Genomic DNA, 230,686 nt, shown 5'->3' on the forward strand with positions numbered 1-230,686 from the left:
CTAAACCGCATTCCACTTCTTCATCATGCAGATAATCAACTCAAAGGAGGAAATGGAGAGTGATTTCAGCATCCGTGGATGCCATGAAACTCGTGACTGAATGAGAGCACAGAGTTCACAGAGCTGGAAACGAACAATATCATAGGGAGTCCTGGTTATGACACAGTGGTTGCTTGTCATCTTAGTTGCATTCATCGTCGGTTTTGTAACGACCTATCTTAAAATCACTATTGATAGGATTTTTCTAGTTTTGCTGCTCGTACTTTGGATGGGATTCGGTATTCAACAAGCGGTTGTAATTAACGCCCTTGTCATGTTGTTGGCGTCCTTACTATTCTTTCGCGGGGCAAAATCACAACTCTCCCAGTTGCCAAACACAGTGAAGTGGACTGTCCTGGTTCTTTCTTTTGGCGGCGGCGTATTCGGACGCTGGGTTGGACTGCAGTCCTCAAGTCGTGCCTTAATCGTAATTTTAGGCATCTACGCAATTCTTATCGGACTGCGTCTGCTGTTGATAAAACCTAAAATGGTGCCAGAGGGCAAGATACACTCGGGAGTCGGTATCGTTACATTCGTATTCAGTATCCTCACTGGTCTCATAAGTGCTGGCGGAAAGCCGCTTCAAATTCCTGTTCTCGTAAAAGGGTTTAAGTTGTCTATGCCTCAAGCCTACCTGGTGGCATCACTGGGAACGATTGCCTCGACTATTGGCTTTCTCGTAGGAGAGCTCTGGTTTACAAAAGCAATCCCGCTATCGAACCTTGCCTGGTCCTGGATATATTTCGTCGCAATAAGTCTCATTATGTTCATCTTTGAACCTATGTGGAGTCAGAAAATGCAAAGATGGGTCACATTGGCAGTGGGTATTTTGTTACCCATCGTTGGTATTAAACTCCTTGTATGATTTATCCTCTATAACCTGTGGAACAACCATTAGAGATTATTATTACAAGACCTTAAGCATTCACCGCTATATTGTATATGCGGCGAATGCTTAAGTTTGTGATACATACATAGACACCTTATATAGCTAGGATTTAAGCAGATATGACCGTTCCTGACTTGCGGACCAGTTCTGTACTCTCTTCATTTAACCCAACTAAGCTGACCGACTTGTCAACGCTGCAGTATTTGTCGACAACGCTCTGGATACCCGAGACCGAGGCGTGGTCCCAGACGTGGCTATGGCTGAAGTCGATAACGACTTCACAGGGGTCATTCTCGATGTCAAATAAATCTATAAAATGTGTCACTGTTGCAAAGAACATCGGGCCTTTAATCGTGTATGTCTTCACACCGTCCAAATTTGTCGTCTTCGTCGCATGAATACGAGCCATTTTCCATCCAATAAAGACCGCGTTCAATATGACTCCAGCAAATACGCCAACTGCCAAGTCATTTGTGGCAACAACACTGACTACGGTGACGACCATGACAAGTGCTTCAAACGTCGGTACTTTCCATAGAGTTCGAAGTGATTTCCACTCGAACGTGTAATAGGAAACCATAAACATGACGCCCACCAATGCGGCGACCGGGATTTGGCTCACAATTGGACGAAACACTACAATCAGCATGATGAGAACCGCTCCGGATATGAACGTGGATAGACGCTTGCGTCCCCCATATCCTACATTCAATGTAGATTGCCCAATCATTGCACACCCAGGCATGGCGCCAAAGAAGCCTGTAAAGATGTTTGCAATCCCCTGGCCTCGAATTTCCTTGTTTTTATCACTCTTTGAATTCGTGGAGTCGTCCATAACCGTCGCAGTCATCAATGTTTCTAGGCTGCCTACCAGAGCAATGGGCAAAGAATAGGGAAAGATAACCGCGAGAGTATGGTAATCGAACGGGACAGTAGGGATGTGGAAGTAAGGCAGGTGAGCCTGAAGATGCCCAATGTCACCTACGGTTTGAAGCGGCAATCTGAATAGCATACTAGCTGCTGTCATGATTAAAATTGCAATTAACGACGATGGGATGGCTTTTGTAACAAAAGGTAACCCCCACACTAGGGCCACCGTCACACCACAGACGACGTATGCTATCATTCCTTGCCCCATGACATGCGGTAGTTGTGCCATAAAAATGAGAATAGCCAGCGCATTCACGAAACCAATTATGACACTTCGTGATACAAAGGTAATAAAACGACTAATCTTTAAAGCGCTGATGAAGAGTTGTATCAACCCTGCCAGGATGCCTGCGGCGAACAAATACTGGTCGCCATGATTTTTTACCAAGAGTACCATCAGCAATGCGGTTGATCCGGTCGCACCTGAAATCATTCCAATCCGACCGCCAAAAATGGAAACCACAATGGCAATAATAAATGATCCGTACAATCCAATCATTGGATTTACGCCAGCAATCATGGAAAAGGCAATCGCTTCAGGGATTAACGCAAATGCAACTGCTGTCCCAGCCAAGACATCCTCCTTGACGTTGCCAAACCACTCTACTCTTTGATTTTGAAAATCCACAAAAAACCTCCAGATGCGTATTTGTTACCAGACTCTCAAGTCTTCCGAATCCGTTCAATTAGCAGTATTGCGTAGTGTAAAACGGATCTCGTTTGAATGCAACACTGAGACATTACCTGTAAGCGCGAACACGCCTGCGGCTCCTGCACAGAAATTATTTTCGATCTCTATTCACAAGTACTATTGAGTTTCAAATTGGATGCAAACATGTATCAGCCTGTTGAATAAATAGAAACCTAGGTTAAATCAAGGTGATCACAGACCTTAGATTGCAAGAAAAACTAAGCAAAGAAAGAAAACGCTTCAAGACTGGTTTCTATTAATAATAGGTTTCCTATATTGACACTATGACGTCAGTTGGTATACACTCCAAACCAACATAAATAATTAACTAATCTTTAATAAGAATGCATGGGTGCGTTCTTGATATCTAACGGAGTATACTCGCTTATCTAATCTGAAAATTCTGCCACATCGTGTGTGTGTCTTCATGGGCCATAATTGGTACCGCCCTATACCAATTTATATATATCTGTCTATCAACGTGTCTATCAATGCATCTATTAAAATGGCGAAAGAAGGCGCGAAAGCATGAAGAGACTAGCAATGTCAACTGCTGCTCTCAGCAGCTCTTTTGTAGCTTTGGTTATGTTAGCGTCCCCGGCATCAGCGAATCCAACGCATGCGTCTACTCGTTCCGCCAAACCTTGGCTTAACCAACACCAATCCATTAGTAGACGGGTTCAGGAACTCATGTCGCAAATGACTCTCGCTGATAAGATTCATATGTTACATGGCGTCGGAATGAGTGCTTCACCCTATGTTGGGTACATCCCGGCAATTCCAAAGCTTGGTATCCCCGCACTGAAATTGGAGGACGGACCAGCTGGTGTCGCTGATGGAATGACACATGTAACACAACTTCCCGCCCCCATTTCAGTTAGTTCCAGTTTCGACCCCTCGATTGCTAACCAATATGGAAAAGTCATTGGCGCCGAAGAAAAGGGAAAAGGCGCGAACATTAATTTGGGACCCACGGTCAACATTGTAAGAAACCCTCAGTGGGGCCGGGCCTTTGAATCCTTTGGAGCAGACCCTTACCTTACCAGCCAAATGGCCGTCTCTGACATCAAAGGGATTCAAAGTCAAGGTGTCATGGCGCAAGTGAAACACTTCGATGCATACAACCAAGAGACCAATCGGAATACGACTAAAGACAACACAATCGTCAGTCAAAAGGCTTTGCACGAAATCTACATGCCAGCCTTTCGTGCAGCAGTGAAAAAAGCCCATGTTGCCTCCATTATGTCCGCATACAGCATGGTAAACGGAAGTTTTTCTTCAGCAAACAAGTACCTTCTCACTGACGTCCTCCGCAAACAATGGAACTTTAATGGATTCGTAACCTCAGACTGGTTTGCCGCTCATTCTACTGTGAAGTCCGCCAAAGCCGGACTTGACATGGAGATGCCAAATCCAACCTACTTTGGACAGAGTCTTGAGACTGCTGTGAAAAATGGGCAGGTTAGCATATCTCTCATTAATAATAAGGTTAGAAGCATTCTCCGTGAAATGTTTCGCTTTGGATTATTTAATCGTCCGAGTACAGGCAGCCCGTCGGCCAACGTCTCTACTCCGCAACATAAGCAGGTCGCACTGAAAGCCGCGGAAAGTGGAACAGTGTTACTAAAAAACCAAAACAACGTACTGCCTTTGAATTCGCGCCGATTGAAGTCTATTGCCGTCATCGGGTACGATGCTTCAACCGATTTAATGACAGGAGGGGGCGGCAGCGCACACGTGCTGGCTGACAAAGGAACGGTTGTTACACCGTTAACGGGTATCAGAAACGCGGCAAAAACAAGTAACACGCGAGTGACATACGCACAGGGTCTCCCGTCGCCGGGTTCGCTCCCAGCTATACCCTCAAAATACCTTAGTAAGCCCTACAAAGCGGGTTCAAGTTATGAAGCGACTCTAACAGCACCAACGACCGGGGACTATGTCTTGGCTGTGTCTGATAAAAACACTCGGTATACGCCGACAACGCTGTCTGTTGATGGCAAGATCCTCACAAGGATTGCTTCAACCCCAGGTGACACGGTTGCGAGTAAATCTATTCACTTGCAAGCCGGGCACACCTATCAAATCAAAATCCAAGGTCCTAGTACTGGATTCAGTTGGTCTGACGGCGCTATGACGGCAAGCAGCATAGCCAAAGCCGTTGAACAAGCAAGGCAGAGCAACGTTGCTGTGGTGTTTGCCAGTAGTCCAACTAGTGAAGCCATGGATCATCCAAACCTCAGTCTTGGTGGTGGAGAGAACAAACTGGTTTCTGCCGTAGCGAAAGCGAACCCGCATACCGTCGTGGTACTCAACACAGGAAATCCAGTTACCATGCCGTGGCAGAGTGAAGTCCAGGGTATCATTGAAGCTTGGTACCCAGGACAGACTGACGGCAAGGCAATTGCCTCCGTGCTCTTCGGCAAAGTGGATCCGTCCGGACACCTTCCCATGACGTTCCCGACCAGTCTCAGTGGAACACCGACTGCCTCGACAAGTCTGTTTCCCGGGGTTAACGGAAAGGTGCACTATGCTAATGGTGTAAATGTAGGTTATCGGTGGTATGATAAAAACAATGTCAAGGTGCTGTACCCCTTCGGATACGGTCTCTCTTATACGAGCTTCAAGTACAGCGACTTGAGAATTGCCCCAGGCCATCCTGAAGACCCTCTACTAGACGGGGGCAGGCACGGGAATGTTCGAGTAACCTTGAACGTGACGAATACCGGATTGGAAACGGGATCGGCTGTTCCACAGCTCTATATTGGAGACCCCCAGAGTGCCAATGAGCCCCCGAAACAGCTCAAGGGCTTCCAAAAAGTAACGTTAAAGCAGGGGCAAACCAAGAGAGTCACCTTTATGCTTCGTCCACAAGCGTTTTCAATCTGGGACAGCCAAGCCAACAAGTGGACCATCCAGAGCGGAACCTATCAAATTATGATTGGAAAGTCTTCAGCCAACATAAAACTCCATGGTCGTGTGCAGATCTTTGGTCCACGAGGTATTGAACGATAACTTCATTGAAGAGAAGATTCATGTGTACGTTCTACATTTCTTACAAGATCACAAGAAGGAGGCTTCTCCATTTGAGAAGTCTCCCTCTGTCTTTGCGGTTGTAGAATTGCGGACCTGCACGGCTAGGCTAATGTTGTCGCTTCAGTCTTCATGATGCTTTCTTCGCCTTTGCCACCAGAGCAGTAATCCACCCGTCAGTATACTCAGCAAGCCTCCTGCACCCCATGGCCTCGCCGCAAATCCTGTCACAGGTTTCGTCGCGCCAGGAACCGTCTTTGTCTGCGGTTGAGATTGAGATTGTGTCTGTGGTTGCGCCTGCAACACAACAAAGTCTGGATCCGTTGTGAACGTGATCACTGCCTTCCCCTGTGTCACCACTGCACTCATAGGAACAAGTTTCCCATTCGCAATCTTGTATACCTTGGATTGCGGCGTAATCTCTGCATTTAGCAATGTAAATGTCAGTGGTTTAGATGGGGCATCCTTCGCATCAAAGTTCACTCCATAAGCCGTAATCACCTTTTGACCCTTTGGAACCAGAGCACTGGGTACCGTTCCGCTAGTGACGTCCATTTGTAACGGCTTCGCAAACGTCCCGGTCGCCACAACCAACGTAACATGAGTGTTGCTAGTTCCAGCGCTCAATGTCACGCCGCTGCCTCCTACCACCTGCTTGGTGTCCACCGTTGGGAGAAAACCGGCTGGTGCCGCAGGTATGACGTACAAGCTCATGTTCTCCGCAACTGTGTCCCCGCTCTTGTCAGTCACTTGCACAGTAAAGCTGTAACTCCCGTTACTTGACGGCGTTCCGACCAGATTCCCATTGGATTGCAAAATCAGCCCTGTGGGTAAGGAGCCTTTGGTTACAGAGAATGTATAAGGGCTCTCCCCTCCCGCAGCCTGGATGCTCTGCTCGTAGTCCGTCCCCTGCAAGACACTCGGTAGGGAAGAACCTGTAGTTAGAGAAAGAACAGACAGCGTCTGAACCGTATCTGCAGCAGAAGCCGCACTCTCAGCACCCGCACTGACTGTGGTCACGGTCACTTTGTAGCTGGCACCCGCCGTTTCACCCGTCACAGCATAGCTTGTTCCGGTCACCGGGCTGTTGTTCACTTTTGTCCCATTCACATACACGTTGTATCCGGTCGCTCCGCTCACGGCATTCCATGATTCTGTCCATCCGGATTGCGCTACGCTGCTATGACTCAGCCCCGTTGGGGCCAAAGCTGCATTCACCGTGACTTTCGCCACACTGCTGGTTGCGGTTGCCGTCTTGTCTCCATCCACACTGCTGTTCGTGTTGGTTGCCACTGCGTAGTAGTACGTTGTTCCGACACTCTTCGTAGATGGCGTGTAACTCCCACCAGTCGCTCCCGTGATGGCGGTGCCTCCGCTGTTAGTGTCGGTAGTGTTGCTATACCACTGGTACGTGACTGTTCCTCCATCACTGACGTTGGCAGCTACCTTCAACGGTGTTGCCATAGGACCTACCGTCACACTCTGCGTCGCTTGGGGCTGTGTCGTGAAGGTAGGCGTGGCTGCGTTCACCAACGCGTTCACTGTGACTTTCGCCACACTGCTTGTGGCTGTCGCCGTCTTGGCTCCATTCACGCTGCTGTTCGTGTTGGTTGCCACTGCGTAGTAATACATCGTACCAGCACCGGTGGTCGGTGGTGTGTAGGTGGCACTGGTTGCTCCGCTAATTGCCGTACCATCGCTGGTGCTGTTCGTGGTGTTTTTGTACCACTGATACGTCACCGTGCCGCCGTCTGTCACACTTGCTGCGACCGTCAGTGCCGTTGCTGGCGTGCCTGCCGTCACACTCTGCGTGGCTTGGGGCTCTGTCGTGAAGGTAGGTGTCGCTGCATTCACAAGCGCGTTCACCGTGACCTTCGCCACGCTGCTGGTGGCTGTCGCCGTCTTCACACCGTTAACGCTGACATTCGTGTTGGTCGCCACTGCGTAGTAGTACGTTGTTCCGGCACTGGCAGTCGCTGGCGTGTAGCTCGCACTGGTTGCTCCCGTGATAACTGCGCCGCCAGTGGTGCTGTTCGTCGTGTTGCTATACCACTGATACGTTACCGTTCCGCTATCCGTAACTGTCGCTGCGACCGTCAGTGCCGTTGCTGGCGTGCCTACCGTCACACTCTGTGTGGCTTGCGGTTCCGTCGTGAAGGTCGGTGTCACTGCGTTCACCAGGGCATTCACCGTGACTTGCGCCACACTACTCGTGGCCACCGCCGTCTTCACTCCAGTCACACCGGTGTTGGTGTTGGTTGCCACAGCATAGTAGTACGTTGTTCCGGCACTGGCCGTCGGTGGCGTGTAGCTCGCACTGGTTGCGCCGATAATTGCCGTGCCGCCAGTGTTGCTGTTCTTGGTGTTCTTGTACCACTGATCCGTCACCGTGCCGCCATCCGTCACACTGGCTGCTACCTTCAAGGCCGTTGCTGACGAACCTGCCGTCACACTCTGTATGGCTTGCGGTTCCGTCGTGAAGGTCGGTGTCACTGCGTTCACCAACGCATTGACTATAACTTTCGCTACACTGCTGGTGGCGGTTGCCATCTTGGTACCGTTGACGCTGTTGTTGGTATTTGTCGCAACTGCGTAGTAATACATAGTCCCCGGACTGGCAGTCGCTGGCGTGTAGCTCGCACTTGTCGCACCCGTAATGGCTGTGCCACCCGTGTTGCTGTTCACGGTGTTTTTGTACCACTGGTACGTGACTGTGCCGCCATCCGTTACACTGGCCGCTACCTTCAGGGCTGTGGCTGGCGACCCCGCCGTCACACTCTGCGCCGCTTGCGGTTCCGTCGTGAAGGTCGGTGTCACTGCGTTCACCAGGGCATTCACCGTGACCTTCGCCACGCTGCTGGTTGCGGTAGCTGTCTTGGCTCCGTTGACGCCATTGTTTGTGTTGGTTGCAACGGCGTAATAATATGTTGTCCCTACACTTGTCGTTGGTGGTGTGTAGCTCGCACTGGTTGCTCCCGTAATGGCTGTGCCACCCGTGTTGCTGTTCTTGGTGTTCTTGTACCACTGGTACGTGACTGTGCCGCCATCCGTTACACTGGCCGCTACCTTCAGGGCTGTGGCTGGCGACCCCGCCGTCACACTCTGCGTCGCTTGTGGCTCTGTCGTGAAGGTAGGTGTCGCTGCGTTCACCAGCGCGTTCACCGTGACCTTCGCCACGCTGCTGGTTGCGGTAGCTGTCTTGGCTCCGTTGACGCCATTGTTTGTGTTGGTTGCAACGGCGTAATAATATGTTGTCCCTACACTTGTCGTTGGTGGTGTGTAGCTCGCACTCGTCGCACCCGTAATGGCTGTGCCACCTGTGTTGCTGTTCACGGTGTTTTTGTACCACTGATACGTGACTGCCCCGCCATCCGTCACACTGGCCGCTACCGTCAACGCCGTTGAGGCAGAACCTGCCGGCACAGTCTGTGTGGCCTGGGGCTCCGTCGTGAAGGTCGGTGTCACTGCGTTCACCAGGGCATTCACCGTGACCTTCGCCACGCTGCTGGTTGCGGTAGCTGTCTTGGCTCCGTTGACGCCATTGTTTGTGTTGGTTGCAACGGCGTAATAATATGTTGTCCCTACACTTGTCGTTGGTGGTGTGTAGCTCGCACTGGTTGCTCCCGTAATGGCTGTGCCACCCGTGTTGCTGTTCTTGGTGTTCTTGTACCACTGATACGTGACTGTGCCGCCATCACTGACGCTGGCTGCTACCTTCAACGGTGTTGCAGTAGAACCTGCTGTCACACTCTCTGTCGCTTGTGGCTCTGTCGTGAAGGTAGGTGTCGCTGCGTTCACCAGCGCGTTCACGGTGACTTTCGCCACGCTACTGGTTGCGGTGGCGGTCTTGGCTCCGTTGACGCCATTGTTTGTGTTGGTTGCCACAGCGTAGTAATACATCGTACCAGCACTGGCAGTCGCTGGCGTGTAGCTCGCATTGGTTGCTCCCGTGATGGCTGTGCCTCCAGTGGTACTGTTTGTCGTGTTCTTGTACCACTGGTACGTCACGGCTCCGCCATCACTGACACTGGCTGCTACCTTCAAGGCCGCGGCCGGCGAGCCAGCCGTCACACTCTGCGTCGCTTGGGGCTCTGTCGTAAAGCTTGGTTTCACTGCGTTCACCAGCGCGTTCACGGTTACGGTAGCCACAGTACTGGTGGCCACCGCCGTCTTTGCTCCATCCACGCTGTTGTTGGTATTTTTCGCCACCGCGTAGTAGTACGTTGTTCCGACACTAGCCGTCGCTGGCGTGTAGCTCGCACTCGTCGCTCCCGTGATAGCTGTGCCGCCAGTGGTACTGTTTGTCGTGTTCTTGTACCACTGGTACGTGACTGTGCCGCCATCACTGACGCTGGCTGCTACCTTCAAGGCCGCGGCCGGCGAGCCAGCCGTCACACTCTGTGCCGCTTGAGGCTCTGTCGTGAAGGTCGGTGTCGCAGCATTCACCAGCGCATTGACTGTGACTGCAGCCACACTACTCGTGGCTGTTGCTGTCTTGGCTCCATTCACGCTGCTGTTCGTGTTCGTTGCCACTGCGTAATAGTACGTCGTTCCCGCACTCGTCGTCGCTGGCGTGTAGCTCGCACTGGTCGCTCCCGTGATAGCTGTGCCGCCAGTGGTGCTGTTGCTACCATTGCTATACCACTGATACGTGACTGTGCCGCCATCACTGACGCTGGCTGCTACCTTCAAGCCTGCGGCCGGCGATCCCGCCGTCACACTCTGCGTCGCTTGTGGCTCTGTGCTAAAGGTCGGCGTGGCTGCGTTCACCAACGCGTTCACTATGACAGTAGCCACACTACTAATGGCCGTCGCCGTCTTGGCCCCATTCACACTATTATTCGTGTTGGTCGCCACCGCGTAGTAATACGTTGTCCCCGCACTGGCAGTCGCTGGTGTGTAGCTCGCACTGGTTGCTCCGCTAATAGCTGTGCCGCCAGTGGTACTGTTAGTAGTGTTGCTATACCACTGGTACGTCACGTTTCCACCGTCCGTCACACTGGCCGCTACCTTCAACACCGTTGCAGCAGAACCTGCCGTCACACTCTGCGTCGCTTGTGGCTCTGTGCTAAAGGTCGGTGTTGCTGCGTTCACTAGAGGTGCCCATTTGGCGTACAGCGTCACATTCCCGGTAATCGCAGTACTAAACGAAAACTGAGTCTGCAGCGTCGAATCCGTATACCATCCTCCAAACACCGCTCCTGCTTTCGTCGGATTTGTCGGTGCAATGGCATAACTGTCATAGGCTACTGTTTCTGACGTCACGCTGCTCCCACCGTTGCTATTAAAGGCGACCGTGTACTGTTGAGGCGTCCATTTGGCATACAGCGTTACGCTTCCGGTAATCGGTGTACTAAAGGAAAATTGATTTTTGAAAGTTGAATCCGTATACCATCCTGCGAACACAAACCCTGTTTTCGTCGGATTGGTCGGCTGTGTCGGGGTTTTCTCGTACGCCACCAATTGGTACGAGACTTGGGTGCCTCCGTTACTGTTGAAGTTTACCGTGTACTCCTGAGGCGTCCACTTGGCATACAGCGTCACGGCGCCAGTAATTGGTGTACCAAAGGAGAACTGGTTTTGCAGGGTTGAATCCGTGTACCACCCCTGAAACACCGCTCCGGTTTTCGTTGGAGCTGTCGGATCTGTCGCATAACCATCGTACGCCACCGATTCTGACGTCACACTGCTACCCCCGTTGCTATTAAAGGTAACCGTGTATTCTGCGGGCGTCCACTTTGCGTACAGCGTCACGTTCCCGGTAATCGCAGTACTGAACGAGAACGGGGTTTGCAAAGTTGAATCCGTGTACCATCCTCCGAACACCGATCCCGTTTTCGTCGGATTGGTCGGCGCAGTTGCGTCTGTACCGTAAGGCACCAATTGATACGAAACTTGGCTACCGCCATTACTATTGAAGTTTACCGTGTACTCCTGAGGCGTCCATTTGGCATACAGCGTCACGTTCCCGGTAATCGCAGTACTAAACGAAAACTGGTTTTGGAACGTCGAATCCGTATACCATCCTCCGAACACCCATCCGGTTTTCGTCGGGTTTGTCGGTGCTGTGGCATTCCCGTTGTACGCTACAGATTCTGACGTCACGCTGCTACCCCCATTGCTATTGAAGCTTACTGTGTAGTGTTGAGGGGTCCACTTTGCATACAGTGTTTCGTTGCCGGTAATCGCAGTCGTGAACGAGAACGGGGTTTGCAGGGTCGAGTCCGTGTACCAACCTCCGAACACCGATCCCGCTTTCGTCGGATTGGTCGGCGCAGTTGCGGTTCCGTCGTAGGGCACCAATTGGTACTGAACTTGACTGCCGCCGTTACTGTTGAAGTTTACCGTATACTCTTGCGGTGTCCATTTCGCATATAACGTGATGCTCCCGGTGACTGGCGTGCCAAAGGAGAACGGGTTTTGTAAAGTCGAATCCGTGTACCACCCCTGAAATACCGCCCCGGTCTTCGTCGGGTTTTTTGGCGCCGTGGCATAACTATCATAAGCTACCGATTCTGACGTCACACTGCTACCCCCGTTGCTATTAAAGGTAACCGTGTACTGTTGGGGCGTCCACTTTGCATACAGCGTCACGCTGCTAGTAATCGGAGTCGTGAACGAGAAGGCGTTCTGCAAAGTCGAATCCGTATACCACCCTGCGAACACTGACTCCGCCTTCGTCGGGTTCGTCGGCGCTGTCGCATCGCTACCGTAGGGCACCAATTGGTACTGGACTTGGCTGCCGCCGTTGCTATTGAAGTTCACCGTGTACTCTTGCGGCGTCCACTTCGCATACAGCGTGATGTTCCCCGTTATCAGCGTCCCAAACGAAAACTGATTTTGCAGGGTTGAGTCTGTGTACCACCCTGCGAACACTGACCCTGTTTTCGTTGGATTCGTCGGATTCGTCGCAGTCCCATCGTACGCCACCGATTCTGACGTCACGCTGCTACCCCCGTTGCTGTCGAAAGTGACAGTGTACTGTTGAGGCGTCCACTTTGCATACAGCGTCAGACTGCTTGTAATCGGAGTCGTGAACGAGAAGGCGTTCTGCAAAGTCGAATCCGTATACCACCCCGCGAACACTGAGCCCGTTCTCGTCGGATTCGTCGGCACTGTCGCGTCTTGCCCGTACGGCACCAATTGGTACTGGACTTGGCTGCCGCCATTGCTAATAAAATTCACCGTGTGCTCTTGCGGCGTCCACTTCGCATACAGCGTGATGTTCCCCGTTATCAGCGTCCCAAACGAAAACTGATTTTGCAGGGTTGAGTCTGTGTACCACCCTGTGAACACGTACCCTGTTTTCGTCGGGTTGGTCGGCTGCGTCGCAGTGCCATCGTACGCCACCGATTCCGACGACACACTGCTACCCCCATTGCTGTTGAAGGTAACCGTGTACTCTGCGGGCGTCCACTTTGCATACAGAGTCAGACTGCCGGTAATCTGAGTCATGAACGAGAAGGCGTTTTGCAAGGTCGAATCCGTATACCACCCGGCGAACACTGACCCTGTTCTCGTGGGATTCGTCGGCGCTGTCGCGTCTTGCCCGTATGGCACCAATTGGTACTGAACCTGGCTGCCGCCATTGCTGTTGAAGTTCACCGTGTACTCCTGAGGTGTCCACTTCGCATACAGCGTGATGTTCCCCGTAACCGGCGTCCCAAAGGAGAATGGATTTTGCAAACTCGCGTCCGTATACCACCCTGCGAACACATACCCAGTCTTCGTCGGGTTTGTCGGCTGCGTCGCATAGCTATCGTACGCAACAGATTCTGACGACACGCTGCTGCCCCCGTTGCTGTCAAAGGTCACCGTGTTTTTAGCCAGCACATATTCTTCAATGGATCCCGAGGGAGAACTAGTGCTAGACGACAAGTTGGTGACAAATAGGTCCCCGGCACTATCTATGGCAATACCCACTGGGTTGCTTAGCCCTGCTCCGTTCGTGACGTTGACCCAGGTCGTGCTCCCATTCGGACGTTCATACAGTGTGTTATTGCTATGATTGACCACGAACACGTTTCCGGCACCATCTACCCGAATTCCGACCGGGTCACTGAACCCCGCACCGTTTGTGATATTGACCCAGGTCGTGCTTCCACTCGGGAGTTCGTACACTGCACTATCTGCGGGACGGGTCAAAAACACGTCACCCTTACTGTCCACGGCAACACGGCCATTCACATTTTGTCCGAATGAAGAGCTAAGGGGCGTAATCGTCGCGCTGCCAATATGGTTCTCGATAACAACACCATTGTAACTGGCCCATGTGTAAAAGTTGCCTGAACCATCTAAGGCACTCCCTTCTGGAGCAATGTACGATGTTAAATCTAACATGAGCTTCCAAGTGGTACTTCCACTCTTCAGTTCCTCAATCGTGTTGCTATTATGGTTCGTGACAAACAGGTCTCCCGCACTATCCACAGCGATGCCCATTGGACCATTGAAGGATCCCCCGTACGTGATGTCATTCCAACTCGTGCTCCCGCTCTTCAGTTCCTGAATCGTGCTATTCGTGCCGGGGATCGAGTTCGTGACAAACACGTCTCCTGCACTATCCACGGCAATGGCATAGGGATGAGTAAATGACCCACCATCGGTGATGTTCACCCACCGTCCAGGCGGTAGTGTGCCTGTGGGGGGCAAGGTATGGACACTGTTGACCGCAGACTGGGCGCTTTCACCAGCCGCGTTCACCGCGGTCACCGTCATCTGATACACGGTGGATGGTTGCTCGCCCGTCACAGTGTAACTCGTCGTGGTCACTGGGCTGGTGTTCACCTTCGTGCCGCCCACGTACACGTTGTAGCTTGTCGCCCCAACCACGGCACTCCACGATTCGGTCCAGCCTGTAGCGGTCACACTGCTGTGGCTGAGGCCCGTCGGGGCACTAGGGGGCACCACATATTCGGAAACCGTATTTGATCCTGAGTTGGTGACAAACAGGTCTCCCGCACTATCCACGACTATGCCGGTAGGCGAACTCAGCGAGCCTCCATTGGTGATATCCGTCCAGGTCGTGCTCCCATGCGCTCGCTCCTCAAGAGTATTGGTGTTGACATTAGTCACAAACAGGTCTCCTGCACTATCCACGGCTATGCCGGCAGGCTGGCTAGAAGAAACCCCATTCGTGATATCCGTCCAGGTCGTGCTTCCATTTGCTCGCTCTAGAATGGTCTTGTTGGCCATGTTGGTCACGAACAGGTCTCCTGCACTATCCACGGCTATGCCGGTCGGAGAAGAAAACGACCCGCCATTCGTGATATTCGTCCACGTCGTGCTCCCACTCGTCCGCTCCAGAATGGTATTGCTTTGTGCATTGGTTATGAACAGGTCTCCCGCGCTATCCACGGCTATGCCGTCAGGCCAGGAAAACCCCGCTTCACCCAGGATATCCGTCCAGGTCGTGCTCCCACTCGCTCGCTCCAAAATGATGTTGTTGCCCGCGTTGGTCACAAACAGGTCTCCTGCGCTGTCCACGGCTATGCCGTCAGGCGAAGAAAACGCCCCACCATTGCTAATATTCATCCAGGTCGTGCTCCCACTCGCTCGCTCCGAAATGGTGCCACTACCCGAGTTGGCCACAAACAGGTCTCCCGCACTGTCCATGGCTATCCCTTCAGGCGAAGAAAACGCCCCCCCGTTGGTGACATTCACCCAAGTCCCTGTAGTGGCCGCAAGCGCCCGGGTATTTTGCATTGGCACCAGTGTCAACCATGAGAGAGGGGTCATGACAATGAAGGCAATCAGTGACTTTCTTAAACGGTTGCGCTCACCTCTGGCTTCCAGCGGCATCTTCTTTTTTCTTGACCCATGTTTTTTCCCCACGAATACCTTTTCCCCTTTTCCCTACATGCGGCGATAGCCGGTCGAATGCGCACGCACAATACAATCCAAGCAGCGCCCTTCTATGCTGACTGCGCTAACTTTCTATGTCTGACTGCGCCAACTTCCTATGTCTGACTGCGCTAACTTTCTATGTCTGAGTGCACTAATTCTCTATGTCTGCCTGTCCTAAAACGCATGCACTCATCCAGACTTCGCCCCATTTGATATACCTGCTAGACTGAACATTTCCGCCGTCAACCTACATTGTTTACGAAGTCTACCGATTGACCCCGCAGAATCGATGTCATTATACAAAACCGCCTCTAAACAAATTCTCAACAAAAAATCGCCATGTCAGGCCCGCAATGTTGTGATACAAGCGTTTACCCTGCCAAGACGACAATTGTCTTAGTGAAATTTTCTATTTGAAGACCAATAATGCTGTCATTATTTGCGGCCCCAGTTGATATCAGAGTTGCGAGTAAAAACAACCGTAAACTCCTAGGTGTCAATCGTTTTTTATGCCTGACTTTGGTTCGGTTCCCAAAGAGTTGTGTCTATGTGTCCGCCATACTATATACGTCACACAGGTAATACCAACGATTAAAGGGATGGATAATGCCGTTCCTACAAAAGGATACGCAACCAGGCAAAGTCCGAAAGCAATTCCAGCAGCTGCCTTGCCCACCCTCGATTTCAGTAGTTTAACACCAGCCGCCGTACCGAGAATATAGGTGGCGATTCCAAGCGAGTTCGGCACATAAACCAACTCACTCATACTCAGATTGAAGACATACGTGACGACGAGTCCAGCACCAGCCAACACCCCAACCAATAAGACCGCCCTTTGTGGTGTCGACCTCTGCTCATTAACGTGATTTAACCACGCCGGCGCTAACATTTCATGCGACAATGAGTAAGCAAGTCGGCTAATGCTTGCCACAAACGCATTTGTAGTACCCAGACAAATCACAAGGGCAATGACCGCCGTGACCGCGGCACTCTTCCCGCCCATAGTGGTTTGCCTAACCTGTGCCAAGGATGCCGTGTTCATCGCTTGAGCCATCGTTTGCTGACCCACCTCATAGGAATGTGTCCCAACTACGGCTAAGGCGATTCCGAAGTAAAGTGTGCCTACAATCATGACTGCACCCCATGTAGCTCGCGTTACATCCCGCTTTGGATAGTGAAACTCTGGCGCAAGACTGGCAATGGCCTCCCAACCGAAGAATGACCAGAAGATAAGCATGGCGGCACTGCCAACGGGCCGAAGATGAAAATTGGAAAACTGAGGAGACAAATCACTGGCGTGCATAGATGGAATCGCAAAGACAATCGTTGTCAATAAAACCACAACAATTAATCCGCTTGTCGCTAATTGCAACTTGCCACTTGTCTTTAACCCAAGGTAGTTACTGATAATCGAACCAAGCAATAAGACTGCCGCAATCAGAAAGGCATTACCTGTCGGAAGTCGAAAAACGAAAGTCACGTAGATACCACCTGTAAGCGGTACGATAAACTGTCCAGCGGACGCGGCAATGAAATAAAACCAACCTACGATTGCACCTGAGTATCGGCCGAAAGCCTCTCCAACAAAAGTTGACACTCCCCCTGCACTGGGATACTCCCGAGCCAAAAACGCAAAGGTATAGGCAAGCGGAATACTGAGCAGTATCATTCCTCCCCAAGCAAACAACGCATTCGACCCGGCTAATCCTGCCGTCATCCCCGGCAAGATAAGAATTCCTGAGCCGATGACCGCACCAACATACAGTGCCACGCCTTGCCAGACAGAAATTGACGTTTTCAACGTGTACTGTCACCTCCAATCTTTTTGTATCACGCAGTCAAACCTGCCGACTTCTGTAATCTTGCTTTCATATTTGTAGATGTTCAGACCCATTAGGTCAAAGAATATGAATGAGTTGTACAACGATTCCCATTAACCCCAATGAGACCAAATGTGCGCAAAACGCCATTGATGCGCACCTATAGGCCACTTGGTTGCCAAACGGTATACACTCCAAGCATCTGGCGAACATTAAACTACAACACTACAACGCTGGACTTTGTTGCACACGTGTGACTTGAAAGCAGTTTTAGAGCTAGCTAGTCTTCTCATCAACCCGACACTAACATTTCTACTGAGGTGACAAATTGAAAAAATCCAAGGGGCTTCATGCAGTGGCCAAACAAGCGGTGGTATCAATGACAGTCATGGGAACGCTAATATACTGTTTCCTCATATTGGGACACACTGCAGCAGCGCAAAGTGCACTCCCAGGGAAATCGCACCCAAACCAAACTCCGGCATTGACAGAGAATGCAGAGACTAGTAGTCCATCGCTGAAACCAGTCCACACCAAGACCGTCAATTGTCCACTTAACGTACTCGTTGTCGGCGCCTCCACGGCACACGGTTGGCATGATACAAAGGGGAACGGGTATCTAGCAAGGGCATTTGATACTTTGACATCGACAGAAGGCGTGGCATATCGAGTAGTAGACAAAGCCATTCCTGGAGCAAGAATTGCAGAGGTATCACCGAGGTATACAGGGTGGTTGAGGCAGTATCACCCGAATGTTGTGGTCATTTCATGGGGGCTCATTAATGATCTCAAAGCAAGAACGCCTTACACTTCCTTTCTATATGACTTACAGAACGAAATCGATAAAGCGTTGCAAGCTAATGCAAAAGTGTTTGTCATAACACCGCCCATCTCAAGATACTCTTACACAGATTTTGCTGCTCAACAGGAGGAACTGACCCGTGCAGAGATTCACTTGGTGCAAAGACTGCAAAATCCAGACGTCGTGTCTATTGATTTGTTTGAACAGATGAAAAACACAATTGCTTCAAGCAACGTCCCCTATCAACAATACTGTGCATCAGACAGTGCACATCCCAATACACGCGGGCACATTCTTGCCGGAAGATTATTAACGGCCGATCTCGCTAACATATACGACACAAAACCTACGGATGACCACCGATGAACCGCGTGGAATACGCACACTGCGTGTGTTGCCCACTTTGAAAACGTTCAATGAGGCGTTTTCGTTTCATTTTGTAAAGGTCACGGTCTGCTCTATTGATGAGTTCATGTAGTGTTTCGCCGTTTCTATGGTAGGCAAGGCCATAGCTCACTCGCATTTCAATTTGATTCGTGCCAAAGTTCCATGCTTGATTGAGTTTCGTTAACAAGTCATTTACAATACGATGGAGTTCCCTTTCATCTTGCTCAAGTTCGAATAAGATCAGAAACTCGTCGCCGCCCATTCGAGCAACGGTATCGGTCTCCCTCACAGTCTGTTCAATGACACGCCCTATCTTCTTCAAGACTTGATCTCCTACTTCATGCCCCAGCGTATCATTAATCTGTTTAAAGTCATCGCAATCTAGACTCATCACAACCAATTGATGTTCGTTGAATGTATCGCCAGTGTTAGCTTCTTGCCAATTACTCAATTTCTTTTCTGCAGACGCAATGAAATATCGTCGATTTGGAAGGCCTGTCAAGACATCGTGATAGGCCCATTCTTCTAACAGTTGCTGTCTATCGTATTGCATCGTTACGTCTCTTAGTGATACCTGTGTGCAATGTTTTCCCTGGAAGAGAACTGGATTTGGAGAGACTGTAACCCATAGGACTTCGTCTTCCACAATAATTTTAATATCGACTGCATCTACTTCCTCACCCATATAGCAACGTTTCGTGCGTTCCTGCATTAAGTCTACAAAATCTTCATGAATGAAATCAAAAATATGAGAATCCAGTAAATCAGACGGTTGCTTGGCTTTTAATAGTTCAGCACAAGCCTGATTCATATAAATGATAGCACCATGATGATGGATAAACACCGGTTCTGCAGTGCGTTCAATCACACTGTGTATAGCCTTTTGTCCTGTTATATCATGCATCACCGCAATCAGGCCATGAGGTCGTTCCTCGTCATAACGGACAGGTTTACAGTTGATAGATAATTGAATTGCACACCCGTCCTTAGTCATGTGTGTATCCTCAGTGCTTTCCACAGTTTCTAAGTTGACCAGTGCCTTGCGTAAGGTGCTCTTGTCGTCGGAGATAAATGGTAAAACATCCATTCCGTTCAGTTCTTGAAGAGTCCATCCGTACAATTGATGAAAAGCTTCATTGACATGTAGGGCCTGTCCCTCGTGATTGAGCAGAATTACCGCATCCGGTGTCACAGCAGTTGCTTGATTGAATAAGGACTTATAGTCGAAAGTTAGGTCTCTCATCATATCCCCCCTACAAACCAGGTTCCACCTTTCAGGATATAAAGATGCTGTTACTATTCTATCAAATGTCCCATCTGTCTGGCTTTAGCCGACAAATATGCGTTCCTTGACCCGTTTGACTTTGGATGGTCCCTTTCTGCGTAACATCCCTACCAAAACAGTCAAAATCCCGACTCGTCCGATGAACATCGTTACAATTAATACCCACTTCACGGGAGCATGAACGATACTTGTTATTCCCGTAGACAATCCTACGGTGCCAAAAGCGGATACTTCTTCAAAAATGATTCGGATAATATTAATATGCGGCTCAAGAGCGGCATCAATGAGGGTGGCCGTGGTAATGACGCCGCTTGCCAGAAAGAAAATCAGCAACGCTTTTTGATTTACTTCCCAAGGGACAGACCGTCGTCCAACATGGATTTCTGCATCTCCCCTGGCATTGGTCCAGGCGGACTTCATAAGAATAAAGAATGTTGTTGTTTTAATTCCACCGCCTGTTGAGCCCGGAGATGCGCCAATAAACATAAAGATGGCAATAATGAACCAAGTGACTTCTTTCATCTTACTAATAGAAATAGAATCAAACCCGGCAGTCCTTGTCGTCACAGATGTGAACCAAGAATTAAGCAATTTCCCACCCCATGACAAATGGCTCATAGAGTGACTTCCTTCAAAGAACAGCATGAGAAACGTCCCCACAACGAGAAGAAAGCCGGTCATCGCGAGGACGATTTTTGTATGTAGTGAGAACTTGCGAGTATGCGGAAAATTATAGAGTTCCGTCAAAACGATGAAGCCGAGCCCGCCAAGAATGATAAGGATGCTTGTTAACAAAATCACAAATGGATCTCCTGAGAAACCTTCAAGGGAATTCCCCCATAAGTCAAAACCTGCATTATTAAAAGCTGAGATAGCATGAAAACAGCTAAAGCCGATGGCTCGCAGCCAGGAGTAGTGATAAATGAAATGGAACCATAACGCGAAAAGCACCGCGGCTGCCCCTTCAATGACAAAACTAAAATGCAAGATGCTCTTAATGAGGCGAACAGACCCTCTGACACCAAAGTTTCGGTCTTCTGCAATGAGTATGCGATCGCGTAACGAGATCTTTCGCCCCAAAGCCAAATAGATAGACGTTGTGATGAGCGTCATACCTGCCCCGCCTATTTGCATCAAGACTGCAATAATGATTTTCCCGAAGACCGTCCATGTGGTGGCTGTCGTTACAGTACTGAGTCCTGTTACACACAATGCACTCATGGAGGTAAAGAACGAGTCCGTAAAGCTGACACCTGTATGTCGAGACCACGGAAGTAAAAGCAGCAAGGAACCGACCAGCGCAATGGTTAGATACCCGATTGCGATTCTCTGCGGCGGACTAAAACGAAATGTGTTCAAAGCCGTAAACCTCCACAATGAAATCCGTTACTACAACACATTTTCCTCAGAAAAAGACAAAACGACCCTTCAGGGGTCGCTCTCAGACCTCTCCCGCTGCAATGCTTACGAAGTTAGCTGACGGGTTCGGGTGGCAAGAGAGAACTTCACCCTACTAGTTCACAGACCAGATTCACCCCAAAAATATGGACCCTCCGTTCCCAAACGCTGCGTTCAGGATTCAGCATATAGATTTTCAAATGCATGGCTACGATTCTACTCCACTCACATAAACTTTCAAGACTTAAATATAACTTCGGTTCTACGGCCGCTGAGGCTTCATATAAGAGGACACCTGAAAGTTTTACAGGCTGACCTTCGAGAACCTTGACTGTGCGGAGAAGGGACAACAGTGCGTAAAACACTGCGAGACAGAGGGAGTTCAAGTGATCTTTCGACTTAAAACGTGAATTAACTTGCTGATAAGCAGAACATTGACAATCCATGAATACAACATGAGCAGTATGATGAAAGCGTGGGCTTCTCCCAAGACCTTTGGATATCCATATCCTGTAATCAGAATCAGTGCATTGCCGAGTGCGTCCGCGTTCGAATATGAATGATGGTGAAATGAGCTGGGATACAAATAGGAAATATACATTAACGTAACAGCTTCCGAAAAGATGAGTGAGACCAAGGATGTAAATCCATAAATAAAGATGCCAAGTATTGTTTTTATGCGACGTTTATAGGTAAAATCAAAAAGCATTAGCCCTGACACAAAAAGGAAGAAAACAGATACTATAGAGTTGAATATCAGATAGTGCGGCTTTGTAAAGAACAGCGTTCCTGCTTCACTACACAGAACCACCACGATGATGAGTACGTGAACGGTATTTCTCCAGTTCAATCAACGACCTCCACGTATGTACAGTATACCGACGTCCCTGTCCTCTGCACGTTCAAGTAAATATCCCGTTTTGCGTTTATGGAAACGACTCAAAGATGATGTCACTTTATCTTTTCCTCTTCAATGTTTTTACATACGGTCCAAAGGCATCCACAGACGTGAATCGAGGCTACCACATGGTGCCGGCAGTTGACTTCGTTGCACCAGCACTGTGTTGTGCCCCATGGCAAAGCCATGGGGACCTTTGTCTGACTCAAGCAGCGATTAGGTACGAGGAAAATAACTGAGTGAAAATTCATACTGTTCATTTGACATTTCGGGTATTAATGTTAACATAAAACTATGTTCACAAGCCATCGTGGTATGTATAACATACTGAGCCGTTCTTTTCGCGCTTCATTATGTGGGGCAGAATTGAACGGCTTTATATTTATACAAAATGAACAAATATTGTTCTCAATTAACACAACAGGAGGAATTCTTTTGAATCAAGGTACAGTAAAGTGGTTTAACTCAGAAAAAGGCTTTGGATTCATTGCAGTTGAAGGCGGAGAAGATGTATTTGTACACTTCAGCGCAATACAAGGCGACGGCTACAAGTCCCTTGAAGAAGGTCAACGTGTAACGTTTGATATTGTTCAGGGACAAAAAGGCGCACAGGCAGCGAATGTAGCATAAGTAAGCAAGTCATCATGAACAGACGGGACCGTCCCTTTAGACATTATTTTGATATCTTTAGGGAGGTCCCTTTCATGTGCCTCGTCTCTTTTGAAGCCTTGAGTGCATCGACTTACAGCAGACACAGAGGAGGTATCTTAGTGAGTTACTTTAACAATAGGAGAAAGCCATCTTCTGAATACGTGTACGCTGACACCGTGATCTGGCAGTGTTCGAGGTGTAATTGTTGGTCCAGAAAAGAGTTTATTTACGTTGATGACCCAAGTTGCCCTATGTGTAAAAGTAAGATGAATCAAGAAGCAAAATTGATTCGTGTAGACTAACATACATTGGCTGATAAGATTTCACTGTTATGCTAAATCAATTTGGGTCTTTTGCTTGCATATCCTACTTCCCCTTCTGAATATCCCTAGGTCAAAATATTAGGAAGCACGGTTATTTTACAAAAAAAGAGAGGAAGATGATTATAAATAAACACCAAGAGCGTGACAATTGGAATAAAGATATTGCTCGTTTTCAAAAAGCGGACACAAGGAAGAGTTTGTGGCAACTTGTCAATACCATCGTACCTTTTTTGGGACTGTGGTGGCTAGCTTATCTGAGTCTGTCTGTTTCAATCTGGATTACGATGGGCCTCGTCGTTTTGACCTCTGGATTCTTTATGCGGATCTTTATCATATTTCATGACTGTTGCCACCATTCTTTCTTTAAGAGTCGAAAGGCGAATGAGATTGTCGGGATCATAACGGGTGTCCTGACCTTTTTTCCGTATCACCAGTGGAAGTATGAACATTCGGTTCATCACGCAACCAGTGGTAATTTGACACGAAGAGGTACGGGCGATATGTGGACGATGACAGTGAATGAGTATACGGAAGCACCCCCGTTTCTGCGAATAGTTTATCGACTTTATCGAAATCCCTTTGTGATGTTCGGATTGGGACCACTTCACCTGTTTCTGAATCAATACAGGTTTAACAGGAAAGGAGCCGGAAGGAAGGAACGTATTAACACTCATGTAACTACTTTTACGCTCGCTGGAATCTTAGGTGTTCTTTGCTTGATATTGGGTTGGAAAGGTGTGCTTCTCGTCGAAGGACCAATTCTTTACCTATCAGGCATGATAGGTATCTGGTTGTTTTATGTCCAACACCAATTTGAACACACATATTTTGAGAAGGCAGAGAATTGGAGCTATGTTAGTGCAGCCCTACAAGGTAGTTCCTTCTATAAATTGCCGAAAGTATTGCAATGGATGACAGGAAATATCGGGTTTCATCACGTTCACCATTTAGGACCCAGAGTACCGAATTACAGTCTGCAGCATGCTCACGAAAACCTCCAATTTCTACAAAATGTCCCGGGTGTTAGCTTGCTTTCTAGTTTACGTTCCCTCCGTTACCGTCTTTGGGACGAGAATAACAATAGGTTTGTGGGATTCAAGGAGATTGAAAGAGCTAATCCTAATACGAAAGCAAATCTCGCTTTCAAAACTGCCTTGTTAATTCGTACGCTGCTAAAAAAGTCCAAAATTCAGCACTGACAAATAGATTAACCATCCTTGTGAAGGGTTAGTTCTTTAGTACGTTTTCTAGGTATTAGAGTCGACCTCCACAGAAGAAGGATGTTACTGCTGGAGCATAAAGTCCAAAGTGTGACGGTGTAAGCTGTCCCAAAAGTGATTATGTTCAACAGGGTGCGATACAAAAGCGGACACCATTAGTATGTCCGCTCGGCAGCAGAAATGTAATCTCAGTACTTGTTCACTGGTTATTTACCCACTCGATTTGCATAATCCGTCGGATAACGGTCTCCCGAAATCTCAATTTTGGAAAGTGCCTCATTTAAATCGCTAAGTTCTTCGGAAGACAGTACAATGTCCGTCGACCCGATATTTTGTTCCAGGCGTTCCATTTTACGCGTTCCGGGAATTGGAACAATCCATGGCTTTTGCGCAAGCACCCACGCGAGTGCGATTTGAGCAGGTGTGGCGTTTTTCGCCACAGCAATTTTCTTTACCAAGTCGACTAACACCTGATTTGCCTCGATATTCTCCGGCTTAAAGCGCGGCACAATGCTACGGAAGTCGGAATTGGCGAATGTTGCATTCTTATCAATTGTACCGGTAAGGAAACCTTTGCCGAGTGGACTGAACGGAACAAATCCAATTCCTAGCTCCTCAAGAGTCGGTAACAGTTCTTCCTCCGGATTTCTCCACATCATTGAGTATTCGCTTTGAATCGCCGTCACTGGAAGAACAGCGTGTGCACGACGAATCGTTTGCACCCCTGCCTCGGAAAGCCCCCAGTGCTTAATCTTGCCTTCTTGTACGAGATTCTGTACTGTTCCCGCAACTTCTTCAATAGGTACAGTTGGGTCGACACGATGTTGATAATATAGGTCAATAGCTTCGACATTCAGGCGCTTAAGGGACCCTTCGACGGATTGACGAATGCGATCTGGCTTGCTGTCCAGTACCTGCTTGCCCTCTACCATTTGGATGCCAAATTTGGTCGCGATGACTACCTGATCCTTGAAAGGTGTGAGGGCTTCTCCAACGAGTTCCTCATTCACATATGGTCCGTAAACTTCGGCAGTGTCGAAGAAGGTAACACCGCGATCAACCGCTGCATGAATCAACGATATCATTTGCTTCTTATCTGATGCTGGACCATACCCATGACTCATTCCCATGCAACCAAGACCCATAGCAGAAACTTCAAGTCCGCTCTTTCCTAACGTACGCGTTTGCATATTTTTCACCTTTTCCTTTAGATATCAAGTTTACGGCTACCGATCCATTTCACAATTTCCGGGTCAGTATGTGAAAAGAACAAACTTTGCTTCGTGTCTAGTATGGCGATTGCTTCCATGTCCGCTTGACTTAATTCAAAATCAAAGATGTTAAAGTTCTCGACGATCCGTTCTTTATGAACGGATTTCGGAATCACAACGACATTGCGTTGCGTCAACCAACGTAGAATGACTTGAGCAACGGATTTGTTGTGCTTTTCAGCAATAGATGTCAAAACCTCGTTCTGAAACATGTTGTTTCTACCCTCAGCAAAAGGAGCCCAGGACTCAATCTGCACTTTGTACTCTTTCATCAATTCTGCACTTTGGATTTGCTGGCAGAATGGATGTGTTTCAACCTGATTGACAGCTGGGACGACTTCGTTATGCAGGATTAAATCGAGCAGACGGTCCACGGCAAAGTTACTTACACCAATGGCTCGGATCTTTCCCTCTCGATATAACTCCTCCATAGCACGCCATGATCCATGTACATCACCAAACGGTTGATGGATGAGATACAAATCCAGACAATTCAATTGCAATCTTTTCAGGGATTTTTCAACAGCTTGCTTCGTGCGCTCGTAACCCGTATCTTCAACCCAAAGTTTGGTGGTGATAAATAGTTCCTCTCTAGGGACACCGCACCGTTTAACGGCTCTGCCAACCGCCTCTTCATTCAGATACGAGGCAGCTGTATCGATGAGACGATAGCCTGTAGAAATGGCATCGTAGACACTTTGTTCACACTGCTCGGCATCTTTAATCTGATAAACCCCAAAGCCCAGGATCGGCATCCGGGCACCATTGTTCAAAATCACGTTTTGCACACCCATTCCTCCCATCCTTCGTATCACCGTTTATCATTATTGACCAAGTAGACCCACCACCGTTATCCCATTCTTCTCAAATCATTGCCTAATCCTCTCACTGTCGTTAAACACCAGACGAGTCTGGACTATAATTGTAACTATCAAGGATTAAGAAGAGAAATGAGGCGAATTCATGTCTGAACAAATAGAAAAACAGCAGGATGTTCTTGCCAAACTCATTGAGCGTCATACAAAGGAGGACGGCGTTCATGACACGACAATACCTTCTTTATTCTTTATCCGTCACTCAAATTTAATTGGACCAACTTACGGGGTTTACGAGCCTTCTTTTTGTATCGTGGTTCAAGGAACAAAGGAGGTTTGGCTGGGGCAAGAGCGCTTTCGGTACAGCCCTACAGATTACCTCGTCGCATCTGTGAACCTGCCAGTCACTGCTCAGGTCACAGAAGCCTCTGCCGACTTACCGTATTTGGGTTTTAAACTCAAATTTACACCAGAACAAATCTTAGAAGTTCTGAGTGAATCCAAAGTTCACATTGAGCCGCACAAAACTTCGAAACGTGGTATGTATGTTAGCCAGATGGAGCCATCGTTACTAGATGCCGTACTGAGATTAGTACGTCTAATAGACACTCCTGAGGATGTCTCGTTTCTCAGTCCTATATTCACGAAAGAAATTCTCTATCGGATTCTACAAGGACAGCACGGAATTACACTCGAACAAATTGCGATTGAAGGAAGCTCCGCTTATCGAATAAAAAACGCGATCGAACACATCGTGAATCATTTTGACCGGTCTGTCCGAATTGAGGAACTTGCACACATGGTGAACATGAGTGTTGCCTCGCTCCATAGACACTTCAAAGAGGTAACTACAATGAGCCCAATTCAATTTCAAAAACAACTGAGACTCCAGGAAGCCCGGCGCTTGTTGTTATCTAAGTCGACAGATGCCACTGATGTCGCGTTTAGGGTTGGCTATGAAAGCCCTTCGCAATTCAGCCGTGAATATTCTCGTATGTTTGGCTTACCACCTAGAGAGGATGTAATGACTTTGAGGGAGCATAATGACAAAACAAGAGAAGCCTGCCCCAATGGTTACAGGTTCACTGGCGGATGAAACTTCCGTGGCCGAAGGTGGGTGGTCACTATTAGATTACACGACAGGCTGTCGCCTCGGCAGCCTTGAAATCTTTCTGAGGTTTTATTGATTATCCTATTATTCTAGTGGAAAACTGACCTCCTTCTGTCGTTAAGCTGCCCTTTCGTACCGTTAGCATATCACAACTAAAATGAATAAATATTCCTTTTGCTGTTGAGTACTATCTAGCACTGCTTCAAGTTAGTCCTCCACACAGGAGCGACACAAAAAGGGAGCCCCGCAAGGCCCCCAACACATTCCATGCAACTGTATCCCTGCTTGCCGCATTTCTGCGAATGAAGCTTTAACTACCATAAAAAGGCCAGCGCGAATATCCATGCAAACGCCAGCCACACTATACCTCATGTTGACCGACGATAAAGAGCAGCTGAGAACCTAAAGCAACATATGAGCCTAACTAGCAGATCCGGCCCAAGTTTATTCTGACTTTCTAATCCAACTTGCGTTCCTACCTCGTATCCCTATAATGCATCTTCTGCTTACCTGAAGTCCACTCCTGCGTCATCGCCCCCCCTAGTTTGTTCTGTAAATTTTCCCAATAAAATTTAGGGAGTGCAGATAGATTTTCTGTGAAATGCCCTCATTTTATAATGACAAATGACAAGAGATGAGTCCCTAAGCGAAATCTCATCTCTTGTCTCATGATGTATTTATTATTTTTGCGGCATATGATTATTCAAGGGCCTCTTTACGCCCCGCCACCTCAATTAGGACGTCTTGACGGGAAAATCCGCTCAAGAGGCATTCCCCGCTCCAGCAGCACCTATCTAGGTCGAATAGAGGTGGCAGGCAACCATGCGGCCGTTGCCGTAATCCCGTAACTGCGGCCGTTCACTTCGGCACACGTCTATTACCTTGGGGCAGCGAGTGTGGAACGAGCACCCCTGTGGTGGATTGGCGGGGCTGGGTACATCTCCCGCTAGAATGATGCGTTCGCGACGACCTTTCCGTTTCGGCTCCGGTGCAGCGGAGAGCAGTGCTTGAGTATAGGGGTGAAGGGGGTGGGAGTATATGTCTCCCTTACTTGCCAGTTCTACAATGTGGCCGAGGTACATGACGCCAACCCGCTCGCTGATATGCTTTACGACCGCTAGATTATGTGAAATGAAGATGTATGACAGGTTAAACTCTCGTCTCAAGTCCACCATAAGGTTTAGGATCTGAGATTGAATAGACACGTCCAGTGCTGAGACAGCCTCATCGGCAACAATCAGTTGCGGATTTAACGCCAATGCACGCGCAATTCCAACGCGTTGCCTCTGCCCACCAGAAAACTCGTGAGGGTAACGGAGACGGTCATCACCGCGCAGCCCCACTGTCTCCAGTAAGTGCACAACCCTCTCCACGGCCTGCTTCCGGTTAGTGACCCGATTCGCAATCAAGGGTTCCATAATAATTTCCTCTACCGCCATCTTAGGATCCAGTGAGGCGTACGGATCCTGAAAAACCATCTGAAACTGGGACCGGACAGAACGAAGTGCATTTCCGGACATCTTGGTGATATCCTTCCCATCAAAGACAATGCGACCAGCGGTGGGCTCGAGCACTCGCATAACCACCCTGCCCATTGTGGACTTGCCACAACCCGATTCCCCTACCAGTCCTAGGGTCTCTCCTCGCCGGATAGAAAATGAAACGTCGTCCACAGCCTTAACATATCCTACGGTACGACGCAATACGCCAGCGGTAACAGGAAAATACTTTTTCAGGTTCTGGACTTCAAGCAATGTTTCCATCACGTCACACTTCCTCTCTTGTGCTCGATCTACGCTCACCTTCAATGCGACTCTCTATCTCTACCACGTCACATCTCACTAGGTGACCGGGACGAAGTTCACGTAACGCTGGCATCTCTTCTCGACACGAGGGCACCGCCAATGGGCATCGTTCTGCAAATCGACACCCTTGTGGAAACGAAGCCGCACTTGGCACCATCCCTGTGATGGCATGAAGGGTCTCTTGTTCCTCAGCCAACGATGGCATAGAATCCATCAAAGCTTGGGTGTAGGGATGAAGGGGTGTTTCAAACAGATCATCTGCATTTACGGATTCCACAACTTGACCAGCGTACATGACGACAACGTGATCGGCCATATCAGCAACGACTCCTAAGTCATGTGTGATAAGAATGATAGCCGTGTGGAAGTCGTCTCGCATCTTCTTCATCAAATCGAGCACCTGCGCCTGAATCGTCACATCAAGCGCCGTAGTTGGCTCATCCGCAATCAGAAGTCGTGGCTCACAAACCATTGCCATGGCAATCATGACGCGCTGCCGCAGGCCTCCGGATAACTGGTGTGGGTATTCCTTAACAATTTCGGAAGCTCTCGGTACACCTACAAACCGAAGCATATCGATGGACTTCGCCAAGGCTTGCCGCTTGGTCATCCCACGGTGTCGAATCAGAACCTCTGTAATTTGTCGACCAATGGTTAACACCGGATTTAATGCGGTCATAGGTTCCTGAAAGATCATGGACATCTCGTTACCACGAACATCCGTCATCTCGTTTTCTGATAGTTTGAGCAGATTGCGCCCAGTAAGGGTAATCTCGCCGGACACAATTTTACCGCGAGGTTGAGGAACCAGCCGCATGATGGACAATGATGCCATGCTCTTACCGCAGCCGGACTCCCCCACGATGCAGACGATCTGACCGGAATCAACATCGAGATCGATTCCGTCGACGGCTCTGACCTCAGTCTGTTTGGTAACGAAGTAAGTCTTCAGACCTCTAATTTCAAGCAACGATCCCAAAATGAGCCATCTCCCTTTCGCCCCCTGCAGGGCACCTCTTATGATGTTGCCCTGACACTTGGGGTCGTCCTTAGGTTCCCAGTTCCTATCCTGCAACGGTCAGGTACTTGAAAACAGTTCATATCAGCATCGCCAATCTAATTCCGATAAGTACTCCAGCCGAGGCACGTCTCAACCAAGAGTGATACCCCAAAACCCGTCGCGCCAACGCCCGACTGTTTGCCGTCGGTGTAAGCCATTCCGGCAATGTCTACATGAACCCAAGGCTCTCCGTGGGCGAAGTGCCCAACGAATAGGCCCGCTGTGATGGTTCCGGCAGGTCGGCCGGCACTATTCTTCATGTCCGCAATGCCGCTGTGATTCAACTCCATATATTCCGGGTCATTTGGAAGAATCCAAACGGGCTCCATGGAGACATTTGCTGCATGATCTACGACGGAAGCCCACGACTCGTTGTTATGCACAACCCCGGCCCGAATACCTCCCAAAGATACGACATTCGCTCCCGTCAAGGTTGCCATGTCCACCAGGTGCGTAGCGCCTTCCCGCAGTGCGACTGTGAGTGCATCTCCGAGCGCCAGACGCCCTTCTGCGTCTGTAGAGATAACTTCGACTGTTGTCCCGTCCAGCATGGTCAAGACATCTCCCGGGCGAAAGGCGTCCGCACCGGTCATGTTCTCCGCCAATGGAATTACGGCCATTACGTTGGCTTGCAGATCCAGTTCCGCCACAACCCGTAGCGCAGCTGCCACAGCGGCAGCGCCGCCCATATCCACCTTCATGCGCTTCATTGCCTCGGCAGGTTTCAGTGAAAGTCCGCCACTGTCAAACGTGATGCCCTTCCCGACCAGGCCAAGATAGGGCTTGTCACCACTCCCGTTGTATTTTCCAATCAACATGGCGGACGGATGAGCGCTGCCTTGACCAACGGCTAGGATGCCTCCCGCTTTAATCCGCTGCAGTTCGGATTCATCCATAATCGACCAGGTAATTTTCTCGGACGAGCCCTCCATAAACTGCTGGGCCAGTTCCGCTGGGGGCTTCAAATTGGAAGGCTGGTTCACCCAATCTCGTGCCAGGGACTGCCCTTTGGCAATCTCCACACATTTATGAAAGTGTGTTTCCGTCGTGCCTTCCAGATTAAAGTACAGTTTTGTGGAAGTATCCACTCGAGCCTCCACCTGAGCAACGCTGATTTTGAACTCGTATAAACCTGTACCCAAGCCCCAAACTGCCGACGCCATTCTCTCCGGAGGAAAATGCGATGACCACACCAGGATACGATCCGCTTCCAGTTCTCGAACGATATGTCCTGCCTTAGCCCAAGTCCGCTGTGTTTCTCTCTGTGATCCGAAATCGTTCACCAACACGACCTTGTCTGAAGTACCGGGTATATACCACAGCATTGCAGAGCCTTGCTTGAGCGAAGGCTCCAGAAAGCGACTGTCCTTCATCACACTCTCCATAAAACTCTGGAGCCTGTCCACCGGAACAATATATGCATTGGGTTGTTCGTTATTGGAATCCCAAATCTTCCAACTGATTGGGCTCATCCTTCATCCTCCTTGTATCACTAATATTTCACACGCGGGTCAACAACTCCATACACAATATCGGCCAGCAGGTTGCCTAAAATAGTCAGGAAACCGACCATAATCACGATCCCCAGAAGCACAGGATAATCGCGGGCTTGGGCCGCATTCCAAAAGAGCAGCCCCATCCCAGGATAATTGAAAATCATTTCAATGATTAGGGCGCCACCGAACAGCGCTGGCAAGGACATTCCTGCCAAGGTAATCAGAGGCAAAAGGGAGTTTTTTAACGCATGTCGCATCAAGATGGTTCGCTTACGCAGCCCCTTTGCGTGCGCGGTTCGAATGTAGTCCTGAACCAGTGTTTCCATCATCCGTGACCGTACATAGCGGCTCCAATTCGGGATGGTGGCAACAATCAGAACGACAGCAGGTAGAATCATATGTCGCAAATAATCGCCGAAGGTAGGATGGATGGCGAACGGATCGGACAAACCACCTGCCGGCAAAAGGTGTAAGCCAATGGCAAACACGGAAATGACAATCATGCCGAGCCAAAAAGTTGGCATGGAATACAGTAAGTAGGTCACAACAGTCAGTGCATGATCCGTTGGGCTGTCTCTGCGTACGGCCTGAAACACGCCAATGAGTATGGCCAGAATGTGCGACAGTATGATAGCCGTCAACACGAGTACCAGTGTTCTGGGAAGATTCAGTGCAATGAGACTCGATACGGTCTCATGATACGAATAAGCGTAGCCGAGGTTGCCGTGCAATAGTTTAACAAACCACAACCAATACTGGACGTAAAGCGGCTTATTAAGACCGAGAGATTGGTTGATTTGTGCAATCAACTGCGGGGTGGCACGGTCTCCAAGCATCACTGCTGCTGGACCGCCAGGCACAATGTGCAACAACAGAAAGCTTAAAACAGTGATTCCAAGGATGGTAGGAACCGCCTGAAGTACACGGTAGACAATAAAGCGAATCACACGAATTCCTCCCTATTTCTTGCTATCGAGACGTTCATCAAGTGCCACGCGTAACGCGTCACCAATAAAGTTGATGGAGAGAACCGTCAACAAAATGGCCAATCCCGGCGGGTATACCAGCCACCAGGTGTTATCTGGGAGGTATGACATTGAATTCGCCAACATGGCTCCCCAGTTTGGTGCCGGTGGAGGTAGTCCAAGACCAAGAAAGCTTAATCCTGCGACCAGCAACACGGCGTCTGCCACCATGAATGTAGCAGCAACCAGGATGGTGCCAAAGGTATTTGGAACAAAGTGTCTCAAAATAATCCTCAATCTGGATGCGCCCGCGATACGCGCCGCCTCAACAAACGGCTCATTTTTCAGGGACAGTACTTCCCCTCGGACTAATCGACTGATACCGTGCCATGATGTCAGCGATATCAACACGACGAGTAAAACAGCACTCGGCCTCACGACGGAATCCAAAAAAATCAAAAGGAATAGGTTCGGTATTGCTCGCAGTAAATCGATAATGCGCATCAATACGATATCCAACCAGCCTCCGTAGAACCCAGATACCATGCCATAAATGACCCCAACGACCATTGCTGCTGCCGCCGCGGTAAAACCAACCTCCAGCGATGTTTGACCGCCTAGCATCAGACGCGCCAGCTCATTGCGTCCCAAGTTGTTTGTACCCAGCGGAAAAGACGGAGTTGGCGAATGTAAAATGACCTGCAGATGGGTATCGTATGGACTCGCCGGGTATACGAGTGGTCCGACAAAGCAGAGGAGAATTAAGAACACCAAGCCAAAGCTCCCAACTTTGGCCAATCTGTTCCGCCAGAAGATCCGCAACACCCTTGTCCATCGGGACATATGAACTCGCGTCATCGACGAGTGTAATTCTGTTGAAATGTCGTTGCGCACTTGTATAGACATCTTCATCCTGTCAAGCCCCTTCAATTGGCAAATGATCTGCAAACCAACTCAGAATGTGATGAAATCTGTCCAGTCGGTGAGAAGGTGTTCCATTCCGTGGCAGTCCGTGATTTTCACCAGGAAAGCGAACAAACTTGACTTCCTTTCTCTGTAATTTCAAAGCAACAAACAATTGCTCTCCCTGCTCGATGGATACTCGCAGGTCGTTCTCGCTGTGGATAATCAAAAGCGGAGTGGTCATGCTCTGCGTATATGAAATAGGAGAGCGTTCCATATAGAATTCGGGATCTTCCTGTGCCGAAAAACCGTAAACGAGACGATGGTTCGATCCGGCCAGGTCACTGGATCCGCTCATGGAGTACAAGTTATTGGGCGCCGCTTCGGAACAAGCTGCGCAAAATCGGTCGGTATGCCCTACGGCCCAACTAGTCATATAGCCACCATAGCTGCCTCCCGTCACAATTAACCGTGTCGAATCCACGAATTCAAACTGCTCAATGGCTGCGTCTGTGCAACCCATGAGGTCCTCATAGTCCGTAATCCCCCGATTCCGGCCCAGAGCGCGTGCCCATTCCTCGGAGTAACCCGAACTCCCGCGCGGATTTGCAAAAAAGACAGCGTAGCCCGACGCACAAAGCAGTTGTAACTCATGGTTGAACCCATACCCAAACTGGGCGTAAGGCCCCCCGTGAATTTTCAACACTCCCGGGTAGCGTTCTTGTTCATGAAATGGCTGAGGGAGCATCATCCAGCATGGCACTGAGGTGCCGTCTTTGCTCTCACCCACAAAAGCCTCCATGTCACTGAACTGCACTTCGTCACACCAATCATCGTGAAAATGCGTGACTTGTTCGAAAGATGGCGAGTCAGCACCAATGTACAACTCAGGGGGTCGTGTAGGAGACGATTGGACACCCGCAATAAGGCCGCTTCGAGATATGTCAAATGACGTAATCTGCGAAGGTGTGTTTCTGTCGCCGCCGATTGTGCCATCATTTATGCTGCTATAGAGCAAGGCAACACGCCCTTCGTCCTCAAACAGGGCCCATATTTTTTCTCCCTCTGCAGACCAAACGAGCCGACTGCCGCTAACAGTAGTTCTGTCAAACGCCGGAGATAGCAGCTCTGGATCTCCTTCAGAAGTTGCCACCCTGTGGATGTGTCGGTGGTTCGGCATACTATCGATCCGCTCTGTCCCCACGTAAGCAATCCAACTTCCGTCGGGGGACCAGGTGGGCGATTTGACTGCTCCCTGTGTTCGCGTAAGTTGCCGAACAATCCCTTTCTGAGGGCTGACAACAAAGAGGTCAGAAGCAAGGTCAAACTGTCGATTTTCATGACGTCTGGAGACAAAAGCAATCCACTCCCCGTCCGGTGACCAGGCGGGATCGGTGTCGTCGGCATCCCCAGCGGTCAGCGGGGTGATTTCTGCTGTACGAACATCGAGCAAAAGCAGGTGATGTTGCTGATTGTAGGTAAAACCCTTGCCGTTGAACTTATACTGAATAGTGTCAATCACGCGCGCACTCTCCGTCGACGGTTGTTGTCCGGCAACGGGCTGTGAGACCTTCGCACACAGGACGACGGACTTCCCGTCTGGAGACCACTGATACGACGCCACGTCATAAGCTGCGTCGCTCAGTACGCGAGCCTCTCCACCACATCTGGGAAGCACAAAAAATTGTTGTACATTTTCATCTCGTTTAGACAGGAATCCCAAGTAACGCCCATCGGGAGACCACTGTGGTGAATGGCTCGGATACTCAGACGATGTCCAAGGAGCCAACTCTTCACTTTCAACGTCGTACACGTAAATCTGTGTTTGATAGCCGTCAATCTGTTCCACCGCCCGGCGGACTGAGAACGCGACATGCTTACCTGAATCGTCAATGGTCACTTCACTGATGTGATACAGACGAAAAATGTCTGTGTCCACGACCCCTCGTTTGTTGTTCACGACTTTCACCTGCCTCTACTTTCCGCTGACGGTCCAATACTGCGGAGAAATCTGGTTCGTGAAGGTATTCCCGTACTTTACGGCGCCATGTACATTCTTCGACACTTCCGTGAGCGCGTCGGGAACGGGCATCCAGAGATTCGGGAGTTGTTGCGCCGCATACATCTGATACGCATCCAACGCCTTTTGAGATTCAGCCGTCGTGGCATGCGGCTGGTGCGTCTGGTTCACCAGTTGATTCATCTTCGGGTCTGAGTACCCGTAGAAATTGTAGCCTCCCGTGCTCGAAAACATCCCGCCGCCTGTAGGATAAGTGCCACCATAGCTCCATCCGAGCCCAGTCTGAATATCCCATTTTGCCGGACTGTGATGATAGTGGAGCATGGTTGCAAACGGAAGCGGTTGAAGTTTTATCTGAATGCCTTCTTTACCCCAATCCTGTTGCAGCAACTGAGCCATGGCCTGAGTCGACGTGTTTCCAGCGGGGTATTGCACGTTAAAGCTAAGCTTTACACCCTTACTGTTTTGCATGACGCCGCCAACCTCGTGCCACCCATTCTGCTGCAGAAGCTTCTTACCAGCCGCAGGATTAAACTGATATACCGGCGTTTTAAGCTTGGGATCCAAGAATGTGGCTGGATTGAGCGGAATGGGACCCGTTCCGGGGGTGCCAAGACCATCATAGATATCCTTGATGATGGACTTTTGGTCAATGCCCATCTGCAGTGCTTTGCGAACCGCAAGTTGCTTCATCGCCGAACCTACCGTCGGACTCTTAAAGTTCAGCATCGTCCGGTCAATGACAAACCGCTTCGTCTCTACGAATTTGTCTTGTGTCAGTTGTTTTCTACTGCTATACATGGAGAGCGGCAGGTAGCCTACTTGCACGGTACCTGTCTTCAGTGCATTCACTTCAGCAGAGTTCGACGTCTCATAGGCCAAAACAAAGCGACTGATGCTTGCCTTGTGACCGTCATACTTCGGATTGGGAACAAACGTCCAAGCAACGTTCCGCTTCGCTGACTTCAAAATGAATGGGCCGTCTATCACCTTGAAGAAGGATGCATTGTTCCCATTCGAAGCCAAGTAACTCAATTCTTTGTTCAAATTCGTAGGATATTTATCCCACGCGGCTTTAGGAAGCGGAGTAAAGTCAGACAGTCCGTTGTATTCAAACCACAGCTGGTTTACAGGTTTCTTCAGTGTGACTTGAAACTCATGGGTTCCTAGCACCTTGAAACCCTGAATCATGGCAGGTATACCGCCTGACCCCGCCCCGGCATAAGGCCATGGCCTAGGTGCCGTCGGCGCAGATGCCGCTTTAATCAAGTTCCACGTAAACGCAACATCTGACGCAGTCACCGGCGTTCCATTCGACCACTTCCACTTTGGATTCATTTTGACTGTATAGACAGTCCCCTTTGAATTCCAACTGACATTACTTGCAATACTGCGCGAATAGTCGATCTTTCCGCTGGCGTTAAGATGGAACAAACCTTTGTACATGAGGGACGCAGCCCAGGCATCGTATAGGCTGTTGTACGCGACGGGGCGGAGTGGAAGATACCAGTTGATGGACACGAGCGGACCAAGAGCCTGCACGACCGTTCCTCCATGACTGCTTGTGCTCGAAGAAGATGAAGAAGTACTTGCATTTGCGTTCGACGTGTTAGCGGCGCTCGCCGTGTGTGTTTTGGAGCCACACCCGCTCAGCGACCCAACCAGAACAATTCCCATAAAAATGCCCACACGCCTTTTGTACACCGAATAACGTTTCACAGGCTAACAATCCTCCCTTTTGACGACACTGCAACAGCGTGGCCGAAGCCTCCTCTACTGCCACTTAACCCTTTATATAAGTCGTATTATTCAGATTATTAGCCTCACATTATCAAGCCACATAGTGAGCCGCAACGAATTTTGGTAAGGTGACGAACAAAGACGAAAACGGCACACTATACCCAGCACACGATTTGTCAGGGTTTCACGTCAGTAGAGTACCTCGCGGGACCAGTCCCCAGACACCGGAAAATCAGATGGCGCTGGCAGACTGAGCCTTCTTGCAGCGTATTGAACGTATTCCCCCTTGACGAAAGTATGAATGTCGGAAGACATACAATTCAAACCCGTTTCACACAGTCCATTCAGGGTGGCTATATCTCGCTCATAGATCGACGCATCCCATCTCACTCTTTGTAGAACACTCAGTGCGATTGCAAGTGGAAGTCTCGTAGCCTTAGCGATGACTTGTGCTGCGCGTTGTGGCATCTCCCGAATGATTCTGTGGGCTTTCAGATGAGCTCGGAGGTATGCGACCACATGGGCTTCATGACGTCGGCACCAGTTCTCATCGGCCACAACGCTTGTGAGGTAATCATCACCGAGTCCATCGTCAAACAAAACACGACCATGTTGATTGAACGTCATGAGACTCAGATACGGTTCCCACATCATGCTCGCTTGAACTTGTCCACGAATGAGGTTTCGCATACTCGCGTGCATCTCTTGGTGAAGGACGTTCACTTCAGGCAACTTCATCGATAGAAGCAACTTGTTGAGTCTGTAGCCCGCGCTTGTATTGGGCACCGTAGCAACGGAGGCTTTGATAATCTCGTTCGGTTTCATCAGCTTTGACTGGATTTCAGTCACCAGTGAGATTCCCTTGCCCCCTTTGCTCTTCCCATCAAAAGCAATCAAAATCGGGCGGAATTTGGGAAGTATTTTCCTTAAATCCGCAGCAAGAACAGTCGGATAGTCTCCCAGAGACGCGATTTGAATCTTTCCTGCAATCATCCCCTCCACAAGTTGCAATCCGTTTGACGCATTGTGCCAACGGACCACATGGTTTGAAGCTGGGCGTATCGACTGCAATTCGTCCTCCAGCAGATGCAACTCTTTGATTACCAACGCACTCCACATATGCGCCGTACCGCGTTGGTATCCAATTGTAATAATCTCTTGCTCGGATGGATCCCCTGCTGTTTGCTCTGTCACTACGGTGTGTTGGCGGACCCACGTCTCTAAAATATTCCGGTCAAAAAACACTTCTTTGCCAATCTTCACATACGGGAGGTTGCGGTACTTACGCCATCTATCCAAAGTGGAACGACTGACCTCGAGTAGATCCATTGCTTCCTGTACGGTCATCATATTTAACCGCTTATGTTCCATATTCGGCACCTCCGTAGTCCGCAGCACCATGTGTCGTTTGTCCATCCTCTCACCATATACCAATAATGTATGATATTAGATTTTGTCGTCTTTGTTCGTTGTTTAATTGTTTTCTTAGTAGATTGCAGATATTGTATTAGATGTTCAATTATTCGGATGATTCCGTTGATTATGCATACTAAATATTAGAAAGGTATGACTATCCTGAGAATAGGACTTCGAATTTGCCGACGACATACGTCTACACCCGATAAGGATCCGTCACGCTACCGGACAAAGGTACTCTTAACCGGGGGCTTCGGCGGACTGTTCGGCGCTTTGTTAGGGATTGGCGGGTCCTTTCTCGTTATCCCCATCCTGTCAGGTCCGTTGCGGATTGCTCCCAAGCAAGCACACTCGTCTGCCCTACCTGTAGCATTCGTTGGTGGGCTGTCGTCACTGTTCTTCTATCTGTCCGCCGTCCACATGCATTGGTTCACCACTGGGACGGTCATCATCAGCAGTTTGTGCGGGGTGCTGTTTGGCGCACGTATGATGCGCTTTCTAAACGTCAGAAAACTGGAAACCACGTTTGGATTCATTCTCTGCGGGGTCGCGTTGCTGTACGCTTTTCATCTGAAACCCATCTCGCACACGTCGCTCTCCCAACACTACGTGTTAAGGACAGCAGGCCCACTGCTGCTTGGTCTTCTGGTGGGGCTGGTAAGCGGTGCATTCGGTGCCGGAGGTGGAGCCCTTCTCGTTCCCGGAGCGGTACTGCTGTTTCATTACAATCAACAAGCAGCTCAAAGTCTATCCATCATGACCATCATCCCAACCACATTGCTAGGAAGTTGGGTTCATTTCCGAGAGAAAAACCTGTCTCTCGACATTGTTTTCCCCTTGTCTATAGCGGCTTGCCTAGGCGGCGCAATCGGAGGCATTCTAGCCCTGCATGTCCACACCGTCATCCTTCGCAGCCTACTCATTGTTGCGCTGATTTACATCGGCATATCGAACATAAGAAAATACTGGACATTCGAAAATTAGTCGACAACCCTGTTGTAACACCTTCCTGTCATGCAGCGACTGGAGATGTCGCTTTTCTATGTATCTTACAGAGAAATTGTCGCTTTTCAATATGCAATGTCAGTATTTTTAACAGAATCGTAATCTGCTTTCTACAGCCTATGTCATCCGCTTTTGTTATTCGTAAGCTAACTGAACAACTTTAGAAGCCAATATATCGGTGGAACTAAACACTTTAACGGTTGTCCCAAACGATGACGTCCGTTCAGTACTTGAAAATACAACTGGTAGCTCCGTACATCCCAACAATATACTATCTATACCACGTGCCCACGAGCGAGATGCAATCTCCCTAAGACTGCGACCAAGTCGCGAAAAATCAGTAAGTAGGATATCACCGTTACGCGCGTTTAATGGTGGAGAACCTTTCACCGCCATAATAACTTCCATGATGTCATTTTCAGACTGCGCGTCAGGGTATATCGGTGTAATACCAGCTCGTGCAAAACTATCCTCATAAACACCGAAGGTTCGAGTGGGAGTCGTAGCCATAATCCCAATCTGTCTATACCCAGCAACCGCTATTGCCTCCGTCACTGCGTCTATCAATGAAATCACAGGCACACCTGTTGCTTCCTGAAGTTGGGCAAGGTAAATGCTCGTTGTGCTAGAAGGGAGAACAATCACTTGCGCCCCTGCTTCCACTAATCTCCTACAAACCTCTGTTAGCTTAGGAACTGGGGATTCTCCAGTACCGGACAAGTGCGCAACCCGATTCGGAATCGATGGATCGGAAATAAGAATTACAGGTATGTGCTCTTGGTCATTCGTAGCCGGAGACATCTCGACAACACGTTGATAGAAATGCGCACCAGCAAGTGGGCCTAGCCCCCCAAAAATTCCGACAGTCTGCATTTCTCCCCCTCCAATTTCTCAATCCAACAAAATAATTAGTTTTGTACTAGATGACTGACAACTTAGGTCAATAGCTCCGGGTTTTCTATGAATTTGGTTTAAAGCATTCTTCGTCCCTCAGGCTTCAAGCCTTATTATTAGTCTATTCTGAACAAATGAATGAGTAAAGCAAATTGTTATAGTCTAGTCAATGCGGGCTCAACTCCGCCTCCGTGAGAAAGCTCCATCCACTCCTAGCCATATTGCAAAGTCAGCCTTAATCGTCTCTCGCACCCGTCTGTGTTTCCATCCACGTTTCTGAGAGTGTTCTACATTCGTGCAACTGCAATATTGTGTTCGAGCAAATCATGGCAGCTTCCGTCTTGAGCGCGTATTTATCGTTTAGCTCGGAGGCAGGCTCAGTTTTTGACCACTCTGGTTATAGTAGCTTCCGTTCTGTTCGGCGTAATAGTTGTTCGCAATAACACCCCAGAATGGGCTTCCTCCAGTCGCATACTGAGATACATCAAGGACCACATGGTCGCCTACCTTCGGTGAAAGCGACGGATCACACTGGATGTTCACCACTGAGCCAACCTTAAACGGATAGTTTGGACTGGTTACTGCACTATTGGCACCTTGGATATTTTTGCTGACTTTAAGTTCGAACGAATGACCCTTTACAAAACTGACGACCCCTTGCACTTCGTACATCCTCCCGACATCTTTCCACTGACTACTCCCTGGTGTCTGGTTATTGGTGCGATTCGACGTCGCTTGTGAATTAGCGGCTGGGTTGCTTGTTGTCCCCACCAAGTTCGAGGCACCAGTTGTTTGGGTTGTTGGTGTTTGACTGAAAACGTGTTTATCAATACCGACTCCGATACCAACCGCTACTACTGCGATAGTAGCTACAGCAGCTACACTTGTCGCGAAGGCATTGAAATGTTTTTTGTGCCTAGTCCGAGGCGGTCTCATCGTTTTCATCTTCTGCGAAATGCTTTGCCAGAGTTCATCTTGATCGCTTTGCGTCATGCTGATGTCTGTCAATTCCTTGAACCGATGTGTTACTTCCTTATCATGCGTCATGACTGCGTCACCTCCTGACTTGAGTTGCCTAAAATCTCTCGTATCTTTGCGATGGCTCGCCGATCCATCGTCTTGACGTTCCCTTTTGATGCCCCTCTTTGCATGAACATCGCCTCGAAACGTCCCCCAAGAGCGAAACGCTCGAAGAAAGACTTCTTGCACCACATCCATGGCAAGCGCGTCATCGCGAAGCGTCAGCCGTGCATATCTATAAATGTCATTCGCGTACGTTTGATAAAGCGAATGAATCTCATTTTCGATTTTTTGTGAACTCACCATCTCGACTCCTTTCATATGATTAGACGTAAGCAAGCCCAAAAGGAAACGCTTTGACTTATAGAATTCAAAATTAAAACCGCCTCCCTATTGGAATGGCGGTCTCATATCCCTCGTTGGTTTTGTGATGCAAGGCGCTAACCCTGTGCGCAGTCCTACCCGAGAGTTTAGGAAACATAGCAATGATGAAATCGAATTTTCATACACCCAAGGGTCCTGCTTGCTTTACTCCCAAATCAGTTCTCTTTCTTGTCACTCATTAAGATGAGATTTCTGATCCCAACAACAAGGCATATCATCAAGCCTGTCACAACGATTGTCTCCAGCGTAGGTTGGGAATTTATAATTTCATAATTCTGTGGGGTTTTTATTCTGCTAACAAGAACTTGGCTGCTCATTAGGACAACCGCGAAGACAGCGAAGACTTGCCAGACTTTTGCCAATAGACACGCCAATAAGACCATAGAGATAATGAAGAGCAAACTGGAATACCTTTCTATCAGATTCCCATGGAGATCTGCTACTGCATTAAGCTGCCCGTTAACATTCCTGTAGGTGTTAGTAGATTCGGTTTGTAGAAATAAAGACGCCTCGATACGATGAGTGTGTACTGGGTCGTAGCCCTTAAAAACTCATGTAGGAGGCGTCACTATGAAGTCTAGACTGGTTAATGCTCAAAATCAACGAATTGAACGAATTTCCACTACAACTCTGGTCGTCGGGATTGACATCGCCAAGGAGAAACACGCTGCACAGGCTATCAATTTTAGAGGAATCGTCCTGAACAACAAACCTGTTGTGTTCGCAAATGATCTCTCCGGTTTTGAGCATCTGGGACAGACAATCCGCAAGCTGCAGAAAGCCCACAGCATGGACAACGTCATCATAGGTATGGAAAGCACGGGACATTACTGGTTCAACCTTTCGAACTGGCTTGTGAAGCAAGGCATTGACGTTGTGCTGGTCAATCCCATGACCACAAAACGCAACAAAGAAAACAGGGATAATTCTCCCTCCAAGAACGATCCAAAGGACGCACTCGTCATCGCTGACGTAGTCAGTCGTGGGTACTACACTCCCTTTTCTCCGAAAGAAGAAGCATTTCGCCGGATTCGAGTCGTCGTCACAAATAGAGAGCACTGGGTCGTTGAACGTGGACGCATTGAGAATCGCATTCACCGTTGGCTGGATATCCGTTTCCCTGAATATATACAAGCCTTTGAGGACCTTTTCAGCACTCGTTCTCTAGCGACATTACGTCGGTTCCCTGCTCCTTCAGACATGTTGAAACTCACACCGGAGCGGATGGTGAAAATCTGGGGAGAGTTCATGTCCAGACCCGGTGGCGCACGTGGAACACGTAAAGCCATGGAGCTTCTCCATCTAGCCAGACAGAGTGTTGGAGACACGGTTGCCTTGGAAGAAGACAAATGGGAACTGACGCACCTGGTGGACGAGTATGAAAGGGTCCAGAAAATTGTCGACGAGGCGGACGAGATGATTGAGAAGATACTGCCTGAGATTCCTGGCGCCGATCTCATTCGGTCTGCCGGCGCAACGATTCCTGCAACGGCTGCCATTTTAGCCTTTGGCGGTGATCTAAGTCAGTTGTCACACGGAAACCAATTGCTACGAAAAGCAGGATTGAACTTAGCGGAGCGAACTTCGGGCAAGTACAAGGGTCAAATCAAACTCACAAAGCGGGGAAATTCTCTGCTACGCAAGCACTTGTACTTCACTGTCTTTCACCTGCTGTCATATAACCAAGCGTTTCAAGCCCTGCATGCTCACAACATCGAAGTAAAACGGATGACAAAGATGCAATCCATGATGAAGCTCATCGGGAAGCTGGCTCGAATGCTTGTAGCCATGGTAAGGACAGGAGAAAAATTCAGTCAAGATAAAGCACAATTCTCAATAGCAGCTTAAGTCGTCTACCGCAACCAAACACGTAGGTTGGCTCATTCGCAGGATTTCACAAAGAAAGCACGGAGTACCGAGATTATTGCACTTTAGGGCATAGACCCGTTCCGTTAACGTTGATCGGACTCCACACCTTGGACAGATAGGACGAAGGAATGAAAGGGCATAGACCCATTGAGATATGGGAGTGTGAATCCCGAGGATCTTGTGGAGAGAGTCGTGCAGTAAAGCTATTTATGGAAGATGCTGTGAAATAAGACCGCACCTTTTGTTCCTGCATACTCTCAAGCGGATCTCCCTAGGCGGAATATCTACTTATCCTTACTCCATCCGAAACCAGGTAAATGAAATCCTGCGAATGAGCGAGCATTCGTGAGAAAGACCTTACTCTACGAGGGAGTGCAATTAGCATATCACAACTAAAATGAATAAATATCCCTTTTGATCTTCGAGTCACACTGTTTCCAGTTGACCCTCAATCCACGTATGACACAAAAAGGGAGCCCCGCAAGGCCCCGATTCCATGCAACTGTATCTCTACCTGCCGCATTCCTGCAGATTACGGCCCAACTACCACAAAAAGGCCAGCGCGAATATCCATGCAAACGCCAGCCACCACCACCACCAACCGCCGTACCATCCACCGTAACCTGGATAGCCCCAGCGGCCGTATCCTGCTCTGTAACCGGGGTAGCCATAGCCGCCGCGTCCGTAGCCGCCATAGGTCAAGGCCAAGTCCAACTTTTCCTCATCGCTGCCGTTGCTTTGCTGGTGTGTTGCCAAACCCGCAGGCGCATAACCGCGCGGTACGCGCATCAAAACTCCGCGGTTGTTTACATCCGTCACAATCCCGCGGTGGAGTCCCCACTGAGTCCGAAATTGAACCCATTGGCCCATATTAGACATGCATTCGCCTCTGCTGCACATGAGTCACACCTCCTGGATAGAGAAAGAGTCCCTCTCCACATCAATGTATGTGTCAGTACAGTTCTGCCGAAGCGGTATCTGTCCTCATCGCAGGCGTTATTAGGACACCACATTGGGGCAACTCTCGACGGTCATTGACATAATGGTCACGCCGTATTGTAAACTGAGAAAGAAAAGGAGAAAGGACGATAAAGTGTGACGCCTCTGAAGGATTCAGTGAGGAAAGGTATTCAAATAGAATGGATTTCAGTTATCTGGATGATTGTTGAAGCAGCGGTGGGAGTTCTGGCAGGTCTTCTTGCTCATTCGCTGGCTCTGACAGCCTTTGGACTAGACAGTGTCATCGAAGTTATATCCGGAATTGTTCTTTTGTGGCGGCTGTATGTAGAGTTAAACGGCGGCTCTAAGGAACGTGTGGAAAGGGCCGAACGCCGCGCATCAGCCATCGTCGGCGGACTTCTCCTGCTGTTGGCTGTATATATTCTCATTGCTTCACTCTTCAAGCTTTTTCATCATCAAAGTGCGGATACAAGTTGGCTTGGATTGGGACTGGCCGTTGTTTCAGCCATTTGGATGCCGATATTATCTAAATCCAAAGTCCGAATAGGCGCTCAAATTGGAAGTGCGGCTTTGCGAGCTGACGGTGGGTGCAGTATGGTTTGCGCATATATGGCGTGGGTACTGCTGGGGGGCGTAGCCCTCACTGCACTGTTTGGATGGTGGTGGATTGATTCTATTGCGGCACTGGGCTTAATCTACTTTGTGGTGAGTGAAGGCTGGGAAGCCATTCAAGAAGCTAGGGGTATCGAAGATGACGATGACGATTGACTGGTACGGCTTGGCTCTCTAGCACGACTTATCGTCGTGGCATGGGTTGTCTTCTGAACGCACGCCCCCTTCTCGACATGGAAGGAATCCCCTTAGGACAGCCTTTCGTCAATGTAGCGAAAATATCTCCGGACAATGTTGATTTCAGGAGCAACCAGGCTCAAAGTACGACTGCCAACCACGTCTTCGATCTCGTTAAACAACAGTCCCCCGCCACCATCCGGCAAAAAGTCAATGCCAACCATCCCAAACTCAAAATGGGACATGATGCGTCTTACGACGTCTTTCTCAGACGCGCTCAGGATGTATCGCTGGGCCCTGCCGCCCAGGGAGAAATTTGCGCGAAAGTCTGAGGATGTTGACGAGCGCAGTACAGCGGCCACTATTTCCTTTCCGACAACAAACACTCGAACGTCTTTGCCGGGATTGGGACCGAGTTGCTGCAAAACCACATCCGTGTCGGGGTATTTGCTAATGAAATTCTCAAGGTCGTTTGAAGTTTCAATCAGCGCAACGTCTTTTCCACCTCGCCCAGAGACAGTTTTTATGACAAATGCCGAATCCGACTCGCAAACTCTCTTTCTAATTCCATCTATCGAGACCTCATCCCGAATCGTCCCCTTGAGGTCCTCTGTATTACAAAATGCTGTGTTCAACATTGGGACATCAAACTGCTGCAGATACTGATAAGTTGCGGCCTTATTGTTGCATATGCGCGACACGGCGGAAGAATTGAAGACAGGGATGTGGAGGTGCTCCAGGTGGGTGGTGAGGACGGGATCGACAGTGCGCATAATCACAAAATCCGGTAGCTGGGAAGAACGGGCGTGAGACCTACCATGTCCCTGCACATCCGTTTGCGCGTCATTGACCCAGCCCACATGTGGTTGTCCGTTCATCACACCCGCAACCACTTCATCGCGGTACACCAGCATCAGTACCCAGTTCATGCGACGGGCTTCGGTCATCATCCACTCAATATAGTTTCTGTTTCGCTCTGCCTCTTTTCGGCGATAAACGAGCCAGCCCGCCTTTTTCACACTCGAACACCCGCCATGGTCCGTTTAATGTGAAGCAGCATATAGTCTGCAGCATTTACGCCCGTATAGGTCCGCAAGTTAATGATGTGTGCATTGGAATTCACTTCGCACAGGATGGGTTCGCCTTCGGGTCCGAAAAGGAGATCGACGCCGGCAAAATCTGCGCCTAGCTCTTTTGCACACCGGACGGCAAGTTCTTTCTGCTCTGTTGTGGGTGAATGCGGGAATGCATGTGCCCCTTTTCCCATGTTGGCGCGAAAATCTGTGTCTGACACCCGGCGCATGGCTCCTACCACTTCGTCTCCCACAACCTGCAGACGCAGGTCTGTACCTTTGCTGCTTCGAACAAATTCTTGAAAGACGAAGGGAATGCTGCCAAGTTCCTTCACTTTTCCCAACATCTCTTCTTCGTTTTGAATGAGATAAACCTGCGATCCGAATGAACCATAGGACTCCTTCATCACCATGGGAAACCCCAGTTCTTCTGCTACATAGCTGTAGTACGCTTGTTCTTTTACTCCGGTCCAATCAAAAATCCGGGGGCTAAGTACCGTTTTGGGCATTGCAATCCCGCAATCACTCAACCACTGATATGTCAGTCCCTTGTTGTCACAGGTTTCAATGACTTGAGCCGGATTGAACAGGCGGACACCTAATTTCTCTAAGTGCCTGGCCAAGTATAAATCCTTGTCCCAAAACAGGACAAAATCAGGCAATCGCTCGTCTTCCATACCCAGGAGTTGAGTTGTCCCGCCAGATACCATGGAAAACAGGCTGTTGTTGGGAACAATTTTTGTATGAATGCCATGCTTCTTGGCACTCTCATGAAAAATCTCCGCATGAGTCAGGAATTTGTCTCCTAAGTTCCCGTTGTAAATAATCCATCCAGACAGTGATGTCACGTTGATCCCCCGCTTAAAATGGCCTGTTCAGTCATACTCGGCTGGTACCAATCTGGTTCGTGCCCTTCTTTGGGCAGGCGATATGATAACCTACCCCATTTTACAGGGAAGGGCTGTGAAAGAAAATGACCTGCCGCGCAACAAGGCACGTTACAGCGGTCGCAGAAGCAATGTCGTTGTCAGCGTCGGCATTTATGTGTATGATGTGGAAGTAGTAGCATACTTTTGAACATTTGAATTCAGGGAGGTGAGGTCTTGCAGGACACGATGAAATTGTTTGCGTGGTATATAGCTGAACGCCGCGCAATGGTTGGCACAAATGTCTTTGACGGGATTGGTATGCCTAAATTTAGTCAAACACATCATGTGCCAGAGCGTGCGCAAGACCTGCCTTCTTCAAATACGAGAGCGCTGGTGTAACGCAAGGTAGCATTCGCTGCCTTGTAACACCACGCTGACGAAGCTGCAGGCTGCGAGTCTGCAGCTTTTTTTGCGTCGCCTCCTGGTGCAACAAAGGAGCCGAAAACAGATGTTGTATTGTTCAGCACACCATGTCGGAATTGCAGTGCACGATGATTGGCTGTTTCAGGATGTATCCGTAGAAATTCACGAGGGACATCGAATTGCACTGGTTGGACCCAATGGCGGCGGAAAGACAACCTTGCTCAGACTTTTGGCTAAGCAAAGTGAGCCGGATACAGGTACTGTCGCATGGAAAAAAGAGCTGCGACTCGGACTGTTGCATCAAATTCCGAGTTACAGCGGGACAGTGAAAGAAGTCCTGCACCGCGCATTTGCCGACATCTACTCCATTGAACAGAAAATGCGCGCTTTGGAAGCCAAGATGGCGAGTCCTGCCAGTGACAGAGAACTAGAGCGCATCCTAAAAACCTATGCAGCTCTGCAAGAGGAGTTTGACAATCTTGACGGATATTCCATTGACTCTAGAGTTCGCTCAATTACAACAGGAATTGGAATACCGGAAGCACTTCTTCAATCTGAATTCTCGCTACTCAGCGGCGGCGAACAGACAAAAGTTGAGTTCGCCCGCCTTTTGCTGAGCCGTCCCGAGTTGCTCTTACTTGACGAACCGACCAATCACCTGGACTTGCCTGCAGTGGAGTGGCTGGAATCTTTCCTGGAAACCTATGCTGGTGCGGTATTGGTTGTGTCCCATGACAGATATTTTCTCAATCGAGTCGTGAACCGTGTCATGGAACTGGATAACGGCGCTGCGGCGCTGTACCAGGGAAACTATTCGCAAGCCATGGAAGAACGGGAAAAACAGCTGTTGCTGGAGTTTCAAGCTTTCGAAGAACAGCAAAAGAAAATCAAGCAGATGCAAGCAGCCATTAAGCGACTGCGAATATGGGCAAACCAGGCCAGCCCGCCCAGCGCTGCTCTGCATCGGCGAGCCACTAACATGCAGCGTGCATTGGATCGCATGGAGAAAATCGACAAGCCGCAACTTGAACGAAAGCAAATGGATTTGTCCTTCGATGTTCAGGAACGAAGCGGAAAAGACGTTGCGACAGCTATGGGCTTACAAAAGCGCTATGGAGACACCGTACTTTTGAATGAAGTCTCGTTTCACGTTCGCTTTGGCGAACGAGTGGCCATTGTGGGAACAAATGGGAGCGGAAAATCTACACTTGTGAAGATGCTGCTGGGAGAAATCTCGGCTGACGCAGGCGATGTGAGACTGGGTGATTCCGTACGGGCAGGCTACCTCAGTCAGGCGGGACTCGCGATGACAGGAGACGAGGATAAAACCGTTCTTGATGCATTCCGTGACGAAGCCAAGGTTCATCAAGGAAAGGCACGGCATATCCTGGCCCAATTCCTGTTCTACGGCGAAGCCGTGTTTAAACCAATCAAGCGCCTCAGCGGAGGAGAACGCATGCGCCTGCGTTTGGCGCAGCTCATGCATCAAGATATTAACCTGTTGATTCTGGATGAACCAACAAATCATCTGGATATTGAATCCCGCGAAGCTTTGGAAGTTGCACTGGACGAATTCACGGGTACCATTATTGCAGTATCCCACGACAGGCATTTCATCAACCAGCTGTTTCAGCGTGTCTTGTGGCTGGAAGACGGAAAATTGCAGTCATACCACGGCAACTACGACGATGCTCGCAGAAAAAGGTTTGAGCTGTTAGCCGCGAAGATGGAATGACAATGGGCCTAGTCGCTCTGGACCGTCTCAGTGCTTGTTGCAAGCAATCGACTACTGTTCCTGTCTCGGTAGCTGACAGTTGTTACCCTGCACGGTTGACCTAGGCAACCAGTGCAGGGTGTCAACCGTCATGCCCACCAATGGATTGCAAATCGATGGCTTATTTCAATACGGTCCCCTTTAGCCATAAGCCGCGGTGCCTGTGTTTCATGTTCTCGGCTCCGTATTTGTCCTTCAGTTCGTATCCCTTACCAATCAGTTCCTCAATTAAGGTTTGTCTAGCCCGCCACGGAAGTGCAGTTGTTTCAGCAATTAGACCTGCGTTGATAATGAATTTGACGGTGTTTTCAACATTGCTAAAATCCACATCCCACATTTCTATCTCAACTTCCACGTCTGTGAAGTGTTGTTTTGCATGCTCCACAATAAACTCGGGTTCCGGCAGCGGGTCTTGCGCATCCATAGCTAGTCCCATTTTGAAAACAGGCTCAAACCATTCTATGAAAAAATCTTCCTTTTGAGAGAAGTTTAGAGCTGCTACCGTTACAAATCTCCCGCCTTCTCTCGTTACTCTAGCAATCTCCTTGAGAGCCCTGGGAATCTCCGTGAAATGTAAAAACCACATTCCAGTCACACAATCGAAGCTGTTGTCGGGGAAAGGAATCTTTTCAGCTGCAGCTTGCCGAAAAACCACGTTTGCGGCATCATACCTGGACAGTTTCTGTTTGGCTCTTTGCAGCATGCCAATGGACGGGTCCGTAGCCACCACACTGCCTTGTTTCCCTACCGCTTGGTACAGTCCGTCATCCAATGTCAGCGCACCAGCACCGCAGCCAAGTTCCAGCACGCGCATCCCGCTGTGAATGCCTGTCCACTGGATAAGCCGGCGCCGGTCTTCATGGACTCCCGGGTTGAAAGTATCCATAATTTTTTCGTAGTCGTCCATATTCGTAAAACCATTTGCTCTCAACAGTTGCTCATGCTGCCGTAAGTATCCGCACTGCTCTAAGTCACGCCAGCACTCTTCATACAGTTGTTTGCCGGCTTCAGTCAAGCGGACAAAGCTTTGCCCATCCCTGGCAACACGCTCAAAAAACTCATACTGCAGGGCGAATTGCAGCTCATATTCCAACGAGTACTCAACCCAAGGGCGGTGCCACTCACCGGAAAGGAATTTGTCTTCGGGAACTTCTCCATAGTAGAGTAACAACTTATTGTTCAAATAGGTTATCACGCGTGCGTAGACAGACAACAAGGCGGAACCGCCGTTGCGCTCAAGATAGTCTCGCAACAATGACGTGGCCACAGACGCCATTTCCTCCGTAATCACCAGTGTACCAAGTCTCATGTGGCTGAGGTAGGCTGCCGTCGACAATAGGATTTCGTAATACGCCCGCTCACGAAAATCTGAATTCACGTCAAATTCCACCCAAAACACTTGTGCTTCCGTGTCCTGGGCCGCCAACTCCGCTGCTGTTTTCTTGAGTTTGGCCTGTAACCGCTGATGAATCCGCTCTTCACCGTCATTCATCGCCAACCAAGGGGCAATGACAATGTCTGACGCTTCCATCTTCTCAAACTCGGCAGTAATTCTATCCAACCTGGTTTCGTCCGTGTCGACCGACATTATTATCCCCACCCGCTAGAATATAGTATAGAATCGGCGTTTACATGTCTTCTTTATTATGTGCATTTTTCCAATTAATTTCAAAGATTTTGCACCAATAAATGAAATTGTCACAACTTACGTCGTGACTCGCACTGTTTCCATCAAGATTCACCGACTGTGACCTAGCGTGGAAATTTACAGCGATTGCTTAAATGTCTCCAGGTCTGTTGTGGGGGCTTGGCATGCGAATTGCCTGCAAACGTAGGCCGTGGTTTGTTGGTTTTGCTGTTGATAAGAAGCTGCAAAGGGAATCAGCTTACGGAATTGATTAGATCCGTTATTGACAGCCCAGACTGTATTAGGCAGAAACCTGCTATAGATTTCCGCAAGCATATCTTGCGTCTGCAGATCATCGTTTTTGCCCACAAGTACAATCTCCTTTCCTGGGAACAATGCAAAGGACAAAGCCATTAAGTAGTGGGTATATCCTGCCGGATAGCGATTGACTTCTCCTGAAAAGGCCTGAAGACACTGGTTTGCCGCTTCTTCCAATTCTGCGTCACCTGTCAGACGAGCCAGCCGGAACTGATTCCAAGCCGCCACACTGTTTCCTGACGGCAGTGCACCGTCGTAAATGTCCTTGGGCCTTGCAAACAACGCTTCACTGTCTGTTCCATATAAGAAGAAGCCGCCGTTTTTGTCGTCCCAGAACAGCTCTTTCATCTGCCGATTCAACCCCACTGCGGTCTCCAGGTAATCCGCGTCACATGTGGCTTCGTAGAGTTCGGTCAAGCCCCAGATGAAAAAGGCATAATCGTCCAGATAGCCTAGATGCGCCGCTTCACCATCCCGATAGCGAGCGAACAGACGTCCATCCTCGCGGCGAAGATGTGTCAAGACAAAACCAGCTGCTTTTACAGCGTGATCCTTATATCCCTCGTCTCCCAACACCTGTGCGGCCTTGGCAAGCGCGGCAATCATGAGACCGTTCCACGCCGTTAAAACCTTGTCGTCCTTATGAGGATGTACGCGCTGTTCCCGCGCTTGAAACAGCTTGTTTCTCGCGTTAGTATGCTGAGCCTCAAACTCTGTTTCATCGAGTCCGCGTTCTTCACAGAACGCCTGAACATCTTGTTTCATCAAATGCAGAATGTTCTTCCCGTCAAAGTTTCCGAACTCTGAGACCTGGTAGTAGTTGCAAATGAGAGATCCCGTTTCATCTCCGAGAACCGCCTTCACCTGCTTTGGCGTCCAAGTGTAAAACCGGCCTTCCTCACCTTCGGAGTCCGCATCCTCCGCAGAGTAGAACCCGCCTTCAACGGATGTCATGTCCCGCAGAACATATGTGAAGACCTCTTTCGCAATACGTTTATACCTGTCGCGTTTTGTCACCTGATAAGCTTCCAGGTAGGCAATCGCCAGCAACGCATTGTCATAAAGCATTTTTTCGAAATGCGGGACAAGCCACCGCCGGTCGGTGGAGTAGCGGGCGAAGCCGCCGCCAACGTGATCGTAGATGCCTCCCCGGTACATCGCATCCAACGTCTTCTCCACCATTTCAAGCGCATGGACTTCACCGGTTTGCTGGTAGTAACGAAGCAGAAACGACAGATTGTGCGGAGTCGGGAACTTGGGCGCATCGCCAAAGCCGCCGTATTCCGCATCAAACTCATCCGCAAGGGTCCGATAGGCGCTGTGTACCGTCTCTTCATTCAAGTCTGACGCCGCGGCCCCTGACTGATAATGAGCGCTGACAGCCTCTGCGATTTTGTCACCGGATTGTTCCACTTTGTCTCGGTTTTGTTTCCACTCTTCCAGTAGTTTCGCCAGAATATCGAGCAAACCGCCGCGGCCGTATTTTCGTTCCTTGGGAAAATATGTTCCGGCAAAAAACGGTTTCTTGTCCGGCGTCATAACAATGGTCAACGGCCAGCCTCCCTGACCCGTCAGAGCCTGGCACACTGTCATGTAGATACTGTCGATGTCGGGGCGCTCTTCCCTGTCGACCTTGATGGCCACAAAGTTTTCATTCATGTATGCTGCTACTTCATCGTCCTCAAACGACTCCCGCTCCATCACGTGACACCAATGGCAAGTAGAATAGCCAATAGACAAAAAGATAGGTTTATCCTCTTGCTCGGCCTTCTGGAACGCTTCGTCTCCCCACGGGAACCAGTCAACGGGGTTGTGTGCGTGTTGAAGAAGGTATGGAGATTTTTCATGAAAAAGACGGTTTGTGTATGTATGTTCTCCGTTGCTCTGCGTCACGGTTCATTCATCCTTTCCGGGAAATCTAACGTTATTGTACACCTGCGTGCATGGCGTTAGTCTCCTGCGGCCATTGTAACGCTATGACAGAGCTGGTGCCTCACCGGACAGGGGGCGTGATTCTCTTCCTGCTTGCCTCAGTTGGCCTCGAAAAATCTCCAATAGTGATTGCGCCGCTTTGCTCATCGTCAAATCGGTTCTGTAAAGAAGCCCGATTGGCAAATGGACGGTGGTGTCAACAAGGGTCCGTGCTACTGTACCAGGAGGGAGTTGTGCCGCGCTGATTTCAGGAACGAAGGAAACACCGAGGTTGGCCTGCACCATACCTTTGAGTGCTTCGAAACTCCCAACTTCAACACCGCTGCCGGGATAGCTGACTTGTTCCATCAGCGACCTTTCAATCATTGCCCGATACTGACAAGTCCTTTCTTTCATCAAAATGCGTTCCGTTGAGAGGTCGTCCATGGTTAAATCGGGGCGATTCGCGAGAGGATTCTGGGTAGACACGAGCAGTACGAACTGCTCGTCAAAGAGGGGCTCATAGAACAGATTTGTCTGTGTGACGGGAGGCGAGCACAGACCGAAGTCCGCGCGGCCCTCAGCAATCGTTTCTGTAATGAATTCAGTACCTCCAACATCCAGCGAGAGCTGCACCTGCGGCCGTTCGCGACAGAAGTCAGCAAGAATCATCGGCAGTCGAAGGCTGGCAGAGGGTTCATTCGCCGCAATCCGGACTCGACCCGCATATCCACTGCCGGCACTTGTAAGCAACCGTTTAATGTCTTCAATTGCATTCAGCAAACTGCCCGTCTTCAGGCTGAGCAGTCGACCTTCTTCGGTGAGTTTGACGCGTTTCCCATGGCGATCGAACAATTTTACTCCCAAATCCGACTCCAAATTTTGAATTTGAACCGTCACAGTGGACTGAGCATACTGGAGTACATCAGCGGCCTTCTGAAATCCATCCAGTTCCACAATGGTGTGAAATGTCTTGAGAGCTTTGAAGTCCATCTCCAGCCTCCTTATCTATAAAAACGAATCAAACATTTATTTAATTCTATTTTACAAATAAGATACCATCCCTCATTCTATTGTCAACCTAAAGTGAAGGGGTTACGAATCCATGAACAAGTCTGCTGTCAGTTGGACGACATTGTGGGCCTCACTTCTGTTCGCGATTATCTTAGGCTTTTCTCGTCTGTCATATGGACTGTTCATGCCAATCATCCAGCGCGTGTTGGGAGGCACCTACGGTGAACTCGGGATTGTCGGCACACTCAATTTCGTTGGCTATTTTCTGGGAACCATGGCTTTGCCATTGATGCTGACACGCTTCCAAATGAACAGGCGAAGAATAAATCTTTTTGCAAGCTGTCTTTTGGGTCTAACCATGATGGGGTCAGGATTGAGTTACAGCCTCATTCAACTTGCCGCCTGGCGCCTTGTAATTGGCCTGATGTCGGCATTTTCAACCGTGTTGGTATTGTCTTTGGCGCTCGACCGAATTCTGCCGAGTCAACGAGGTTCAGCCTCTGGATTGATATGGATGGGCGGTTCAGCGGGAATTGTGGTTTCGGGCCTCGTTGCGCCAGCAGTGATTAACCCAGCTCATGTCTTTGCTTGGCGAATTTCCTGGATGGCCATGGGTTTGTTTGGCGTTCTCAGTGCTGTAGGCTTTGAAGCGGTATTAAGACGGACGCCTGAACCAAAAGTAGAAGTACAGGAAGTTGCCTCCAACCGTTCAAGGCCACGGACAAACTATCGCATGATTTTTGCTGCTGATAAGCTGCTGCTTTTGGCACTTTCGTATTTTCTCTACGGCTGGAGCTATATTGTGTACTTTACTTATCTCATACCGTTTCTGGTAAAACAGGGTGTCCCAGCTCTGGAGGCCGGTATGATATGGGCCGCTATTGGCTTGGCGAGTATGTTTAACGGGGTGCTGGCCGGCAAAGTGATTGACAGATGGCCAAACGGTTTCACCTTGGCAATTGGTTTGGCCGTCGGAACACTGGGTACTGCAGCTGTGTTCTTCGATGATTTTACACTCACCTTCGTTGGTGCCGTCCTTATCGGCTTAGCCACGTTCCTATCCCCTCCTGTCATGACCAGTGCAATGCTGAACAGAGAATTATCTGCGGAATCATACCCCAACATCCTGAGCATCTTCTCAGCGTTATTCGCTGCCGGCCAAATGATAGGTCCGCTTGTGGGCGGATGGACAGTGGACAAAATGGGGTTACAAATGGGTGTGGCATCGAGTGCAGTCTTCATGCTCTTGTCCGCCGTGCTTGCAGCACTCTACGGGTTGCAGCAGCATCGACGCGCACAAAATCAAATGCGCAGTCTGGTAGAGGTACCCCCTATACGTGATTTCCAATCCTGACATGCGTTCACAATATCGGCTAAGAACACAAACAAACCCGCACCCTTGCAGCGGGTTTGTTTGCAGTTTGGCATATGGAAACTCCTGCTTCGCGGCCTTATGACTTGGAAAAGGTTTGCTTCAGGTGTTGTTCTGCCAGTTCAAAGTGATTTTTTACGAAATGACACGTTCGCTGCAAATACTGAAACATCTGCTTCTGTAAGCCTGTAACCTGTTTCAACCGTTGGACACTGTCCACCTCGCCCACGTCATTGATTTGTTTGTGTATGGCAAATATCACTTGCTGAGTAAAGGGGACAATCTGTTCGTCTACTGCGTACTTCTTAAATGCGGCAGTATTGGTCTGAAACAGTTTCTCGACAAAAGGCGGCAAACTGCTCTCTGGATACTTTTCTTGCAGTTTGCAAGCCCGCTCAATCAGATTGCAATTGTGGATGTCGCTGTCAGCTTGCTCAACCAAATTTGAGAATTTGGCTTTGATATCCACAACCTGCTTCACAAGCGTAGTTGTTCGCTCTTCAATCTGGGAATCGGCGGCAACCGCCTGCTTATCCTGTGTCACATTTTCCAGGTACTGATACAAATTCATCGGCAGCGGGTCCGTACAATAGTTGTCAAGGGCCTCACGAAGGGTCATCAGTCGGGTTCCTTGAATGTAAGCACCACCTTCTGTAGCATCGATAAAGTCTACACTGCTGTACTCTTGAATCTTCTGCTCGAACCAGGTTTTAAACTCGTACCAGATTTTTGTCGTAAGGACAGGCTGACCGTCCACTCCCTTTACGGTGAAAGAGGGCTGTGACTGCAGCAATTTTACCTGATTTTCCAAATCCGCCTGCGTGTATGCAGACAGCTTGCTGTGTGTCTGCTTGTTCGGTCCGAACGCCAAATCCTGGCCAATTAAAACAATCGGATTCGCTCCGACCCAGAGGGCAAACTCGAAGGCTAAATGAGCTGACGAACCCCCTCCGTGAAGACCCGAAGGCTCGTGTCCAGGTTTCGGTGCCTCACCCGAGGGATTTTCCGAAATAGCATTTTGAATCCACTTGCCAGTAGATTCACTGTTCCGAAATACAGGGACCCACGGGCCTTTAAAACTGGCTGGAATCCTGGGATCCATTAAGGTCAGTCCAACCATGACCAGCTGCGGCGGAATCTCTTGGTGTTCAAAGTGAATGTGATAGACATTGGGGGTCCGTTCTGTGACGCAGATGGCATCTGGTACAATACCTCTGCGAAGACAAGGTTGCAGTGCAGATTCAGCAGTAAAGATGAGGGATTTTCCCACTGCTTCATGAAGAAGTTCGATGTTCTTGTCCAATGACGGTCCATTTGAGACAATGAATGCCGGCTTGCCTGCAAAACTGTTTTTCAACGAATCCAGCTTCGGGCTGTGCAGTATGGCATTCACATTATCCAAGGTATTGTACATACCAACCAGCGTGTCGTGAACCGAATTTCCGACACTGCTCAAATGCAGCTCCAGTGTATTCCATAACCATTCATGAAGCGCTAAATAAGTTGCTTTTTCATTTCTGTGTGCCAACCACGTAAAGAATGCAGCAGGTTTTGTTGCACGAAGCAGAAATTCTGATGTAATCACGCTGTTCAGCATCGCTTTCATTTGATTGCTCGTGCCAATGACGAAATGAACCGACGGGTCCTTTAACAGGGGTGTCATATCAATACGGGTGAGCATTGCGTAAAACAAGTGTGTGTTTTCCTCAAAAATAATGGTTTCTGTGTAGGGTTTCTTTCTTCGGTAGTACTCAATTAAGGGATAGCCGAAGCCGCATCCATAAATGAAGCTGACCATAACATCCTTGTAATCCAGTGTCTGCGCCCATTGTTTGCCTTCTTCCCATGGATCGACAAGGCTGTTCGTATGAATAACAGCATCATCTCGTCTCATTACAGCGACTGGCCAACCGCGCTCTCCAAGGACTGTCTCAACGGTTTGAGACAACGGATTCCCTTCACGAATTTGCGGCAGGACGTCTTTCAAGTGTGGAGGTAAATTTGAAAGGTTGTTTTCCAGTACTGGATTCTTCATTGCTTCAACCCTCCTGTTGATTCATCACTGTCTTCTGCCTCTGCAATGAGGAGCGGCAGAATTTTGTACTCGAGAGTGTCTGTGGCATGGATGATGTCGCGGCTGTGAAGTGACTGAAGGACTTGTTTCAGCAGGCGGGTAACTTCTGTTGCAGCAGGAGGAGTAAGCCAGGCTGTCTCTGAGACGAATTCGGTGTCATCCGCAGGACCAGGGCGTTGCACGTCATCTAAAGTCTCCAGCCACAGCAAACAGGCCCGTTGAAAGTGTTCTTTGCCTTGTGCATCATCACCGTTGCGCCATGCTGTACAGCCTGCTGCAATGGAGTCGGTAATCTCTGCAGCCTCATGAGTCATACGCATCGTACTCTCCCTCTTTCCAACGTTTCATCACGATGTCCGAACCTTCTTTAAAGAACCAATCTGCATTCAACATGGTTGTTCTGCTTAGCCAGTTATTGGCTTTGTGAAAGTACACTACAGGACCCTGCAGGCGTTTCACATCGCCCAAACCAAAAAGCACGTCCGGATTGCTGCTAAGCCATTGGTACCACTCCTCCAGCGTTACCAGCAATTCTTCCCGCGGTGCTTGTTCCTGTTTTGATTCTGAGTCCATTTGTGACTCCATTTCTGAGTCCATTTTCCTTGCCCCCTGCCCTTTTATCCTGGTCAACATTCGCCCATTTTCCCGCCGCCTTTTGTGCTGTCGACACGACAAATGTCCTGCTGAACGTGTAAGTCGGCTCCTATTACTCTATACAGCCAGTTCTTCGTCTGAATGGGCATACTGGATAAAAATCACTGAAATGTAGGTGAAAACCCGAACAGGGCAACACATTGCCAAATAAGATATGGCAGTCAACTTGGGAGGAAGAGCGGTGATGAGTCAATCTAAACCAAGAAACCAATTTTCGGGAAGAACAGTCCGGAAATCCAGTGCGAAGAATGCCTTGAAGAAGCGGCAGCAAGTGTCGTCTTCTACACCAAAAGTCCAGATTCTCGACAAAAACAACAAGGTCGTGAAACAGGTACAGACCGATGAATACGGCCGCCTTTTGACGGTTCCCGTATACAAAAAACGGAAGCAAATGCCGCGAACGAAAATCTATGGACAATATCAAAAAAACACACTGCCGGTTCGAGTCGATGAAAGCGGGCGTTTAGAGACGCGATCGAAGGTCGATGTCCATACAGATACTCTGACTTTTTACGAACAGAGGCAAACGGTGTACACCTTTAACACCTACACGCCATTGCCTTTCGAAGATATCAGCCACGCAGTTCAGTATGTCTACCTCGTCCACAACCAGGGAGACAACGATGCAGAAATCTTTGTGGAGTTGGCCACTGATAATGAGAATGTGGTAAAGGACCTAGACGGTACATACGCTCTGTCTGCCGGCCAGTCAAAAATTTTGACACCGCTTCAGTTTTCCCGCTTCATCCGCATACAGTACCGCTCTAAAACCCGGGATATGTCCACGAAACTGCACATTGTATTCCAAGCACAACAGGTCTCTGCCCAAACGGATAACGACGGTAATTCGTAGCGGGCATTCTTGCTCTCAAACGCCTGTCCTGGGCACTTACTGCACGCTAAACAATTTCCACAAAATACCGCTTCAGCCTACAGCAACGGCCGTGGAAAAATCGAACAAGTTTCGTATGATAGCATGACTCCCCTGTTGAGTCATATTTAGGAATCTTCGTGGAGAGGAGATGAAAAAAGTGTCCACAAAAGTGTTCTCAGAAGTTGCGTCGACGATGAGAAGCCAGGTCTTTCAATCCACAGCATCAGACATGCAAACACAGATCTTCCAAACGGCTGCTTCTAATTTGCAAGCAAACGTCTTCCAGACCTCTGCCTCCAACCTGCAGGCGCGCATATTCCAATCGCTGAACTCCCTGCTGGCGGCAAACGTCTTCCAGACCTCTGCTTCTAACCTGCAGGCGCGCATATTCCAGTCACAGAACTCGCTGCTAGCGGCAAACGTCTTCCAGACCTCCGCTTCCAACCTGCAGGCGCGTATATTCCAGTCGCTGAACTCCCTGCTGGCGGCAAACGTCTTCCAGACGAGTTCCTCCAACCTGCAAGCGCGGGTATTTCAGTCAACGTATTCGGAACTCCGTGCACAGGTGTTCCAGACGACAGCTTCGCTCCTGCGCATGACGCTGGTTCAATCCACCGCATCTACCGCCGCCTACGTACAACTTGGCGGTCGCTCTACGGTTAGCGTATCCTCCACACACGTTGTCTCGTCTACTGCTACGTATTTTGCTGGATTCACTCAGGACGTCTTGCAGCTATCCCAATTCACCTTCACAGTGCGAAATGCTGGCGCCGGAGGAAGTATTGACACAAAACTGCAGCTTAGTGCAGATGGAACCAACTGGTATGACGATCCAACCGGAAAGGTGGAAACCCTCACGACCGGTCGAATCTTCACATTCACGCCAGGGTTTTTCACCAAATACGTGCGGATATCTTCAAAGAAGGCAAATGCAGCGGGCAGTACGTTGGAGACATATGCGCAAGGGCACGTCTAGAACGGCATACCTGTTTCGGTCTACAGCCAGCCCTGGGTTTTTCTATCCAGGGCTGCTCTGTCACAGCGAACGGCAAGATTGACCCATCTCAAAATGAGAAAGGACAGGAGCGGAGATGCAGACTTGTACAGACATATTCATCAGTCCATCGACATCTATCCGCGAATCGGTTGAAATTATTGATAAGGGCCGCCATCAAATTGCCCTCGTTGTCGACGGCGACTTTAAGTTGCTGGGTACGGTGACGGACGGCGACGTTCGCAGAGCTATCTTGCGAGCAAAAGACTTTAGTGTCCATGCAGAGGAGATTATGAACCGCAATCCAATCACCGCCTCAATAGACACACCCGCAAAGGTAACGCGTCAAAACATGCTCGAGAAAGGAATCCGCGCAGTTCCGGTTGTGGATGACGACGGCCGTGTCTTGGGACTGGAAGTATGGAATGCCTTTCAGCCGTCCCATAGTAAGCACGAAAATTGGGTCGTGCTCATGGCCGGAGGACTTGGACACCGTCTCACTCCTCTTACAGACAGTTGCCCCAAGCCGCTCTTAAAAGTAGGTCCAAAGCCCATCCTGGAAACGATTTTAGAATCATTCATAGCCCAGCACTTTGATAAATTCTTTCTTTCTGTCAATTACAAAGGCAACATGATTGAAGACTATTTTGGAGACGGAAGCAAATGGGGCGTCACTATTAAATACTTGAAAGAAGAGAAACGAATGGGAACTGCAGGCGCTTTGTCCCTGTTGCCTGTGATTCCTGACTCACCTCTCATCGTCATGAACGGGGATTTGCTCACGAGCGTGAACTTTGAGCAATTGCTGCAATTCCACCTGGAAAACAAAAGCGCCGCAACAATGTGCGTCCGCGAACATACTTATACATTGCCTTACGGAGTGGTTCAGCTACAGAACCATCAGTTTATGGGGATTGAAGAGAAACCTGTCCAACAGCTATTTGTAAATGCAGGCATTTATGTGATTGACCCAAAGGTCCTCACTCTGATTCAACCAGACATTTACACAGACATGACGACATGTTTCCAACAAATGGTACAACAGCATTATCACATCAGTGCGTTCCCAATCCGCGAGTATTGGCTGGACATTGGTAAGATGGACGACTACGTCCGCGCAAACCGTGAATACACCGAGGTGTTCCCATGAAGGCGCTCATCATTGGGTACGGATCAATTGGGCGAAGACACGCTCGTATCCTTCATCAACTCAACTACGAAGTCATCGTTGTAAGCTCTCGAGGCGGCATCAAAGGCACTTCCTATCCGATATCTGTGTCGACTGAGCAGATATTAGAGCGAACAATACCTGACTACGTAGTCATAGCAAATGAGACAGATAGACATTATCAAACACTACGGCAGATCCGACGACTGGGATTTACGGGACCTGTGCTAGTAGAGAAACCTCTCTTTGGAGATGCAGACAATGCACAAGCCTTTGACCTTAGCAATACATTCGCTGGCTATAACCTCCGTTTTCACCCAGTGTTGCTTCGCCTGAAAAAGCTTGTGCAGGAGAAGTCTGTTATTTCTGCGCATCTGTATGTGGGCCAATACCTGCCTGCGTGGCGTAGTGGAGATTATCGCAGAAGCTATTCTGCCAGTCAGAACAGAGGGGGCGGTGTTCTTCGCGATTTGAGTCATGAACTGGACTTTGTTCAGTGGCTGTTTGGCCCATGGCAGCAAGTCGCTGCTCTTGGAGGGCACTTTAGTACACTTCAGATTGATAGCGATGATGTCTTTGCACTGCTGCTGTCGACGCAGCGCTGTCCCGTTGTAAGTGTCCAATTAAACTACGTCGACCGACTGCAGCAGAGGCAAGTAATCGTTAACACTGATACAGAAACGTATGCGGCTGACTTAATTCAGAACACGCTTACGTCTACTCACGGAACTACGCAATTTCAATTGGATTTGGATATCACCTATAAGCTGGAACACATGGCTGCAATCCTTCAGGACGACACGGTGCTATGCAGTGCCGAGGATGCTTTGCAGACAGATGAACTGATTGCCTCAGCGGCAAAAGCAGCCCAAGAAGGACGGTGGGTCCACAGATGAAACGACTCTGTACGATTTGTGCAAGAGGCGCATCAAAAGGCGTTAAAAACAAGAACCTTCGCATACTCCTCGGCAGACCTCTCATTGCGCACACCGTAGAGCAGGCAAAATCCTCACAGTTGTTCGACACCATCGCTGTGAGCAGTGACAGCCGAGAGATTTTATCTACCGCTGCAGAGTACGGAGCAGATGAGCTTGTCGTCCGTCCTCCTGACTTGGCTGGAGATGATGCGCCCAAACTCCCTGCCATTCATCACTGTGTACAAACCGTTGAGGCTCGGCTCGATGTGACCTTTGACACGCTGGTTGACCTGGATGCAACATCCCCTTTGCGAGATTTGGCAGACATCACTACCACCGTTCGTCTTCTGGAACAATCCGATGCCGCCAACATCCTCACGGGTACACCTTCACGTAAGTCACCGTATTTTAATATGGTCGAGGTCCTTGATACAGGGGTGACGAGACTTGTCAAGCAATCAGGGAAAGAGATTGTCAGACGTCAGGATGTACCTCTAACTTTTGATTTGAATGCGTCCATTTATGTGTGGAAACGCAGTCAGTTTCTTACCGACTTCACGCTGTTTACAGACAAAACGCGTCTATACGTAATGCCGCCGGAACGGTCGGTTGATATTGACTCCGAGTTGGACTTTGAATGGGTAGAATTCTTGATGAAGCGGAGGCGCAGTCAAGCGTGAGCACACAGACTTATCGAGCGTTATTCGATTTAAGCGGGAAAACAGCCATTGTCACGGGTGCCCTAGGGCTTTTGGGCCGTCGATTCTGCAGAGGGTTGGCAGAGTCAGGAGCTCAGGTTGCCGTTGTCGATCTCGATGCAGACAAGGCACAACAATTCGCCTCCCGCCTCGCACAAGACTACGGCACTCGAGCTGCGGGAATCGGCTGTGATGTTTCGAATCCTGCCGCCGTAGACCATATGATAGGTCAGACGTGTGAGGTTTTGGGTGATATTCACATCCTGCTGAACAATGCTGCAAGCAAGTCGGAACACCTTGACGCCTTTTTCGCCCCGTTTGAGGAGTACTCGCTGGATGAATGGCGACGGGTAATGTCCGTCAACCTGGATGGTGCCTTTCTGACCGCCCAAGCTGTTGGAAGGCAGATGATTGCACAAGGTACGGGCGGGTCCATCATCCAGACATCCTCCATTTACGGGTTACTGGGGCCTGATGACAGAATCTATCAAGACTCGCACTACCTTGGCACAACCATTAACACGCCCGCCGTCTATTCCGCATCCAAGGCCGCCATTGTGGGACTGACCAATCACTTGGCCGCAAGGTGGGCAAAGCACGGCATTCGTGTCAACACACTCACACCAGGCGGCGTTGAAAGCGGACAAAATGACACCTTTGTAAAAAACTACTCCAACCGGGTCCCAATGGGGCGCATGGCAAAGGCCGATGAACTGGTAGGTGCCGCCCTGTTCCTGGCGTCTGATGCCTCCAGTTACGTCACAGGGCAGAACCTGTTTGTAGACGGCGGTTTGAGTGCCTGGTAGCGCGACTGTTCACGGTGAATGGGCCCCTATATGATGACTTTACTTTGCCGGGACACCTTTCACGGTTTGAAAATCGGCAACAGGTTTCGTGACAACAGCCCCCGCTCCGACGGTGCTGTAGCGCCCAATCTGCATTTTGTCTCGGCAGGACTTGCCCTGTAATACGACCGATCCCGTTCCCACATACGCCCCCTCCATCAATTGCACATTTCCCGAAATGTTTGCCCCTGGTCCAACGGTTACGAAGTCCTCGATGACACAGTCGTGGGCTACTGTCGCATTCAAGTTGTACAGGCCAAAATTGCCGAAGTGAACATGGGTCGTCATTCGTACACCAGCCAAGACAATGTTACCAATGCATTGTCTCAATTCTGCCTTTTGCTGTCTCCCAAAACTCGTATCCGGATGGACCATGTTGACATAACGAAGCAACGGATGCCGCTCGTAAATTTGGCGTCGTATGTTGGGATTCCCGACTGCTATGACAAAATCCCATCCGTCAGTGTCCAGTTGATGGAGTTCTTCTTCCGAAATCACCGGGAAAGTGCGGTGTGCAAGGGTATCGGGTACAACGCCCGCCTTTTCCACCAGAACCACGTTGGCGTAGCCCGCTTCCAAGCACATGTCGGCAACTTCCTGTGCAAGTCCTGACGATCCGAAGATACCTATATCCATTGGATTGGCTCATCCTTTTCAAAGTCCTGAGATGCTGTCTTCCCAAGAACGTCGTAGTAGTATGCGGCAGAGATTCCCTCTGCGGGGCGCTTCGTCGTGACATTATCTGCGCCAAGTACTTCTCCCTTGCGGATAAAGCGCGCAGCCACAACACTTTTGCGGACAAGCTGAGCATTGTTTTGTTCATCGACACTGGGTTGTTTCATAGATGAGCCAAGCGCCGACTCTGTCTGGCGTACAGCCCTGACCATTTGCTCGAACTCGGCAGGTTCCAGTGAAGCTCGGTGATCGGGGCCGGGCAAGCTCCGATTGAGGGTCAGATGCTTCTCTATGACGGCAGCCCCTCGCGCTGCCGCAGCAATCGCAATCGTAATTCCTGAAGTATGATCGGAGAGCCCTGCAGGCAAAGAGAACGTGGAAGCCAGTGTATCCATAGCTCGTAAATTCACGTGCTCAAAGGGAGCAGGATACTCAGATGTCGCGTGAAGCAGGGTGACGAATTTTGCGATAGCTGCTTGACCCGATTCGGACAGATAATGACGTCGAAACTCCATTGCATTCGGTTGCAGAGGAGCCGTCGTTTGTGCAGACTCGGTCAAACCAAAGGCAAGAATGGACAGAGCTGTCTCCACTTCACCAATGGTTGCCATTCCCGTTGAGAGAATGATAGGTTTCCTGCTTCTGGCGATTTTGAGGAGGAGAGGAGCCGATGTAATATCCCCGGAAGCTACCTTGAGTCTGTCTACTTTCAAATCATTTAGAACGTCTACACTGGGTTCGTCAAAGGGTGTCGAAATAAACTCTAGTTGACGCTCTTCACAGTAGTCTTTCAAAACGCCAAATGTCTTCGCAGACAACTGCAACTTGTGCAGCATATCGTATTGAGACTCGTCAGACGGCGTCGCCAGCTCTTGGTACGCTGCCTTCTTTGTATCCCTTCTAACCAGATGTTGCGCATTGAATGTCTGAAACTTCACCGCATCAGCACCGGCATTCGCTGCTGCGTCAATGAGCTGTTTGGCCACATCCGCCAATCCGTTGTGATTCACCCCGATTTCAGCTACAACCAATGTTCGACCTTTTGGCACCTAACAGCCCCCCTCGTAAAATGTCTTTCGCACGTCTATTCCCTCTGCCAACCGTTCCTTGAGAATACGCACGATTTGAACACTGCTGCCTCCATTTCCATACGGGTTCGACACTCCGCTGCAATCCAGCTTCCACGCCTTCTGAATGGCTAAGAAAATTTCCTTAGCATACGGTTCACAGTGAATGACGGACTCCCCCCGCAACCTGCCTTTTTGCCTGTCTCCAATATCTACTGTCGGCTTATGCAAACTGGGGACTTCCGTTAAACCGCTGGACGAATTTCCGACCACTGCATCCACAAATCGTACAAGGTTAAAATAGTACAGTTGTCCCAGCGATGTGACGGCTACAGCATTGTCGTGAGCTGCGGTGAACTTGTCCATCAGTTGCATCAGAACTCTTCCGTTGGGGTCGGCGTTGGGTTTTGTAAAAATGATTCCGGTGTCTTTCTCCAGTTGCTCTAATGCGTGTAGAACCTCTTCTAGTTCCTCCTTTGAAGAACGGTTCCCCAAAGTCACAGGGTGATAAGTAACCAGCAGGTTTCGACTTCTCAGTGTGAATTGGAGACGTTCTTCCACTGCTGACTGCGAGAGCCTGGGTAAACCAAGAATTCTGTCAATTCCAGGATGGCCTGCGTTGTACACTGTATTCGGGTCCTCACCTAGGTGTACGACCCGTTTACGCGATGGTTCGTTGGTGACAAAGTGAAGTGCAGACATCTTTGTCATGCTGTGACGGAGTCCCTCGTCAAAGGCACCCACAGTCACATCACCTCCGGCAATATGTACAACAGGAACACGCATGATAAAAGCAGTTTGGACGGCAGCGAAAATTTCGTATCTGTCTCCCAGAACAACAACTGCGTCAGGCTGCAGACGCTGGTAGACATCTGCAAAACCGATGCAGCCCAGGCCGACAGATTTCGCTGTCCCAGCATGGGTATCACTGGACAGTAGGGTTTCTACTTTCTCGTCAATGACAAATCCATCTGCTTCAATGTCTCGATAAGTGGAGCCAAACTCCGGTGAAAGATGCATCCCCGTCACGACAACCTGCAGTCGTAATGAGGAGTCTGCTGCGATGAAACTCATCACCTGTTGCAGCAAACCGTACTCCGAACGGCTCCCCGTCACAACACACACGTTACTTGTCTTCATCAGCAACCCCCAACGCTGGACTGCTGGGAATGTTCATCACCTGCTTTGCCAAACGCTGCGAAACAGATAGATCCATCCGCGGACAGTCCTGATACGGCGCTTGCCTGTGCAGAGGCTTCCACAAGGGCCTGGTCATGATGCCTTCACTATGGGTCAGCGCCAACAAGTCCTCAAGATACGGTGCAACGGTCTCATCTAGTATCAAAGCATTTAGCCAGTAATTGCTCGTTGCAAACTCCGGTTCGGTTAAGAAGCGCACGTGTTCTGAAAGACGAAACGCCCCTTCATACGCCTTCGCCAAGTGTCGTTTTTTTTGAACAAAGTCTGGCAGCCGCTTCATCTGTGCGAGACCAAAAGCTGCATTTAGATTCGGCATGCGATAGTTGTAGCCAATATCGTCATGAACGAAGTCCCACGGATGAGGCTCTTTGGCCACCGTTGTCAGGTGCGCTGCCTTTGCCGCCAGTTCGTCGTCATCTGTCAGAATCGCGCCGCCGCCGCCGGTTGTGATGATTTTATTGCCGTTGAAGCTGAGGGCTCCCAGTCGGCCGAAGGTGCCTGTGTGGCGATTTTTGTAACGCGATCCCAGTGATTCAGCCGCATCTTCCACCAACTCCAGACCATATTTCTGACAGACACCCATCAGCAAGTCCAGTTCGACAGGATGACCCAGTGCATGCATGGCCACCACCGCCTTCACTATTCGCTTGGTTGACCGATTCCAACATTGACCCTTGCGCATTTGGCAGACAGCAGCAAGGTATGTGTCCAGGCGGGCAGGGTCGATGCCAAGTGTCTCAGGAGAACAATCCACCAAATGAGGGACGGCGTTGCAGTAGGACACTGCATTGGCGGTTGCTATGAACGTCAGAGCGGGAACCAGAACCTCATCCCCCGCTTGGACCCCTGCCAGTTTGAGGCACAAGTGCAATGCTGAGGTTCCGTTTACCGTCGGTATAGCGTGTCTCGCACCTGTAAACGATTCGAGTTCCCGGGCAAACTGGTTGACGAAATTACCCGCTGAAGAGACAAAACCGCTATCCAGACACGCCTTGACATAGTCCCTCTCCAAATCTGAGATAGCAGGTTCATGCAGCGCTGTCGGATTCAGTTCCGCCGGAAGCACAGACTTCAACCTCAGCACAACATCTTTGAGAAACGTTTGCTTGTTCATATGGTATATACCTGCGGTGTAAAGCGTTTCAAATTCTCTGCGGTGCAAAACCAGGCAATGGTCTGTGTCAACCCTTGCCGCAAACCCTCTTCCCCGGAAAGCTGCGGCTTCCATCCCAGCAAACGCTGTGCTTTCTGGTTGTCTGCCAACAGCCGCTCTACTTCACTGTCTTTGGGCCGAATTCGCTGTGCATCCGTTTGTATCTCGACAGCGGCGCCCATAATATCGGCAATGAGCTGCGCTGTCTCACCAATAGAGACGTCAAAGCCGCTGCCAATATTGACAACTTCTCCGACAGACTGTTCAGAGGCTGCCATTGCAGTGAACCCGAGCACCGTATCCCGCACATAATTAAAATCTCTTCGAGGATGAAGTGAACCAAGGCGCAGGGTCTTCGCACCTTGGGCAATCTGCGTAATGACCGTCGGAATCACTGCACGCAAGGACTGTCTGGGACCATATGTATTGAAGGGGCGAATCACTGCAACGGGAGTTTGAAATGAGTAGTAGAAAGACAGCGCCAGTTCATCCGCACTCATCTTTGTAGCAGAATACGGCGACTGCGGTTGCAACGGATGGTCTTCCGTAATCGGGACGAATCGGGCGGTCCCATAGACTTCGCTTGTAGAGGTATGAATCATTTTCTCCAATTCGAGTTCGCGTACGGCCTGAAGGACATTCAGTGTTCCGCGAATGTTTGTGTCGACGTATGACTCCGGAGCAACGTAGGAGTATGGAATGCCAATCAGTGCTGCCAAGTGAAAAACCACGTCCCGTTGACTCAGTGCGCTCTTGACAGCACTCGCGTCGCGGATATCTCCAAGAACAACGTCTACTTCATTTCGTACGCTCTCATCCAGGCTGTCCAGCCAGCCCGCAGAACCAAACGAGTTGTACCACGCAAAAGCTTTGACGTCGCACCCTGTCTGAACCAGTTCTTCAACCAAATGTGAGCCAATAAACCCGTCAGCGCCAGTGACAAGAACACGCTTTCCCTTCAGATGCATAGACCAAGCCCCCAACAGCAGCAACTGTGCTCACTTGCACTGATTCATACTATTCAGTGCCCAACACATACATTACAGTTGCACGAGTCTCTTGCTGTGTTCAGCTTCTATGCTTGTTGACTCCTGCGAAAGTAGGCTTGGCTTTTGTATCCTCGCTGTTCCCAAAAACCTTTGATGGGCTTGTCACTAAATTCGATGCGTGATACCCATTTAATCGACTTGTACCCGTACATATTCGGTACGACAAGCCGCAAAGGGTAGCCTGCTTCTCTTTTTAACGGCTGACCGTTGAGACTCCATGCCAGTAGTACCCCTTGGTGAAGTGCTTCAGTCAAATGCAGAGACTCAGTATAAACCCCGTCAAAGGAATAAAAGTGAACATACTTGGCGGCAGACTGGGGCTTCACCCTGGCGACCAACTGAGAAATCCGGACTCCCTCCCAAGTAATGTTGTTGACGCTCCATCCTGTGACGCAGTGAAAGTTCTCCGTCTCTGTGTGGTTCTTGAGAGACTGCAGGTCACTCCAACGAAGTGTGAGCGGATGTTCCACAAGCCCGCCCACTTTCAACTGATAGTCCTGAAGTTGCATGGAAGGATAGGTTCCGGTAACGGTAAAGTACTCCGGAAACTGAGTGCCAGAGCCTCCAGTGGTGGTTTCACCGCCGCTGCGCAGAGAAGTAAACAAGGCTGGCAGGGTTGCGAACGGATCAATCAGGGTTAATGCTGCTCCGCCAACCAGACCAGTGCCGAGCCACCTGAGAAACAACCGGCGCTCAGGATAGACTTTACCTGCATAGCCGAGTTTGTTCGGGCGAAAACCAAAAGTCTTATAGGCGACGTGAATCAGCACCCAGATTCCTAGTCCATAGGAAAAGTAGCCGTGCCATTGAAATGCCGGACTCCTCCAAGCAGTCGGAAATACAGTCACTCCCCACAACAAAATTCCTGTGAAAACAATGGCAATACCCGCAGCAATCGGAATCAGCCAATCCAGCCGCCAGATGGTTTTCCCAGATGGGAGCAGACGAAACAGAGGCAACAGCAAGGTGATACCGAACACAAGTCCAAGCAGTATATGCACCTGATAAATCATCGACAGATACGGAATTAAAACCGTGTGAAAAGCCGGCAAATAGAGCGCAAGACCGGTTATCATCAGCAGTATGAATGAACCAATTGTGTAGTAGTGAAGGCCCACAAGGAAACCAGGCCATTTTCCATGCTTTAACCAGCGTATCTTCATGAAATGACCTCCCTCCCGCCTTGTGTTTGAAATTTTCTCATATTTTTATTATAACAGCAGCTCAAGTTCCTTGACACACGGAAGGGCGGTGTGAACAAATTGTTAGTTATACGTTGGGGCAGGAGGTTGGCTCTCTCACAAAACTGAGAACCAACCTACAAACCGGTTGTCGTATTTCTAGTCATGAGGCTTTCGCGGCGGCAATGGGCCCAGGTACTGATAGAAGTTCGTCTGGATGCGTCCGTTATACAATTTTCGCTTTTTGTCCGCCTTGTCTCCGTACACTCGCTCAAAGTCAGGATAGGACGTAATAACAAACTTCGACCATGTGTCCAACCGCGCGAAGGATTTACCCATGGTCTGATACAATTTTCGAACTTCCCTTTCCTCCCACAGCCGTTCTCCATACGGAGGATTCGTAATGATACAACCATACGGGTCATCAGGTTGGAATTTTGCTACATCCTGATGCACAATCTGGACTTGCGGACCCACTCCCGCCTGTCGCGCATGGTATTCTGCCAGACTGAGCACCTCTTTGTCGATGTCGCCTGCGAGAATTTCCAACGAAGCACTGCGTTGACGGGTATCCTCCACTTCCTGCCGCGCTTCATTCCAAGAACCTTTGTCCATCCAGATGAAATGCTCTGATGCAAAAGTCCGGCGGTGTCCAGGGGCCAGATTCGAACCAATCATTGCCGCTTCAATGGCGATAGTGCCTGATCCGCAAAGGGGATCGGCAAAGGGGCGATGAGGTCCCCATCGACTCAACAAAACCAGGGCAGCAGCCAAGGTTTCGCGGATAGGCGCACTGGCAGTCAGTTTCCTGTACCCGCGTTTGTGCAGTCCTTCGCCGCTGGTATCGAGCGTGATAACAGCCTCATCCTTGAGCAAAGACACTTCAATCGTATAGCGCGGTCCTGTTTCAGGGAACTTTTCCATTCTGTATCGCTCTTTGAGACTTTCCACAACAGCCTTTTTTACAATGCTTTGACAAGCCGGCACACTGGATAGCTGCGACTTCAATGAACGGCCGTTCACGGGGAAGTTGGCATCCTTTGACAAGAGTTCTGGCCACGGAAGCGCCTTAGTCTGCTCGAACAGCTCTTCAAAGGTACGTGCGGTAAACTGTCCCACTTTAATAAACACTCGGTTGACCGTCCGCAGCCACAAGTTAGCCCTGGCAATCGTCAATTCATCCCCTACGAATTCAACATACCCGTTATAAGCCTGAATTTCACTGACACCCAGACTCTGAAGTTCGCGTTTTGCAACTGCTTCCAAACCAAAGGCGGTACTCGCAATAAGTCGAAACTGGGTCAAATTCGTATCCTCCTGGAATCACGTGTCGTGCATGTTTTAAAGAAGTGCATGTTTTGCAGACTTTCTAGGCCTTATCATACACAAAACCAGCACAGCATTCATAACCGTTTCACCATTACAACCCTGCGTGAGCCTGGAGACCACAAAGAGGTGCACAATTCTGACTGCGGTCATCACTTATCCGTTTCAATCTGAACTGTATCATCATTTTATGTAGTAGCGAGGACAACTTCCACTTCTTAAGTCTCAACTTCTGGTGGTGTGCTATAATGGGCAATCCGAGTTATTTCTTTGTTCAAAGTACAAGTCACTATCTGGAGATTAGTACGAATCCGGCTCCCGTTCTGACACTCAGTGTCTATGCAACGTCTCATGAAGATAGAGTGAAACTGGACTCATCCATACAATTTGTGTCAGACATTAACAATAAGAATTTATCTGTATCCATTGAATTGATTCGCAACGGCACATTTCTAACAAGTCACGTAGTACAGATGGACAATCCTCACACGTCGCAAAAGGAGAACTTTCTTGTCATTACGGACAACATGACATGGTCAGATACGCCCGACACGGGACTGAACCTCTACCAAATTGTTGCAACTGTACTAGATGAAGAGCCTCTCCTGCACCCTCTATTTGCGGGAACAAGAAGTATCAACGCAACTGTCTTTCCCTGACTCCGACACCTTCCTGGTTTCGCGATAAAGCAATAAGGGCTGCCCCCTCCTGCGTCAATCGGAGGTGCAGCCCTCTGTTCGAGTCGAGGCTCGTCATGAGACAGTTCAGTGCCCAAAAGGGATGAGCACTCACTTTGCCTCTGTCGTGCAACCGTGCTTACTTTGATTGGAGAACATCGTGATCGACGTGGCGTTCACCCTTCAGTTCACTCAGCAGATTAATTGCAACTTTAGCACCGTCACCAGCAGTAATGATGGTATGCATGCTGACGCCGGCAATCGTACCTGCGCCCCAGATGCCATCGATGTTTGTCTTGCCCTGTGTGTCAACATCAAGAATTGTCTTGATGCGAGGCTCTGTCCCCGGCTTGGTCTTCAAGCCGATTTTTTCTGCCAGAGTTGTATACATACCCGTCGCAATGATAACTTGCTTCGCCTCATAGTTTCCGTTGTTGGTTTCAATCTGGAATCCGTCGGCGGTCTTTGTAATGTTCTCGACTTCTGCCTCAACAAACTTGGCACCCAACTTTTCTGCCTGTTGTTTGCCAGTTTCAATCAAATCCGGACCGGAAACATCCTTTGCTCCGTAATGATTCTCTAACCAAGCACGTCGTGTCACACTCTGATTATTATGGAGAACAAGCGTATCTTGACCAGCTTTTGCTGTGAAGATAGCAGCACTTCCGCCTGCTGGTCCTGCTCCTACAATTGCAACGTCAACCATATTCTTACTCCTTTCAGACTTCTGGAACTTGAACCCTTCGTACTTTGAAAGTGTTCCTAGTAATGATATCACGTATTCTTCCCGTCCCAAAATACTGCCGCAACCTAGTACGTGATGCAGCGCACAATGCCAATAGTGATTCGAGAGTAAGCTGTACTCATCGCAGGTACGCAATCAAGTTTAAGGAGGCTAAATAGGAGTGAAAATTCCCAACTTCAAAACTGAGGAAGGTGCTCTACTCTACAAAGATACCGTGGGCAACGATATTGCACCAAGGGTCGCAGACATCTTAATTGAAGCCGCAAGAACTGTCATCGACATCAAAGACACGTCACAGCAGATAGACATCCTTGACTTAGGCTGCGGGCCCGGAACCGTCTCCCTGGCGCTTGCAGACAACTATCCTCATGCACAAATTGTCGGGGTTGACTCTTCTGCAAGCATGCTAGCAGAGTGTCGTTCTGCCGCTGCATCTCGGAGCATCGAAAATGCACAGTTTGTTCAAAGCGAAGCATCAGAACTGAACGCATTGAAGACTCCCTTCCACCTCGTTGTCAGCAATCTGGCCTTCCCATTCTTCCCCAGGCCAATTGAGACAATGCAAGCAGTCTGTCGCGTGATGCAAGCAAATGGAAGTGCTATTTTCACTGTACCCGGAAGGCATACCTGGGAGGAATTTTTTGACGTAGCTAAATCTGTTGTAGGTCCTGCAACAAAAGTTGCTCGACCTTTTTTGACGAAGTTTACTCAAGCAGAAAAATTGCCGGAATCTATGACAGCAGCGGGCTTCGGCACGATACAGACAAAAGCGGTGAAAATTCCTTTTTCATTTGACAACGGGCAACATCTGCTTAATTTCTTTGCAAAGCTTTTTCACTTGTTAGATTTTGCTCCCCAGATTGCACAAGAAAAACTCACGCGGGAAATTGACAAGCGGTTTCCGGATGGATTCACAATGCATTACGAAGCCATTATTGTTCAGGGTACCAAACCGAGAACCTAGTCTGTGCGTCACTGCCCAGCATCAGGGTGCAGTGCAACATGGTTCCGAAAATACATTTGAAAATGACGGGGAAAACTTTTACTCTTACAGCAGGAGGGATGACGTTGACCGCCGATAAGAACCAGAGTTCACTTGAGAAACTCAAACAGAAACTCACGCCGATTCAATTTGAAGTAACCCAAAACAATGGAACAGAACCGCCATTTCAAAATGAATACTGGGACAACCATGAAGACGGCCTCTACGTTGACGTCGTCTCCGGAGAACCCTTATTTTCATCCTTGGACAAATTTGATTCAGGTTGCGGCTGGCCAAGTTTCACCAAGCCGCTGGAAACAAAGAAGGTTGACGAAAAACGGGATACAAGCCATGGAATGATTCGCACTGAAGTGCGCAGCCCCGATTCGGACTCCCATCTCGGCCATGTATTTCCCGACGGTCCAAAAGACAAAGGCGGACTGCGGTACTGCATCAATTCAGCTTCACTCCGCTTCGTCCCCAAAGACCAACTTGAACGTGAAGGGTACGGAGACTACGTCCATCTGTTTGAAACAAAATGAACCAAAGTGCTTCGCGTCATAAAAACAGGCTGTTGCAGTCCCTTTGTATGACTGCAACAGCCTGTTCCAACAAAATGTATCAACAAATCCGCACTGGTTCAGTACTGCGAAGTACTTAGTCCTTAATACTCAAAACAATTTTACCGCGGGAATGCAGGGTCTGACTCAGTTCATGCGCGCTTTTTACGTCATCAAGCGGGAATACCTTTCCAACGACTGGTTTCATTTTACCTTCTTCAAACATTGCACCCAGGCGAGCCAGCTTAGTACCATCTGGCTGAAGAAAGAAGTAGTGTCCGCGAACATTGTTTTGCTTGAGTTGCTGTTCGTCCGGTTGGCCCGCAATGGAGACCACAATTCCTTCTTCTCTTAATACGCCTATACTCTGTTCAAGCACGTCGTTCCCAAGTGTGTCGAGGACCATATCGTAGTCTTTCACAACTTCCCAGAAATTCTGTTCGTCATAGGCAATCACCTTATCTGCCCCTAAAGACCTAACAAACTCTCTGTTTCTCGAACTGGCCGTCGTGGCTACATACGCGCCGAGAGCCTTTGCCAGTTGAATAGCGTAAACGCCAACGCCTCCCGCACCAGCGTGCACCAAGACCTGTTGGCCCGCTTCTACGTGAGCAATCTCGACAATGGCTTCCCAGGCCGTCAATCCTGCAAGGGGAATCGAGGCTGCCTCCTGAAAGGAAAGATTAGATGGCATAGATGCAACGAGATGTTCGTCAACCGCAACGTACTCTGCATAGGTCCCATTGCGTTCAGTAGCAGGTCTGGAAAACACTCTGTCACCGACTTTAAAATTCCTCACACCGCTTCCAACGTGAGCAACCACCCCGGCAACATCCCAACCCAGAATCAGCGGGAAATCGTATTTCAGAAACTGACGCAAGTAGCCTTCACGAATTTTCCAGTCAACTGGATTCACAGAAGCTGCGTGGGCCTCTATCAAGACATCTTTGTCTCCCGTTTCCGGGGGTTCAAGCAGCCCTGTTTGTAAAACATCAGCCGATCCGTATTCTTCGATGTACACCGCCTTCACAGGCTCACCTCCCATCCATATCGTCACCATTGAATCACACTTTCAGGCATTCTCAAAATCTCAGGCCCCTAAAAGCAGGATATCGCTAAGGAGCATGGACAGGTGTGCATTCCCTTATGCTTTAAGTTTGGAGCATAATGATACCCAAAGCTACCAAAAGGCTGTATATTCCTGTCATCCATGTGATGGGTTCGAGGCGTCTAAAGAATAGTTTGGAGAGGACTGTTACCAGAATCGGCTGGACACCGACAATCATTGCGGCTTCTGATACAGGCATGGCCCTTACTGCCGCAAAAAAGAGCAGTACCCCGGTTGCAGACATGATGCCGGCAGTAACAAGGTAGGGGTTCCAGTTATGAATGTAGTGCCGAAAATACTTACGCAAGCGACCTAAATACCATAAGATGCAAACATACACGAGGAGCGCGAGCATCAGATCCAGCGCCGCCGCAATAACCGGAACAATCGAGGCTGACATCCCCACCTTTCGCAGGAAATGTCCTCCGCCTTGAAGCACAGCGCCGAGAAGCCCCAGGACAATGCCCTGGTTTAACAGAAACCGTTCCTTTAGAAACGTGCGTTCTGTTACCAGCAGCGAAATACCCCCAGCCAGCAGTGCCACTCCGACAAAATCATTTGTTCGAAAGACTTCTCCCAAAAGAACAACCGCAAGAACAGTAGTGACAATGGCTTCAGCGCTCTCCACGACAATCCCGCGAGTTGCTCCAATTCTGCGGATTGCAGCGTACACTACCAACCTGCCAGCCAAGGTTCCAATCAGCCCAGACAAGGATGCCAAACCATAGCCCTGCCATTGTTCTTTGGTCAACGACCCAACGAATCCAAACCCGTGATACTTGACTACTATAAATACAAGTGCTGCGATTCCAAGGGTTATGCTGCCGACAAGCAAAACAGGAAACAGTCCGTTGTCTTCCGCCTCAGTCTCAACTTGTCCTTTGTGCAACAGAACGTACGCAAATGAGTAGCAAAAAACGGATAAAATCGCAGTAAAAAGTCCAGGCATATACACTTCTCCTTAGACAAGCAACTGTTCTATAGGTATGCAAAAACCTATTAATGATGAACAGTCTGTTACGCTGTCGAGAAAGTGTATGTTTGAGACTCATCTCTCACCCCGTTTCTGCGATTTTTGCACAAACCATGACGACAGTACGGGGAGGAAAAGCAGATGAAGACTATCTAAAAGGCAGGATTGTTTGACTTGAAGCGCTCCCACATCTGCTTTGGAGCCTGTTTCAGCTCCTCATTTGACGCCTTTAGCCTGCGGTCACTGTCACCAAACCCAATCTCAAGTTCCCCATTATCCATTTTTTGAAAAACAGCTGTCGCAAATTCATTTACATCGGCACCAAACGTATGTAACCCTGGCCCGCCTAAGTCTGTATTTACAGCCGGCGGAAGAATATCTACTACGTCAACCGGGGTATCCTGCAATTGCACTCGCAGAGAGATACTAAAGGAATGCAATGCGGCTTTGGTTGCACTGTAGATCGGCGCAAAAGCAGCAGGAGTGATGGCTAGCCCAGATGTGACATTCACAACTGTCGCACGGGATTGCTGTAATAAATGCGGGAGAAATAGCATGGTCAGGTGGATAGGGCCCTCAAGATTTGCTTCAATTTCCCGGTGGTAATGATTCCACACTTCTGATGTCTTCTGCAGATTCAACCGCTGCTGAATCCCTGCATTGTTGACAAGAACGTTGACGGCTGGAAAGGATTCTATCGTCCAGTTATATAACTCTTGCCGTTGTTGTTCGTCACTTACGTCACTGACCCTTGTGTGTAAAGCGGGCAACTGTTCCTTTGCTTGCGCAAGTTTCCGTTCACTGCGCCCGCACACAATTACCTCGTTTCCTGCGGTCAGAAATTCACGAGCCAAAGCAAATCCAATTCCCGCTGAACCTCCTGTAATCAGCACGGTGTTCCCTGTCATCACCATTCGTTTGCCTCCAATCGAAGTTTATTAATAATCAGCACGACACCTTCAGTATCCTCAGCACGTGGTAAACTATATACAAGATGAGCTTGCCTCTTTTCTCGCATCGTTCAAGAAGGGAGGCAACACAAATGATTACACCTTTCACTTTGACTCCATTCTCTGCACTCTGGGATCACGTTTTCTGGGTCCTGACCGGGGTAGTTTTCGGAAGAGTAGAGGAAATCACACTGCGAATTCAACTGAAGGCAGTCAGCATCCGGTGATGCAATAAGATGTGTCTGACTGCCCAGCGTAGAATTGAGGGGGGCTCATCGTGTAATTCCCTGTCAGTGGCAGCTGGCAGGGAATTTTATGCTCAGAAGACTGTATCCCACCATGAGGACACAGGAACCGCATCAATAGTCAATATGCGCAAACATGTTACTGATTTCGTAAATATAATATGACAAATAGACAGGTTTCGCAACATAGACAGTTGCATTTGTCGATGTAGTCTCCGCGTTGCAACCAAAAGACGATAAAAACAACAGGACCTGTTCGACAGATTTTTAGACTTTGTTCACTGCTTACGCTGTAACAAGCGGTTTCGCGGGCGCGCTGCGTACTATACTGTAGTAGGGTATAAAAGGAGGCATCTCCATTGAAACACAAGACATCTCGCTGGGTCTATGCAGGCATTGCAACAGTTCTTATCGGTCTGTCCGGGTGCGGTACGCCAAGCACTACTCTCCAAGGCGGGCGCGGCTCGATGATGGGACAAAGTGGAGCTATGATGCAGGGCCAAAGCAACTCGAGGATGGGGCAAGGCGCGTCCATGATGCAGGGCCAACAGAACAGTAATGGCACATCCGGGTCCGAAACATCTGCTGGGACATCGGCTGCTAGTCAAAGTACTGCAAAGAATCAGCATATCTACCTGACAGTTCTGGCAGGCGCCAAACTTGGATCCGATGGAAAAATGCATGACATTTTCTCTCCGGCGGACTTTGTTGTTCATCCTGACAAACCTGTAACCGTGACAGTCTATAACTATGACACGGGCGAGCACAGTTTTACTTCTCAAGCATTGGGTGTGAATGCAAGCGTGAAAGGCGCACAGAGAAAAGGAGTACCGTCAACAACAACCTTCACATTCACTCCGAAAGAGACAGGCACGTATACGTGGGCTTGCACTGTTCCCTGCGATGACAATGCAGGCGGCTGGGCAATGTCTCACGACGGATTCATGGCTGGTAAAGTCTCTGTTGTGGCGGACTAAACGTGGGGAATAACACTTGGCATTCTGCTTTCGCCAGGAGCCGTGGAGATGAGTAGGCAAGAATTAGAGAACAAATTCATTACTCGACTCGAATGTTCCTTACGACTTGTTCCATTTTCCCGTGACAAATGGGGCAAGTCGGTTCTTCGTCCAAAACAAATTCAGGTCGTGACCAAGTGTTGCAATCCGAACACTGCCATACAGTTCTGTCTTCGTAAACGTGCTCACTGACAGGTTTTTTATTATAGTTGTACGCCATTGGGGTTCCTCCTCTGTGGTCTGTTGCGAGGCCCGCGTACGGGAACGCGGGCCTTGCCTCAGCAACTATGCTATTTCATGACGTTGGCAGCCTGCGGACCCTTCGGTCCCTGGACAACGTCGAACGTCACACTTTGACCTTCTTCAAGGGTTTTGAAACCGTCGCCTTCAATCGCTGAAAAATGAACAAAAACATCGTCGCCGTCCTCGCGGGAGATAAAACCAAATCCCTTGTCGGCATTAAACCATTTTACTGTTCCCTGCATTTGTGAACTCCTCCTCGTGCCTCTTCGGCACTATTCAATCCTGCGGTGCGTGCTTGTGCAACGACACATGCAATTACGAATCCGACAACGAAAAGCCGTCTTCCCTGAACCATATGAGGCGCAGGAAAAGACGGCTCATAAGTTTTAGAGGTCAGGTTATCGCAATGCACATGTACAGTATACGCCATGAACCAAAAAAATGAAATTCTTAAAAAGATTTTTTCCTGATTATGTTCGTATTCCCTCCGACTCCTGTTCGTAAGGTCAACACACCAGCGCGCAACTCAGATTGTTTATAGTATCTGCATTTTGATCTGTTTTACTCCTTTTTTGCGGCTGCTGACGGCAGTGAAACAGTCAACCTGTTAAAACCAAAATGCCAACCGATGTAATTAAGGATAAGCAGAACTGCCATATAGAGATACACACCAAACGGGATGAGCGTAAAGGCGTAGTGTATGCCTGCAAATGCCCCCATGATAAACATTAATAAGAAAACTATCAGTGTTTGACGCTGCTGCGCCACTTGAAACGGCTGTGAGAACGGCAGATCTTTCGTCAGTAAAACGAAGCAGATGACCGTGTACAAGAGCAGTGCAAGCGCAACAACGACAAGCTGCGGAATCACTCGCAGTCCGAATACCGCCACAAAAACAATACTTTCAAACAAGTAGATAGGCATCATTAACCTCACCAAAAACGCCTTAACTGTTCCTCTGTAGGCGTGGCTTAGGTTGGTAATGGGGGCCGTTTGATAAATCCATGCCGCCTTATATTGACCAGAGTATTGCAACATCATAACGACCGACGCAATCACAAAGGCTGACAAATAAATTGACAGGTACAGTTTTGAAGATGCCAACCCTTTTAAGCCTCCTGAAAGGGCTGGATTTATCAGAATAATGAAAGGTAAAACGAGTGAAAATCCCAGAGACGGATAGACTTTGAGCTTAAACTCTCGTTCCTTTGACATCATTAAAGTGCCGAATCGGAAAAAGATGGTTTCTTCGTGAGAACCAGAAATCACTCGTGAAACGGCACGTATCCACCACGGAATGCCTTTCGCATGCCTGACCGCATTGTTCGAGAGTTTTTGCAGTTTGTTTTCGAAAACTGGCATCAGCCGAACGTAGACAGAAAACAGGATAATCGGAATGACTATCGCAAGAATTGACAACGTAGTGATCTGGCTGGTTATGGGACCGTGACCGAACCACGAAAAAGTGGAGCCAAACCAGAACGGAGCCACAAGGACCTGCCACCAGGCAGCGTGAAACACAATGTGAAGTCGAAATACCTGAAACGAGCGGCCAACCAGTTGATATCCAATGATGATTACGAGGGACAGTATAATTTGAATATAGTTGATGATATCCTTCAACCGCTCACCATCAAAGAAGTGCAGAACCAGCAAATACAAGAGCGCTGTAATGACCATAACGAAGATATCCATTAGAATGACATCAAGCAGAAAGATGAGAAAAAATACAGGACCGTGACGAATCAGAGCCGCCACGAGCCCAGGTCCCGTCAATGCACCAGTCAGAAAAATAAGATAGATGGTAATGTGAATCGCTCTGGCAAAACTAACCGTGCGTTTTTTGACTGGTTTCGTACCGATAATGGCCTGGTCTCGAATATCCAAAAGAACGGAAGAAAAATCCGAAATCATTGACGTTGTAATCAGAAACATCAATATGCTGAAGACGATGCTCATCTGAAACAGGTAGTTTTGACTCATTAACACAAACGGTACAGCAATCAAGCCCATAAAACCGTAAATCCAAAGTGAGCGGATAAAGCTGTTTTTGTCGCTGTCGCCATCTTGACCTTTTCTCGACCTCTGATTTCTGCCTATCACTGTAGGTACCCGTCTCGAATCCATGGTGAGCTTTACCTGAAGGATTTGGCGAAGTACCGTATAATCACAGCCAAACTTTTCTAAAACAGCACTAAACCTGTCAAGAACTTTTAATGAAGCAAAGTCTTTCATGGTCGCACCTCTTCAATAATAGACACGAACTTCTCCGCAATATCCTCGTGATCATTAAAACCCGTAATCTCATTAAACAGTTCTTCCAAAGAAGTTTCGTTGGATTGTTGACTCAACTCTTCAAAGGTACCGTCGGCAACAACTCCGCCATTATTCAGCAAGATAATTCGGTTGCTGATCTTCTGCACAACTTCCATGATGTGAGATGAATAAAAAATTGTCTTTCCCTGTCTTGCAAGCTGTGCCAAAATGTCTTTTACAACAATGACGCTGTTTGCATCCAATCCGCTCAGCGGTTCGTCAAGAAAAAGAATGTCCGGATTATGCAATAAACTGGAGATGAGCAGAACCTTCTGCCGCATGCCCTTTGAATAGGACGAAATCCGCGTGTCGTAGACTGCGTGAAGATCAAACGTATCCATCAGCAATTTGGCCTTCCTGTCAGCTGACCCTTCATCCATACCATATAACCCGCCAATAAATGTGAGGTATTCTCGTGCCGTGAGCGCGTCGTAAATCTCGGCCGTCTCCGGAACATAGCCAATCCTTCGCTTGTACTCCACATTATCCTCTGCGATGTTGCGCCCAAAAATCTTGATTTCCCCGGTATAACCCTCGACAAGCCCTAAGATAGCTTTGATAGTGGTACTCTTTCCAGCCCCGTTTGGGCCAATGTAACCAATGATTTGTCCGGGGTAGACCTCCAAATTAATTCCCTTGAGCACCAGTTGATTCCCATACAACATTTTTAGGTTCTGCAATGAAATTGCCGGTACCTCTGAGTTCAACACATAGCCCCTCTCACACGCGACATCGTTTGTTTGTGTGCAAATTTAACATGTGCAGATCCTCTATCTACAGGGCACATGTTTGTGGAATACTTTGACTCCGCAAACAAACTTATTTTCCCAAATTCATCAGATTCGTCCTTACTATAGCACGAAAATCTCGGTTGGGTTGGGTTACTATGAAACTTTTACACATTCTTTAGTAGAGAACGTTCGTCTGAAGGGGTCTTAGGTCAAATTGCCCACGACGGACAAGCTTTCAGGAATGAATCGGATGTCGACGGGAGTCTGCATACCTTTCTCTCCATCCATGTCTATGAACTGCAAAGGAGTACAGCGGATGTTCAAGGATGTAGCTCGAAACCGAGTCACAGCACGGTTTTCAATTGGCGCTTTGCGAAGGATGGATGCTGCAGCATCCAGCAGATTTGCGATAGTCACATCGTGAATGAGAATGACTTCAAAGGAGTCGTCACCAAACCCCGTTTCAGGAAACAGTTCGAACCCGGCAAGCGACCTGCCGCTTGCCACATAGCCCATGACACAAGTCGTTTCAATCAGCTTTTCTTCAGTCTGGATCTGCACCAGAAACTCACTCTGATTATGCAGGGACTGAAGCGACTTCAAAAAGTAGGTAAGCGGCCCCAGCCTGGATTTAGTTGCCTGTTTCACGGAGTTAGAGACAAGAGAAATCAAGCCAAATCCGAGGAAGTTTACGAAGTAACGAGACGCACATTTACCTAACTCAATTTGGACAGGATGTGAAACCTTTAGAAAATCGCAAGCCTCCATCAAATCAGAAGGGATGCTCAGACTACGGGCAATATCGTTGGCCGTCCCAGCCGGAAGGATACCGAGTACAGGGCGCTGTCGTGAATTCATCAACCCATTTACCACTTCGTGTATCGTACCGTCCCCTCCGGCAGCGACAACCATGTCGAACTGAGTTGCCGCTTCAGCAGCCACCTGTTCAGCATGCCCTTCATATAACGTCGGCTTGACCGTCACGTCCCATCGTTCCCCAAGAGACTCCACAACATATCCAAGTTTTTCAGTCATAGTCTGTCGGCCCGAGGAAGGATTGTAGATGAGCAGCAATTGTTCTTTCACGCGGTGTCCACAACTCCCTTATGGTGCTTTCACAGTCAGCGCCTGACTTCCCATCTGTTTCCAGGCAGCGACGAATTGCTTGCGATTGACGGGTTGAGCCTTCTGGCCGTTAAAAGGATTGTTGATATACAACTGTTTCGGACCGTATCCCACCAAGAGCACGGCGTGTTCAAAAAAAGTGGCTTTGATAGGTCCGCCGGGATTGTTCCAGGTCACCCAATCTGACTGAGGCAATGGTTTAAAGGTAGTATTTACCCACATGACCACGGGTACGCCATGTGCAACTTGTGCAAAAATGTGCTGAAGCGATGAACCTGTCAGGTCTACGGCTTGACCTGGCAGCACACGATTCAGTAACTTCGTCAACGGTCCGTGATAGATGCCGTATCCTGGTTGACGGGTCATATGCCCCACGAATCCCTTATTTGGATTGCCCCACGATGCTATGTCGTATCTCCAGCCTTGCGGTAAGCCGCTGGCGTTGTTTTTCCAGGCTACAGACACTGGAGCCCTGGGCGCTTCCTTAGCCAGAGACATTTTACTCACAGGATGGCCAACTGCCGTCAACAGCATAGACAAACTGGTGACCTCACAGCCGTTGGGCAGTTGAGGATGTTGATTCTGAGCAGCTACGGAAAGCAACGCGTGAGAAGGCAGTACTGAATGGCCTGAAGTACCGCCAGTTGTTCCCGCAGTCGTTGTCTTTGTCGTGGAATTCGTTGCTGCTGTTGCGGTTGAATTCGATGTGATTGCTGCCGTAGTCCCACTCCCGCCTTTGGTAATGACCGGGACTGTATGATTCGTCGTCGAATTTTCAGTTCCAACGTTTCCGTTTGAAGAACCTGCACCATTTGAAGAACCTGCACCATTCAGCAGTGTTCGAACAAGTAGAGTTCCCATAATCAGGACAAGCAACCCCGTACCAGCCTGGACCCAACGTTTCCTGCGCCTTTTTCTGCGGTCAAAACTTCTGTATTCCATGGTCTCTCCCATTGTTTCACAAAGAGTGAAATTGTCTTTATCCTCTTTGCATCAATTTTTACCGTAGTGATGCCATTGTTGTATACTCTCACGCGTGTCTCAATGAAATCTCAACGCTTCGCCTAGACATCGGCGATAAGTTCGGGATTCGCTCTCTGCACAGCACTTTGTCTTAATTCAATCCGTGGTTTACGGCATAGGAAACCAAATCCGCTTTACTTTGTGCTCCAATCCGTTCAATAATTCGGGCGCGGTGTGTCTCCACGGTTTTCACGCTGATATGGAGTCTTTCCGCAATCTCTTTATTAATGTAGCCCTTGGCGATTAAAGTCAGCACTTCTGTCTCCCGGGGCGAGAGGAGAGGAGAACTGCTGTCAACCGGCGATTGCAGGCGGCTCAGTAACCTTTCCCGCAGGCTGTCCGACATCTTTGTTGGCAAATAGGGCTCATTCGCCCCTCTCTGTGTCACCCTGTAAATGGCTGCGACAATCTCTGAACTGGAGTCGTTTTTCAAAACGACCCCGGCAGCGCCAGCCTGCAGCATTTTCTCAATATGGGCTTCATCGTCAAACATGGTGAGCATAATGACCTTTGTGTCCGGGAGTTCTTCCCTAAGCCGCCGAGTAGCCGTAATCCCGTCGATGCCTTGGGGCATATGCACGTCCATCAAAACCACATCCGGATGGTGACTGAGGGCAACCGGAATCGCCTCGTCCCCTGATTCCGCCTCAGCCACGACCAGGAAGTCATCCTCTTCTTCCAGGAGCAGGCGAATGCCTTGGCGAACAATGACGTGATCGTCCACAAGCATAATGTTGACCATTACTTCTCAACCCTTTCTAATGAGGGAAGCTCAAGGTCCCGAATGCCAACTGTCAGTTCAACCTTTGTTCCCCGCTTTCGCTCACTCGAAATCGTAAGCTGTGCACCTACGGCACGTGCACGTTCTTCCATATTTCTCAACCCGTATCCAAATTGTGACTCAGCCATTGAAAAGCCAAGTCCGTTGTCCTCGACTGTCAGACGGACAGTCCCGCCCTGTTGCAACAATGCAATGTGAATTTTTGCGGCATGTCCGTGCATAACGGCATTGTGAAGCGCTTCTTGTGTGATTCTATACAAGTGAACCGAAGCGTCCGGGTGAAACGGAGGCTCCTCTTTGCAATTGGTCGAAAAGCGGACTGTACGCCGCGGGGAACACAAGGTCTGCGCCATGGTGCGAAGCGTTGCTACGAGACCGATTCTGTCCAGTGCGGCCGGGTACAGTGAATGCGAAATGGAACGAACTTCTTCAGTGGCTTCTTTAACTTGTTGGTGCAGCAATCGAACTTCTTGCTCACTTTCAGGCTGATGCAAATGACGTGACAAGTGCTCGAGTCCCAAGCCGATGCCGTACAACGTCTGGGAAATGCCGTCATGCAAGTCTTGAGAGAGCCGCTTTCGCTCCTCCTCTTGAATTTTATAGGCGTGATGAGTCAGTCGTCGACTCAGCTGAAGTTCTTCCTCCCGTTTTTCAGCAGTTACATCGCGAATCGTAATCACCATGTCCTGCTCAGATGTTGCTGCACGCCGCGATAAAAACGTTCTGCTCATGCCTACAGGGACGTTGCCAGAGTTTGTTGGCAATTCGGATTCGAAGTAGTGGCGTTTTCGCTCATCGGCAAGCAGGCATCGCTGCTGCCCCGGAAGCAGGCTTCGATTCTGGCAGTAGAGGCAATAAGGAACGCTGTCATGTAATTTGAAGCCTGTCATGGTTACAGCAGAAGGGTTGATAAATGTAATTGTGCGCTCTGGATTCATCACGATGATACCGTCACTCAACAATGTAAACAGCTCGCGAAAGCGCGTGTATTCCGCTCGACGTATCCAAACAAGCCGTCCTAAAGGAAAGAAAATTACAGCCAAGGACAGCGTCGCAATGCCAATCGCTCGTACAGCCAACCGCGGAGTAGCTTGGCCAATTAGAACCACATTCAGCACAATGTCCGTGACTACCACAACCACCCATAGGAGTGCCGTGAACCCTCCTATTCTTTCCAGTTTGATCGCGTTTCTAATCACGTTGACGCCCCCGAAAAAACTCTTCTATTCTGTGTGGTTAATCTAATTTTACCCTATCAGCACTCTCAATTTTATCAGGGTTTTTCCCTATTCGGGTTTTTCCGCATTCGGGTTTTCCCTGATAGGACAGCTGACCATTCGTAAGTAGCATAACCGGTAAAGGAGGAATTCATGATGGCAAGAATCATTGTTGTCGGCGGCTCATTCGCAGGATTGACAGCCGCTTTCGAATTACGCAGACACCTTTCTGGTGAACACGAGGTAACAGTCGTGTCGAGCAACTCGCGCTTCGTATTTATTCCGTCCATGCCTTGGATTGTTTTAGGGTCCAGAGAGGAAAAGGACGTCACATTTGATTTAGAACCAGTCTTAAAACGAAAAGGCATCGAGTTCGTTCATGATGCGCTGCAGCAGGTCGATATGAAGGAAAGTGTGATTTATACCACGAGTTCAACGATGCACTATGACTACCTGCTCTTGGCTACCGGCCCTGCACTCGACTTTGACGCTGTTCCCGGAATTGGGCCCCACGGCGGATACAGCCAGTCTGTATGCTCCCTGCCACACTCGAAGACGGCAAGGAAAGCATGGGAGAAATTCCTTGAAAACCCGGGTCCTGTCGTCATTGGTGCTGCACAGGGTGCAAGTTGTTTCGGAGCCGGTTACGAATTTCTATTAAACATCGACACGTACCTGCGCAAGCACGGTTTGCGGGATAAGGCGCCTGTCACTTGGGTGACGTCTGAACCAGAACTCGGGCACTTTGGCCTCGGGGGCATCGGAAACTCCGCCGAGTTGGTTAAAGAAATGCTCAAAAGCAGAGACATACAAGTGTTTCCCAACCATGCAATTAAGCAAGTCACGAAAGATATTGTGGAGTTGGACGACGGTACCAGGCTGCCGCACCAATACAGCATGATAATCCCGCCATTTAAGGGCATTGACGCCATTTTCCAGTCTCCGGGACTTGGAAATGCCAAAGGGTTCATTCCGGTAACCCAGGAATATCGACATCCGGATTATTCCAACGTTTTTGCAGCTGGTGTTAACGTTGCTATGGCACCCCCTGAAAAAACACCGATTCCAACGGGGGTTCCGAAGACAGGTTATATGTCAGAGCACATGGCAAAGACTGCGGCAGCCAACATTGTGGCAGACCTCACCCATGGGCAGCCAACGAAATTGGATCCGACGAAAATGAAAGCCTTGTGTCTGTTGGATGCGGGAGACAGCGGAGTGTATATGGTAGCCGATCCAGTGTTTCCACCTCAAACCAAATACAGCCTCCGCGCTGGAAGCTGGGTGCATGGAGCCAAAATTGCCTTTGAAAAGTACTTTATGTGGAAGATGAAAAACGGGCTTACACAACTGAAGTAAACGGTTTTGGTCGTAGGGAGTATCACTTTGGCAAGTGTCGTTTGGCAACATCGTGTTGCAAGAGTTAGTCGCAAGAGTTTGCTGTTAAGAGTTTGTTTGGAAGAAGGGAATCATATGTCACACGTCATGCTTGCCCGGGCATTGTTTGGCATGACCTTGGGCTATCACATTGCTTACGCGACCATTTCCGTGGGAGCACCGCTCTTAATTTTTATCGCAGAGTGGCGCTTCATGAGAACAGGTCAGCCTTTCTATAGAATACTGGCGAAAAGAATTACGTTGGTGTTAATACTCCTTGTCGGTGTTGGACTTGTTACAGGTACCTCGGTGGCGGTCATGCTGTCTGTCCTTTGGCCTGGTTTTATGAAAACTGTGGGACAAGTTATCAACCTGCCGTTTCAGATTGAAGTTTTTGCCTTCATGATTGAATCACTGTTCCTTGCTGTCTATGTCTACGGAGGCAGCCGCTTGTCGCAGAGAGCACGACTCATCAGCACATTGCTTGTCGCTGTAGGAAGCGGGATGTCGGCGTTGCTTATCACGGATGTCAACGCCTTTATGAACACACCCACAGGCTTTGTGTGGCACGACGGACAAGTCACACATGCCCACCCGCTTCTGGCCATGTTTAATCCTGCCATGCCGACTGAACTCGCTCATGTGCTGGCATCGGCCTATATGACGGTTGGGTTTGTGTTCGCTGCCGTGGCCGCAAGAGGCCTGCTCCGAAAGAACACGACTTCCTTTGAAAAGGAGTACTACCGCAGAAGTCTTAACTTGTCGCTGTGGGTGGCAGGTACCATGTCTGTTCTTACGGCTTTTATCGGAGACCTTTCCGGTAAATTTCTCGAGCAGTTTCAACCGGAAAAACTGGCAGCCGCCGAGGGGCTGTTTAAAACAACCCAACATGCCCCTTTAGTCATAGGCGGTTGGCCTAGTCTGCACACGGAGTCCGTAATCGGGGGAATTCCCGTACCAGGCATGCTGAGCTGGCTTGCAACAGAAAGCTTTCACGGCAAAGTGTTGGGCTTAAATCACTTCCCCAAATCCACCTGGCCGCCTTTGTTTGTTCACCTGTTGTTTGATTCTATGGTTGGAATTGGAAGTGTTGGTATCGCGGTTGCTGTGGTCTACCTGTTTGTACGACTGCGCCGTACGAATACAGATACGCCCCGGTGGCTGCTTTGGGGCATTACAGGAATGGGCTTGCTGTCCATGATTGGCATTGAAGACGGCTGGGTTTTTGCTGAAATTGCTCGACAGCCTTGGATAATTTACGGCTATCTCAAAGTGTCCCAGGCGGTTACGACTTCTCCCAGTATAGGCTGGATGCTTGCTGGATTTATGTCACTCTACACAGTTTTGCTCATCGGAACAGTCTGGGCGCTGAGGGCGTACTTCAAGAACCATCCGCTCTGTGATGAAGATTCCCTGCGGCCGGACTCCGGAACAAAGCCCGGAAAGCGAGGGAAAACAGCGTGACTCACCTCAGCATTGGTCATTACAGTGTAAATCTCATCAACATCGGCGCCGCTGTGCTTTGGATTCTTGGTTTCGTCTACGCTGTACTCGGAGCCATTGATTTTGGGTCAAGCTTTTGGAGGCTGTATTTTCTGCGCAAAGGACAGTGGCCTGCTGAAACCGTGGCAAGAACCTATGTGAGTCCAACCTGGGAATTGATTAATGCGTTTTTGATTCTCATTCCCGTGACACTAACCGGACTTTTCCCAGATGCCACTTTTGCCTTTGGCAGCATTTTGTTGGTTCCTGCAACGCTGCTGTTGGTATTGATTGCGCTTCGCGGCGCATATTGGCAGTTCGGGTATGCTTCAAGTACCCACAAGAGCCGTACAGTCACGGTGGTAGGCATAACCGGACTGGTATTGCCTGGCGCATTTATGACGCTGCTCCCGCTGTCACAAGGCGGGTATACCACAGCAATTAACGGTGTCTTGCACGTTCAACTCGTAAAATTCTTCACCAGTCCGGACGTGTATTTATTTGCGCTATTCGGTATCTTCTTGTCACTGTACCTATCTGCCCTGTTTCTCGCCAGGTACGCGTATAACGGGCATCAGAAAGCTGCATACGAATCCTTTCGCCGCGTTGCCGTCGGCCTTGGTCCACTCAGCTTAGCTCTGGGGCTTCTGGCTCTGATTGTCCCTCACCAAGGGCTGGATTTCTCCCGCCAGATTATGACGTGGTGGCCGCTGACATCTATCTCATTTCTGGCATTTTGCTTAACAGAATCAGCATTGATCTGGACAAAGCCTCAAGCACATGTCAAAGGGAATCCTGGCATTGCACTGTACGCAGCTCTCGTTCAACTCGCTGCAGCCGATGCGGGTTACGGTTTAGCACATCACAACTTCTGGCTCTACCCATATGTTGCTGTGGCTTCTTCCGCCTCCAACCCAACCATGTTTGAAGCAACTCTGCTGGTACTCCTCGGAGGGGCTCTTGTGCTTGCACCAGGACTGCTGTGGTTTAGAAGATTGTTTATAACCGATGCCAAATACGTCAAAAGTGCTGCAGAGTCTACGAAATAAGGCCTTCTCAATCGGTTCACAAAGGTTTGAACCTCGTACCGTTCCACTCCCCCATGTGTAGATCCACCTGAACTCTGATATGTCTCATGGACTTGAGACATATCAGAGTTTCATCCCGTATTCAGATTTTTCTAAAATAACAGTCAGAATTTGCTGTCATGTTTCGAATGATATAAATACATCTTTAACAGGTTCCCTAGTTGACTTGATTGTGAGACCAAATTAGGGGGGAGAGGTCAATTGAATTTAGTTGAACTATTGGCTGGCAGTGTTAAGAAGCATGGAGACAAGACCAGTCTTCAGTACGCACAGGACGGTGAATACAAGGGCATTTCCTATTCGCAATTATGGGACTTCATCCAACAGTTCGCCAGCGGCCTTTCTGAGACCGGCGTGAAATCGGATACAAGAGTGGCTATCCTGGCTGAAAATTGCCCAGAGTGGACCATTGCGGACTTTGCGATTCTTTCTCTCAAAGCCGTCGTAGTACCCATCTATCCTACTCTTCCAGTAAATCAAATTGACTTTATCCTTCATAACGCAAATGTTGACCTTATCATCGTACAAGACAAAGTTCAGTATGAAAAAATTCTCGCCACAACCCACCCGCTGAAACATGTTATTTTGATGGACATATTTGGAAAAAAGACTGCCAGTGCTGCAGAGTCACTCAAGCCACATCCAAAGGCCAATGACAAGGCAATGGAACACTTGAGCTGGCTGTTTTCCGAAGTGCTTGAGCTGGGAAAAAAAGCTTTGTCGGAGCAAGAGAGAGAGAACTATACCAACATCCACAAAAACACGCTGGCAACCATTGTCCACACATCGGGTACGTCTGGAAAGCCAAAAGGCGTTATGCTGACCCATGAAAACATTGTCAGCAATGTCTCTGCCAGTCTGCAGATACTTCCTGTCTATCCGACCGACATAAGCCTGTCCTACTTACCGTTGTCACACGTCTTTGAGCGTACCGTGGGACATTTTGCTCCGTTGTCCATTGGGGCTACCATCGCCTATGCAGAAGGAATTGAATACATCCAGAAAAACTTGAAACAAGTGCGTCCGACGGTATTAGTCACGGTGCCTAGGCTGCTGGAAAAGGTCTATACAGGCATTCAGGAGCAGATTCGATTGAAACCAGTTTGGATACAGCGTATCTTGCGCAGCCCCATGCAGAAAAACAAACGTTCGGGCTTGACCTACCGACTGGTCGATAGCATTTTGTTCGGAAAGATTAGAAAGGGGCTCGGCGGCCGAATTCGACTGGTGGTGTCTGGAGGAGCCGGTCTTGCCGAGGAGCTTGGCCGCTTCTATTCCTTCGCTGGAATTCCAGTCTATGAAGGTTACGGCATGACTGAATCTGCCCCCGTCATTGCGGCAAACCCGTACGGAAATGCCAGGTTTGGTACGGTTGGTCTGCCCTTGCCGAACGTTGAAGTGGCTCTGGCAGAGGACGGCGAGTTACTGGTGCGCGGACCCAACGTCATGAAGGGTTACGTCAACGCACCGGACGAAACGGCAAAAGTGCTTGAGCCCAGTGGCTGGCTGCACACTGGAGACATCGCTGAATTCACAGATAGATACATCCGGATTGTCGACCGAAAGAAGAATCTGTTGGTACTGGCGACCGGAAAGAATGTGGCTCCGTGGCCGATTGAAAGTTCATTGACACTCGCTCCACACATCGGAGCGGCACTCGTCATTGGTGACGGAAGGAAGTACGTTGCTGCAATACTGGTCCCGGATTTTGACGCTATGAAGCCTTTTTTGTTACAGCATCAAATTGACGATAATCCCACAGAGTGGGTGGGACATCCCAAGGTCGTTTCGCTGATTCAAGCCGAAGCCAACGCTGCCATAAAGGAATTGGCGGGGTTCGAACAACCAAAGCGCGCCCTGCTGCTCCCAACGGAGTGGACCATAGATTCCGGAGAGTTGACCCCTACTCTCAAAGTGAAACGAAAAGTGGTCCTGCACAACTACGCACACCGTATTGAGGCCATGTATGCAGGGAAGGACTTTATAGCACTTGGTTCGGAACTGCCAGACACCAGCCCGCCCGAAACTGAACCTATGGTCTCACCAGACGATGCCAAATCTGAAACTCTGCTCGCAGCAGAATCGGATGAAGCTGTCGCCAAGACGACTGCCATTGCTCGCCGACGCCGCGTACCTTGGATTCTCCGGGGTCTTGCTGCTGTGTCAGTTCTTTTCGTTATCGGTGTCGCCAGTCTCTTCCTGCATCCTCCTGCCCACTTCAACTTAAACAAAATGATTGGAGGCATTAATCAAAACAATAAGAAAATCAACCAACAAAATCAGGGAATCGTGGGAACCATGAAGAACATCCAGCAGTCTTCCAGTGCGACACCAGTTTTGAAAAAACGCTTAAAAACAGTCAACACAGGTATCTATAACAACGAAAACTACTTGCATCAACTGGACGGTCTCAGCCAACAGGAAGTCTCACTCAGTCGGCAATTCAAGTCTTTGGCGGACTCCATGAAGGGAAACCTGCAATCGATTTCCACTTCATCCAGTCAGCAACAAAAAGGCCTCAGTAACATGAATCGTTCTACTCAAGGTGTGGCAAGCGAGGCAAGTCAGTTGAAAGCAGTACAGCAGACAGTTCAAGGCAAGTTGGCACAGGCTGCAGAGAAATCAAAGAAAATTGCCAGTGAAATGCCATAAGGACAATCAATCAGGAGAGGAGGAATTCCCGTGTTAGGCCGTCGATTGCTTCAGGTGCTTGGATACGTCGTACTAGGCGGAATGACAGTTGTATTGGCACAGACCGTCATGACAACCGTAAACCTCGTCCGAGTTGATTCGGGTCTCAACTCGAGCCTTCAATCTACTCGACAGTTGGTTCAAGTAAACCACGCTATTATACGCAACAATAAAGCTCTTCCCGCAGTCGTAAAAGAGAGTCAGCAGGCAGCGATTCAGTTACAGACAACACTTCAAGCAACCCAGAAAGTTGCGCAAAATATTCAAGCCATCAATCACTTGAACAGCGAGACCCTGGCAGTAAACCAGCAAATTGCACAAACAGGGAACAATAACGCGAAGTCTTTGCAGCAAGTAGTGGACAGTACAAAAGCCCTAAAGTCGTCGCTGCAGCAAGTGCAACAAAACCTGCAGACGCTTAAAAGCATTACGGATGCCGACAAGCGTTATTTGAGTTCTATGCGACAGAGCGCAAATACCATGAACAAGAAAACACCGGGGGTGGGATAATGGAACGATTTCCGCGAATTCTGCCAAGGCTGACAATCCCGAAAATCATCACAGCCTTGGTGGCGATTGGCCTTGGCGTGAATGGAATGATTCAATTGCACCTGCAGAAAGACATGAAAACCAAGACGGTAGAACTGCAACAGCAAGTTCAATCCGCCAAACAACTGTCAGGAAAAATGAATCACGGTTTAACAGGACTCTCATCAATTAAAGCTTCAACCCTTGCAATGGAGGGCACTTTACAGAACCTAGGAAGTGTCTCAGACCAGATGGACACTGGCCTCAAGCAACTATCTTCCACCATTTCCGGCCTGAATCAGTCTATTCAACATATTTCATCTTCTACTGGTGCTGCAAATCAATCGGCTCAGCAAATCGAACAAAACTTGCAACCGCTGGTTGGATTACTTTCATCAATGAAAACAACCAATCAAGGCATGGAAAACAACTTGGCAAGCATGATTACGGACGAACAAGCCATCAATCAGGATTTAGCCCAGATGGATAAGAAGACAAGTATTTTGCCCTAACGAAGGAGGTGCAAGACTATGATAACGCGAGGTGTTCAGAGAAAAGTCACGACGGCTGCAATCGCGCTAGCGGCCATCAGCAGTCTATCTCTTGTCTTCATGAACGTAAAGCCGTCTCTACCTCATCTGAAAAGCCTAAACTTGTTTCACCTTGTCGGAAGTATGGGAGACACGACTACGTCTATGCTTCACAACACACAATCGCTGCACCAACAGGTTACGCAGGTATCAAAACAGTTGTCTCAGTTGCAACACCAGGAACAAATTGTCGGACAACAGGTCACAACAGGAGCACAACTGCAATCAAGTCTCCAAACCCAAGTGAATAAAACACAAACAGATGTAACTCTTATGAAAGAAATTTTAAAGACGGAAACCATAACAGCAAAAGGCACTGGGACGATTGCTTCTGCATCACACGGGCTGCTAAATGAAGTGTCAGCCAACAACCAGCAATTGTCACAGTTACAAGGAGCGCTTCATCAATCTGTAACCCAGTCCTCTGCACTGAATCAGCAGATGAACTCCTTACTTCAGGAACTGTCTTCCTCAGAGCAGGAATTTAGACTATTCGGGCAGCTTCATCAGCTCCTTCCCGGTATTCTTTCGGGGAGTGGAGGCAGCAGTAAAATTCCGTTGTTGAACAAGGCTCAGGGAACAGTCAAGAGTGTCCTCAAGTCAGCACAGTCCACCGTAAACCAAATTCTCCCTTAAAACAGCGCTGGTAAAACAGCACTGGGAGAGGCACACTCACTCGAGAGCCAGCAGAAAGGAGACCATTCGATGAACTTCATTTCAATCCTGCGAGGAACGCTGTCGGTTGCAATGGTGGCCGCCGGTGCTTCTGGACTTGGCGTCTTTGGCTATGGATTGACACAACAGGCAAAAATTCAAAAACAAATGGATGGAACTTTGCAACAAGTGAATCATTCTGTCAAACAGACGACCGGGCTTGTACAGCACACGTCTAAGATCCTGAGCCCCCTTGACAGCACAACAAGAGCGCTTGCCGCAATGGAGAATCAGGAAAAATCTGTGGTCCTTCATTTGAATGGAATGAATCATACCTTGGGTACTATGGCCACGACTGAGCAACAGACGATTACCATTCTCTCACAATTGAATCAGACCGAGCAGAGTGTAACCCAGCGACTACAGAATGTCTCTGATGTAAACGGCCAAATCCTAAGCGCAAATAAAGCGTCTGTTGGTCAAGCAAACTGGGAAGCGGCACACTTGGCCTCCATGAATAGTATGACTGGCTTGGCAAATCAGCACCTGCATGTAATCAACCAGCGTCTGTCGGCATTGAAACTCTTGCCGTAGTCTTACGTCGTATATGTGCGCTGCTTACTTGCATTACCCCGTTCCGCTAGTGTGCCAACGTTCCATGAGAGAATGAGTTGTGTTTGAATTGCAGACAATAACCTCCAAGAAGATTCGGTTTACCCGTACAAAGGAGAATTCACGTGACACCAATTCATTCAAACCTGGGAGCCAGTATGCCTGCCCTTCCTTACTGGTTGGACTCTGTCGAACTTCCAACCTTCCCCTCTCTCCATCACGATACAGAAGTGGATGTCGCAATTGTGGGCGGCGGTATCACCGGCATCACGGCGGCATACCTGCTTGCAAACGAAGGGTTGGACGTTGCCCTGCTGGAAGCGGACACTTTAAGTAACGGCACCACAGGACATACAACAGCAAAACTGACAGCCCAGCACGGGCTTATTTATGACGAACTGATGCAACACATGGGAAAAGAGAAAGCAAAATTGTATTATGAATCGAACATTGAGGCGCTGGAGTTTATTCGGCAAACAGTCGAATCTGAGCAAATTGAGTGTGATTTTACCGAAGAAGACGCCTATGTTTTTGCCTCATCTGACAAACAAGCAGTGAAAGTCGAACAAGAATGGTATGCCTATCGACGCCTGGGCATTGACGGAAACCTTGTGCAGGACATTCCCTTAGATATTGATGTACACAACGCCATTGTTATGAATCACCAAGCACAGTTTCATCCCGTAAAATACCTGTTGCATCTAGTCGAAGATATCGTGAATCAAGGAGGACGAATCTACGAAGGTACGGTTGCAGTAAATGTGGAGGACGGCGACAGACCCGTAGTCGTTACGCGAAACGGTTATCGAGTCAGTGCTAAGAAAGTTCTCTCCTGCTCTCACTTTCCATTTCACGGCGGCAAGGGTTTCTATTTTACCCGAATGCACGCTGACAGAGCGTATGTAGTGGCCGTAAAAACAAGAACAGGGTATCCCGGCGGAATGTATATCAGTGCTGAGGTGCCAACGAGATCGGTCCGATCCATTCAAATTGGCAATAAGGAAATGGTGTTGGTTGTAGGTGAAACGCACAAGGCCGGTCAAAGCCTGGATACAACCAGCCACTACGAAGCACTTGAGCGTTTCGCTAAGAACACGCTCGACGCCGAACAAGTGGTGTACAGGTGGTCCACACAAGATTTGTCCACATTGGACAAGGTCCCTTACATCGGTGAACTCTCTTCTGGCAATTCAAACGTACTCGTGGCAACCGGATTTCGCAAATGGGGTATGACAACAGGAACGACCGCTGCATTACTCCTGTCCGACATTGTTCTGGACAAGCCGAATCCATACAGAGAGTTGTACTCTCCTTCCAGGTTTTATCCAGACCCGAGTCTGAGGACATTTCTGTCTGAGAATGCAAATGTGGCTGCCCACTTGATAAAGGGAAAGTTTAACTTCCCTCAAACAGAGGTACAAGACGTCGCCAGCGGTCATGGCAGTGTCATTACGTTCAATGGAAAAAGGGCAGGAGCCTACAGGGAGAAAGATGGAACCTTGTACGTCGTGGACACTACGTGTACACACCTTGGTTGCGAGGTTGTATGGAATGATGCGGATTCGTCTTGGGATTGTCCGTGCCACGGATCCCGTTTTACCTACGACGGCCAAGTCATGGAAGGCCCGGCCCGCGCCCCTTTGGAAACCCTCTGGCGAGAGTCCGCAGAAACCCGCAACAAGAACCACAAGCACTGATTCTCATGGGCCATACAGCCTCTGTCAGCAACAGGGTTGCCACCGTGAAACAGAACTGTCAGTTGCGATGATGCTTCACGCTGCGCGGCTGCAGAACATAGTGTAAAGCCATCAACAGAATACCCAATTGAAGAGAGATATCAGCGAGGTTAAAGACACCTCTTCCGTGCGGCAAATGAAACATGTCTGTCACATAACCATAAAACAGCCGCCCAAACGTGTTGCCGAGTGCACCGCCAAACAGAAAACCCCAGCCAATATAGAACAGTATGGGATACCTCCCTGCGGCATAGCGAAACCACATGATGGACAAGCCGACAATGACTGCTAATCCTATCCCCGTTAGCAGCAAGCGATGATGAGCAAGCGTCCCCCCCATCGCACCGTAGTTGTGCAAAGGAATAATCTGCACGATTCCGTAGCGCCCGCTAATGTCGCCTCTGTTGATAAGAATTTTTATCGTTCGGTCGACCGCGAAGACGATTAAGCCGAGAACGATACCAATACCTTTAGCTCTGCGTACATGATTGTTCAGTGTACCCACCCCAGCTCTATTATCAATACTTGTAGTCTAATCCATTGTCGCAAGATAATCTCAAAGCTCTCTCAGATGCAACGATTGAAGGCCGCAGCTGTCTGAAGAGAGAAGAGAAAACAAGGCATTCGCGGAGTCCTCAGGAGGTATTCGTGCATTTTCTATAGTATGCCTTTAAATACGACTGTACCTCCAATCACGCTGCAAGGAAAAAGAGGGGGATATGTAGTGACACCAAAGATTTATCTTGCATTGGGGGATTCCATCACAGCAGGCCACGGCGTGACCCATCCTAGCCTAGCCTTTGTTCGACACGTCAGTGACTTTGCACAAAAGCAATTGTTAGCCGACCGTACGGTAGTCATTGCCAAAAACGGATGGACAACGAAAGATATTTTGACAGCCGCAAACAGAATAAGCCCAGGAATATGGCAGCAAACAAGTCTTTTGACACTCATGAGCGGTGGAAATGACTTGCGAAAACTACTTCGACGACAGTACCTGTCTCTGTCAGGCCAACCGATTTCCCCAACATCAGTCTATAAGCGACTTCAAGAGTTTGGTTATCATATGGATGCACTGTGTGCACATATCGCAGAGCAGCGCATTCCACATGTCATTGTGGCTACGGTGTATAATCCAATTCCAAATTTTCCGCTGGCCGTTCGCGCAATCGATGCCCTAAACGGCATTGCTCGGGAGATTGCCGAACACTACGATTTTACCGTGGTGAATGTACAAAAGAAGTTTTTAACCCATGAAGCGTACTATATTGAAGGGTATAAAACAGGACGTTTCGAAGACCTAATGTCTCCGATTCGCCGCCCTATTCATCCAAACAATGCAGGGCACAAGCGAATCGCAGACACCATTACTGAACACCTTGCCAGAGACTTGGCAACCAAGACAAAGCGCCCCCGCAAGAAGAAACGACATGCAACAAAAACAAGAATCTAGTCGTCGTCGACCGTTCAGAATTGCCGTTTAAACAGAGAAAGACCGACAGGTCCGACTTGCACGTGGTAGTTTCGCCCAAATGCAAGACCGACGGCCCAGTACCTGGGTGTCCATTCAACCACCAGACACCTGCGTTTCATGTTGACCGTTGCGAGCGTCTTTTGCCCCATGTCTTCACCTCCGCACTCATTTCTCCATCAATCTATGCCTGTGTTTTTTAAGCGGATACCTTCGTGCACCTGCCCCACAAATCCGTAGTCGCGCTCACATACATTGAGATTGACAATGACAAATAACTCGAACTGAGGTGATGGTAAATGAAGCTTAATACCATAATAAAACTGGGATCGCTCGCATTTAATGTCGCCCAAGATGAAAAAATCCGTGAACTGGCAAAGCTCGCACACAACGGGGCCAAACGTCGCGGATTTTACAATCAGTCAGCAACTCCACCGCAGCCTCCCCAATCCTATTATCCTTACTACGGAAGGCCAAGATGGTAGAAAATCACGGGATTTGGGCCCCTTGAACGCTCAAGGGGTTGCTCTGTTCTATTCGACAAGAACACGGACACGAAACCATGCATTGTAACCTCGGCCTTCAGTCTCTTGTGAATAACTATGACGTTTTGACGTGCTTCAGAATCAGCGATTGACCCCGTGGCACGCAGTCATTATACTGTGTATTAAGTGTACCAGGTGTATTGGTACACATGATTGAAAGTGAAGTGAACCGCATGTGGCTCAACATTAATCCCAGAGCTAGTGATCCCATATACCTGCAAATCATTCGAGGCATCAAGTCGGCAGTTGCTCGAGGACTTTTGTCCCCCGGAGAGAAGCTTGCTTCCGTTAGGGAATTGGCTACAGAACTTACTGTAAACCACAACACAGTGGCGCGGGCGTATCAAGAACTGGAGAGGGACAGAGTCATTGAAGTGATTGTTGGTAGAGGAACTTTCGTAAGCTTGAATCCAATTCCGCCAAACTATGAAGAACGGGTCATCAAGATACAAAACGATGTCAAGACGATGCTTGTCGAAGCACACCATTTAGGTATGACTGCAGCTGGATTTCTCGAGATGGTTCGGGGCATTGTCGAAGAATGGAACGTGACCGAGGAGGTTCAAAAGGATGACCAACGAAATTAGTCGGTTTTCACAGCAGCTTACGAGCCAAAATGTGGTCGGAGTCCACAATGCTTCTAAAACAACAACTGATGGAACCGACATCTCGAATACCGTAAATGTATCTGTGACAAGAGAAAAGGTGACAAGTAGTGAACCATAATCGCAATACCCCTCCACTGAACGCGGAAGTGAACCCCAAAGTGGAACTGCTTTACAGACAGTACGCTTCCGATGTGTACGGACTTGCCTTGTCATCCATGCGCAATCCAACGGATGCTGAGGATGCAGTGCAAGAGGTATTTCTCCGCGTCTTGAAAAACTGGAGTCATTTTCGAGGTGAGGCCCATGTCAAGACGTGGATTTTTCAAATTGCCCGCAACTACCTGATAGATGTAAGTAAGAGAAAAACAAGAACGAGGAGATTAGCACTTGAGATGTCCCGCCAGCCGGCCTTCGACCAGCTTGAATCAATCATAGAAGTGAAAGACATGTTGAACGATTTGTCACAGAATCAAAGAGAAGTGATTAACCTCCGTATTGTTCATGACTTATCAGTAGCCGATACGGCGCATGTGATGCAGTGCTCCGAAGGAAAGGTTCGGACAGATACGCATCGAGCACTGAAAACATTGAGGGGGATTGCCAGATAGGTCCATGCTATCTACCAATCCTCTTGACAAAATGCTGATATACATACTGGTATACTTACTGATATCCGGAAGGCTAATCTTACCCCGTAACAGGAGCCTTTCAAAATTCACGTCAGATGGAGGCGAAGGTTTTGACACAGACCAAGGTAATGGTATTCCCCGGAGCACATAACCTTCCTCTTTGGTTGATGGAAGGTCTGGACATCCGTTTTACCAAATCGAGAGACGAGCAAATCAAAGCGATTCAGGACGGTGAAGCAGACATTATCCACACTTCACCCGATAATTTGTTTTTATCAGATGCAAAGGGTCTTCTGCCTTTTTTGTCTGGAACCGTGGGTCCACTGGAAATCGTTTCTGTGACTTCCAATCCAAAGACAGGGGCAGTCTTGGCAGTAGATAATCCAAAATCCGGCTTTGGACGGTTAGCTTATCAATGGCTGGCTCACAACCGGCCGCACTTGAGTTACGAGATTGCGGCGGTAGGTGGTACTCCGCAGAGGTTTGACACATTGAAACAAGGTCAGGCAACCATGGCGGTAATGCATCCCCCGTTCACTCAATTTTGCGTTTTTGCCGGTTACCAAGTCCTTGGGCGTATCGACGAAGGCTATCCAACCCTGTGCGGAGTATGCAGGGAGGAAGAACGAAACAGCAACATGGTACAGTCCTACGCAGAAGAATACACTCATGCGCTGAAGGTCCTGTCGTCACAAGAGGGCCAATCTCTGGCGAGGGAAGTATTACAGAAACACTTGCCAGATATCCCGTTGGAAGCCAGAAATCACATTGCCGATGTCATGCGAGAGGAAGTCACTCGAGCAGGCGCAGAATTCGATGACCGAAAAATGCAGAAACTCAGGGACTTGCCGTAGGCGGGGTGAACATCATCAAAACGCTAATCACGGGCGGACTTTTAACGTTGTTGTTGCTGGTTTACGCTGCCATCACAAAGCAATGGTTCCATGTTGACAATATCATGCTCATCACAGGGGCGGCAGGATGTCTGCTCGCCCTTGTATTTACAGGACAACTGCAAATGGTGCGACGCCAATGGCACACCAAATATGAAAAGAAAACCTTCCACAGAATCGCCTTGCTACTTGCTGCCATCAGCGTACCGAACTTTGTTACAGCAGTGATTATCTACTATTCGTTGCATCCGTGACAGTTGATGCAGTGCGAACTGTAATTTTACCTAAACTGTCAGATCAACCAAACTGCCAGACGGTCTGACTCAAGCTCCCATACTGATAACTGCGATGCAACAGTTTCGCAGTCCGACTGGCGTCTGCTGCTCCCATGGCGTAAAACAGAGGTACAAAGTGTTCATTACCATAGGGAGGAACAGCAAGTCTCGCACTAGGCGCTAAGGATTCATACGCATAGAGAGACTTGAGGTTCCAATCTCCCAAGCGGGCTTCCAGCCACTTATCGAATTCAAGGGCCCATTGGTCCGCGTCGTTCGCCTGCCAGTTCAAGGCGCCTAAATTGTGCACCGTTCCCCCGCTGCCAATGACCAAAACGTCCTTCGCTCGTAACGCCGCTAAGGATGTTCCAATTCGGTATTGTTCTGAGGGCGACAACCTTGGATTAACAGACATCGCAATGACCGGAATGTCTGCTTCTGGGAAAAGGTGGTGAAGGATGACCCATGCACCGTGATCGAGCCCGCGTTGGCTTTCAACCTCAGACGCAAAGTTGTTTGCGTCAAGCAACCTTTCAACCGCACGCGCTGTTTCTAGGTCTCCTTTGGCCGGATATGATATCTGGTACAATTCATCAGGAAATCCGCCAAAATCGTAAATCGTATCGTATTCAGCAACTTCGCTCACCTTTTGCAATCCTGAAACCCAGTGCGCGGAAAACAGGACTATCGCCTTTGGTCGCGGCAGAGTATGGCCAAGCTGTTGCAGAAACTGCGTGTATTCATTGTCTTCTATCGCTAGTAACGGTGAGCCATGCGCAATAAACAGTGATGGAATCACGTTTGTCCCTCCTCGATGCCATATGAGCGGTCCACTTATTGCACTATTATAGTACCAGAAATACGTTATACCCCAGTGAATTTTGTGCACCTCAGCAAAAAAGTACCCCTGAAGCAAACTCTTCAGGGGTACTAAAGAAGACCTTTTTATTTAACCCGCCAGCCAGTTCTCATGAACACATGTCTCTGTGCACATCATGTCCGGCTCGAATCCCTTAAACCTCCATTGTCCGCATAACTTCGTCTTCTTCATCGTCCGTGTCAATTTGCGCCTGCGGCAATGCACTAGCTACGCCCCAATAGTAGAAGAGGAGAGCAGCACCAGCCACAATCAAAGTATCCCACGGACTTCCAATCAAAGCGTGTACCTTTCCATCCTTGCCCACCGGACCGAATGAACCAATGCGCGTCATGCCAAAGATGAAGATGTAGTAGACAATCAACCAAACGGCTGCTTTCCACTCGGTTTTCAGCTTTTTGTGCCATTCCTTATCGCGATCCATGAACGCAAAGTACAGAATCAATGAACCCATCGTCATGGAAACCAACAGTGCGTCAATCGTAAATCCGGACCAGTAGATAATCCAAGTTGCGAAAATGAAGGCCACTGGTGACCAGAATTTCCATCCCTTTAACATGAACGGACGCGGCATGTCGGGATTTGTCTTCCTCATCGACGCCTGAGAGATAGGCCCAATCATGTAGGTTAACACGGTTGCAGAAGTTACAGCGCCGATGAGAACACCCCATTGGCTGAACTTCAGTGCCTGCCAGTTCGGGAGAATCCAGGCGATAGAGAGGAATAATGAGAGCCACATCGCACCTCTGGGAATACCCGTCCTCTGATCGACCTTGCCAAACACAGAGTAGAAGATACCTTTCTTTGCCCAAGCAAAGAGAACACGTGCCGTACCAGCCATATAGATGTTACCTGTACCACTTGGAGAAATGGTAGCATCAGCAAACACCAGACTTGACAACCACACCATTCCTAGTGCGCTGGCGATATTGGCATAAGGTTGGTCAAACGACAAACCAGCCCACCCATGTGCCAGGAATTTCGAAGGCACAGCTGCAATAAATGCAAACTGCAGCAACAGATATAAGACTGCACCGATAGACACTGACAAAATAATCGCCAACGGAATATCGCGCTGTGGCCTCTTTGCTTCTGCACCAAAATCAACAGATTGCCTAAATCCTAAATATGAGAAAACGATTCCTGCGCCAGTGACGGCTACCATTACACCTTGCAACCCAGGATACTTCGCTCCGCCTTGAGAGAAGTTCGCCGCATGCATATGTGTAAACAGCATGATGATAATGATGATAGGTACAATAAACTTGAAAAACGTAACAATCGTATTGATTTTCCCAAAAACTTGAACGCTCCAATAGTTAATAAGGAAAAATACAACCAACAGAAGAATTTGAACTACGATACCGAGAAGGGTTACATCTCCATGGCCTGTCTCAAGTCCAGGAATCCACCCCGCTGCATACTGACGAAATGCGTCCGTTTCAACACCTGCAACACTTGAGTACGCGAGCATTGAAGCGAAACCAACAATCCAGCCAACCAACGACCCGTGCGTGTACTGAGGATACCTTACAAATCCCCCCGCGCGAGGCATCGCTGCAGCCAATTCTGCATAAACCAAACCAATTAAAATAACTGCTACTGCGCCAAATAGCCACGCAAGCCAAGCTAAGTTTCCTGCATCTACAGCTCCGTGCAGAGCACCGAACAGCCACCCTGATCCGATGATTGACCCAATTCCCAGCAAGGTAAGATCAACCAAAGATAATCTCTTTTTAAAACCCCCGTTGCCAGCCATATGTTCTCTCCTTTCGATTTTGTATTGCCAAAATGAACGACACTACAATTTGAATTATAATTTGAGTTATCTAATAAATCAAACACTTCTTACTATATGACAAAAATATGTTAATTTGGATAAGTATTGTGTCACATGCAAATAGACTCTTCAAAAGCTCTGTCAAGGAGCTTATGTTGTTCTGAAAAGGGGGCGCAATAGACTCGACAGACAAAAGCTGCCACCGAGACGGTGACAGTTTTTTTAGCTTCATTTTCCCCTAGTTTATCCTACAGCACTCAATGATACTGCTTGGAGTTGGTTGTAGGGAACAAAAACGACCTGCGGACCACCCGTTTGGTTAATCAAGAAACTTGCAACGCTACCGCGAGTTCCCAGATATACACCTCTGCGACCAGATGCCGGGCCACCGTCAAACCACACGTTTACTACGACACCAGGTGAAATTTGATGAAGTAATTCCATATCTACTCACTCCCTGTGAATTGGTAGTCAATGAATTCTTTTTTCATTGACAGTGTATTCTATTACCGATTCATAGAGAGTGATATGGACAATTCTACTGGTCAGCCGTCTGTTTTTGAGATTGCTATCTCACTAGCCCGAGGAAGTTAGTAGAGCACCAGGAACGTTGAGATAATCACCGGAGACAACTCAAATAATTTTACGGATTAGAAGGCGAATGAAGGAATCACGCTAGGATTTACAAGGATATGATAAAGAAATGACGCCTTGGAGGTGAGGATATGGCCAACGATGAATTTCTAAATAGGATATCCGATATCAGGAAAAGACATCTGGACCGAGACACGTCTAACAACAATAACAACAACGTGAATACCACAGTAAAACAGGTACTAAGCAACATCAGCACTGTATTAAACAACCTTATTAAGTAGAACCCACCATGAATTTTACCGAGACACAAAACAAGATCTATATTACTCTGTTTCTATCAAAAGTCTGCACACTGGAAGTTACATCCCCAGTTAAAAACATCGTACGAATCCAAGCCTTTACAAAAGACTTTAATTCTTCGGAAAGTCAGCAAACGGTCTATTGGGGAAAGTTTGACGAGAACCAAATTAGTCAGTCTATTAAAAATTTCTTACTCAGTTGGTATCAAACCTCCTTTTGACGTTCACCGCTTAGGACCAGGGCAGGTACATCGTTACCTACTCTGGTCTGTTTCGCAGTCTGCCTTTCCGCGCAGAATCCATCCGAAACCCGGTGTCGACTCTATGCCAAATGCTCAGCGAGCCATGTATGAACCTCTGGCACGCGATTGACCCACACAGTTAAATGGCCGTCTTCGGGACTCAGGTGCACATCAGCTTGGGGTATTGCCTCGGCCAACCATCTTCCGTGACTAAAAGGCACCATCAAGTCGTGTTCCCCCTGCCAAATCTGCAACGGAACTTGAATGCTGGAAAGAGAGAAGCCCCAGTTCTTCGCAAATGCCAAATCATCGTCCAGCCACCCATTAATGCCGCTGTTCAGGGCACTCTGCATGATTGAAGCAAGCTGTTCACCAAACGTGCCTGTAAACACCGCCCTGTCTGGCGCGCTCAGGAGTGAACTCATATGCTCGGCAATAGCCTGTGGGCTCTGTCCCAGCATTTCAGGCACCTGAGGTTGCAAATAGTCCCGAAGTGCTTCTTCTCCCTTAACAGCGGCACCGAACTCCTCGATGTTGTCTTCGCCCATGCCTTCTAAGAAATTTAATCCTTGTGCATCAAATGGAGCGACGCCAGCCAACGAGGCAGCTGCCGCCACGCGATTGCCCAACAATGCCGCACTGGCGAGGGCATGGGGTCCGCCTCCTGAAATTCCCCACGTTACAAATCGCCCAATACCAAGCGCGTCCGCCAAGTCAGCCGTATCTTGAGCGGCTGACGCCACGCTCCGACCTGGATGACGCGTCGAGTTTCCATAACCCGGTCTGCCGTAGCTCACAATCCGAAGCCCCTTTTTAACGGCATCCGCGATATGCTCTCGAAACAGTCCAGCGCCGGAAGGTGTTCCATTGTGAACTATCACAGCCGGATCACGTTCATTCCCAGCTTCGACGACATCCAGTTTTCGTCCATCAGGAAGTGTAACACTGTGCTTCCTTTGTGTTGTTGCTTCAGCCAATGAGTCTCCTCCATTCAAGAAATACAAATAGTCGTATTATTCATTCGACATTATTCTTTAGATATTGTAGCAAATCCGATGGTTATCATCCTAACCCATAGCGTTCCTGAAGAATTTTAATGTGGTGTATCACATGCGCCGGGATGATACATGCTGCCATCAGCGCCGTATTAGGTCTTCCTTTAAAAGTCCCGTGTCGTTGTATTTCTTCAGGTCCTAGGGATTTTAGCAGCGAGATCGTAGCTTCCCTTGCCGTCAGCCATTCACTCAGCACATCTTGCAGTTTCCGTCTTTGGAAAGCTCCTTGAACAACGTAGAACTCCTCGTCAAAAGAGGCCATCGGTGTTATATCGCCCCGAGCCGCACACAGGAGACGATAGGTCATGACACGTTCCGTATCGGTTAGATGTCCAAGGACCTCTTTGATAGTCCATTTTCCTGCGTTGTACTGATACTCTGCCCCTTCATCCGATAATCCTGCGAAGAGGCGCTTCATGTCTTCCTTTTGATTTACGAAGACCTCTATGAGGTCTCCGTCTGGCAACAGTTGCAAATAGGGATTGTCTGACTCCTCAGGCAATGGTCTTTGAGTAATCAAGCATTCACCCCCTTATCCCTAAGCAGATTGCTGTCCCCGACATCAAGTCAAAGGTCGACAGCAACTATCAATTAAACAACAGATTTGGAAACTTGCTTCTCCAATTTTGGATTTGCTGTAAACAACCAAGACAAGTCATCTGTAGTGACTTCGTTACCGCTCCTTAACAGCCAACGCGGCCCATTGATGAGTGGAAAAACTTGTGACGGACCCGTCCTCTTTGACGATGTCAAATTGACTCTGAGCGTCAGTCGGAGCCTCACGCAAAATTTGGGAGACAGCAGATCGGTGCGCATCCGTTTGAGCCATTCGGTTGACCCAAGACGAAAACGGATGCACTTTCTTTCGAAGAGTGGTTCTGACTAGTGACAACCCTTGCTCTTCGAATAACTGTATCCACTCAACGACGGGAAGACACCTGACATGACTGCTGTCACGAATCGTTTCAACCAAGTTAATGAAATCAGCTAATGCCGTGTCATCGGGGGCGACGTTATCAATAAAGACAAATCTTCCGTTTGGACGCAGTACGCGGGCCACTTCTTGAATGAATTTCTTCGGATTGGGAAAGTGATGAGCTGCGATGCGACAGGTGACGATGTCAAACGAGCTTTTCAGAAACGGAAGCGCTTCGGCATCCGCCAACACATACTGCGCATTCTTTACACCGCTCTCAGTCAGGTGATTTTGGGCCGTCTCAAGCATAATCTCAGTCAGATCAGTCACTATTACATTTTTCACGAAAGGTGCCAACAACTTTGCTACATGGCCACCGCCCGTGGCAATGTCAAGCACGACGTCACTAGACACAGGCTCAAGCCACTCAATGGCAAGGGCGAGATCAGGCCCAGTCGCATGCTCCTGACTCACAACGTACTCTTTTGCGGTTCGTCCAAATTGAACTTGAACACGTTGCTTACTTGAATTATTCCCGTCCATTCAATCCCCTCCTGACTACTTACAGTGTACTCCCAGGAAAGATAGAGGGGGTATCGATAGTTCCTCAATCATGACTGGAGGGCCGACCGATTTTTCGATTACCAAAAGCCCCCATCCGAATGGATAATTTGCCCTGTAATCCATTCAGATTCATCGCTGGCGAGAAAAGCAATTAACTTCGCTGCATCGCGAGGTTCCCCGATTCGGCCCAATGGAAACTTCGGCAATAAAAACTCTTTGAGTTCACGACTCATCCAACCGGAGTTTGTTGGCCCTGGGTCTACCGCGTTGACTGTAATTCCGTGCACGGCCAATTCAAGTGCGACGGATTTGGTAAAAGCGGATACCGCTCCCTTTGTCGCTACGTAGGCCAAATTTCCTGGCTCAGGCGATTTGTCTTGTCCCGACACCATATTAATAATTCTCCCGCCGTGCTTGCCCTCTATTTGACGAGCAAACTCTACGGTCAAAAGTAATGTGCCTCTTACATTAACACTATAGTGATTGTCGAGAATTTCTGAAGTCATTGAACGGAAATCCACATCGACGGAATGCGTCGCATTGTTAACAAGAATCGATGGAGTGCCTAGTGTCTTATGCACTTCGTTCAGCAGTTTTCTTGGTGCATCTGGACGCGATAGATCCAATTCCATTGATTCGCAGCGGACGCCTTGCCTTCTTATCTCGTTCTTTAAACGCTCTGACCAGTGAGCATCATCCTCACTGTAATACTGCATGCGTTGGTCATACTTGGACCAATGCGTGAAGAAAATATCGGCTCCTTCTCCGGCCAATTCTCTACATATTGCCGTCCCGATTCCTTTTACTCTGCTGGCTCCGGTGACAATTGCAACTTTGTTCGTTAATCGCTCCACAAAAGCATCTCCTTTTATGGAACACTGGTACATACTATTGGAGATGAGACTCACCAATGTAAAATGCGAATACCTATATAGGCATTCGCGTGGCATTTATAGTACATGAACCCAGCGTTCCCATAATGGTATGAGTGAATATGGACATCATTTGTCCCTTTTAAATTAAAGGACTCTATATCCATGCAGTGACTCAGCCATTAAAGGATATCTCCCATCAGGGTTCATGCTCCTTTCTTGCATCTCCATGGCTCCATTTTATCGTTCCACTGAATTCTGTAAAGAAACTTCAGGGCCAGCCAAGTAAATATATAGAACAAAACAAATACATCTAAATTACAGTGAAACCTGCCCTCAAGTGGTCTATTCTGGCTGTCGCGGGTTATGAATGAGGGCAGATGTCACTTTTAAAATCTTATACACATGCCTCTCACTGTAGTCTGGTACATATGAACTATATTCAACCCCCTTCAATTTGACTATTTTACGAATACGGTCTGAATTTGACGTGTAATACTTATTTCAACTCGCTGAAAACAGCATAATTTGTTGGGAAGAGTGGACAATAGGACCAGCGATCGCTCATTGAATTAACATCAGGAGGAGAAGTTCATTGGCGACTGGACAAAGAAGCAATACTCATGTCGTAAAGCAAGCAACAAAGGCACTGGAACAAATGAAGTATGAAGTTGCACAAGAACTTGGCATTCAAGTACCGCAAGACGGCTATTGGGGAACCATGACGACCCGTGACACCGGTTCAATCGGCGGAAACATCACCAGAAAACTTGTTGCGCTGGCTGAACAACAACTATCCAATCGTATGTAATTTTAATGAGTTTCCTTTTGGTTGTGCTTCGAAGTACTTATGCATGAACGAAGGTCCCTAGCTGGGCAGTTGGGGACCTGCTGCCCAACCTCTGTTACAAACTCCTATGTACAATACCCTGTGGTACATTCAGCAGAGCAACCCGGCTGCGTTCTCCAGAGTAGAGATTACACTGCCAAGACCCATTATACTCTGGTCTGGAATTCCGTTCCGTAACATATATCGTAGAATCTTTAACGGCAAAACTGACTTCTACGTCGCCGCGGGTAATTGCGGCTGAAATCCCATCAATGAGCTGAAACAAACGGAACATCGGTAATAGTCGCCACGGAAAAGATTCAGGCAATTCATGCTCACCGTGGTGATGATAGCGAATAATTTCTATTACATCGTCCGACTGATGATAATAGTGTTTTGCCAGTTCTGCACTCCGAAAAGCGTGCAGCTTACCATCCTCAAAGACTTCCTTAGGGTCAACCACAGCCCCCGTGTGGAGGTCAACTTGTGCTTTACCGAGATCGTGAAAAATGATAGCTCGTACCAGTTCATCCTTATCAATGCCAATCACTTTCGTGACCCCTTGCGCCGCAAACGATGAAAGGATTTTTAGACTGTTAACCACGTGCCGATATCCGCCGTCATGGATAATTCCCGTAATTTCAATTTGATGGGTTTCAGGATGATATTCATCGCGATATTCGACCGTGTTTTTCATTTTGTACTCAACCTTACTATTTGGCAGCGTTAGCGCAAAGGCCATGTCCAGTTCTTTCTCAATATCAACAATTTTCGTGATATCTTCCATGGTAATCATAAGACCTCGGTCTTCGCCTTCTACAATAATTGGGACGACGTTGATGGAGACAACCTTCCCATTGGGATATTCGCGAATTACACCAGTAACCGATTTCCCCGTCTCCAAGCACTCTAGAAGATACGGTGTACGTCCATCCTCTGATCCAATCGGCTCGACCTTAACATAGTCATAGAAGTATTGCCCCAGGTAGTCGTCGTCCCTCGAAACACCATCGACAATTTGCATTGCAGACTCGTTCATATATTGAATAGCAAGGTCTTTATCCAAAAGAAAAAGTCCCTCTACCATCCCATCCAACACATATTCCAAAAGGTGTTGGGGACTAGCAAGTAAGTCTCTCAAGACACACTCCTCCTATGGACCGATTTATAGAAAATAATAACTATACTAAACAAAAGTAACAAGTATACTGAATGGGGACGATTGGTGCCGGATGGACCGTCACAATATAAACAGACATCGGTAACAATCCTTTGGCTTTTTTCGTCTTATAATATAGTGAGTCATCCAGTGTAGCCAGGAATACCCTATTTGTGTGTAGATGATGCTGTATAGACAAACTTTTCTATTTTGAAAATAAGGAGACAGGGGTGATGACAAGTTATGAGTAAAAAATTTTGGTTTGTTGGATTATCCCTGTTACCCGCCGCCGCGCTAGTTGTAGGCGGACTACATGTAAGACGTGATTTGTTAAACCGAAAGGCCGCAAGAAATGTCTCTATTGCGAAGTCGAAATGGGAAGCAGCAAAAGGTGTGCAGTTAACATTTAATGAACCCCTTGACGCTGTGACGTGGTCAGTCAACGGAAGAACCAGTACAATTCGTTTCATGAAACCCGCAACGTCTGTTTGGCTAAAAACGTCCTTTCCTCAAGGAAAGAAGTCAACGATTAAGGTGCGGAGCGTCGAAACAACCTATAAACAACATATCGCGGAAAACTGGAGACTGTCCGATATACTTCCTGCCTCAATGAAAGTCGTTACGAACCCCGGCCCTTGGCAATTGAACGTACCGCGCAAGGGTCCGTATACTGTTCAGTTTAGCGCCCCGATTCAGAATCGGACCAAAGCTACTCAGGATATCTCGTTTGCACCCAACATATCAGGAAAATGGGTTTGGGAGAATGCAGACACCGCAGCCTTCTACCCAGCTCATGAAGTAGCACCTGCAGCACAAGAAAAGATGCTGATTAACAGCGGTAAAACCGGTCCCATAAGTACCTCTGGACAGTATCTGTCCACTTCTGTCACACGTAACTTTATTACTGCTAGTAATGAAAAAATTGTGGTTCGAGAGAAACTTCCTGAAACCCTGACCCTCTATAAAAATGGGAAGGCTATTTTTCATTCGCTATGCAACACTGCTGTAAAAGGGGCTCACACCCCACTCGGTCAGTTCTATATCCGAACAAAGTATCTCCATGTTGATATGAAAGGAGTGAACCCTAACGGGACACACTACAACGATCCGAACGTACCTTGGGTCATGGGACTTATCGGGAGTATAGCCATACACGGGTTCCCGCGTGCTTCCTATGGATTCCCGCAGAGCAATGGATGTGTAGAACTCCCTGTTAAGATTGCAAAAAAATTATATAGTATGGTGAAGGTTGGCACCCCTGTAGAAATTACAAAATCGTAGGAAACTGCAAATGCAAAACTGTACATATGTTACTGGATGGGATATCATGTAGTCGAACCAAGTATTCACATGCGAATTAAATGCATTTGTTGTGTTGCTCCTGCCTGTCATTCAAGAACCATCGATAAAAGCAAAATCTATTTACACCAGCAAAACTTATCTATTCCAGAAAAATCTATTTAAACTAGTAAAATTAATCTATGCCAGACACACCAGATCAAACTATAAAATGTATCCATGTCAGCGAGATCTGTGCCGGAAACTCTGCCTAAACCAAGAGGGCCCCTCGATGCCGGCATTGGAAGAAACAAGCGGACAATAAGATTGCCGCACTGTTAGAAAATAGAAAAGGGAGTTGATAACACATGGTCTCGAAACAACGGCCAAAGATTGCAGGAGACTTGACCCAACTGATTGGTAATACGCCTCTTTTGCGCCTCAATCATATTAGTAATGAGACTGGCGCAGAAGTGTTGGCCAAACTTGAATACTTTAATCCGCTTGGAAGTGTGAAAGATCGCATTGGATTCGCCATGATTGACGCTGCAGAGAAAACCGGCCAAATTACTCCTGGAGTGACAACCATTATTGAGCCGACCAGTGGAAATACAGGGATTGCACTGGCATTTGTCTCTGCTGCCAAGGGCTACCGCTGCATTCTGTGCATGCCGGAGACAATGAGCATGGAACGCCGAAACTTGCTTCAAGCTCTGGGTGCCGAAATTGTACTAACGGAAGGTTCAAAGGGCATGAAGGGGGCAATTGCGAAAGCCGAAGAATTGCAACAGGAGATTAGCAACGCCTTCATTCCACAGCAATTCAACAATCCAGCTAACCCGGAGATTCATCGAAATACGACGGCCGTAGAAATATGGGAAGACACCGATGGAAAAGTAGATGTCTTTGTTAGCGGCATTGGGACTGGAGGTACCATCACAGGTGTTGGTGAAGTCCTAAGGTCCCGCAAGTCATCCCTGAAGGTGGTTGCGGTCGAACCCAGTGATTCACCTGTCTTATCTGGTGGAAGCTCTGGACCTCACAAGATTCAAGGTATCGGTGCCGGATTCGTGCCGTCCGTACTGAATACCAAGGTTTACGACGAAGTTGTGCAAGTCACGAATGATGCAGCCTTTGAATCATCCCGACAGGTGTCTAAAACAGAAGGTCTGCTTGTGGGCATCTCGTCAGGCGCCGCAATTCACGCAGCAACACAACTGGCACGCCGCCCTGAAAATAAGGGGAAGACCATAGTCGTGTTGTTGCCGGACACCGGTGAGCGTTACCTTTCTACGACACTCTATGATACTGAATCGTAAGATTCAGTATCATCCTACTCACATCTCGCGGGAGACACTGAAGCGGGCGGCCAGCGACGGCGGCGTCGGCAACGGGATCTTTCAAACGCAAGCTGGCGGTTGCCATTTATCAACTACAAATACTATTATACCCACATTTGGAGGCACATGAACCGGTTCGAGCCCTCTGTCTGGCCCCGTTTGCTCGTGATGCCAGTTGATTAAGGATCCTTTTGCTCACTATCCCGCCTCACGCGAACGGATAGTGATCGATTCGATCACTATCACCTGCGGGCCATTTAAAATAGGGATCCCGTTGCTCCCTATCACCCACGGCCCGCCATGGCACTCCCGCAATTAGTGATCATTCATGACACTAATGTCCCCGTCACACTGCATTAGCGATCTTTGCGATCACTATTGAATTAGGCCAACACCCTTAGGGATCATTGCGATCACTAACCGCCTCACAACCAATCCTGACGGCCAGCGACGGCGGCGTGGGCAACGGGATCTTTCAAACGCAAGCTTTCAATTTCCATTTATAAACTCAAATTGCTATTATGACCATTTTTAGAGGAACCTGAACCGGTGCGTTCCCTCTGTCTGGCCCCGTTTGCTCGTGATGCCAGTTGATTAAGGATCCTTTTGCTCACTATCCCGCCTCACGCGAACGGATAGTGATCGATTCGATCACTATCACCTGCGGGCCATTCAAAATAGGGATCCCGTTGCTCCCTATCACCCACGGCCCAACGTGGCACTCCCGCCATTAGTGATCATTCATGACACTAATGTCCCCGGCACACTGCATTAGCGATCTTTGCGATCACTATCGTACGTCACTTCGGCCAATAGTGACCTTTCCGCGCCTTATCCGCCTTATCCGCCTTATCCGTCTCCCAGTCAACCCCGGCACACTCTAGTAGACCTGCAGCTAGCGCTGCTCTCTTTCTTTTAAATGTTGCACTGAACTCGAAGTCCCTGTGACTGAAGCTGTTCAACCTCTTCGGACACGTCTGGCAACAAATCGACCGTCTCCTTAAGAAGAGGAAAGGTTGCCTCATGGAGAGAATAGAAAACCCACTGCGCAGTTTTCCTCTCTTTGACAAGACCCGCTTGCTTCAGCTTTCGGAGGTGTTGAGAAACGCTAGGCTGCGACATTTCTAAAATCGCTACGAGTTCACACACACAGAGTTCATTTTTCGCTAACAGAGCCAACATGTGCAAGCGAGTCTTATCACCGAGAGCTTTGTAGATTTCTGCCATATTCTCAAAGGCATCCATTTTTGCCTCTCACCTCCGTTTTTAACGCTAATCTTCGTTTTTCAAGTCTAATCTTCGTTTTTTAACTCTAATCTTCATTTCCAACTCTAATCTTCATTTTTCTTATTATCTCCGAATGCGAATCAATACACCGGGCCAAGTCTTCATTAAAATGTGAGTACCGTATAGCCTTCACGCGCGTAGCGTGAGAACGCATCACGTGCGAATTCCAGATTAATTCCATATTCATCTGCTGGGCCATTTAAATTCCAATTGTTCACTTGGTTTGAACATGCACCAATTACAATGCCGGCTTCTTTTAAGCTATTCAAGAGCCCATCCACTTCGGGTGGTACGGACTCCAACAACTTTACGGCTCCCGTAAACAAGAAGACTTCGACAGCGTCAATTTGATTTTCTTCCTTTGCGTCAAAAATCCGCTTGGATACACCAAGGCCAGACGTCACCTTGTCTTTTTGATCCCATCCGGAGTTAATCACAATCGCAAGTTTTCCACTCATTATATCGTCTCCTTTGACATTCCACTCACTTCATTTGACATTTAACTCACTTCATCTGACATTCCACTCACTTCATTTGAGCTCCAAATTGTCTCCTTTGATGTGCCAGTCATTTTATTTGCGGTTCCGCACCTTTCAGCTTCTTCACCTTTCAGCTTCCAATCATTTCATTGGCAAATCGCTGCAACAGGTCTACGCCAATAATTTCATCGTCTTGCAGAGTGGCAATAGCAATGTTTTGATAGTTGCTGCGTTCTTTCAGTCGGGAAATATGCCTCATTTGCAATTCCAATCGCTTTCCGAACAAGCGGCTTGTAGCTGCCTCCTTCGGCAACACTTGGTTCACGATGATGCCCTGCGTGTAAATATGAGTCCGCTCCAAGTCCGAAATTGCTTTATCCATTTCTGCAATGGGCGTCGATTCCGGCAAGGTGACGAACAACATCCCTGTTTCATCTTTATCCTGCAGCGTACGAATGGCTGTATGCATCTTATCCAATTGAGCATTATCCAAAGCTGCAGTTTCCGCCGTGAAGGCATCCTTATACTCTAGCTCGTGTTCATAGTCCCATGACAACTGCAACAAACGAACTGTGTGTCCGGTGGGCGCTGTATCAAACACTGTCACGTCAAAAGCGTCGCTCAACAGGAAGTCAAGAAACTCCTGAAAGACGGCCACTTCTTCCGTACAGGGAGAATTCAGTTCTTCACTGACACGATGAACTGTTGCGCTGTCTTGAAACTGCTGTTCGAGGGATTCCAGCACTTGATTGCGATAGGCGTCAAATGCCATCTTTGGGTCAATTCTGACCAGCCACAGGTTTGATTCCGAGAGTTGACGAGGAACCGAAGTCACAGTTTCGTCGAAGACGTTTCCGATGTGAGCAGCGGGATCGGTTGTAACAAGCAACGTCTTAAATCCTGAATTTGCTGCAAACATCGCGGTCGTTGACGCCAGCGTCGTTTTTCCGACACCGCCTTTTCCGGCCAAGAAAATTCTCCGTCTCTTCCCGTGCTGTGGCAGAATTAAATGAGCAGGCATCTTATCATAGGTGAACGGCATATTGTAAATCCCTCCCCACCTGCTCCAACATGGCCATACCCTTGACCTCATCCGGGTACAGAGGCATGTAGCCAATTGGACCGTCGAAACGAGACTGTAGCTCTTGAATGTGCGGTTCTTGCTTCTGCCACCTTCGACGAGAATATGGATGATCGCGCTCGTCTTCCGGAATAACTCCATTCACAATTGCGACTTGATTTGAGATCTCAAGTTTCTGTAGTTCGATGACCGAACGAAGCATTTCATCCATCGGTAATTTGGCAGGTTGTGTGACAAACACAAAGGTTGTCATGTTCGGGTCTTGCAGTGCTCGCACCGCATTGTCGTATTGTTCTTTGGAAGCCGCAAGTGCATCTACACTGCCAATACAGGTTTGACCGCTCCCCTGCGCACTTTCCTCAATATGCAGACTCCAACTACTGGGCAATTCCAGCAATCGAAGGGTGTGTCCCGTGGGTGCCGTATCGAACACCACCCATTCATAGTCTGGTTGATGCATACACGCTATGAACTGATCAAAGGTTGCAATTTCCTCAGTGCAGGGTCCACTCATTTTTTCTTCGGCCGTTCGTACGAATTCTTCCGGGAATACTTCACGCAGAGGACCTAGGGCACGGTCCTTATATGACTGCAGTGCTGCATCTGGATTGATTTCCTGAATAAACAGGTTTGGAACCCCGCGTACTTCCCGGGCCTCAAGACCCACTTCCTGTCCGAAAACATCCCCCAAATTCGATGCCGGATCCGTGGTAACCAACAAGGTTTTAGCGCCGTTTGCTGCCAGCATGACGGCCATCGCAGAAGAAAGGGATGTCTTCCCGACACCGCCTTTTCCGGAGAAAAACACATATCTGGTCATCAGCTTAGGACTCCTTCGTTGCTAACAATTCATCCATGTTGGGGTAGCGTCCTTTGGTCAGGATCCCCCCGTCCACGGTGACAATCGGTAAAACACTCATGCCTTCCTTCAGCATCGTTTCATATACATGACGGTTTGAAGTGAAAGCGGACGTGTCACTGCTCATCATGTGCCTTTCGACTGTATGTCCTTGCCCCTTCAACTTCTCCACCAGTTCTCCAACGCGAATGAGTTCCCTGTCTGGAGAGGTACCACAAACCCCAGTGGAACAGCACATTTCCGGATCAAAAAAATCTATTCTCATCCCTTATTCCTCCTCGTATCAATATCTAAACGCTCAAATCGTTATATAACAATTTACTTATATAATATCCGATAAAAGAACGTCTTGCAACCATCAAAAGAAAGCCACCCACTTGCCTAATAGTGGGCGGCTTCCCAGGCATCCTGTTTTAGAGCTCAAGCTCTCTGCTGCGTCAGTACGTGAATTGTCCAATGAGTGTTGTTAATGCTTCTGCCTGTCGAGTCACATGGTCAATGGCTGCAACCGTTTCTTCCATCGTTGCGGATTGCTCCTCCGTCGCAGCAGCCACTTCTTCGGTGCTGCGCGAAAACCCTTCAGCGATTTTTAGCACTTCTACCACCGAGTTCTGTACTCCCTTGGCACTATTCGTCAGTTCTGCAATTTCATTCAGCGAGTCTTCAATCTGATGGTGAACTTGGTCGACATGTGTCGCAATTTCGTTAAATGAAACCGCGGAGGTGCCCATTGTTTCCAAACCTGTGTCCATGACTTTTTTGCTGCTATTCATTTGCGTCAAGACGCTGCCCATTTCTGTCCGAATGTGCTGTGCAATCTTTTGGATTTGTAGGGCTGCATCTTTTGAGCTCTGCGACATCTTCCGCATTTCATTTGCAACCACCGCAAAGCTGCGACCGTTCTCTCCCGCTCTTGCAGCTTCCACAGAAGCATTCAGCGCGAGAAGATTGCTTTGGTCTGCAATACCGCTAATCAGTTCAACAATTGAATTGATTTTCCCTACCTGGCCGCCTAGACTGTCCACTTGTTCACTGAGTGTATTAATGGAACTAGCTGCTGTCGTAATCTGTCTGGATGTTTCTTCGATGGCTTCGTGACCACGCTCAACGGTGGACTTCGATCCAGCAGATGATGCAGACACTTGCTCCGCGTTTTCACGAAGTGTTTGAAGGTGTTCGTTCATATTTGTAACCATATTCATTGCCTCTTGTGTCGCTGTTTGCTGCTCGGCGGCACCGGAGGATATGCCTTGCGTACGGTCGGAAATTTGAACAGAAATATTCATCACTTCAGTGGACGTGGCTGAAAGCTCCTGTGAAGTCGCTGCCATTTGGTCGGTGCTCTGCGAAATCGTTTTAATGATGTTTTGAATGCTTCCAATCATAGCGTTAAACGAATCTGCCAACTGACCAAATTCATCCCTCGACCGAATCTGCAGTCGCTTTGTTAAGTCTCCAGAGTTTTGGGCGATTTTCCTCATTTCTGACGTAATGACCCGCACTGGACGTAACGTAGCTCTAAGAGTGAAGAGAGCTAATATAACACTGAGTATAAGGGCTATGAGAATAACAATCAGAGAAATCGAAAGGGACCGCATATAAACACTGTGTCCCTGCTGCACAGTTTGGTTTGCGGCATTGCGCTCAAAGCTAACCAGTTTACCGAGATCGGTCAGCGTTTGACTGACGTCTTTTGTAGAAGCCATCTTTGTGGTACTCGCTGAATTCAGATTCGTAAAATCGTTGAAAATTGCGGTGGTTGCGGTGCCCAAATCGTTCGTAAATTTATTCCACTGTCCCCTGTCCGCCTTTGCTACGCTGCTCTTTGAAAGAGTATGTACATTTGTATCAATCTCTGTCTCGATGTTTTGAATGTCTGATTGATAATTCAGCTCTTGAGTGAGTGACTTTGTAAGCCTTATCTGGTATATGTCAAGCTGTATGTTTCTTAACTTATCTTGAATCTGTGTTAAAGATTCAAGGGGTGCAAGACGATTCGTTACAATTGAGCGCGTCATTTGCTGGGTCATCCTCAGGTTAAGAATGCCCACTCCCCCAAGAACTATCAAAATAACGTTCAAAGCTACGAATGAATAAATTAACTTTTGCGCAAGAGATAGTCCGCCGCGAGTATAAAAAAAGCCGAGAATTTTGCGTATTCTAACCATCAATATACATACCTCCATTGTCTCTGTCTGATGAAACCAGAAAAAATACAAAAACCAACATGTGCTACATAGTTCCTATCACCCATTAGCAGTGTAGCACTGTTTCCACGCACATCAGGTCTTCGCTTGGAGCAAGCTGTCAATCGTATCTGTCAAACACTAGCGGCAGTTGTCCGAGCGTCTGAACCAAAATACACAAATTAATAGTGTACAGAAAGGAGGTCCATCAGTATATTCACAGAATCAAGCCACAAATCCTCCATAAAAGTCAACAAACTGCCACTAATCTGTATTTGACTTCTTCACCTCACCCTCGTTACGTAAAGGTAAGTTGACTGTAGCCTGGCCTGTACCCTCAAAACAAGCAGCAGGTTGAGTTCTTGAAAAAACGAACTAAGTGGTGCAGAGAACAGGACGGGTTTCTGAGGGGAAACTTGCGGAGATAGCGGACCTATCGATAAAGCATTAGGTCATTAGACAGGGAGGGAGATATCAGCCTTCTCCCCCCATTTGCAATCAATACGGCAGGACGCCTAGATGCTGCAGCAGAATTGTTCCCGCTCAGTTGGAAGCGGTATATGCTAGACTTTTGCTGCAGGTTCCATGAACCGGTTTAGCAAGTTGCGAGTTACACCTTGAATGATTGGTGACGGCGAAACGTAATCTGGCTTCTTCATCGCAATGCCTTCGTAAATCTGATAATGCATCGGATTGGACAATCCATACCCCCACCAAGTCGTGCCTGCGTCAAACACATAGGCGCCAGATTTTGCTTTATAAATGGAAGTCGTCATGTACTCCTTTTTATTTTTATAAGCACGGTCGATGACTGGCGAAGCGGAGATAATCACATCATTTTTGTTATGCAGTGCTTTGCGGCTGTATGTGGAACTCAGCGCAGAGTCATATTCCCAGCCAATTATATTGCGTACTGCTTCTCCCTTATAAACATGCAGACCCTTGTATAACCAATTAGAAGGGTCTGAGACAATCCAATTCGGATCAGACCACGTAGCGTTATCGCCTCGAGGCTGACCTTGATACATCTGACCAAGTAAAGTACTTTCTGGATTCCCAATATAGCGCCATCCGCCAGTTTGCTCTGGGGTTCCACGAAGGGGATCACGTTTCGACTCCCACCGATATCCAATTAAAGTCCGATGATTGTCACTGTATCGAACTTTCCAATACATATCATTCGCACCGAGAAATGCAAGATTAACGCCGCTGTTGAGCATATGGGTGACACGGTTACGCATCTTTCCCGTCCAGTACTCGTCGTGTCCAACGGAAATAAATCCTTTCGGTGTCCATTGCGTTGTACCCTCATCCAAAGCAACACTAGTCGTGTAGGAAACGTTGTATCCTTCTTTCTCCATCCAATACACCGTCGGGTACTCTAGAAATGTCAGTCCAGCACCATTATCGGCCGAATAGGGGCGGTTAAAGGATACCTCAATCGCGTTATTACCCGCGTACCCCTTTTGTTTTCTCGTGGTCTTAGCATAATGACCGTAGAAAGACCAGTCACCCCAATAATTGTATGCCTGCCAAGTATTGACGGGCACGTCAACGAGAAATTCGTGAGGCTGAGTGTCAGAACGAACAATGAACGGTATATAGCTTTGGTAACCGTGCGCATCTGTAAGCAACGCGAGATAGTAGCCGCTTACCCAAGACGGCGGAACTTTCAGTTGATATGACGGCTTCCAGTTCAAGTGCAGAAATCCTTTTGGATTCTTTTGTTGCGGAAGGTGATGTCCTCCGGATTTCGAGTTCCACCATCCCTGAGCGCGACTTTTTAACAGAGGAGTGGTCTTCATCAGTCGACCACCTTTGCCCTGGTAATACCCCATACGGAAAATTTTGATGTTGTACAACGTTCCAGTGTACCATGTACTAACGTAGAATGTGAGTTTACCTCCTTGGTTGACACTATCCAATGACGCGTAACCTTGAATTCTACCATGGGCTGGCCGAGTAATTCTCCAAGCAGTCGTACCAGGTAATCTATTTTCTTGAGCTATCGTCAAACCTGTGGTTGTTAGTTTGGTCTTAATCTGACTCGCTCTTTTATTGGAAACCTTCCTCGTCACGTGACTTTCATTATTTCCAGATTGGTTATTCAGGCTTGAATTTGCATTTTTAGACACATTAATTACACCCGGTGGCTTTGCCGTGTTTGAGTTGCAACCAGCGAGCGGAATTACCGTCAGAGAAGCAATGGAGAAAAAGACAGAGATACGACGGAACGTTTTTAATTTTGTCATCTCATATACCCCTGCTTCTATATATACCAAGAATCATCATAAGTCAATATAGTGTGTACCCGCATTTACATAGCATGCTTGATTCCCATTCTAACCAGGACCCAATTTGCTGGATAACTTGTCAAAAAACCAATCATCATTGCCACCTGCATCATGAACCAGTAGAGAAGATGATTGGGTTGTGGAATGGGAACAAAGAAAACGTGTACCAACGCCATCCAACCGAACATTCCAACTTCATAGGCAGTCAATGAAAAGGTATCTGCCTTGACCGCATTCTTCAGTCCTTTAGCAAGAGACTCTAAATTTGAGAATCCCATGCCAAAGTACTGAAACGCAATGCCAAAAATATACGCTAATAGAAATTCAACGATATAGTCTGCAAACAATGACGATCCCGCTACAACCAAGCCCAATGAAAAAACAAGTGGTCCGCCTATTGCATCACCAAGGGTACATCCACCGCCGCAATGTGTCGACGACACAAATACACTTTGCCAAAACGGCTTGCTGCTGTGACTGTCTTGTGCATGATGGTTTCTTTGCCCGCCTAAATTCACATTATTAGTCCGTGTGTCGACAGACCTGTGATGGTGCATTGATTCGCTCGGCTCGTGATGCGCGTCATGGTGTCCGTGCCTGCGACTCTCCTGACCGTGATGCATCATGGGTGTATTCCGACCAAAATTCCAATAGGCGTAAAGCCCTGCAATGCCCATATACAGAGTCGTTAAGGGCCAAACAATTTTCATGATTGGCATTCCTACAGACTTACCCGGAATGTCAACTATTACGGTGATAAAAGAGATAATGCTCAGCGCAAACCAAAGGTACATGACAGATTGCAGCCATATCGGCATACTCGAGACCTCCAGTCATTTGTTACCTTTAATCAGTAAAGAACTTATTCTTCGAAGCTTTTTGAAACTGCGAAACGACCTGCCGTTGGGCTGGTCGTTTCCTGATTTTCCCTAATGTTTCGGTGGAAATATATGCTGTACAAATACTCTGCCCCAAGGAGCAAAAATCATTCTACGTCGTAGCCAGCATCTTCAATTGCTGTTTTTAACTCTAATACACTTGCTTTGGCCTCATCATAAGTAACTTTTGCCTGATTATTTTCCAAGCTCACCTCTACTTTATTGACACCATCGACGGTATTGAGCGCTTTTGTTACCGAGTTTACACAACCTTGACAGGTCATACCCTGAACCGGAATCGTTGCAGTAGTCATAGCAAACATCTCCTTTCTTTCGACTTTTATACTATACCCTCCTATGGTACGTAGTCAAACCCTGTCTATGGTCCGTTTCAATAGCGTTGATTGCTGATTTCCCCAAGAACCAACGTAACGTCCGATGCAACTCATTGCTAAGTACTTAATCCTTACACCGTCATCCGACGACTTTAATGGTTCCCATCATATAGCCACTGTGAGACATCGACCATCCACCATTCGGGGTGTCGCAGGGGTCGACACAGTTCCACGTAAAGGAACCGTCTTTTTTAGGAGTAAAGGTAAAGGTCTTGACTCCAGGCTGATCCTTCTTTGTAGACGGCTTTGCTTGAAAATTAATTCCTAGTGCACTGTTGGTAATACTGTGTTTCATATTGTCATAGTTGTAAATTGTTAATTTAACAGGAATACCCTTTTCCACCGTAAAGTTTGCGGGTGAAAAGGCATCATGCAGCTTACCGTCCGAACCAAGCTTTCCGCCGGGCATAACAGTCAAAGCGATGTCCTGTGTTGGCTGTGTATCTGGAACAACCTTAATTGTTCCCATCATGTAGCCTTTGTGAGACATGGACCATCCATTATTCGGTGTGTCACAGGGATCAACACAGTTCCACGTAAAGGAACCTGCCTTATTTGGTGTAAATGTAAACGACTTTACGCCTGGTTGCCCATTTTTCGAAGATGGTTTCGCTTGGAAGTTAATTCCTAATGCGCTATTTGTGATGCTGTGTTTCATGTTGTCGTAATTGTAAATCGTGACGGTCGTTGGCACACCCTCTACCAAAGTGAAATTGGCGGGTGAAAATGCGTCGTGGTCCTTCCCGTCAGGTCCAAGTTTCCCACCAGGCCGTACTGTTAAATAAATATATTGATGATTCATGGATGAGTTCGTGTTGGTTGTTGCGCCCGTCGTGGAATTGGTATTATTCGTAGGCGCTGTTGTGGGACTTGTGCTAGACGCGCCGTTAGATGTTGTTCCGCAGCCAGCCAAGAATAGCGCGGGTAATGCCACTGCAATCAGCAATGCTTTCTTCATTTTTGCTCCCCCTTTGATTTCGTGAGCTTACAACTTTTTACGTTTCCTATTTTGTACTTCAAAATAAGTTCAAGGGAGAGCAAAAACAACTGTTTTACGCAACAATTTAACTAGTATCTTTTGCACATTGTCTTTATGGTCCAGTCCCGCCTTGTTAGCTCAATGTAACCGGGCGTCCAATCCGACTAGTGATTTGGAAGGAATAATTAGTCCATCGAAACTACATGGCGTTAAGCTTATCATGAGGATCCATAGGAATTCGGAGTTGAGAAGGCTCCAACGCCCTCGTAGACCGCACAATCTCTCATTCGTTTTCGGCTTATTAATATCGATTGGCTGATGTGCGTTTACACTGCTTCATCTTCCGTCTGTGAAATGCGCTTCCCAAAAGATAGAAAGTATAGAAGCGCACTCACCATGACCACGATGCTAAGCATCAAGATGAGATTGCCGTATGGAAACGCGTAGGTATCTGATAGAAATGGATTCATTCGAAAGACAAAGATCTTCTGCGTCATTACTTTGGCAACCAGTGCCGTCACAATGGCTCCTGCAACAATCGAAACCATATTATAAAGCCCCATGCCAACACCAATCTGATCTTTGTCCAAGACTTCAGTGACACTTTCAGTCAGGGCCGTTTGCACAAAGGAAAAACCCACATACAGAGTAACAAGGTATACAGCGATGAACCAAACCCATCCACCAATGGACCCGGACACCAGGATGAGACTTCCTGCGAGGAGCAAAAGTCCCAAATAGACTACAAAGTGACTTCCGCGTTTCACTGTCATCTGGCCGGCTACCCTACCGAAGATAACGGCGCTAAACGCCCCAGGGAACATCACAAGTCCAATTTCTTGCGTGTCCAACTGATAAATCTTGCTCAACATAAGCGGCGTCACAAACATGGCTGACATTACCGTTCCAAATATGAGAAAGCCAATCACTAGTGCGTTTCGATAGCGAGTATTCTTAAAGAGCGCTGGGGCGACAAACGGTTCCTTCACCCTAAGTATTCTCAGAATAAACAACACCAGCGCAATTCCTGTCACGACGGCGTAAATCCACTGAGACTCGATTGTAAACAGAATCAAAGAGGAGACTGCAACTGCCAACCAAAGAGCTCCCCTAACATCCAGTTTTCCCGGTCTTCGTGGTTCATCGGGCAGGAATCTACGAAAAAATGGTATGGAGATGAGAATCGGTAATGGCATGAGAAACAAATACATCCAGTTCCATGACCCGGCGATATACCCCCCAAGGACAGGCCCAATCCCAATGGCAAAAGACACCGTGGACGTGATAATGCCAAACATTTTACCTCGTTCCTGCTGAGTAAAAAACCGGGCTACGATGATAAACACAAGGGCCGGCAACGCCGAACCGCCGGCTCCCTGAATGGCCCGGGCCACAATTACTGCGAGAAACCAAGAGTGCAAAACAAATCCAGCTAAGGACCCAATGCTATACATAACAATTCCAATTGTGATGAGAGTTTTGATACTATAAATGTCCGCCAATTTACCGTAGATGACTGTGCCCAATCCAAAAATAATAAAAAAAATGGTCACGACCCAGCTTACGCCGGCTGTATTTAACGCAAATTGTTTTGCAATAGTCGGTGTCGCAACATTAAATATGGATTCATTCAATACGGCAAAAAAAATCACATAGTAGATCCAAAAGACACTCTTCTTAATACTCTTCATGTCCGTCGAGTGAGATGTTTGGAGCAAAACAGTTCCCATATCAATACTGGCCCCTTCTTTAGGCGATTTGATGAAACAAAGTCACGCTGCCTGAGGGCCTGGTTTTGGAAAGATGCCGCTCAGTCATCCAACTGGAGAGCGCATTCCGTTAGCTCAATACTGGTACAAGACGGCGTTAAATGACGCTGCAGTTTCGAAAAATTGATGCCAAGTCAGACAGTGCAACACCGACATGGTAAAAGATATGACTGTTAACTGAAATCGAGGTACAGAAAGGTGTGGATTACAATCTGGTTTTCTTCTCCAACTGCTTGTCGAGTTTGTCCAACATCTCACTGGTACCTTGTTCGCGCTGAGCAGGAGTATCCAGTCCATCCAGAAAGACACCTTGTTCCGTATAAATCAGCTTCGTCCCGGTACCCTCCGGTTTGAACTCGACGGTTGCTACGGAAGTCGACATTCGCCTTCCGTCCGTGTCCAAAGTGTAGGTGTACACAATCCGCTCGTTTGGGACAATGTCGTGGTACCAGGCATGAAAGGTATATAGCGGGCCAGCAGCAGGACCTCCTTGATGGCTTTCCTCGCCACCGACTCGAAAGTCAAAATCATCTGCTTTTAGAAACCATTCCTCTTTTTGTTTAGGATTCGCCCAAGCAGCAAAGACCCGCATCGGCGAGGCATTGTAGACTCGTTCAATGGCGAATGTGTTGTGTATAGCAAAGTGTTCATTCACAGAGTTCATCTCCTTAATCTAGACTGTCAGAATGTCCGTCTACGAGATTGCCCAGCATATCCAAACGGCGTTCCCATGTCATCCGACGTTCGGTGATATATGTTCCATGACTCTTTTTCATCATTTCCAGTAATTTTATGAACTCTTCCACTGTCACGGGTTCCTTCAGCTTCATCAGGCTGGATACGTACTCCAACTCGGACAAAAGATTTTGTTCCATGCGGATATTGTCTTTCAGACGGGCGATTTGCAACAATACAGTTTCCAGCGGACTAAAACGCTCGCCGTTTACTACAGATTTCACCTCATCCAGCGACAATCCGAGCTGTTTTATCGACAGAATTTGCTGCAGTCGCAACACATCGGCTTCACTGTACAGCCTGTGTCCAGTATCGGAACGTGCCGAAGGTGAGAACAAGCCGATTTCATCATAGAATCGCAATGTTCGTATCGTAAGTCCCGTGAGTTTGGCAAGCTCCCCCACCTTCCAATGTCTAATCATAGTAACCCCTTCGTTAGCGCTAACTGTTTCCCGGTGGCGCAATTATAAAAGATGACCTAACGTAAGGTGCAAGTAAAGTTTATATTGAATAATTCGGTTACATTTATATGCCATCTTGATGCCCAAACTGTAGACCGGTTCTCCATAGATAACAGCTCAATTTGTTAGAGTAAATAAAAGGAGATGAGTCCCCTTTAAGGGCCTTCTCATCTCCCTTCGCATTGTACCTTATTCTCTTTGAAGCAGTTGCCTACCTGAGTGGCTTTTTACGATTTTGCCACCATAGTGCAAGTCCGCCTGTCAGGATACTGAGCAGTCCCCCTGTAACCCATGGGAATGCAGGAAACCCTGTCACGGGCTTTGTGGCTTGTGGTACCGTTTTTGGAGCTTGAGGCGTCGGTTTGGGCTTTAAGACAACGAAGTCCGGGTCTGTTGTAAAGCTAATAGCGGCTTTCCCCTTTGTGACTGTAGCCGTCACCGGAACGAACTTCCCGTTCACAATCTTGTAGACTTTGGATTGAGGCGTGATGCCCTGATTCAATAACGTAAAGGACAAGGGTTTGGACGGGGTATACTGTGAATTAAAGTTCACGCCGTACGCAGCCACGACTTGCCATCCTGATGGTACAAAACTAGGACCAACCGTTCCAGTCGTAAGATTCATCTGAAGCTGCTTAGCAAATGCACCCGATACTATAACCAGCGTCGCTTGCGTGTCGTTGCTTGTTGAGGCCAGTGTTCCCCCGCCATTGCCGACCACCTGCGAAGTGGTGACCGTCCGGAAGTAGCCTGTGGGGGCTGTCGGAATCACGTACAGACTCATGTTCTTCGTGACAGTTGCCCCAGTCCCGTCTTCGATTTGCACTGTAAAACCGTATGTCCCGCTCTGTTGTGGTGTCCCGCTTAATGTTCCGTAGGATTTGAGCGTTACTCCTTTGGGTAACGATCCGTTAACGATAGTAAACGTATAAGGCGCCAACCCACCCGTTGCTTCTATAGATTGCTGGTATGGTGTCCTCTCCAAGACATTGAGCCGTGGCACGTTTGCGGGTGCTGAAAGTGAGGTTAAGGTATGAACCGTATCTGCCGCAGACTGCGCACTCGCCTTCGCGGACCCATTTAGAATCTCAACCGTGACACTGTACATCGTATCAGGCTGCTCATTGGAGAAATCATATGATGGTGAAGTGGTTGTTCCCACTAGACTCCCATTCAGATACACGGCGTATTTGACTGCACCCGTACCCTTTGCACCATTCCAGCTCTCATGCCATCCTGTGGACGTTAGACCGCTGTGCTGCAGCCCTGTGACGCTGATGTTGATAGAATAAGGCTTCGAAGTCACGCTGTTCCCAAGCTTGTCAGTCGCCTTTACCTCCAGCGTATGGAAACCTGCCGTGAAGAATGTCAGCGGGCTGGTATACGTTTGCCACGATGCTCCGTCTTTCTTGTACTGAATCGTGCTGACACCGCTCAACCCGTCACTAGCATTCACGACGGCCGTGATATTCTGCTTCGTCCAATCTCCGCTGGTATAAGAAGAATTGTCCTGCTTCTTAAATTGTACGCTAACTGTCGGAGCGCTGTTATCCAATCGAAATCGGTTTGTTGCCACATTCGCTGTATTGCCTAGCTTGTCTCTTGCTTGAATGTGTAGATACCAGTCTCCGCTGACGCCGCTTTTCGTTAGGGTTTCCCCGTTTGTAAAGCTTGTCCACGTCGTGCCGCTTCCAGGCGTACTGGGACTCTCTGTCCACGCATACTGAAGCGTACTCGCAGCAACGCCAACACCTTTGTCAATCACTGTTACGGTAGTGGAATCGGATTTCGCATACGTTCCGTCGCCATTCGTACCAAAGTTGACTGTCGGCGGAATCGAATCTCTGTTGACCGTCAACGTATAGGTCTTCTGTGCCATGCCGTCCTGTGCCGTAACCACAATCGGAATGGTGTTTTTTCCTTCCGTGAGCGCTATGGGACTTGACGGACTGCCGCTCGTCACAACTGATCCGTTTACTACTAAGGAAGCATTGTCATAACCCGAGGCAGTCACTGAGACGGAGGAATCCGCTGTACTGGCCGTGTAATTCGTGGTACCGGCCGAAAACGAAGGTGACAACGCTCCTTTACTTAAGCTCAGACTTGCGAGATTAGCGTTGTTTGAAAGCGTAATAATCGTCCCATTGTCACCTACGGCTACATACCGGCCATTCGCATAATGCACGGAATTCAAATTTTGAGTAACTCCAGAATTCTGTTTGGTCCACGCAAGGCCGTGTCGAGAACTGTAAACTAGTCCACTATCCCCGACCGCGATATACCCGTTTGCGGAACCTGCAACACTATTTAAAACCGGTAAAGAGACGCTTTGTCGTGTCCAGGTTATACCGTCTGGAGAGGTATATACCACACCGGTCGTCACGTGCTGATCACTCCCCACAGCGACAAACTGACCTTGGCTGTAAGTAATGGCATAAATAATATCCCCAGTGTGGTTAAATACAGTCGGAATATTCGACCATTTTATCCCTCCATCGGCTGAATACTGAATTTGACCTGATCCGCCCACTACATATTTCCCGTCAGCATAGATAACGGCATAAGGTCCCGACGAAATAACAGACGACCATGTCCCGGAAGAACCGTTATACTCATACAAACCGGTACCATCCACAACTACAGCCTTTGCTGCAGAAGACGCAGAAACAGCGAGACCAGTCGGAGTACTAGTGGTCCTAATGTTGGATGTGTCACTCCATTTTGAAGGGGTCAAAGAGGACGCGTGAAAGGCATCTTGGTAACCATCAGTGATCCACCACGTTGTCCCGTCATAAGCGATTTGTCGAAGTGTATTGTTTGTTATACCATTACCCTTAGGATTCTGTATCGTATTCCAATGGATGCCGTCAGACGAAGTCAAAATGGTTTTGCCGCTGCCTACCGCTGCCCATTTCCCGTTGCCATAGGTGATATCATTCAAGCCATTAGTGGTTCCGGATGAATCCTTTGTCCATGTCGGTGTTGCTGTTGTTGCCGCTTTTGCCACCGGAAACTGCAACACCATACTGAACGCCAGCACCATCGCAGTCAAACTGATATAGAGCTTATGATAAATCCGTGCAGACTGTTGTGTATCTTTGTTCATGCTTCATCTCCCTCATTAATGATATAAATATTAGACTTGGTTTGAATCTTTCTCGGAAAAGTAGTTTGGCTGAATCAACAGAGACGGCTCATAGAGCATTCTAACTGCACTTGCGAACGCGATACGAAACTTCCGCAAAGTCTATCGACCGGACCGCCGTTCTATCCGACTCATACCTCACCCTCCGCTAAATAGTCGGAACAATCTAAATAAACACTTATTTAGAGCATGAACCTAGACTGGGTCACTGTAATCTAACAAAAAATACTGCATCAGACGTGCTAATAGCAGAGAAGGAGGCTCAGGATGAGTGCTCAGAACCGAAATTCCCGAGATTAAGCAGCACATTTCATAGAACACTTAGAAGAATACCATACAATTGAAAAGGCTTGAACTCGCGAGGAAATTTATGCTTCATATTCTTGGTTAATCGTTTTCTTAGTCAATCGTTGATAGGGTCTAGAATCGGTTCTGCGCGGTTTTCTCCCCATTCATGCATTGAGTCAAGAATCGGCTTTAGGCTCCTCCCATAAGAAGTAAGAGTATATTCTACCTTTGGAGGAACCTGAGCGTAAACTGTTCTCTGAATAAGGCCATCAGCCTCCATAACTCGGAGTTGATGTGTGAGTACTTTATGAGTAATACCTGGGAGGGAATGTTGCAGTTCATTGAAACGGCTGACCTCTTTTAGAAACAATTCTCTTATTATGAGAATTTTCCAGCGCCCGCCAATAATCTTAAGAGTAATTTCTACCGGACAAGTCGGTGTGTAACTTTCCGCCACTTATCATCACCTCCAAAGTATCATTAGGGATACCAACGCACAAATAAGTCCGTACTTCCCGCGATGCGAGATGAGAGCTAGCATAGAGCCACAAGAGAGGTCGGTTCAGCTGCAGATTGTCCCTTCCTCAAAATTATGATATCGCAGGAGGACTGACGATGAAACCTAAAATTGTACAAATCCCCATACTCCCATTGAATATGGTAAATGCCTACCTAATACTGAACTCACAGGGCTGCATCCTTGTAGACACAGGGTTCCCAGGTTCAGAAACTAAAATCAGGAAAATGCTTTCGAGGTTCGGCCTATCCTTTAAGGATATTAATCTAATTATTATTACACATGCACATGTCGATCACGCCGGAAGCGCCGCCTTATTACGGGAATTATCCGGAGCACCGATTGTTGCACACGCGGACGACAGAAAGTATTTTAACGGAAGTGCCCGAATGGCTTTTTGTCCTACCGGTTTCTCTGGACGTGCCTTTCTAAAAACAGGATTACCCCTAAAACCCTATGTAGAATTTGAACCGGACATCCTACTCAGCACCGACGACACTCTTGATACTAGCCACTACGGCGTTCCTGGTCTCCTCAGACACACCACCGGCCACACTGCAGGTTCCATATCGCTGGAATTATCAACTCATGATGCCCTAGTCGGTGATCTCGTTGCGTCAGGCATTCTTATAGGCGGCATGATAAGAACAAAGCATGCCATACGTCCGCCTTTTGAGGATAATCCACGAGCAGTGGGGCTGTCACTTCAACGTTTACTGGATTCCGGCACTACGTGCTTTTTTATGGGACACGGTGCCCCCCTGGGAAGCATGGAAGTACAACGCCATGCGAAAGCTCTTATGATGGCAAAGCCGCAGATTAGTGTTTGAATCCTAATTGCTATATAAGTTAGCTTCACTGATTGAATTGGGTTCAAGTAGTTTGCTCCGACTCACAGCATCGCAATACAACTGAATTCACTGTTGCATTTGAGTGCGCTCAAAGGTATAAACTACTTTCCATGGATACAACATTCACCATTCAACAAGTTGCAAAAATCACTGGTCTTAGTGTGCATACTTTGCGTTATTATGAACGGATCGGACTTCTTGCCCCTGTTGACCGTTTGGACAGCGGCTATCGCTGCTACTCCAACAAGGATATAGAGTGGATTGAATTTCTGAATCGACTCCGCTTTACAGGTATGTCTATTAGAAAGATGCAGCAGTTTGCCGCATTGTTGCGACAGGGAAATGAGACAATCCACGAACGTCGAGGAATGATTGAACAACACGAACAAGACCTTCGCGCGCACATGGCACAGCTTGAGGAGAACTTGAAGTACATCGAATACAAGATTCGTCTTTATAAAAAGATGGAGACCAATGAGAGTTAATACCCAGTGCCCGCCCTGTGAGGAGGGAGCCAAACGCGGTACCATGGACAGTCTCGTCACCCTGAGCTCATACTTTAACATCCACTCGTATCAATGAAGCTTTCAGTGGAACCCACGAAATCTTTGTCGATACACCAACATCAGACTTTTAGTCATCTTATAGGACGGTGAGACTGTGTCGAATGTGTCGAATACGTCCGTTCAGCGGACTGCTTTGGTAATCGCATTTCTGGGAACGGTCTCCGTTCTCGTCGTTGGCCAGATGTATGTGGTCATTCCCCTGTTTAAACCTATGGGCATGGCATTTCATCATCGCGCCAGCGATATGGTCATTACATCCAGTACTTTCGGCATTCCCTATGCCTTTGCAGGACTTGTGGCTGGTCCGCTCGCCGACGCTTGGGGCGCAAGAAAAATCATCATCCTATCCCTAATAACGACGGGGGTCTCAACGCTGACGGTGGCTTTTGCTCCTAGTTTCACAGGGCTAGCCACTCTGCGCGGAATTCAAGGAATAACCGCCGGACTGCTCTCCGCACCGGTTTTTTCCTACATCGCGCACGAACTCCACAAAGACACCCGTATCTTTGCCACCACAGTTGTCATGGCCGCAGCAATGTCATCAGCCGTCTTGATGCAACTGTTTGGGCAGGTTATCAATGGACTCTTAGGGTGGCGCTCCGTCTTTTTTATAACTGCACCTTTGATTTTCCTATTAGTGTTCGTTGCGGACAGGCTGCTGGTTCGAACTTCGGACGCATCTCATCAACCTGTTGCAGCAGCGTTTACCTCTCTGCCAGGACTTTTGATCCAATGGCGCAGACTAGCCCTCTATATCGCTGCATTGACGCTGCTTAGTGGCTTTGTTGCCGTCTTATCAGGTATTGCTCTCTATGGCCCAGTACAGTTACGGTCAGACCCACTTCGCTTATTTATTCTGAGAGCCTCAGCCCTCCCGGTTATGGGAGCCGTCCCCTTCCTTGGGCTTCGGCTAGGCAAGCTTTCACTCCCCATTCGTATCGCCTCGGGTCTTGCCTTGGCGGCCTCAGCACTTAGCGTAATGTCACTTGCCGCACAGCATATTTGGGTCGTAACAATAGGGCTTTCCGTCTGTGTGGCTGGCGTCCTCATCGCAGCACCCGCTATTGTCCAGAGCATCGTGCGAAGCGCCGCCAATAAAAGCGGTGCAGCCGTTTCTATCTACACCTTCTCAATTTTCTTAGGGGCAAGCGCCGGTCCACAAATTGCCGTTTTCGTTGCATCAGCCGGATTTAGCGGTCTGCTTGTCTCGGTGGCCCTACTCTTCCTAGGAGGAGCAATTCTTGGGTCCATTGGCGCCATAGAGCTACAATCAAGTAGGAGTCGTAGAAGGAACGGGGCGTGACTTGCACAGACTTGATTTGGTAGTATTTCGGGACTATAGTACATTATTTATCAAGTAAAGCGTCAAACGACTGCAGAAACTGTTCCATCCTTTCCAGTGTTACTTTATCTTTTATATTTCCGTTTTCATCAAATTTCCCTTTAATTCCTTTTATCAAAAGAGTACTTTCTTCTTCAAACTTCGCTTCCAAAGTGCTCATGATTAACTTCAATTCTTCATGGGCTCTTTCACCTGAAGTTGAAGCCGTAATTAACCCAACTGGTTTTTGGGAAAATACCATCGTTGAAACGCACCATTCGAAAGCATTCTTCAAGCTTCCAGGCAAGCTGAAAATATATTCAGGTGTACAGATTATTACCCCATCTGCCTCTGAAATCTGTTTACGGAAGTCTGTAACTGATTTCGGAGGTTTTTCGTTATCGAGATCAATGTTAAAATAAGGCAAGATGCTAAGGTCAGGTAGTATGGTGACTTCATACTTTCCGGCCGTCATATCCACAAGATTCATAATCAATTTCAAATTAGAAGAATTGCGTCTGGTACTTCCGGACAGAGCCAGTAACTTTTTCATTCATTCATCTCCACGTCGAATTAATGGTGCTATTAAGATGTAAAAGAAGACCCATGCCGTTAGAGGGGGGATGAAATTGAGCCTTGGCAAACCACTCCGCACTATCTTGGGCATCTTGCTAATTTATGTCCTAATTGTGGCGTGGCTGTGGCACCAATTTGGGTATCCTAGCGGCGAGCTCGGAACGCTTTTTGGATTGCTAACAATGGTCCTCAATAACATTGGATTTCCAGTCTTGTTTATTTTGGTCGTCTACAAATACCGACCGAGGACAGCTGGCGGTTGGTGGACGCTTCGTGCATACATCGTTTGCTCCATCCCGCTCATTTTCAACACAGTCATCAATCATATTATTTATACCCACGTCACAGGCTACTATCATTCAGTAATGGTATCGACGATGCCGGGTGCCGGGGGAAGGCTTAGCTCTACATCAGCTTCTCACGTACATCCAATGCGCATGGCTGACGGTCTTTATGTCGCTGTTTATCCTATGGAGAAGTTGGTATGCTCGTACATACGATAGTTGAAGTGGAAACATTCAAGGAATAGTCTACGGAAAAACGAGATCGGTGTCTGGAGGAATGTAACCCAATTGACGACCGATTCGTACGATTTGCCCTTTGTGATGAAATTCATGGGTGATTGTGTGCGTAAAAAGCCATAAGGGGGCTGGTTTGAGAATCTGATTGTTCCGCTGCAGCTCTATCGGCGTCTCCCAATCATGTTCAAACCTATCAATAAACTCATCTACCAATTGGTTCACATCCTGGAAAACACCTCGCATTTCTTGCACACTGGTAATTTCGCTTGGATGTACTTCGCGAATCTGTTTCTTGAGTGCCCGCCTGCCCAGCCAAGTCTCATAACAGTCAGCAACATGCAAATGCAAGTTCCGAATGGATGTTCCTGTATTGTTGTCAACTTGTTTGGCGTAGTCTGCAGCAGAAAACTCTTCGCAATATGCAAACAAGGCTTCTCTCGTCCGGCGCACCCACTCATATTGGCTTTTGAATTGACTCAAGAATATCCCCTCCTAAGTTTATTTCAGTATAATGCAACCTGCGCTGCTATAGCTATTGAACTCTCCGTTTCAAACAAATATCAGGGGGGGCTCCGGCTTCGAAACAATCGATAAATATCCCAGGCAACTTTGGCTTTAGCCAGTCAACAAGATGACACTGCTGGTATCTGAAGTTGTGTTTGAAGATGATGGTCTTCAACATAGTAATATAATCTGTAATATAATTTAATAGAGGGGTGAGGGGTTGGAGTGGAAGCCTGTCCTTATCACGACTGAGCGCGGCACGTTTGAGTGCTTTGTAGCAGGAAAAGGAAAACCGATATGTGTGGCACACCTCTATCAGCAGTTTTCTGATAAGGGTAACCCATTTATTGATGTTCTCTCGGATTATTACAAAGTCATTGCTGTAAATCTCAAAGGTACTGGAAAGTCTTCTAAACCGCGCAGAAAGTCAGATCTTTCAATGGATGAAACCGTAAACGATCTTGAGAGTATAAGAACGAGTATGAATTACAGTCAATGGTCTTATGCCGGCCATTCAACGGGCGGCTTTCTCGGATTAAAATACGCAACAGTCGCTGGTTCTCACTTAGAGGCACTCATCTTGTCAGGAACCGCAGCTTCCCGTGACTTTCAATACTCAGAAAAATGTCTCTATAATTTCAAAACGGGTCAATACCGTAAGGAAATGGGTAAATTGTGGTTTTTCATGATGATGCCGTTCAACGCCCAGAAGGTAAAGGCTCGTCGCAGGCTTTTAGAATTATCCTTGTTTCATCCAGAAAAGTACAACGACTATTTTATCGATGAAATTGGGAGTGAAGTCGTAGGAAAACGCATGCGAGCCTATATTCAGGATTTGAAAACCTTTGATGTTAGAGAACAGTTGAAAACAATTCACCTTCCTACTTTGGTATTATGCGGAAGACACGACGTTCAGTGTCCGGTTGAAACTTCCATTGAAATCAACAGTCTGATACCAAATTCTGATTTGGTGATTTTTGAACAGAGCAACCACTTCCCGTTCATAGAAGAAGCCGTAGAGTTTAGAAAAGCTATCGAGGGTTTTGCCTAGTTTCACTGTAACAGACTAGCAACAATGCGCGCGAAAAGAGTGGTTGTTTGTGTTTCAATCCATTGGCACTAAGCCATATCTGAGGTCCCCAGCACATATCGAGCTTGTTCTTCATATTCTCGTTTCACATAGAATTCATATTCAGACAATCTGTTATCGAAGCTCAACTCACCTCCACCCATGTTTCCTCCCATTTTTACATAGAAAGGAATCCCCGCATCTTCAAGATGTCCTGCGGCACGCATGTAGTTCGCGTCTCCCATCGCAACATACACAGATACTTTTTTACCTCGAAACACCTTTGCAATTGCCGTCCAAAAAGACACTGACACACTCCTCTCTCTCTACCTAACAGTTTGTGCCTAGTTTGAGCCGATGGACTGTCATACTTATACTTCAGTACAACCATTCTTGAGCTAATAAGCCATAAACGATGGTGTCAGCCATTGCATCATATAACTGAACATCTTGGCGGAGAGTACCTTCAAGCTTAAATCCCAACCGCTCGGGTATTGCGCGGCTTCTTATGTTTTCTTTGATGGCACGAATCTCAATCCGGTTTAGATCCAGTTCACGAAATCCATAATCAATCATGGCTTTACAACACTTTGTCATAATGCCTTTCGCCTCGTATTCCTTTGAAATCCAATATCCAATCGAAGCAGACCGATTCGCTTTTGAAATGTGCAACCCGATGGAACCAATCAGCTGATTGTCGTACCAAATGCATGTGGGCACACCGATTCCCGTCGCAAACCTAGTCAACGACGTTTCAACAAATGACTTCGTCTCCTCTAACGTTTGATTCTTAGCAAACATTAAAAACTGTCCAATATGATGCCTGTTCTCGGCAATGACATTGTACAACGCCTCCGCATGCCGCATCTCCGTGATTGCTAAAGAAGTGTGTTCATCGACTTGGTACTTGAACATTGGATCACCACCGCTCCCATCCCCTAAAATATAGCATTCCTTGGTCTTTTATGAAAGCGAAGCATGCCACGGTATTCCCTAGAGCTAGGAGGAACCCGGGAACCAAGAACTCTCTCAGTCCTCAGGTAGAATAGGAGGTGCTGCATCCCATTGAACATCACCTCCTGCCTTCTACACAACACGATATCCTCATCATACTTTCTACACACATTCCCCAAACTTCACACACAAGTTCTTGATAATTTGAACAACAGATAGAAGACAACAATGGAAAGGAAGAACCTTCATATGAAAAGAGCAATGATATATGTACCGGCCGTGCTGCTCGCAATTGGGATTGGCGGTCTTGCAACTATTCAGGTCCTGGCCCAGAGAAACGCGCAAGCTGCACATTGGAACAGCACGTCTTACGACTCGCCTGCTCCGAGTATGGCTATGATGCAATCCTTTACTCAAGGGAGTCCAAGGGCCGCACAGACGATATCCAAACAACAAGCAAATGCAGCCATGGAAACCTCATTACAGAATGCAACATTGTCCAAAAATACAAATACTGTAACATACCGCAAGCAGAACGTGACCGTTGTTTTTTTTGCCGGACCAGAGCAGGCTGATGGGAAATTTGTCGTTGGCGGACTCGTTAACCCTACAATTCAGGTTCGAAAAGGAGCACATGTCCAGTTCAAGGTGATTAACATGGACACCGGTATGCCCCATGGTATAGAGATGACCACAGCAAACCCGCCGTACTCCTATATGTCAATGATGCAGGGAGGCATCTATCCCGGCTCCTTCATTGCTCCCTTACCTGAGGCACAAAATGGTCAATACGCTGTGGCGTCGTCCGACTTCGTTGCCAATCAAAGCGGTCACTTTCATTACCTCTGTCAAGTGCCCGGGCATGCCGCCAAAGGCATGTACGGCAAGATGATTGTAAGTTAACATTCCAGCCTCAATTCCTGCATTGTTCCTGCAGACTTTTTGCCGCGGTGCATGCCTCACGTCCTAAAACAGATGGACACCCCCTATTGGCGAACGGGTGGTGTCCATGGGGATGTGGTTATGACTGGCCTTCTATCTCGTTACGTCCTTCATGTGTCGACTCGTACAGGTTCTGACCTACAGCCTGCACAAAAGGCGACCAATCCCCTACTGAGTACAGTAGCAGCCGGTGCATTGCCCGCGTACACGCAGTGTACAGAAGCGTACGCTCGTTTTCCCGATTGTAAGCTTGATAGGACGCATCATAGATAATGACCGCGTCGAATTCAACTCCCTTTGCCAGATATACCGGAATCATCATCACTCCCTTTTCAAAGGTAGGCGTCTGTTTCGTAGTAAGCATAAGGTCGTCGCAGCCTCGTGTCTGCAGGGATTCATAAGCCTTGCGGCTTTCCGATGCGCTCTTTGTAATAATCGCGATAGAGTCAAATCCTTCGGATCTAAGCGACGCGATATCTCTCAATAATTGCGTGTCTCGCTTGTCTCTACTGCTCATACGCATGAGAAGAGGTTTCTTACCGCCTCGGTCAAAGGGGACAATCTCTTCTCCGTCACAGAGTAAGCCTTTCGTGAACATGACTATTTCTCGGGTCGAACGATAGCTGCGTACAAGGTTCATCACCCTCGTTTCATCATGACCATACAGTCGCAGCAAAGAGGAGTCCGATTGGTGCAAATGCGTAGCCTGAACGAATATTGCCTGCCTAAAATCACCGAGTACAGTAAAACGAGCACGAGGAAACAGTTTCTTAAGATACTGGTATTGAAACGGTGAATAGTCCTGACCCTCATCGACAACCACATACTGGATCTGCGTATTTGTCCGAACGCCCTCAATCAGTTCTTTTAAGTATAAAAACGGGGTTTCGTCTTCATAAAACAACTCGTCTCGACTGAGCTTACATCTTGTCTGTTTGCAAATGTCTGTCCATAGAGCAGGGATATCCGTCGCATTTGTCATCACCTCAAAACTCGCTTTGTCGCCGAACAACTGATCGTATAGACCCTTGACGTCAACGAACTTGAGTTTTTTCACCTTTCGCTTCAGAGGTTGGAAACGCTTCTTTACGAGCTTTTTGCGGAGAAGTTCTTCCTCCCGACGGGCGAAGTCAAAATCACCTTCGTCTTCTCGCCGTTTTTTGTGAATTCTTTCTTGTATTACGGCAAATTGCTCGTGAATGTCAAAGACTTCTCTCTCCTTGTGCAACTCGCCGAAGACGTCCGCATATTCGTCATTGTCAAGGTAATTCAATTCCTCTTGAACCCACTCTGCCTCCATCTCCTGACGTTCGAGCAAAGCGAGCTCATCAAGCAACCACTTTTGTAGCAGTACGACACGATTGTCCAATTTCAAAGACGTCGGATAGCTGTAAAATTTTGATTTCATTTGCTCCTCCGTGATGAGTTCACGGTTCCTAAATCGAATGCTGTTGAACAGGATGCCTTTACATCCCAGCCACAACACATAGTTGTTGATGGCATTTAAGAACGCTTCCGATGCCTTGTACTTCATACCTTGAAGACGAGCTTCATATCCAGGAGTCTGTCGCCCAGTCCATTCATATTCAAACTGTTCGAAGGGGTCTTCAAGTGCAAACGATGCACCCAACTCGTATTCGAGGTATTCCTGAAATGTCGCCTGCTGCATGTTCTCCTCTCCAAGTTCCGGAAGGACAGTGGATACATAACTGTTGAAAATGGGATTGGGAGAAAAGAGAATCACCTGGTCAGCGTTCAGGGTATCTCGGTTCTTGTATAGTAGGAATGCTACACGCTGCAACGCTGCAGATGTCTTGCCGCTGCCGGCGGCACCCTGCACGATTAGCATCCGACTCTTTACATCTCGGATAATGGCATTTTGCTCCCTCTGAATGGTAGCAACAATACTCTTCATTTGAGGATCTGCGCCTTTTCCCAGCACTTGCTGCAACAACTCGTCACCAATCGTTAAGCTTGCGTCAAACATATGAAGCAACTGTCCATTTTGAATCTGATATTGCCGCTTCAATTCCATCTTTCCAGAAATGCGTCCAGACGGAGCATCATAAAAAGCGGCACCCGGAGACCCATCGTAGTACATGTTGGCAATTGGAGTACGCCAGTCATAGACCAAGAAATCTAATCCATCTTCTTCAATAAACGAAGACACGCCGATGTAGACCTGCTCCGTGGCGTTCAGACCATCCTCATGGAAGTCGATGCGCCCGAAATATGGAGATGGGAGAAGTCTGTTTAAATCATTCCATTGTTTCATCAACAGCCCGTGCCCCCGCTCCCTTTCCGCTAAAACAGCGTGCTGCTGGTTAATTGAATAAAAGGTCTCTTCGAAGTCTTCAGGGGTGCTTGTGTTAACCGTGACTTCCTCCCAAAAATGTTTGCGGATGTCCGTCACCTGTTGGGCAAGACCGGACACCTTCGGTTCCAACGCGACAATTTTCCCTTTGACTTTCTCCACAACATAGCGCAGCCGCTCTTGTTCAACTTGCCAATCTCTTGCATCCATCAAGCCCAACCCCTTCACCAGAAGATCACGCAAATCGTTTGACAAATTGTTGCCTAAGTGGTACACTAAAAGTGTACAATGGGACTTCTATGAGAAATTTATAAAAACACAGACGTGGCCTTATTGTATCGCTGTGTCTGTTTTTATGCAATAGCAAAGGGCCTGGAGAATTTGTCCAGGCTCTTTGTTTGGTTTTATCTCTACCACATTCTACTTCTTACGAGGGAAAATTCCGGACCTCCTATTACCACTATAGCCTTGACTGTTGCATGAGAGGGCTTCCGGTCATAGACCAAAATTCCATATGCCATTGCTTTGAGTGGAAAAATGGGCCCCACCAAACAAAATAGCAGCCAAAATTACGATGCGGAATGCTTGCCAATAAGTGATTTATGGTAAACGAAACACATCAGGACAAGTGATATTCCATAGCCACTGAAATACTGCCGGAACTAAGAAAATGACAATGATTACAAGCAATAAGAACATAGGTGCCAAAATCATCACTCCTCTTGAGTGCATACTATTTTTCATCACTTATACAAATTATATAAATACTACCATAGAAGATGATGTAGTTACTATCCTGAACCAACTGCAGGAGAGTCTTTTCTAAGCGGATTCAAATCAAAATACCCCATTCATGCAACACAACCAATCACTGCAATCACTGCAATAAGGGTTAAGAGCTCGAAAGTAAGCTCATAAGTCATGGTTCTACAAAACACACTTGACCTAAGTCCAAAAGAGGTATAGTATCGTCACGCACCACGTCGTACCAATAAATACTACTCAAGGGAGTGTTATCGGTGGAACACCTAATCAACGGTTTATCCGCGAGAAACTACATGGAACAATTGGTAAAGGAATGTTTTACGGAGCCTGCAGAATCGGCGCATAAAGTCGCCGACAATTATATGGCACAGAATTATACGCAGACAACTGATGGAAAATCGGTAACAAGAGACGAACAAATTGCACATTTAGAGTATGTACAGGAGCACATGCTATCGATGGAGTTTAACATCCAACAAGTGGTTTACGACGGTGAGTGGCTTGCTGAACGACACATAGGAAAATCTGTGTTTAATGACGGGAGGACGGTGGAAAGTGAAGTGAGTACATTTTTTCGCATTGTCGATGGAAAAATCGTGGAGACGCACGAGATTACTCGCCCGATGTCGAATGACGAAAGCGATCGCAGTATTCATACTGCACACTAATCTGCCGTTAAAACCCTGACAAACATTATTTGGCGCACATACAGGAGATGAATCGATGATTGAATATCTAAGACGGATTGGACTTTCAGAGCTTGAGGCTCGTTGTTATTTGACGTTGCACGTTGATTCACCTCTCTCTGGATACGAAGTCGCGAAACGTGTTTCCGTATCGCGCACAAATGTATATTCCGCTTTACGTTCTCTTGTTGACAAAGGAGGATGTCGCATCATCGACGGACACCCAACACTGTATGATGCAGTTCCCATCAACCAATTTATAGGGCTACTCAAATCGGAGTTTGAGCAAACCGCTCGTGTGCTGTCAAGCAAACTTAAGACATCTGCTCGGCATGCACCTGGCTTTTACAGTTGGAAGGGTTCCGATCCCGTAAATAGAGCCATTCGGAGATTAATCGTCAATGCAACACAATTAATCGTCGTGGATGCTTGGGCTGAAGACCTCCCGCCAATCGAAGAAACGCTTCTTGAGGCGGAAGCACACGGAATAACTGTCGTAGTTGTCACGCTAGGAGAGTTCAGAACCCCCCTGAAGAATATCGTTCAACACATGGCCTACGATATACCGTCGGACATGCCGAGAAAATTTTCCTTGCTTTGTGATTCACATGCTTCAATCATCGCGAATTTTGGCGGCGATATGAACCCTTCTGCACTGGAAACTGAGCATTCCGGAGTAGCAGACATTCTTAAGAATGCGTTCTACCATGACTTAATCATGCACCACATTGAAGCAGACTTCGGGCCAGAACTAACCGCCCGGTACGGTCATCAGTATGCAACTCTTCGTAAACTGTATTGGGAAGAAAAAGGCTGGATAATCGAATAAGCAGTGTCTGTTTACCCTTTCTGCAGGCTCCGTTTACTCTTACGCAAACGGAGTCTGCAACCTGTCATCAGGCGAGCTTTTGTATCCAACTCTTTGCTATTTCTAATTCCGGCCTAGTTAAACCGTGACCCGTGCTTTCCCAGTTCAATGTCACATTGGCGCCGATCTCACTAAATAGTTGTGCGAGTCGTTCACTATTACTTACAGGGACAATCGGGTCCTGTCTTCCTGATAGCATGAGAATTGGTGTTCCCGTAAGATCGGGCAGTGGTTTTGGTTCGAGTGGAACCATCGAGCGAAACAGGACGGCTCCTGATAGTATAGATGGCTCAAGAAGCAGCATACTTGCTGCAATGTTCGCCCCATTCGAATAACCAACGGCAAATATCTTCTTTGGATTCAGTTTATACATTTTGGCAGCTTCCTCAGTGAAGTGTGCCAATTCACGCGTGCGGAACATAAGGTCTTCTTCGTCAAATACACCCTCAGCTACTCTCCGGAAGAAGCGAGGCATCCCCCGCTCCAAGACTTTCCCCCTCACTCCGAGCAGTGCGGCACTTGGCGCCAAAAACTTCCCTGCTGCAAGCAGGTCTTCTTCAGTGCCCCCAGTACCGTGGAGAAGAAGCAGCGTCATCTCATTGCCGCCTGATGCGGGGATGAATTGATGGATGAAGTCCATTACGTCTCACCTCTCGAAGACTGGCAGTTGAATCGATGGTAGCTGTTTTTTCAAGCTTGAACGTGACGACTCCAGCCAATCCGGTAATTTTAAATCTGTACCCAAGTTTTCAAGCGACTCGTCAATGGAAAAACCCGGTGGATCTGTTGCCAATTCGAACAGCACACCGCCTGGTTCGCGGAAGTAGACGGATTTAAAATAGTTGCGGTCCTTCACTTCTGTGACCTGCAGTCCGGTGTTCGCCAAGATGGTTTGCCAACGGACCAGTTCGTCTTCATTGGCAACACGCCAGGCGATATGGTGGATCGTTCCGATTGACTGTCTGCCGTACTGGGCTCCCTCTTGACTCATCACATCAATAATGGCCCCCGGTCCACCTTCACCTACTTCGTACCGATACCTCCGACCATTCTGTTCCAATAAACGAAAACCCATGACGTCCGTCAGCAGCGCGGAAGTTAAGGTGTGATTTTTTACAGTAATCGTGACACCATAAAATCCGCGGATGGCATGTTCCCTCGGAACCGGTCCATCCTGCCAACCGGGTCTTACTTCTGCTCCATCATGGGCTACTAATTCAAGCGTAATACCATCGGGATCACGAAGCGTGATGACGCGGTTGTTATTCGACCGCTCCTCTGGACCACTGAAAATGATGTCGTGGTTAGTCAGCCTCTGGATCCAAAACTCCATGGATTCAGGACGAATTGAAAACGACGTTATATTAGCTTGACCCGCACCACTGGTTCCACGTGGACCGTCCCCAAATGGGAAGAACGTAAAAATCGTTCCCGGAGTACCACGAGTGTCCCCATAGTAGAAGTGGTACACATCCGGCGCATCAAAGTTCACGGTCTTTTTAACCATCCGAAGTCCCAGAACACTCACGTAGAAATCGACATTTTTTTGTGCAATACCTGACATTGCGGTGATGTGATGAAGGCCCAAGATACCTTGACTCATGACATCTCACTCCTTGTTAAATAGGCTCCATTAGACGCGGTTCCAAAAGTGCTGGAAGGAACACTTTCTCACCAGAGTCTTGGGGTTCTCATTGTCCATACAATGACTGACGACAAACGATGAATCAAGATAAATTGCGTATTCAGCGGGTGCATGGTGAGCGGCGAATTGCATCTGAGCCGCGCCTTCCCTATGGTTATTGACTTATTTTTATTTAGTCTCTAACACTCGTCATACATGGTACAATAGTGACTTACTTTTTGTCAATTGGTATGATAAGATAAGTTTTGAATGGAGGTCTTAGTATGAGTGAATTCGAACTGTGTTCCAAATTTGAAACCGCCTTTGAGTTGCTGGGTAAGCGATGGACAGGGCTTATCATACGGGTCATGCTGTCTGGCAAACGGCGTTTCTCAGATATCTCTGCAATAATTCCACACTTAAGCGATAGAATGCTGGTTGAGAGGCTCAAAGAATTGGAGGCTGCAGGCATTGTCCAACGCCATGTCTACCCGGAAACCCCGGTTCGTGTGGAGTATAATCTGACAGAGAAAGGACATGAGCTGGAAGCCGTGATGAATCAGATTCAATGCTGGGCAGATAAATGGGTTCCGGCACAGAACCTATAAACCCCCGAGCCGGGTGTGCAAATGGCGGTGCTTCTGTACACTTGCTGTGACCAGATAGCACATGATGACAAACCCAGGAAAGCTGCCGCTTTGCGGAAAACACATCTAAAGTATCGGCTTCGTTCCAATGACAATCGTTGCATCCATTTCGTCGGAGTGAACCACTCGCGGTATGAATCCGTGATTGGAGAACAGTTCAGCGGTCTCCACCGACTGGCGTTGACTCGTCTCCATGAGTAACTTCCCTCCTGGTGCCAGCCACAATGGTGCCTCAGCAACCACACGACGTTGCACTTCAAGTCCGTCCTTACCACCATCGAGTGCCACTATCGGTTCATATAATCTTGCTTCCTGCGGCATCATTTCAATGGCATCAGTAGGTACATATGGGGCATTCGCAACCAAAATATCTACACATCCACGTAACATTGACGGCAGTGGTTCATACAAGTCACCTTGGAAAACAGTACCCTTGTTGGCAACATTATAACGTGCGCAGCGGACTGCAATTGGATTGATGTCCACTGCATATAAATCCCCTTGTTCTAACGATGAAATCACCGCCTTACCTATCGCCCCTGAGCCACAACACAAGTCGACAATAATGTTGCTTGCAGGACGTGCCTCAGTAATCGCTTGTTGAACCAGAAACTCGGTTCGACGACGGGGCACGAACACTCCCTGCTCAATCATGATTCGCGACCCATAAAATTCAGCCCATCCAAGGATAGACTCAAGCGGTAGTCCGGCAACACGTCTGTTTACCATATGTGCGAGTTCATCCATCGAAAGAGCGGTTGAGATGAGCAATTCTGCCTCGTCTTCAGCAAAAACACACCCTGAATCTCGAAGTCTGGTGACTATATCAAAACGATGAATTTGGGAAACTCGCATTAAAATCAACCTTTCTACCCTACATGATGCCATTTCCCGTGGAGATTAGAAAGCCCGGCCAGATCTTATCTTGTCCTGCAACAAATTGATGCCATATATCAAGGCTTGAGGTGATGGCGGACATCCGGGGATATACACATCTACAGGTATAAGTTGGTCGACACCCTTGACGACAGAATAACTCTTCACATATGGGCCTCCGGCGGTTGCACAAACGCCCATCGAAATGACCCACTTTGGCCCTGGCATCTGGTGATACAGCCGCTTGAGTATCGGTGCAAACTTCTTTGTCACGGTACCGGATACAATCATTACATCCGCCTGGCGTGGCGAAGCTCGGAAAATCACTCCAAAACGGTCGAGGTCGTTGTGCGCTGCGGCAGCACTCATCATCTCTATGCCGCAGCATGCGAGCCCCATCAATAGAGGCCACAAACTGTTACTCCGGGACCAGTTCATCAGTTGATTAATTTGAGTGACGAGAACACCTTGTCGACGTATCTCGGCATTTTCTTCCTGCGTGAATCCCTCATATTCAATGACCGGCAACGCTCCTGCCTCTAAATAATTCATTTCTCATTCTCCTTGCATGCACTCCATAAATTGACCACATTAGTCAATTTGGTTATATCACGAATGACCGATATGGTCAATGAAGGTTTTTAAACGTAACTTATTCATCGAATTGTTGGGTGTCGGTGGGATTCTAGTGTAGTCTATATTGATACACTGAAATTACATTCTAAAAGGAGGGGCAAGATTGGAATTCGCGGCATTCGAGGCGATTAGTAAAGAGAAGCAACAACGCGTGATTAACGCTGTCCTTGGGGAATTTGCAAAGAGGGGATATAAACTGGCTTCGACAAATGAAATCATTCATGAAGCAAACATTTCCAAGGGATTGTTATTTCACTATTTCCATAACAAAAAGCAGATGTTTCTGTATGTCTATGACTATGCGCTTGCTGTGGTGAGCGAGGAAATGCTAGACCGACTGGACTTCACCGACACAGACGTTCTAAACCGGTTCAAACAGATGGCAATTCTCAAGATGAACATTATAAAGAGATACCCGCAAATGTATGAATTTCTCCTAATGGCCAACGGAGATGATGTGGTGGAACTTGCGGAAGATTTAAAAGCACGAAACATACGGTATGTAGAAGATTTTCACGACCGCATCCTCGATGGCATTGACGTGCAGAAATTCAGGAAAGGCCTCGATACGACCAAGGCTATCAGTGTAGCCTTTTGGACGATGGAACACTTTACGAACCGACCGCAAGATAACTGGGAGTTACGTGTAGACTCTAGGGTGGATTACGATAATGTCATGGACGAACTTGATTCCTACCTCACGTTCCTCAGACACATATTCTATGCCGAATAAGATGCGTCAAGCGGCTCTCTCAGAGCCACCGTCTGCTCCATGTTCCGCTTTACACACCCTCTCTAGTATGAGGTGCACTCAACACTATGGTTTCAGCTATGGACATTGTCAGGAACCACGATAACTCGGGGTCCCCCGCTGCGAGATGCAAGCCAGGCCTCATGAATCTGAGACAGTGGAAATGTCCTCACAGGCACTCTAATACGTTTGTCGGCAATCATCTGGATATAGACTGGGAGTTCCGCGAAAAGTTTAGGAATTGGTGCTGCACCCGCGCCACTCCCGGATATACGGATGCGCCGACTGCGTAACAATTCCGCGCTCACTGTGGTGCTGCTATGTGCCGCCGATCCGATTTGAACATAACTAATATCCCCCTCATCCTCTTCAAGACCTTTCTTCTCTAGTGCGTGCAACAATGCAGCAGCCGGCTGACCCCAAAGAAAATCAAGCACCAAGGTTGGGTGCATTCCTTCAAGTGCGTTTCGAATGACTTTGGAATCCATGTCCACCTCCCCCTCCAGTACGACCGGTTTCATGCCTTCTGCCGAAAGACGTCCAACTCGATTCATGTTACGTCCAATTCCGATAATGCACTGCGCCCCCAGCAGCCGCGCATTCTGTACAGCCAGCATTCCTGCCGTCCCGGTAACACCCAGAACAATGACGGTTCCGAGGGAACCAATCTCAGAACATCGAGACAACAGCGGGATCCAGGAAGCAAGACCAGGGTTGAGCCCCCCCGCAATTTGAAGAGGGTCGGATCCCGTTGGGAGAGGAAAACGGAATCGTTTTGGCACTGTCATCCGTTCAGCGAAAGTGCCATAGGGTGAATGAACTGAGCCCGTAAACACAAGTGAATTCTCAGAAGTACGAGCCACACAGTCAATGCCGGGTACCAGCGGCCATTCTGTATTCCCCGCGTAGTGCCGCCCTTCCGCTAACGCGCGCACTACCGGATGGATGCCGCTGCCACAAGTTCAACCATCTCACTTTGCTCGTTCATTATTGGCTCGGCAAAATCCCCATATGCGGGAATTGACGCCGCTGTTCGCATGACGGCTGCCTTCATCTGCTCCACCTCTTTCCCATACCTATTATGTATAATATTAAAAAAATCCCTATAATTAGAGCTGACGATCCTATCTCAGATTCTTTGGAAATGGCAGCCTCAGTCCGACGGTCAGTGTCACTACAATCATGCCCGTCAAAATACCGATTACCTCCGTCACGCATCGAATCTGAGCTCGTTTTTCAGAAGGTGCGTCAACCCAAGCACGACGAGTGCAAAAGCGATGTACACAAGTGCAAGCTGATGTTGCCCAGCACGATACAGAAAGAGTCCTGAGCCGCAGAAAACCACCAGCTGCATCGTCGCACGTATGTACACTGACACGGGTATACGAGCTTTTGGGGCAACAAACATACCCCAAATAACGGCAATAGTGACTGGCGAGCCAACCCCCAACAGATATCGAATCAGGACGCTGTGACCGGCTTGGAATCCCCAATATCCCGTTGCAGCCAAAGCACATAGCTCCGTCAAGAAGAATGCAAACCTAAGAACGCCCCGGAAAACGTACATTCTAGTCCCCCCACCTCCACTGGATTCGTCAATGCTCACGTTGAACTGTAATGAAAGAATTACGTTTTAGGTAATCTAGCTTTAAGATACTGTATATCTCAAGGTCAACCTTTCCTTTGCCAGACCAAACAGCAGCTTGTCGAAGAGTCCCCTCTTTCAGAAATCCGTTCTTTACCAGCACTTTTTGGGACGCATAATTTTCGGGTGCCACTTCCGCTTGAATCCGATTTACCTGCATTTGATGGAATAAAAAGGAGATGAGCAGGTTAACCGCTCCTGTTGCAAACCCCTTATTCCAGTTAGATTCAGCAAAAAAATATCCAATAGTCGCTTGTTCGATTTCACGGTTAAAGTCGAAAGCTTCGACAATTCCAACCAGCCTCTCATTTGTTCCCTTGGTACATACCCCCCATTTAAGCTTCGTTTTGTGCTTGAACTCATCGTCAAATTTTAAGATCAATCTCTCAACCATCGATTTGTCTTGCTTTGCTGTTATTCCGCTAAATTCAAAAACTCGTTCATTCGAATAGATCTCAAAAATGTCATCAAGATCTGTTAGTTCGATTTTCCTGAACACTAACGTTTCAGATTCAATGATGGGAAATTCATTAAAAATGGATTCAAAGTTCAAATACTTTACCTCCTTCTACACTCTGTCTGTATGCCGCCCCATAAGGCACTGTGAATCCCCTCTGCATCAAGGATTAGCATCAATCCTAAGAGCGGCAGACGCAGACGAAGTCCTTATTACCGACTTCGCGAAATAGGTTAATTCGGTTGTACCACGATTGACCACCGATAGAATCGACACTTAACCCATACGTTTTACCCAACCAGTAACCCAGGTACGTATACGTGCCAAGACTCGCCATCATCATACCCATTGGTACACCAAGCAATTGGCTAATGGACAATCTCCCAACAATACAAAGTATTACCGTGGTATTTCGTGAAATAGATTGACTCGTTCACCTGGTTTGAGAAGATGTAAACAGTTCTCTATGCCCATCTTTTCAAACGCGAAGCGAATTGATTCCGTACCCTCCGTATAATGAGCCCACCCCTCGTAGTGAACAGGAATCACTCTGCGTGCTTGCAAAATCTGTGCAGCTTTCGCAGCATCCTCACTCCCCAACGTCAAATTCCTGTTTTCGAGCAATGGGGTTTGAGCCGCTCCGCAAAAGAGAATTGCCACATCAACTGAGGGAAAACGGTCTGCGATGGTGCGCACCACTGACAGCGACGCGTTATCGCCGCTTACGTAGATCGTCTGAAGTCCCTCACCTGAAATCACAAAGCCAGTAACCTCACCCACTAAGTGCTGCGTATTGTCCGGCCCATGTTGTGCCGGGACACCGGTTACTTTCAAAACTTCACCGTTCGGCCTAGTGATATTCACAGAGTTCCAGTTCGGCAATGCCACCACACCAGGGATGCGGTCCGCAGCCTCGGTCGTCGTGAATATGGTTTGCACACCTGTCATCCAATCCCGACCTTTGGTATCTAAATTGTCTACATGCTGATGGTGAGACAGAAGTACTGCATCGACTGCTCCAATTGATTCCGGGTTCACGGACGGTGACGTAGTCTTTGTCAAAGTCCGACCACCGACATCATAGGTAGTCGGTGGGTCAAACGTTGGGTCCGTCACAAAACGCAACCCGCCACTCTCAATGATAGTAGTCGGACCACCGACTAACTGAACAGAAGCCTCTTCAAGATCCATGTGCATGCGCATAAGAAATACCTCCTCGCAAAATTGAATTTCTTGCTATCTATAGAAATCGCATCTTAATCGCCTGAACTTCCTTATGTTCCTTGATGTATTTTCGCAACTCGTTATTTCAATGATCTACGGGGCCGTCAGTACCGAGCAGTTCGAAGAATCTCGCATACGTGCGGGCACCTAGGTAACACATCGCCAAATTTTGATGCTCATTAGGTGCGTGAATGTTTCCTCCGTTCCCAAACCCCATGGTTACAACGTCAACCCCGAGTATAGCTTTGAAGGTTGCCAGAATAGGAATCGCCGCCCCCATTCGCACGTGAACTGGCGCAGCTTTCATTTCTGACTTCAGGGCTTCGTCGGCCGCCCTCAAAGCGGGATGGGACTCAGACAAAGTGTAGGCCTTGGCTCCGACCCCAAATTCCGAAACCGTTACTTTAACACCAGTGGGGATGTGTTCATGGATGTGACGTTCCAATTTGTCAAATATGTCGCTCGGATCCTGATTGGCCACAAGCCGAATAGAGAGTTTTGCATGTGCCTCGCAGGGAATGATGGTCTTAAATCCCGAGCCCTGAAAACCACCCCAGAGACCGTGGACTGCGAGATTAGGTCGAAACCAGGTAACCTCTGCTGGTGTGTAGTTATCTTCATGTATCAAATCGCGGACTCCAAACATTCGCTTGATGTTTTCGTCATGATTGAAAGGAACCTGTGCACACAGTTCCCGTTCTTCCTTCGTCGGTTCCAAAACGTCATCATAGAAGCCCGTGATGCTTATTTTCGTATCTTTGTCATGAAAACTGGATATCAGCTCAGACATTATGTGTAACGCGTTGTGCACGATGCCGCCCGCTAAGCCAGAATGCAAATCGGAGGGCCCGGTTATTACGTCAATGGTTACCCCCAGTGCCCCTTTCACTGCAGTCACGATGGTTGGGAACCGCTTATCTGTCTGTCCTGCATCGGCGTTGGCAATGAAGTCGCAGGTGAGCCTTCCCCGATTCTCTTCCAGCCACTTGGGAAGCGATGGACTCATGAGTTCTTCTTCGCCCTCAATCAAAAACTTAACATTTACAGGCAGTTTTCCAGTAGTCTCTAAGTAAGATTCGCAGGCATGGATTAGCAGCAAAACATTGCCTTTCATGTCATTGGCGCCTCTCGCATAAATATAACCATTTTTCAATGCAGGTTCGAACGGCGGCGTGTCCCATGTATCAATTGGATCAACCGGTTGTACGTCGTAGTGCCCGTAGAGCAGGACAGTTGGCGCATTATTCGCATGAACCCAATCCGCATAAACGACCGGATGACCGTCCGTCTCCAAAATCTCCACATTCTCCAGTCCACATGTACTCAACTTGTTTGAGAGCCAATGAGCCGCCCGCCGAATATCTTCCTTGTGTTCCGGAAGTGTTGAAATACTGGGAATGCTCAGAAATTCTTTAAAGTCCGAAAGAAACTTCTGATGGTTTGTGTCAAGGTATTGAGACCAATGGAACTCATGTTTCATCTACATATGCCTCCCTATGCTGCAGCAGGTATTGGAGCGCCTAACGGCCAATGATGCGAGCCATGTGTTCCACCGGATTTTCAAGCATTTTTCCGTGTCCAACGGCGAGCAACGTAGGATTGTAGTCCACGATTCGGAGAGCACTTTTAATGGCGATCTCTTTGTTCCACGTCGCCATCGCAGGAAACGGAAACAGTGGCTTCAGTTGCCCTGTCACAGCAAATCCACCCCTCGTCTGAAACGCGTCACCTGCGATGATGGCCTGAGTGCGTGTATCAATGAACGACATTGAGCCCGGGGTATGCCCGGGCGTAGAAATAGCAATTAACGAGCCGATGCGGTCGCCATCATGCAATAGGACGTCTGGCGTCGTTACAATAGATTTAGGCTTAGGCACATCGCCGCGAATCGGAGTCTGCGGTTCATCCGGGTCTAGGGTGCGATCACCGCCCAGCAGTCTAGCGTCACGAACCGACATTTGCACGGAAACGTCTGGCAGGGCCTTCTTCAACTTGTCGAGACCTCCGACATGATCGCCGTGAGCGTGCGTTAAAAGAATTCTGACGATGGGACGCTGTAATTTCGATGCAGCAGCTAAGATGGATGTGGCGCTGTATGGAAGAGCAGTATCAATCAAAGTCAAGCCATCGTCCTCCACTACAAAATAGCAGTTGACCGGAAAGAGAGTCGGAAGAAAAGTTAACTGATATAAGTTTCTATTTTGAATTAAGCGCACGCAGTTTACCTCCAGATAGCAACAATTTATCTACTTAGACAGAGATGGTGAATCCAATCACGATGGTTGCACGGTCTGCAGTTCCTTATACATCTTCTGAACATTGTTGTCATGCAGATTTTGAACGCCGACGGGAATGCTCCTATCCTCGTACAGGAAACCCCTCGATTTCTGGACCGTTGCTTCCATCTCCAGACCAACGCTAATAGCCCCCTGAACCAAATCCTCGAGCCTGTGAATATAGTCTTCGGACATATGGATTCGACGTTGAATCTCTTCCTTCGTTGTTGCTGCCGGACCGTGCTGAGCGATAACCAGTTGAATATCATGCTCGGCAAACACTGTTCGCAGTTTCTTCAGCGTCCCCAAATAGTCTCGATAGGACGTAAAAATAAAAGGAAACTCTACTGCAGAAAGGTAGTCGCCGACAATTGCAACGCCATCGTGAAGTAGTATTAATCCATCTGACGTATGCCCTTTCGTGTGATAAAACGTAAATTCGGCAAACTGTTCCCCGTCTTCCAACAACCTATCGGCAACAATCGGGGGCATTGGTCCACTCCAAGGTCTGTCCAAATAATTGCTAGTATCAATAAATTCCAACGTCTCAATAGACCGCCGTTCATTCTCCTTATTCCAAGTCGACGCCACAAGTACGGAGTAGTCGGGAAAGGCATGTACACCAGCAATGTGATCGACGTCAGAATGGGTAAGAATTAGATATTTCTTCCGACCAGACCCATCAAATTGTGCAGCGTACTTCTGGATTTCGGATATTTCATCCGGAAAAAATCCAGGGTCTATTACAGTAATAGACGCTTGGGTCACTATGATTACACTCTGTAATTTCTGAACATAGCTGGTTTGGATAAATAAGTTTGAGCGGATCGATTTCATTCATTACACCTCCAGTTTCCCATTTGTATACCGTCTGTCTTTGACGCACCGCAATCGTAATTTTTGTGCCACATTCTTCAGAGTGGTCCATGATATCCATCTGTATTATAATCCAATTGACCAAATCGGTCAATTGGATCGTGTGAGAAGGTCATTAAAGTTTCCTGCCTTAAAAGTGCCAATTATCCACTTACAGCTAAGTTCTTACGTGCTGTTTGCTTGAGTTAACACTTTACGAAATAAGACGATGATACTTCATCAGGCAGGCTAGTCGCCAAGGAACGAAATATGCAAGGACGAGAACATAGGTCAGAAACGCAAAAGTCGCAGGGTTAACATACCGACGCAGTAAGATGTCTCCGAGTACCCTGATGATGATCAAACCTATAACACTGATGATGAACAATCGATTTTTTTTGCTATAGATTTGGCCATCTGTTCTTTTCTCATAATGGGTCGTAAAAATCAGCGGTAGGGACATGGCAATACCAACGACTCCTGTCACAATGGCCATCCATGCCGGCGGGTAGTGAATATATGCAGATAAGAATCCCCAATCCAGACCGATGACAACGATTACCAAGATTAACTGGAGCAAAAGCCTACGCCTAGTGACTGGCCTATGGGATGGCTTGACCAGGCGGCGTATTCTCCAGATAATAATCGCTGCAATGACAACGCCTAACACTAAATAAATACCTAGTTCCATTATGTAACTCCCCCGATTTTTGTTGGCATTCGCAGTTATTTGGCCAACACATTTGTTTTAAAGCGTATGACGGATGCTGGTTAGGCGGTGGCTATCCTAACAATCCTCCTATATCCTCCCTGTGATTTTCATTCATCCAATCGATGACATCACTGGTGACTAATTTAGCGCAAGGTCTAGTTAGCATCGCTAGTGCAATAAATGGATAGCGCTTTCGAGACATACCACAAGAGTTCCTTATCGATTCCAAACGACTCAGCCTTGTCAGGATTTTTCGCATAATACTGTTGAGCAGATTTAATAATACCGGGATCACCACCTGTCACCAGGTTAGTCAGTTCCATCCACCGTTTAGCCAGAAGCTGAACCTTGAAACTATCCGGTGAACTGCCCTTATCTAACTCCGAACGTGTCTTAACAATCAAAGACGGCCATTCGTTCTCGGCTTCTTTGACTTTTTCTAAACCGAGTAATTGAGCTTGCTTCTTAATTTTCTCTATTTCTTCTGGGGCAAAACAATCCTGAGTTATATTCATCATCTCAGTAATCTTTATCAATTGTTCTGCTGACGCATCTTGTCCACCATTAAGCATGTATTGCAGTTCGCCCAAGCGATGACGCAGTTCTTCCAATCTCCCGATTTGCTCATTTAGACGCTTTAACCGCATTCGGATAGCCTCGTGTGGTCTAAAATCCGGGTTATCCAACAAGCACTTACATTCAGCCAACTTAAACCCCAGTTGTTTCAAGTTGATAATGTGCTCTAGACGACCGATATCCTTTCTGGAATATAGTCGGTGACCGCCGTCCGAATGAATCGAAGGGATCAGCAATCCAATTTGGTCGTAATGGTGAAGCGTACGGATGGTGACTCCAGTAAGTTTTGCCAGTTCTCCGACTCTCCATTTATCGCGACTCGTCGTCATCATCCCTCCACAAGTTTCTGTAGCCGATAGCTATAGCGTACAACCTGACGTAACGTTAAGATCAAGCATCACGCGGGCCCATCACTTTTCTCAGTTTGGGGCACCACCAACATTCTAAGGAAATACACGCTAATAAGTCCATTTTGTCCGCTGCGAAATGAAGAAGTACGATTTAGATACACCGCGTTTCCTGTATTTATACAATTCTCTATGCCAAGGCTTCTATCGCATTGGCGCCCGTTTGTCCAGGAAGAAACTTAACGGACGGAGACCTTCCACATCCCGTTTGTATCCCTGACTCATCTCTTCAATTAGACTGAATCAATAAGGAAGAGGTGACAACCATTTTTAGGTATTCGTGCCCAGTGCTGCAGCAAATACAGTGTATGTTCCACCCCAGTTGAACGTACTTAACAGGCAAAGTTGTAACATCTATTGCGATATATATCGTAAAACTTCCAATTCCGAAAGAAAAACGGTAGTATAACTTCAACCCAAGTATGGTGATATGCAATCAATATAGACTTGCGGAAGTCATGATGTCGCCCTGTTATCCCATAAAGATTGGAGGATATTTTCATGTCCGATGTCAACCAACAAATCAACGTTTCAACGACAGATTCTGACTTACCATTTCAGTTATACATGGCCATGCGCCGTTATTGTAAAGTACAGGAACGCATCCGAACAAAGGTTGGCAAGAGTATTGGTTTAACTGAAGCTCAGTACTATTTGGTCCGAGCACTGGCACTCAGCAATTCGAAACTCTCGTATTCGCAACTCGCAAAACGCACTGGCTTATCCCACAATTCCATCTCTACTTTAGTCAAGGGACTTGTTAAGTCAGGTCTTATCCAGCAACATCCCTATCCAGACGATGGCCGAATCACCCAACTTACTCTCAGTTCGGAGGGCGAAGAACTGGTGCAGCATTTATTCAATTTCAGCACGAGTCAACAGGATGTCCTGCAAAAAGTAGTACGAATGATTGAAGAGGACGACTTGCTCCGAAAACTCGACGATCTCGAGAAAATGGCGTTAGAGTTTTTCGACGATACGAATATGTAGTTCCAGATAATTGGCTGTTAGACCGGACTTGAAAGCCTAAGCCAATTTGTGAATTCGAATCTTCGCTTCTTTTAGGCAAAGATTAAGAAACGCGGTTTCAATGCACCGCGTTTCTTCAGCCGCAACATTTGGACTACGGCCGACCTTAATGGCGCTTGTTGACGTCGTCCCCCGCAAGGGCCTGACATCGAAGACGCTCGTCATAAGATGAATGTCTACTTTAAATTCCTGAACCAGACACTCTTCCCATAACTATTGTACGCAGTAACTGAATCCGTCCACATCATGGCTCCTCTATTAAAAATTGCTGTTTCCACTGAGAGTGTTGACTTTGGCACGTATGGTTCGGAATACTGGGTTCCGAATCCAAGAAGAAGCCCCCTCCAAAACCAAATACACTTAATTAGACTCCAAAGACACCGATTTGATCACACTTTGTCTTCGTGACTTTTAAGGAATCCAAAATACCCTGACTCCCCGTTTGTTCTGATGCATTTGATGGTAAAACGGGTATTTTGGTGATAGTCTCTTTATGATCCAAAAGGTTCATCGAAAACACACTATCTTCTCTATATTTGGAGGTTTTATACACATGCTCATCTATAAGAATGGTACAATCGTCAAATCTGAAGTGAGGCGACCGTGCGACGATGAGATTGCATTCATTTATCGAGCGAATCTTTCAGATGATGAAATTCAACACATCATAGGAGATGTTTTCGAGTGTCATCCCCTGGTTGTAGAAGATTGCAAATCTTGGGGTCAACGCCCAACAATTGACATGTATGATGACTATTTCTACATGTCGTTTTATGTATTGAAAAACGAATGGGATCTATATGAAATGTCTATCGTCGCCGGTAAGAATTTTGTCATTGCCATTTTCCCGGAAGAAGAACCGCTAATCGAAACACTAAAGAATACCCTGTTCCGGTCTCCTAATAAAATGAAATCGACAGGAATGTTGTTGTACGAGATACTGCATTCATGTGTACAGGGATATTCTGACCTCGTCGATACTGTAGACGACTTTGTGAACAAATCAGAAAATCAAATTTATAAGAACCCCCATACGAATTTAGCCACGAAAATTTTTAAAATGAAACGAAAACTGCATAAGGTACGTCGGATTTTTACTGAAGAGCGAGAGATGATTGGTAGCTTAATGCATGCACGGTTTTTCCAAGAAGAAGACGTACGTTACCTCGCCGATATATTCCAACATGCAAGTCAAGTGGTGGAGATGGTGGATACATTTCGCGACTCGTTAACAGGACTGATTGAATTGCAAATGTCCATCAAGGGAGATAGAATGAACGAAATCATGAAGACACTGACCATTGTGAACACAATTTTTCTGCCGATGATGTTTATTGTCGGACTTTATGGAACGAATATTCACTTACCTGAATACCGGTGGGCAAAAAACTATTTGTGGTTATGGGGATGGCTTCTCTTTTCGTTGAGTTTTATGATTATATACTTCAAACGAAAAAAATGGATGTAACCTGCCATACCGAATCCAACCACACCCTGTATTCTCATAAAATACTATATTCTAATCACCAGAATTTTCTTCGATGCCAAATGTCCTCGGTTTCAAATTTCCGTAGTACCTTTAAACGCTGCGCTTTACACACCATGGATTTTCTGCCATTATCTGATCTCTAGCGCTTCATAAGCTCTGTGCTCGTTTTCAGCACGCGTGTAGAGTTTCATATTGCGATTGCTTACGACCTAGCCTACGTCACGAGTCGAGGAACCATAGACCCACTTGGTCTTTGTCTCAAGACGTTTCTCTTACCTTTCATCACGGACATAGCTCACTGCCCAAAAAACCCATGCCATTAAATCCACCAGCATTACAGGATTGATGATTTTTACAACTTTACTAGCTGCAAATGGATTGCTAAATACGAAGAAGGGAAGCACCCAGTTATATGTAGAGCCGGAATGACTGAGATAAAACCACTCAAATACAAGATAGGCTGTATAAATCAGTAACAACAATGCCACTGATATAGACATTCGTGTTCGTCGTGAACTCAATTGCAACCACCGCCTTTGACAAATGAATATGTATGCAAGCGCTTGGACTTCTTTCAGGTCTCGACTCGTTACCCGAAAAGCTACTTTCCTTTGTCTAAGTCAAGTACAACAAATAAATCGTCCAACTGACCAATCTTCATGGGTTCCATGTCCAAGTTCGACTTCTCACCTCTTGCCATCAAAATGGCGTTCAGCCCCATTTTTTTCGCTGATTTAACATTAACGATACTATCATCTATAAACAATGCTTCTTCAGGTTTGATTTTTAATTCTGACAGAGCAGTATTGAACATTAAGTCATGAGGCTTCACCACTCCAACTATCGAGGACATTACAAACGTTGAAAAGTAGTTCCTTAGCCCGATATTTTTAAACACCCGATGTAATGAGACCCAAGTATCAGATACGATGCCCAACTTGTAGTTCTTACTTAATTTGGGTATCGTTTCAAAAACATCGTCATAGAAGTAGAACTTGTCATCGTTGTAGACGGTATCACTTGCAATCCCCAGAACATCTGTCTGACTCAGTTCCAAAGACGGTAGTTCGTTTGAAAACAGCTTATAAAACTCAATAAAATGCTCGAACTCTTCCGTCTCAGTCAGGATGAAATTCTGTTGGCTCAAGTATTGAAACGCTCTTTGAAATGCCCTTCCGACTGTGTCTTCGCTCAGTAGGTTAAACTTTTCCTTATCAACATACTTGAAAAAGTTCGGCGGAATAAACCAGTGACCTGTTCTGGGACTATTAAGAACCCGACCCGAGTCGAACAAAATACCTTTCAAATTTCTAAAAATGCACATGGCTTACACTCCCCTCCACACTCAGGTTTCAGGCTTGCTGGACTCCTGTGCCCTTGTGCCACAGAAGCAGTTTCCTGCGGTAACGCATGTTCATTCAATGCTCCCCACAGCTTAAAATCTGGCGCTCACCACAGATGCACAAAACACCCGGACGGCGGAAATGTCCTGCACCTAGACTTTATGCCCTACGATGCATCAGGTCTCCATATGCCATTGATGCCACATGCAAATTTGAATTCCTCAGTTGAATACAACTCGCTCCCTGCGTCTGTTGGCTGCCTCGTTCACATTGAACGAAAATAAACTTTTGTGCAGGATCAAGTAAAATCGTTGAAACTAGTCTGACGCGGTCGGCTTGCGGGTCGCGTACAGCTAAAATGCTGCTAATATCCCTGGCTATTTTGGCATCAAAATCACTGTTAGCCTGTATAACAACTGTCAAACAGAACAACTGGGTATTTATGCACCAGTGGAGGACTATACTTCTGGTAGTTATCCAACTGGCTGCCAATTGGAGAGTTTTAGACTGTGAGTTTTAGTAATGGGATAAATCTTCCCGGAATCGACCCCGATGGTGTCACTCCAATACGCTCTGCCCCCATAGCTCGGTAAAAATTTTCTGCATTGGGTTCGGCATCAATAGATATTATTTTGAGATCTAGAGACTTCGCAGTTTGAAGGAGGTGTTCCCACAGCTTTCGTCCGATGCCTTGCTTTAACAAGTTAGGGGCAACATACAGGTAATCCAGAACCCCATCAGGTTTTTTGGGTATTAGACCGTAAAAGCCAGCGATTTGCTCCTCCAGTTCAGCGACATAGACTTCACATGACCGTATATACTCCAGGGTTACTGTAAGTTCCTCACGACATTGCTCCATAAAGGCTTCATCATATCCCCAGACGGCTTTCGATGCTAATGCGATAGAAGTCAACGTACTAGCTTCATCGAGTGTAGCTCTCCGTATCGTTACATTCATTTTGTCACCTCCTTCCATGTCACAGGAGAAACATAATTGTCTTATCAGCAAAATAAGCAGGTATGCTGTTGCGCACTTATGTACAAGAACGACAGAACCCAAAACTTTCCTTGTTGTATATTTATGTACAAACACAAGTAATTCCTTCTTCAAGATATGCCCCCTATTGTCCCATAAGCATCCTCACTAACATTTAGATGGTATAGCTAGAGTCTCCGTTGAACGAGCTTCCTTGGACCCGTAGTAAATGACAAGAGATGAGGGAACCTTTGAAACGGATCTCTCATCTCTTTGGTGTTTATTCTCCTTGCAAGGCTTGACTACTCAATCATCTTCTTGCGTCTTTGCCACCAGAGTGCCAATCCACCTGTCAAGATACTGAGCAATCCTCCTGCAGTCCATGGGTAGATGGTAAATCCGGTCATAGGTTTTGTGGCTTGTGGCACCGGCTGTGTCTGCGGCTGAAGGACTACAAAGTCCGGGTCTGTGGTAAAGGCGATAATCGCTTTCCCTTGTGTCACGGTGGCCGTTATCGGAATCAGCTTCCCGTTCAAAATCTTGTACACCTTTGATTGCGGCGTGATGCCGGCATTTAGCAGCGTCAAGGATAGCGGATAGTGAGGATTGCCACTGGCGTTAAAGTTCACGCCGTATGCAGCCACCACATGCCATCTAGATGGAACCGGAATCTGCGAAAGGCTGCCTGTCGTAATATCTGTCTGAAGTGGCTTCGCAAATGTACCAAATGCTATCACCAGCATCGCTTGCGTACCACGACGATTTGACTTTAGTGTCCCGCCCCTATCGCCGACCACTTGTGCGGTCGTGACCGTCTTAAAGTATCCTGACGGCGCCCTCGGAACCACATACAGACTCATATTCCCCGTCGCTGTGGCTCCCGTGCCGTCTTTAACTTGAACAGTGAAAGCGTATGTCCCACTCTCTTGTGGTGTCCCAACCAGGGTGCCGTCCGGTTCAAGCCTCAATCCCCTAGGCAGGGACCCGGTGGCGATGGTAAACGTATATGGCGACAATCCGCCCGTTGCCTGAAGGGGCTGTTGATAATTGGTCCCCTCTAAGACATTAGTAAGTGCCCCATTAGTGGAGACAGACAGGACCGCCAAGGTCCGAACTGTATCTGAAGTAGACCAGGCGCTTTCCCCACCCGTGTTGATTGCTTTCACCGTTACATGGTACGTCGTGTTCGCAGTCGCGCCTTTCACAGCATAGTTCGTACCTGACACCGGACTGCTGTTCATCTTCGTCCCATTCACGTACACGTTGTAGCTGGTTGCCCCGCTCACCGCATTCCACGACTCTGTCCAACCAGTTTGCATCACACTGCTGTGGCTCAAGCCCGTCGGTGCTCCTAGTGCGTTCGGAAGGGTTGTTACTTTATCTGCTGATGAAGCCACACTTTCCCCACCCGCGTTGACTGCTCTCACCGTTACATGGTACGTCGTGTTCGCACTCTCACCAGACACACTGTAGTTGGTCTTTTTCACTGGACTGCTATTCACCTTCGTACCATTCACGTATACGTTGTAGCTGGCTGCCCCGTTCACCGCATTCCACGACTCTGTCCAACCAGTTTGCGTCACGTTGCTGTGGCTCAAACCCGTTGGTGCTCCTGGTGCATTCGGAAGGGTTGTTACTTTATCTGCTGATGAAGCCACACTTTCCCCACCCGCGTTGACTGCTCTCACCGTTACATGGTACGTCGTGTTCGCACTCTCACCAGACACACTGTAGTTGGTCTTTTTCACTGGACTGCTATTCACCTTCGTACCATTCACGTACACGTTGTAGCTGGCTACCCCGCTCACCGCATTCCACGACTCTGTCCAACCAGTTTGCATCACACTGCTGTGGGTCAAGCCCGTGGGTGCTCCTGGTGCATTCGGAAGGGTTGTTACGCTGTCTGGAGGAGATTGGGCGCTTTGTCCACTGCCAATGATGGCAGTCACTATAACACTGTAGCTGGTATCTGCTTTCTCGCCGATAACATTGTAGTTGGTCCCGTTTACCGGGCTGCTGTTTACCTTTGTACCGTTGATGTAAACATTGTACCCAGCGGCACCACTCACGGCACTCCAAGACTCCGTCCACCCCGTTTGTTTCACGTTACTGTGAGTCGGTTGACTAGCGGCCAACGGTGCAGCCACATATTCCTCAAGCGTGTTATTATTGTAATTCACTACATATACGTCGTTTGTACGGTCTGCTGCAAGATCAACAGGTAAATCGTAAGCGTCAAACCACGGACACATTGCAGCATCATGCCACATCTGCCAGTATTGAAAAGCCCCACCGGCTAGCCAGCGGGGCTGTTGTATAGGGTTGTCTATCGACGATGTCGGACTTGTTCCGGCAAGCCGTCGGACCAAGGTAACAGGGTCGCCAGTGAATCTTCAACGGTCTGGTCGAGGTTAGGCAATTGTTCAAAAAGGTATTCGAGATAGGCAAACGGGTTCAGACCATTTTCTTTCGCTGTTTCCACGATGCTGTAAGCGACAGAACTGGCTCTGGCTCCGCTGGGGGCGTTACTAAACAGCCAAGACCGTCTTCCGAGAACGAAGGGTTTTATGGAGCGTTCCGCACGATTGTTATCTATCTCCAGGTTCCCGTCTTCCAGAAATGTAACAAGCTTCTCCCATTGGTTCAAGCAATAGTTTACTGCCTCGCCCAAGGTACTCTTGGGGAGTACATTGTCTTTCTGAGTATGAAGCCATGCTGAAAAAGCGTCGAGAACAGGTCGACTCTGTTTCTGGCGCTCCTTGTACCGTTTCTCTGTACTGGCGTCCTTCAGTCCACGTTCGATCTTAAACAGTTTATTGCAGAAGTCCAATCCTTCTTTGGCAGCCGTTGGACCTTTGCGTTTGCCTGCAGGCAAAGCTTTCAAAGCCTCATCAAATTTGCGCCGTGCATGACTCAGGCAACCCGACAGTCTCACATTGGGAATGTCATTGTACCCGACATAACCATCCACGTGCAGATATCCATGAAATCCTGCCAGAAAGTTCATTGGATGTTCTCGTCTGCGTGTTTCCTGGTAGTCATAGAGAACAATGGGAGGTCCGTCCCGTCCACTGCGGTATAGCCACATGTAGGACTTGCTCTCTGCAGCTCTCCCAGCTTCGTGTAACACTTGGACCGTGGTCTCGTCTGCGTGGAGATACGTTCTTTTCAACAACTCTTCATGCATGCGCTCATAGATTTTGGCCAACCACTGATTCGCTCCATATAGAACCCAGTTGGCCAGCGTCTGCCGAGACAGCGGGATTTTCTGACGCTCGAACTGTTGTTCCAAGCGATATATGGCATGCCTTGTACGTATTTCTTATCCAGAATGTAGGCCAGCGTCGATGGGGAGGCCAAACTTTTCGGAATCACCGGCTCTGGCATCTGCGCCTTCACAATGGGGGTATGGATTTCATTACGTTCGCAGCGGCGACAACTATAGATGTATTGTACATGCTCAATGACTTTCACCTGCGCAGGAATGATCTTCAGTTCTCGTCGAGTTTCTGTGCTCATCTCATGTGTCGGATTGCCACAACAAGAACAGATCTGCTCCTCCTCAGGCAGCCGATATTCAATACGCTCCACAGGCAGGTCTTTGAGTAGCTCTTCCCGTTGGCCAGTTTGCTTCTTCTTTCGTTCGTACGTGATGGTTTCCTTTGGCTCTTCCGGGGTAGGTCTGCTTCCGACTCTGCCTCATTAAACAGCCGTGTTTGCAATGCGTCCGGATTCGTGCGTTCGCTGGATGCACCAAAACGCTTATGCTGAGCAAGACGGAGTTTCTCTTCCAGCCACTCTACCTTAGAATGTAACTCATCGTTTTTGTGCTTTAATGTTGTATTTTCATGCTGCAAAGCAGCGACCTCTTCTGTGGTCAAATCAGGTGATTTACTCATGCTATATCACTTCGACAAAACCTCAGAAAACCCTTGTTGTGACAAGGATTTTCGTGCTTTTTATCTAACTAAATGATGGTCCTTGCTTTCACTTTCGGATGTGCCTTTTTCTGGTGGACCGATAGCCCATCCAGAAGCCATCGCAACTCCCGCTGACCCATGACAATGGGACCCGTATGAGAGGCATCCGGCCACTGAAACCGGCCTTTCTCCAACCGGCGATAATGAATCCAAAAGCCGTTATGCTCCCAGTGCAAGACCTTGAGTTTGTCACGGTTTCGGTTACAAAAGACAAAAAGACACGGAGAAAAGGGGTCTAGGTGCAGAACCTCCTTCACCAGAACAGAAAGCCCGTCTATAGATTTCCTCAGGTCCGTAGGTCCTGGTGCTAAATACACACGCTTCTCCAGGTCAAACTCACCAAACATTATTCCGCCAACACCTGAACAACCTGTTTGAGTAGTGAGCGGTTGAACCCGTTATGTACTTCGACGGACGCCGCCCCCACGTGAACAACGAGTGCTGGTTCGGCGTCCTCTACCGAGTCCTCAACCTGAACGGATAGTAGCTTTACTCTGGGTGATGCAGTGGCATTGGTGGACGTCTCCTTGTCGAACTTCCGAGCCCAACGACGGAACTGTTTCACGTCGAGGTTGTGCTCCCTACACCAGGCCGCCGCGGTTTCACCACTTTCTCGAAACTCTTCAACAAGCTTTCTCCAATGATTTCGCACTTCTTCTCTGGACATAAAAAAACACCCCTCCGATTGGTTTGAGGTTATTATCTCTCCCCATGAATCCTACGACGAGGTGTGCTAGGTTTTACGCTTACTTCTATTCCGGATTGATTCTTATATCGAAAGATACCTTTTGACAAATCAAACTCAGCACAAAACAGCAAATAACACAGCCATTCGAAGGTTTTCTGAGGATTCTCGAACTTTGCTTTAAATAAATTCCAATCCGGATAAACCATTGTTATGCTCCGTTCTATTAGTCGTCATTTATCATGGGTAAACGTATCACACATGTTCATCCCAGTTTACTCCTCCAAATAATACCCCCCCGAGCAAGGAAGGGTCTTGAGTTAACTATGAAGAAAATGGACTATCAAAAACATCAATGTGCTGCCACTAACACAGAACCCAAAAAATCCCTTGTTGTATACTTATATCTCAGTCGATGGAAATCCTCCTTCGATAAGCGCCAATTCGTTGAAGAAGTTGCTGTTTTCATATAGCTTCGGCACTGTTCTTTTTTGCTTGAACAAAGCTTCTAAGTCCACTTGTCGCTGTCACGGGATTTTATTCAGCAAGCAGAGCAACTTTCATTTTTTGACGAAGTATAGCATCTACATAGTCATTTTGGTTCACTGGATTCCAAAACTAGATCTATATGTTAACAGTTAGACGACCGATGATTTGCTTGTTGATTGATTTTGCTTCTCTTAACCGAGTTAGAACATAGTTTATTTCCCATCTATTTTTCAGTCGTGTAGCGAGTATGCGTTCCATGTACTGGTTGCTAAACAATATCCATTTCCTTGGGGGTTTTGTAATAATTCCAAGACGCAATCGTTACATCATCTTTCTTAAATGTGAGTGGATTGAAATAGTAGAAACGATGAATGTGGCAGACTACAGTGCCACATATTATGACCGCTAATAATCCTAAGCTGAAAATCCATATTCTTCTCCGCATGAAGCCAACCCGCCCATGGCGAAATCTATAAGCATGCATTAAAATGCATTGTCAGCCACTATGTTGAGCATGTGCATATGGCGCTAACGCCCCCGTTAACATTCCTGTAGGTGTTAGTAGATTCGGTTTGTAGAAATAAAGACGCCTCGATACGATGAGTGTGTACTGGGTCGTAGCCCTTAAAAACTCATGTAGGAGGCGTCACTATGAAGTCTAGACTGGTTAATGCTCAAAATCAACGAATTGAACGAATTTCCACTACAACTCTGGTCGTCGGGATTGACATCGCCAAGGAGAAACACGCTGCACAGGCTATCAATTTTAGAGGAATCGTCCTGAACAACAAACCTGTTGTGTTCGCAAATGATCTCTCCGGTTTTGAGCATCTGGGACAGACAATCCGCAAGCTGCAGAAAGCCCACAGCATGGACAACGTCATCATAGGTATGGAAAGCACGGGACATTACTGGTTCAACCTTTCGAACTGGCTTGTGAAGCAAGGCATTGACGTTGTGCTGGTCAATCCCATGACCACAAAACGCAACAAAGAAAACAGGGATAATTCTCCCTCCAAGAACGATCCAAAGGACGCACTCGTCATCGCTGACGTAGTCAGTCGTGGGTACTACACTCCCTTTTCTCCGAAAGAAGAAGCATTTCGCCGGATTCGAGTCGTCGTCACAAATAGAGAGCACTGGGTCGTTGAACGTGGACGCATTGAGAATCGCATTCACCGTTGGCTGGATATCCGTTTCCCTGAATATATACAAGCCTTTGAGGACCTTTTCAGCACTCGTTCTCTAGCGACATTACGTCGGTTCCCTGCTCCTTCAGACATGTTGAAACTCACACCGGAGCGGATGGTGAAAATCTGGGGAGAGTTCATGTCCAGACCCGGTGGCGCACGTGGAACACGTAAAGCCATGGAGCTTCTCCATCTAGCCAGACAGAGTGTTGGAGACACGGTTGCCTTGGAAGAAGACAAATGGGAACTGACGCACCTGGTGGACGAGTATGAAAGGGTCCAGAAAATTGTCGACGAGGCGGACGAGATGATTGAGAAGATACTGCCTGAGATTCCTGGCGCCGATCTCATTCGGTCTGCCGGCGCAACGATTCCTGCAACGGCTGCCATTTTAGCCTTTGGCGGTGATCTAAGTCAGTTGTCACACGGAAACCAATTGCTACGAAAAGCAGGATTGAACTTAGCGGAGCGAACTTCGGGCAAGTACAAGGGTCAAATCAAACTCACAAAGCGGGGAAATTCTCTGCTACGCAAGCACTTGTACTTCACTGTCTTTCACCTGCTGTCATATAACCAAGCGTTTCAAGCCCTGCATGCTCACAACATCGAAGTAAAACGGATGACAAAGATGCAATCCATGATGAAGCTCATCGGGAAGCTGGCTCGAATGCTTGTAGCCATGGTAAGGACAGGAGAAAAATTCAGTCAAGATAAAGCACAATTCTCAATAGCAGCTTAAGTCGTCTACCGCAACCAAACACGTAGGTTGGCTCATTCGCAGGATTTCACAAAGAAAGCACGGAGTACCGAGATTATTGCACTTTAGGGCATAGACCCGTTCCGTTAACGTTGATCGGACTCCACACCTTGGACAGATAGGACGAAGGAATGAAAGGGCATAGACCCATTGAGATATGGGAGTGTGAATCCCGAGGATCTTGTGGAGAGAGTCGTGCAGTAAAGCTATTTATGGAAGATGCTGTGAAATAAGACCGCACCTTTTGTTCCTGCATACTCTCAAGCGGATCTCCCTAGGCGGAATATCTACTTATCCTTACTCCATCCGAAACCAGGTAAATGAAATCCTGCGAATGAGCGAGCATTCGTGAGAAAGACCTTACTCTACGAGGGAGTTTAATATGAGCGCCCCTTTATAAATTCAACTCTTCCTTGTGGCTTTCAATAAATTCATCTTTCGTTAATCCGAATAAAATAAAATCCATATACTTCCCATTTATATAAGCAACCTGCCGACGCACACCTTCTTGAATACACCCAAGTCTTTTCATCATCTTAGCTGAAGCATCATTTCCTTCAAGAATATAGTCATTGAATTTATGAAGCCTCCGTTCAAGGAATGCATACTTTAATAGAATCTTCATCGCTCTGGTACCATAACCCATACCACGGTTCCCTTTATCAATTAGAGTTCCGATACTGAACGTTCCATTTCTCTCGTCAACATTATTTAAATTAATTTCACCTACGCTGTTACCTTCAAAATCCTCAATAATAAACATTAATCTTCCGCTTTTTGACGAAAAATCAGCATTTTCCTCTACAAATCTTTTTGAACCTGTAATAGTAGGTGGTAGCACAGTAGAACATTCTAAAAGACGACGTACAGAAGTTTCAAACGTTCCAATATATTCTCTTCCCCAATCTTCTGGATGTATTGCACGTAGTCTAACTTTATCGTCCTGCCAAAAGTAGTCACTATAATCAATTTTAAATATTTTATCTTCCAACAATATCTCCCCCTAATCGTTGTACATTAACTTAATTTTAACGAAAATCAGAATAAAGATGGGTCCTAAATCAGAATTTGAGAGGAACTGTAGAGTAGAGGACTGGGTGCCCAGCCTCCGGGTAGAGAGGCCACCCGGTTGGTGGCCCGAACCCCCACGGAACCCGGCGTGCGGAACTACCGCACCGGGCTCTTCAGAGATGGCTTCACAGCATGGCGTACATCTTCATCTGACTATACGGGATGAAAATCTTGGGTCGCACTAGTGGAAACAATTCTTGAATCCGTTTGAACTCCTCCCATGTCACCCTGCTCTTCTGGCTCCTACTGCTGAGCATTTTTCGCCAGTACTTCTCGACGGCAACATACACCTTGATGAGCCATTTCAGGTTGCCGGCCATTCCATAATACGCATAGTGTCCTCGAAGTATCTGGTTGATTTGGCGGGATTGCTCCTCAAGTGACTGGTGTCGAATTCTCCGCATCGTTTCCTGCACTTTCGAAAGACTACGCTTGATTCGTTGCTTCTCCGTTTTCCTGCCCACCATAAAATTGCCCTTTCGATTCCGCGTGCAATAGTGGGTGAAGCCAAGGAAGTAGAGCGTTTCTGGCTTCTTCCTCCCCTTGGATGCCGCGTACTTACTGGCAAATCTCCCAAATTCAATGAGCCGAGTCTTACTGGTTTCGAGCTCAAGTTTGAACTTGTTTAGTCGCAGACGCAGTGCCTTTTGAAAGCGCAAAGCGTCACTTCGATATTGGAAGCACACAATGAAATCATCAATGTATCGAATGAGATAGGCTTCACCCCTCAGGCGCGGTTTTATCGCCTTTTCAAACCATAGGTCCAGCACATAGTGAAGATATAGATTACTCAGCAGGACACTGATGGACCCGCCCTGTGGCGTTCCCTCTTCACTTGCCGTGATGATACCATCCTCCAGGACTCCGGTTTTCAACCATCGGCGAATAAGGGATAATATTCGTGGGTCTCCGATTCGATGCTCTACGAATTTCATCATCCACCCATGGTCCAAGCTCCCGAAGAAGTTCTTTAGGTCTGCTTCTAGCACCCAGCCTACTTTCTTTCCACCAATGATTTCATTCAAGGTCGCAAGGGCATTATGCTGTCCTCGTCCAGGTCTTCCCCCAAAGGAACAGTTTAGGAAATCATGTTCATAGATAGCTGAAAGCACTTCGGTCACGCTTCTTTGCAGTGCGCGGTCTGCCACTGCGGGGACGGTCAGTGCAAAATGCACTTCAGCCCAATTCTCTTTCGGAATCTGTAACTATCACTCATCCATTTCATCCACTCCATGGGCAGACCTTTACTCTGCTCAAAATCAAACACGTCAATGGGATCCCACTGTATTCACTTCAAACAGACTCCAGTGTAATTTGTGTTCCAGAATCCTGGACGGACCGGCATCGTCCTCAGGATACTAAGCCAGTCACACCATTCAACGGGTTGGACTTAAAGGAATTAGTTGAACTCCTTCGGAGCTTAGATGATTCCTCTGTCTCAACAGCGAATTTAATTGACAATTCCAAATGAAGGAGGTAATTTCTTATTATGAACACTACTGATAAGAATAAGTCACCTAGAAGATTTAAATCTGTTCCTTCTCAGGAACTCAAAGAACGAAAACTGCAACTATTGGAGGCGTTGCCACCTATGGGCCATGTTCTCCGCGGTTCCCTTATCACTCGGCAGGTGAAGTGTGGCAAGCCAACCTGTCACTGTGCTACTGGCGCTGGTCATAAAAGTTTGTACTTGTCATCTTTTTACCATGGTAAAACCCATATGGATTACGTTCCTGCAGCCTGGGAGCAGCAGGTACGAGCCGGACTTGAAAATTTTGAGGTCGCACAGGACATTCTCTCGGAACTGACTGAGCTCAACCTGGAACTACTTCGACGCCGAGATAACGAATAGTTCATCGGCCTCGTCGGAGGGGATATTAGTGACTAGTTCAGCATTAGCCGCATTGGTCGGAAATGATGCACAGAGCGTGGACGAGCTCATCACGGTCGTCGCTGGGATGGTGCGTTCGTGCCTTGCGGCAATGCATGAGGAGGAACAAATTCATGACGACAATACCGTCGAAAGTTCACCCAGAACACCTGAAGAGAACAGCGATTGTGTACATTCGTCAGTCGACCATAGCCCAAGTTCGGTTTCACCGGGAGAGCACGGAACGCCAGTATGCCCTTCGGGAGAGAGCTCTCACCCTAGGATGGGCTTCGGAACAAATTCAGGTGATCGACGAAGACCTCGGAATTTCAGGGTCTGGCCGTTCTCAGCGCTTGGGCTTCCAAAACCTTGTGGCTCAAGTCTCACTTGGCGAAGTTGGCGCCATCTTTGGTCTGGAGATTTCCCGCTTAGCACGTTCTTCAGCAGATCTACTGCGTCTGCTCGAACTCTGCGGATTATTCAACACAATCGTAGTGGATGAAGACGGCATCTACGACATGCGAGATTTTAATGACCGGTTAATTCTCGGCTTCAAAGGAACCATGAGCGAAGCAGAACTGCATTTCCTGCGTGCTCGGCTAATCGGTGGCAAGAAGAACAAAGCGAAAAAAGGTGAACTCCGCTTTCCGCTGCCCGTTGGATATGTGTACGACACCACCGGACAGACAGTTTTGGATCCGGACGAAGAGGTCCAAACTGCTGTTCACAATGTATTTCATGCATTTCGTACGACAGGCAGCGCCTACGGCGTAGTTCAGTTCTTTGCCCAAAACGGCCTCCGGTTTCCAAAACGAGCCTACGGTGGTGCTTGGGCTGGAAAACTCGTTTGGGCAACACTGAACCACAGCCGAGTTTTAGGGATCCTATACAATCCTGCATATGCAGGGGCCTATGTATATGGTCGGTATCGAGACCAAAAGCGCGTGAATCCACAAGGACTGTTTATTCATCACACCGTGCTCCTTCCCCGTGAGGAGTGGGAAGTTTTCATTCCAGATCATCACCCAGGCTATATCACGTGGGAGGAATATGAGAGAAATCTAAAGCAGCTACATTCGAACCGTACCAACCTTGAGAAAAGCGGAGCAGCACGAGAAGGCACAGCTCTACTTCAAGGACTCGTTATATGTGGAAAATGTGGTCGCCGCATGAGTGTACGCTACACCAGCAACGGAGGAATCCATCCACATTATGAATGTAAAGGGCGGTGGGAACACGGACACCGCGCCACTTGCACTACCGTGCCGGCGTTGAAAATCGACCAAGCTATCTCAGAGCGTCTGTTGCAGGCCATGCAACCCGCTGAATTAGAGCTTGCTCTACAGGTAATGGACAAACTGCTGCATGAAGAAGATGATGTAGATAAGGGCTGGAAGTTATCTCTAGAACGAGCACGCTACGAAGCAGACCGAGCGGAGAGGCAATACCAACAGGTAGAACCAGAAAATCGCCTAGTAGCGCGTAGTCTTGAGGTAAGATGGAACGAAAAGCTCGCCGAATTGGCAGAACTTCAGGAACAGTACACCCAGTATGTAGATCGACGTAGTTGGCGGCCTACAGAACACGACAAAGCGGAGATTTTAAGCCTTGCGAAGGAATTACCTCGAATTTGGTCCAAATCATCCACTACACCCAAGGACCGCAAACGCATTCTTCGCCTACTCGTTGAAGATGTGACCATAGTTGCTGAGGCAAGAAACCCGAATGTCCGACTTGGCTTGCGCTGGCGCAACCAACATTGCGAAGAACTATGGGTGCGTAAGCCGCTGCCACCACATATAGCAACGAAACATTCATCTGAGACCGTTGAGCTCGTTCGCAGGTTAGCCGAAACGATGATAGACCGCCAGATTGTAAAGTATTTAAACGAATCAGGTATACGCACATCAGGTGGCAGGATGTTCACGCTTGACTCCATCAAGTGGATTCGCTACGTACACCGCATTCCTGGATATACTTCACAACGCCGTGGTTTATCCGTCAAACAAGTTGCGGAACGACTCAAAGTGACTTCAGGGGTTGTCTACTACTGGCTCAACCGTGGCATTCTTACGGGCACGAAAGTGGCTCCAGGCTGTCCATGGGACATTCAACTAGATGACCGAAAGGAGGTCGAACTGCGCAAGCGAGTCCAGGAATCTAGCCATTTAAATTAAGCAGCATACTATGAATTTTGTTAATAGCGCTCTAAGTCCAAAACCTTATTGGGAGGCATGTAGTATGAATTCACCGTCGGTATACCGAGCGGGCGTTTTTCTTTGGGCTTGTTGTGCTTCGGGATAAATACTCTTCGTACCGGACTGGATATATACGAGCGAAGTGCATGTTTGACTTCTTCCCGAAGTTGCTCCCTTGCTTCCTGCGTGGTGTAATCCTTCTTCGTCATGTCATCTACTCCGGGTGTAAGCGCACCTGAGTTACTGAGGACGTTCTCAATTGAATTATCAATCCAGACATTCCATCTCAGCAGATAATGCAGTCTTGAAAAAGGTCGCTGTTCCAAAGATTTTCGTGCAAGGCGCGTTTGTGTTTCGAACCTCTTTCTCTCCTGTACGGAGGATTGAGTGATGGTAGAAGAAATCGCAATCACTCCCGTTTTGGGGAGTCCTACTTTACTTGCGCGCACCCTACTTCAAACTGGAACCCTTCGCCATGTAATGGGCTTTCCCCATCTCCGACTACTACGGTTCCTCCGTCCCGACGCATTCACTTCAACGTAGCTGTCCATCCCAACCGGGACGAATGAGTCGGTTCCCATGTTCACTGTGTACAGTCTCGTCTGCCTTAGCTTTCGATCACGCTTGGCCATGCACCTAATCTCCTTTTCAACATTATTACCCTGTTTAGGAGCGTTCTAATGTCGGTTTTAATCCAAATTCCAGAATACGTACGACAGCTTTACGTACTTCACGTAATCCTTGGTCTGTTTTTAGCTGTAACAAGTTCTCTCTGTTTGATCTCTTTTGCTCCAGGTACCACTCATACAGATCTGGGAAATGGCTCTTCATCCACTTCTTGTGTCGCCCCATTGATTCAAAGAATTCTCGATCCGTCCATGAATCATCCAAACCATATTTGCTGGATACGAATTTTTGAGCACGCTGCCAGTAGAAATCTTTAGTGCTATCAATCTCCTGTTGAACTTGCGCTTCCGTTATTGATTTTGACAATTTGTACGTCACTAATGTGCCAGGAGAATAACCTAACACTTCTGCAATGGACGGAACGCTAATATCTTCCCCTGTTATTTTTCTGCTACTTATCTCGTCAACAACCTTCTTAGTAACTTGATCAATAGCTTTGGGACCTTCGATAGGTTCGCTTCCGCGCTGCAGTTCTTGAAAAAGAAACTCTTGTACCTCTGGTGTATAGTAATGTTGCCAGTATACTTTTTGGCTCCATCCGTACTTTTCACGCGCGGTATGAATCATGGATCCCGATTGTTCATAAACACTTCGGATACACTCCAAAGAATCCATTTCCAACATCTGTTGTTCTGTTGCGGTCCATTTAGGCTCTAGCATGCCACAGGCCAAAAAATATCCCTGTATCTTGCTCATTTTGTGACGGCTAATATCGAACGTTCGAGCAAGCGACTTAGCAGAATGTCCCTTGTTCAAGAGTGGAATGACTCTTGACCATGCCAACGTAATAAGATCCTCACATTCGCACCACTCTCCCGAGCTACCGCCAAAACCATAAATTAAATAACAGTTCATGCAGATGTAAGGGTCTGTGAACTTCTTGCCCTCATGTGAGTATTGCGAGCGCGAGTAGTTTAGTGGCTGTAGTGAATCCCGTCGTTGAAAATGTGCACACCAGGGGGCTAAACATCGGAAGTCGTCATCTGAAGTGGCAGCGACCTCTGTGTGCATGCTTAAGATAGATTGAGCAAATGTCACGGGAATGGTCAGGTTTCCGAACTGCTTTGCGGTAAGGGCACTTATTCTTAATAATGATAACGCCGTCCCAATCGATGGACGATAGCGCTTTGTCTTTTTATGTCCTAGGTAGTCCGGTTGTCTAATAAACCTAAGCAGTCCGCGAACGTAGTCCTGTGATAATCCGTCTACCCTCTCAAATTCAAAGACTGTTTCAAAGTTTTGTGCGACAAACAGGAGAGCGATACCCAAATCTACGCGCGTATTTCCGGTGGACTTAGGAACGACCTGTGCACTGGGGTCTAGTAGGTGTTTCCAGTCCTCTACATATCGCTTTTGGACTTGCAAGACATGAGAAGCGGCCTTTTCGTAGCTGGCCCCTGCGAGAAATTCCCCACAGAAGGCACAAGTTCCCGTCCCTAAAGATTCATGCATGTAGGGCTGCCTCTTTCCACACATCGGACATTTATTTGTCAGATAGATGTGGTGGTCTGTACAAATTTCTATTTCGGTTATCTGCCACATGCGTTTAAATGCCGTAGCGTCGTACAAACACATTGGACAAAATCTACGTGTGGTGGTGGTTACAGTCCCTTGCATGAAACTGCGAGTTATAGCGGTGGAGTCATCTTCTCTGTCTCGAAACTGACTGAACAGAGGTTCGAATGTCATATAAAACATGTCATCAATGTGTAGGCCAAGAATGTCAACCAATAGTTGCACATCGCAGACACGCCATGGATTCATATCAAGTTGAGAGGCATCTTTAAAGTGCATAACTTGGTACTTTGTATTCACATACGAACACAGGTCAATTGCTAGAACACGATTGATGCTTCCCACTCTCATGATGTAACTCGTTAGTGTTTCATCTTGAACGGGCATAGGTAATCTACTCAAATAATTATTTACGAGTCTCACATCCTCGTTTCCTCAAGGCGATGTATTATCGCTTCCTCTGACCTGTTTATTATGCTCTCTCAACATGAGAGAAAGGTGCGCTGTAATCTCCGGCGCTTGTCTCCAGAGAACCGTGCGACCCACGCCTATAAATTCATAAAGTTGCGCAGACAGAACTTCCTCTTTCTGATGTATAGTGAAAAGTTCTTCCGCCTTCGGTACAACCTTCGCCAACTTATGTGCTGAACGCTCTGCTGCCTGATTGCGTTTAGCCTCAAAGATCAATTCGTTACAATTCCAATTTCGTATGGTTTCTGGACAAACCTTGAGCATCTTACATACTGTTCTTATCGTAATATTTACGTCTTCTCTTACGAGGCTGTCTAGAACCTGTCTGACCTGTCTTCGTCTAGCGGCAAGATCCTGACGTTTGCTTTCCCTTGTCCGCTTGTACATATGTAGGGCACGCATGACATCCGAATGATAGCGATACCTAAGATAAGCTTGGTAGCTATCCCATTGGGGCCATTGCTGGATGGACCTCAACGTCTCTCCGTCTGCAACCGCAGTCACGAAACGTCTTAACAATTTCGCATTCAGGACAACTTGCCCCGCGATATCTAATCTTGTAGAAAAGTAAGCGCCCACCCGCTGAATTTGGTCCACTGGTTGGCTGAGGTGGGCAGACACTTTCTTGATAGACATGCCTAAATGAATGAGCGGCATAATTTGATGGTAGCCGGCTATGAAGCTCGTCCGTTCCTGTATCTCTCCATCATTTACAAGTGCATACTCACAGCCACAATCTGTACAAGCCATAAAGTATTTCGAAGAGGTTCCATCACTGTATTCTTTGTAAGTCGTGCCAGTCTTCATCAGGGATCCCGGTCTTTCGAAAGACGAACACCACGGTGCAACACACGCTAACCTCTGTACCAGCGGATCGGTGGACTGAGTCAAGCTGTCCACGAACGGGCGTGGTACTTCTGTAACAAGGAACTCTGACATCGATATATGCAAATCGTGTAGCAAGGACATGAGCAGGCCCAAATGCAATGCTCTCTTTTCAGCAAGACTATTCCTGGCATGTTGTAACAAGGTCGGAGTGATGGACGATTTTGGCACGGAAGAATCAACTGTGCGTCGCTCGAAGTATTCACTTTTGCCACTTGCAAGGTACAGAAGGCGTTGAGCGACCTCCTCATCGTTTAAGAACTTTGATGGCGCTACTTCCAAGAGCGTAGACCAAGACTGCTCGATCCATCGCATTGTCGCAGTTTCGTTAGAATCCGTGGTCCCTTCAATCATTGTGAGAGTGTGTCCACATTTGGAGCATTGACCAATGGCTACCGCGTTTAAATCTATTGACCCATGACATCTTGGACACCTTTCCACCAAATATATCTCGTGCTTGGGACATGTTGTGAAGCTCTTGTCCACCCAAAACAATCGATGATACGTTGCTTCCTTTAAACACCTAGGACAATACCGGTGTTTGTTAGTGAACATTCCTGCCAGAAAACGTGACTGTTGGGTAGCATCAGACCCCTGTGCAAACAGTCTTAAAATTGGATCGAAACTCGCCTTTAACAGCGTAGCCACTTCAATTTCTAGCATCTGAGACAAGCGAAGCATGTTTAGAGTGCTCCTGGGTGTCACATTCATTAAGGCCATATCAGATCTTTGCAAAGTTTTCCGTCCGTCTCTTCTGATATAGTTTAGAAAATCAAGTAGCTCGAATCGGTTATACTGAACGACTCTGAAAATGAGACTGGTCAGTGACTCGCCTGGGAGAATTTGCGGACGATGGGCAACAGGTTGTTCCATGCTAACCTCCACAAGGACTTTTACTATCTGTATGTCCTTGCGGAGCATTGGTTAATCACGACTAAGAAACCCTGAATGGCGTCAAGAGGTAACTTACTTTATTACAATTCCTCTCCCCTATAGCAAATTCTCTGGCAAATATTCAATACTTCTGGCCATGATACAGAAAGTCTTTGCGCATCATTCCTACTTTTGGGGCTTCCCGGGGGAAAGTGTTTGAACTCAAAGGAATGAAAAATCTGTTCTGTACAGCCCTTCTGTCTACTAAGAGACAAAATCGACAATTCAATCTGGTTCCTTGCTGCATATAGCTGGAGTTCAGGCGTACACAGTGATCTGTCCAATTTAATCTTGTTCGGCATCCCCATTAACGCATGAACAACATGGTTGCGCGAGCCACGGTCACCATCTGAGCTTAACCAGGATTCCAGCATATCTATAATCGCTTTACCCGAAGGTTCGTCCAGAGTCAGAGCGCAATATGCTAAATGACCAGTGACTAGATTTGCCCCAACGATCATCCACGGTCGACCTGCCACCGTTCCATCGGTCTCGTGCACCTCTACGTCCAACTTTGTAGCATCGATCTGAATTTCAATTGCCATCCTTCATGTCTCCTTCACGTTTATATTGTGGAACCATCGTGCGTACAAAGACTCTATTCACCAAGAATCTTGCCGGCAGCCTCCTCCAATATGGAGGTATCCAGCTTGAGACTTGACATGTCTATCACGTCGACGTCATCAAACACCCCTAATATGCGATAGGATTCCACGAGAATCTTGTACAATGGACGCAACGTACCCTTTGTCCAGTGATGTAGTAGTTCTCCGTATGGGACCTCAGGATTCCCAAGGTCTACAGGGTTGGGTGGATCAAGTTGTTTTTCAATTTGCCCTAGCAGTCCGTAAAATTCTTCTAAAGAAAATGGTGGAATCTCATAAGGTTCAAAGCGACCTTGGTACTGCTCGTCCAGGGTGCGAAAGTGTCTTATATTCTGTGTACCAACACAGGCGAGACAGGTCCCTGAGTTTGCCAAATCCTTGAAATGCTCCATGCCGCGTTCATCGGACATATTTGATTTTTGGATAAAGTCCATTTCGTCCAAAATCAGCAATTCAACTTCCTGTAACACCAGTAGGTCCAATACCCGGCTTTTGGCGACGTGTACATATTCTTTCGGTTTAAAAATGCGCCCCCCCAATGCCTTTGTGAGTTTCTGATAGAACTCGAGAGCAGTAAATGGATATGGTAGCTTACAATAAACAACTGGCGTGATTTTCTGTCTGGTCCCATCCTCTAATACCTTGTCGTAAGCTGGGTACTGCCGACAGTAACGAAGGCCGATCTGTGATTTTCCAATACCTGACGGGCCAGTAATGAAGATATTACGTTGCTCTTCTTCCCGAGTCTTACCCGATCTGTCCTCCCGCATCTGGCTGAATCTGCGCCATAGGTTTTGCACCCCTTCATGTGCCACATATAGCGACTTAATCCGCTCTACGAAGACTATCAATTGAGTATGGCTCATCACGTTCACTCCTGTGACTGTTCCCATTTCTTTGACTTGGCCAACAATTGTTGTATAGAGGAACCTTCATTCTTCTGGGATTGTGGGAGCTTGGGTTGCAGGGTGAGTTCCGCTCCCATCCTTTTTGCTCGCAACTTAGCTCTTCTGGTTTTGATCGCTTGCTGCGTCTTTCTTTCAATCATTTCACGCCCCTTAATAATCTGCTCGTCAGTAGGCTTTCCACCCCGAGCTAAGAGTCCCGCTTCTTTGAGTTGCCCCCGGATCAAGTCATATGTGTAATCATTCATACCCTCCACGGTTTCGTATGAAGGTTTGTGACAGCGTAACTCGATATGTGTCTTCGTTGTTGGGTGATGCAGATAAATTCGAGATATATCATCGGGATCCCATTTGATGGTGAATGTGTATGGGTGTCTTGAATCTGGAGAGATTAATTCAGGATGCGGTTCGGTTGGAAGATAGATGCGCGTACCTAGATGGATACCATCCACATGATACTTTCGCTCTTCAGTATTCAGGAATTCAATTTTGTAGTAGTCGCGCTCGTCCTGTGCAATCCATTCCGGATATCCGCCAATTCTCAATCCTTCTTGATAACGCAAACGTGGGGTCGGCACATCTAGCGGTAACCCAGAATGGACTTCGTTTGGATAGACATCCGTGAAATAAATCGTCAATATTTCCCGAAGGTCAGCTAGGGTTAGACAAGCATGCTTTTCCGGTTCATACTCTCCCAAATCCTCCTTACTGCTCTTTCGAGTGCCAGGCAGGTTGTGGATTAACTCCGTGTTGAGGGTCCCAAACATCCGTTCAATTACGCTCCCGTAATGAGGGGTCTTGACGGGACGATGCATGATTTCGGCATGTAACACCTCGTTGACCAGGGTTTTTACATTACTCCCCTTAAGGTCCATCCCATTATCTAGACATAGATAGGTGATCACTAAATTGGTATTCGGGACTCTTTAAGTATTCTTGTACGGCTTCGCGAACTGTGTCACTTACAATGAAATCTTTGAACTTCCCTGCTTTTGTCCTCGTATGGAAAATCTATCTTTGATCCGGCTTCTATCATCTAAAATGTCCTCAATCTTTAATTTAATTGATCACTACTCCGAAACCCTGAACTGATTTCCAAAACAAATTAAAAGCAGTCTGTAAATTCGTGGCTCTGAGAATTTTTATTGAATCTCATAAGTCCACAATCAGGTTGGACAGACTCCAAAAGAGTGCCCCATCACAATATGCTTACTGTATACTATTGAATAATAAGTTTGATATATTTTTGGATAGGAAAATGGGAACATAGGAATACCATTTTACCCCTTTCGCAGTGAGGGATGCGAGAGTTCTTATGGATGACACAAAATTACGTTGTGTATGATTCGACGGGTACCAATTTCACAAATTTTCACAGGCGTGTTTGAGATGTATATCGTTTCGGAGAGTTGCTAACACTAGAAGAGCTATTGAAATATATGGCGACTCCTCATGACATTGATGAATGGACGCTAGGGACATACTTTACATTCACATAGTATGACATCGAAGCATTCAACGGAACCGCAAAGACCTACAACTGTCTCGGGTCCCCCGTTCAGGTATGTATACTTTGGTATCTGGTCTAGACACTCTCCGATGTGCGGAACATACCTGAACGAGTCCTCAGCTATGTCGCCAAGTAGATTATATGAAGTCACAGCGAAGTACCCGCATTGCTATGTGAAAATCGAATCCATCACAAGCAAAAACTTTAAAATGAAGGATGGCCGCCTCGGCGGGCGTCTTTAATTCTTAGACCGTATGGTGGCCTGCATAGCGGGAAGTAGGGTCTCACAAAGAAGCAGTGTCTATACGCTCTCGCTACAGCCCCAAAAGTTTTCCTGCACAGACCTTTGCTACCAAGAGACTACCATAATGAAGGGTTGTATTAATAATGAAAATATCACAAAAAACCATTACATTCTATGAACGGTTACCAAGGAACCTTGCTATCGCTGCGTTACCATCAGTTATTGGGTCAATTTTTTCTACTTGGAAAGAAATTGCTGCCGACGAAAAGACAAACGAAAAGTTTCGCGAATTAGAACAATCACTTGAAACTGTTCAGGAATTAGCGCAGGGGATTGAACAAGCCAATCTTACCCCTGTGTCAGTTCAAGTGAGACTTATAGATGTAGTTCTTTTCTATGTCAGTACAGAATTGAATGAGAAGACCTCCTGCGAGATACAGAAGGCTTTAAATGAAACCAAGTCTACATTCCAGATGGTGGGCGTGGACGAGTTTGTTGTTGGAACCACCTGTATCGCTGCTAATCTGAGCGTGCCCCTGACAGTCAAAGAGGACATCGAAGAAGTAGTGGACTATGTTGGCGATTTCTTGGATGATTACGGATTTAGCATCAAAGCAACTGCCTATCTATAGTTTCTAACAATCGTCGATACTGCGTTCGGCGCGACGGAATGCAAATCCTCAGTGCCTCTTTGGCCTATTGATCACAAGTGCAAATGTTACTAAGGCTGTCAGAGAAGAAGTCTACGCTAGACAGCCCTTGGTTCTGGCAAGGTGGCGCAATTGTAGGCAGATTGTCTAAATGGAGCAAGTGGAGGGGAAACCGTAAACGAGACGTTAACATAGAACTATCCGTGTCCGCAATTTGCATACGGTCCAGAATCTATAAGAAGATGCGGCCCTGCGTCACTGTTTACCCTGGCGTCTGCGCTTCAATTCGTCTTCTAGCACCTGACATTCGAGGCAGTCCGTGATTTCGTGATCATCGTGCGAATGGAACGCGAAGATGACCCCGTCGAGAAGTGGTTTTATCAAGTCAGCAGCATTGATTACCTTGTTAACTGACTCAGGGAAAGCCACGTGGGACAACGGCGCTTGGTTTACCCACGTGCACAAGGTGTTCCAACCCTGCCCACGACCTGTACTCCATGGTAAGGATGATCATTCAACATGAACACATTCAGGATTGGACACTATGCGGGCAACTGTGGAGGCGTGAGTCCCATAAAACCGAACCATCATTCCAAGAGCAAGCCCCTGAAAAAGGAAGACTCCAGAGTAAGCACCTTCCGATGCCCCAGTAGGGTTGACCAGGTCAAAGACCCCAAAACTACGAGGTACGGCTCTTGAGATCCTCCAAAAGGTTTGAACCCCTGAGCACTGTGTTGCCAGCGCAGTGTTCTACCACTCTTGTTAGTTTCACCAAGCGAATAGCTTAAGATATCTCTACTTTGTATCTTTCATGATTCACAATCATTGAACTAACCCGTATCATGCCTGGATAGGCGCAAGTTTCTCTGAGATATATTGATAAGATTTGATGACCTCAGGTTTCGCGTGGCCTAGCTCAACAAGGAGAGGTATTTGCTGATCAGTGATTTTACGCACAAGAGTTTGCAAAGTGTCAGGCAAGATCCCCTCCCTGCCTGGCCCTTGATAATTTAAAGCCAACGCATTAGCAGCCGTAAGTACATGTTCCAATTCATCAAGTGATTCTAGCCCATTAATGGCTCGTTGTTCAATAGAGTGTGATGGCAAAACACTTGAAATCCGCGCCCAAAGCTCCGCAACCAATACACTACTCTCCTGGAGGTAGTTAGTATTCCAACGAAGCCATAGATGAGCGTGATTCCAGACGGATTCGAACAACAACCTGGAAACCTGTACGTGCTCTGCCCCCCCTTTAGTCAACCACTCACTTGCCATCGCACCGACTATGAGGTAGAACACCACCTTCCGTTGATTTCCAAAATACCCATCGATGCTAAAACTCCATCCTTCCGACCTTGGATTCAAGCACTTCAGGGATTCCTCAAACTCGGTGATGGGGTCCGGTAGATGCGCCAATGCACCAGCTACGTGCCACGCCAACGACCCGTCCTCGCTGTCGTGCAAGTTTGACCAATGGAAATCAGAATTACCAATAATAGACGTGAACGAGTTCCAAACCTTGTGGCAAAGTTCAATGGCAATGCCCTCAGTCAAGGTATCTTTAAAAATGAAACGCGCACTGTTTAGCAAACCCGCTTTACTGGAGTGACGAAGTGTATCAAATAACAAGTCAGGAATAAGGTGGTTGTCCTTACTAACCTCGCGGATAACCTCATCTCTCAACTTTGCCGTGCATTGGTCTTTTCGCAAATCAAATTGATAGATCCCAGTCAAGATGACCGATAAGATCCACAAACGTGCGTCATCGGAAGTTTCGACGATAATCTTCGCCAGGTATTTTAGATGCGCTGGCAATTCTTCTTCATGCCAGCGATTTGCCTCAACCTCTACTGTACTTCTAAAAATCTCATCACGTTCTGTTACAACCCATTTATCAGAAGACCGATGGGTCAGTTGCCCATCAATAGACTCCAAAATCCCTATCGCCAGTTGAATAAACATGACTTTTTGATACAGATAGGTGTTAATTTCTGAATCAGGTGATAGAACGATCCTACAGGCCTCGATAGCGGTATTAATGTCTCCCAACGTCTGAAGTGCAGCGTATTGCATCGACGCCAGCGGCAAATTACAGATCCACCTGAGCCATACTGTCAGTCCAATTTGCTTAGCAAGTCTACCACGAAACTCGACGTCAGACTCTAACATGATTAATTCACCGTTCGTTGTACTTCTCATTATTTCAGACCACGTCCCAGGGCCAACCTGCAGTGTTTCCAAGGATTTCATTTGCTCTACATACCCGTCCCAATACCTCTCATCAATATGTAGAGTCCACCTTTGAACAAGCTCAAGAACATTTCCATGAGATGGGAATTGGAAAATATCTGCTTCGTATTTCAAAGCTTCGTTTGCGGGCAAGTGGCGCAACCACTCTTCGTATATGGGCCAATATTCATGAATAACTGAATGTACACTCCGCCACTCCGCAAAGCCATATCCCTGGATCAGAGCCAACCTTTCACCTATGCATTCACACAAGGCTTGCATAAGTGGTGACTCCGAACTGGGTAATCCCTGTGAACCGCTGGTGCATGTCAGAGATGCTTCAAGCTCGCGTACCGCCCCGGATAGCTCGTCATCTGTGGAAATATCAATCACAAGTTCCTTGTGCGGTGCCAAGCCCGCTCGTTCTATAATGATATTGCAGAAATTATCAATTAGAGAGTGAAAACTGAGATGCCGTAAAGTTATTTTCGCACGAGCTTTTTGTTCATCTTGGGTTGCACGGTGTTCTTGAGTGGAAGGGTCCTCAATATGAAGCCTCCAATCACGATCATATAGCATAATGGACACCTCCTATTGGATACACTTGCTCGGTCCACGTATGGTTCCAGTACCGGGTATACATACTACGGATTAAATCTCGAGCCGCCGAGGTTTCGATTCTGTGAATCGCTGTCGAGCCGTTCCGAATGGCGTGATGAGCAAGAGGATTTCCCACCACGTACACGTGGTCATCAACAAACAGATATCGGTCGTGAAATGCATTTTTACCGCAATCGTCGTGTCTGCTATTGTAGTATCTGACTGTCATGCGAGACACCCACCGATTGCGTTGCCCATCAACAGCCGTCAAGAATCTCCCAACTCTAGTATCATTCAAGTTTTTGGAACCGTCATATCCCATGCTGGTTAGACATTGTACCTCGACACCATCGGGAACAAACGCAAACACGGGAAAACCGTGCTCGTCGATGTAGGGGTCCCAAATGCACACCCTATTTATAGCCATGCCTAGTAGTTGAGCATACATGTCCGGCGGATCGGACATTACTTTATGGTCGTAGCACCAAGTTCCCCCAGCCTGAACGTGATTGCTACTTGAATTACTAATCGGTGGCACAATGACAGGTGGGCAGACACTGGAATCGTCACTCAAATTCTTCTCCTCCTTCCATACGACGCCTAGTAACCCAGTCAGTCAATCCAACTGCTTGTTCATCTTGAAACCACCAGCTTTTGGCCTGACGAATTAATGGTTGCGGATTTGGTACTCGAAAAAGAGTAGTGGCTCGGCTTCCAAACTCATTGAGCGAACTGCCAAGGATATATACTTGCTCATCGATTACAATGAAGCGATCGTGCAATGGGCTCTTGTCTCTCCCCTTCAGCGCTCGACATTGAATCCTGGCAGTGGGATCCTGAGTTTTAATAGCCTCCAATACTTCATAAAGCTTCTCTCCATGTGTGGTCTCTGAGTCTTTGTCAACCTTTTGAATGAGAAACGCTACAGAGCTAATTAAACAAACTTCTAGATTAGAGTTGCTCACAAATAGGGCAAACTCAAGTACGTCTGACGCCGATAGATAGGGATCACAGATAAAACATTTATTCTTTGCTTGACTTAAGAGTTCTCTGATAATTGGTTTTGCTCTATCTATTGAGGACTCTTCGGGTGGAAAATAGACAAATGTACGATTGTCCTCAAATGAATCTAGTTCTCGCTGTTTTTCGGCAGCGATTAGCATTTCCTCAGGTGTTGCATCTTTGTCGCTGGGTCTTCCGACATTGTGGTAATGTACGGTCGGTATCGTATATGTCTGTTCGATTCCATCCTGTTTCCTTATAGTAAAACGGCGCGATGGACCCATCAGCCCCATATTAATTTGCATGTTTTTCATAAAGTGCCCTGAGAAGTCATACAGTACCTCACCTGTCGCGTGGAATAATCTAGTCCGCAATCGATAGGGGGAGCATGGGATACTTAGAAGCTGTTTGGCCTTGTCGCATCTATAAATTAGAGAAAATCCATTTCCATTCGGTCTCTCATCCGCCAACTCAACACTAAGCCCGTCGATCGTTTTACCAAGACGTGGATACAACTCAACAAGAACGTTTTTCTCATCTGCGGATAAACGCTCCTTAAGTTGCCTCAAAATCGGATTCGTGAAGCACAAAATCGTTGCCCCGAAGAATTCGTAATACCCTTGCAAATCGACACCAATGGCTTCACTTACGAACGATGAAAGTTCAAGATACTCTTTGTCACTGAACAATCGACGTGTGGCACCCGACGTGTCAAGGAACGCACAAGTTCGAAATCCAGCAGATCGATGCGGCAAGACACCTGCTATTCCGCTACTTTTGTGCATAGGCAAGACCAGAGGCACTTCATTGGGTGGATCCATTGTGCTAATGCCCGCACTTACGACTTGTACTGGCGGATCATCGTTGATCACGCGGCAATTGGACTCCCCTCGAAAATATTGAACGGCAGCCTGTCCACTATCTTCGAAACGGCGGAGTATGAAGATGCTTCTGTATGGGTCTAAACGTTTCACTACTTGAGGAAATGAACGTCCGTTTGGATCCTTACTTGTGGTTTCATCTGACTTCTGTTGTTCCGTTGGGCACATTTCACATACCGAAAACAGGTTGGTATACGTGTCAAGCCGTCTATCATAAAGCAAAACACAAGTGATCTCCGTTCGTTCGTACTCTAATGCGATTTCATCCAACGTTCGAATCTGCCTTGATTCGCCCTGGAGTAATTCATCATTATTCATTCAAACGGCCCCCTCTCTCGATTTGTCGACACGTGCCTCAACCTGCCCTGCACTTATTTATCAGCACAGAGCACAGATTTACGTAAGAACTTGATTGTTGCAGATATATACTGATCACGAACAATAAAGTTGGTAACCGATCTTCTGGCTTCAAGCAGTTCAGCATCTGTCGACGAATAGTAGGATCGACAGCAAAAATCTATAAGCATACATTAAAACGCACTATTATTCACTATGTTGCGCATGTTCTTATGTCGTTAAAGCCCCCAATAGTTTAAGAACAAATACTACACTAACCAAATACGGGATCGACAATTCCATAGAGTTGATCACGTTCTCCACTAAGTTCTTGGGCATTCAGAATCATGACTGGAGATATCATTTTCTCTTCAAAGCCGTATGTCAATAGGACTTTCATAAAGTCTTCTTTTTGACTTGGAATATCAATACGTACTGAGCCAGACCAACCCGATACAAAATTTTCCACAAGCGCTAGTGCGACATCCTGTGAGTCAGCTACTATGGGACCGACCACCAGTACATTGTTCCGACGAACTCCGAAACCAAACCCTATAACATTGTTTTTCGCATTCCTTATGAGATAACCACGTTCTATATTTGCAAAGAGAACTGTATATAACTCACTTCGATTTGCGCCAAATACCGTCTCATCTAGCGCAATAAGCTCATTGAGATCGTCTGCTCCAACATGGTTAACTTCAAAGAACTCGTTAACCTTCATGTGTCTAAGAGGCTTATTCACTTCAAAGCGATGTATATTCCCGATTGTTTGAAACCCAATCGATTCATATAGAGGGAAACCCTGTTCCGTTGCCACTAGCATCACAGGCGCGCCGACTCGTTCGGCTTCAATCAAACAATGCTTGACGATACTTTTTCCAAGTCCTTTTCGTTGGAAATCCGAATGAACAATGACGACACCCAAGGAAGCCAGAGTAGAATTGTAGATGTAAATTCCCGCACTTGTAACTAAGTTCCCTTCAAACCGATAACCAAACATCTTACCAGCAGGGGAAATAAACAAATTTGTATGCCCTGTCGTAAAGTTCCATCCAACACTTTGAGCTAAATTCTGAAGAGCAGGACCGTCATCCTTAGTTATCATGTCGATTGCAAAATCTTGATACATTGCTCTGACTCCTTCCTACAGCAGAAGTTTTACTATATTTATCCACAAGAAAGTATAGCAACTTTGTCGGTAAACTGCCCGTTAGCTACATTTCCATTTTATAGAACGAACGAATAAATATCCATATTTAAACACAAAATCTCTACCTGTACTCACTAGAGACTCGCGACACTCAATTAAGTCATACAAAAGAAACCCCAGGGCACAGGATTGTACCATGGGGTCAAAGAGTTACCAACTTTATTGTTCGTGATCATATACATTTTTCTGTATCTAAATTCATTCGTCTCACTAACTCTGCGAAAAGGTCTCACCCTATTTGCGAAACATCTCACTAATTATGCAAAATCACACCCACGCGGGAGCGTGGATTGAAATACCTTCATGATTACACCTCCCTAAATAGGGGTGACGTCGCTCCCCACGCGGGAGCGTGGATTGAAATTTGAATATTTTCTATAATTACGTGTAGAATTGGTCCAGTCGCTCCCCACGCGTGAGCGTGGATTGAAATAGCACATGCAAGAAACCCAGCACCACATGTTAAAAGCGTCGCTCCCCACGCGGGAGCGTGGATTGAAATTGGACTCTCGTATACTGTTCACCGGCCCCCGCTGTCGCTCACCACGCGGGAACGTGGATTGAAATTCGTGATTGGATGTACAGCAATTGGCGGATCGGCGTGTCGCTCCCCACACGGGAGCGTCTGTATCCATCAAAACAGTCTCAGCATGGCACAATGATCTGCTCCCTTAAGAGAGAACCTATAGACCAACTTCTTGCTATAGTCTTCTACAAATTTCTTACTAGACAATCACTATAAACTACTTGGCTTATGTATTACGTGCACGAATGCCCTAAACAAAATTCACTAGAAAGAGCATTGCTTTATTACCTGAGACCATAATTACTTCTTTGTGTTACAGATAGAATCTTGATGTAACAATACAGTGTTTTACGGTAAGTTGCAGCAACCATAGTGTGCTTTCATGCACATAGAAGAACCCTAAGTACTGAGGATGTACCTAGGGTCACAAACCATTGTTCTTCTTATGCATTTTTCTGTATCTAAATTCATTTGTCTCACTAATTCCGCGAAAACGTCTCACCTTATTTGCGAAAAATCTCAATAATTATGCGAAATCACAAATGTGGGTTATAATTACAAACGGCACAAATCAGCCACTAAAATGAGGTGAATTTCAATGTTCAAATGGCATTTTGTATATCATGAAACGGCATAAACTGTAGTTTATATACTATAAAGTGACACAAACTGTATTGTACGCTCATTGCAAAAGACTTTCCCTTACTAATTCCATGTTCCTCTGAATACGATACTTAGCATCATGTAGAGCTTTTACCAATACCGGATAGTAATATCCGATATGATCCGGGACGTCTGCATATCTCAAGACGTCCTGTATGGATGCAGATTGATTCTGAGAGATGATCGCACCAGTAGCAATCTCTATCCGTACCCTACATTCCTCAACCTTGCGTTGCAGTTGCCGCTGCCTGCTGAGGTCAAACACTTCCTTTATCCAATCATTTAATTGAGGGCAATGACGTTTCACTGTTGGTGGCGATGCACCAATGTATTCAAATACATCCTTGACGTATATTATTGTTTCATCAGCTTCCTTACTTCCGACAAACTCCTTCGCCCGATCCCACCACTGTTGTATCGTTAGTTCTCTCAATATCTTCTTCTGCTGTTCTATCTCTTTCCATATATATTCCCGATAGGGGGTCGATTTAACTGTAACATTTCTCAAAAAGGAAGCATTTAGACGACGAATAACTTCATTCATTGTGATCTCAATGCTTAAACGTTTCATTTCCTCAATTTCTTGAACTAATTTGTCCATAAAGTAATCATTAGCTGGTCTCGCAAGATCATCTTGAATGTTCACAGTCCCATGTATATCTCCGGAAAAGTACCATCTTTGAATGACGTCTAATGAGCGATAGTAATGAAATTGTGTCCGTGTCCAGGAGAATAATACCCATGCCGACTTGGATTTTTCCTTTGTATCACTTGAGTAAATCAATCGGAATCGCCGCATCAATTCTTTTTCCGAGAGGGTAGGCGGCCTAAGTCTATCGTTCAAGAACTTAGGTAGTAATTCGTGTGCAACAATGTAGCCTACCAAACGCTGAATTGTTGACATACCTATCGCATAGGTTTCTCGAATATATTCATACGAAAGACCGTTAACCAGGCATTTGCGAATTACATTTATTCTTTCAATATCGGGTCGCACAGCTACCCATTGAGATGTAGGATCATAACCGTATTCCATGTAACAACCCATACAGACTGCAGGCTGGATATACTTTATGGCACCTCGCTGATGATACTGGCGATGGCCGACCGATGGTGCGCCATTACAAAATCGGCCTGGTGTTCTCATCCCCTTGTTGCTTCCATGAAACCCACACCAAGGAGTGGAACATGCCCCCGCCTCCTTTATGCTCGCAACAGCTAGGTTAGAACCAGAGAAACTGTCTGGAACGGTCATCGATGGAAAATTTTGAGGTTCTATATTTCGACAACGCAAAATATTGAGTAGGGTACTTATTTTTGGAGGATATCCTTGCTCGTTATCATTCAAATAATGAAGAAATGCTGAAACCGTTCCAGCGCTTATGCCAACAACGTTGTTGCGATCCCACATCTCGGCCTGCCCCGTTGCGATATAAAGAAGTTTGACGGTGAAGGATTGTGTAAGTGACCTATCACCGAGTCGCTGTATAAACTCCCCACCACTCTGATGAAGGAATCTCCATTGATTCTGTAATTCCATTTGCTCTTCGAATGTATCCGATTTGGAAATATCAGATGAACGGTTCAAAGAAAAATTATACCCACACCAGTTACATAGGAAACCTGCTAATGTCTTAGCTGCGTACGGTTGAGGTCTGCCAAAGTAACTGGTAGACCCCATTTTCCTTCAGACAGGCGGGGCAAAAACGACGATGTTGCACATCAATATCTCTTTGCAAGGTTAATTTTACATTCGCTGATTCGGGTTCCTTGTAATCGAAGAACTTCTTAATTAACGGCTGGAAAGTAAGAGCATTCAAAACCACAGGACTTACACCCGTCAATTCACTAAGGGATTCCAACGGTACATACCGACTTGGAATGAAATCAAGCCGATAGTAATCTCTCCTTCGTAGGTCGTCACTGGTCACTTCCAGCATCCGCAAAATGTCTTTGAGTTGTCTTGAATTTCGATTAGCTACCGTAGAAAGAAAAGATGTAAGGGATTCTCCTGTCTTGGGCTGGGGTCTGACAGTAAAACTTCTCATCATTCCTTTGACCCTTCCTGTCGTTACTATCAGACACATATTCGATGCTGACGCAAAAAAACTAATCACTCTGTCATTTCTTTAATATTGCGATTATGCTCTACCATTCGTTCGTGGATATATGCCGTAATCTCAGGTGCGATTCTCCATAAAACCGTACGACTAGTTTCAATTATATTATACAATGACCCAGACGTAAGGATAGTGGTCAGATTTTGTGACAAGTAGTTTTCGATCTTTTGATATATCTCATCTTTTCGACGTTGCGTTCTTTGTTCCCATTGAAATTTCTTTGCTTCAGCAATCAAATCGTTATCACCCCAATTCCGAATCGTCTCCGCACATACCCCTACAGTGTTGCAAACCGCAGCAATCGTAATATCCCGATCGTTCTTCATGAATTCATCCAGCACTTCCCGAACTTTTTCCCGTTTTACTATACCGTCTGAACGTTTCCACGGTCGAGGACGTTTCAACCCAATCAAAGCACGCATCACTTGCGGGTGAAATCGATACACAAGAAACTGTTGATAGCTATCCCAGCAATCCCACTGTTGGATGGTTTTCCATGTCGTTCCGTGACAAACGGCCGCAAAAACCCGTTCAAGCAGTGAACTGTCCACCACCAGCGACTCACTCCATTGATCGAGTTCCACTCGGGTGCAAAAATAAGCCAGGCATCGGCGGGTTTTCTCCTCAGTAAATCCGATACTACGTGCCAAACCCTTCATACCATTTAGTGAAGTATTCGTGCCCGTCAGCGCCTGATATCCTTCGATAAAGTAGGTTCGCTCTTCAAGCTGCCCGTCTTCATTAATGGCATATTCACAACCGCACTCCGTACAGGCAAGATAATAAAACAAAGTCTTACCAGACTTACGGCGCTTTAGGGTCGTTCCCGTTTTCACGAGCGTACCTGGGCTCTGATGCCCGTCACACCAGGGAGCAAGGCAAGATAGTTGTTCTAATCGCCGAACAACACCTTTACGTACTGAAACAGCAAAACTGCCCGGAACGCCGACCTGAAGAAATTCATTCATGGATACCTGATTTCTATAAAGCGAATTAAGCAAGAATGAAAGATGGAGGGTTCTTTTTTGCGACAGGCTACCCCGTGCGTGTTGAAGAAGTGTTGGTAATACTGATGCCACCTTCTCCTCGGCAAGTTTCCGATTAAAATGTAGCTGCCGCCCACATAGCAAATAAAGAAGGCGCATGGCAACGTCGTGAGAGTCGATCAGAGAGCCACCGGGTTCTAGCAACCTATACAACGCTTCATAGGTCCAGTGCTGTTGCTCTAGTTCGTCACCGACAATTGCTCGTGTTTGATTTTTAGTAAGTAGAAATCCGCAATAGGGACACACGTCCAGAAATTCGATATCCTTAAATTTAATTTGTTTTTTACAGGCAGGACAGTGTTCAACAAGGTAAACGTTGTGTTCAACACAGGACGTAACAAGGCTCATCTTCCACAGTAAGCGATAGTGTTTTGTCTCCTTCAAACACTGAGGGCAAAATCGGTACTTGTCCAGTAGCAGCCCCGACATAAAGCGTGACCGTCGAATTTCCTCATTTACACCGAATCGGGTTAGTAAGGGATGAAATGTAGTGTGTAACAGCTCCTCAACGGTGAGACCAGCTAACCTTGAAAAGCTCTCTGTATCTATTATACTTCTGGGAGACACATCAAGAAGGCTAAGATCCGCTCTCTGTATATACTTTGTCCCCCAAATCCTAACAGAGTTCAAAAGCGACAAAACTGGGATGCCATTTTTGTCGGCGAAGCGAAGTACATAGCCCCAGAATGACTCTGCAAAGAATGGTTTGGGACGAGCTCTAAAAACCGTGTTCCCCATTTATAACAACTCCCAGTACGGAATGGAATTAGTTATTTCCAATATGGGTCAATTCATAACACGACACTGGTGACCCTGGATAAGAAATATCCGACAGTGGTATCATGGGTAGACGACACCTCATGTCTCGTTAGCTGGTGACGGGGGATGAGCCCGCCTCAGCTGCTTGGATCGTTATTAGACCAACTTGCTAACACTATGTACTTAACGGGGGGCTTTCTTCTCCCCTAACCGGTCACACAAAGGTTGATTCGGCTACCTGAATTATCATGTGGAGGACCGAAGACATCATTGCAAAAACATAGTTGACACCGTGCAGACAGAACACTGTATATGCAGGGCTTTGGCTATGTCATGTTGGTGAATTAGCAGGGGATAAAGGCGCTGATAGAACACTTAATGGAGGAATAATGATATGCATGATGTTTGTTTTGCCAACTACAAAGAAATAACCAAACATCTGAAATACCAGAAGTCAAGTTCTGCCGATGAAGTCATTGAAATCGTAAAACACTCCTATGAAAACAAGAATGGAGATCCTGATAGTTCGCATTTTGTAGGAGAGAAAGGACGGTATCGGGACAGAGAAACATGGATTGAAGGAGATATTTTGGTAAAGGACCTAGTAAGAGTTTCAATGTATCCAGAGGCACCGTGGGCAAAATACTTAACCAATAGCACCCGAGCTCCCGCTCAAGCCAATGACAAGTCTTTTCGTAATGGGTTAGAACGCTTACAAAGCCTAGAGTCATCTCAATACGCCGATCACTATGCGAAGGTTCATGGGATATATGAAGCTCTACGAGAAGGTTCTTTTCCAAATGAATTGCGTTACGTCACTATACTGCAATGGCAATTAGTTGAACCATTTGTTCAAGATGGAAACCACAGACTTCTTGCATTAGCAAAACATAACTTAGACAACGTAATCAAATGTTATGTAGGTTACAATGCACAGGACAGTCTCTTGCCATCATCTGTTTGACTGAATCAGACAAATAACACGGCCCATCGGTACAGGATAAAGCAAGAATAGTCATAGAGCAAACTTTTAGACTGCCTTGAGAGACGGAATTTTAACCGGATATTTTCAAACACCGCCCCTTCAAGCGGACTATCCTGCGTTCCTGATTTACCCCATATTTCGTCTCTATGCTTATACTGATTGAATCGCTATTCCCTGTCACCTGTATTGGCAATCCCCCGGCTCACCTGCATTGCATAGTTGTCCCAATATGCAAATCGACTTTTCAGAAAATCCTTTCTCTCTTTCGTTAGTAATCGATTACGTTCTGCTGCGGCCTCTTTACTATGGATTAAGGCGTGATACGGTGCAAGGCTAGGGCCAAGCTCTAAAGTTGGCGGGATAGACTTGGCTACATACTGCCTATTTTCCACCTTGCTGCACAAGAAATTACGAGCTTCGAACTGTGGACTTAATCTATCATACGTCATCAAAAATTCGTCGCTGCGAGCAAGCTGTGCCCTTTTTTCATTCAGGCGTGGATTTGTATCAAACTCAGATCTTCGTCCGTAAACAAGCACATAAAGTGGCTTTAGAGTGCGAGGAGAGTGGAAGCTACTTGGAACGGAAAACAAGCTATAGAAGAGAGATTCATGCTCTGGCTTCGCAAACCACGTTTTCCATTCAGTTAGTTGGTCTTGTGCCTGAGCAAATTTATCAGTGGGTTTTCCCTTCTTTGTGAACCACTGCTTCGAAGGAGCCTCAATTTCAATTAGAACTGGATAAATAGTCATGCTGTCACTGGCAATCCACATGAAGTCGGGTATTCGATTTGAAGAGCCCACAAGTCTTGGTTGAGTTATAACTGTTCCTGCGTACGGATAATGTCCCGACGTTCCAATTAGTCCAAATGGCCCAGGTAGCAAACAAGGATGTTTCTCGAAAAATCTCTGAAATACCTTTTCATTGTCCGCATCTTGCAAAAGGTATTTCTGGATTTCTTGTTTCAGAAAGTGCTCGTAACTACTCCAACTCATTTCCGGAGGTGCGATACTTGCAAGTTCAAAATTTTTGTGTTGCATTATTTATCTACTCTCCTTTACACCAACTTGACTTCACCGTTCAAGTTCTAACCCGTTCGATGTACAGGGTGTAAGTATCCTTCAAGGACCCCCTCAAATGAACAAACGGTAGTCGTAAGCCTGAGGTTGGAGTCCCTCCAGAAGCGAACCGATCTGTGCGATTTTCTTGGCAGATTGAATCGTTGCAGGCATCTTGTTATACATATCAACAGAGTTCCAGTCCATTTTGGACAGTCCTAAAAGTTCCCTCGTTATGGTACGCAAACTGGAATTACCCTGATGACGTGTCACCAACAGGGGGGCCGGAATCCGTCTTTTCCCCAAGTAGTACCGCCTCTGCGGATTCACACTCTCGGTGCTTCCATGGACCCAAACGAGAGCTTTGTTATCATCTATCACGATTGCCGTGCCACGCTTGACCGGATAACGATCTGGATGGATCTTTTCATGCTGCACACTGGACGCTATGAACCTCATACCACTGTCAATTACCACCTCAATCATGTCTATATTTTCAATGCCCTCGAGACCATCAAGTAAACCTTGTCTTTCTTCTCGTAAGAATGGTGTGTTTTTGTGAAAGACGACTCGGTTTGGCAACTGATGAAATGACTCAAAGAATAATTCCCGCACTATTTCGGCCGTGCGCCTTGCGTCATCATAGTTCATATGTGGGTTCTCTTGAATCATGATGGGGTTTTCAATTCTTCTGAGCTTATACTGCAGACCCAAACCGTTAGACCCGTATATGTGACTACATCCAAGAACGATCCTTCTTCGTTTATCCTGATGGTCAGCGTGCATGCTGTATCCGAGTCCAACAAAAGCGGTATTATGACTTATATTCTCCAGAGTCCACGGGGTTCTCATGGACTTTACGTAAAGCTGCAAGGCAAGTCCCCACGCAATCCTAGATTGGTACGGAGCTGTCAACGTTGACTCACGTATAAGTTGCGATGCAACACCTTGATGCACACAGTAAGCTTTGATGGAATCATGTAAATCAAAGCCGTATGTTGAAGAATCGACCGACTCCCATGGTTTCCATCGTGTCGGTATATAAATGAGAATAACGTTGGGTGACGTGGCCGAGCGAACGGAGTCGATACAACTCTTCAGTCTCTCTAACAGCGTTATAGCGCCCGATTTAGCATCTGTGGACAAATCTGCCCCCGAACAAGTTGCCCAGGCTGTACTTCCTGGATCTGGAAATCGAAGAGGTAGACTAAAACAGCTTGGAAAGCCGGGGTAATCCAACCAATACTCGTCGCTTCTGTCTGCTGACCGGGCATTATTTAACTGTTGAAGGAATTGGTGAAGCTTCTTCTCATCTTGCGCAGGTGAAACGACTCCGATTCTTACCTCCGTTGCTAAACCTGATTGTGTTAAAGAATAGTCATATGGCCGATTATTGGCCATTCCCCGCAACGGAAAAATGTCATGTCGTGGTCTTTTGCCCGACGTATCTGTAAATAACAAAGATGGTTCATCAACTTGCTCTCCATATAATGACACAAACCGTTGAATTTTGTCCGCTGCTATTGTCTGCATCTGCCTCGATGACGCAGAACCGACCGCAACAAAAAGTGGAGATCTCCTCGCTTCATATCTATAGTACGGGGCCTCAGGAAACTCAAAAACATTGGTGCCAAAGGGGAATATTTCGTCGATCCATTGATTGAGAACTTCGTTGAATTGTTTGTTGTACTGACCGGATAACTCTTGCCGTTTCAGCTCCATGTCGTCCTGACGACTTAACAACTTACCATCCAATGCTGTCGCCCGAATGGTGGGTTTCATTAAAATGTACGTATGACCTGCGAAACGTCTCAAATATAAGGCTGCAGCCTCGTAGATTCGACACTGCTTCTTATTCACAACCGTTTGGTGAGATGCTCTAAGCTTGTATACTGCACCTTTATTGGTATACCCTAGAGCGTGTTTTGCGGCTAGTGAGCGAACCAAGCCATGCATCAACAACGATTGAATGACTGAATGGTCCGCAACGGAGTTTGTTTCGACGTAATCAGCCGTTCCCTGAACAAAGCCTTTGAGAACTTGGGCGGCCTTGGCCGCATCACCCATGCAGAAGATACTCTTCCGGAACGGGACTGCAATGACGCCTGTCCCTTCAGTAGCCTCTCTCAGCTCCCTCCACAGATAATTGCCCTTGTACCTTAATTCGAAAGCAAGTAACTTCTGTGGTACTTGACACTTAAATGCATTCGTTTTTCCAAATCCAACCACACGCTCTCTTGCAACTGTAAATTTCGGTGCCTTGACCTTAATCTCGGCACGAAATGGAGCCATCTGTGCTTTTCGCTCCTTGGTCAAGCATGTAGATGATAAGCGAAACAAAGTGTCATCGAAACCTTCGGTTGAGACATAGAAAGCTGCTCGTCCTGCAGACCGAGCCGTCTCAATCAATTGGATGATATGTTTCGGAGGCTCAGAATCTCCATACCCACACCAATACAATCGGCCACTTCCTGAAACCGAATATGCATCTATGAGGGCATCCATCACAGACTTATCCCTACCGCTGTATCCGCTCACAATTAGATTGGTATCCCTCAGTTCACGAACGAGTGTCGATCTCAGGACACCATCCTGTGTCTTTAGCTCATCTGGGGTGTTCTTCAGCGAATCATATCGATAGTCTCCATGGAGTGATATAATGCGTAACTCATCTTTTCTGGCTGGTCGTTCAATGCGAGTCGTTGAATCCAATCCGATCTCGATGCAATTCAGACCAGACATTGCACCAGCCTTCGCTACCAATCCGTCAAAATTCGTGGTCCACACAGACCTAATAATATCCTCTTGCGCAAGTAAACAGAGAAGTTTGTAGCCTGTATGTGGGCTCGCATATCTGAGTATATTCTCAAAATATTGACGCCTGTCGTCTGGCCATGGATAACACTTTTCGATGTAAAAACCATACTCTTCATCTGACCCGTTAGGGGGATACTCCCCTTCATCATCTAACCACTGTTGTATCGTGTTCCTGACACTTGCCAGAGAAATATTTTGAAATTGTGGCTCTAACTCAGGATGTCTTGCCAGAAGTATTTGTTTCTTCCATTCCCATATGCAGTCAGTTGCAGAGGGAATTTGAGAACTGATTGATGCACCTGCGCCTAGTAGAAAAGCATATGGGACATAACGGCTTACGGAAACTGACCGGACGAATTCATCCACAGATAGTCTCAAATTTGCTGCTGATGTCATAATACATCGACCCTCTTCTCCGAGAAGAATCCCCTTTACTGTTTCTATTGTAATGCCATAATATCCTTCATAAGTGGGGCAGAGTGACAACTGATTACGAAACCTTGTGACTAGAGAAGCCGTCCCTCAATTTAGTAATTCGATCCTATTTGAATTCGATTCAGGATTAGCAAATATCTCCATCAGTCATGCCCAGGCCCAGAGTCACTTTCCACAGTTTTCACTTGCAGAGTACGTAGTAAATCAGGGTCAATAAGTACAGAAGCACCCTATTGGCTACTTGTACCTATTACATACCACGGTTCCATCCGATCTAATGTCAACCAATAGATCACAGCGACATCAATACTTACCGGAATTTCCCCTGGTGGTATCCGCAAATTTATTCCCTATTCGGTCGGCCACCTCAGAGAACAATAATTGAAATAACTCAGTAGTGATCGTGCCGAGGCACCGTGGAATGCGAAATATGTAAGATTGAAGCTAGTTGCACCTCCAATTTTCGTTAAAGTGTTAACCAGCTCTTCTTCCGAGTTGAGACACCGATGAAAATAGTGAAATCCTTGGATCTCACCACGCATCAATTTCAGAATGGGGGTTACCGTACTCTTATCTTGCCAACGGTTCCCATCTCCCCCAAAGGCATGCAACTTTTTTTACATAGATTTGCAACAACTTGGTCACGAACCCAATCTTTACGATCGATTATCCTATAAATGTTTCTCCGCTACATAGCGCTATTGGGACGTATTTTATCTTACCTAACATGAAAGCAACAGGAAGAAGGCCCTTCCCCTTTGATGGCAATGTCCAGACCAAATCTCTACTCTCCTGTAAATTGGTCGGTGAAAACCTTGCTTAATACATATTTCGGCACTTCAGAAATGTGATATACAGAAACGTTGCCTCTAGTTCAATTTGATGTGATACGATGGACATATAAAAAGACATATCAGAAACGTCAACAGCAATCCTCAATGGAAGGGTACTATCTAAAATGAATCGTCCTGCTATTTTTTCATTCTTTGCTGGGGCCGGCTTCTTAGACCTGGGGTTTGAAATGACGGGCTTTCACGCCGCATACGTCAATGAAATGCACCCTCCGTTTATGCAAGCATACCAACATTCCAGACAGGTGTTAGGTCTACCTCAGCCCGAATTCGGGTATAACATTGGCGATATTTCGGACCTGATCGCTTCAAAATCTAAATCAGAAATTGATAGTCTGGTTTCGGAAACAAGTCGCAATTCGGGCATTGTAGGGTTCATCGGTGGGCCGCCGTGCCCTGACTTTTCTGTTGGTGGCAAGAACAAAGGGCGAGAAGGCGATAATGGCAAATTGTCGGCAACGTATGTCGAACTGATTTGCCAAGAAAGGCCTTCGTTCTTCCTGTTTGAGAACGTTAAAGGTCTTTGGAAAACGAAAAAGCACCGTAAGTTCTACGATGAAATGAAACAGAAGCTACACCAAAACGGCTATATCACGACAGAACGTTTGATAAATGCTTTGGAATACGGTGCGCCACAGTTCCGAGAAAGAATCATTTTGATCGGTTTTCATACTGAGTTTCTCGACAGTCTGGGATATAAGGTAAAGGACTCTGAGAGTCTGACCAAAGTCTTTCCGTGGAAACAGCACATTAAATACCCGATTGATAAGGTGCTTTCCTATCCGTGGCCGACGACAACAACATTTGTAGAGAACTCAGATTCCCCATTTCCACCCAATCTCCCACTAGAATTAACAGTGGAACATTGGTTCCGTAACAACGATGTCTATAGACATTCTAACTCGCATCAGTATTTTCAACCTAGAGCTGGATTAGCGAAATTTTCCGTAATTGATGAGGGTGATAATTCCCAAAAATCGTACAAGCGTTTGCATCGTTGGAGGTATTCACCGACCGCTGCTTATGGGAACAACGAAGTTCACTTACACCCTTATAAGATGCGACGAATTTCCGTAGCGGAAGCACTGGCAATTCAGTCGCTACCAAAGGAATTTTCGTTGCCGCAGGAGATTACGTTGTCAAACGCCTTTAAGACGGTCGGTAACGGCGTTCCATACCTTGCAGCACATGGAATCGCCCAAACCATTCTCGACTTTCTAGGGATGAAATCATGTGAGTTACCGCATCGGATATCGCCGCCGCAACCGGCCAGTTACAGAAAAGCCGAGTTTATCACTGCGTAAATCCAAAGACAAAAACCGCTCTTCAAATCATGGATATTACATATCCAGAGGGGCCAATCGTGGTTAAACGATAGGCCCAACTAAGGGCAGTACGCCGTCAAACGGCAAGGAAGAGTCAATTTCTGTACGGATGATTTGGCGAGTTGTGAATGCCTTTACAGAAAATCAGTCCATAAACTTCGATGGAATTCTTGCTGGAAGCCACAACACCCGATCTGCACTGGAGGCGCTTTTGGCTCACACCTCGAAGTCTTATTCTTCCTATCTTGGAAGAATTGAATTGGGGTCGACGGCCATGATGAAAGCAGAAACCGATATTGTCATTTCTGATATTCCGAATGTGGACGCTACTATGATGCTTCGGTTGTTCCTGATCAGTCGGTAGCAGCGGACACTGGCATCGAAGTGGTACGGAGGCAGTCCTCAAATTCAAGTCTCTCTAATTATGATTGGTCAACAACTTGGCTTCCGTACGTGGGTCGCACAAAGCAATAAGGAAATTATGTACTGTAACCAGCGTATTGGAGAAAATGGCCTGTAGTGCAACCACTCAGAAATGAGAACATCATTGCTTTATGCGATAAGGCCCACAATGCGGCGTTACTAATCGACAACATCTGGTTCAAGAACGGTAAGCTCATCCCACAGTCCTGGAGGTAGAACATAGTACGGAGGTCACCAGTGGGTAACACATATGAAGGGCCTAAAGGATGCGACACAATCGTTCCAAACCCGGTACGTAATTGTTGCCCCTGATGGAGACAGGGAAAAGGTTCTTAAAGAGGAGAACAGTCCTCAGTTCCATTCTTTGAACCCCCAGATACTTCCCATAGTCGGCGGTTGAAGAACTATATGCTTTGTGTCAGAGGCGCAAAATTCGAGAAGTTACAGAGGATTCTTGGACAGCTTTATGGAGCCAACGCTACAACTCTCTTCTAAATAGTTCTTCATAACGCCTCAATGTCGATACCAGTTAGTTATCTGCAAACAAAAAGGGGTGTTACTTACCATGGGCGCTGCCTAACATGGGCATGTCGTCGAATGAGAACGCAGGGAGGTATGTTCCGATAACCTCCCTGCCTTTCAAAAGGTGATTTAGAAATCGATAAGAGCCTTCTCTTGAGCAGTAGTGCCCAATCGTGAACGGAGTTAGTATAATTTCACACTTGTCTTTTTCGATGAAATTAGGTGCATAGTCCAGTCTTTCTCCCCACTTCTGCATGTCTATAATTCTCTCTTGAAATCCTTGTAGATCATAAGCATGGCTTCATAGCACCGCCCGTCTGATAGTAATGGTACAGGCTCCGACCACTTTTCGACAAAGGTGACTTATTGCTAGGTTATTCAACAATTGTTTTTATATCATTCATGAACACCATTGACTATCGTATTTTGTCCCTTATTGTGGAATATTGGGAAGTGGCGTAAAATCGTGTCTAAGAAGGATCTCGTTTGGAGGGAAGAGATTGTCATCTCCGGAACCTGTCCGACTCCCCATTACCTACAACAAGTGGAATGATGCATTGTTTGACTACTTCTTTGCAACGGCTTCTCACAAAATCATCTACTTGTATACGAACGAGCGCACCATTATTCAGATCGGCCAAAAACTAGGTCTTCCGGAAGACGAGTGTCTACCCTCATTTACTTATTGTGTTAGATCGTACGTAAACGATATAGCCCAATTGTTTCGTCTGACACACCATCGAGGCATGAAATGGTATAGACAGGGTGCTGTTGGACATCCGCCATTCCTCGCAGTGCTCGCTTTGACTGTGCTTGCTGCCACCAAAATGGAATCAGACGCCGAAGAGCACATTGGCGGCGGTAATTACTATCATAGGCTACGTGAACTTCTTGAGACAGCCGATAGGAGCGGCATGCCTTTAGGATTTAAGGACTGCATGCAACTTTGGGATATCCTGTTAGCATGGCAAAAGGGTAATGACGGGCAATATGGCTTTACGTTTAGTTTCACGTTTTCAAGCATTCCGTATTGTGGATACCCAAGATCGCAGTGTCTTATTAGAGATACGGAACGTGGATTACTTAACGAATTCTTTATTTGGGCGCAATATGAATCCGATTCAGAGCTAGAACATGACTCTGTAAAAGCCAACCTCGAGGAATATCTTTCTGCGAGGTCCTGCCGCTTAAGCCGATGGTTTTTCCACAACACAAAGGGCATCAAAGAGGCAATTGTTCACATGGCCATTGAAGAACTCAAAAACTGGGAACCGGAGTATGAACCGGATTTACTTCAAACTAGCAGAAAGAATATCCCTCTTTCACTGTTGATAGAACTGGGAAACATGTTTTCCAGAGAAGCCCGATTTTCACTCATATCAGCACCCGTGCTTACTGAAGACAAAACTCAAAATTTGGCCGATGGTCTGCAGTTCCGTAATGGTTATTATCTCTACGAATCACCAAGCCCTAAGGAAATAGCAGAAGGCCTTTTCCTAAACACGGAAACCCAAAAACTAGCGTATAAAGGTAGCGAAGTGATAGTTTTCCGCAAAGGAAATGATGTTGGGCTGGGAGGATGGCTCAGTAGAAAGGACATGTTACCAGAGCATGAGCATCTAATACTCTACACTTGTCATGAAGCAAGCACGATTGAGGGGTGGATAAACACAAACTCTTTCAGTAAAGTCTCAAAAATTAGTGCGGGTGTGCCTGATGGCTGGCAACTTACGAAACTTAAACTGTCACGAGATATAATTCTTACAGATGATTTTCGGGCCTATGGAATCAAGTCCCGTACCGACCACGTAACCGTAGCCTTTCAAGGTGGATTAAAGATAAAACACAACTGTTGGCTGTATAATTACCCTCCTGCACTTTCAGTTGTAGCACCTCCAAAGTCAACAATCTCGATCGATGGTAGAGAAATACTCTGCCTTACGGATGGTTCAACATTGGTACGTTGCGATCATTATCTACAGGAACCCGGAGTTCATCATATAGCCATCTCAGATAAAAGTTACACTATGTATATTTCCATGCCTGAAGAGACTACCTTCACTCAGCTATCACACAGGCCATACCACAGGTTTACGGTAAATCCCGGAGTTTCTGTTGATATTTCCGGAACGTATTTGTTACACGATCCTTTAGCACTTCCAAGCCCTCTAGTCCAAAATGGACCAAAGGAAGTTATTTTGACAGGAGAAGGACGACTCGTTGCCCGATACCCGGAGGAGTCTATCATGCGCTGCGGACCCTATATTCGCTCTATTGATCATATTGAAAACATTGAGTCGGTACGTGGTGTATCACCTCTACCGCTTCGCCCGATTGATCATTTAATTGATTACCTTGCATTAAAACGGGAAGGCAATTGGGACAGTTTCCTTAATGCTCTTGAGTTATGTTTGGGCCAAAGCGATGGACTTACAGCTTATAAGGTGCGCCGATTTTTCTCCGACTTGGGTATCGTAGAATTTGTCTCAGAGGCAAGATACACTAACAGATTCAAATGGAGAGCACTCCCGCCGACATGTGCTGTGCTTCCTTTAGCGGACTGCGCAGTGATCTTAACCGGTACTCGCCCGAGAAGTTTCATATCCTTTCTACGCTCTGAAGCGCAAAACATTCAATTACGATGGCATATACCACAATCGGATTTCCAGCCTACAACCTTCTACCTAGTCGCAGATCAGATGGACGAGCTCTTCGGATTTTTATTTACTCGCCAGGTAGCTTTCAACCACAGCGAAGAGTATTTTAGCTACGACCTAATTCGAAGTTTGCCCACGTTGGGAGAATTTCTGAATGCCTCGTTGGACGGAATGGAGCCTTTTAACCCCATTTCCTTTGAAGGTTGGAACACAATCTTCCATCGTTGGGAACCGGAAACACGTTCCGAACTGACGAGATACAATTTGGGATATGGGCGGAAACTACATCTTTTGAAGCTATCGAGCCGAACAGTCCAAGTAAGTCCAGAGGTGGGGAAGCTATATGCCGCCTCAGTCCACAACCAACGTATTTTTTCATACTCGAACTATAGGCTGAGTGTAAGAAAAGAGTACCTGTTACCCGAGCTCTACTCTAGGGCTTTAGTGCTGTGCAGTGGTTCTTCACCCAAAACGACCTTTGGCAAGACCATTTATCGAAACATTCCTGGCGAATTAGCGCTGATAACTGCATTTCGGTTAGGTTTTGAACTCTAATACATAACAGGCGGTGACAAGTTTGGAGGATGTTTGGGGGATTTTTAGCACATTGCAGGAGATGTACGTGAAGTACATGGATAGCCCGTTCGCTCTCTCGAGTTCCGAGCTTATCAAAGAACGGAGGGCGCTCCTTGAAACTGAAGGCATTATTCACCAAGTTCCTTATGTCGAGGCAATGCCATCATTCGTGAGTTCTGGGAAAACCCTAAAATCAGCTTGCTCGAATATCGGGTGGGCGACTGACTTTGCTGAGTTTGCTAACAAGGGATTATTTGATGAATCCTTTCGAATGCATCAACACCAGTTTGAAGCCTTTCGCCGAGTTCTTGAGTCAAAACGAAACGTCGTTGTAACTTCAGGCACCGGTTCCGGAAAGACAGAAAGTTTTCTGCTGCCTCTCATTGCTTCGATATTGGATGAATCAATAGGATGGTCCCAGCCCAGTGCTAAAGCCGATCCATGGTGGGAAATCGGTTCTTCTTGGAAAGGGGAGAGAAATAACGAGAGGCGCCCCGCAGCGATCCGGGGCCTAATCCTATATCCACTTAATGCGCTTGTAGAGGACCAACTAACTCGGCTGCGTAAAGCACTAGACAGCGATGATGCTCGTGAATGGCTTGATGACCACCGCCATGGGAATCGTATTTATTTTGGGAGATATACAGGAAAAACTCCTGTCTCTGGAAGACAAAACTCCCAAAAACGTAGGAAGATGCGCAGTATCATGCTCAATATGAAGGACACCGAGGAAGGCCTTCGCACACGCTACGCAGACCTAAAAGAGGGATTGCACGATACCGTAGATACCGGAGAGATAGACTCAGAGCTTGCGTCTAAGATTAACAAGGCACTTGGAGAAGAGCTTCTGGAGAAGGGTCAGACAATGACAAATGCCCAGGCCTCGGAGCTAAGTAAAAGATTGGACAGTCAACTGGATGAAAACTTATCATTTATACCACAAACTAGTGGTGCAGAAATGGTATCAAGATGGGATATGCAAGAGACTCCTCCTGACATCTTTATCACAAACTTCAGTATGCTCAACATTATTCTCACCAGAATGATAGAACAAAATATCTTTGAGCAGACCAAGGCCTGGTTGGCCGAGGATAGTTCCCACACCTTTTTCCTTGTGCTTGACGAACTACATACATATCGTGGAACAGCCGGTACTGAGGTTTCGTATGTCCTACGTGCATTACTCCACCGCCTTGGTCTCTCACCAGATAGCCCCCAATTGAGAATCATTGCAACAAGTGCTTCGTTGGATGAAACTGGAAAACAATTTCTTGAGGATTTCTTCGGCGTATCTGCAGAGCAGTTTGATGTGTTAGCTGGAGAGAGGGAAACTGCCGACAAATATCACAATAGAAACACGTATCAAGATCACGCTCCTGCGTTCGAAGATTTCTACAATAGAGCTACACAGTCTACCCACATTGACACGGCACTAGAACAACTGTGTAAAGATCTGGACTTATACTCTAGCGAGCCAAACCTGTACCAGAAGACATTTGATGCTCTCAATCAGTCCGGTGCGATTCACGCATTTGTCAAACAATGCGACCGCCCTCGTTCGATTTTAGATTTAGCAGAACAGATGTTTCATTCAAGAAACCCCAGTGCCGTTGCAGGCTTCTTGAGTGCATTGGGAGAAGCCAGAGATAAGGGACAGGTCGCAGTTCCGTTGCGTGGTCATCTCTTCTTCCGTAATTTTCAGGGACTATGGGCCTGCTCAAATCCACATTGCGACGCTGTGGAACCAAAGTATCGATTTGAGGGGCGTACCATAGGAAAGCTTTATACTCAACCTCAGGTTGCCTGTAGCTGTGGGGGGCGTGTCCTAGATTTTTACTATTGCCAAAACTGTGGTGATGCATTTTTAGGTGGTTACAAGACTGTAAACGACTCAGAGGAGGATACATTCGTATTAAGTGCAGATTTCCCTGAACTTGAGCAACTACCAGACAAAATGCCTGCCACGAAAAAGTACGCCGATTATGCAGTGTATTGGCCTGGCATGCAGATACATAGCGATACAGCGGAATGGAAGAGAAACGGTGGTGCTGTACGTTTTTCGTGGGAGAAAGCATCATTCAATCCTTTCTTCGGTAGTATTCGAACAGACGCACTACGAAATCCAACTGGGCACTGGTTCCAAATACATGGCCAAGATACAGACAAAATACCTGCATTCCCTACGAGATGCTGTGGTTGCGGCGACGACTGGGAAATCCATTTACCCGGAGTGCCAATTGAAAGCACGGTACGAACACGTTCACCAATTCGAGGTCAACGAACAGGTTTCGATAAGGTCAGTCAAGTTCTGATCGATAGTCTTATGCGTGAGTTTACTGGCTCGGACAATTCGAAAATAGTATTATTTTCCGACAGCAGACAGGACGCCGCCAAACTCTCTGTGAAATTTGAACAAGGACATTACCTAGACCTACTCCGTCGTGTTGTGTCATCGGCTGCACACGAGGATAGGGCTCCTGTACTCTCGTGGATAAAATTAGTTCGTGGAGAGCCTCTTGATGAGCAAGAGCAGCGACTGGCAGAACAGTATAGACTCTCCTCGTCAACCTACAGACTCGCTCGTGATATCGAGGACTATTTTAAAGGATATCTACCCGACGAAGTTCGTCAGGACGTTGACAACCTTGTGCGACAAGTATCTCTTCCCCCCTCACTTCGTGAATTGTGGGATAAAATCGAGCGTCGTATTGTAAACTTGGGCATGAATCCGGGGGGACCATACAAATCACTTCAGAATTTCAAAGCTGGACAGTCTTTACATTCGTGGACTGACCTATACACCTTTAACCATTCATCTATAGTCCCCGCTCCCGAAACGGTAGACGAGAGGCAACACCACAATGAACTAAAGAAGAGTCTACAAGAAAAAATCGTTGCAGACACCTTATTCTCCCAGAGAAAACGAGACTTTGAGTCTTTAGCACTTGGTACAATGATTACTGACCCGGACATGTCTGTTGAAGACGCATTGGGTAAATCTTCTGATTTTTGGAGAGGATTATTTGATAGCTCGGTACGTATTCTTGGCGCCAACCGCAGGTATAGTGGTGGGCGAAAAGCTCCCTCAGACTTTGCACCTAAGGTGCTTAAAGATTATTGGTCTGCTGTTTCAAGAAAACATAGTTTGGATGAGTCGGCTATCCTTTCGACGATGGAATCCATGTTTCGACGAAGTTCGGGAATTCAGCAATATATCATTCAAATCGATAAAATTCATATTGTACCGTATGATGAAGGCACCCCCGTGTATGCATGTGTTAAATGTCACAGAGTTCATCTACACCCGTCATGCGACGTTTGCACGGACTGTTTTTCGGAACTGGTCCAAAAACAGTTAAAGTCATCGGATGTCAACGACTACTATCGATCACTTGCGGACGACATCCGAACTGAAACCAGGATCCATACTGAGGAATTAACTGGCCAAACTGATGCGGAAGAGGCATCTAGGCGTCAGAAATTGTTTCAAGGCATCTTCGACGACAGTGATATTCCCCTGGTGGATGAAATTGATGTCTTGAGCGTTACAACAACCATGGAGGCAGGAATTGACATAGGTTCCTTGAAGATCGTCGCTATGTCAAATATGCCGCCCCAGCGATTTAACTATCAGCAACGGGTTGGACGATGTGGACGTCGTGGAACACCGCTATCTGTCAGTCTTACCATGTGTAGAGGACGGAGCCACGATGACTGGTACTTTGATAACCTAGATCGAATTACGGGTGATCCCCCTCCGCAGCCGTACATTGACGTTAATTCGGTAAAAGTTTTCAAACGAGTCCTCGTTAAAGAGATTCTTTATCATGCATACAGAGCTACTGGATTGGAAAACGAAGTACAAGAAGGCCTTAGCGTACATGGGGATTTCGGGAGGCGTGAAGATTGGAGCACATATAAAGAGAGAATACAGAAATACTTACAATCTCAGGAAGGGATGCAGTTTGCAAAAGAAGTGATTACAGCTCTCTCGTTTCGGGTCCATCTTTCCGTACACGACCAACAAGCGTTATTTGCCTACGTGACAAACGGCGAAGTGGCAGGTGAAATTTCCCAAATAAGTAATGATATTCGCTACTCTCACATAGTACCGCTGAGTGAATGCCTTGCAACTGCCGGATTACTGCCCATGTTCGGGTTTCCAACCCGATTGCGCCTTTTACATCACCAACCTCGCACAGAACGTTCATTTGTTGGTGCTTTGGAAAAAGGTACCGTTGATCGAGATTTAGAAATTGCAATTGGAGAATATGCACCTGGCTCTGAAGTCGTCAAGGAAAAAGCTAAGCACCGGGCTGTGGGTGTGGCCCACTACACCCCCTTGGGGTCGAAGATCGAAGCCGAACCAGAGCCCTTAGGCCAGCTTCGGACAATTGCATTGTGCAAGCACTGTCAGATACTCTATGATGGGGCTCCGGACTCGCTACCCGATCGATGTCCGTCCTGCGGAGCTTCGAAAATGAGTAATGGCGTTTTTAGACATATTCCAATTTCTGAGCCAATGGGTTTTCGCTCTGATTGGAATGAACAAGATTTTACGGAGGAATTTGAATGGGTGTCTCGGGGATCCTCACCACGGTTGGCACAAAAACCCCCTTCAGCCGTTACTCAGGTATTTAACACTCAGTTTTACAGTCAAGAGGGTGACATCTATACCTTAAACGACAATACTGGAGAACTTTTCACTTTTTATAAAGCAAAAAATCCCTTTGATGGTTGGATTGAAAAGAACAGTGTTGGTGTAAATGGGTTTAACCCTGCACTTACTAGCACGTCGGTTGACACAGCGCTAGCATCCATTAAAAATACGGAAGTTTTGGTTCTAACTCCGGCAACATTACAACCAGGTATGACATTCAATCCCGCTATCCTGGGCGTTAGAGCTGCGCTCTATTCTTTTGGCTTCCTGTTTCGGCGAATTGCATCCGACCTTTTGGACGTTGATGCTGATGAGTTACAAGTTGGATTTAGGTCTGTAGTTTCATCAGGTAACACGGTTGGACAGATATTTCTTGCGGATCGCTTAATTAACGGTGCCGGTTATTCAAGATATCTTGGCCAGCCAGAAGTGCTATCAAAGTTGTTAAGCGATTTGTCTGGTCCGTTGATGGGAGCTCCAAATCTTAAACACCATGATTGTGATTCTTCTTGTTATGAATGTTTGAGAACGTATGAAAATATGTCTTACCACGGTTTGCTAGATTGGAGACTGGCGTTTGATGTTGCCAATGTTTTGACTGACCCAACATTCGTTCCAGGGATTGGTGAAAGGTGGGGCGGTCTTGTACGGCGATCCGCAAAAGGCATGGTATCCAACTATCCTGGGATGCAGGAAAAGTGGTTCGGCCAAGTACCTGCTGTAATTTTTCCAGGCGAAAACATTGTAGCACTGTTTGGTCATCCCTTATGGAACATTCATGAAGATTTCCTCAATGAACCGATGAGTGAGGCGACCGTTACGGCTGAACTGGAATTTCCTGCTGCCAAGGTAATTCGATACAATATATTCGATCTTATAAGAAGGCCCGTCTGGATCATCAATGACATTTTGAGTCAGGAGTATGCCCAATGAAAATTCCAGAATGGCCACACCCTAGTCGATTAGAAAAAACATCACCGGCGGGTTTTGAATCGCTGCTGTCGTGTCCTCTTAAGGGGTTTCTGGACACAGTTCCATCTCTCCCCGCACATCGTGTCACACACCCAAAGGCGTTGATCGGGATCGTGTGTCACGACATGTTACGACGAGCAAGTGTCGGGGCGTACGACCATATAGATCCAAGTGAAATAAAGCAAGTGCTCCGTGAACAATTTCACCAAAAATGCCAACACCTGCTTCTCAGTTCGGTAAACGCTAGTCAATCTCAACGCTACGGTTCACCCGAAAATTGGCCTGGATATAACATCAGGTACTATAGACTACAAGCCTCAGCGCTTCAGACATTTGAACGCCGCAGCACTAATACAAACCGTTCAGATATGTCAAATGTCGATATACTCGCAGAACGGGAGTTGAAATCCTCTAACGGAAGACTGGTTGGCAGGCCTGATCGTATGATTTACCGAGAGCATGGAGATGCAATCATTGAGGACTATAAGACTGGAGAGATTTACGATGGTAACGAACTAAGAGCGCACATAAGGAGACAAATGTTACTCTACACCTTTCTTTGTGTCGAATCTTTTGATGTTCATAACGTGACGTTCCGAGTTATTCCCATGAACGGAGTTGTTTATGAAGAGAACGTGGATCTTGCAGAGGCCGTTCGATTTGGCGACAGCGTTTTTGACACTCTTGATAGTATCAATACATCACTGCTTGAAATTTCGAGAGGAGAGAAACTTTTCAATGAACTTGCACAACCTTCAGCCGAATCTTGTGCTTTTTGTCCGTATAGGAATCGATGTGACACATATTGGTCAAGCATGACAACTTCAAATGGGTCGTTCCTCGATGTAGAAGGTAGAATTGATAGTGTTAGTTCCTCCTCGCACTACACGGAGATAAGACTTACTTCCACAAGCAGTGGGCAGTCATTTGTAATAAGTGCTCCTATCACCTTTTACGACTCCCATCTAGAACCTTCTCAGAGGATACGATGTATCCAATTACGTAAGGTGGGGGAAAGTTCTACAGATATCTTTACTGAGGTATACGAAGACACAACCATATGGTGGAGTCTGTAGGCACACCGTATGGTTTGTCTATGCGCATGACACAAAGTGAAACTCGCCCGTGTTTCCTATAGCACTAGTTTCAAAGCATTGTGTTTTATACGTTTGTTCTGTTTCGGGTCAGTGTCTCAGCCCTCTCCCTCCCCCTTAGAAAATTCCAACTTCTCAATCCAAATCGACTACTTTGATTCGTAGTTCTCGGACCTATTCAAGAGTTCCAAAAATTTATCTTCATCCTCACCCAAGACATACTTTCTTGCACTTAGCAGAACGTCTACAAAGAGTTCATGATTAGCCAAGTCGTCCAAATCATACTTCTTCAGCATGATTGTAAATGCTCTCTGCAAAACTTGAACCAGTGGCCGCAGCACTCCTTGACTCATTTTATGTAACAATTGAGGATAATGTAGTTCTCGATCACCTAATCCCAGAGTCACAGGAAGACCCAAATGCTCTTCGATGTGTTCTAACAGGGCACAGAACCCACCGTCACAATCATGAAACCGTGGCAATGGAATGGCTGGAAATCTGCTGTAATATTGAAAATTGATTTCTGTCAGTTGTTTGGCTGCAGGCGTCCCGGCACAAACCACGGAAATATTCCCAAGATTGGTCAGACTCTTGATAGCCTCCATCGCTTCAATCTGTTTTACGCTTCGAGAAGTTAGAATGTAATCCATTTCATCTAGGATGACCATTTCAACACGTTGCTGCTCGATTAGTTTGAGTGCTTGTTGTTTAACGTCGCCGATCTTTGAGCCTCCCGGTTGCGGAGCACCCAAGGCTTTCACTATCTGATGGTAAAATTCGTACTTAGTAAAGGGTTCAGGTAGATCCGTATATACTACCGGACGAATGTCATACTGTGTGCCTTCTTCATCCACATCGACATATCCTATATTCTCTTTCGCCTTGACATATTTACGTAACAGAGTTGATTTTCCAACGCCCGATTCACCATAGATAAACAAGTGCCTTGGAGTAATCATGTCACGGTCCGTACCTTGTTCCGGCCGGAGAGAATCTAATTCATCCCAAATTTCACGATACCTTGGGTGAGCAATATTAAGGATCTTCACTCGTTGAAGAAGAGCGGCCTTGGCTTCGACGTCATTCATGCTTCCTCAACTTCCTTTTTCCTTTGCACTGACTTCTTTACGGCATCTGCAAGTTGCTCCAACGACGGTGTATATTCTAATGGTTTACCGGATTGCGGCTGTCCAACCTTAAGTTCCATATTAGCTCGCTTCGCCATTTGTCGGGCCTTTCTGCCTCGTTTGAGTTTCTGTTGAACTCGTTGTTGCAGTGCCAATTTTGCATTTCTAACTGACTTTGTACCTGGAATCCTATTTGCCTTTTCGTTTGCTTCCTCTCTTGATTCCTCACAAATCAGCTTCCACAAATATGCATTCATCCCTTTTAACTCGTCGGCACTAGGTAACACCGCTGGAACCTCTACGTATTCAGCGGAGTCCGACGGTTGAATGTAGATACATGAGATGTCATCGATGTCGTACTTTACTTTGTATTTGGTGGAACGTGGACCAATCAGGTGAGACAGCTTGTCCAACTTATACAGTCGGTTATTCAAACGTACCCCGTCACGGGTATATGGTTTCATCACGACCGGCAGTAGCTCAAGACTATATGTTTCTTTCTCTTCTAAAGTTACAAAATCCGGATATCCAACCTTATTGATTCCATCCACCCACCTTGTGATTGGTCGGTCAGCGCTGGATGGGAGTCCCCGGTGAGGACTCATTTGGTATTGGTCAACAATATACATTGTCAGAAGTTCACGGATGTCTTCGAGTGTAAATACAGCTTCCTCATCAGGCTTGTATTCGCCAAGAGTCGATACGCTGCTCTTCCGAGTCCCATTCAGCCTGTGTATCAGTTTTGAATTTAATGTCCCAAATAGTCGCTCAATGGCGGCTCCATACTCCGGCGTCTTTCTCGGTCGGTATCGTACATTAGACCTGAGGGTTTCATTGATCATACGTCTCACGGCGATACTGCGAAAATCCTTGCCGTTATCGAGTAAAAAGACAGTAGGTATTCCGAACACCTCCCATTCGTTAAAGAGGTCGTATTTTTCTTTAACCCTCTTGAAAAAAACTCCTTGTTGAATAGCCTTTCGCACCACGTTTGCAGATGGTGGTTCAAAAGAAACATACATGCACCATACCATCCGGCTAAATACGTCAATTCCCAACGTAATCCAAGGACGTCCTATGACTAACCCTGACTCGTCAATAACATCCATATCCAGTTGCGTATGGTCTATTTCAACAATGTGAAGCGGATATTGTGCTTCTTCGTTAGAGAACCCTCGAATGAGATCATCATATTTCTTTGCAGCTTTATTGCCATCACGCATTCGCACTCTGATTTGCTCATCAATGCGATCCAGCAACTTCACGTTTTGGCTCCTCGATGCCCCGTCGAAAACATCGAAGTGCAACAGATTCATTAAATGCCTCTTTCGTCATGCGCTTGAGATTGAGGTATTCCTGCTCAATAACTTCCTTGACAATAGGTATGTACTTCTCATCTATTCGGACATCAAGAATCTGAAGAACCTCATCGGGCTTTTTAGGATGGCAGATCACTAACTGCTTGTTATCGCTGCGGAACAGATAGCCACTACCTGCTCTGCTGATAAGTCCTTCCTCGCCACGTTGTGCTTCACTTTCCGCCTGTCTGTATGCTGCCAACAATCGTTTGATAGTCCTGACCGAGGTTCCTTTAGCCCCGTCGCCATCCTCACTAACTATCGAATATCTTCGTGAGATTCTTCGTATTAACTCCTCTTGAGTCAATTCATCAAGAGTCTGTCCCTCAGAAAGGTAATGACTGTGGTACATCATAAACTCATGCATTGCCCTTATATCATGTCGCTTTACTCGTTCCAAGAGAAGCAAGGGTCTAATCAGTTTGAGACGACCCGATACCTTGTGACGCTGCGCCTCGGGTAGGGTGTCCAGAAGAGACATGAATTTGGCATTATCCTTTTTGATCTCCCTTAGCATTGCTTTACCCGCTTTGAACGAGGGGTTGGTAACCAACTCGACAAAGTTAATTTCAATCGATTCGCCGTCTCCTTCTACTCGCTTGATCACAACGTTTGGTGGGGCAATGGCAAGAATCACGTACTTTCGGCCAAAATAGATAAGTTCCGAGTTCAGTTTAAGTTCATTAAAGGTCATATTTCCTCCCTCAGTCCTATTGGTAAGAATGTCCCGCCAAACTCACAAGAAACTTTCACAGTTGAGTGTTCGGTGATGGGTTTCTTTATATTGACCCACAAGGCTCCCGTGGCGATGAGGTGGTAAATAACAGGCAACACAAGTAAAGGGTCATACTGTGGTATCAAACTCCGAGAGAGTTCAACGATGGAGGTTTGTTCGATAAACTGAAGTTTTGCCATGAGCTGCGGGACACAGTTTGCATACCATTTGCGGCTCTTTGTGAATCCAGTCAGGAGTTCAATATTCCTTAAAATGAGTTTCGGCAGCGCCCTTGGGAAAATAACCTTATAGTCCCAACCACGGGATGTTGCGTAGTCTGCACAAACCTTGTCTATCAGTCTTTGCTTCTCGTTTGAGTCATGGGGAAAGGCTTTGGATTGATAAAGCTGAGGAATAGAGCCTTCACGAAAGACGAGGACATCGGGTACATGAACCCAGCTTTTAAGGTTTCCGAGGTCATCTCTGTAAGGTACGTGAATTCGTAGCGGTTGAACGTAGTATCGAATAGTATGATGATCCAGCTCGAGTAGGGAATACAGTGCCCATTCGACAAGTGACTCATACTCCGCAACGGCATCCATTTTGTGACTGTGAAAGGCCCCTATGACATGAGGACGCTGTTTACTATCCCTGTTATCAACCTTCCTCTTCGGTGCAAATTCAATATCTTCTTGGTCCCACGCCTTGTTTGCCCAATTCATCCAACCCCTCCTTAGTATTAGAACTTGGTTTCAATAGAAGATATTTATAAGCTGTTTATCATTCTATATCGCATTTATCTATTATGTCAACTTAATACATGTTTACCATTTTGTCCTATTTTGGATAACATACGTTATATCGATAAGTATGCTATGCCTAACCAAGAGAAGCCGCCATGCAATTTTATTGTTTGAATCACAAAGTCACGTGAATTTCATCATCGAACGCCGACCCACTTCGAGCTCTCCCTCGGGTACGTACAAGTTTTCATTTCTTCACGAGCACCGGAACAGCTATCAATTTTCCTTTTTACAGGCGAATGAGTTGAGAATTATTATTTGCGACGGTTGACCCAATCTTGAGCCACACACTTTCTCTGGCAGTGACTTAATCTAGAAGTCAGCCTGCTCAATTCGTTAAGGAGATTGAAAACCTTGAACAAAACGGCTGCGGTGGTTGCGTTGACTGTCTGTCCACTTAAATTGGGTCTTTACGTCCTCCTTCTTGCCGAGCCGTTTTTGACTTATGACTCTCATTACAGCGCTATCCGTTTCAAGAGCGAGAGAGCACCATTCGAAACTTTATATTGGAGCCGACCGAGTTATGCCATTTGTTACAACACAGATTGCTTAACCACGCTTGTATGAATTGCAACATTCCGGTGAATTATTACATAATGCAATTTGTATTAAAGGGTATACAAAAGTCCCGCCATGGCAATCATTGTGCCATGGCGGGACAGAGCAAACGGTGTCATCTAAAGTTATACGTCAGTGTCAGTATTAAATACTTCTTGTGCCACTTGCAGTTATAACCCACAACAAACTGTAGCATTACAATCAAGTTGTTACTTATAATTCCTTGTAGGTCTTAGGATTTTGAGGATCGGTTCATTTCAAATTTACAATTCAGGTTGTTACCTTCAGCAGTTTCCGAGAATCAAGATCCTAAATCAGATGATTATTTATTACAATCAAGTTGTTACCTTTTCTAACTGGGTATTAGACATATTAGTGTCTGTTCTCTCTTCGAGTAAATTTGCGCGCTTGATAAATGTAATTAATTCCTCAATTTTGTCACTCAAATCATGAGCCACGTAAGATTCCTCAGTCCAATGATCAGAAACAAGCTTGGCGGTTTTTGTTTTTTTACTTGCAAGATCGGAGGCAATTTTTTTATGGCCTGTCGTATCTAGGCAAGTACCATCCGCAAATGTGTATTGTGCTGCGCAGATCTCATCAAACGAATCAAACTGTCCAAATAAAAAATCGAAGTCGGAGATTAAGGATAAGTCCTTTCTCTCACCATTAATTTCCAAATAGTGTCGTGACATTTCTTCTCCGAACATAACTTTATAAAGAATATCACCTGGAATATAGTTCTCAATTTCGCGTCCTTGTGTAATCCAAAGTTTTACATAGTCAGATAACTGAGCTCCAGTCTCGGTTGCGCTTTGATTTAAATGGGTTTGTAGTCTTTGAACCCTTTGCTTTAGCGACTCGTGTTCTGAATCTAGATCAGAATCACATACAACTACAGCATATCGACTTGTTTTTAGAATATCTATGTACTCTTCCTCACCAAGAAAATCGTATGAAGATAGGTTGGAACCACCATACATCATAAACGTGTAGTGTTTTCCTTCAATCAGCTCAGAAGACCGACACGTTATCCATCTTTTAATGTACGTCCGATCACTTGGCCCTTCAACCCAAATTACGACGTTGCTCTGAAGCAGTTGTGATGGTCTGATCCCTAGTTCATCGAGCAGTCGGAACTTCTGCACGACCTCGTGGCAAGGCGATATAGTTGTGTACTTATCCTCCTTTCGTGAAACCCGATATACACTCCATCCGTCGTTGACCTGGTCCACAAGGACCGACGAATGTGTACTTATGAACATACAGTGGTTGGGGAAATTCTGCTCTATTACCCGAACTAATTGAATGACTGCCTCTGGATGTAGGTTACTCTCCGGTTCTTCTATAAACACATTTAACGATTTGTCTCTGTTAAGGAAGAGGTACGCTAATAACATAATCATTTGTGCAACACCTGTACCGAGATGTGACAAGTCAGCCGATATTCTTTTTCCTCCCCTTGTTATGTAAAAGCGCAACTCCGAGTCTTTTGGATCAAGCTGGAACATCGGTTCATCTAAGATGCTTTTGAGCCAGCGTTCTAGCATTTCCTTAAAGTCAGCCCACTCGTCATCTTGGTGATTTCTAATTTCTATTATTTGACGAACGATATCGCTACCGTCAAAATCACTCTCACCTGCATCCCATGACGATCTTGCGAAGTGCCGCACGGGGTCTACGAACACTAGACTGTGCAGAAATGCTAACCAATAATCGTAGGTATCATTCGGGTATTGCATTCCCTCTTTGGGGTTTTCATACTCCATGGTATCTGGATTTAGTAATTTAGGCGTGCCCCCATCGGTTGCTTTAAACTCTTCAAGCAATGGTATGTTGCCATATAGTACAGAGAGGCATGACAGCTTACTTGAACAGTTATGGCGGGCTTGAAGAACTATTGGTACTACCGATCTATGAAGGGTCGGTTCTCTACCTGACCATACATGGGGTAATTCATCTAGTGCAATTTTGGAAACGATTTCGCATCCATCAAACTTCCATGTGTTCTGGATGCTAAACGCCTCTGGGATGGAGTTCAAACTACCATAGTTATCGAAGGGGCTGCTTATCTGATGCTGATCCACTTTATCTTTGAAATGTCTAAAAGTTATCTCCCGCAAATGGTATAAATACTTAAAAAGGTTAGATTTTCCAGTATTGTTCGGTCCTATGATTAAATTGATCCGTTTCAAGTCACGCAAATGAACCCCTTCTGTATCGGAGAACGAACGCCAACCGTTTAGCTCAAGTTCCTTTATACGCATCAATCATCATCCCTTTGAACATTCGACTTGTTGCGAGTAGTCCAAGATCTTATGAGGCGTTCAATGGAGTATCCGTTCGGCGGGCCGTCGTTCCAGGATTTGTGAAATCTAACATCATTGCTCCTTGGACGAGGGGCAGGCTCATCAAAGCGGATTTTTCCTGGTAGAACGACTGCATCTCCCGTAACTAAAGCCTCCCCATCCCTGAGACTCGATAGCGAATCTGCTTGCTCACCGAGCATATCAGGAAGTAATCTCCTGATTTTGTTTTGATCTAAGTCATTAGTCAAACGTAAGGTGATAAATGTCCCGCACTGGGACAAAACTGTCGATGATACATTGGACGGACGTTGTGAAACTACCATAAGACTTAGTCCATACTTACGACCCTCTTTAGCAACCTTCTCAACCCGTTCCAGACATAAAGAATATACTGATGACGAGTCATCAGGAATGTATGTATGGGCCTCTTCTAACACCAGTGCTATCGGTAATGATTCAGGATCCAAGTCCCAGTATCTGTAGTCAAAACATAATCGGGTTAAGACTCCAACACAGATAGTGCGGATTTCAGCAGGCAGACCACTAAGGTCGAGCACAGATACGTATGTGTTGTCATCTGCGTTGAGCCCTAGGAGCGAGCGAAAATAATCTGTAAGACTCAGTTGCGAACTACTGTCCCGTTTTAAGAACCTGAACCTATTGTCTTCATTAAGAGCCTGTAACTTAAGCAGTATTTTATTATACGGATCTTGCTTTGATTCAGACTTCTCACTATCTTTCTTAGCTTTGATCCTCCCGATTAATGAGTCCATGTCAAAGTACACAGGGCTATCTACCGAGATGCTTTGTTGAATGGTTTCATCCGTAACGTTATCCTTCTTTAGTGCTTCGATAAATTCCTTAATATACATCTTCTGCGTACCACCGGCTTCGGGATAATATATACCAATGAACTCTTCAAAGTCTAAAAACCAGTAGGGGAGTGAAAACTTTTCCCAGGGAACTACATTTGTCTTGTCCTCCCACTCTCCAGAAAAAGCGCTTGAGTACTCATTATGAATGTCAAAGAAAATCAGTCTTGGTTGAGGATAATCTCGTAATATTGACTGCGCAATTCGAGCTACCGTGCTACTTTTCCCACTGCCAGTAGTCCCCATAATGGCAACATGTCGCCCAAGTAGTCTATCAAGTTCAAGAAAAGCGTCGCCCGCCCCGCTCATTGAGCGTCTACCGACCTTAAAGTACCTTGCATCCGCATTTGATTCCTCATGTATCCCTAACAACCTGTTGACTTGATCACCATTTAGAAAGTACACGTCGCAAGTGATGGGGGGATACTTACTGACACCTCGCGTAAACTTCTCTTGTTCATTGACACTGCCAACTATTGCAAGTTCCACAATTCTGTTCTCACGGTGTCCGCCATCACGTGTCTCCACTTCTTCGATGAACACTCTTGTCACGGTGCAAATTGTGTCTCCATGAAAACTACCACAATTGACGAAAGCCCCGATTTCTGCGTGTAGCGCTGAATCATGACTCCCTACTGACAACCGTTCAGCCTTAACGACAATTTTCCCTCCGTCAACGCTACTAACCATTCCAAACTTCAGTTCGTTACGTCGCAAATCCATATCTTGGCTCCTTTCCTGAAACTACTTGAACCAATTAAGTTCCCCAAGATTTTCCGTTATGTGCTCAATGTAGTAGCAATCTTCAGAGGAGACTGAGTGAAGGTAATCCACGCAACGCAATATATACCTTGTTCTGAATTTCCCAAATTTTACATTCCATTTTTTGTATTCGACACTACAAAACAAAGTCCTGCACGAATCGACTTTACACTTGATAGCCTTAAGCATTAATAAACAGGGCTTTCGAGGTCATGTACGACTTCGAAAGCCTTGGTATTACTAGACGTAGTTCGCACTTGGTGTGACACGGCCGCCCCGGAACACAAAACCCACCTAAGTTAGCGTCTCCGAATACACCGGCGATAGCACTTTCGGATTTCGCCCAAAACACATGCCGAAATACCAAATCCGTTTTCTCGTCCACATCGCAACTCATTTTGGATTTCACCTAAACGGTTTGAGATATAATGAGATTGCAGTCGCTGCCTTTGAACTCCTCGGTCGAAATCCCCGCAAAACCATACGGGACAAGAGGACTGGTTAATTAGTTTGCCTGAACGTATTATCGGTGTGTGAAGTTACCTGGACAGACAGTTAATCCCCAAGAGAAAGGTCGACCAACCCCTTGGGTGGAAGCGGTTGTATTCCGCAGTTTCATTTTGCAGAAAAACGCGGCGTCCAGTTATCCATAATGACTGCATGCTTATTCACTTTTCGGTGATATCCTTATTGAAGAAACGGGCAGCAATGTGCAAGATCCATTCATTGGGGAAAATCAGAATAGTCGTTGGAACTGTGGTACCACGGGGAGGTGTTTGATTGGACTACATGTCTTTCATAAATCTGGATCTGGAATCTGACTGGTACCAGAGTATGTGCGCATTGCACAGCACGATCTTTAGACCTCAAGGCACCGACGCCATTGAAGAAGAACTGTCCTCAAAGCCTAACTTCCTTATCCTTGTTGCCCTAGCTAATCAACAAGTTGTTGGATATAAAATCGGTTATCAAGAACGTCGAACTCGGTTTTACAGTTGGCTGGGCGGTGTGCATCCAGAATATCGAGGGCAAGGGATAGCGTCAGAACTTATGCTGAGACAACATGAGTGGTGCAGGAGTCAAGGATATACGGTAGTACGGACTCAGACCAAGAACAAGTGGAGAAGCATGCTGATTTTGAATTTGAGACATGGCTTTGATGTTGTTGGCACTTATACAGATAAACATGGAGAACCGAAAATCATTTTGGAGAAACGCATCGAATCATCCGCTCTTCATCCAGACAACGGTCGGTAACGATATACATAATAATTCATTGATCTGTAATGTGCGTTGTTCAGGTAAGGGGCAGGTTTGTTGAGGAGCATGACGAAGCTAATTGCAGTGAGTCTGTCAGGAAAGAGGTGTTGTGGCAATTAACGAAGAACAGGTAAGCGAGCTTAAGAAGGAATTGTACGCGGAACTCGATGAACTCAGCCGAAAGCATCGGTCGTTTAAGTTACGTACCAGCGTGGTCACTAACTTGTTGATGCCAGGGCTTGGGTTCTTTGTCTATGGACAGTCGTATGTGAAAGGTCTCATATCTTTGGTTATATTTTGGGGGTACTTCTGGTTTTTCGTCAAAGACATAGTTCCCAACACCGATGCTGGTGTTGCTGTTTTCTATTTCATTCCCACGGTGGTTATCTGGATTGTTAGTGCAGTTATGGTTGCGTATCTCGATGGCTAAAGACGGGTACGGCTGAACAAACGAGGGGCATGTTCTAAGCCGTTAACAGGATCTGAGATTGCATGTTCATGCAGTCTGCAAGGCACGCCTCTTGCGTCGCAAATGGGCAGTTTAGTCGCAGATGAAGCGTTAAAAAATATAACACATCGTTACATTTGAACTGGGCAGATACTTTCTTCGATGGTACAGAATTTCCCCTTCTAGAAAATGTGGAGCTTAATTTACAAAAGACGTCAAACACATCATAATGAAGCGAAAGCGCGTGCGGCTCAGCAGTACATAACGATAAATTAGGAACGGCTCAAATAAAGGGAAGAATTGTGGACTCTAGACTTGGATTGGAGGTGAATGGAATGACATCTACCGACATTATCAGGAAGCTTTTTCTTGCTTATTCGAAACGTGATGATGACGAATTTCATCGTTTGGCAGAAGAGTTCATTGACCTTGAGAAGCGAAAAAAGCACAATTTAGTCGTCAAAGAACTTAAAGAGGCATTGTACAGCAAGAGTGTCAACAATCGCCATGCAATGAAGCGCTATCGGACTGACCTGCCCATTCCGAGGGACAACGACAACGGTTTTCCATTACTAGAGATAGGGGAACATGAGCTGAGCTGGGATCAACTTGTTTTACCGGAAGATAATCGAGTTGTGTTGGAGCAAATTATTCGCGAATTCAAGGGCATGGAGATATTGGCAACGTTCAATTTAAAACCATCGAATAAGGTTTTATTTTGCGGCGCTCCAGGCACTGGCAAGACGTTCTCGGCACAAGTATTAAGTTCTGTTCTCAACATCCCTTTGGTATACATTCGGTTTGATTCCATCATTTCATCATATTTGGGTGAAACGGCGACTAACTTACGCAAGGTTTTCGAGTTTATAAAGAATGGTGTATGGATTGTCCTTTTTGACGAAGTTGATATAATTGGTAAGAACAGGGATGATCACCACGAAAGTGGCGAGATCAAGCGAGTGGTCAATAACTTTTTACAAATGCTTGATGGTTTTGATGGTGAAAGTTTGATTATTGCGGCGACGAATCATCCACATATTTTAGATCCTGCAATATGGCGACGCTTTGATGAAGTAATTAACTTTACATTACCAGCGTTCGATGAACGGCACCGTTTACTCAAACAATATTTAAATTCCATTAAAAAGCATGAGTCTGTCGACATTATGGATTTGGCGTCGAAAACGGAGAACTTCAGTCCGGCAGACTTGAAGGGTATGTGCAAGGAAGCGATGAAACACGCGATTGTAAATGGAATGGACGTTTTATCTAAGGAAGATGTGGAGTTCGCTTATTTACGCTATATAAGCCGGTATCAGATTCGGGCTGGTGCCGAGGTAATCGAATAAGGCGGTGCTGTTATAGCATGGAAGCTCGTGACCATTTGCCACTACCTTTGTTTCAACTGGACTTGCCAAAGAAGCCTCGACCAGGTGGTGGGGGATACCAATCACCTGAGGGTCGGCAGAAGAGTGATTTTTATCGACAAACGAAAGCCCAAACAGACAACATTGCCCGCTCGTATAATGATTTGAAAACCAAATACAGTGGACGACTGGACCCGCATCTCATTTACCGTATCAAAGTCAATCAAAGCGTCGATTACGCTCAATTTGAGAAGTCCCTCAATTCTTTAGGCGGCTTGACTGTTCTGTCCGTGGCAGAGGACAAGAAGGGGTACTGGGTTGTATTTTCAAATGATTCGGAATTTCAAACCTTAAATGATAAGCTTGCACAATATAGCGGGGTAGTTCCAAACGGGCACAAATACGATTTCTTCAACGCCATCGATGCTATTGAAGATGTGCCGAGAGAAGAGAAAATTGGCGAATTGCTTCAAAAGCACCCGCTTACAGTAGGCGATTCGAGCTATTTAAACGTGGAATTATGGCGGATTGACGATGACCAACTCTACTCTTTTATCGACCAGCTAAAGAGTCAATACCGAGGAAACAACCAGTTTCGCATCAGCGATCAGTTGGTTACACGGTCGTTTGTGTTGCTGCGTGTTAAAGTGAATGCTGAAATATTTGAGGAATTGTTGGCGCTCAAAGAAGTTGCTCGAATTGACCGACCGTTTATTCCTACGTTTTCTCCAACTTCTTTCAATAGTATTGATATATCCGAGTTCGAAATCGCTCCCCCTGCTGATGAAGCCACAGGGGTTTTGGTCATTGATTCCGGCATCGTTTCAAATCATCCATTATTAGAGCATGCTGTTGGTGGAGAAGAAAATTTTCAAGAAGGGGAATCTGAGTCTCAGGATTTAGTAGGTCATGGCTCACGGGTTGCCGGAAACGCAATCTATGGGGAAATTGAAGATTGTATCGAACGACGCGAGTTTTTCCCTTCAAACTGGCTCTTCTCGGCTAAGGTGATGTATGGTGTGGAGAATTTGCATGGGGGATTTGACTCGACGTACGATGAGGAAAGACTACTTGAGCGTCAATTAATGGATGCAATTACGTCCTTTTTAGACAATGAGGCGTATCGGATTAAAGTTGTAAATTTATCGTTCGGAAATAAAGAAGAAGTTTTTAAAAGTCACAGTAGTCGCCAATTCCCTCTTGCCGCATTGATTGATGAACTGGCGGTTTATTACCCACATGTTGTTTTCGTGGTGTCGACCGGGAATCTGGATCCGCGCGAGATATATGGTCAGGAGCTTTCCGATATTTTAGAGGAATTTCCGAATTATCTAGTCGAAAATGATGCATTTCGAATCATTAATCCCGCATCGTCGGCATTGTCCATCTCTGTCGGTTCAATTGCGCCAAGCCATCGCTACATGAACGTTGGCATGGATCGCACTGAGGAAGAACTTTGGTCGCCAGTTGCTCAGGAAAATGCACCGTCGCCGTTTACGCGTTCCGGTTTTGGAATGAACGGTATGATGAAGCCTGAACTTGTTCACTATGGCGGAAATCTTGTTTTGCGAGAACAATACGGACGCATAGTAGAAAATGTCGGTGGGAAAATGATACACCTTTCTAATGATCCAACAGAGAGGCTTTTTGCGTTTGATTATGGGACAAGTTTTTCTGCGCCAAAAGTAACCCATATTCTTGGGCAAATTGCAAATCGGTATCCGACTGCGTCCGCCAATTTGATGAAAAACTTGTTGCTCCAATCTGCGCAGGCGATTAAGACGGATGGCTTTAATGGAAATGAAACTCAACAATTAAAGTCAATTTGGCAAACGCAGGGATATGGTGTGCCTGATATCAATCGCGCAATTCATTCGTTTGAGAACCGTGTTTTGCTGTTTCATGAAGGAGACATCGGACTTAAGCAAGTTCAAGCATTTAGCGTCGGTTTGCCGAGCAGTTTCTTTGAAACTAAAGGGTATAAAAAAATATCAGTTGCCTTAACGTTTAATCCGCCAACGCGCGCGACAAGAGGAGACAGTTACCTGGGTAATCGGTTGGAATTTAAGCTCTTTCATTCCGTTGAGCCAGGTCTCGTGGTTGATAAATTTGCAACTGTAGATTTGACAGATGGTAATGATGAAAGGACACCCCCAGAACTAAAGAATAATGAAATCGAACTGATTCCTGGGACCAACATCCGAAAGTCCGGATGCCATCAAAAGGGGTCAAAAGAGTACAAACGCGAAACGAAGAACATGCCTCGTACGCCGATTACACTTGTTGTTATGAATTTAAACAAATGGATCAGGGATGAGAATTATCGTCAATCCTATTGTGTTTCGGTCATGCTGGAGCACGCTGAGGAAGTTAATCTGTATGAATCCATTCGTACCGAAGTAATGCAACGCGTGCGGATCAGATGACCGCTGCTACGCCTGACATGAAACATCATTATCAGGGCTATGGTTATGGTGTTGTGTATATTTTAGTAAACACCATCGCTGCTAATCGTGAACACCGAAAAGGGCATCGTCAAGTAACTTATGCATGGGGGTGGTGCGACTCAAGGCATCGGCTCCCGTCTTCAGCTAACGGGGGCATTAACGACAGAAGAACGGCTAATGGAAACTGCATAAATATGAAAAACGCGGAATATCTGAGCCCGCGCTTTCTGTGTTTTAGTATTCCATTTTCCGTGTTGGGTCATCCGGAGTGAACTTACTTTAGTCATCACTAGACGCTGCGGCTTCTGCACGGCCGTAGGCTTGACAAAGCTGTTCGCAGTCTTTGTCTCCACTTTAAGTAGACTCACCGTTAAGGTTCAACTTTGGTGTATGTATTCCTCCATTCAGGGCAGCATAAGAATGCATAATTTAAACGAAGGGAATGTTCCAGTAATGGAATGGCTACAGTTTTCACGAGAACTACTTGAAAATATCGCCCCCGCCGTGGCAGCATTTCTCTTTGCCTTGGGCGTGCTTTAAGTTTGATATAAGCGTAAATTTAAGATTTACGTTAACGCCTGCTCGGCAAATAATGCCGGATTCCTAACCTTCTTTTGTTCATAGCTTCGTTTGTGATTTGAAATCTTGGCGTCCACCCAGCCAGTGACGTTCTCCCGGTTTCTCTGTAACAGGCTCCATAATGAAAGGATCAGAATTAGGTGGATGACTCCCCACCAAAAATAGAGGTTCCATGAACGACTTTCGACCTTCACGAGTCCTCGCCTTGGGTTGCTGCCGCCTCTTGCATGCTCTGGAGGAAGCTTGCAGCGTCCGTTAAGACGTTACGCCCGTTAACGAAATTCACAACGTTTCCAGCAATGAATTCCATGAGCAAGATGTGCTTTATAGGTATATCGTATTGTCGGGGTTGATGGAAGAAGAGACGATAAAGCCAATCATGTGGTCGATGCCATCCGTTACGGGGAAAGTAACCAATGAACCGCCAACTATCATACTGCCCCTCAACTTCGTCCTCTGGTCGTAACGAGGCGTTCACTGTGTCCAAATAAGCACTTCCAAAGCGAGTTACAAATTCTTGTCGTACAATATCATAGTAATCAGTCCGGATATATCTCTCGCGGTCTAGGTCTACGTTTAGACCTCGATGCTGCCATTTGTACTGCCCCGTTTGGTTAATCCATTCCCGATAAGACTCGTTTAGAAACTTTAATCCAATATGCTGCATACCTCCCTCCAGAACAAATAGGGAGTCCTTGGCAACTGTCAGGAGTGTTGCACTAGTATTCCAAACTATCTTTTGCGTTAAGTCATGACCCCTACTACAAACCGTAGGCGTTATAACGTATTCAGGCCTCGTCGTCTCAAATGGGAGTCCACACACTGGACAGGAGCCAAGAAGAACAGCGTTGTGTTTCGGACATATAAATACCCCTGGTATTTGGTGTACTCTGTGCCAGTATGACTCACCGAACACACTCACGTCTTCTACCACGCACTGAGGACAGCAATATAGAGCCTTAGAATGGTCGACTATCGAGCGAAGAGCATTACGAGGATTATCATCCAACATTAAGTTTCGAACCTCTGCCTGCTTCTCTGGAGTCATGAATGTCGCGTAGTACCGGAATAGTGTAGTATTCTCCACCAGGTAATCTACTGTAAACGAGCTCTTTAAGCGTTTCTTGAGAATCCGTAGATAAGATGGCATTTGAATTGATACTGTGTGGCTTCGGCGCCCAAACAATTTCATCGAGATGTCGTGATCTGAAGTTAAGCCAGTGCGAAGGACCCATCTAGCAATCACACTATATAGTATCTCATCAGGATAAGGGCGAGGAAGCTCAATCCAACTCATGAAATTCACCTCTCGGAACATTACCTACCTGCGTCGGGCAAGCTAGATCAACTGCTTCACGCAGACATTTCTGAACACCCTGATCCATGGGGTTGCTCAGCCCTGCCAGTCGCATGACTTTCCACTCCGCAACTGGTTCTCCTTGACCAAGGAGATACGAAACGGCCCGCCTGATTCTACGTTTCTGAAAGTCAGCGACAGTCTCCATATGATCATCTAATACTTGTTGGGTCAGCGGCAATTTGCTTAGACACTTTTCTAACATAGACTTTTTACCACACACTCTACCGATCCGTCCAACTGTTACCCTAACGGGCTTCTCTCGCTCGTCAATGATTTGCTGTACAGTTTTCTCAACAACGTGACTCATCGCTAGGTCACGAGCTCGCCAATCGACCCTTGGGCGATTGGTTGCCACATTTGTCAATGGCCGCGGTAACATTTGCTCTAGCCATTGTCGGTCATGACGGAGTAGCCATTGATAATCCCTGTTATCCATATGCCGAAGCTGCGTGCGGGAAAGACTTGGGTTTCCGTACATGATACTCGTGAATCTCTGTCTCCGCAGTTCAAGTTGCGATACGACTGTTGACTCTAAATTCTCCGGGGGCACTATCTGCTCATTTAACCGGATAGTTATAACCTTTGGGTCAGTGCCTAATTCCCGTGCCAACCCACGAAGGCTCCAACCTTCTTGAGAAATTAGAGTTTGAAGTTTGTTCTCCCATACATGCCCAAATTCTTTAATTCGACCGAATCGTATGCGGTCCTCTTCACGACGATCTGGTCCACGACGAGAATAGGTAAATCCACAATTACAACGAAATGTACCCACCGGTCGCCGGGTATCGCTACAGATGGTTATGGTCAAGTCTTCGACGACATTCTGCATGTGATGATCGGCAGCCTTGTTCAAACATGGCCACGGGCCACGACCAAAAGGTGTAAACCGCGATCGACTGAAGAATCTGGGAGCGTCTTCACTGAGGAATTCGATGAGAAGTATATGAAGCATTGGATGGAGAGCCTTCTTGGGCTTCCGGGTTAATTCCCGAAGCCAACTCCATTCATTATCCTTAATCGGTGCACCCACGCCAACTTCCGTCCAAAAGGCTTGGGGAAACTGCCGCATAAACCGTTCATAAAGTGCAGCTTGGCGTATAGAACCCTTGGGAGTTGCCAAGTCCATTTTATAGAGAGCATTAATATAACGTTCTCGAAGGAATTCGAGCGAGTCCCAGGGTGCAGTGTTATTGAGGATAAACTGACTATCTGAGGCTAATCGGGCCAGCAAAGGATCGTTATTCCGCTCTGGAACCAATAGAGAATGCCCGCAGGTACATACGGTCAGTGGATAGGGAAACTCCTGAATTCCCCGTTGATATGGAGCGCTGTCACAATGGGGACATTTGCTACGTAGTTTCACTGAATGCTTGGGACAAACCTTAACACCCGGAATGTGGTGGACCCGATGCAAGTATGGTTCACCGTATGTTTGAATATCATCCTCAACACAGAGCGGACACCAAACCATTTGCAAACCAAGGGGAACACGACTAGCAACTAATCCAGACTCCAAATACACACTTAGGTTTCCATCATGAAGCATGTCTTGTTTGACGCGCTCAGCCATTCGTGGGTGAAGAAAGGAACAGTAATAGGGAAAGAGCGTATTCTCCATAATTAGCGCTTCCGCTGATTTATCAAAGTGACCCTGCTGCTCTAACCTACATAAATGGGAGGGAAGATGCACTGATGGGCGCACCCCTTCCAATCCAAAAGCCTTACGAACGCTCTCCTTGAAGCTGCTGTGACCAGAATAGATGTGGTAGCGAGCAATCAATCCAACAAGTAACTCATCCGGGTAGATCCTTAGCACGAAGCTCACCTGACAAAATGAATTGAACTGGGTCTGCAACAAATCCAGCTCGAACCAACGATGCGTACGGCGTCATTTTGTCAGTTTTCCCTTTTCTAACGGCATTAATCATTGGGGTGTTACTCGATGTTGAAGAGTTTTTCTTACGAGTGCTCTTGCGAACGGGCAAATTGTCAGCCGATTGTCCGAGTCTCACCATGCCACTAGCAGCTTTACCGGACATGCTGTTAGCTTGATCAAGCATGGCATCTGACGCTTTAAGCGCCTCTCTCTTCCATCTATTTAGGTCATCGTCTCTAGTTTGGCTGGTAGCTCGGATTGCGGTGGCTTCACTGTGTCCCACTGCGATTAGCCACTCAATGACCTCTTGCTCTGGGTCTGACTCTGTTTGAATACTCCCTTCTTCGACCAGGTTCTCGACGGCTTCTTGAACAAAGTCCTTGATAACTATCGGTTGATCAATATCAGGATATTTCTCCAAGTCCTTGCCTGTACGAATCGCCGTTAAAACAGGATGTAGATGATAAAAATACTCTTTTGCAGTGTTACGTAAAAGATGGGTATCCAGTGCTTCTTTGCCAGAGGTCATTGCGCGTATCTGGGCGATGGCAAAGAGCTTGACGATCAAATCCGGAATACCCATAGTTTCTGAGTATATGACACCCTCAAGTTGAGAATTCAACGGAGCAAATTTCCTTGTCCACTGGTACCTCCATAAGTTAGACAAAAATAGTTTCCAGTCTTTGGTTTTCGGTTTAAGCCTTGTCCATCCTGGCATCGCTGGAAATCTCCGTCCATCTCTAAGCTCACCGTGGAAAGTCTTTTCAATACTTGGATTCCCAATCAACAGCACGGGTACACCAATTGTGTTGGCTAACTCGACAAAAAAATTCAGCATCTTCTCCTTTCCACCGCTGGCTGCTTGATTTAAGTTCTGAATTTCATCGATCACTAATATGCCCAGACTGTGATTAAATGCCGTCAGTTTCATTTTACCGAGCAAAATACTTGTGGTTATCCCGTGTTGAGGGGCAAGCCGTTCCGCTTCACGAGTACCAAACAAGTCATCAAATACCTGTAGAAAATCTAAGCAAAGTGACCTCAGCGACCCATCCGGAGGGCAGTCAATTTTAGCCCATACGACTTGAGTATGTCGGAGGTGTTCCGTTTCATGTAGGATTACCTGCGGATACTGCATGAGGATTCTCTCAACAGCTGTGCTCTTGCCAATTCCAGACAATCCAACTATACTTCGTGCGCTCGCCGTGGACGTCGGGATCTTAAATTTATTTAGTTCCATCTCCGCTACTTTAGGGTCTCGAAGAGCAAGTGCAATATGTCTCATCATCCGGGCATGATTTGGAGTTAAAGGATTACGGGATAAATATCCCCTTCGGACCAAGACAGAAAGATCTTGTTCCAGATTCACATGTCGATTAAGAGGATGCAGAAAATCCTCTAGCCGCATAACACAGTGTAATCTAAGGTAGGGCAAGAGTTCTTTTTCCACTTCTGAAAATTTAGGTTTATTTGACATGTATCGGAGGACTTCCTCAGGACTCATGATCGGTGGCAGCGCTTCAATAAGTGGATTTCCCCGATAATCCTCGTGTATTTGCTGAGTGTACTTTGCTGGCTCAATGGTTCCAATGAGATTATGAAGTGGTTTGTGTGTCATTCTTTACCCCCATCTCCAAGGTCTGTTATATCCGCAATGAGGTCGCTGTAATCTGCATCGTCAACTTCGCCCGGCGTCGGAGCATCAGGAAATTGAACGATTTTACTTGGTTGTTGATGTGATGTCCGTCCCAGATGCCAGGAACTGTTCTGGCGCTCAATCGCCTTTTGATCAGAGCGATGCTCCCGAACATTTTCCTTCTTCATTTCCTTGTTGGGGATATTTTTCCTTTTCTTCTTTGCCTCTCGAATAATTTCATCAATATGTGTGTCCTGCTCTATGCCAGCTTGTAATTCGTCAAATTTCAGAGTAGGATTCATGATGGTCTCTTCATAGGAGTCGATGTCACGAG

At 47.1% G+C, this 230,686-nt stretch carries 195 protein-coding genes, 4 pseudogenes, 1 CRISPR repeat array and 1 riboswitch (2 of these 201 running past the window's edge); of the genes and pseudogenes, 71 read left to right on the forward strand and 128 right to left on the reverse strand.

The window, feature by feature from the left end; all coding sequences use genetic code 11:
* Both GI364_RS20235 and GI364_RS20240 read left to right on the forward strand, forming a co-directional pair.
* Positions 1–63, forward strand: the 3' end of a protein-coding gene (locus GI364_RS20235; protein ID WP_198850996.1) for an ArsR/SmtB family transcription factor. It extends 255 nt beyond the left edge of the window; the window shows 63 of its 318 coding nt (coding positions 256–318); its start codon lies beyond the left edge, outside the window; it ends in the stop codon at positions 61–63.
* A gap of 94 nt (positions 64–157) precedes the next feature.
* On the forward strand, positions 158–904 hold the full coding sequence (locus GI364_RS20240; protein WP_198850997.1) for a TSUP family transporter: 747 nt from the start codon (positions 158–160) through the stop codon (positions 902–904).
* A 133-nt stretch (positions 905–1,037) separates the two neighbouring features.
* On the opposite strand, the gene GI364_RS20245 is transcribed toward GI364_RS20240, so the two are convergent.
* Positions 1,038–2,486, reverse strand: coding sequence for a SulP family inorganic anion transporter (locus tag GI364_RS20245; RefSeq protein WP_198850998.1), 1,449 nt, complete (start codon positions 2,484–2,486; stop codon positions 1,038–1,040).
* A 591-nt stretch (positions 2,487–3,077) separates the two neighbouring features.
* On the opposite strand from GI364_RS20245, the gene GI364_RS20250 reads away from it, so the two are divergent.
* A complete protein-coding gene (locus tag GI364_RS20250; protein ID WP_198850999.1) occupies positions 3,078–5,564 on the forward strand; it encodes a beta-glucosidase in 2,487 nt (828 codons plus the stop codon).
* Between the two features lie 141 nt (positions 5,565–5,705).
* Here the strand turns inward: GI364_RS20250 and GI364_RS20255 are convergent, their stop codons facing one another.
* Positions 5,706–15,413: an InlB B-repeat-containing protein gene (locus GI364_RS20255; protein ID WP_198851000.1), complete on the reverse strand. Its 9,708-nt coding sequence runs from the start codon at positions 15,411–15,413 to the stop codon at positions 5,706–5,708.
* A gap of 508 nt (positions 15,414–15,921) precedes the next feature.
* The gene (locus tag GI364_RS20260) at positions 15,922–17,226 is read right to left on the reverse strand and encodes an APC family permease (protein WP_198851001.1); all 1,305 of its coding nucleotides are present in this window, start codon (positions 17,224–17,226) and stop codon (positions 15,922–15,924) included.
* A 347-nt stretch (positions 17,227–17,573) separates the two neighbouring features.
* On the opposite strand from GI364_RS20260, the gene GI364_RS20265 reads away from it, so the two are divergent.
* Entirely contained in the window at positions 17,574–18,413 is an 840-nt protein-coding gene (locus GI364_RS20265) for an SGNH/GDSL hydrolase family protein (RefSeq protein WP_198851002.1), read from the forward strand.
* On the opposite strand, the gene GI364_RS20270 is transcribed toward GI364_RS20265, so the two are convergent.
* The 3 genes from GI364_RS20270 to GI364_RS20280 form a co-directional block, all read right to left on the reverse strand.
* Complete coding sequence (locus tag GI364_RS20270; RefSeq protein ID WP_233095893.1) at positions 18,394–19,677, reverse strand: diguanylate cyclase domain-containing protein; 1,284 nt, start codon at positions 19,675–19,677, stop codon at positions 18,394–18,396. The genes GI364_RS20265 and GI364_RS20270 overlap by 20 nt on opposite strands.
* An 84-nt stretch (positions 19,678–19,761) precedes the next feature.
* A complete protein-coding gene (locus tag GI364_RS20275; protein ID WP_198851004.1) occupies positions 19,762–21,078 on the reverse strand; it encodes a TrkH family potassium uptake protein in 1,317 nt (438 codons plus the stop codon).
* Between the two features lie 87 nt (positions 21,079–21,165).
* Positions 21,166–21,314, reverse strand: a riboswitch (cyclic di-AMP (ydaO/yuaA leader).
* A gap of 185 nt (positions 21,315–21,499) precedes the next feature.
* Positions 21,500–21,967, reverse strand: coding sequence for a hypothetical protein (locus GI364_RS20280; protein ID WP_198851005.1), 468 nt, complete (start codon positions 21,965–21,967; stop codon positions 21,500–21,502).
* A 483-nt stretch (positions 21,968–22,450) separates the two neighbouring features.
* On the opposite strand from GI364_RS20280, the gene GI364_RS20285 reads away from it, so the two are divergent.
* From GI364_RS20285 to GI364_RS20295, 3 genes are all read left to right on the forward strand, one after another.
* Positions 22,451–22,645 carry a cold-shock protein gene (locus tag GI364_RS20285; protein WP_198851006.1) on the forward strand — a complete coding sequence of 65 codons (195 nt, stop codon included), beginning with the start codon at positions 22,451–22,453 and terminating at the stop codon, positions 22,643–22,645.
* Positions 22,646–22,719: 74 nt separating this feature from the next.
* Positions 22,720–22,968, forward strand: a complete 249-nt coding sequence (locus tag GI364_RS20290; RefSeq protein ID WP_198851007.1) for a cold-inducible protein YdjO-related protein — start codon at positions 22,720–22,722, stop codon at positions 22,966–22,968.
* A 137-nt stretch (positions 22,969–23,105) separates the two neighbouring features.
* A complete protein-coding gene (locus tag GI364_RS20295) occupies positions 23,106–24,188 on the forward strand; it encodes a Delta(5) desaturase DesA (protein WP_198851008.1) in 1,083 nt (360 codons plus the stop codon).
* A 227-nt stretch (positions 24,189–24,415) separates the two neighbouring features.
* Here GI364_RS20295 and GI364_RS20300 read toward each other — a convergent pair whose 3' ends face one another.
* Both GI364_RS20300 and GI364_RS20305 read right to left on the reverse strand, forming a co-directional pair.
* Complete coding sequence (locus GI364_RS20300; protein WP_198851009.1) at positions 24,416–25,399, reverse strand: aldo/keto reductase; 984 nt, start codon at positions 25,397–25,399, stop codon at positions 24,416–24,418.
* 17 nt (positions 25,400–25,416) lie between these two features.
* Positions 25,417–26,268 carry an aldo/keto reductase gene (locus tag GI364_RS20305; protein WP_304503167.1) on the reverse strand — a complete coding sequence of 284 codons (852 nt, stop codon included), beginning with the start codon at positions 26,266–26,268 and terminating at the stop codon, positions 25,417–25,419.
* Positions 26,269–26,443: 175 nt separating this feature from the next.
* On the opposite strand from GI364_RS20305, the gene GI364_RS20310 reads away from it, so the two are divergent.
* A complete protein-coding gene (locus tag GI364_RS20310; RefSeq protein WP_198851011.1) occupies positions 26,444–27,391 on the forward strand; it encodes an AraC family transcriptional regulator in 948 nt (315 codons plus the stop codon).
* 809 nt (positions 27,392–28,200) lie between these two features.
* On the opposite strand, the gene GI364_RS20315 is transcribed toward GI364_RS20310, so the two are convergent.
* From GI364_RS20315 to GI364_RS20350, 8 genes are all read right to left on the reverse strand, one after another.
* Positions 28,201–29,172: an ABC transporter ATP-binding protein gene (locus GI364_RS20315; protein WP_304503168.1), complete on the reverse strand. Its 972-nt coding sequence runs from the start codon at positions 29,170–29,172 to the stop codon at positions 28,201–28,203.
* 1 nt (position 29,173) lies between these two features.
* Positions 29,174–30,190, reverse strand: coding sequence for an ABC transporter ATP-binding protein (locus GI364_RS20320; RefSeq protein ID WP_370541800.1), 1,017 nt, complete (start codon positions 30,188–30,190; stop codon positions 29,174–29,176).
* A gap of 137 nt (positions 30,191–30,327) precedes the next feature.
* A complete protein-coding gene (locus GI364_RS20325) occupies positions 30,328–31,743 on the reverse strand; it encodes a M17 family metallopeptidase (RefSeq protein WP_198851012.1) in 1,416 nt (471 codons plus the stop codon).
* A gap of 20 nt (positions 31,744–31,763) precedes the next feature.
* On the reverse strand, positions 31,764–32,714 hold the full coding sequence (locus GI364_RS20330) for an ABC transporter permease (RefSeq protein WP_198851013.1): 951 nt from the start codon (positions 32,712–32,714) through the stop codon (positions 31,764–31,766).
* 12 nt (positions 32,715–32,726) lie between these two features.
* Positions 32,727–33,644, reverse strand: coding sequence for an ABC transporter permease (locus tag GI364_RS20335; protein WP_233095894.1), 918 nt, complete (start codon positions 33,642–33,644; stop codon positions 32,727–32,729).
* A 4-nt stretch (positions 33,645–33,648) separates the two neighbouring features.
* Positions 33,649–35,595 carry a S9 family peptidase gene (locus GI364_RS20340; protein WP_198851014.1) on the reverse strand — a complete coding sequence of 649 codons (1,947 nt, stop codon included), beginning with the start codon at positions 35,593–35,595 and terminating at the stop codon, positions 33,649–33,651.
* Positions 35,596–35,610: 15 nt separating this feature from the next.
* The gene (locus tag GI364_RS20345; RefSeq protein ID WP_198851015.1) at positions 35,611–37,374 is read right to left on the reverse strand and encodes a peptide ABC transporter substrate-binding protein; all 1,764 of its coding nucleotides are present in this window, start codon (positions 37,372–37,374) and stop codon (positions 35,611–35,613) included.
* A 210-nt stretch (positions 37,375–37,584) separates the two neighbouring features.
* Positions 37,585–38,766, reverse strand: a complete 1,182-nt coding sequence (locus GI364_RS20350) for a helix-turn-helix domain-containing protein (protein ID WP_198851016.1) — start codon at positions 38,764–38,766, stop codon at positions 37,585–37,587.
* A 195-nt stretch (positions 38,767–38,961) separates the two neighbouring features.
* Between GI364_RS20350 and GI364_RS20355 the strand changes: the two genes are divergently transcribed.
* Entirely contained in the window at positions 38,962–39,795 is an 834-nt protein-coding gene (locus GI364_RS20355; protein ID WP_198851017.1) for a sulfite exporter TauE/SafE family protein, read from the forward strand.
* Positions 39,796–39,951: 156 nt separating this feature from the next.
* Here the strand turns inward: GI364_RS20355 and GI364_RS20360 are convergent, their stop codons facing one another.
* Both GI364_RS20360 and GI364_RS20365 read right to left on the reverse strand, forming a co-directional pair.
* Positions 39,952–40,689: an aspartate/glutamate racemase family protein gene (locus tag GI364_RS20360; protein WP_198851018.1), complete on the reverse strand. Its 738-nt coding sequence runs from the start codon at positions 40,687–40,689 to the stop codon at positions 39,952–39,954.
* 381 nt (positions 40,690–41,070) lie between these two features.
* A complete protein-coding gene (locus GI364_RS20365; protein WP_233095895.1) occupies positions 41,071–42,033 on the reverse strand; it encodes an RNA polymerase sigma factor in 963 nt (320 codons plus the stop codon).
* Positions 42,034–42,684: 651 nt separating this feature from the next.
* Between GI364_RS20365 and GI364_RS20370 the strand changes: the two genes are divergently transcribed.
* Positions 42,685–43,962 carry an IS110 family RNA-guided transposase gene (locus GI364_RS20370; RefSeq protein ID WP_198851020.1) on the forward strand — a complete coding sequence of 426 codons (1,278 nt, stop codon included), beginning with the start codon at positions 42,685–42,687 and terminating at the stop codon, positions 43,960–43,962.
* Positions 43,963–44,526: 564 nt separating this feature from the next.
* Here GI364_RS20370 and GI364_RS20375 read toward each other — a convergent pair.
* Positions 44,527–44,862 carry a hypothetical protein gene (locus GI364_RS20375; RefSeq protein ID WP_198851021.1) on the reverse strand — a complete coding sequence of 112 codons (336 nt, stop codon included), beginning with the start codon at positions 44,860–44,862 and terminating at the stop codon, positions 44,527–44,529.
* Between the two features lie 216 nt (positions 44,863–45,078).
* Here GI364_RS20375 and GI364_RS20380 point away from each other — a divergent pair, with 216 nt between their 5' ends.
* Positions 45,079–45,711: a cation diffusion facilitator family transporter gene (locus GI364_RS20380; RefSeq protein WP_233095896.1), complete on the forward strand. Its 633-nt coding sequence runs from the start codon at positions 45,079–45,081 to the stop codon at positions 45,709–45,711.
* 92 nt (positions 45,712–45,803) lie between these two features.
* On the opposite strand, the gene GI364_RS20385 is transcribed toward GI364_RS20380, so the two are convergent.
* Both GI364_RS20385 and GI364_RS20390 read right to left on the reverse strand, forming a co-directional pair.
* Complete coding sequence (locus tag GI364_RS20385; RefSeq protein ID WP_198851022.1) at positions 45,804–46,751, reverse strand: ATP-grasp domain-containing protein; 948 nt, start codon at positions 46,749–46,751, stop codon at positions 45,804–45,806.
* The gene (locus GI364_RS20390) at positions 46,748–47,653 is read right to left on the reverse strand and encodes an ATP-grasp domain-containing protein (protein WP_198851023.1); all 906 of its coding nucleotides are present in this window, start codon (positions 47,651–47,653) and stop codon (positions 46,748–46,750) included. Before GI364_RS20390 ends, GI364_RS20385 begins: the two co-directional genes overlap by 4 nt.
* 255 nt (positions 47,654–47,908) lie before the next feature.
* Between GI364_RS20390 and GI364_RS20395 the strand changes: the two genes are divergently transcribed.
* Together GI364_RS20395 and abc-f are read left to right on the forward strand one after the other, a co-directional pair.
* Positions 47,909–48,073, forward strand: a complete 165-nt coding sequence (locus GI364_RS20395; RefSeq protein WP_198851024.1) for a hypothetical protein — start codon at positions 47,909–47,911, stop codon at positions 48,071–48,073.
* A gap of 109 nt (positions 48,074–48,182) precedes the next feature.
* Positions 48,183–49,832: a ribosomal protection-like ABC-F family protein gene (abc-f, locus tag GI364_RS20400; protein ID WP_233095897.1), complete on the forward strand. Its 1,650-nt coding sequence runs from the start codon at positions 48,183–48,185 to the stop codon at positions 49,830–49,832.
* Between the two features lie 160 nt (positions 49,833–49,992).
* Here abc-f and GI364_RS20405 read toward each other — a convergent pair whose 3' ends face one another.
* The 3 genes from GI364_RS20405 to GI364_RS20415 form a co-directional block, all read right to left on the reverse strand.
* A complete protein-coding gene (locus GI364_RS20405; protein WP_198851025.1) occupies positions 49,993–51,459 on the reverse strand; it encodes a methyltransferase domain-containing protein in 1,467 nt (488 codons plus the stop codon).
* 177 nt (positions 51,460–51,636) lie between these two features.
* Positions 51,637–53,709, reverse strand: a complete 2,073-nt coding sequence (locus tag GI364_RS20410) for a thioredoxin domain-containing protein (RefSeq protein WP_198851026.1) — start codon at positions 53,707–53,709, stop codon at positions 51,637–51,639.
* Between the two features lie 81 nt (positions 53,710–53,790).
* Entirely contained in the window at positions 53,791–54,720 is a 930-nt protein-coding gene (locus GI364_RS20415) for a LysR family transcriptional regulator (RefSeq protein ID WP_198851027.1), read from the reverse strand.
* Between the two features lie 112 nt (positions 54,721–54,832).
* Here GI364_RS20415 and GI364_RS20420 point away from each other — a divergent pair, with 112 nt between their 5' ends.
* On the forward strand, positions 54,833–56,095 hold the full coding sequence (locus GI364_RS20420; RefSeq protein WP_198851028.1) for a YbfB/YjiJ family MFS transporter: 1,263 nt from the start codon (positions 54,833–54,835) through the stop codon (positions 56,093–56,095).
* A gap of 97 nt (positions 56,096–56,192) precedes the next feature.
* Here GI364_RS20420 and GI364_RS20425 read toward each other — a convergent pair whose 3' ends face one another.
* From GI364_RS20425 to GI364_RS20435, 3 genes are read right to left on the reverse strand one after another with little or no spacing between them, the layout of a single operon-like run.
* Positions 56,193–58,148 carry a motility associated factor glycosyltransferase family protein gene (locus GI364_RS20425; protein ID WP_198851029.1) on the reverse strand — a complete coding sequence of 652 codons (1,956 nt, stop codon included), beginning with the start codon at positions 58,146–58,148 and terminating at the stop codon, positions 56,193–56,195.
* On the reverse strand, positions 58,145–58,507 hold the full coding sequence (locus tag GI364_RS20430; RefSeq protein ID WP_198851030.1) for a hypothetical protein: 363 nt from the start codon (positions 58,505–58,507) through the stop codon (positions 58,145–58,147). Before GI364_RS20430 ends, GI364_RS20425 begins: the two co-directional genes overlap by 4 nt.
* Positions 58,491–58,784: a hypothetical protein gene (locus GI364_RS20435; RefSeq protein WP_198851031.1), complete on the reverse strand. Its 294-nt coding sequence runs from the start codon at positions 58,782–58,784 to the stop codon at positions 58,491–58,493. Before GI364_RS20435 ends, GI364_RS20430 begins: the two co-directional genes overlap by 17 nt.
* Positions 58,785–59,025: 241 nt before the next feature.
* Between GI364_RS20435 and GI364_RS20440 the strand changes: the two genes are divergently transcribed.
* The 6 genes from GI364_RS20440 (at position 59,026) to GI364_RS20465 (ending at position 64,298) form a co-directional block, all read left to right on the forward strand.
* A complete protein-coding gene (locus GI364_RS20440) occupies positions 59,026–59,694 on the forward strand; it encodes a DUF6385 domain-containing protein (protein ID WP_233096200.1) in 669 nt (222 codons plus the stop codon).
* A gap of 178 nt (positions 59,695–59,872) precedes the next feature.
* On the forward strand, positions 59,873–60,691 hold the full coding sequence (locus GI364_RS20445) for a DUF6385 domain-containing protein (protein ID WP_198851033.1): 819 nt from the start codon (positions 59,873–59,875) through the stop codon (positions 60,689–60,691).
* A 115-nt stretch (positions 60,692–60,806) separates the two neighbouring features.
* Positions 60,807–61,859 (forward strand): nucleotidyltransferase family protein, encoded by a 1,053-nt coding sequence (locus GI364_RS20450; protein WP_198851034.1) that lies wholly within the window; start codon positions 60,807–60,809, stop codon positions 61,857–61,859.
* Positions 61,856–62,773, forward strand: a complete 918-nt coding sequence (locus tag GI364_RS20455; protein ID WP_198851035.1) for a Gfo/Idh/MocA family protein — start codon at positions 61,856–61,858, stop codon at positions 62,771–62,773. Before GI364_RS20450 ends, GI364_RS20455 begins: the two co-directional genes overlap by 4 nt.
* Complete coding sequence (locus GI364_RS20460; protein WP_198851036.1) at positions 62,770–63,474, forward strand: acylneuraminate cytidylyltransferase family protein; 705 nt, start codon at positions 62,770–62,772, stop codon at positions 63,472–63,474. The genes GI364_RS20455 and GI364_RS20460 overlap by 4 nt, the downstream gene beginning before the upstream one ends.
* Positions 63,471–64,298, forward strand: coding sequence for an SDR family oxidoreductase (locus GI364_RS20465; RefSeq protein WP_233095898.1), 828 nt, complete (start codon positions 63,471–63,473; stop codon positions 64,296–64,298). Before GI364_RS20460 ends, GI364_RS20465 begins: the two co-directional genes overlap by 4 nt.
* Before the next feature lie 39 nt (positions 64,299–64,337).
* Here the strand turns inward: GI364_RS20465 and GI364_RS20470 are convergent, their stop codons facing one another.
* The 7 genes from GI364_RS20470 to GI364_RS20500 form a co-directional block, all read right to left on the reverse strand.
* Positions 64,338–64,973: a PglD-related sugar-binding protein gene (locus GI364_RS20470; protein WP_198851038.1), complete on the reverse strand. Its 636-nt coding sequence runs from the start codon at positions 64,971–64,973 to the stop codon at positions 64,338–64,340.
* Entirely contained in the window at positions 64,964–66,061 is a 1,098-nt protein-coding gene (gene neuB, locus GI364_RS20475; RefSeq protein WP_198851039.1) for an N-acetylneuraminate synthase, read from the reverse strand. Before neuB ends, GI364_RS20470 begins: the two co-directional genes overlap by 10 nt.
* Positions 66,062–67,219 (reverse strand): UDP-N-acetylglucosamine 2-epimerase, encoded by a 1,158-nt coding sequence (gene neuC, locus GI364_RS20480; protein ID WP_198851040.1) that lies wholly within the window; start codon positions 67,217–67,219, stop codon positions 66,062–66,064.
* Positions 67,206–68,393, reverse strand: a complete 1,188-nt coding sequence (locus tag GI364_RS20485) for a LegC family aminotransferase (RefSeq protein ID WP_198851041.1) — start codon at positions 68,391–68,393, stop codon at positions 67,206–67,208. Before GI364_RS20485 ends, neuC begins: the two co-directional genes overlap by 14 nt.
* Complete coding sequence (locus tag GI364_RS20490) at positions 68,390–69,400, reverse strand: NAD-dependent 4,6-dehydratase LegB (RefSeq protein WP_198851042.1); 1,011 nt, start codon at positions 69,398–69,400, stop codon at positions 68,390–68,392. Before GI364_RS20490 ends, GI364_RS20485 begins: the two co-directional genes overlap by 4 nt.
* Before the next feature lie 107 nt (positions 69,401–69,507).
* A complete protein-coding gene (locus tag GI364_RS20495) occupies positions 69,508–70,644 on the reverse strand; it encodes a molybdopterin-dependent oxidoreductase (protein WP_198851043.1) in 1,137 nt (378 codons plus the stop codon).
* A gap of 177 nt (positions 70,645–70,821) precedes the next feature.
* A complete protein-coding gene (locus GI364_RS20500) occupies positions 70,822–71,967 on the reverse strand; it encodes a THUMP domain-containing class I SAM-dependent RNA methyltransferase (protein ID WP_198851044.1) in 1,146 nt (381 codons plus the stop codon).
* Between the two features lie 269 nt (positions 71,968–72,236).
* Here GI364_RS20500 and GI364_RS20505 point away from each other — a divergent pair, with 269 nt between their 5' ends.
* The gene (locus GI364_RS20505; protein ID WP_198851045.1) at positions 72,237–72,647 is read left to right on the forward strand and encodes a hypothetical protein; all 411 of its coding nucleotides are present in this window, start codon (positions 72,237–72,239) and stop codon (positions 72,645–72,647) included.
* A 157-nt stretch (positions 72,648–72,804) separates the two neighbouring features.
* Here the strand turns inward: GI364_RS20505 and GI364_RS20510 are convergent, their stop codons facing one another.
* Positions 72,805–73,371, reverse strand: a complete 567-nt coding sequence (locus GI364_RS20510) for an FAD-dependent oxidoreductase (RefSeq protein WP_370541801.1) — start codon at positions 73,369–73,371, stop codon at positions 72,805–72,807.
* Positions 73,372–73,570: 199 nt separating this feature from the next.
* Between GI364_RS20510 and GI364_RS20515 the strand changes: the two genes are divergently transcribed.
* Both GI364_RS20515 and msrB read left to right on the forward strand, forming a co-directional pair.
* Positions 73,571–74,374 carry a class I SAM-dependent methyltransferase gene (locus GI364_RS20515; protein WP_198851047.1) on the forward strand — a complete coding sequence of 268 codons (804 nt, stop codon included), beginning with the start codon at positions 73,571–73,573 and terminating at the stop codon, positions 74,372–74,374.
* A gap of 104 nt (positions 74,375–74,478) precedes the next feature.
* Positions 74,479–74,934, forward strand: coding sequence for a peptide-methionine (R)-S-oxide reductase MsrB (msrB, locus tag GI364_RS20520; RefSeq protein ID WP_370541802.1), 456 nt, complete (start codon positions 74,479–74,481; stop codon positions 74,932–74,934).
* Between the two features lie 115 nt (positions 74,935–75,049).
* On the opposite strand, the gene GI364_RS20525 is transcribed toward msrB, so the two are convergent.
* From GI364_RS20525 to GI364_RS20535, 3 genes are all read right to left on the reverse strand, one after another.
* The gene (locus GI364_RS20525; protein WP_198851048.1) at positions 75,050–75,982 is read right to left on the reverse strand and encodes an NADP-dependent oxidoreductase; all 933 of its coding nucleotides are present in this window, start codon (positions 75,980–75,982) and stop codon (positions 75,050–75,052) included.
* A 121-nt stretch (positions 75,983–76,103) separates the two neighbouring features.
* On the reverse strand, positions 76,104–77,009 hold the full coding sequence (locus GI364_RS20530) for a DMT family transporter (protein ID WP_198851049.1): 906 nt from the start codon (positions 77,007–77,009) through the stop codon (positions 76,104–76,106).
* A gap of 176 nt (positions 77,010–77,185) precedes the next feature.
* Positions 77,186–77,947, reverse strand: a complete 762-nt coding sequence (locus tag GI364_RS20535; protein ID WP_198851050.1) for an SDR family oxidoreductase — start codon at positions 77,945–77,947, stop codon at positions 77,186–77,188.
* Between the two features lie 128 nt (positions 77,948–78,075).
* Between GI364_RS20535 and GI364_RS25170 the strand changes: the two genes are divergently transcribed.
* Together GI364_RS25170 and GI364_RS20540 are read left to right on the forward strand one after the other, a co-directional pair.
* Positions 78,076–78,210, forward strand: a complete 135-nt coding sequence (locus GI364_RS25170; protein WP_255524499.1) for a hypothetical protein — start codon at positions 78,076–78,078, stop codon at positions 78,208–78,210.
* Positions 78,211–78,587: 377 nt separating this feature from the next.
* Positions 78,588–79,205: a cupredoxin domain-containing protein gene (locus GI364_RS20540; protein ID WP_198851051.1), complete on the forward strand. Its 618-nt coding sequence runs from the start codon at positions 78,588–78,590 to the stop codon at positions 79,203–79,205.
* 79 nt (positions 79,206–79,284) lie between these two features.
* On the opposite strand, the gene GI364_RS20545 is transcribed toward GI364_RS20540, so the two are convergent.
* From GI364_RS20545 to GI364_RS20580, 8 genes are all read right to left on the reverse strand, one after another.
* Complete coding sequence (locus GI364_RS20545) at positions 79,285–79,464, reverse strand: cold-inducible protein YdjO-related protein (protein WP_198851052.1); 180 nt, start codon at positions 79,462–79,464, stop codon at positions 79,285–79,287.
* A gap of 70 nt (positions 79,465–79,534) precedes the next feature.
* Entirely contained in the window at positions 79,535–79,729 is a 195-nt protein-coding gene (locus GI364_RS20550) for a cold shock domain-containing protein (RefSeq protein ID WP_198851053.1), read from the reverse strand.
* 319 nt (positions 79,730–80,048) lie between these two features.
* A complete protein-coding gene (locus GI364_RS20555) occupies positions 80,049–81,722 on the reverse strand; it encodes a hypothetical protein (protein ID WP_198851054.1) in 1,674 nt (557 codons plus the stop codon).
* Positions 81,719–82,468, reverse strand: coding sequence for an ABC transporter ATP-binding protein (locus GI364_RS20560; RefSeq protein ID WP_198854140.1), 750 nt, complete (start codon positions 82,466–82,468; stop codon positions 81,719–81,721). The genes GI364_RS20555 and GI364_RS20560 overlap by 4 nt, the downstream gene beginning before the upstream one ends.
* A 270-nt stretch (positions 82,469–82,738) precedes the next feature.
* Positions 82,739–83,620, reverse strand: coding sequence for a diacylglycerol/lipid kinase family protein (locus GI364_RS20565; RefSeq protein ID WP_198851055.1), 882 nt, complete (start codon positions 83,618–83,620; stop codon positions 82,739–82,741).
* Between the two features lie 18 nt (positions 83,621–83,638).
* Positions 83,639–84,601: a C39 family peptidase gene (locus GI364_RS20570; protein WP_198851056.1), complete on the reverse strand. Its 963-nt coding sequence runs from the start codon at positions 84,599–84,601 to the stop codon at positions 83,639–83,641.
* A 172-nt stretch (positions 84,602–84,773) separates the two neighbouring features.
* Positions 84,774–85,424, reverse strand: coding sequence for a response regulator (locus GI364_RS20575; protein ID WP_198851057.1), 651 nt, complete (start codon positions 85,422–85,424; stop codon positions 84,774–84,776).
* Positions 85,424–86,662 carry a sensor histidine kinase gene (locus GI364_RS20580; RefSeq protein ID WP_198851058.1) on the reverse strand — a complete coding sequence of 413 codons (1,239 nt, stop codon included), beginning with the start codon at positions 86,660–86,662 and terminating at the stop codon, positions 85,424–85,426. Before GI364_RS20580 ends, GI364_RS20575 begins: the two co-directional genes overlap by 1 nt.
* A gap of 171 nt (positions 86,663–86,833) precedes the next feature.
* Here GI364_RS20580 and GI364_RS20585 point away from each other — a divergent pair, with 171 nt between their 5' ends.
* The 9 genes from GI364_RS20585 to GI364_RS20625 all read left to right on the forward strand — a co-directional run bounded on the left by GI364_RS20585 (position 86,834) and on the right by GI364_RS20625 (position 97,399).
* Complete coding sequence (locus GI364_RS20585) at positions 86,834–88,039, forward strand: NAD(P)/FAD-dependent oxidoreductase (RefSeq protein WP_198851059.1); 1,206 nt, start codon at positions 86,834–86,836, stop codon at positions 88,037–88,039.
* A gap of 114 nt (positions 88,040–88,153) precedes the next feature.
* A complete protein-coding gene (locus GI364_RS20590) occupies positions 88,154–89,521 on the forward strand; it encodes a cytochrome ubiquinol oxidase subunit I (RefSeq protein WP_198851060.1) in 1,368 nt (455 codons plus the stop codon).
* Complete coding sequence (locus GI364_RS20595; RefSeq protein ID WP_198851061.1) at positions 89,518–90,588, forward strand: cytochrome d ubiquinol oxidase subunit II; 1,071 nt, start codon at positions 89,518–89,520, stop codon at positions 90,586–90,588. The genes GI364_RS20590 and GI364_RS20595 overlap by 4 nt, the downstream gene beginning before the upstream one ends.
* Positions 90,589–90,828: 240 nt before the next feature.
* Positions 90,829–93,279, forward strand: a complete 2,451-nt coding sequence (locus GI364_RS20600; RefSeq protein ID WP_198851062.1) for an AMP-dependent synthetase/ligase — start codon at positions 90,829–90,831, stop codon at positions 93,277–93,279.
* A 30-nt stretch (positions 93,280–93,309) separates the two neighbouring features.
* Positions 93,310–93,828: a hypothetical protein gene (locus tag GI364_RS20605; RefSeq protein WP_198851063.1), complete on the forward strand. Its 519-nt coding sequence runs from the start codon at positions 93,310–93,312 to the stop codon at positions 93,826–93,828.
* Positions 93,828–94,358 carry a hypothetical protein gene (locus GI364_RS20610; RefSeq protein ID WP_198851064.1) on the forward strand — a complete coding sequence of 177 codons (531 nt, stop codon included), beginning with the start codon at positions 93,828–93,830 and terminating at the stop codon, positions 94,356–94,358. Before GI364_RS20605 ends, GI364_RS20610 begins: the two co-directional genes overlap by 1 nt.
* Before the next feature lie 18 nt (positions 94,359–94,376).
* Positions 94,377–95,072, forward strand: coding sequence for a hypothetical protein (locus tag GI364_RS20615; protein WP_198851065.1), 696 nt, complete (start codon positions 94,377–94,379; stop codon positions 95,070–95,072).
* A 69-nt stretch (positions 95,073–95,141) separates the two neighbouring features.
* A complete protein-coding gene (locus GI364_RS20620) occupies positions 95,142–95,684 on the forward strand; it encodes a hypothetical protein (protein WP_198851066.1) in 543 nt (180 codons plus the stop codon).
* A 176-nt stretch (positions 95,685–95,860) separates the two neighbouring features.
* Positions 95,861–97,399 (forward strand): FAD-dependent oxidoreductase, encoded by a 1,539-nt coding sequence (locus GI364_RS20625; protein ID WP_198854141.1) that lies wholly within the window; start codon positions 95,861–95,863, stop codon positions 97,397–97,399.
* A gap of 58 nt (positions 97,400–97,457) precedes the next feature.
* On the opposite strand, the gene GI364_RS20630 is transcribed toward GI364_RS20625, so the two are convergent.
* Positions 97,458–97,943, reverse strand: coding sequence for a signal peptidase II (locus tag GI364_RS20630; protein ID WP_198851067.1), 486 nt, complete (start codon positions 97,941–97,943; stop codon positions 97,458–97,460).
* A 219-nt stretch (positions 97,944–98,162) separates the two neighbouring features.
* Here GI364_RS20630 and GI364_RS20635 point away from each other — a divergent pair, with 219 nt between their 5' ends.
* Positions 98,163–98,891, forward strand: a complete 729-nt coding sequence (locus GI364_RS20635; protein ID WP_198851068.1) for an SGNH/GDSL hydrolase family protein — start codon at positions 98,163–98,165, stop codon at positions 98,889–98,891.
* Between the two features lie 14 nt (positions 98,892–98,905).
* On the opposite strand, the gene GI364_RS20640 is transcribed toward GI364_RS20635, so the two are convergent.
* On the reverse strand, positions 98,906–99,061 hold the full coding sequence (locus GI364_RS20640; protein ID WP_198851069.1) for a hypothetical protein: 156 nt from the start codon (positions 99,059–99,061) through the stop codon (positions 98,906–98,908).
* A 542-nt stretch (positions 99,062–99,603) separates the two neighbouring features.
* On the opposite strand from GI364_RS20640, the gene GI364_RS20645 reads away from it, so the two are divergent.
* The 5 genes from GI364_RS20645 to GI364_RS20665 all read left to right on the forward strand — a co-directional run bounded on the left by GI364_RS20645 (position 99,604) and on the right by GI364_RS20665 (position 101,838).
* Positions 99,604–100,041, forward strand: coding sequence for a GntR family transcriptional regulator (locus GI364_RS20645; protein ID WP_198851070.1), 438 nt, complete (start codon positions 99,604–99,606; stop codon positions 100,039–100,041).
* Positions 100,025–100,180 carry a hypothetical protein gene (locus GI364_RS20650; protein ID WP_198851071.1) on the forward strand — a complete coding sequence of 52 codons (156 nt, stop codon included), beginning with the start codon at positions 100,025–100,027 and terminating at the stop codon, positions 100,178–100,180. The genes GI364_RS20645 and GI364_RS20650 overlap by 17 nt, the downstream gene beginning before the upstream one ends.
* Positions 100,170–100,670 (forward strand): RNA polymerase sigma factor, encoded by a 501-nt coding sequence (locus tag GI364_RS20655; RefSeq protein WP_198851072.1) that lies wholly within the window; start codon positions 100,170–100,172, stop codon positions 100,668–100,670. Before GI364_RS20650 ends, GI364_RS20655 begins: the two co-directional genes overlap by 11 nt.
* 131 nt (positions 100,671–100,801) lie before the next feature.
* Positions 100,802–101,545, forward strand: coding sequence for a substrate-binding domain-containing protein (locus GI364_RS20660; protein ID WP_198851073.1), 744 nt, complete (start codon positions 100,802–100,804; stop codon positions 101,543–101,545).
* 5 nt (positions 101,546–101,550) lie between these two features.
* Positions 101,551–101,838: a hypothetical protein gene (locus GI364_RS20665; protein ID WP_198851074.1), complete on the forward strand. Its 288-nt coding sequence runs from the start codon at positions 101,551–101,553 to the stop codon at positions 101,836–101,838.
* Between the two features lie 43 nt (positions 101,839–101,881).
* Here GI364_RS20665 and GI364_RS20670 read toward each other — a convergent pair whose 3' ends face one another.
* The 3 genes from GI364_RS20670 to GI364_RS20680 form a co-directional block, all read right to left on the reverse strand.
* Entirely contained in the window at positions 101,882–102,658 is a 777-nt protein-coding gene (locus GI364_RS20670) for a dioxygenase family protein (RefSeq protein WP_198851075.1), read from the reverse strand.
* Between the two features lie 214 nt (positions 102,659–102,872).
* A complete protein-coding gene (locus GI364_RS20675; protein ID WP_198851076.1) occupies positions 102,873–104,495 on the reverse strand; it encodes an APC family permease in 1,623 nt (540 codons plus the stop codon).
* A gap of 264 nt (positions 104,496–104,759) precedes the next feature.
* On the reverse strand, positions 104,760–104,960 hold the full coding sequence (locus tag GI364_RS20680) for a hypothetical protein (RefSeq protein WP_198851077.1): 201 nt from the start codon (positions 104,958–104,960) through the stop codon (positions 104,760–104,762).
* 442 nt (positions 104,961–105,402) lie between these two features.
* On the opposite strand from GI364_RS20680, the gene GI364_RS20685 reads away from it, so the two are divergent.
* Positions 105,403–105,633, forward strand: coding sequence for a hypothetical protein (locus tag GI364_RS20685; RefSeq protein WP_198851078.1), 231 nt, complete (start codon positions 105,403–105,405; stop codon positions 105,631–105,633).
* Between the two features lie 101 nt (positions 105,634–105,734).
* Here the strand turns inward: GI364_RS20685 and GI364_RS20690 are convergent, their stop codons facing one another.
* The 4 genes from GI364_RS20690 to GI364_RS20705 form a co-directional block, all read right to left on the reverse strand.
* The gene (locus GI364_RS20690) at positions 105,735–106,631 is read right to left on the reverse strand and encodes an alpha/beta fold hydrolase (protein WP_198851079.1); all 897 of its coding nucleotides are present in this window, start codon (positions 106,629–106,631) and stop codon (positions 105,735–105,737) included.
* 85 nt (positions 106,632–106,716) lie between these two features.
* Positions 106,717–107,229, reverse strand: coding sequence for a DinB family protein (locus GI364_RS20695; RefSeq protein ID WP_198851080.1), 513 nt, complete (start codon positions 107,227–107,229; stop codon positions 106,717–106,719).
* A gap of 153 nt (positions 107,230–107,382) precedes the next feature.
* A complete protein-coding gene (locus GI364_RS20700) occupies positions 107,383–108,168 on the reverse strand; it encodes a class I SAM-dependent methyltransferase (protein WP_198851081.1) in 786 nt (261 codons plus the stop codon).
* Positions 108,169–108,266: 98 nt separating this feature from the next.
* Entirely contained in the window at positions 108,267–109,043 is a 777-nt protein-coding gene (locus tag GI364_RS20705; protein ID WP_370541803.1) for an SDR family oxidoreductase, read from the reverse strand.
* A 613-nt stretch (positions 109,044–109,656) separates the two neighbouring features.
* On the opposite strand from GI364_RS20705, the gene GI364_RS20710 reads away from it, so the two are divergent.
* Positions 109,657–109,872 carry an alpha/beta-type small acid-soluble spore protein gene (locus GI364_RS20710; protein WP_198851082.1) on the forward strand — a complete coding sequence of 72 codons (216 nt, stop codon included), beginning with the start codon at positions 109,657–109,659 and terminating at the stop codon, positions 109,870–109,872.
* A 94-nt stretch (positions 109,873–109,966) separates the two neighbouring features.
* On the opposite strand, the gene GI364_RS20715 is transcribed toward GI364_RS20710, so the two are convergent.
* Entirely contained in the window at positions 109,967–111,031 is a 1,065-nt protein-coding gene (locus GI364_RS20715; RefSeq protein ID WP_198851083.1) for an HD domain-containing protein, read from the reverse strand.
* A gap of 261 nt (positions 111,032–111,292) precedes the next feature.
* Between GI364_RS20715 and GI364_RS20720 the strand changes: the two genes are divergently transcribed.
* Entirely contained in the window at positions 111,293–112,330 is a 1,038-nt protein-coding gene (locus GI364_RS20720) for a L,D-transpeptidase (RefSeq protein WP_198851084.1), read from the forward strand.
* A gap of 365 nt (positions 112,331–112,695) precedes the next feature.
* Entirely contained in the window at positions 112,696–113,646 is a 951-nt protein-coding gene (gene cysK / locus GI364_RS20725; RefSeq protein WP_198851085.1) for a cysteine synthase A, read from the forward strand.
* A gap of 936 nt (positions 113,647–114,582) precedes the next feature.
* Here cysK and GI364_RS20730 read toward each other — a convergent pair.
* From GI364_RS20730 to GI364_RS20800, 15 genes are all read right to left on the reverse strand, one after another.
* Positions 114,583–114,912 carry an ArsR/SmtB family transcription factor gene (locus GI364_RS20730; RefSeq protein WP_198851086.1) on the reverse strand — a complete coding sequence of 110 codons (330 nt, stop codon included), beginning with the start codon at positions 114,910–114,912 and terminating at the stop codon, positions 114,583–114,585.
* Between the two features lie 146 nt (positions 114,913–115,058).
* Positions 115,059–115,412, reverse strand: a complete 354-nt coding sequence (locus GI364_RS20735; protein WP_198851087.1) for a hypothetical protein — start codon at positions 115,410–115,412, stop codon at positions 115,059–115,061.
* Between the two features lie 151 nt (positions 115,413–115,563).
* Complete coding sequence (locus GI364_RS20740; RefSeq protein ID WP_198851088.1) at positions 115,564–116,475, reverse strand: ArsA family ATPase; 912 nt, start codon at positions 116,473–116,475, stop codon at positions 115,564–115,566.
* The gene (locus GI364_RS20745) at positions 116,459–117,334 is read right to left on the reverse strand and encodes an ArsA family ATPase (protein WP_198851089.1); all 876 of its coding nucleotides are present in this window, start codon (positions 117,332–117,334) and stop codon (positions 116,459–116,461) included. Before GI364_RS20745 ends, GI364_RS20740 begins: the two co-directional genes overlap by 17 nt.
* 4 nt (positions 117,335–117,338) lie before the next feature.
* Complete coding sequence (gene arsD / locus GI364_RS20750) at positions 117,339–117,638, reverse strand: arsenite efflux transporter metallochaperone ArsD (RefSeq protein WP_198851090.1); 300 nt, start codon at positions 117,636–117,638, stop codon at positions 117,339–117,341.
* Positions 117,639–117,810: 172 nt separating this feature from the next.
* Complete coding sequence (locus GI364_RS20755; RefSeq protein ID WP_233096201.1) at positions 117,811–119,541, reverse strand: methyl-accepting chemotaxis protein; 1,731 nt, start codon at positions 119,539–119,541, stop codon at positions 117,811–117,813.
* A gap of 581 nt (positions 119,542–120,122) precedes the next feature.
* On the reverse strand, positions 120,123–121,811 hold the full coding sequence (locus tag GI364_RS20760) for a N,N-dimethylformamidase beta subunit family domain-containing protein (protein ID WP_198851092.1): 1,689 nt from the start codon (positions 121,809–121,811) through the stop codon (positions 120,123–120,125).
* A gap of 65 nt (positions 121,812–121,876) precedes the next feature.
* Positions 121,877–122,671, reverse strand: coding sequence for a DUF4396 domain-containing protein (locus tag GI364_RS20765; protein ID WP_233095899.1), 795 nt, complete (start codon positions 122,669–122,671; stop codon positions 121,877–121,879).
* Positions 122,672–122,838: 167 nt separating this feature from the next.
* Positions 122,839–123,045, reverse strand: coding sequence for a heavy-metal-associated domain-containing protein (locus GI364_RS20770; RefSeq protein WP_198851093.1), 207 nt, complete (start codon positions 123,043–123,045; stop codon positions 122,839–122,841).
* A gap of 160 nt (positions 123,046–123,205) precedes the next feature.
* Positions 123,206–124,084, reverse strand: a complete 879-nt coding sequence (locus GI364_RS20775) for a hypothetical protein (protein ID WP_198851094.1) — start codon at positions 124,082–124,084, stop codon at positions 123,206–123,208.
* 347 nt (positions 124,085–124,431) lie between these two features.
* Entirely contained in the window at positions 124,432–125,835 is a 1,404-nt protein-coding gene (locus GI364_RS20780; protein ID WP_198851095.1) for an MFS transporter, read from the reverse strand.
* Between the two features lie 244 nt (positions 125,836–126,079).
* Positions 126,080–126,529, reverse strand: a complete 450-nt coding sequence (locus GI364_RS20785) for an SRPBCC family protein (protein ID WP_198851096.1) — start codon at positions 126,527–126,529, stop codon at positions 126,080–126,082.
* 13 nt (positions 126,530–126,542) lie between these two features.
* The gene (locus GI364_RS20790) at positions 126,543–127,031 is read right to left on the reverse strand and encodes a MerR family transcriptional regulator (RefSeq protein WP_198851097.1); all 489 of its coding nucleotides are present in this window, start codon (positions 127,029–127,031) and stop codon (positions 126,543–126,545) included.
* A 250-nt stretch (positions 127,032–127,281) separates the two neighbouring features.
* The gene (locus GI364_RS20795; RefSeq protein WP_198851098.1) at positions 127,282–130,176 is read right to left on the reverse strand and encodes an OmpL47-type beta-barrel domain-containing protein; all 2,895 of its coding nucleotides are present in this window, start codon (positions 130,174–130,176) and stop codon (positions 127,282–127,284) included.
* Between the two features lie 442 nt (positions 130,177–130,618).
* Positions 130,619–130,960 carry a winged helix-turn-helix transcriptional regulator gene (locus tag GI364_RS20800; protein WP_198851099.1) on the reverse strand — a complete coding sequence of 114 codons (342 nt, stop codon included), beginning with the start codon at positions 130,958–130,960 and terminating at the stop codon, positions 130,619–130,621.
* Between the two features lie 158 nt (positions 130,961–131,118).
* On the opposite strand from GI364_RS20800, the gene GI364_RS20805 reads away from it, so the two are divergent.
* The 3 genes from GI364_RS20805 (at position 131,119) to GI364_RS20815 (ending at position 133,740) form a co-directional block, all read left to right on the forward strand.
* Entirely contained in the window at positions 131,119–131,850 is a 732-nt protein-coding gene (locus GI364_RS20805) for an MBL fold metallo-hydrolase (RefSeq protein WP_198851100.1), read from the forward strand.
* 131 nt (positions 131,851–131,981) lie between these two features.
* A complete protein-coding gene (locus GI364_RS20810; RefSeq protein ID WP_198851101.1) occupies positions 131,982–132,356 on the forward strand; it encodes a MerR family transcriptional regulator in 375 nt (124 codons plus the stop codon).
* 175 nt (positions 132,357–132,531) lie between these two features.
* Positions 132,532–133,740: an MFS transporter gene (locus GI364_RS20815; RefSeq protein WP_198851102.1), complete on the forward strand. Its 1,209-nt coding sequence runs from the start codon at positions 132,532–132,534 to the stop codon at positions 133,738–133,740.
* Between the two features lie 43 nt (positions 133,741–133,783).
* Here GI364_RS20815 and GI364_RS20820 read toward each other — a convergent pair whose 3' ends face one another.
* Positions 133,784–134,311, reverse strand: a complete 528-nt coding sequence (locus tag GI364_RS20820) for an NADPH-dependent FMN reductase (RefSeq protein WP_198851103.1) — start codon at positions 134,309–134,311, stop codon at positions 133,784–133,786.
* 76 nt (positions 134,312–134,387) lie between these two features.
* Here GI364_RS20820 and GI364_RS20825 point away from each other — a divergent pair, with 76 nt between their 5' ends.
* On the forward strand, positions 134,388–134,837 hold the full coding sequence (locus GI364_RS20825) for a hypothetical protein (protein ID WP_198851104.1): 450 nt from the start codon (positions 134,388–134,390) through the stop codon (positions 134,835–134,837).
* A 27-nt stretch (positions 134,838–134,864) separates the two neighbouring features.
* Here GI364_RS20825 and GI364_RS20830 read toward each other — a convergent pair whose 3' ends face one another.
* Complete coding sequence (locus GI364_RS20830) at positions 134,865–135,335, reverse strand: DinB family protein (protein ID WP_198851105.1); 471 nt, start codon at positions 135,333–135,335, stop codon at positions 134,865–134,867.
* A gap of 244 nt (positions 135,336–135,579) precedes the next feature.
* Here GI364_RS20830 and GI364_RS20835 point away from each other — a divergent pair, with 244 nt between their 5' ends.
* Positions 135,580–136,410, forward strand: coding sequence for an alpha/beta fold hydrolase (locus tag GI364_RS20835; RefSeq protein ID WP_198851106.1), 831 nt, complete (start codon positions 135,580–135,582; stop codon positions 136,408–136,410).
* A 68-nt stretch (positions 136,411–136,478) separates the two neighbouring features.
* Here GI364_RS20835 and GI364_RS20840 read toward each other — a convergent pair whose 3' ends face one another.
* Both GI364_RS20840 and GI364_RS20845 read right to left on the reverse strand, forming a co-directional pair.
* Positions 136,479–136,736 (reverse strand): hypothetical protein, encoded by a 258-nt coding sequence (locus tag GI364_RS20840; protein WP_198851107.1) that lies wholly within the window; start codon positions 136,734–136,736, stop codon positions 136,479–136,481.
* 70 nt (positions 136,737–136,806) lie between these two features.
* The gene (locus tag GI364_RS20845; RefSeq protein WP_198851108.1) at positions 136,807–137,343 is read right to left on the reverse strand and encodes a GNAT family N-acetyltransferase; all 537 of its coding nucleotides are present in this window, start codon (positions 137,341–137,343) and stop codon (positions 136,807–136,809) included.
* A gap of 288 nt (positions 137,344–137,631) precedes the next feature.
* On the opposite strand from GI364_RS20845, the gene GI364_RS20850 reads away from it, so the two are divergent.
* Positions 137,632–138,285 (forward strand): plastocyanin/azurin family copper-binding protein, encoded by a 654-nt coding sequence (locus GI364_RS20850; protein ID WP_233095900.1) that lies wholly within the window; start codon positions 137,632–137,634, stop codon positions 138,283–138,285.
* A gap of 118 nt (positions 138,286–138,403) precedes the next feature.
* Here the strand turns inward: GI364_RS20850 and helD are convergent, their stop codons facing one another.
* Complete coding sequence (gene helD / locus GI364_RS20855; protein ID WP_198851109.1) at positions 138,404–140,848, reverse strand: RNA polymerase recycling motor HelD; 2,445 nt, start codon at positions 140,846–140,848, stop codon at positions 138,404–138,406.
* Positions 140,849–141,657: 809 nt separating this feature from the next.
* Between helD and GI364_RS20860 the strand changes: the two genes are divergently transcribed.
* Entirely contained in the window at positions 141,658–142,071 is a 414-nt protein-coding gene (locus GI364_RS20860; RefSeq protein ID WP_198851110.1) for a nuclear transport factor 2 family protein, read from the forward strand.
* A gap of 55 nt (positions 142,072–142,126) precedes the next feature.
* Positions 142,127–142,918, forward strand: a complete 792-nt coding sequence (locus tag GI364_RS20865; protein ID WP_198851111.1) for a TrmB family transcriptional regulator — start codon at positions 142,127–142,129, stop codon at positions 142,916–142,918.
* Between the two features lie 67 nt (positions 142,919–142,985).
* Here the strand turns inward: GI364_RS20865 and GI364_RS20870 are convergent, their stop codons facing one another.
* Together GI364_RS20870 and GI364_RS20875 are read right to left on the reverse strand one after the other, a co-directional pair.
* Positions 142,986–143,597, reverse strand: a complete 612-nt coding sequence (locus GI364_RS20870; protein WP_198851112.1) for an alpha/beta hydrolase — start codon at positions 143,595–143,597, stop codon at positions 142,986–142,988.
* A gap of 6 nt (positions 143,598–143,603) precedes the next feature.
* Positions 143,604–144,560 (reverse strand): ring-cleaving dioxygenase, encoded by a 957-nt coding sequence (locus GI364_RS20875; protein WP_198851113.1) that lies wholly within the window; start codon positions 144,558–144,560, stop codon positions 143,604–143,606.
* 305 nt (positions 144,561–144,865) lie between these two features.
* Between GI364_RS20875 and GI364_RS20880 the strand changes: the two genes are divergently transcribed.
* A complete protein-coding gene (locus GI364_RS20880; protein ID WP_198851114.1) occupies positions 144,866–145,189 on the forward strand; it encodes a winged helix-turn-helix transcriptional regulator in 324 nt (107 codons plus the stop codon).
* Positions 145,190–145,294: 105 nt separating this feature from the next.
* On the opposite strand, the gene GI364_RS20885 is transcribed toward GI364_RS20880, so the two are convergent.
* Positions 145,295–146,083, reverse strand: coding sequence for a putative protein N(5)-glutamine methyltransferase (locus GI364_RS20885; protein ID WP_198851115.1), 789 nt, complete (start codon positions 146,081–146,083; stop codon positions 145,295–145,297).
* Positions 146,084–146,128: 45 nt separating this feature from the next.
* Positions 146,129–146,656, reverse strand: a complete 528-nt coding sequence (locus GI364_RS20890) for a NuoB/complex I 20 kDa subunit family protein (RefSeq protein WP_198851116.1) — start codon at positions 146,654–146,656, stop codon at positions 146,129–146,131.
* A 187-nt stretch (positions 146,657–146,843) separates the two neighbouring features.
* Between GI364_RS20890 and GI364_RS20895 the strand changes: the two genes are divergently transcribed.
* Entirely contained in the window at positions 146,844–147,473 is a 630-nt protein-coding gene (locus GI364_RS20895; protein ID WP_198851117.1) for a TetR/AcrR family transcriptional regulator, read from the forward strand.
* A gap of 92 nt (positions 147,474–147,565) precedes the next feature.
* Here GI364_RS20895 and GI364_RS20900 read toward each other — a convergent pair whose 3' ends face one another.
* The 10 genes from GI364_RS20900 to GI364_RS20945 form a co-directional block, all read right to left on the reverse strand.
* The gene (locus tag GI364_RS20900; protein ID WP_198851118.1) at positions 147,566–148,426 is read right to left on the reverse strand and encodes a zinc-binding alcohol dehydrogenase family protein; all 861 of its coding nucleotides are present in this window, start codon (positions 148,424–148,426) and stop codon (positions 147,566–147,568) included.
* Positions 148,427–148,701: 275 nt separating this feature from the next.
* Positions 148,702–149,058, reverse strand: coding sequence for a YrdB family protein (locus GI364_RS20905; protein ID WP_198851119.1), 357 nt, complete (start codon positions 149,056–149,058; stop codon positions 148,702–148,704).
* A 28-nt stretch (positions 149,059–149,086) separates the two neighbouring features.
* Positions 149,087–149,689, reverse strand: a complete 603-nt coding sequence (locus GI364_RS20910; protein WP_198851120.1) for a GNAT family N-acetyltransferase — start codon at positions 149,687–149,689, stop codon at positions 149,087–149,089.
* Positions 149,690–149,774: 85 nt separating this feature from the next.
* Positions 149,775–149,972 (reverse strand): hypothetical protein, encoded by a 198-nt coding sequence (locus GI364_RS20915; RefSeq protein WP_198851121.1) that lies wholly within the window; start codon positions 149,970–149,972, stop codon positions 149,775–149,777.
* 20 nt (positions 149,973–149,992) lie between these two features.
* Positions 149,993–150,796: an MBL fold metallo-hydrolase gene (locus GI364_RS20920; protein ID WP_198851122.1), complete on the reverse strand. Its 804-nt coding sequence runs from the start codon at positions 150,794–150,796 to the stop codon at positions 149,993–149,995.
* A 106-nt stretch (positions 150,797–150,902) separates the two neighbouring features.
* Positions 150,903–152,297, reverse strand: coding sequence for a dipeptidase (locus tag GI364_RS20925; RefSeq protein WP_198851123.1), 1,395 nt, complete (start codon positions 152,295–152,297; stop codon positions 150,903–150,905).
* A 40-nt stretch (positions 152,298–152,337) separates the two neighbouring features.
* Entirely contained in the window at positions 152,338–153,033 is a 696-nt protein-coding gene (locus GI364_RS20930) for an MBL fold metallo-hydrolase (protein WP_198851124.1), read from the reverse strand.
* A 57-nt stretch (positions 153,034–153,090) separates the two neighbouring features.
* A complete protein-coding gene (locus GI364_RS20935) occupies positions 153,091–153,930 on the reverse strand; it encodes an MBL fold metallo-hydrolase (RefSeq protein ID WP_198851125.1) in 840 nt (279 codons plus the stop codon).
* Between the two features lie 232 nt (positions 153,931–154,162).
* Positions 154,163–154,639 carry a CcdC protein domain-containing protein gene (locus GI364_RS20940; RefSeq protein WP_198851126.1) on the reverse strand — a complete coding sequence of 159 codons (477 nt, stop codon included), beginning with the start codon at positions 154,637–154,639 and terminating at the stop codon, positions 154,163–154,165.
* 176 nt (positions 154,640–154,815) lie between these two features.
* Positions 154,816–155,568, reverse strand: coding sequence for a MerR family transcriptional regulator (locus tag GI364_RS20945; protein ID WP_198851127.1), 753 nt, complete (start codon positions 155,566–155,568; stop codon positions 154,816–154,818).
* 576 nt (positions 155,569–156,144) lie between these two features.
* On the opposite strand from GI364_RS20945, the gene GI364_RS20950 reads away from it, so the two are divergent.
* Together GI364_RS20950 and GI364_RS20955 are read left to right on the forward strand one after the other, a co-directional pair.
* Positions 156,145–156,633: a MarR family winged helix-turn-helix transcriptional regulator gene (locus GI364_RS20950; protein ID WP_198851128.1), complete on the forward strand. Its 489-nt coding sequence runs from the start codon at positions 156,145–156,147 to the stop codon at positions 156,631–156,633.
* A 592-nt stretch (positions 156,634–157,225) separates the two neighbouring features.
* The gene (locus GI364_RS20955) at positions 157,226–158,140 is read left to right on the forward strand and encodes a magnesium transporter CorA family protein (RefSeq protein ID WP_198851129.1); all 915 of its coding nucleotides are present in this window, start codon (positions 157,226–157,228) and stop codon (positions 158,138–158,140) included.
* Positions 158,141–158,433: 293 nt separating this feature from the next.
* Here the strand turns inward: GI364_RS20955 and GI364_RS20960 are convergent, their stop codons facing one another.
* The 7 genes and pseudogenes from GI364_RS20960 to GI364_RS20990 form a co-directional block, all read right to left on the reverse strand.
* On the reverse strand, positions 158,434–158,682 hold the full coding sequence (locus GI364_RS20960) for a hypothetical protein (RefSeq protein ID WP_198851130.1): 249 nt from the start codon (positions 158,680–158,682) through the stop codon (positions 158,434–158,436).
* A gap of 80 nt (positions 158,683–158,762) precedes the next feature.
* Complete coding sequence (locus GI364_RS20965; RefSeq protein WP_198851131.1) at positions 158,763–159,485, reverse strand: HAD-IA family hydrolase; 723 nt, start codon at positions 159,483–159,485, stop codon at positions 158,763–158,765.
* Positions 159,486–160,006: 521 nt separating this feature from the next.
* Positions 160,007–160,462: a GNAT family N-acetyltransferase gene (locus GI364_RS20970; RefSeq protein ID WP_198851132.1), complete on the reverse strand. Its 456-nt coding sequence runs from the start codon at positions 160,460–160,462 to the stop codon at positions 160,007–160,009.
* 320 nt (positions 160,463–160,782) lie between these two features.
* Positions 160,783–162,732: a fibronectin type III domain-containing protein gene (locus GI364_RS20975; protein WP_198851133.1), complete on the reverse strand. Its 1,950-nt coding sequence runs from the start codon at positions 162,730–162,732 to the stop codon at positions 160,783–160,785.
* A 74-nt stretch (positions 162,733–162,806) separates the two neighbouring features.
* Positions 162,807–164,379 (reverse strand): annotated as a pseudogene (locus GI364_RS20980) (IS66 family transposase).
* Positions 164,380–164,447: 68 nt separating this feature from the next.
* A complete protein-coding gene (tnpB, locus tag GI364_RS20985; RefSeq protein ID WP_198850608.1) occupies positions 164,448–164,807 on the reverse strand; it encodes an IS66 family insertion sequence element accessory protein TnpB in 360 nt (119 codons plus the stop codon).
* A complete protein-coding gene (locus tag GI364_RS20990; RefSeq protein ID WP_198850609.1) occupies positions 164,807–165,127 on the reverse strand; it encodes an IS66 family insertion sequence element accessory protein TnpA in 321 nt (106 codons plus the stop codon). The genes tnpB and GI364_RS20990 overlap by 1 nt, the downstream gene beginning before the upstream one ends.
* A 1,158-nt stretch (positions 165,128–166,285) precedes the next feature.
* Here GI364_RS20990 and GI364_RS20995 point away from each other — a divergent pair.
* A complete protein-coding gene (locus tag GI364_RS20995; RefSeq protein ID WP_198851020.1) occupies positions 166,286–167,563 on the forward strand; it encodes an IS110 family RNA-guided transposase in 1,278 nt (425 codons plus the stop codon).
* Between the two features lie 412 nt (positions 167,564–167,975).
* On the opposite strand, the gene GI364_RS21000 is transcribed toward GI364_RS20995, so the two are convergent.
* Together GI364_RS21000 and GI364_RS21005 are read right to left on the reverse strand one after the other, a co-directional pair.
* Entirely contained in the window at positions 167,976–168,572 is a 597-nt protein-coding gene (locus tag GI364_RS21000; protein ID WP_233095901.1) for a GNAT family N-acetyltransferase, read from the reverse strand.
* 205 nt (positions 168,573–168,777) lie between these two features.
* Positions 168,778–169,851: a reverse transcriptase domain-containing protein gene (locus GI364_RS21005; protein WP_198854146.1), complete on the reverse strand. Its 1,074-nt coding sequence runs from the start codon at positions 169,849–169,851 to the stop codon at positions 168,778–168,780.
* On the opposite strand from GI364_RS21005, the gene GI364_RS25500 reads away from it, so the two are divergent.
* From GI364_RS25500 to GI364_RS21020, 3 genes are all read left to right on the forward strand, one after another.
* A complete protein-coding gene (locus GI364_RS25500; protein ID WP_198850774.1) occupies positions 169,815–170,123 on the forward strand; it encodes a DUF5372 family protein in 309 nt (102 codons plus the stop codon). The genes GI364_RS21005 and GI364_RS25500 overlap by 37 nt on opposite strands.
* A gap of 18 nt (positions 170,124–170,141) precedes the next feature.
* The gene (locus tag GI364_RS21015) at positions 170,142–170,504 is read left to right on the forward strand and encodes a DUF6788 family protein (protein WP_198850775.1); all 363 of its coding nucleotides are present in this window, start codon (positions 170,142–170,144) and stop codon (positions 170,502–170,504) included.
* A gap of 152 nt (positions 170,505–170,656) precedes the next feature.
* Complete coding sequence (locus tag GI364_RS21020; RefSeq protein WP_198850776.1) at positions 170,657–172,699, forward strand: recombinase family protein; 2,043 nt, start codon at positions 170,657–170,659, stop codon at positions 172,697–172,699.
* A 20-nt stretch (positions 172,700–172,719) separates the two neighbouring features.
* Here GI364_RS21020 and GI364_RS21025 read toward each other — a convergent pair whose 3' ends face one another.
* From GI364_RS21025 to GI364_RS21055, 8 genes and pseudogenes are all read right to left on the reverse strand, one after another.
* On the reverse strand, positions 172,720–172,929 hold the full coding sequence (locus GI364_RS21025; RefSeq protein WP_198851134.1) for a hypothetical protein: 210 nt from the start codon (positions 172,927–172,929) through the stop codon (positions 172,720–172,722).
* Positions 172,930–173,175: 246 nt separating this feature from the next.
* Positions 173,176–173,352 carry a hypothetical protein gene (locus GI364_RS21030; RefSeq protein ID WP_198851135.1) on the reverse strand — a complete coding sequence of 59 codons (177 nt, stop codon included), beginning with the start codon at positions 173,350–173,352 and terminating at the stop codon, positions 173,176–173,178.
* A 34-nt stretch (positions 173,353–173,386) separates the two neighbouring features.
* Entirely contained in the window at positions 173,387–174,859 is a 1,473-nt protein-coding gene (locus GI364_RS21035) for a hypothetical protein (protein WP_233095903.1), read from the reverse strand.
* 51 nt (positions 174,860–174,910) lie between these two features.
* Positions 174,911–175,309 (reverse strand): annotated as a pseudogene (locus GI364_RS25505) (TniQ family protein); the annotation flags it as partial.
* A gap of 48 nt (positions 175,310–175,357) precedes the next feature.
* Entirely contained in the window at positions 175,358–177,151 is a 1,794-nt protein-coding gene (locus tag GI364_RS21040) for a TniQ family protein (protein WP_198851137.1), read from the reverse strand.
* A 101-nt stretch (positions 177,152–177,252) separates the two neighbouring features.
* Positions 177,253–177,756: a hypothetical protein gene (locus tag GI364_RS21045; RefSeq protein WP_198851138.1), complete on the reverse strand. Its 504-nt coding sequence runs from the start codon at positions 177,754–177,756 to the stop codon at positions 177,253–177,255.
* A 53-nt stretch (positions 177,757–177,809) separates the two neighbouring features.
* Positions 177,810–178,682 carry a TniB family NTP-binding protein gene (locus GI364_RS21050; protein WP_198851139.1) on the reverse strand — a complete coding sequence of 291 codons (873 nt, stop codon included), beginning with the start codon at positions 178,680–178,682 and terminating at the stop codon, positions 177,810–177,812.
* A gap of 5 nt (positions 178,683–178,687) precedes the next feature.
* Positions 178,688–179,488 carry a hypothetical protein gene (locus GI364_RS21055; RefSeq protein WP_198851140.1) on the reverse strand — a complete coding sequence of 267 codons (801 nt, stop codon included), beginning with the start codon at positions 179,486–179,488 and terminating at the stop codon, positions 178,688–178,690.
* 1,130 nt (positions 179,489–180,618) lie between these two features.
* Here GI364_RS21055 and GI364_RS21060 point away from each other — a divergent pair.
* A complete protein-coding gene (locus GI364_RS21060; RefSeq protein WP_198851141.1) occupies positions 180,619–181,107 on the forward strand; it encodes a hypothetical protein in 489 nt (162 codons plus the stop codon).
* A gap of 858 nt (positions 181,108–181,965) precedes the next feature.
* On the opposite strand, the gene GI364_RS21065 is transcribed toward GI364_RS21060, so the two are convergent.
* From GI364_RS21065 to GI364_RS25510, 8 genes and pseudogenes are all read right to left on the reverse strand, one after another.
* Positions 181,966–183,933 carry a hypothetical protein gene (locus GI364_RS21065; protein WP_198851142.1) on the reverse strand — a complete coding sequence of 656 codons (1,968 nt, stop codon included), beginning with the start codon at positions 183,931–183,933 and terminating at the stop codon, positions 181,966–181,968.
* Positions 183,923–184,528 (reverse strand): hypothetical protein, encoded by a 606-nt coding sequence (locus GI364_RS21070; RefSeq protein WP_198851143.1) that lies wholly within the window; start codon positions 184,526–184,528, stop codon positions 183,923–183,925. Before GI364_RS21070 ends, GI364_RS21065 begins: the two co-directional genes overlap by 11 nt.
* Positions 184,521–186,155, reverse strand: a complete 1,635-nt coding sequence (locus GI364_RS21075; protein ID WP_198851144.1) for a VPA1262 family N-terminal domain-containing protein — start codon at positions 186,153–186,155, stop codon at positions 184,521–184,523. The genes GI364_RS21070 and GI364_RS21075 overlap by 8 nt, the downstream gene beginning before the upstream one ends.
* A gap of 292 nt (positions 186,156–186,447) precedes the next feature.
* The gene (locus tag GI364_RS21080; RefSeq protein WP_198851145.1) at positions 186,448–187,305 is read right to left on the reverse strand and encodes a GNAT family N-acetyltransferase; all 858 of its coding nucleotides are present in this window, start codon (positions 187,303–187,305) and stop codon (positions 186,448–186,450) included.
* 346 nt (positions 187,306–187,651) lie between these two features.
* Positions 187,652–187,953: a CRISPR direct-repeat array (repeat unit 32 nt; unit sequence GTCGCTCCCCACGCGGGAGCGTGGATTGAAAT).
* 641 nt (positions 187,954–188,594) lie between these two features.
* Entirely contained in the window at positions 188,595–190,163 is a 1,569-nt protein-coding gene (locus tag GI364_RS21085) for a hypothetical protein (protein WP_198851146.1), read from the reverse strand.
* Between the two features lie 46 nt (positions 190,164–190,209).
* Complete coding sequence (locus GI364_RS21090) at positions 190,210–190,626, reverse strand: TniQ family protein (RefSeq protein ID WP_198851147.1); 417 nt, start codon at positions 190,624–190,626, stop codon at positions 190,210–190,212.
* A gap of 62 nt (positions 190,627–190,688) precedes the next feature.
* Positions 190,689–191,663 carry a hypothetical protein gene (locus tag GI364_RS24965; protein WP_233095904.1) on the reverse strand — a complete coding sequence of 325 codons (975 nt, stop codon included), beginning with the start codon at positions 191,661–191,663 and terminating at the stop codon, positions 190,689–190,691.
* A gap of 396 nt (positions 191,664–192,059) precedes the next feature.
* Positions 192,060–192,479, reverse strand: a pseudogene (locus GI364_RS25510) (TniQ family protein); the annotation flags it as partial.
* A 415-nt stretch (positions 192,480–192,894) separates the two neighbouring features.
* Here GI364_RS25510 and GI364_RS21100 point away from each other — a divergent pair.
* Entirely contained in the window at positions 192,895–193,464 is a 570-nt protein-coding gene (locus GI364_RS21100; RefSeq protein ID WP_198851149.1) for a hypothetical protein, read from the forward strand.
* A gap of 188 nt (positions 193,465–193,652) precedes the next feature.
* On the opposite strand, the gene GI364_RS21105 is transcribed toward GI364_RS21100, so the two are convergent.
* Both GI364_RS21105 and GI364_RS21110 read right to left on the reverse strand, forming a co-directional pair.
* On the reverse strand, positions 193,653–194,525 hold the full coding sequence (locus tag GI364_RS21105; RefSeq protein ID WP_198851150.1) for a Shedu immune nuclease family protein: 873 nt from the start codon (positions 194,523–194,525) through the stop codon (positions 193,653–193,655).
* 93 nt (positions 194,526–194,618) lie between these two features.
* Positions 194,619–197,330, reverse strand: a complete 2,712-nt coding sequence (locus GI364_RS21110; RefSeq protein ID WP_198851151.1) for an SIR2 family protein — start codon at positions 197,328–197,330, stop codon at positions 194,619–194,621.
* A gap of 1,423 nt (positions 197,331–198,753) precedes the next feature.
* Here GI364_RS21110 and GI364_RS21115 point away from each other — a divergent pair.
* The 5 genes from GI364_RS21115 (at position 198,754) to GI364_RS25515 (ending at position 210,857) form a co-directional block, all read left to right on the forward strand.
* Positions 198,754–199,950, forward strand: a complete 1,197-nt coding sequence (locus GI364_RS21115) for a DNA cytosine methyltransferase (protein ID WP_198851152.1) — start codon at positions 198,754–198,756, stop codon at positions 199,948–199,950.
* A gap of 130 nt (positions 199,951–200,080) precedes the next feature.
* Entirely contained in the window at positions 200,081–200,335 is a 255-nt protein-coding gene (locus GI364_RS21120) for a hypothetical protein (RefSeq protein WP_198851153.1), read from the forward strand.
* Between the two features lie 1,081 nt (positions 200,336–201,416).
* Complete coding sequence (locus tag GI364_RS21125; protein ID WP_198851154.1) at positions 201,417–204,128, forward strand: hypothetical protein; 2,712 nt, start codon at positions 201,417–201,419, stop codon at positions 204,126–204,128.
* Between the two features lie 76 nt (positions 204,129–204,204).
* Complete coding sequence (locus tag GI364_RS21130) at positions 204,205–209,742, forward strand: DEAD/DEAH box helicase (RefSeq protein WP_233096202.1); 5,538 nt, start codon at positions 204,205–204,207, stop codon at positions 209,740–209,742.
* A complete protein-coding gene (locus tag GI364_RS25515) occupies positions 209,739–210,857 on the forward strand; it encodes a PD-(D/E)XK nuclease family protein (RefSeq protein WP_198851156.1) in 1,119 nt (372 codons plus the stop codon). Before GI364_RS21130 ends, GI364_RS25515 begins: the two co-directional genes overlap by 4 nt.
* A gap of 167 nt (positions 210,858–211,024) precedes the next feature.
* Here GI364_RS25515 and GI364_RS21140 read toward each other — a convergent pair whose 3' ends face one another.
* The 6 genes from GI364_RS21140 to GI364_RS21165 all read right to left on the reverse strand — a co-directional run bounded on the left by GI364_RS21140 (position 211,025) and on the right by GI364_RS21165 (position 219,340).
* Complete coding sequence (locus GI364_RS21140) at positions 211,025–211,963, reverse strand: TniB family NTP-binding protein (RefSeq protein WP_198851157.1); 939 nt, start codon at positions 211,961–211,963, stop codon at positions 211,025–211,027.
* Positions 211,960–213,267 (reverse strand): Mu transposase C-terminal domain-containing protein, encoded by a 1,308-nt coding sequence (locus GI364_RS21145; protein ID WP_198851158.1) that lies wholly within the window; start codon positions 213,265–213,267, stop codon positions 211,960–211,962. Before GI364_RS21145 ends, GI364_RS21140 begins: the two co-directional genes overlap by 4 nt.
* Positions 213,245–214,054 (reverse strand): hypothetical protein, encoded by an 810-nt coding sequence (locus GI364_RS21150; protein ID WP_198851159.1) that lies wholly within the window; start codon positions 214,052–214,054, stop codon positions 213,245–213,247. Before GI364_RS21150 ends, GI364_RS21145 begins: the two co-directional genes overlap by 23 nt.
* Entirely contained in the window at positions 214,051–214,797 is a 747-nt protein-coding gene (locus tag GI364_RS21155; RefSeq protein ID WP_198851160.1) for a hypothetical protein, read from the reverse strand. The genes GI364_RS21150 and GI364_RS21155 overlap by 4 nt, the downstream gene beginning before the upstream one ends.
* A gap of 974 nt (positions 214,798–215,771) precedes the next feature.
* Positions 215,772–217,703: an AAA family ATPase gene (locus tag GI364_RS21160; protein ID WP_198851161.1), complete on the reverse strand. Its 1,932-nt coding sequence runs from the start codon at positions 217,701–217,703 to the stop codon at positions 215,772–215,774.
* Positions 217,703–219,340, reverse strand: a complete 1,638-nt coding sequence (locus tag GI364_RS21165) for an ATP-binding protein (RefSeq protein ID WP_198851162.1) — start codon at positions 219,338–219,340, stop codon at positions 217,703–217,705. Before GI364_RS21165 ends, GI364_RS21160 begins: the two co-directional genes overlap by 1 nt.
* Before the next feature lie 828 nt (positions 219,341–220,168).
* Between GI364_RS21165 and GI364_RS21170 the strand changes: the two genes are divergently transcribed.
* From GI364_RS21170 to GI364_RS21185, 4 genes are all read left to right on the forward strand, one after another.
* Positions 220,169–220,636, forward strand: coding sequence for a GNAT family N-acetyltransferase (locus GI364_RS21170; RefSeq protein ID WP_198854147.1), 468 nt, complete (start codon positions 220,169–220,171; stop codon positions 220,634–220,636).
* Between the two features lie 112 nt (positions 220,637–220,748).
* Complete coding sequence (locus GI364_RS21175; protein ID WP_198851163.1) at positions 220,749–221,069, forward strand: hypothetical protein; 321 nt, start codon at positions 220,749–220,751, stop codon at positions 221,067–221,069.
* 353 nt (positions 221,070–221,422) lie between these two features.
* Positions 221,423–222,436 carry an AAA family ATPase gene (locus GI364_RS21180; protein ID WP_198851164.1) on the forward strand — a complete coding sequence of 338 codons (1,014 nt, stop codon included), beginning with the start codon at positions 221,423–221,425 and terminating at the stop codon, positions 222,434–222,436.
* Positions 222,437–222,618: 182 nt separating this feature from the next.
* Positions 222,619–224,880 (forward strand): S8 family peptidase, encoded by a 2,262-nt coding sequence (locus tag GI364_RS21185; protein WP_233095905.1) that lies wholly within the window; start codon positions 222,619–222,621, stop codon positions 224,878–224,880.
* 790 nt (positions 224,881–225,670) lie between these two features.
* Here GI364_RS21185 and GI364_RS24970 read toward each other — a convergent pair.
* The 5 genes and pseudogenes from GI364_RS24970 to GI364_RS21205 form a co-directional block, all read right to left on the reverse strand.
* Positions 225,671–226,147: a hypothetical protein gene (locus GI364_RS24970; RefSeq protein WP_233095906.1), complete on the reverse strand. Its 477-nt coding sequence runs from the start codon at positions 226,145–226,147 to the stop codon at positions 225,671–225,673.
* A gap of 183 nt (positions 226,148–226,330) precedes the next feature.
* Positions 226,331–226,798 (reverse strand): annotated as a pseudogene (locus GI364_RS25520) (TniQ family protein); the annotation flags it as partial.
* Entirely contained in the window at positions 226,764–228,656 is a 1,893-nt protein-coding gene (locus GI364_RS21195) for a TnsD family Tn7-like transposition protein (RefSeq protein ID WP_198851167.1), read from the reverse strand. The pseudogene GI364_RS25520 and the gene GI364_RS21195, both read right to left, overlap by 35 nt.
* Positions 228,634–230,334, reverse strand: a complete 1,701-nt coding sequence (locus GI364_RS21200; protein ID WP_198851168.1) for an ATP-binding protein — start codon at positions 230,332–230,334, stop codon at positions 228,634–228,636. The genes GI364_RS21195 and GI364_RS21200 overlap by 23 nt, the downstream gene beginning before the upstream one ends.
* Positions 230,331–230,686, reverse strand: the 3' end of a protein-coding gene (locus tag GI364_RS21205; protein ID WP_198851169.1) for a Mu transposase C-terminal domain-containing protein. 1,807 nt of this gene lie beyond the right edge of the window; the window shows 356 of its 2,163 coding nt (coding positions 1,808–2,163); its start codon lies beyond the right edge, outside the window; the stop codon is at positions 230,331–230,333. The genes GI364_RS21200 and GI364_RS21205 overlap by 4 nt, the downstream gene beginning before the upstream one ends.

This window comes from Alicyclobacillus sp. SO9 (assembly GCF_016406125.1).
In the GTDB taxonomy this organism is placed as follows: domain Bacteria; phylum Bacillota; class Bacilli; order Alicyclobacillales; family Alicyclobacillaceae; genus SO9.

Coding starts and splice junctions, on each gene's coding strand:
- GI364_RS20530 (WP_198851049.1), bottom strand. CDS start 77,009: ATGCCTGGACTTTTTACTGCGATTTTATCCGTTTTTTGCTACTCATTT.
- GI364_RS20820 (WP_198851103.1), bottom strand. CDS start 134,311: ATGAAAAAGTTACTGGCTCTGTCCGGAAGTACCAGACGCAATTCTTCT.
- GI364_RS20490 (WP_198851042.1), bottom strand. CDS start 69,400: ATGCATCTGAAGGGAAAGCGTGTTCTTGTCACTGGCGCTGACGGGTTT.
- GI364_RS20625 (WP_198854141.1), top strand. CDS start 95,861: ATGCCTGCCCTTCCTTACTGGTTGGACTCTGTCGAACTTCCAACCTTC.
- GI364_RS20925 (WP_198851123.1), bottom strand. CDS start 152,297: ATGAAACATGAGTTCCATTGGTCTCAATACCTTGACACAAACCATCAG.
- GI364_RS20720 (WP_198851084.1), top strand. CDS start 111,293: ATGAGTAAAAAATTTTGGTTTGTTGGATTATCCCTGTTACCCGCCGCC.
- GI364_RS20650 (WP_198851071.1), top strand. CDS start 100,025: ATGACCAACGAAATTAGTCGGTTTTCACAGCAGCTTACGAGCCAAAAT.
- GI364_RS20940 (WP_198851126.1), bottom strand. CDS start 154,639: ATGGAACTAGGTATTTATTTAGTGTTAGGCGTTGTCATTGCAGCGATT.
- GI364_RS20970 (WP_198851132.1), bottom strand. CDS start 160,462: ATGAATGTAACGATACGGAGAGCTACACTCGATGAAGCTAGTACGTTG.
- cysK (WP_198851085.1), top strand. CDS start 112,696: ATGGTCTCGAAACAACGGCCAAAGATTGCAGGAGACTTGACCCAACTG.
- GI364_RS20875 (WP_198851113.1), bottom strand. CDS start 144,560: ATGAGTCAAGGTATCTTGGGCCTTCATCACATCACCGCAATGTCAGGT.
- GI364_RS21020 (WP_198850776.1), top strand. CDS start 170,657: ATGACGACAATACCGTCGAAAGTTCACCCAGAACACCTGAAGAGAACA.
- GI364_RS21090 (WP_198851147.1), bottom strand. CDS start 190,626: ATGATGAGAAGTTTTACTGTCAGACCCCAGCCCAAGACAGGAGAATCC.
- GI364_RS20770 (WP_198851093.1), bottom strand. CDS start 123,045: ATGACTACTGCAACGATTCCGGTTCAGGGTATGACCTGTCAAGGTTGT.
- GI364_RS20990 (WP_198850609.1), bottom strand. CDS start 165,127: ATGTCCAGAGAAGAAGTGCGAAATCATTGGAGAAAGCTTGTTGAAGAG.
- GI364_RS20585 (WP_198851059.1), top strand. CDS start 86,834: ATGATGGCAAGAATCATTGTTGTCGGCGGCTCATTCGCAGGATTGACA.
- GI364_RS20550 (WP_198851053.1), bottom strand. CDS start 79,729: ATGCAGGGAACAGTAAAATGGTTTAATGCCGACAAGGGATTTGGTTTT.
- GI364_RS20880 (WP_198851114.1), top strand. CDS start 144,866: ATGAGTGAATTCGAACTGTGTTCCAAATTTGAAACCGCCTTTGAGTTG.
- GI364_RS20335 (WP_233095894.1), bottom strand. CDS start 33,644: ATGAAGATGTCTATACAAGTGCGCAACGACATTTCAACAGAATTACAC.
- GI364_RS20645 (WP_198851070.1), top strand. CDS start 99,604: ATGATTGAAAGTGAAGTGAACCGCATGTGGCTCAACATTAATCCCAGA.
- GI364_RS20240 (WP_198850997.1), top strand. CDS start 158: ATGACACAGTGGTTGCTTGTCATCTTAGTTGCATTCATCGTCGGTTTT.
- GI364_RS21015 (WP_198850775.1), top strand. CDS start 170,142: ATGAACACTACTGATAAGAATAAGTCACCTAGAAGATTTAAATCTGTT.
- GI364_RS20510 (WP_370541801.1), bottom strand. CDS start 73,371: ATGGTTGACGTTGCAATTGTAGGAGCAGGACCAGCAGGCGGAAGTGCT.
- GI364_RS20615 (WP_198851065.1), top strand. CDS start 94,377: ATGATAACGCGAGGTGTTCAGAGAAAAGTCACGACGGCTGCAATCGCG.
- GI364_RS21060 (WP_198851141.1), top strand. CDS start 180,619: ATGAAAATATCACAAAAAACCATTACATTCTATGAACGGTTACCAAGG.
- GI364_RS21065 (WP_198851142.1), bottom strand. CDS start 183,933: ATGCTATATGATCGTGATTGGAGGCTTCATATTGAGGACCCTTCCACT.
- GI364_RS25515 (WP_198851156.1), top strand. CDS start 209,739: ATGAAAATTCCAGAATGGCCACACCCTAGTCGATTAGAAAAAACATCA.
- GI364_RS20765 (WP_233095899.1), bottom strand. CDS start 122,671: ATGCCGATATGGCTGCAATCTGTCATGTACCTTTGGTTTGCGCTGAGC.
- GI364_RS21040 (WP_198851137.1), bottom strand. CDS start 177,151: ATGGAACAACCTGTTGCCCATCGTCCGCAAATTCTCCCAGGCGAGTCA.
- GI364_RS20745 (WP_198851089.1), bottom strand. CDS start 117,334: ATGACCAGATATGTGTTTTTCTCCGGAAAAGGCGGTGTCGGGAAGACA.
- GI364_RS21035 (WP_233095903.1), bottom strand. CDS start 174,859: ATGCATGAATCTTTAGGGACGGGAACTTGTGCCTTCTGTGGGGAATTT.
- GI364_RS20905 (WP_198851119.1), bottom strand. CDS start 149,058: ATGTACGTTTTCCGGGGCGTTCTTAGGTTTGCATTCTTCTTGACGGAG.
- GI364_RS21075 (WP_198851144.1), bottom strand. CDS start 186,155: ATGAATAATGATGAATTACTCCAGGGCGAATCAAGGCAGATTCGAACG.
- GI364_RS20310 (WP_198851011.1), top strand. CDS start 26,444: ATGTCTGAACAAATAGAAAAACAGCAGGATGTTCTTGCCAAACTCATT.
- GI364_RS20790 (WP_198851097.1), bottom strand. CDS start 127,031: ATGATTAGACATTGGAAGGTGGGGGAGCTTGCCAAACTCACGGGACTT.
- GI364_RS20545 (WP_198851052.1), bottom strand. CDS start 79,464: ATGGCGTACAACTATAATAAAAAACCTGTCAGTGAGCACGTTTACGAA.
- GI364_RS25170 (WP_255524499.1), top strand. CDS start 78,076: ATGATTACACCTTTCACTTTGACTCCATTCTCTGCACTCTGGGATCAC.
- GI364_RS21025 (WP_198851134.1), bottom strand. CDS start 172,929: ATGACGAAGAAGGATTACACCACGCAGGAAGCAAGGGAGCAACTTCGG.
- GI364_RS20535 (WP_198851050.1), bottom strand. CDS start 77,947: ATGGTGATGACAGGGAACACCGTGCTGATTACAGGAGGTTCAGCGGGA.
- GI364_RS20700 (WP_198851081.1), bottom strand. CDS start 108,168: ATGGACGGGAATAATTCAAGTAAGCAACGTGTTCAAGTTCAATTTGGA.
- GI364_RS24965 (WP_233095904.1), bottom strand. CDS start 191,663: ATGAATGAATTTCTTCAGGTCGGCGTTCCGGGCAGTTTTGCTGTTTCA.
- GI364_RS20440 (WP_233096200.1), top strand. CDS start 59,026: ATGAGTCAATCTAAACCAAGAAACCAATTTTCGGGAAGAACAGTCCGG.
- GI364_RS20620 (WP_198851066.1), top strand. CDS start 95,142: ATGAACTTCATTTCAATCCTGCGAGGAACGCTGTCGGTTGCAATGGTG.
- GI364_RS20355 (WP_198851017.1), top strand. CDS start 38,962: ATGACTATCCTGAGAATAGGACTTCGAATTTGCCGACGACATACGTCT.
- GI364_RS20805 (WP_198851100.1), top strand. CDS start 131,119: ATGAAACCTAAAATTGTACAAATCCCCATACTCCCATTGAATATGGTA.
- tnpB (WP_198850608.1), bottom strand. CDS start 164,807: ATGTTTGGTGAGTTTGACCTGGAGAAGCGTGTGTATTTAGCACCAGGA.
- GI364_RS20950 (WP_198851128.1), top strand. CDS start 156,145: ATGTCCGATGTCAACCAACAAATCAACGTTTCAACGACAGATTCTGAC.
- GI364_RS20370 (WP_198851020.1), top strand. CDS start 42,685: ATGAAGTCTAGACTGGTTAATGCTCAAAATCAACGAATTGAACGAATT.
- GI364_RS20300 (WP_198851009.1), bottom strand. CDS start 25,399: ATGCAAACGCGTACGTTAGGAAAGAGCGGACTTGAAGTTTCTGCTATG.
- GI364_RS20870 (WP_198851112.1), bottom strand. CDS start 143,597: ATGGACTTCATCCATCAATTCATCCCCGCATCAGGCGGCAATGAGATG.
- GI364_RS20640 (WP_198851069.1), bottom strand. CDS start 99,061: ATGGGGCAAAAGACGCTCGCAACGGTCAACATGAAACGCAGGTGTCTG.
- GI364_RS20850 (WP_233095900.1), top strand. CDS start 137,632: ATGAAAAGAGCAATGATATATGTACCGGCCGTGCTGCTCGCAATTGGG.
- GI364_RS20350 (WP_198851016.1), bottom strand. CDS start 38,766: ATGGAACATAAGCGGTTAAATATGATGACCGTACAGGAAGCAATGGAT.
- GI364_RS20470 (WP_198851038.1), bottom strand. CDS start 64,973: ATGGATATAGGTATCTTCGGATCGTCAGGACTTGCACAGGAAGTTGCC.
- GI364_RS21045 (WP_198851138.1), bottom strand. CDS start 177,756: ATGGCAATTGAAATTCAGATCGATGCTACAAAGTTGGACGTAGAGGTG.
- GI364_RS20885 (WP_198851115.1), bottom strand. CDS start 146,083: ATGCGAGTTTCCCAAATTCATCGTTTTGATATAGTCACCAGACTTCGA.
- arsD (WP_198851090.1), bottom strand. CDS start 117,638: ATGAGAATAGATTTTTTTGATCCGGAAATGTGCTGTTCCACTGGGGTT.
- GI364_RS20955 (WP_198851129.1), top strand. CDS start 157,226: ATGCTCATCTATAAGAATGGTACAATCGTCAAATCTGAAGTGAGGCGA.
- GI364_RS20455 (WP_198851035.1), top strand. CDS start 61,856: ATGAAGGCGCTCATCATTGGGTACGGATCAATTGGGCGAAGACACGCT.
- GI364_RS21180 (WP_198851164.1), top strand. CDS start 221,423: ATGACATCTACCGACATTATCAGGAAGCTTTTTCTTGCTTATTCGAAA.
- GI364_RS21100 (WP_198851149.1), top strand. CDS start 192,895: ATGCATGATGTTTGTTTTGCCAACTACAAAGAAATAACCAAACATCTG.
- GI364_RS20425 (WP_198851029.1), bottom strand. CDS start 58,148: ATGAAGAATCCAGTACTGGAAAACAACCTTTCAAATTTACCTCCACAC.
- GI364_RS21105 (WP_198851150.1), bottom strand. CDS start 194,525: ATGCAACACAAAAATTTTGAACTTGCAAGTATCGCACCTCCGGAAATG.
- GI364_RS20495 (WP_198851043.1), bottom strand. CDS start 70,644: ATGAAGATACGCTGGTTAAAGCATGGAAAATGGCCTGGTTTCCTTGTG.
- GI364_RS21080 (WP_198851145.1), bottom strand. CDS start 187,305: ATGTATCAAGATTTTGCAATCGACATGATAACTAAGGATGACGGTCCT.
- GI364_RS20740 (WP_198851088.1), bottom strand. CDS start 116,475: ATGCCGTTCACCTATGATAAGATGCCTGCTCATTTAATTCTGCCACAG.
- GI364_RS20920 (WP_198851122.1), bottom strand. CDS start 150,796: ATGCGCATGCACATGGATCTTGAAGAGGCTTCTGTTCAGTTAGTCGGT.
- GI364_RS21160 (WP_198851161.1), bottom strand. CDS start 217,703: ATGCGTATAAAGGAACTTGAGCTAAACGGTTGGCGTTCGTTCTCCGAT.
- GI364_RS21030 (WP_198851135.1), bottom strand. CDS start 173,352: ATGGCCAAGCGTGATCGAAAGCTAAGGCAGACGAGACTGTACACAGTG.
- GI364_RS21165 (WP_198851162.1), bottom strand. CDS start 219,340: ATGGATTTGCGACGTAACGAACTGAAGTTTGGAATGGTTAGTAGCGTT.
- GI364_RS20995 (WP_198851020.1), top strand. CDS start 166,286: ATGAAGTCTAGACTGGTTAATGCTCAAAATCAACGAATTGAACGAATT.
- GI364_RS20685 (WP_198851078.1), top strand. CDS start 105,403: ATGAATTTTACCGAGACACAAAACAAGATCTATATTACTCTGTTTCTA.
- neuC (WP_198851040.1), bottom strand. CDS start 67,219: ATGAAGACAAGTAACGTGTGTGTTGTGACGGGGAGCCGTTCGGAGTAC.
- GI364_RS20295 (WP_198851008.1), top strand. CDS start 23,106: ATGATTATAAATAAACACCAAGAGCGTGACAATTGGAATAAAGATATT.
- GI364_RS20430 (WP_198851030.1), bottom strand. CDS start 58,507: ATGCGTATGACTCATGAGGCTGCAGAGATTACCGACTCCATTGCAGCA.
- GI364_RS20810 (WP_198851101.1), top strand. CDS start 131,982: ATGGATACAACATTCACCATTCAACAAGTTGCAAAAATCACTGGTCTT.
- GI364_RS20675 (WP_198851076.1), bottom strand. CDS start 104,495: ATGGCTGGCAACGGGGGTTTTAAAAAGAGATTATCTTTGGTTGATCTT.
- GI364_RS20730 (WP_198851086.1), bottom strand. CDS start 114,912: ATGGATGCCTTTGAGAATATGGCAGAAATCTACAAAGCTCTCGGTGAT.
- GI364_RS20890 (WP_198851116.1), bottom strand. CDS start 146,656: ATGAATTATTTAGAGGCAGGAGCGTTGCCGGTCATTGAATATGAGGGA.
- GI364_RS21130 (WP_233096202.1), top strand. CDS start 204,205: ATGGATAGCCCGTTCGCTCTCTCGAGTTCCGAGCTTATCAAAGAACGG.
- GI364_RS20795 (WP_198851098.1), bottom strand. CDS start 130,176: ATGAACAAAGATACACAACAGTCTGCACGGATTTATCATAAGCTCTAT.
- GI364_RS20375 (WP_198851021.1), bottom strand. CDS start 44,862: ATGTCTAATATGGGCCAATGGGTTCAATTTCGGACTCAGTGGGGACTC.
- GI364_RS20325 (WP_198851012.1), bottom strand. CDS start 31,743: ATGAGCCCAATCAGTTGGAAGATTTGGGATTCCAATAACGAACAACCC.
- GI364_RS20590 (WP_198851060.1), top strand. CDS start 88,154: ATGTCACACGTCATGCTTGCCCGGGCATTGTTTGGCATGACCTTGGGC.
- GI364_RS20865 (WP_198851111.1), top strand. CDS start 142,127: ATGATTGAATATCTAAGACGGATTGGACTTTCAGAGCTTGAGGCTCGT.
- GI364_RS20755 (WP_233096201.1), bottom strand. CDS start 119,541: ATGGTTAGAATACGCAAAATTCTCGGCTTTTTTTATACTCGCGGCGGA.
- GI364_RS20575 (WP_198851057.1), bottom strand. CDS start 85,424: ATGGTCAACATTATGCTTGTGGACGATCACGTCATTGTTCGCCAAGGC.
- GI364_RS20935 (WP_198851125.1), bottom strand. CDS start 153,930: ATGAAATCGATCCGCTCAAACTTATTTATCCAAACCAGCTATGTTCAG.
- GI364_RS20780 (WP_198851095.1), bottom strand. CDS start 125,835: ATGGGAACTGTTTTGCTCCAAACATCTCACTCGACGGACATGAAGAGT.
- GI364_RS21170 (WP_198854147.1), top strand. CDS start 220,169: ATGTCTTTCATAAATCTGGATCTGGAATCTGACTGGTACCAGAGTATG.
- abc-f (WP_233095897.1), top strand. CDS start 48,183: ATGTTGTATTGTTCAGCACACCATGTCGGAATTGCAGTGCACGATGAT.
- GI364_RS20775 (WP_198851094.1), bottom strand. CDS start 124,084: ATGAAGAAAGCATTGCTGATTGCAGTGGCATTACCCGCGCTATTCTTG.
- GI364_RS20405 (WP_198851025.1), bottom strand. CDS start 51,459: ATGTCGGTCGACACGGACGAAACCAGGTTGGATAGAATTACTGCCGAG.
- GI364_RS21115 (WP_198851152.1), top strand. CDS start 198,754: ATGAATCGTCCTGCTATTTTTTCATTCTTTGCTGGGGCCGGCTTCTTA.
- GI364_RS20505 (WP_198851045.1), top strand. CDS start 72,237: ATGGGCAATCCGAGTTATTTCTTTGTTCAAAGTACAAGTCACTATCTG.
- GI364_RS20735 (WP_198851087.1), bottom strand. CDS start 115,412: ATGAGTGGAAAACTTGCGATTGTGATTAACTCCGGATGGGATCAAAAA.
- GI364_RS20415 (WP_198851027.1), bottom strand. CDS start 54,720: ATGGACTTCAAAGCTCTCAAGACATTTCACACCATTGTGGAACTGGAT.
- GI364_RS21120 (WP_198851153.1), top strand. CDS start 200,081: ATGATTTGGCGAGTTGTGAATGCCTTTACAGAAAATCAGTCCATAAAC.
- GI364_RS21200 (WP_198851168.1), bottom strand. CDS start 230,334: ATGACACACAAACCACTTCATAATCTCATTGGAACCATTGAGCCAGCA.
- GI364_RS24970 (WP_233095906.1), bottom strand. CDS start 226,147: ATGCAGCATATTGGATTAAAGTTTCTAAACGAGTCTTATCGGGAATGG.
- helD (WP_198851109.1), bottom strand. CDS start 140,848: ATGGATGCAAGAGATTGGCAAGTTGAACAAGAGCGGCTGCGCTATGTT.
- GI364_RS21050 (WP_198851139.1), bottom strand. CDS start 178,682: ATGAGCCATACTCAATTGATAGTCTTCGTAGAGCGGATTAAGTCGCTA.
- GI364_RS20270 (WP_233095893.1), bottom strand. CDS start 19,677: ATGAGAGACCTAACTTTCGACTATAAGTCCTTATTCAATCAAGCAACT.
- GI364_RS20610 (WP_198851064.1), top strand. CDS start 93,828: ATGGAACGATTTCCGCGAATTCTGCCAAGGCTGACAATCCCGAAAATC.
- GI364_RS20460 (WP_198851036.1), top strand. CDS start 62,770: ATGAAACGACTCTGTACGATTTGTGCAAGAGGCGCATCAAAAGGCGTT.
- GI364_RS20360 (WP_198851018.1), bottom strand. CDS start 40,689: ATGCAGACTGTCGGAATTTTTGGGGGGCTAGGCCCACTTGCTGGTGCG.
- GI364_RS20555 (WP_198851054.1), bottom strand. CDS start 81,722: ATGAAAGACTTTGCTTCATTAAAAGTTCTTGACAGGTTTAGTGCTGTT.
- GI364_RS20965 (WP_198851131.1), bottom strand. CDS start 159,485: ATGTGCATTTTTAGAAATTTGAAAGGTATTTTGTTCGACTCGGGTCGG.
- GI364_RS20845 (WP_198851108.1), bottom strand. CDS start 137,343: ATGTTCAAGTACCAAGTCGATGAACACACTTCTTTAGCAATCACGGAG.
- GI364_RS21055 (WP_198851140.1), bottom strand. CDS start 179,488: ATGTTTGGGACCCTCAACACGGAGTTAATCCACAACCTGCCTGGCACT.
- GI364_RS20975 (WP_198851133.1), bottom strand. CDS start 162,732: ATGTGTCCGTGGTTTGACGCTTACGATTTACCTGTTGATCTTGCAGCA.
- GI364_RS20290 (WP_198851007.1), top strand. CDS start 22,720: ATGTGCCTCGTCTCTTTTGAAGCCTTGAGTGCATCGACTTACAGCAGA.
- GI364_RS21155 (WP_198851160.1), bottom strand. CDS start 214,797: ATGAATTGGGCAAACAAGGCGTGGGACCAAGAAGATATTGAATTTGCA.
- GI364_RS21140 (WP_198851157.1), bottom strand. CDS start 211,963: ATGAATGACGTCGAAGCCAAGGCCGCTCTTCTTCAACGAGTGAAGATC.
- GI364_RS20945 (WP_198851127.1), bottom strand. CDS start 155,568: ATGATGACGACGAGTCGCGATAAATGGAGAGTCGGAGAACTGGCAAAA.
- GI364_RS20485 (WP_198851041.1), bottom strand. CDS start 68,393: ATGAACAAGCAAACGTTTCTCAAAGATGTTGTGCTGAGGTTGAAGTCT.
- GI364_RS20760 (WP_198851092.1), bottom strand. CDS start 121,811: ATGACAAAATTAAAAACGTTCCGTCGTATCTCTGTCTTTTTCTCCATT.
- GI364_RS20420 (WP_198851028.1), top strand. CDS start 54,833: ATGAACAAGTCTGCTGTCAGTTGGACGACATTGTGGGCCTCACTTCTG.
- GI364_RS20250 (WP_198850999.1), top strand. CDS start 3,078: ATGAAGAGACTAGCAATGTCAACTGCTGCTCTCAGCAGCTCTTTTGTA.
- GI364_RS20570 (WP_198851056.1), bottom strand. CDS start 84,601: ATGGAATACAGAAGTTTTGACCGCAGAAAAAGGCGCAGGAAACGTTGG.
- GI364_RS20560 (WP_198854140.1), bottom strand. CDS start 82,468: ATGTTGTATGGGAATCAACTGGTGCTCAAGGGAATTAATTTGGAGGTC.
- GI364_RS20450 (WP_198851034.1), top strand. CDS start 60,807: ATGCAGACTTGTACAGACATATTCATCAGTCCATCGACATCTATCCGC.
- GI364_RS21150 (WP_198851159.1), bottom strand. CDS start 214,054: ATGACCTTTAATGAACTTAAACTGAACTCGGAACTTATCTATTTTGGC.
- GI364_RS20435 (WP_198851031.1), bottom strand. CDS start 58,784: ATGGACTCAGAAATGGAGTCACAAATGGACTCAGAATCAAAACAGGAA.
- GI364_RS20680 (WP_198851077.1), bottom strand. CDS start 104,960: ATGGAATTACTTCATCAAATTTCACCTGGTGTCGTAGTAAACGTGTGG.